At 45.2% G+C, this 230,686-nt stretch carries 199 protein-coding genes, 1 tRNA gene and 1 pseudogene (2 of these 201 only partly in view); 17 read left to right on the plus strand and 184 right to left on the minus strand.

Going from position 1 to position 230,686, the window contains the following annotated elements; genetic code table 11:
- The 15 genes from MFMK1_RS13140 to MFMK1_RS13210 all read right to left on the minus strand — a co-directional run.
- Positions 1-227, minus strand: the 5' portion of a protein-coding gene (locus tag MFMK1_RS13140) for a sugar transferase (RefSeq protein ID WP_366922148.1). Its footprint begins 385 nt before the window's first position; the window shows 227 of its 612 coding nt (coding positions 1-227); the start codon lies at positions 225-227; its stop codon lies off the left edge, out of view.
- A gap of 74 nt (positions 228-301) precedes the next feature.
- Entirely contained in the window at positions 302-445 is a 144-nt protein-coding gene (locus tag MFMK1_RS13145; RefSeq protein WP_366922149.1) for a four helix bundle protein, read from the minus strand.
- 132 nt (positions 446-577) lie between these two features.
- Positions 578-2,404: a polysaccharide biosynthesis protein gene (locus MFMK1_RS13150; protein ID WP_428846308.1), complete on the minus strand. Its 1,827-nt coding sequence runs from the start codon at positions 2,402-2,404 to the stop codon at positions 578-580.
- Positions 2,405-2,473: 69 nt separating this feature from the next.
- Positions 2,474-3,310 (minus strand): YveK family protein, encoded by an 837-nt coding sequence (locus tag MFMK1_RS13155; protein ID WP_366922151.1) that lies wholly within the window; start codon positions 3,308-3,310, stop codon positions 2,474-2,476.
- Positions 3,311-3,448: 138 nt separating this feature from the next.
- Positions 3,449-4,228 carry a tyrosine-protein phosphatase gene (locus tag MFMK1_RS13160; protein WP_366922152.1) on the minus strand — a complete coding sequence of 260 codons (780 nt, stop codon included), beginning with the start codon at positions 4,226-4,228 and terminating at the stop codon, positions 3,449-3,451.
- Positions 4,229-4,253: 25 nt separating this feature from the next.
- Positions 4,254-4,949: a CpsD/CapB family tyrosine-protein kinase gene (locus MFMK1_RS13165; RefSeq protein ID WP_366922153.1), complete on the minus strand. Its 696-nt coding sequence runs from the start codon at positions 4,947-4,949 to the stop codon at positions 4,254-4,256.
- Between the two features lie 21 nt (positions 4,950-4,970).
- Positions 4,971-6,308 (minus strand): GumC family protein, encoded by a 1,338-nt coding sequence (locus tag MFMK1_RS13170; RefSeq protein ID WP_366922154.1) that lies wholly within the window; start codon positions 6,306-6,308, stop codon positions 4,971-4,973.
- A gap of 12 nt (positions 6,309-6,320) precedes the next feature.
- Complete coding sequence (locus MFMK1_RS13175) at positions 6,321-8,651, minus strand: O-antigen ligase family protein (protein ID WP_366922155.1); 2,331 nt, start codon at positions 8,649-8,651, stop codon at positions 6,321-6,323.
- A 156-nt stretch (positions 8,652-8,807) separates the two neighbouring features.
- Positions 8,808-10,544, minus strand: a complete 1,737-nt coding sequence (locus MFMK1_RS13180; RefSeq protein ID WP_366922156.1) for an S-layer homology domain-containing protein — start codon at positions 10,542-10,544, stop codon at positions 8,808-8,810.
- 229 nt (positions 10,545-10,773) lie between these two features.
- Positions 10,774-11,325 (minus strand): hypothetical protein, encoded by a 552-nt coding sequence (locus tag MFMK1_RS13185; protein WP_366922157.1) that lies wholly within the window; start codon positions 11,323-11,325, stop codon positions 10,774-10,776.
- Positions 11,326-11,431: 106 nt separating this feature from the next.
- Positions 11,432-11,650 carry a hypothetical protein gene (locus tag MFMK1_RS13190; protein ID WP_366922158.1) on the minus strand — a complete coding sequence of 73 codons (219 nt, stop codon included), beginning with the start codon at positions 11,648-11,650 and terminating at the stop codon, positions 11,432-11,434.
- A gap of 66 nt (positions 11,651-11,716) precedes the next feature.
- Complete coding sequence (locus tag MFMK1_RS13195; RefSeq protein WP_366922159.1) at positions 11,717-11,938, minus strand: DUF2922 domain-containing protein; 222 nt, start codon at positions 11,936-11,938, stop codon at positions 11,717-11,719.
- A gap of 94 nt (positions 11,939-12,032) precedes the next feature.
- Positions 12,033-12,260 carry a DUF1659 domain-containing protein gene (locus MFMK1_RS13200; protein WP_366922160.1) on the minus strand — a complete coding sequence of 76 codons (228 nt, stop codon included), beginning with the start codon at positions 12,258-12,260 and terminating at the stop codon, positions 12,033-12,035.
- Between the two features lie 266 nt (positions 12,261-12,526).
- Positions 12,527-12,865 (minus strand): type II toxin-antitoxin system PemK/MazF family toxin, encoded by a 339-nt coding sequence (locus MFMK1_RS13205; protein WP_366922161.1) that lies wholly within the window; start codon positions 12,863-12,865, stop codon positions 12,527-12,529.
- Positions 12,862-13,113 carry a toxin-antitoxin system protein gene (locus tag MFMK1_RS13210; protein WP_366922162.1) on the minus strand — a complete coding sequence of 84 codons (252 nt, stop codon included), beginning with the start codon at positions 13,111-13,113 and terminating at the stop codon, positions 12,862-12,864. The genes MFMK1_RS13205 and MFMK1_RS13210 overlap by 4 nt, the downstream gene beginning before the upstream one ends.
- A 223-nt stretch (positions 13,114-13,336) precedes the next feature.
- On the opposite strand from MFMK1_RS13210, the gene MFMK1_RS13215 reads away from it, so the two are divergent.
- Entirely contained in the window at positions 13,337-14,725 is a 1,389-nt protein-coding gene (locus MFMK1_RS13215; RefSeq protein ID WP_366922163.1) for a phosphomannomutase/phosphoglucomutase, read from the plus strand.
- Between the two features lie 96 nt (positions 14,726-14,821).
- Here the strand turns inward: MFMK1_RS13215 and MFMK1_RS13220 are convergent, their stop codons facing one another.
- The 20 genes from MFMK1_RS13220 to MFMK1_RS13315 all read right to left on the minus strand — a co-directional run bounded on the left by MFMK1_RS13220 (position 14,822) and on the right by MFMK1_RS13315 (position 37,078).
- On the minus strand, positions 14,822-15,352 hold the full coding sequence (locus tag MFMK1_RS13220; protein WP_366922164.1) for a hypothetical protein: 531 nt from the start codon (positions 15,350-15,352) through the stop codon (positions 14,822-14,824).
- Between the two features lie 284 nt (positions 15,353-15,636).
- A complete protein-coding gene (locus tag MFMK1_RS13225) occupies positions 15,637-16,185 on the minus strand; it encodes a 2-oxoacid:acceptor oxidoreductase family protein (protein WP_366922165.1) in 549 nt (182 codons plus the stop codon).
- Positions 16,154-16,981 (minus strand): thiamine pyrophosphate-dependent enzyme, encoded by an 828-nt coding sequence (locus tag MFMK1_RS13230; protein ID WP_366922166.1) that lies wholly within the window; start codon positions 16,979-16,981, stop codon positions 16,154-16,156. The genes MFMK1_RS13225 and MFMK1_RS13230 overlap by 32 nt, the downstream gene beginning before the upstream one ends.
- Position 16,982: 1 nt before the next feature.
- Positions 16,983-18,128 carry a 2-oxoacid:acceptor oxidoreductase subunit alpha gene (locus tag MFMK1_RS13235; protein WP_366922167.1) on the minus strand — a complete coding sequence of 382 codons (1,146 nt, stop codon included), beginning with the start codon at positions 18,126-18,128 and terminating at the stop codon, positions 16,983-16,985.
- Complete coding sequence (locus tag MFMK1_RS13240; RefSeq protein ID WP_366922168.1) at positions 18,121-18,333, minus strand: 4Fe-4S dicluster domain-containing protein; 213 nt, start codon at positions 18,331-18,333, stop codon at positions 18,121-18,123. The genes MFMK1_RS13235 and MFMK1_RS13240 overlap by 8 nt, the downstream gene beginning before the upstream one ends.
- Before the next feature lie 68 nt (positions 18,334-18,401).
- Complete coding sequence (locus tag MFMK1_RS13245) at positions 18,402-19,409, minus strand: TAXI family TRAP transporter solute-binding subunit (RefSeq protein WP_366922169.1); 1,008 nt, start codon at positions 19,407-19,409, stop codon at positions 18,402-18,404.
- 85 nt (positions 19,410-19,494) lie between these two features.
- On the minus strand, positions 19,495-21,354 hold the full coding sequence (locus MFMK1_RS13250) for a TRAP transporter permease (RefSeq protein ID WP_366922170.1): 1,860 nt from the start codon (positions 21,352-21,354) through the stop codon (positions 19,495-19,497).
- A 43-nt stretch (positions 21,355-21,397) separates the two neighbouring features.
- Positions 21,398-22,204 carry an IclR family transcriptional regulator gene (locus MFMK1_RS13255; RefSeq protein ID WP_366922171.1) on the minus strand — a complete coding sequence of 269 codons (807 nt, stop codon included), beginning with the start codon at positions 22,202-22,204 and terminating at the stop codon, positions 21,398-21,400.
- The gene (locus tag MFMK1_RS13260; RefSeq protein WP_366922172.1) at positions 22,195-23,442 is read right to left on the minus strand and encodes a Glu/Leu/Phe/Val family dehydrogenase; all 1,248 of its coding nucleotides are present in this window, start codon (positions 23,440-23,442) and stop codon (positions 22,195-22,197) included. The genes MFMK1_RS13255 and MFMK1_RS13260 overlap by 10 nt, the downstream gene beginning before the upstream one ends.
- A gap of 293 nt (positions 23,443-23,735) precedes the next feature.
- Positions 23,736-24,743, minus strand: coding sequence for a hydrogenase expression/formation protein HypE (gene hypE / locus MFMK1_RS13265; protein ID WP_366922173.1), 1,008 nt, complete (start codon positions 24,741-24,743; stop codon positions 23,736-23,738).
- Positions 24,740-25,834: a hydrogenase formation protein HypD gene (gene hypD, locus MFMK1_RS13270; protein ID WP_366924945.1), complete on the minus strand. Its 1,095-nt coding sequence runs from the start codon at positions 25,832-25,834 to the stop codon at positions 24,740-24,742. Before hypD ends, hypE begins: the two co-directional genes overlap by 4 nt.
- Positions 25,827-26,048, minus strand: a complete 222-nt coding sequence (locus MFMK1_RS13275) for a HypC/HybG/HupF family hydrogenase formation chaperone (protein ID WP_366922174.1) — start codon at positions 26,046-26,048, stop codon at positions 25,827-25,829. Before MFMK1_RS13275 ends, hypD begins: the two co-directional genes overlap by 8 nt.
- Positions 26,039-28,297, minus strand: coding sequence for a carbamoyltransferase HypF (hypF, locus tag MFMK1_RS13280; protein WP_366922175.1), 2,259 nt, complete (start codon positions 28,295-28,297; stop codon positions 26,039-26,041). The genes MFMK1_RS13275 and hypF overlap by 10 nt, the downstream gene beginning before the upstream one ends.
- A gap of 34 nt (positions 28,298-28,331) precedes the next feature.
- Positions 28,332-29,024, minus strand: a complete 693-nt coding sequence (hypB, locus tag MFMK1_RS13285; protein ID WP_366922176.1) for a hydrogenase nickel incorporation protein HypB — start codon at positions 29,022-29,024, stop codon at positions 28,332-28,334.
- A 147-nt stretch (positions 29,025-29,171) separates the two neighbouring features.
- Entirely contained in the window at positions 29,172-29,513 is a 342-nt protein-coding gene (gene hypA / locus MFMK1_RS13290; protein ID WP_366922177.1) for a hydrogenase maturation nickel metallochaperone HypA, read from the minus strand.
- A gap of 227 nt (positions 29,514-29,740) precedes the next feature.
- The gene (locus tag MFMK1_RS13295) at positions 29,741-31,651 is read right to left on the minus strand and encodes a TRAP transporter permease (RefSeq protein ID WP_366922178.1); all 1,911 of its coding nucleotides are present in this window, start codon (positions 31,649-31,651) and stop codon (positions 29,741-29,743) included.
- A gap of 66 nt (positions 31,652-31,717) precedes the next feature.
- A complete protein-coding gene (locus MFMK1_RS13300) occupies positions 31,718-32,236 on the minus strand; it encodes a DUF1850 domain-containing protein (protein WP_366922179.1) in 519 nt (172 codons plus the stop codon).
- Positions 32,237-33,217 (minus strand): TAXI family TRAP transporter solute-binding subunit, encoded by a 981-nt coding sequence (locus MFMK1_RS13305; RefSeq protein ID WP_366922180.1) that lies wholly within the window; start codon positions 33,215-33,217, stop codon positions 32,237-32,239.
- Positions 33,218-33,666: 449 nt separating this feature from the next.
- Positions 33,667-35,040: a sigma-54-dependent transcriptional regulator gene (locus MFMK1_RS13310; RefSeq protein WP_366922181.1), complete on the minus strand. Its 1,374-nt coding sequence runs from the start codon at positions 35,038-35,040 to the stop codon at positions 33,667-33,669.
- A complete protein-coding gene (locus tag MFMK1_RS13315; RefSeq protein ID WP_366922182.1) occupies positions 35,033-37,078 on the minus strand; it encodes a transporter substrate-binding domain-containing protein in 2,046 nt (681 codons plus the stop codon). The genes MFMK1_RS13310 and MFMK1_RS13315 overlap by 8 nt, the downstream gene beginning before the upstream one ends.
- A gap of 162 nt (positions 37,079-37,240) precedes the next feature.
- On the opposite strand from MFMK1_RS13315, the gene MFMK1_RS13320 reads away from it, so the two are divergent.
- Positions 37,241-38,266 carry a TAXI family TRAP transporter solute-binding subunit gene (locus MFMK1_RS13320; protein ID WP_366922183.1) on the plus strand — a complete coding sequence of 342 codons (1,026 nt, stop codon included), beginning with the start codon at positions 37,241-37,243 and terminating at the stop codon, positions 38,264-38,266.
- Entirely contained in the window at positions 38,263-38,799 is a 537-nt protein-coding gene (locus MFMK1_RS13325) for a DUF1850 domain-containing protein (RefSeq protein ID WP_366922184.1), read from the plus strand. The genes MFMK1_RS13320 and MFMK1_RS13325 overlap by 4 nt, the downstream gene beginning before the upstream one ends.
- Positions 38,800-38,966: 167 nt before the next feature.
- Here the strand turns inward: MFMK1_RS13325 and MFMK1_RS13330 are convergent, their stop codons facing one another.
- Entirely contained in the window at positions 38,967-39,947 is a 981-nt protein-coding gene (locus tag MFMK1_RS13330) for an NAD(P)H-dependent flavin oxidoreductase (protein WP_366922185.1), read from the minus strand.
- Between the two features lie 320 nt (positions 39,948-40,267).
- A complete protein-coding gene (locus tag MFMK1_RS13335; protein WP_366922186.1) occupies positions 40,268-41,317 on the minus strand; it encodes an REP-associated tyrosine transposase in 1,050 nt (349 codons plus the stop codon).
- 158 nt (positions 41,318-41,475) lie between these two features.
- On the opposite strand from MFMK1_RS13335, the gene MFMK1_RS13340 reads away from it, so the two are divergent.
- Positions 41,476-42,909, plus strand: coding sequence for a transposase (locus MFMK1_RS13340; RefSeq protein ID WP_428846297.1), 1,434 nt, complete (start codon positions 41,476-41,478; stop codon positions 42,907-42,909).
- Positions 42,910-43,190: 281 nt separating this feature from the next.
- On the opposite strand, the gene MFMK1_RS13345 is transcribed toward MFMK1_RS13340, so the two are convergent.
- Positions 43,191-43,577, minus strand: a complete 387-nt coding sequence (locus tag MFMK1_RS13345; protein WP_366922187.1) for a helix-turn-helix domain-containing protein — start codon at positions 43,575-43,577, stop codon at positions 43,191-43,193.
- A 223-nt stretch (positions 43,578-43,800) separates the two neighbouring features.
- Here MFMK1_RS13345 and MFMK1_RS13350 point away from each other — a divergent pair, with 223 nt between their 5' ends.
- Positions 43,801-43,992 (plus strand): helix-turn-helix domain-containing protein, encoded by a 192-nt coding sequence (locus MFMK1_RS13350; RefSeq protein ID WP_366922188.1) that lies wholly within the window; start codon positions 43,801-43,803, stop codon positions 43,990-43,992.
- 75 nt (positions 43,993-44,067) lie between these two features.
- Positions 44,068-44,406 (plus strand): eL43 family ribosomal protein, encoded by a 339-nt coding sequence (locus MFMK1_RS13355; protein ID WP_366922189.1) that lies wholly within the window; start codon positions 44,068-44,070, stop codon positions 44,404-44,406.
- A gap of 136 nt (positions 44,407-44,542) precedes the next feature.
- On the opposite strand, the gene MFMK1_RS13360 is transcribed toward MFMK1_RS13355, so the two are convergent.
- The 9 genes from MFMK1_RS13360 to MFMK1_RS13400 all read right to left on the minus strand — a co-directional run bounded on the left by MFMK1_RS13360 (position 44,543) and on the right by MFMK1_RS13400 (position 54,153).
- Positions 44,543-45,274, minus strand: a complete 732-nt coding sequence (locus tag MFMK1_RS13360) for a gamma-glutamyl-gamma-aminobutyrate hydrolase family protein (RefSeq protein ID WP_366922190.1) — start codon at positions 45,272-45,274, stop codon at positions 44,543-44,545.
- A 58-nt stretch (positions 45,275-45,332) separates the two neighbouring features.
- Positions 45,333-45,653 (minus strand): DUF4387 domain-containing protein, encoded by a 321-nt coding sequence (locus MFMK1_RS13365; RefSeq protein ID WP_366922191.1) that lies wholly within the window; start codon positions 45,651-45,653, stop codon positions 45,333-45,335.
- Between the two features lie 13 nt (positions 45,654-45,666).
- On the minus strand, positions 45,667-47,040 hold the full coding sequence (locus MFMK1_RS13370) for an acyclic terpene utilization AtuA family protein (protein ID WP_366922192.1): 1,374 nt from the start codon (positions 47,038-47,040) through the stop codon (positions 45,667-45,669).
- A 219-nt stretch (positions 47,041-47,259) separates the two neighbouring features.
- Positions 47,260-48,267 (minus strand): ABC transporter ATP-binding protein, encoded by a 1,008-nt coding sequence (locus MFMK1_RS13375; protein WP_366922193.1) that lies wholly within the window; start codon positions 48,265-48,267, stop codon positions 47,260-47,262.
- Position 48,268: 1 nt separating this feature from the next.
- The gene (locus MFMK1_RS13380; protein WP_366922194.1) at positions 48,269-49,267 is read right to left on the minus strand and encodes an ABC transporter ATP-binding protein; all 999 of its coding nucleotides are present in this window, start codon (positions 49,265-49,267) and stop codon (positions 48,269-48,271) included.
- Positions 49,268-49,314: 47 nt separating this feature from the next.
- A complete protein-coding gene (locus MFMK1_RS13385; protein ID WP_366922195.1) occupies positions 49,315-50,271 on the minus strand; it encodes an ABC transporter permease in 957 nt (318 codons plus the stop codon).
- A 228-nt stretch (positions 50,272-50,499) separates the two neighbouring features.
- The gene (locus MFMK1_RS13390; protein WP_366922196.1) at positions 50,500-51,510 is read right to left on the minus strand and encodes an ABC transporter permease; all 1,011 of its coding nucleotides are present in this window, start codon (positions 51,508-51,510) and stop codon (positions 50,500-50,502) included.
- Between the two features lie 135 nt (positions 51,511-51,645).
- Positions 51,646-52,401 carry a GntR family transcriptional regulator gene (locus MFMK1_RS13395; RefSeq protein WP_366922197.1) on the minus strand — a complete coding sequence of 252 codons (756 nt, stop codon included), beginning with the start codon at positions 52,399-52,401 and terminating at the stop codon, positions 51,646-51,648.
- Positions 52,402-52,557: 156 nt separating this feature from the next.
- The gene (locus MFMK1_RS13400; protein ID WP_366922198.1) at positions 52,558-54,153 is read right to left on the minus strand and encodes an ABC transporter substrate-binding protein; all 1,596 of its coding nucleotides are present in this window, start codon (positions 54,151-54,153) and stop codon (positions 52,558-52,560) included.
- 220 nt (positions 54,154-54,373) lie between these two features.
- Here MFMK1_RS13400 and MFMK1_RS13405 point away from each other — a divergent pair, with 220 nt between their 5' ends.
- Complete coding sequence (locus MFMK1_RS13405; RefSeq protein WP_428846297.1) at positions 54,374-55,807, plus strand: transposase; 1,434 nt, start codon at positions 54,374-54,376, stop codon at positions 55,805-55,807.
- Between the two features lie 373 nt (positions 55,808-56,180).
- Here MFMK1_RS13405 and MFMK1_RS13410 read toward each other — a convergent pair whose 3' ends face one another.
- The 15 genes from MFMK1_RS13410 to MFMK1_RS13480 form a co-directional block, all read right to left on the minus strand.
- Positions 56,181-57,446 carry an MFS transporter gene (locus MFMK1_RS13410; RefSeq protein WP_366922199.1) on the minus strand — a complete coding sequence of 422 codons (1,266 nt, stop codon included), beginning with the start codon at positions 57,444-57,446 and terminating at the stop codon, positions 56,181-56,183.
- 36 nt (positions 57,447-57,482) lie between these two features.
- Positions 57,483-58,379 (minus strand): succinate--CoA ligase subunit alpha, encoded by an 897-nt coding sequence (gene sucD / locus MFMK1_RS13415; protein WP_366922200.1) that lies wholly within the window; start codon positions 58,377-58,379, stop codon positions 57,483-57,485.
- Positions 58,379-59,515: an ADP-forming succinate--CoA ligase subunit beta gene (sucC, locus tag MFMK1_RS13420; RefSeq protein WP_366922201.1), complete on the minus strand. Its 1,137-nt coding sequence runs from the start codon at positions 59,513-59,515 to the stop codon at positions 58,379-58,381. The genes sucD and sucC overlap by 1 nt, the downstream gene beginning before the upstream one ends.
- Before the next feature lie 3 nt (positions 59,516-59,518).
- Positions 59,519-59,929, minus strand: coding sequence for a cobalamin B12-binding domain-containing protein (locus tag MFMK1_RS13425; RefSeq protein WP_366922202.1), 411 nt, complete (start codon positions 59,927-59,929; stop codon positions 59,519-59,521).
- 22 nt (positions 59,930-59,951) lie between these two features.
- On the minus strand, positions 59,952-61,586 hold the full coding sequence (locus tag MFMK1_RS13430; protein WP_366922203.1) for an acyl-CoA mutase large subunit family protein: 1,635 nt from the start codon (positions 61,584-61,586) through the stop codon (positions 59,952-59,954).
- Positions 61,587-61,602: 16 nt separating this feature from the next.
- On the minus strand, positions 61,603-62,385 hold the full coding sequence (locus MFMK1_RS13435; protein WP_366922204.1) for a CoA-transferase: 783 nt from the start codon (positions 62,383-62,385) through the stop codon (positions 61,603-61,605).
- 10 nt (positions 62,386-62,395) lie between these two features.
- On the minus strand, positions 62,396-63,280 hold the full coding sequence (locus tag MFMK1_RS13440) for a CoA transferase subunit A (protein WP_366922205.1): 885 nt from the start codon (positions 63,278-63,280) through the stop codon (positions 62,396-62,398).
- A gap of 3 nt (positions 63,281-63,283) precedes the next feature.
- Positions 63,284-64,066, minus strand: coding sequence for an enoyl-CoA hydratase/isomerase family protein (locus MFMK1_RS13445; RefSeq protein ID WP_366922206.1), 783 nt, complete (start codon positions 64,064-64,066; stop codon positions 63,284-63,286).
- 45 nt (positions 64,067-64,111) lie between these two features.
- Entirely contained in the window at positions 64,112-65,434 is a 1,323-nt protein-coding gene (locus MFMK1_RS13450; protein ID WP_366922207.1) for a TRAP transporter large permease, read from the minus strand.
- Positions 65,435-65,436: 2 nt separating this feature from the next.
- Positions 65,437-65,916, minus strand: coding sequence for a TRAP transporter small permease subunit (locus tag MFMK1_RS13455; RefSeq protein ID WP_366922208.1), 480 nt, complete (start codon positions 65,914-65,916; stop codon positions 65,437-65,439).
- A 142-nt stretch (positions 65,917-66,058) separates the two neighbouring features.
- Positions 66,059-67,144, minus strand: a complete 1,086-nt coding sequence (gene dctP / locus MFMK1_RS13460) for a TRAP transporter substrate-binding protein DctP (protein WP_366922209.1) — start codon at positions 67,142-67,144, stop codon at positions 66,059-66,061.
- Between the two features lie 261 nt (positions 67,145-67,405).
- Positions 67,406-68,842 (minus strand): sigma-54 interaction domain-containing protein, encoded by a 1,437-nt coding sequence (locus MFMK1_RS13465; protein WP_366922210.1) that lies wholly within the window; start codon positions 68,840-68,842, stop codon positions 67,406-67,408.
- 156 nt (positions 68,843-68,998) lie between these two features.
- Positions 68,999-69,934 (minus strand): DMT family transporter, encoded by a 936-nt coding sequence (locus MFMK1_RS13470; RefSeq protein WP_366922211.1) that lies wholly within the window; start codon positions 69,932-69,934, stop codon positions 68,999-69,001.
- Between the two features lie 213 nt (positions 69,935-70,147).
- Entirely contained in the window at positions 70,148-71,476 is a 1,329-nt protein-coding gene (locus MFMK1_RS13475; protein WP_366922212.1) for a short-chain fatty acid transporter, read from the minus strand.
- A gap of 19 nt (positions 71,477-71,495) precedes the next feature.
- Complete coding sequence (locus tag MFMK1_RS13480) at positions 71,496-72,425, minus strand: beta-keto acid cleavage family enzyme (RefSeq protein ID WP_366922213.1); 930 nt, start codon at positions 72,423-72,425, stop codon at positions 71,496-71,498.
- A 177-nt stretch (positions 72,426-72,602) separates the two neighbouring features.
- Between MFMK1_RS13480 and MFMK1_RS13485 the strand changes: the two genes are divergently transcribed.
- Positions 72,603-74,903: a helix-turn-helix domain-containing protein gene (locus MFMK1_RS13485; RefSeq protein WP_366922214.1), complete on the plus strand. Its 2,301-nt coding sequence runs from the start codon at positions 72,603-72,605 to the stop codon at positions 74,901-74,903.
- A gap of 95 nt (positions 74,904-74,998) precedes the next feature.
- Here the strand turns inward: MFMK1_RS13485 and MFMK1_RS13490 are convergent, their stop codons facing one another.
- The 51 genes from MFMK1_RS13490 to phoU form a co-directional block, all read right to left on the minus strand.
- The gene (locus MFMK1_RS13490) at positions 74,999-75,373 is read right to left on the minus strand and encodes a cobalamin B12-binding domain-containing protein (RefSeq protein WP_366922215.1); all 375 of its coding nucleotides are present in this window, start codon (positions 75,371-75,373) and stop codon (positions 74,999-75,001) included.
- Positions 75,374-75,386: 13 nt separating this feature from the next.
- Positions 75,387-77,048 (minus strand): acyl-CoA mutase large subunit family protein, encoded by a 1,662-nt coding sequence (locus MFMK1_RS13495; RefSeq protein WP_366922216.1) that lies wholly within the window; start codon positions 77,046-77,048, stop codon positions 75,387-75,389.
- A 28-nt stretch (positions 77,049-77,076) separates the two neighbouring features.
- Entirely contained in the window at positions 77,077-78,264 is a 1,188-nt protein-coding gene (locus MFMK1_RS13500; RefSeq protein WP_366922217.1) for a M24 family metallopeptidase, read from the minus strand.
- 829 nt (positions 78,265-79,093) lie between these two features.
- Positions 79,094-80,488, minus strand: coding sequence for a sigma 54-interacting transcriptional regulator (locus MFMK1_RS13505; protein ID WP_366922218.1), 1,395 nt, complete (start codon positions 80,486-80,488; stop codon positions 79,094-79,096).
- Between the two features lie 120 nt (positions 80,489-80,608).
- Positions 80,609-80,686 carry a hypothetical protein gene (locus MFMK1_RS13510; protein WP_366924946.1) on the minus strand — a complete coding sequence of 26 codons (78 nt, stop codon included), beginning with the start codon at positions 80,684-80,686 and terminating at the stop codon, positions 80,609-80,611.
- Positions 80,687-80,874: 188 nt separating this feature from the next.
- Positions 80,875-82,083 (minus strand): thiolase family protein, encoded by a 1,209-nt coding sequence (locus MFMK1_RS13515; protein ID WP_366922219.1) that lies wholly within the window; start codon positions 82,081-82,083, stop codon positions 80,875-80,877.
- A gap of 57 nt (positions 82,084-82,140) precedes the next feature.
- Positions 82,141-82,926: an enoyl-CoA hydratase/isomerase family protein gene (locus MFMK1_RS13520; protein ID WP_366922220.1), complete on the minus strand. Its 786-nt coding sequence runs from the start codon at positions 82,924-82,926 to the stop codon at positions 82,141-82,143.
- Positions 82,927-83,031: 105 nt separating this feature from the next.
- Positions 83,032-84,165 (minus strand): acyl-CoA dehydrogenase, encoded by a 1,134-nt coding sequence (locus MFMK1_RS13525; protein WP_366922221.1) that lies wholly within the window; start codon positions 84,163-84,165, stop codon positions 83,032-83,034.
- Between the two features lie 70 nt (positions 84,166-84,235).
- Complete coding sequence (locus MFMK1_RS13530; RefSeq protein ID WP_366924947.1) at positions 84,236-85,108, minus strand: 3-hydroxyacyl-CoA dehydrogenase family protein; 873 nt, start codon at positions 85,106-85,108, stop codon at positions 84,236-84,238.
- A 27-nt stretch (positions 85,109-85,135) separates the two neighbouring features.
- Positions 85,136-86,830 (minus strand): aldehyde ferredoxin oxidoreductase C-terminal domain-containing protein, encoded by a 1,695-nt coding sequence (locus tag MFMK1_RS13535; protein WP_366922222.1) that lies wholly within the window; start codon positions 86,828-86,830, stop codon positions 85,136-85,138.
- A 111-nt stretch (positions 86,831-86,941) separates the two neighbouring features.
- Positions 86,942-87,973: a zinc-dependent alcohol dehydrogenase gene (locus MFMK1_RS13540; RefSeq protein WP_366922223.1), complete on the minus strand. Its 1,032-nt coding sequence runs from the start codon at positions 87,971-87,973 to the stop codon at positions 86,942-86,944.
- Positions 87,974-88,010: 37 nt separating this feature from the next.
- Complete coding sequence (locus tag MFMK1_RS13545) at positions 88,011-88,769, minus strand: SDR family NAD(P)-dependent oxidoreductase (protein WP_366922224.1); 759 nt, start codon at positions 88,767-88,769, stop codon at positions 88,011-88,013.
- A gap of 17 nt (positions 88,770-88,786) precedes the next feature.
- On the minus strand, positions 88,787-89,491 hold the full coding sequence (locus tag MFMK1_RS13550) for an ABC transporter ATP-binding protein (protein ID WP_366922225.1): 705 nt from the start codon (positions 89,489-89,491) through the stop codon (positions 88,787-88,789).
- The gene (locus tag MFMK1_RS13555; protein ID WP_366922226.1) at positions 89,484-90,209 is read right to left on the minus strand and encodes an ABC transporter ATP-binding protein; all 726 of its coding nucleotides are present in this window, start codon (positions 90,207-90,209) and stop codon (positions 89,484-89,486) included. Before MFMK1_RS13555 ends, MFMK1_RS13550 begins: the two co-directional genes overlap by 8 nt.
- Before the next feature lie 4 nt (positions 90,210-90,213).
- Positions 90,214-91,254 (minus strand): branched-chain amino acid ABC transporter permease, encoded by a 1,041-nt coding sequence (locus MFMK1_RS13560; protein ID WP_366922227.1) that lies wholly within the window; start codon positions 91,252-91,254, stop codon positions 90,214-90,216.
- Positions 91,251-92,141, minus strand: coding sequence for a branched-chain amino acid ABC transporter permease (locus tag MFMK1_RS13565; protein WP_366922228.1), 891 nt, complete (start codon positions 92,139-92,141; stop codon positions 91,251-91,253). The genes MFMK1_RS13560 and MFMK1_RS13565 overlap by 4 nt, the downstream gene beginning before the upstream one ends.
- Before the next feature lie 93 nt (positions 92,142-92,234).
- Positions 92,235-93,542, minus strand: a complete 1,308-nt coding sequence (locus tag MFMK1_RS13570) for an ABC transporter substrate-binding protein (protein ID WP_366922229.1) — start codon at positions 93,540-93,542, stop codon at positions 92,235-92,237.
- 93 nt (positions 93,543-93,635) lie between these two features.
- A complete protein-coding gene (locus tag MFMK1_RS13575; RefSeq protein WP_366922230.1) occupies positions 93,636-94,400 on the minus strand; it encodes a glucose 1-dehydrogenase in 765 nt (254 codons plus the stop codon).
- A 30-nt stretch (positions 94,401-94,430) separates the two neighbouring features.
- Positions 94,431-95,582 (minus strand): iron-containing alcohol dehydrogenase, encoded by a 1,152-nt coding sequence (locus MFMK1_RS13580; RefSeq protein WP_366922231.1) that lies wholly within the window; start codon positions 95,580-95,582, stop codon positions 94,431-94,433.
- A gap of 25 nt (positions 95,583-95,607) precedes the next feature.
- Positions 95,608-97,323 carry a thiamine pyrophosphate-binding protein gene (locus tag MFMK1_RS13585; protein ID WP_366922232.1) on the minus strand — a complete coding sequence of 572 codons (1,716 nt, stop codon included), beginning with the start codon at positions 97,321-97,323 and terminating at the stop codon, positions 95,608-95,610.
- 60 nt (positions 97,324-97,383) lie between these two features.
- The gene (locus tag MFMK1_RS13590; protein ID WP_366922233.1) at positions 97,384-98,922 is read right to left on the minus strand and encodes a class I adenylate-forming enzyme family protein; all 1,539 of its coding nucleotides are present in this window, start codon (positions 98,920-98,922) and stop codon (positions 97,384-97,386) included.
- Positions 98,923-99,270: 348 nt separating this feature from the next.
- Positions 99,271-101,175 carry a sigma 54-interacting transcriptional regulator gene (locus MFMK1_RS13595; RefSeq protein WP_366922234.1) on the minus strand — a complete coding sequence of 635 codons (1,905 nt, stop codon included), beginning with the start codon at positions 101,173-101,175 and terminating at the stop codon, positions 99,271-99,273.
- Between the two features lie 109 nt (positions 101,176-101,284).
- A complete protein-coding gene (locus tag MFMK1_RS13600; RefSeq protein WP_366922235.1) occupies positions 101,285-102,136 on the minus strand; it encodes a 3-hydroxyacyl-CoA dehydrogenase family protein in 852 nt (283 codons plus the stop codon).
- Positions 102,137-102,666: 530 nt separating this feature from the next.
- Complete coding sequence (locus MFMK1_RS13605; RefSeq protein ID WP_366922236.1) at positions 102,667-104,148, minus strand: sigma-54 interaction domain-containing protein; 1,482 nt, start codon at positions 104,146-104,148, stop codon at positions 102,667-102,669.
- A 410-nt stretch (positions 104,149-104,558) separates the two neighbouring features.
- Positions 104,559-105,386 carry a DUF2889 domain-containing protein gene (locus tag MFMK1_RS13610; protein ID WP_366922237.1) on the minus strand — a complete coding sequence of 276 codons (828 nt, stop codon included), beginning with the start codon at positions 105,384-105,386 and terminating at the stop codon, positions 104,559-104,561.
- Between the two features lie 98 nt (positions 105,387-105,484).
- On the minus strand, positions 105,485-106,564 hold the full coding sequence (locus tag MFMK1_RS13615) for an NADH:flavin oxidoreductase (RefSeq protein WP_366922238.1): 1,080 nt from the start codon (positions 106,562-106,564) through the stop codon (positions 105,485-105,487).
- Between the two features lie 115 nt (positions 106,565-106,679).
- Positions 106,680-107,453: an enoyl-CoA hydratase/isomerase family protein gene (locus MFMK1_RS13620; protein ID WP_366922239.1), complete on the minus strand. Its 774-nt coding sequence runs from the start codon at positions 107,451-107,453 to the stop codon at positions 106,680-106,682.
- Positions 107,444-108,223, minus strand: coding sequence for a 4Fe-4S binding protein (locus MFMK1_RS13625; RefSeq protein WP_366922240.1), 780 nt, complete (start codon positions 108,221-108,223; stop codon positions 107,444-107,446). Before MFMK1_RS13625 ends, MFMK1_RS13620 begins: the two co-directional genes overlap by 10 nt.
- 135 nt (positions 108,224-108,358) lie before the next feature.
- The gene (locus MFMK1_RS13630) at positions 108,359-109,906 is read right to left on the minus strand and encodes an acyl-CoA synthetase (RefSeq protein ID WP_366922241.1); all 1,548 of its coding nucleotides are present in this window, start codon (positions 109,904-109,906) and stop codon (positions 108,359-108,361) included.
- A gap of 141 nt (positions 109,907-110,047) precedes the next feature.
- Entirely contained in the window at positions 110,048-110,368 is a 321-nt protein-coding gene (locus MFMK1_RS13635) for a Zn-ribbon domain-containing OB-fold protein (RefSeq protein WP_366922242.1), read from the minus strand.
- A 15-nt stretch (positions 110,369-110,383) separates the two neighbouring features.
- Positions 110,384-111,550 (minus strand): thiolase domain-containing protein, encoded by a 1,167-nt coding sequence (locus MFMK1_RS13640; protein WP_366922243.1) that lies wholly within the window; start codon positions 111,548-111,550, stop codon positions 110,384-110,386.
- Positions 111,547-112,485, minus strand: coding sequence for a DMT family transporter (locus tag MFMK1_RS13645; protein ID WP_366922244.1), 939 nt, complete (start codon positions 112,483-112,485; stop codon positions 111,547-111,549). The genes MFMK1_RS13640 and MFMK1_RS13645 overlap by 4 nt, the downstream gene beginning before the upstream one ends.
- Positions 112,486-112,693: 208 nt before the next feature.
- Entirely contained in the window at positions 112,694-114,028 is a 1,335-nt protein-coding gene (locus MFMK1_RS13650) for a short-chain fatty acid transporter (protein WP_366922245.1), read from the minus strand.
- 346 nt (positions 114,029-114,374) lie between these two features.
- The gene (locus MFMK1_RS13655; RefSeq protein WP_366922246.1) at positions 114,375-116,462 is read right to left on the minus strand and encodes a sigma 54-interacting transcriptional regulator; all 2,088 of its coding nucleotides are present in this window, start codon (positions 116,460-116,462) and stop codon (positions 114,375-114,377) included.
- A gap of 94 nt (positions 116,463-116,556) precedes the next feature.
- Positions 116,557-116,892: a hypothetical protein gene (locus MFMK1_RS13660; protein ID WP_366922247.1), complete on the minus strand. Its 336-nt coding sequence runs from the start codon at positions 116,890-116,892 to the stop codon at positions 116,557-116,559.
- A 69-nt stretch (positions 116,893-116,961) separates the two neighbouring features.
- Complete coding sequence (locus tag MFMK1_RS13665) at positions 116,962-118,140, minus strand: thiolase family protein (protein ID WP_366922248.1); 1,179 nt, start codon at positions 118,138-118,140, stop codon at positions 116,962-116,964.
- A gap of 14 nt (positions 118,141-118,154) precedes the next feature.
- Entirely contained in the window at positions 118,155-118,919 is a 765-nt protein-coding gene (locus tag MFMK1_RS13670; protein WP_366922249.1) for an SDR family NAD(P)-dependent oxidoreductase, read from the minus strand.
- Between the two features lie 106 nt (positions 118,920-119,025).
- On the minus strand, positions 119,026-120,318 hold the full coding sequence (locus MFMK1_RS13675; RefSeq protein WP_366922250.1) for an acetyl-CoA hydrolase/transferase family protein: 1,293 nt from the start codon (positions 120,316-120,318) through the stop codon (positions 119,026-119,028).
- A 129-nt stretch (positions 120,319-120,447) separates the two neighbouring features.
- Positions 120,448-121,890, minus strand: a complete 1,443-nt coding sequence (locus tag MFMK1_RS13680) for a 4-hydroxyphenylacetate 3-hydroxylase family protein (RefSeq protein ID WP_366922251.1) — start codon at positions 121,888-121,890, stop codon at positions 120,448-120,450.
- Between the two features lie 307 nt (positions 121,891-122,197).
- Positions 122,198-122,623: a MaoC family dehydratase gene (locus MFMK1_RS13685; RefSeq protein WP_366922252.1), complete on the minus strand. Its 426-nt coding sequence runs from the start codon at positions 122,621-122,623 to the stop codon at positions 122,198-122,200.
- A 301-nt stretch (positions 122,624-122,924) separates the two neighbouring features.
- Positions 122,925-124,352: an MFS transporter gene (locus MFMK1_RS13690; protein ID WP_366922253.1), complete on the minus strand. Its 1,428-nt coding sequence runs from the start codon at positions 124,350-124,352 to the stop codon at positions 122,925-122,927.
- Between the two features lie 170 nt (positions 124,353-124,522).
- Positions 124,523-125,362 (minus strand): 3-hydroxybutyryl-CoA dehydrogenase, encoded by an 840-nt coding sequence (locus MFMK1_RS13695; RefSeq protein ID WP_366922254.1) that lies wholly within the window; start codon positions 125,360-125,362, stop codon positions 124,523-124,525.
- Positions 125,363-125,651: 289 nt separating this feature from the next.
- Positions 125,652-125,939: a hypothetical protein gene (locus tag MFMK1_RS13700; protein WP_366922255.1), complete on the minus strand. Its 288-nt coding sequence runs from the start codon at positions 125,937-125,939 to the stop codon at positions 125,652-125,654.
- Positions 125,940-126,487: 548 nt separating this feature from the next.
- On the minus strand, positions 126,488-127,933 hold the full coding sequence (locus MFMK1_RS13705; protein WP_366924948.1) for a 4-hydroxyphenylacetate 3-hydroxylase family protein: 1,446 nt from the start codon (positions 127,931-127,933) through the stop codon (positions 126,488-126,490).
- Positions 127,934-128,100: 167 nt separating this feature from the next.
- Positions 128,101-129,951: a FapA family protein gene (locus MFMK1_RS13710; RefSeq protein WP_366922256.1), complete on the minus strand. Its 1,851-nt coding sequence runs from the start codon at positions 129,949-129,951 to the stop codon at positions 128,101-128,103.
- A 156-nt stretch (positions 129,952-130,107) separates the two neighbouring features.
- Positions 130,108-130,269: a Spo0E family sporulation regulatory protein-aspartic acid phosphatase gene (locus MFMK1_RS13715; RefSeq protein WP_366922257.1), complete on the minus strand. Its 162-nt coding sequence runs from the start codon at positions 130,267-130,269 to the stop codon at positions 130,108-130,110.
- Between the two features lie 98 nt (positions 130,270-130,367).
- Positions 130,368-131,027 carry an HD-GYP domain-containing protein gene (locus MFMK1_RS13720; RefSeq protein WP_366922258.1) on the minus strand — a complete coding sequence of 220 codons (660 nt, stop codon included), beginning with the start codon at positions 131,025-131,027 and terminating at the stop codon, positions 130,368-130,370.
- A gap of 382 nt (positions 131,028-131,409) precedes the next feature.
- Complete coding sequence (locus tag MFMK1_RS13725) at positions 131,410-133,470, minus strand: HD domain-containing phosphohydrolase (protein WP_366922259.1); 2,061 nt, start codon at positions 133,468-133,470, stop codon at positions 131,410-131,412.
- Between the two features lie 503 nt (positions 133,471-133,973).
- Positions 133,974-134,858, minus strand: a complete 885-nt coding sequence (locus tag MFMK1_RS13730) for a transposase (RefSeq protein ID WP_366922260.1) — start codon at positions 134,856-134,858, stop codon at positions 133,974-133,976.
- Between the two features lie 154 nt (positions 134,859-135,012).
- Entirely contained in the window at positions 135,013-136,620 is a 1,608-nt protein-coding gene (locus tag MFMK1_RS13735; RefSeq protein WP_366922261.1) for a Na/Pi cotransporter family protein, read from the minus strand.
- Between the two features lie 54 nt (positions 136,621-136,674).
- Positions 136,675-137,352 carry a phosphate signaling complex protein PhoU gene (gene phoU / locus MFMK1_RS13740; protein ID WP_366922262.1) on the minus strand — a complete coding sequence of 226 codons (678 nt, stop codon included), beginning with the start codon at positions 137,350-137,352 and terminating at the stop codon, positions 136,675-136,677.
- A 525-nt stretch (positions 137,353-137,877) separates the two neighbouring features.
- On the opposite strand from phoU, the gene MFMK1_RS13745 reads away from it, so the two are divergent.
- A complete protein-coding gene (locus MFMK1_RS13745) occupies positions 137,878-138,291 on the plus strand; it encodes a NifB/NifX family molybdenum-iron cluster-binding protein (protein WP_366922263.1) in 414 nt (137 codons plus the stop codon).
- A gap of 136 nt (positions 138,292-138,427) precedes the next feature.
- Positions 138,428-138,802, plus strand: coding sequence for a DUF134 domain-containing protein (locus MFMK1_RS13750; RefSeq protein WP_366922264.1), 375 nt, complete (start codon positions 138,428-138,430; stop codon positions 138,800-138,802).
- Positions 138,803-138,844: 42 nt separating this feature from the next.
- On the opposite strand, the gene MFMK1_RS13755 is transcribed toward MFMK1_RS13750, so the two are convergent.
- From MFMK1_RS13755 to MFMK1_RS13865, 23 genes are all read right to left on the minus strand, one after another.
- A complete protein-coding gene (locus MFMK1_RS13755; protein WP_366922265.1) occupies positions 138,845-139,681 on the minus strand; it encodes a menaquinone biosynthetic enzyme MqnA/MqnD family protein in 837 nt (278 codons plus the stop codon).
- 170 nt (positions 139,682-139,851) lie between these two features.
- Entirely contained in the window at positions 139,852-140,493 is a 642-nt protein-coding gene (locus tag MFMK1_RS13760) for a hypothetical protein (RefSeq protein ID WP_366922266.1), read from the minus strand.
- A gap of 176 nt (positions 140,494-140,669) precedes the next feature.
- The gene (locus tag MFMK1_RS13765) at positions 140,670-141,527 is read right to left on the minus strand and encodes a UbiA-like polyprenyltransferase (protein WP_366922267.1); all 858 of its coding nucleotides are present in this window, start codon (positions 141,525-141,527) and stop codon (positions 140,670-140,672) included.
- A complete protein-coding gene (locus tag MFMK1_RS13770; RefSeq protein ID WP_366922268.1) occupies positions 141,511-142,959 on the minus strand; it encodes a menaquinone biosynthesis decarboxylase in 1,449 nt (482 codons plus the stop codon). Before MFMK1_RS13770 ends, MFMK1_RS13765 begins: the two co-directional genes overlap by 17 nt.
- Before the next feature lie 100 nt (positions 142,960-143,059).
- The gene (locus MFMK1_RS13775; protein ID WP_366922269.1) at positions 143,060-143,803 is read right to left on the minus strand and encodes a polyprenyl synthetase family protein; all 744 of its coding nucleotides are present in this window, start codon (positions 143,801-143,803) and stop codon (positions 143,060-143,062) included.
- Between the two features lie 248 nt (positions 143,804-144,051).
- Entirely contained in the window at positions 144,052-144,429 is a 378-nt protein-coding gene (speD, locus tag MFMK1_RS13780) for an adenosylmethionine decarboxylase (RefSeq protein WP_366922270.1), read from the minus strand.
- 83 nt (positions 144,430-144,512) lie between these two features.
- Positions 144,513-146,846: a hypothetical protein gene (locus MFMK1_RS13785; RefSeq protein WP_366922271.1), complete on the minus strand. Its 2,334-nt coding sequence runs from the start codon at positions 146,844-146,846 to the stop codon at positions 144,513-144,515.
- Positions 146,800-147,942 carry a glycosyltransferase gene (locus MFMK1_RS13790; RefSeq protein ID WP_366922272.1) on the minus strand — a complete coding sequence of 381 codons (1,143 nt, stop codon included), beginning with the start codon at positions 147,940-147,942 and terminating at the stop codon, positions 146,800-146,802. The genes MFMK1_RS13785 and MFMK1_RS13790 overlap by 47 nt, the downstream gene beginning before the upstream one ends.
- 207 nt (positions 147,943-148,149) lie before the next feature.
- A complete protein-coding gene (locus MFMK1_RS13795; RefSeq protein ID WP_366922273.1) occupies positions 148,150-149,532 on the minus strand; it encodes an aspartate aminotransferase family protein in 1,383 nt (460 codons plus the stop codon).
- Between the two features lie 251 nt (positions 149,533-149,783).
- Positions 149,784-150,428, minus strand: coding sequence for a response regulator transcription factor (locus MFMK1_RS13800; RefSeq protein WP_366922274.1), 645 nt, complete (start codon positions 150,426-150,428; stop codon positions 149,784-149,786).
- A complete protein-coding gene (locus MFMK1_RS13805; protein ID WP_366922275.1) occupies positions 150,421-151,851 on the minus strand; it encodes a sensor histidine kinase in 1,431 nt (476 codons plus the stop codon). The genes MFMK1_RS13800 and MFMK1_RS13805 overlap by 8 nt, the downstream gene beginning before the upstream one ends.
- A gap of 87 nt (positions 151,852-151,938) precedes the next feature.
- Complete coding sequence (locus tag MFMK1_RS13810; RefSeq protein WP_366922276.1) at positions 151,939-152,346, minus strand: PaaI family thioesterase; 408 nt, start codon at positions 152,344-152,346, stop codon at positions 151,939-151,941.
- Positions 152,347-152,609: 263 nt separating this feature from the next.
- Positions 152,610-153,536 carry an enoyl-CoA hydratase/isomerase family protein gene (locus tag MFMK1_RS13815; protein WP_366922277.1) on the minus strand — a complete coding sequence of 309 codons (927 nt, stop codon included), beginning with the start codon at positions 153,534-153,536 and terminating at the stop codon, positions 152,610-152,612.
- A gap of 116 nt (positions 153,537-153,652) precedes the next feature.
- Entirely contained in the window at positions 153,653-155,410 is a 1,758-nt protein-coding gene (locus MFMK1_RS13820) for an acyl-CoA carboxylase subunit beta (protein ID WP_366922278.1), read from the minus strand.
- 30 nt (positions 155,411-155,440) lie between these two features.
- Positions 155,441-156,598, minus strand: coding sequence for an acyl-CoA dehydrogenase family protein (locus MFMK1_RS13825; RefSeq protein ID WP_366922279.1), 1,158 nt, complete (start codon positions 156,596-156,598; stop codon positions 155,441-155,443).
- Between the two features lie 40 nt (positions 156,599-156,638).
- Positions 156,639-156,851, minus strand: coding sequence for a biotin/lipoyl-containing protein (locus MFMK1_RS13830; protein ID WP_366922280.1), 213 nt, complete (start codon positions 156,849-156,851; stop codon positions 156,639-156,641).
- Between the two features lie 62 nt (positions 156,852-156,913).
- On the minus strand, positions 156,914-158,032 hold the full coding sequence (locus MFMK1_RS13835; RefSeq protein ID WP_366922281.1) for a sodium ion-translocating decarboxylase subunit beta: 1,119 nt from the start codon (positions 158,030-158,032) through the stop codon (positions 156,914-156,916).
- Positions 158,033-158,048: 16 nt separating this feature from the next.
- Complete coding sequence (locus tag MFMK1_RS13840; RefSeq protein ID WP_366922282.1) at positions 158,049-158,210, minus strand: hypothetical protein; 162 nt, start codon at positions 158,208-158,210, stop codon at positions 158,049-158,051.
- Positions 158,211-158,627: 417 nt separating this feature from the next.
- Complete coding sequence (locus MFMK1_RS13845) at positions 158,628-160,745, minus strand: sigma 54-interacting transcriptional regulator (RefSeq protein WP_366922283.1); 2,118 nt, start codon at positions 160,743-160,745, stop codon at positions 158,628-158,630.
- 142 nt (positions 160,746-160,887) lie between these two features.
- A complete protein-coding gene (locus tag MFMK1_RS13850; protein ID WP_366922284.1) occupies positions 160,888-161,100 on the minus strand; it encodes a hypothetical protein in 213 nt (70 codons plus the stop codon).
- A gap of 58 nt (positions 161,101-161,158) precedes the next feature.
- Entirely contained in the window at positions 161,159-162,388 is a 1,230-nt protein-coding gene (locus MFMK1_RS13855) for a CaiB/BaiF CoA transferase family protein (RefSeq protein ID WP_366922285.1), read from the minus strand.
- 91 nt (positions 162,389-162,479) lie between these two features.
- Positions 162,480-164,606, minus strand: coding sequence for an acetate--CoA ligase family protein (locus MFMK1_RS13860; RefSeq protein ID WP_366922286.1), 2,127 nt, complete (start codon positions 164,604-164,606; stop codon positions 162,480-162,482).
- Positions 164,607-164,955: 349 nt separating this feature from the next.
- Entirely contained in the window at positions 164,956-166,359 is a 1,404-nt protein-coding gene (locus MFMK1_RS13865) for a hypothetical protein (protein ID WP_366922287.1), read from the minus strand.
- An 897-nt stretch (positions 166,360-167,256) separates the two neighbouring features.
- Here MFMK1_RS13865 and MFMK1_RS13870 point away from each other — a divergent pair.
- Positions 167,257-167,418 carry a hypothetical protein gene (locus MFMK1_RS13870; protein WP_366922288.1) on the plus strand — a complete coding sequence of 54 codons (162 nt, stop codon included), beginning with the start codon at positions 167,257-167,259 and terminating at the stop codon, positions 167,416-167,418.
- Between the two features lie 538 nt (positions 167,419-167,956).
- Here MFMK1_RS13870 and MFMK1_RS13875 read toward each other — a convergent pair.
- The 8 genes from MFMK1_RS13875 to MFMK1_RS13910 are packed head-to-tail and all read right to left on the minus strand — an operon-like array spanning position 167,957 to position 176,007.
- On the minus strand, positions 167,957-169,246 hold the full coding sequence (locus MFMK1_RS13875; protein ID WP_366922289.1) for an ArgE/DapE family deacylase: 1,290 nt from the start codon (positions 169,244-169,246) through the stop codon (positions 167,957-167,959).
- Positions 169,230-170,507, minus strand: a complete 1,278-nt coding sequence (locus MFMK1_RS13880; protein WP_366922290.1) for a Zn-dependent hydrolase — start codon at positions 170,505-170,507, stop codon at positions 169,230-169,232. Before MFMK1_RS13880 ends, MFMK1_RS13875 begins: the two co-directional genes overlap by 17 nt.
- Before the next feature lie 32 nt (positions 170,508-170,539).
- Positions 170,540-171,382 carry a carbon-nitrogen hydrolase family protein gene (locus MFMK1_RS13885; RefSeq protein WP_366922291.1) on the minus strand — a complete coding sequence of 281 codons (843 nt, stop codon included), beginning with the start codon at positions 171,380-171,382 and terminating at the stop codon, positions 170,540-170,542.
- A gap of 40 nt (positions 171,383-171,422) precedes the next feature.
- Positions 171,423-172,124 (minus strand): ABC transporter ATP-binding protein, encoded by a 702-nt coding sequence (locus MFMK1_RS13890; RefSeq protein WP_366922292.1) that lies wholly within the window; start codon positions 172,122-172,124, stop codon positions 171,423-171,425.
- On the minus strand, positions 172,117-172,893 hold the full coding sequence (locus tag MFMK1_RS13895; RefSeq protein ID WP_366922293.1) for an ABC transporter ATP-binding protein: 777 nt from the start codon (positions 172,891-172,893) through the stop codon (positions 172,117-172,119). The genes MFMK1_RS13890 and MFMK1_RS13895 overlap by 8 nt, the downstream gene beginning before the upstream one ends.
- The gene (locus MFMK1_RS13900; RefSeq protein ID WP_366922294.1) at positions 172,868-173,863 is read right to left on the minus strand and encodes a branched-chain amino acid ABC transporter permease; all 996 of its coding nucleotides are present in this window, start codon (positions 173,861-173,863) and stop codon (positions 172,868-172,870) included. Before MFMK1_RS13900 ends, MFMK1_RS13895 begins: the two co-directional genes overlap by 26 nt.
- Complete coding sequence (locus MFMK1_RS13905) at positions 173,864-174,748, minus strand: branched-chain amino acid ABC transporter permease (protein ID WP_366922295.1); 885 nt, start codon at positions 174,746-174,748, stop codon at positions 173,864-173,866.
- A gap of 59 nt (positions 174,749-174,807) precedes the next feature.
- Positions 174,808-176,007 carry an ABC transporter substrate-binding protein gene (locus MFMK1_RS13910; RefSeq protein WP_366922296.1) on the minus strand — a complete coding sequence of 400 codons (1,200 nt, stop codon included), beginning with the start codon at positions 176,005-176,007 and terminating at the stop codon, positions 174,808-174,810.
- A 402-nt stretch (positions 176,008-176,409) separates the two neighbouring features.
- Between MFMK1_RS13910 and MFMK1_RS13915 the strand changes: the two genes are divergently transcribed.
- From MFMK1_RS13915 to MFMK1_RS13925, 3 genes and pseudogenes are all read left to right on the plus strand, one after another.
- The gene (locus MFMK1_RS13915) at positions 176,410-178,029 is read left to right on the plus strand and encodes a transposase (RefSeq protein WP_366922135.1); all 1,620 of its coding nucleotides are present in this window, start codon (positions 176,410-176,412) and stop codon (positions 178,027-178,029) included.
- A gap of 284 nt (positions 178,030-178,313) precedes the next feature.
- Positions 178,314-178,550, plus strand: a pseudogene (locus MFMK1_RS13920) (transcriptional regulator); the annotation flags it as partial.
- Positions 178,551-178,562: 12 nt separating this feature from the next.
- The gene (locus MFMK1_RS13925) at positions 178,563-179,636 is read left to right on the plus strand and encodes a sigma-54 interaction domain-containing protein (RefSeq protein WP_366922297.1); all 1,074 of its coding nucleotides are present in this window, start codon (positions 178,563-178,565) and stop codon (positions 179,634-179,636) included.
- A gap of 126 nt (positions 179,637-179,762) precedes the next feature.
- Here the strand turns inward: MFMK1_RS13925 and MFMK1_RS13930 are convergent, their stop codons facing one another.
- The 9 genes from MFMK1_RS13930 to MFMK1_RS13970 all read right to left on the minus strand — a co-directional run bounded on the left by MFMK1_RS13930 (position 179,763) and on the right by MFMK1_RS13970 (position 192,689).
- The gene (locus MFMK1_RS13930; protein WP_366922298.1) at positions 179,763-180,236 is read right to left on the minus strand and encodes a pyridoxamine 5'-phosphate oxidase family protein; all 474 of its coding nucleotides are present in this window, start codon (positions 180,234-180,236) and stop codon (positions 179,763-179,765) included.
- Positions 180,237-180,589: 353 nt separating this feature from the next.
- The gene (locus MFMK1_RS13935) at positions 180,590-181,885 is read right to left on the minus strand and encodes a Glu/Leu/Phe/Val family dehydrogenase (protein ID WP_366922299.1); all 1,296 of its coding nucleotides are present in this window, start codon (positions 181,883-181,885) and stop codon (positions 180,590-180,592) included.
- A gap of 476 nt (positions 181,886-182,361) precedes the next feature.
- Positions 182,362-184,122, minus strand: a complete 1,761-nt coding sequence (locus MFMK1_RS13940; RefSeq protein WP_366922300.1) for an aldehyde ferredoxin oxidoreductase family protein — start codon at positions 184,120-184,122, stop codon at positions 182,362-182,364.
- A 60-nt stretch (positions 184,123-184,182) separates the two neighbouring features.
- Positions 184,183-186,087, minus strand: a complete 1,905-nt coding sequence (locus tag MFMK1_RS13945) for a sigma 54-interacting transcriptional regulator (protein ID WP_366922301.1) — start codon at positions 186,085-186,087, stop codon at positions 184,183-184,185.
- A gap of 113 nt (positions 186,088-186,200) precedes the next feature.
- Positions 186,201-187,610, minus strand: coding sequence for an APC family permease (locus MFMK1_RS13950; RefSeq protein ID WP_366922302.1), 1,410 nt, complete (start codon positions 187,608-187,610; stop codon positions 186,201-186,203).
- A 193-nt stretch (positions 187,611-187,803) separates the two neighbouring features.
- Positions 187,804-189,129, minus strand: a complete 1,326-nt coding sequence (gene gabT / locus MFMK1_RS13955) for a 4-aminobutyrate--2-oxoglutarate transaminase (RefSeq protein ID WP_366922303.1) — start codon at positions 189,127-189,129, stop codon at positions 187,804-187,806.
- 486 nt (positions 189,130-189,615) lie between these two features.
- On the minus strand, positions 189,616-191,031 hold the full coding sequence (locus MFMK1_RS13960; RefSeq protein ID WP_366922304.1) for a TRAP transporter large permease: 1,416 nt from the start codon (positions 191,029-191,031) through the stop codon (positions 189,616-189,618).
- Positions 191,031-191,534: a TRAP transporter small permease gene (locus tag MFMK1_RS13965; protein WP_366922305.1), complete on the minus strand. Its 504-nt coding sequence runs from the start codon at positions 191,532-191,534 to the stop codon at positions 191,031-191,033. The genes MFMK1_RS13960 and MFMK1_RS13965 overlap by 1 nt, the downstream gene beginning before the upstream one ends.
- 96 nt (positions 191,535-191,630) lie before the next feature.
- Positions 191,631-192,689, minus strand: coding sequence for a TRAP transporter substrate-binding protein (locus MFMK1_RS13970; RefSeq protein WP_366922306.1), 1,059 nt, complete (start codon positions 192,687-192,689; stop codon positions 191,631-191,633).
- Positions 192,690-192,909: 220 nt separating this feature from the next.
- Here MFMK1_RS13970 and MFMK1_RS13975 point away from each other — a divergent pair, with 220 nt between their 5' ends.
- Positions 192,910-193,488 (plus strand): LysM peptidoglycan-binding domain-containing protein, encoded by a 579-nt coding sequence (locus tag MFMK1_RS13975; RefSeq protein ID WP_366922307.1) that lies wholly within the window; start codon positions 192,910-192,912, stop codon positions 193,486-193,488.
- 195 nt (positions 193,489-193,683) lie between these two features.
- Positions 193,684-193,950, plus strand: coding sequence for a DUF1657 domain-containing protein (locus MFMK1_RS13980; protein WP_366922308.1), 267 nt, complete (start codon positions 193,684-193,686; stop codon positions 193,948-193,950).
- Here MFMK1_RS13980 and MFMK1_RS13985 read toward each other — a convergent pair.
- The 13 genes from MFMK1_RS13985 to MFMK1_RS14045 all read right to left on the minus strand — a co-directional run bounded on the left by MFMK1_RS13985 (position 193,947) and on the right by MFMK1_RS14045 (position 212,021).
- On the minus strand, positions 193,947-194,411 hold the full coding sequence (locus MFMK1_RS13985) for a hypothetical protein (protein ID WP_366922309.1): 465 nt from the start codon (positions 194,409-194,411) through the stop codon (positions 193,947-193,949). The two genes, MFMK1_RS13980 and MFMK1_RS13985, sit on opposite strands and share 4 nt — an antisense overlap.
- A 31-nt stretch (positions 194,412-194,442) precedes the next feature.
- Positions 194,443-195,660 (minus strand): cell wall-binding repeat-containing protein, encoded by a 1,218-nt coding sequence (locus MFMK1_RS13990; RefSeq protein ID WP_366922310.1) that lies wholly within the window; start codon positions 195,658-195,660, stop codon positions 194,443-194,445.
- Between the two features lies 1 nt (position 195,661).
- Positions 195,662-197,440 carry a DUF4396 domain-containing protein gene (locus MFMK1_RS13995; RefSeq protein ID WP_366922311.1) on the minus strand — a complete coding sequence of 593 codons (1,779 nt, stop codon included), beginning with the start codon at positions 197,438-197,440 and terminating at the stop codon, positions 195,662-195,664.
- A 421-nt stretch (positions 197,441-197,861) separates the two neighbouring features.
- Positions 197,862-197,938, minus strand: a tRNA-Pro gene (locus MFMK1_RS14000).
- 188 nt (positions 197,939-198,126) lie between these two features.
- Entirely contained in the window at positions 198,127-199,005 is an 879-nt protein-coding gene (amrB, locus tag MFMK1_RS14005; protein ID WP_366922312.1) for an AmmeMemoRadiSam system protein B, read from the minus strand.
- A gap of 60 nt (positions 199,006-199,065) precedes the next feature.
- The gene (locus MFMK1_RS14010) at positions 199,066-203,913 is read right to left on the minus strand and encodes an alpha-2-macroglobulin family protein (protein ID WP_366922313.1); all 4,848 of its coding nucleotides are present in this window, start codon (positions 203,911-203,913) and stop codon (positions 199,066-199,068) included.
- A gap of 128 nt (positions 203,914-204,041) precedes the next feature.
- A complete protein-coding gene (locus MFMK1_RS14015) occupies positions 204,042-204,683 on the minus strand; it encodes a lactate utilization protein (RefSeq protein WP_366924949.1) in 642 nt (213 codons plus the stop codon).
- Between the two features lie 135 nt (positions 204,684-204,818).
- Positions 204,819-205,946, minus strand: coding sequence for an ABC transporter permease (locus tag MFMK1_RS14020; protein WP_366922314.1), 1,128 nt, complete (start codon positions 205,944-205,946; stop codon positions 204,819-204,821).
- Positions 205,947-205,960: 14 nt separating this feature from the next.
- Positions 205,961-207,088 (minus strand): ABC transporter permease, encoded by a 1,128-nt coding sequence (locus MFMK1_RS14025; RefSeq protein ID WP_366922315.1) that lies wholly within the window; start codon positions 207,086-207,088, stop codon positions 205,961-205,963.
- Entirely contained in the window at positions 207,088-209,025 is a 1,938-nt protein-coding gene (locus MFMK1_RS14030) for an ATP-binding cassette domain-containing protein (protein ID WP_366922316.1), read from the minus strand. The genes MFMK1_RS14025 and MFMK1_RS14030 overlap by 1 nt, the downstream gene beginning before the upstream one ends.
- A gap of 30 nt (positions 209,026-209,055) precedes the next feature.
- Complete coding sequence (locus MFMK1_RS14035; protein WP_366922317.1) at positions 209,056-210,180, minus strand: HlyD family secretion protein; 1,125 nt, start codon at positions 210,178-210,180, stop codon at positions 209,056-209,058.
- A 235-nt stretch (positions 210,181-210,415) separates the two neighbouring features.
- Positions 210,416-211,018 carry a hypothetical protein gene (locus MFMK1_RS14040; RefSeq protein ID WP_366922318.1) on the minus strand — a complete coding sequence of 201 codons (603 nt, stop codon included), beginning with the start codon at positions 211,016-211,018 and terminating at the stop codon, positions 210,416-210,418.
- A gap of 22 nt (positions 211,019-211,040) precedes the next feature.
- Complete coding sequence (locus MFMK1_RS14045) at positions 211,041-212,021, minus strand: WD40 repeat domain-containing protein (RefSeq protein WP_366922319.1); 981 nt, start codon at positions 212,019-212,021, stop codon at positions 211,041-211,043.
- 215 nt (positions 212,022-212,236) lie between these two features.
- Here MFMK1_RS14045 and MFMK1_RS14050 point away from each other — a divergent pair, with 215 nt between their 5' ends.
- Positions 212,237-213,226, plus strand: a complete 990-nt coding sequence (locus tag MFMK1_RS14050) for a 1-aminocyclopropane-1-carboxylate deaminase/D-cysteine desulfhydrase (protein ID WP_366922320.1) — start codon at positions 212,237-212,239, stop codon at positions 213,224-213,226.
- 48 nt (positions 213,227-213,274) lie between these two features.
- Here the strand turns inward: MFMK1_RS14050 and MFMK1_RS14055 are convergent, their stop codons facing one another.
- The 18 genes from MFMK1_RS14055 to MFMK1_RS14140 all read right to left on the minus strand — a co-directional run.
- Positions 213,275-215,008 carry a GTP-binding protein gene (locus MFMK1_RS14055; protein ID WP_366922321.1) on the minus strand — a complete coding sequence of 578 codons (1,734 nt, stop codon included), beginning with the start codon at positions 215,006-215,008 and terminating at the stop codon, positions 213,275-213,277.
- A gap of 192 nt (positions 215,009-215,200) precedes the next feature.
- A complete protein-coding gene (gene cysD / locus MFMK1_RS14060; RefSeq protein ID WP_366922322.1) occupies positions 215,201-216,082 on the minus strand; it encodes a sulfate adenylyltransferase subunit CysD in 882 nt (293 codons plus the stop codon).
- A gap of 14 nt (positions 216,083-216,096) precedes the next feature.
- Complete coding sequence (locus tag MFMK1_RS14065; protein ID WP_366922323.1) at positions 216,097-216,411, minus strand: 4Fe-4S dicluster domain-containing protein; 315 nt, start codon at positions 216,409-216,411, stop codon at positions 216,097-216,099.
- The gene (locus MFMK1_RS14070; protein WP_366922324.1) at positions 216,395-218,083 is read right to left on the minus strand and encodes an adenylyl-sulfate reductase subunit alpha; all 1,689 of its coding nucleotides are present in this window, start codon (positions 218,081-218,083) and stop codon (positions 216,395-216,397) included. The genes MFMK1_RS14065 and MFMK1_RS14070 overlap by 17 nt, the downstream gene beginning before the upstream one ends.
- Before the next feature lie 15 nt (positions 218,084-218,098).
- Positions 218,099-218,707 (minus strand): adenylyl-sulfate kinase, encoded by a 609-nt coding sequence (gene cysC, locus MFMK1_RS14075; protein ID WP_366924950.1) that lies wholly within the window; start codon positions 218,705-218,707, stop codon positions 218,099-218,101.
- Positions 218,708-218,722: 15 nt separating this feature from the next.
- Positions 218,723-220,153, minus strand: coding sequence for an SLC13 family permease (locus MFMK1_RS14080; protein WP_366922325.1), 1,431 nt, complete (start codon positions 220,151-220,153; stop codon positions 218,723-218,725).
- Positions 220,154-220,164: 11 nt separating this feature from the next.
- A complete protein-coding gene (locus MFMK1_RS14085) occupies positions 220,165-220,728 on the minus strand; it encodes a hypothetical protein (RefSeq protein ID WP_366922326.1) in 564 nt (187 codons plus the stop codon).
- A gap of 131 nt (positions 220,729-220,859) precedes the next feature.
- Positions 220,860-221,042 carry a PLP-dependent transferase gene (locus MFMK1_RS14090; protein WP_366924951.1) on the minus strand — a complete coding sequence of 61 codons (183 nt, stop codon included), beginning with the start codon at positions 221,040-221,042 and terminating at the stop codon, positions 220,860-220,862.
- Positions 221,026-222,090 (minus strand): aminotransferase class I/II-fold pyridoxal phosphate-dependent enzyme, encoded by a 1,065-nt coding sequence (locus MFMK1_RS14095; protein WP_366922327.1) that lies wholly within the window; start codon positions 222,088-222,090, stop codon positions 221,026-221,028. Before MFMK1_RS14095 ends, MFMK1_RS14090 begins: the two co-directional genes overlap by 17 nt.
- A gap of 12 nt (positions 222,091-222,102) precedes the next feature.
- Positions 222,103-223,017, minus strand: a complete 915-nt coding sequence (gene cysK / locus MFMK1_RS14100; RefSeq protein ID WP_366922328.1) for a cysteine synthase A — start codon at positions 223,015-223,017, stop codon at positions 222,103-222,105.
- 9 nt (positions 223,018-223,026) lie between these two features.
- On the minus strand, positions 223,027-225,321 hold the full coding sequence (locus tag MFMK1_RS14105) for a sulfurtransferase TusA family protein (RefSeq protein ID WP_366922329.1): 2,295 nt from the start codon (positions 225,319-225,321) through the stop codon (positions 223,027-223,029).
- Between the two features lie 26 nt (positions 225,322-225,347).
- Positions 225,348-225,758, minus strand: coding sequence for a M67 family metallopeptidase (locus tag MFMK1_RS14110; protein WP_366924952.1), 411 nt, complete (start codon positions 225,756-225,758; stop codon positions 225,348-225,350).
- Positions 225,759-225,858: 100 nt separating this feature from the next.
- Positions 225,859-226,668: a HesA/MoeB/ThiF family protein gene (locus tag MFMK1_RS14115; RefSeq protein WP_366922330.1), complete on the minus strand. Its 810-nt coding sequence runs from the start codon at positions 226,666-226,668 to the stop codon at positions 225,859-225,861.
- Positions 226,658-226,873, minus strand: coding sequence for a sulfur carrier protein ThiS (gene thiS / locus MFMK1_RS14120; protein ID WP_366922331.1), 216 nt, complete (start codon positions 226,871-226,873; stop codon positions 226,658-226,660). The genes MFMK1_RS14115 and thiS overlap by 11 nt, the downstream gene beginning before the upstream one ends.
- Before the next feature lie 185 nt (positions 226,874-227,058).
- Positions 227,059-228,294: an aspartate kinase gene (locus MFMK1_RS14125; RefSeq protein WP_366922332.1), complete on the minus strand. Its 1,236-nt coding sequence runs from the start codon at positions 228,292-228,294 to the stop codon at positions 227,059-227,061.
- On the minus strand, positions 228,288-229,211 hold the full coding sequence (thrB, locus tag MFMK1_RS14130) for a homoserine kinase (protein WP_366922333.1): 924 nt from the start codon (positions 229,209-229,211) through the stop codon (positions 228,288-228,290). The genes MFMK1_RS14125 and thrB overlap by 7 nt, the downstream gene beginning before the upstream one ends.
- Positions 229,212-229,251: 40 nt before the next feature.
- Positions 229,252-230,304 (minus strand): threonine synthase, encoded by a 1,053-nt coding sequence (gene thrC, locus MFMK1_RS14135; RefSeq protein WP_366922334.1) that lies wholly within the window; start codon positions 230,302-230,304, stop codon positions 229,252-229,254.
- Positions 230,305-230,686: the 3' portion of a homoserine dehydrogenase gene (locus tag MFMK1_RS14140; RefSeq protein WP_366922335.1), read on the minus strand. Its footprint extends 926 nt past the window's final position; the window shows 382 of its 1,308 coding nt (coding positions 927-1,308); the start codon falls outside the window, past its right edge; it ends in the stop codon at positions 230,305-230,307.

A 230,686-nucleotide genomic window follows, 5' to 3' on the forward strand; every position in this document is an offset into this window, starting at 1 on the left:
TCTAAAAGATGAGTTGGCGTGTCCTTCGGCGTATCAATCCTCATTGTTCTAAACTTCAATATATGAAAATGACTCTTATGAATCCCGACTCTCTTCTGTTTAAAGAGAACAGGCCCAGGGGAGTCAACCTTGATTGCGATGATTAGGATTGCAAATATCGGAGAAAGGATGATTAGGCCGAGCGCAGATAAAATTATATCAATTAGGCGCTTTATTTTTAGATACATATTGTTAACCTCCGAATTTGCAATTTAGTTGGTCAGTTAGTCAGGAAGTTCAAAATCTTTTCCTGTCCAACTTTCTACTGTCCACTTGATAAACTTTTAATCAGTCCGCCAAGCAATCTACCAACTTCATCCATTCTCCTGTAAACTTCTTTGTAAACTACTTCATCTATATATCTCAAATCTTTTGCTAATAGCAACTGATACTTCGTTTCCTCCAAAGAACCACGTTTTTAGTGAAACTACTACCGGAAAACAAAATAAGGGACACACAGTGCCCCCATTCAATTTTCAAAATGCTGTTGGGAATTATCCTCAACCGGCATTGTATACTCTCCTTTTACACCAGGTTGTTATCCAGTCATCTTGCTTTCATCGTTTCTAAATTCAGGAAGGAAAGTCTGCAAAAACCCTTCGGTCTCATATTTATTGCGTGGGGTAATCCCTTTTCTTAAGTTATTTACCCTTTCTTCTATCAACTTACCATTTATATCATGAGGTCTAGCAACAAAAATCCGCTTATGATTTGTGGCATTTACCCCTTCTTCATCAGTCAGCAGTTCTTCGTAAAGTTTCTCCCCCGGCCTTATCCCTGTGACGACTATTTCGATATCTTCTTGCGGTTCGAAACCGGACAACCTAATCAAACTTTCAGCAAGGTCCATAATCTTCACCGGTTCTCCCATATCAAGTACGAAGATCTCGCCGCCCTTGGCCATTGCACCTGCTTGTATTACCAGTTGTACTGCTTCTGGGATGGTCATGAAGTATCTGACCATTTCTTCATGGGTGACGGTAACCGGGCCGCCTTCGGCAATTTGCTTTTTGAATAAGGGAACTACGCTCCCCCTACTGCCTAATACATTGCCAAACCTCACGGCTACAAAATTGGTGCTGCTTACCGTATCTAGATGTTGGATAACCATTTCCGCTACACGCTTAGAAGCACCCATAATACTGGTCGGGTTAACCGCTTTGTCGGTAGAGACGAAGACAAATTTATTTGCACCAAACTTATCCGCAGCACTGGCTACATTATATGTACCCATGACATTGTTCTTAATGGCCTCTTCGGGATTGACTTCCATTAAGGGCACATGCTTATGCGCTGCAGCATGGAACACTACTTTTGGGTTATGCAGTTTAAATACCTGTTCCACTGCCTGTTCATCTCTGACATCTTTGACAATAGGATAAATATCCAGCTGGGGAAAGCTATTGCTAAGCTCCATCTCGATATCATAAACATTATTTTCCGATACATCTAACAGCAGTAATTTCTTGGGCGAAAAGCCGGCAACCTGGCGGCATAACTCTGAACCGATGGAACCGCCGGCACCGGTAAGGAGAACAACTTCTCCTTTTAGGTAATGCGAAATACTATCTAAATCTACCTTGACAGGCGCTCTACCAAGTAAATCTTCTACCTGCACCTCTCTAATCTGGTTTATCGTTACATTGCCTTCAAGTAAGTCATACATCCCGGGAATTGTCTTAACACCGGCATCTGTCTTGTGGCAGATCTCAACTACTTCTCGAATCATCTTGCCTTCTGCTGAGGGCATCGCCAGCACAATCTCCTGCACACCATGCTGCTTTACTATATCAGGAATTTCTTCACGGCCGCCTAAGACCAGGCTTCCTAATATTTGCAGCTTCTTTTTAGAGGGATCATCGTCTATAAAACCAACTAAATTAATCTGGCCGTTATAGTGGTTTTTTAGTTCTTTGGCCACCATCGCTCCGGCGTCACCGGCACCAACTATTAGTATCGGTTTGCCACCCTTGGTCGGCCCCGGCTTTAAGCCGTAGTCTCTCAATAGCCGCCATCCTAAACGCGAACCACCGATTAGAAAGACATTTAGCAGCCATTGCAGGACAAATACTCCCCGGGAAAACTGCAGAGTGCCTGCACTAAAAAAGTAGGCTGCCGCAATAGCAATTACAGACCCTAAAGATACAGTGGAGGTTACCGCCAGTAATTCACCAATGCTGGCATATCTCCACAAACGGTTATAAAGACCGGTAAAATAAAAGGTCAGCACCAGGACGCCTGTGAATAACGGTAGGAGTTGATAGGACGAAGCCAAGTGGGCCGCGGGAATTTTAGAGAACCCGTCAAATCGTAATATTAAAGCTAAATACATAGCCAAATTGATCAAGACTGCATCAACCAGCATTAAAGCGATTATACGTCTAACTCTACTAACCACAGATAACACCCCTATTTCGTAACACCAACCCAATAATTAATCAGATAAGTTAAAGTCCTTAAAATACTCGATTGCAAAGGCCAAAAACACTCCTGCCATCAGACCCAGCACCGCGGCAATTGCCACATTTAGCTTACCGTTGGGTTTAACAGGAACGTTAGGAACGACGGCAGTTGTAAGCACTTTACTGCTCTTTATATTCTCAAGGTTTTCTTGTAAATTGCGTTGCTCCTCAGATAAGCTCCGCCTTGTTTCCTGATTTGACCTAAGTTCGCTGTAAAGATTAGTCTGGATAAAAGCCCTCTCTATTGAGGATAAGGACGTATTATTGTTAAGTTCTTCGATTGCTTGCTTCGCTAAATCGATAGTCGCTTGGGTGGTGCCAATTTCTGTTCCCACTGCAGCCATTTCTTCTTCTATATTCGCTTTATCATCTGCAATATCTTCCTGTTCTAGTTCGGCGTAAACTGCCATTAGTTTGTTAAGAATTGCAGCTGCTTCTTCAGGGTTGCTGTGTTTGATAGTTAAATCGATTACATTTAAGCCCTTAACCGGGCTGGCTGTCACTTTAGCGCTCAGTGTTTGTCCGCTTAATTCGGAATCAGCTTTTTCTGCTGCCTGCTGCAGCGTATCCGGCGCGGTCAGTACTTGTGCTGCCAGAGTTGTATTGGTATAATCCGAGCCGGTATAGTTTCCTAATTTCAATTTCGCTGAAGTTTGATAAACCGGTGTAATTAGCCCTGTTACCACCACTGCCGCAATTATTGCTGCGATAGTAATGCCGATGATCAACCATTTCCACTTAAATAATACAAGAATGATTTCCCGCAAGTCTATTTCATCTTGGTAATATTCTTTTTCGTGCTCCGCCATTCGTATGCCTCCAATATTATTGCAATTATTCTATAACTATTACATTGATATTCTACATTATCCGCGGTTTTCCTCCCAATTTGTGAAATTGGTTACATATAAGGGTAGTTGCCACTAGATGTGCTGTAAAACCTCATGTTAGAATACATTAATTCTTCGTAGTAAGGAAGTAATAAGTGCTGCTTTCCTGGTAATCGGCTGATGCGATGATGTTATGGTCTCATTGTTAAGCAGCTTTTGGCTGTTTTTTAATAATCTTGCCGCTGTATCGGCACCCGCTATTTCCTTCAGCTTATCTACCGCCTCCGACAGCAGGGGTGTCCTCCTTTTATCACTATGCGCATCACTGCTTAAAAAATGCACCATTCCATGCTTCACCAGCTTTTTAGCACATGACCCCACCTCTTGACCAAAGCAGCCCAAGAGACTGCCGCCATTTACCTGAGTGAGCACCCCTTTATCCAATAGTTTTACTAAGCAGTTAGGGTAAGCGATAATCCCACCATTTCGCTCCGGGTGGGCAATCACGGGAATTATCCCCTGCAGCATAATCTCGAAAATCACTTTATCAGCATAGGGCGGTATCTCTTGGAAAGGAAATTCTACCAATAAGTATTTGCTGCCGGCCAAGGTATTAAGCCTTCCCTCTTTTAGGTCACGCGGGGTCTCAGGTGTCAGGTAGACCTCCATACCCGGGTAGAGGGTAATGCCTAATTTCTCTGCCTCGGGGCGGATCAACTCAAGTTTGGCCGCTATTTCTGCTTTTGTTGGATGGTATCTGATATCCTCGTAATGCGGTGTGGTAATTATCTCTTTAATACCATCAGCGGCAGCGATGCGAAGCATTTCTACTGCTGTATCTATATCTTTAGCTCCATCATCAATACCGGGTAGTATATGGCAGTGAATATCAATCATCTTTGGACCTCCCTTTCTATGCTGTTCACGAATCATAATAGTGGTAGTAATAATAATCTTTGCCTTTGGCTTTTACCTTATTTAGTACGGCACCGATGACTTTGGCACCGGCGCTATTTAACAGTTTCTTCGCTTCGTTGACCATATCTACATTGGAATCGTAGGCCTTGACTACCAGGACAACTCCATCTACTAAAGCACCGGCCACCATCGCATCTGTCACGGCAATTACCGGCGGGCAGTCAATTATAATCTGGTCATAAGTACCACGGATATTTTGGAGAAAGTCCTTCATTCCCTCTGACCCCAATAGTTCGGACGGATTGGGTGGAATGGGACCGCAGGTGATTACATTGAGGCCATAAATACCGGTCTCTTGAATGACCTCTTCCGGTAGCAGGTGCTCTACCAACAGATTGGTAACACCCATGATATTGGTGAGACCGAAAATCTTATGCTGTACCGGTTTACGCATATCACAGTCTATCACCAGCGTCTTTTGACCGGCTTGGGCCATAGTCACCGCCACATTGGCGGCGGTGGTGGATTTCCCTTCACCGGGGCCGGCACTGGTAAACATGATGCTCTGAAGTTGACCGCTGGCCTGGGAATATTTAAGATTAGTGCGAATTAAGCGGTAGGCCTCTGAAGCAGCGGTCTTTGGCTGCTTGTAGGTTACCAGCCAGCGTTCCTTCTTTGATTTTTGCTGGGATGAAAACATATCACCATCTCCTTAAGGTCACTAGCCAAGGTCGTTTTCGTGGGCGGGCACACTGCCCAATACCGGCAGTCCGGTACGCTTCTGCAGGTCTGCCGCTGATTTCACACTGGTATCAAAAAATTCCAATAAGAATGCTAAAAATACCGACAGCATTATACCCAGCACCACGGCAATGGCTATATTCATCTGCTTATTGGGTTTAATTGGATTAACCGGGGTTACCGCCGGTGACATTATCTGCAGGGTATTTTGGCCGATATCAATGGACTTGGCCAATTGGGTCTGGGTCATTTTTTCAAGTAATAGGGCGTAGGTCTGTTCATGGCGCTCTAATTCGCGAGTGAGATTATTTTCCTTGGCCCTTTTTTCTGCCAAGTCGGCCTGCAAGCCGACCAGTTCCTTTTGCAGACTGCCGATGGTGCGCTCTACCGAGCTTAATTCTGCCTGCTTTTCTATCAATATTACCTGACGCTCCTGGAGTTTGGCCACCAGCGCACTGTATTCGGGATTGGGATTTTGCACTTCAACGATGGTATCACCGCCTGCAGTAGGAACCGGGGCAACCTCCTGGTAAGTGAGGGTTTCCGGCACTTCCTCAAGCTGGGAATTAATACGGGCGACACCGGTATGGTAGCGTTCTAGCTCTACCTGCAAGGCATAGTATTTGGAACGATAGGACGCTAAGTTTGCGGTGACGCTTTTCACTTCACTATCCAAAAACTCGACACTGCGGGGCTGGGATTGAAAGTTTCTCAGCTTTTTGCTGACCACCTCGAGTTTTACTTCCTCGTCATCGATCAATTCCTGCATAAAGTCCACTGATTGGTTCATCTGCTCTTGAATAGTATCAGTAATAAACTTGACATACTCCCCGCTTAAAGTATTGGCGATCTTAGCGGCCAGATGCGGGTCGCTATTGGTGACGGTAATCTGGATCAGATTGGTATCGGATATGGCGGAGACGCTAATCATCCGGCCCAGGGAGGAAACATTATAAAGGCTCTTATCTAACTCTAGCTCGTCAATAACTTTGGTCAGCAGGCCCTGGTTTTTTACCTGGCTGACATAGTTTTTCATGGTCATCTGCGGTATCTGGGAAACTGTATTTACTACATCCTCAAGGTTCGAGATATCTTTATTTAAAGTCTGGGTCTGACTGGCCTGCCGCACCAACAGCTGTGTCCTTGCTTGGTACACCGGCGGCAGCACGAAAAAGCTCATCACGCCGCTGGTGGCGGTCGCCAAAATGGTGAGGGCTATAATTAGCCACTTCCACTTAAGAAGCACCTTTAATATTTCCCGCAGGTCTATTTCAAACTCATCAGCTAATTCCTCTCGCTGTTTCTCTATTTCGGTCATTCTCCTTACCTCCTAGCTGTCTGATATGCCCAATAATTGCAGGATGTCTTTCCGATCCTTTTGTCCATATAGCACTGCTTCTGCTTCCTGAGCCATCTGTAACGCCCTGGGGCCAAACTGCTCATCATCCTTTATTTCTAAGAAAATGGCGTGTGCCTGCCAATAATTCTCCAGTAAGAGATACCCCTGGGCCTGGGTCAGCTTTAATAATGGCGTCGGCGCCAGTTCTCTTCCCTGCCAGCGCACTGCCGGGTCGGGACTGATGGAAGCTATCTTTTGCTCCAGCTGTCGCGGCAGCTCCACCGCCTGCTCGATCATCAGCAGTGCCTTATCCCGCCGGCCTTCTTTTAGCAGCCGTACCCCGGATGTGTAATAGGAGCGGCTTAGTATCTCGTAACTATTAACATCCAGCGGATTTATTTCCACAATTCTTTCAGTATGCTTCAATGCTTCCGCCATATCGTCAAGTAATAGGTAAGCATTTACCAGGCCCTGCTGCACGGGCACGCTGTATTTGCCTTTTAGCGCGGCTTCTCCGGCAATTTTCCGGGCCTGCACTCTTTTTTCTGCATCTTTAGCTTTTAGGCCGATGGCGGCGTTTACCTGGGCTAAATCAGCCAGATAGTTTGGCTGCCAGGGGTTTAATCGATGCGCTTTTTCTAAGTAATCTCTGGCAGCGTAAAGCTCCTGGGCTGCCATGGCCCTGGCCCCTTGGGCCGCCGTCACTCCGGCGCGGTACATGAAGTTGGCGGGAATAAATAAGGCCAGGGTGATTATTAGTGCGGCCACCGGCATCAACCACCACGGCGGCGTTAATTTAATCTCGGGGATGCTAAACCAGGAATCCCCGGCGATGTAGAGTGCCGCTATTCCCTGCAGGATACCGAAAAGTGCCCAAAGGATGATGCTGACAGCAGGTAATGATAAGTCAAAGTCCATAAAGCTGTGGACACCAAGCACGGTAATGGCGCTGGTCAAAGTCCAGACCTTCAGCCATTGATCAGGCCCTAAGCCGCGCCAGCGCCAGCGGAAAATACGAAAGATATAAATAAGAGCGAAAATCCAAATGAAGATATAGGCAAGAAAACCAATGCTGCCGCTTTCTACCCATGTTTGCAGAAAGTGATTATGTACTTCAGTGGTCCAGTAAAGCTCATCTTGATAGAGGTGGTAAAGCGCATTCCAACCGCCGCCGCCGGTACCAAAGATGGGATAATCTTTCACCATGGCAAAGGCGTCTTGATACATATTCACGCGGCCCACCTGGCTGATATCGGTGCTTTGGATAGAGTTCATCTCATTAACCACTGAAGCAGGCAGGAACTGGGCATAAACATTGGGCAGCACCTGGGATGAGTAAATTATGTAGCCGCCTACCACCAGGCATAAATAGATCATAATACCCCAGGCCATGATGGTCTTGGTCTTTTCCGTGGGATCAAAACGATCAATTATCTTCGCCATCACGTCAGCCAGGACATTATAGGTGATAATAGCGAGTATCGCTGCGGCCAATATCAATGCTTGATAGGTTCCCCAGCCGTCCACCATAGCGGGAAAGAAAAACCGTGAGGCCAGCATCACCGTAACAAGAGCCGCCGCCTGATTGGCGAACATCTGCCAAAAATATTCCCGGGGCGTACCCAGCAGCAGCATCACCATGGCCAGCGGATAAAGCATCAATGCCCCTTTGGAATAAGCCGCTACCAGAGTTATCCCCTGGAGCACCACGGCAATAGAGTAATATAGCTTCAGCCAACTATTACTGCTTTGTACCCAGAGGAAAAAGCCCAACACCGAGGTGACACCCATCACTGCACCCAGGGTATTGGGGTACTGAAAGGTAGAAAGAATGTACTTGCCGTTAAAGGCGCCGGGATAATCAAACACCCCCAGGGAAGCTGCTAATCCCACTGCTGCCACAGCCAATCCTCCGGCAAAAAGGGCATTCAGAAGCGTCAAGGCATCTTTTTCTTTCTCTATGCTTCTTGATACTGTCCAATAGATTAGGACATATGCTGCTACTTTTAGTGTTGTGGTTATGGCGTCATGGATGGATACGGCGTTCATCAGACTGACTAGGTAGAAAATTAGGTAAGCGATTACTGCTATATCCAGGTAACTGCTGATAGCGGCTCCCTGGCGCGTATTCCAGCGATGAGCTGCAGCCAAAAAAAATACCACTGCCACTGCCATAACTGCGGGAAGATATTCCTGCGCAAAAAATAAGCCGCGAAAAAGCGGTGAAAAAAAGAGAATACAAATGAGGCCAAAGCTACTAAAGGCCTTGAAATTGATGTTTAATGGTGTTTTATGCTTCAACTGAGGCGCTGTTCGAGCCATAGTTACCTCCAAGTATTGTCAGAGTAATATATTAAGTTAGTTTAGAGTTTAGGGGACAATTCGACAGGGTTTTGTTTATTTCCTGCCAATAAATGAAAATTATGTAAAAAAGACACCCGTCCATTAACCAGACAGGTGTCTTTGGTATTTACTTTTTTAGAGATAATCTGCTAGCAGCATCATGCGTTTCAGCATTACTGCAGACTCGGCTCTAGAGGCCAATCCTTCGGGTGCGAAGTTATCTGCTCCGCGACCCTGAACAATACCTGCAGATACAGCGAGTGCTGCACCGTACCGGGCCCAGCCGGCAACCTCGGCACCATCGGCAAACTCTTTCAAAGCAGCAGAAATCTCTGCTTCAGTCAAGTCTGCTTGGTAACCGCTGGCCGTCAGTGCGTTGGCAACCATGGCTGCCATTTCCTGACGGTTAATGGTTTTATTGGGCTTAAAGGTACCATCCGGGTAACCTGATGACAAACCGGCAGCCTTAACTGCTGCTACCGCCTCAAAGTACCATTCTTCGGCGGCCACATCGGTAAATGCGGCTGCTTCGGGCTGGACGACATCGAGTCCCAAGGCACGTACCAGTAATGCGGCAAACTCAGCTCTGGTGATATTGGTATCCGGTCTAAATGTTTCATCGGGATAACCGGTGACCACATACTTACTCACCATTAGGTCAACATCCTGCTTAGACCAGTGGTTGGCCAAATCAGCAAAATTCTTGGCGTAAGCCATAATGGCATAGCTGCTGAAGTGGTTAAGATTGGCGATAACCAGATTATTGTCAGCATCCACCTTACCACCGACAAATACCGCTTCGCCATCTACCAACTGGTAGACATTGAGCGTCGCTTCGTCAACACCTGCCGTATCGGCATCGTCATAAGCCAAAGCTAATCTCAACGGACGATTGAAACGACTGATACCGGAAACTTCCTCACCGTCAGCCATCACCGCAACTTCAAACTGCTGTACCCGACCCAGGAACTGCTTTCCTTCCCTGGCTTCGTCCGTCAGACCGTCAAAAGCTGCTGCAGCTTCTTCACTAGGAAGATTGCTGATGCTCAGTCTGATCTGCACATCCTTACCTGCAGCAATCTGATCTGCAACTTCAGGCACCTGAAGGGCCGCAGGGGGTATGGTAAAGTCCACACCTTGGCTGCGTACAATCAGTTCCTTACCACCGTTAGCCAAGGAGTTGACCAAACCGGTAGGAAGCTGAAGTGCCGTCGGGCCATCCTCCACTTGGGGAAGCTCTACAGCGATTGCAGTCATCTCGGGATCAGCAGCCAGCTGTTCCTCTACCTTGGTGGTACTTAACGATACGGTAACGCTGCCATCCGGATCGGTAAAGACAGTGCCGGTGTCCGTTTCCTCGGTTTCTACCGTTTCGGGTGCGGAGCTGCCTCCGCCACCGCCGCCACCGCCACCGGATTCCGGGGGTTCGTACTCTCCTTCAGGAAAATGTACGGTTTCCATCGAATTGTCATATGCGCTGCGTACGATAATATAAGGATCATATACGGAATGCCCAAAAGAATACGTAAAGGCGTATACCTGACCGTAAACTTGACTGTAAGCTTCCTGCACCACACCCTGCTGGTTGAAATAAACACCCTCTGCTATGGCTGTATCGTCGCCGTTATAAATATCGGCCCAGACGCTTTCAAAATCTTGCGGTGAACTGATAACAAACTGGAAGGTTAAATCCACTTTGTGCGTGCTTTGGTTTTCCACAACCTCAGCCGTACTGCCATAAGCAGTAACCTGCGGGGGAGCCGGCATAGCATACGCCGAATTAATTCCGCCCCAGAAACCGGAAAAGAGGAAAGCGAAGAATAACACCAGACAAACATTGCCTGCCGTTAGTCGTAACCTACTTAAACTCATCTCTTTTCACCTCCTTTCCATAGTATACAGTGTCTATTCTACCATAAAAGGAAAAAATTGGACAGAATTTTTCCCTTTTTTTACTATGGCAGCGAAATAAATATATTAGTTAAAGTATGATAAGGGTTTACTAATGATATATAGGAAGTTTTTCAGCAAGGAAATCGGGGTTGGGCAAAATAAAAAACCCCAGGCTCTTATCAGCCTAAGGTCAGTTTTGTCGAATGTTTTAGTTGTTGTTTTTCATAAAAGGACAATTAAAATTATGGCAGTCGCTGCCGCTGTCCCGGGTGGGCAGTTGGTATAGCTGCTTGTAATGCTGCAGTACGATTTCTGCCTGATGGGTACGCTCATCTAAGGTCCTGGCGGTATGAAATGTTTTTAGGGTTTGGCCGTTTTCTAAAGCAATACTGCTTTTAAAGTCCTCTTCATTAATCGGTTCAAAGCCGGCAACAAAGCGATAGGCCACGTAGCCGATGGTGCCGTCGCCGGGCAGCATCTGATTGCGCACCTTTACCGGTATCAGCACTAACCGGGAGATGATGGGCAAGGGCACTAATTTACCCTTTTTGAGTATCTGCTTCTGGATTTGCTTTAATGTAGTCAGATCCAAAGCAAAGACTTTGGCCAGGGCTTTCAGCAGACTTTCTACTTTCACCGGCTGCTGCATCTTGGCGCCGCCGCTCAGCCACAGTTCGCTGCAGTTGCCTATGTCCGGCAGATAGGTCGGTATCATGCAGACAATTTCCTGCCACCTGCCGGCAAGATCAAAGGTTTCCAAATCACTTCACTCGCTTTCATTGTTTAGGAATAATTCCACATGCTATATTGTATTGGGACAAATGTTTGGATGTTCAGGAAAGTTTGTCAGCTGTTGGAAACTTCTCTTACTGCTCAAAAACCCATTCTTTTTCCACCACTTCTTTACCTACGTTAAGTACCTCGGCCAGGGTGTCCGCACAACCGCTGCAAAGCTCTAAGTCCCCTACCAGGCGTCCTTCTTCATCCAGAAAGTTTATTTTCCTGGTCAGCATCATGGTACGGTCGCAGCAGCAGCACTTTTTCTTTCTCGGGTCCAAAAAGGCCATAAATTGTATCTGGGGCATCATTATTACTCCTTTCCGGGGGTAAGTAATAAATAAGGGAGCGGATACTGCCCGCTCCCTCGGTTGCTAAATTACCTGAAGTTCGGAAACATCACGCGTAACAATGCGTGCTCCCAGGATGCCGGTATAGCTTGAACCGTCTACATGGAAGACATTTTTACCAATAATGTCGTTCATGGCCGTTTGCACCTCGGCGGCGGTAAGGGTATCTTTAGGATTTGGGATGCGGATGGTACTGCGGCGGCCAGTGCTGGTTTGGAAGATTAATTCCAGGTTTTTGGTAATCAAGGTATTCCCCCCCTTCTCATTTGTCGGGGCCATGGTTCGGGCGAAATTGCTGACTGTTTACGGAAGCCCTGCCCGGCCCCGGGTAGTAAAAGTGCTAGATGGTCATTACCAGGTCGTTTTCGTTGACGCGCTGCACCGCGGCCAGGGTGTCGTTTTGCAAACCGGCGATAATCACGGCCACATCATAAACATCCTGGTCCAACGCTACCGGTCGCACCCGCCTAAATGTTCTGTTATCAAACTGCGGATTGCCCGCTGCGTCGGTGCCGGTCTGCAACATTAAAAGCAGACTGGACTCGGCAATAGTACTTGTTACTGCCATGGAAAACACCTCCCTTCTTTGTCCGATGCTCTTATTTTACGGCAGAAAAAAGGGATAGAAAAAAGCCGCTTTGAACGGCGGCTGCGCCGATAGCGGCTGTATTAACTGTAAAGTTGTTTCAAAATTACTCCTTTTTGGCAGTGGATTGTCCAAAATGGTGAATACCCGTGTGGAAAGCTAAAAATTTTGGTTGTCTGCTGTGTTTAAAAAACCCCGGGCTTTCATTTACCCAGGAAGCTTTTTCATATGATAGAGCTTTAGCGTATTTACAAACCCATCAGAATCCGCAACCGCTCTTGGACCAACTCCAGAGTATGTTGGGATACCTTCCCCAACCGGCCTGTAAGTCTTTCGGTGGAAATGGAACGGATATCCTCACACTTGATGAAGCTTATCTCTCTCAAGCCTGATTCTGTCAGCCCGATTTCCACGTGAAAAGGAATACCTTTTCGCCTGGTAGTAATAGGCATAACCACAGCCAGCCCTGCTGGACCATGGTTAAATAAATCTACTGATACAATCAAGCAGGGTCGTTTCCCCGCCTGTTCATGACCGCGGGCCGGGTTGAGGTCCGCCACCCAAATTTCCCCTTGAGACGGCTTCACTTTTCATCCTCCAATCCATCTTTAAGGGCACTATCCCATGTTTCTCTTTCCATTACCTCATCCTGCCAGGCCTGAGAATCGTTCTTTAAGGCCGCATAGGCTTTATTCGCCTCTTCAAGAAACTGTTTTCTACGGTATTCTTCAATTGCTTTATCAAGTATTTCCTGTATTGGCTCACCGGCTCGGCCGGCAAGCTGCCGCAAGGTTTCCAGAGCGGCCCGGCTAATCCTGACAGTGGTGGTGCCCATAAGACATACCCCCTTTGTAACCTGCTTTATCTACAATATAGTATACAATAGTGTAGCGTTTGATGCAATATAGATCATAAAAGTTGGTTCTTATTCCTTTCAGGATACCCGGAGTTAATAAAAAAAACCTTGGCTAAGAGAAGGACTATTTTGCCAAACGGCCAAATAATAAAACCATAAGTGGTAACAATTAGTAAAGAGTATTTTTTTAAGGAGGAATTTGATGCGAAAAATAAATAATGAGGTGTTCAGGCAGTACGATATCCGCGGCATTGTGGGTGACGAACTGACTGATGAATTTGTCGGGCTTTTGGGTAAGGCAATCGGGACGTATATATTAAGGAAGGGATTCGATCAGGCGGTGGTGGGCCGGGATAACCGGGAGAGCTCGCCGGCTATTCGGCAGCAGCTGGTGGCTGGGTTGGTGTCTACTGGCTGCAATGTGGTGGATATTGGCGAGGTGATTACTCCGATCTTTTATTACGCCCGGGTGCTTTATGATATGCCGGGCGGTGCGATGATTACCGGCAGCCATAACCCTTCTAATTACAACGGCTTTAAGATTTCGGGCGATAAGGGGCCGGGCACAATCTATGGTGACGAAATCCAGAAGCTGCGGCAGTTGATTGAAGCGGATGACTTTGAAAGCGGCTCGGGCACGGTAGTGGAGAAGAATCCGGTGAAAGATTATCTTGATATGCTGGCTGAAAAGATTAAGCTCGGGCCTCAGCAGCTGAAAGTAGTGGTGGACTGCGGCAACGGCACGGCCTCGGACTTTGCGCCGGAATTCCTGCGGCGGCTGGGCTGTGAGGTGGAATGTCTCTACTGTGAGTCTGACCCCACCTTCCCCAATCATCATCCAGACCCGGTAAAAACAGCGAATCTGCAGGATTTAATTAAGAAGGTGGCAGAGGTGGGCGCTGATGTGGGTGTATCCTTTGACGGTGATGCGGACCGCATCGGCGCGGTGGATGAAAAGGGTACTATCATCTGGGGCGACACGCTGATGATCCTCTACTGGCGGGAAATTATGAAAAAACACCCCGGTGCTGATGCCATCATCGAGGTTAAATGCTCTCAAGCCCTGGTGGATGAAGTGGAAAAACTAGGCGGCAGGCCGGTGTTTTATAAGACGGGCCACTCTCTCATTAAGGCCAAGATGAAGGAGTTAAAGGCAGTCTTTACCGGAGAAATGAGCGGGCATATGTTTTTTGCCGATGAGTTTTACGGCTTTGACGATGCGCTTTACGCTACAGGCAGGCTGCTGAGGATATTGAGTAATGATAAGCGCAGCCTATCTGAAATGCTGGCCGATGTGGCAGAATATCACGCCACCCCGGAGACCCGCATTGACTGCCCGGACAGCCGCAAGTTCGATATAGTGGAACAAGTAGCGGCGGACTTTAAGCAGGATTATAAAGTAATCGATATCGACGGCGCGCGGGTACTCTTCCCCGGCGGCTGGGGCCTAATCAGATGCTCCAATACCCAGCCGGTAATTGTCGCTCGCTGCGAGGGCAAAACCCCGGCAGACTTAGAGTTTATCAGCGGCGTTGTGAAAGAAAAGCTGATGCAATTTGCCGAGATTGGCGATTTCCAGTGGGGGGACTAGGGTAAAAAATAAGTGTCACTTATTTGTCACTTATTGGTGTCAGGCACCAATAAGTGACAGCAAATAAGTGACACTTTTATCGCTATATTACTAGTTCTATATTACTAGTTTCTTTAGCAACTTCACGTCGTCTTCAAGTTTTTCAAGACGTTCGTTGGTTTCAGTTTTAAATTCAATCAAACCGGCTGTTTCTTGGAAAATTGCATCTGTTTTTCGATTAAGTTCTTTGAAGTTAGTTTCTAATTTATTGACAGTGGTCTTTAGTTCAACCACGTCTGCCTTTAGCTCACTCACGTCGGTCTTCAGTTCAACTACGTCTGCCTTTAGCTCACTCACGTCGGTCTTCAGTTCAACTACGTCTGCCTTTAGCTCACTCACGTCGGTTTTCAGTTCAACTACGTCTGCCTTTAGCTCACTCACGTCGGTTTTCAGTTCAACTACGTCTGCCTTTAGCTCACTCACGTCGGTTTTCAGTTCAACTACGTCTGCCTTTAGCTCACTCACGTCGGTCTTTAGCTCGTTGGTGACGCTTTTTAATTCAACTTGACCTTGTTTGAGCGACCCAAAATCTTGACGCAAGTCTTTTAGCTCAGCTAATATTTGGCTTAGCACAGTATTATCACTCACCTTTGTGGACCTCCTTAATCGTACCATAATTTTACACTAGATTAGGCAAGTTAACAACTAATTTGCACCTAGAAAAGGGGCCCACAAAACTAACATGCCCATAAAAAATCACCTCGCCTTATATTCATTTCCTATTACTTCTGCGTCGAGATGACATTTCCTGCCAGCTATGCGAACTTTTGTTCGGTTTTTTTGGAAAAGTAAATAAGTGACACCTTTGGTGCCTGACACCATAACAAAAGAGTGTCACTTATTGGTGCCTGACACCAATAAGTGACACATTGTTACTCTTCTACACCTAGGCCTACACGGAAAGTATGAACATTTAAAGAATGCAGCTTTTCCGGCAGCTCGTGCCTGATGCTTTCTTCGATGGTTTCTTGCTTTAAGAAAGGCATATGCTTAATTATAAACCCAAGTGACAGTATATTCATGACTTGTTCTTTACCCAAATCCAAAGCCTGATTTCTTAAGGAATATCCCACTTGCTTATCTCTATGTTGGACGTTCACCAAGTCTTTATCATAAATTATCAGGCAATCTTCAGGTACCTGGTCCCAATACTTGTCGTAGGCTTGTTGACTGAGTGTCAGTACAATATCCGGACTGTCGCAGTATGGATAGTAAATAGGATCGTCGGCAATAATAACCTCTGTTTGGGAGTGTCCTCCCCTGCTCTGGGTACCATAACTTTTGCTTTGAACGACATTTTTTCCTTCTATCATGGCTGCATGAGCTAAAATATGCCCGCCTAATATCAAACCTTGGCCGCCAATTCCCGCGAGTATCACTTGATTGGCCTTACCCATTTGTCCCACCTCGCATTTTAACATTATTCAACCTCTTATAGATTGTTAAGAAGTCTTCTCTATCTTTATCTGTTAGTACACCTGTGGGGAAATGTTCTTCTTTTTCTTTTTCCGGTAATTGTTCGTACTTTGCTTTAGGCACACCTAACTCCCGCAGATATTTCATCATATTAACTGCCGGGCTATAGCCGTTATAACGGCCAAAATATGTCGGGCAGGAGCTTAGCACTTCCACAAGACTAAAGCCTTTCTTTGTCATGGCCTGAACAATTAGCTTACGCATATTAACTGCATGATAAGCGGTGGTCCTGGCAACGAAATTGGCCCCTGCTGCTTCAGCCAGATTGCTTACGTCAAACCCGGGTTCCGGTACGCCTTTAGGTGACGTGGAAGTACGAGCGGCAAGAGGTGTTGTAGCTGAGTACTGCCCGCCGGTCATGCCGTAATTAAAATTGTTTACAACTATGGCGGTCAAGTCAATGTTTCGTCTCGCCGCATGGATAAAATGGTTACCGCCGATAGTGGCGGCGTCACCGTCACCCATCAATACCAACACATGAACATCTGGGTTGGCCAGTTTGATGCCGGTAGCGTAAGGCAGCGCCCTGCCGTGTGTTCCGTGAAAAGCGTGGGTGGTAAAATAATCGTCTGCCTTACCCCAACAACCAATGCCGGTGGCAATAACTACTTTATCTTTTTCTAAATTCAATTCCGTTAGCGCTTCTGCAATGGCGCGAACCACTATTCCATCCCCGCATCCGGAACACCACATGTGAGGCAGTTTATCCATCTTTAAATAATCCTGATACGCTAATGTCATCTTATTTGGCCACCTCCTTAATTACATCCAGGATTTGTGAAGGAGTAATAAGTTTCCCGTCCAACCTTGAAATAGGATGTATCGGGGTATTGAAGCCGACATTCATGCGTTCAACTTCCAGTAAGATTTGCCCCATATTCAATTCGGGAACGATCACACCTTTGGTCCTGCTCAACACGTCCTTGACTTCCTTTTCGGCAAAGGGCCAGATGGTGATTAAACGTAACAGGTTAACTTTTACGCCGGCTGCATTTGCATCGGTGACTGTTTGCATCGCTGCCCTTGAAACGCCGCCGTAGGCAATTATGGTGTAATCGGCATCCACGGGGCCAAAGATTTCGGTACGAACTATATCTTCTAAGTTTGTACAAATCTTGTCATACAACCGCCGCACCAATTTATCATTGTTGGCCGGATCACTGTTTGAACGGCCGGATTCGTCGTGGGCGGAGCTGGTGGCTCTCATAATATATTTATCGCCGTATTTAGCCATAGGTGGTATGCCATCCTCAGCGTGAGCATACGGTAAGAACTGCTCTGGGTCACCCTGCGGTGTCTTACGGTTTATAATTTCAAGCGTATCCAAGGAGGGTATATCAAAAGTTTCCGTCATATGTCCTACTACTTCGTCCGATAGCAAGATAACGGGTGTGCGGTATTTTTCCGCCAGATTAAAGGCTTCTATTGTCAGTGTGTAGCATTCCTCTACCGAAGCAGGTGAGAGGGCTATGATAGCATGGTCACCGTGGGTACCATATCTTGCCTGCATTACATCCCCTTGTGCGGGCTTAGTTGCCAAACCGGTACTTGGGCCCATTCGCTGGACGTTTATTATTACACAGGGTACCTCTTGGGCTATGGCAACACCTAGGTTTTCTTGCATTAAGGAAAAACCGGGGCCGCTGGTTGCTGTAAAAGATTTCATGCCGGATAAGGACGCCCCTACAATTGCTGCCATACTTGCCAGTTCGTCTTCCATTTGGATATAAATACCGTTATATTCAGGAAGCTTATGGGCACAAACTTCAGCAACTTCAGAAGAAGGGGTTATCGGATATCCTGCAAAGAATCTTGCTCCCGCCGCTATTGCCCCCAAAGCGCAAGCTTCGTTTCCTTGTACCAACTGTCTACCTGCAGCACTACTCACTTTCTTCCACCTCCAGCGTTATGGCCATTTCGGGACACCTTAAATCACATAATGTACAATTAGTGCAATTATTGTTAACCACTAAAGGGAGTCCGTCTTTAGCCGGTTCGAAAACTTTTTGGGGGCAAAATTCAATACAAATACCACATCGCTTACAAAACTTTTCGTTTATTGCAATAGTTACTTTGCTTCGCACAGTTGACACCCCTCTCGTATCTTTTAAAAAAGATGCTCCCTAAAAGTTATTAGGGAGCACTGCAGCAAATTCCCGTTCTACTCTATTAAGCCTTGCTCTTTATAATATTTTTCCGCACCCGGGTGCAGAGGAATTGCTATAGTATCCAAAGCAGTCTCTAGCTGTATGCTTTTACCTGCCTCGTGCACATTTACAATCTTTTCTTTGCTTTCAAACATGGTCTTAACAACATTGTAAACTACTTCATCGGGCACATCTGCGCTTACAGCTATCATCACTTTAGACCCTGTTGTAGGAATGTCCTGATCGATACCTTTATAGGTTCCAGCCGGGATAACGTAGGAATCCGCAAAGAATGGGTAGCTTTCTTTCATCTTGCTTACTACATCAGCTTCAATAGGCAAAATACGCACTTCGTGCTGTGTGCTAATGTCTATAATTGAGGAGGAAGGCGCCCCGGAATCAACCAAGACAGCGTCAAGTTGATTATCCTTTAACAGCTGCATTGCCTCACCATACCCTAAATATTCTGGCTTGATATCATCTAAGGAAATGCCATATTGATCCAAGGTAAACTCCATATTCAAGGGTGTAGAACCACCTTGAACTCCAATTGCAACTCGCTTACCCTTTAAATCAGCATACGATTCAATGCCGGAATTAACTTTAACCACTGTTTGCATTGTGTTTGGATATAACGCAATGACGCCGCGAATGTTCTCAACGGGGTTTCCCTCAAACATTTCTTCGCCGTTGTACGCCCACTTTGCAATGCCAGATTCGATAAAGCCGAAGTCTGCTGCATTCTGAAGAATTAATCTTGCGTTTTCGACTGAGCCACCGGTGGATTCCGCGGTCGCATTAATATCTAGCTTAGCTTCATTCACTACAGTAGCAACAGCACTGCCTAATGGGTAGTAAGTGCCGCTGGTGCCGCCGGTAGCGATAGAGATATCAACGGGTTCAGAAGCTTGTTCCTTGGCGCCTGATTCTTTCTCTGCGTCCTGTCCACCACAACCTACCACAGTAAAGGCTAACAACACCATCACACTCACCAAAACACTTGCCTTTAAGAATTTTTTCATAATTTTTGACCTCCTTGTTTTTGCCAACCAATTCTTAAGTAAAGACTACCGGTCGCCGACCACCCCCCATGCAGCTATGATAGAATTAGACACTTGTCGTCTTAATTTTTGGCTGATCACGATACAGACGCTGCCACAGATATACTGCCGCCAAAATTGCTGCACCGCTTAAATCGGTAAAAACTTCCGGCACTAACAGCATCATGCCGCTGGCAAAAAGCAAAACTCTTTCAATAATAGGACACCGCACTCTCAGATAGCCCGATACACCACCTGAAATTGCTATCACAGCTAAAACTGCAGTGGCCACTGTTAATGCCACTTTCATAGCCGGTGCCTGTCCTAACAGGGCCGGGAAATATACGAACAAGAACGGAACAATAAATCCGACTAATACATTTCGTGAGGCCAATAAGCCAGTCTTCATTGGGTCGCCTTTTGAAATACCTGTGGCTGCATAAGCGGCAAGCGCCACCGGCGGGGTAATGTCCGCAAATACGCCAAAGTATAAAACAAACAAATGCGCGGTCAGAACCGGAATATTCAAAGCGACTAAAGCGGGTGCTGTAATAGCAGCCTGAACAATGTAATTTGCAGTGGTGGGAAGAGACATCCCCAACACAATAGACGCCAACATTGTTAATAATAGCGCCGGGAATAACATTCCCTGGGCCAAAGAGGTAACAATGGCAGAAAACTTTAGTGCTAACCCGGACATACTGACAATACCTACTATCATCCCGGCGCAGGCAGTAGCAGCCACAATGCTAACAGAAGTCGCTGCGCCATCCCTTAAAGCCAGACCTATTTCCTTAAACTTCATTCTTGTCTCACTTCTAAAGGCACTAACTAAAATTAAGAGAGCTATTCCTGTGTAGGCAGCCCGGTTAGGACTAAATCCCACAATGAGAGTGATAATAATAGCTCCAAGGGGGATAAAGTAATGCCACCCTTTTTTAAGAACGTCCATTATCCGGGGAACTTGATCATCAGGCAAACCTTCAAGTCCCGTTTTGCAGGCTTCCAGATGTACGTTCATATATAATGATAGGTAGTACAGGATAGCAGGAATTATTGCCGCCAAAATTATCGTTAAATAAGGTATGTGGGTAAATTCGGCCATAATAAAAGCCGCCGCCCCCATAATTGGCGGTGTAACTTGTCCTCCGGTAGAAGCCGCAGCCTCCACGGCGCCGGCAAATTCTTTCTTATAACCAATTTTCTTCATCAAGGGAATGGTGAAACTCCCCGTGGTAACAACATTTGCTATGGAACTACCATTGATGGTGCCCAAAAAAGCGCTGGCGAAGATGGCGATTTTGGCCGGGCCGCCACGGGCTTTTCCAGCTAATGCTACTGCCAAATCAATAAAGAAGTTCCCGCCGCCGGAACGTTCAAGAAAAGCGCCAAACAGAACAAAGAGAAACACTATTGACGTGATAACCCCAATCGGTACACCAAATATACCTTCCGTTGTCAGATACATTTGGTTAATAATCCGGCTAATACTATAGCCTCCGTGCCCAAAAGTCCCCGGTATGCTTTGGCCAAATAATGCGTAGAGTAAAAACAGCGAAGTTACTACGGGCAAAGGCCACCCAATGGAACGACGAGTTGCTTCGAGTGTTAAAATAATTGCCGTCCCACCTAGAATTAAATCAATATTGTTAGGCATTCCCATTCGCATTACCAGGGTGTCAAAAAAGATTACTACGTAAAGCCCCGTTGCCAACCCGGTCACCGCAAGAATATATCCGCCAAGGTTAATTTTTCCTTTTTTAGTCGCTGGATAAATAACAAAAACTAGGAAAATGCTTAACATAAAAATCAGTGCTCTTTGACGCATGGCAACCAACGGTCCAACAATAGAAGTATAAAGAACGAAAGAAGATAAACCCACCATCAAAAAATTGTTAAACGTTTGTCTAAAATTCTGTAAATTCAAAATAGTCTCCCCCCCCAGTCGCATAACGGTTGCTTACAATCTCTTACATCCCCCCTGACCCTTTGGTATACCCTAACGCTCGAGAAATTTCAGCAGCAGCTTTAATAACGCTTTGCTTGAATTTCTTTAACCTTTCTTCCGTTGCCCGAAAAACTGGTACTGATAATGATATTCCGGCAACTACTTGGCCTGTTCTATCCTTTACAGGACAGGCTATTGCCACGCTTCCACAGACAAACTCCTCAACACTTACTGCCACGCCTTTTTCTCTAATTTGCCGCACCATTTCTTTTAACTGCTGCTTGTCGGTGATAGTTTTGGATGTAAAAGAGTCGAGATTAGTTTCAGTCAAAAAACTATCTAACTCGTGCTCATCAAAACTACTCAGCAATACCCTTCCGTCTGCGCCCGCATGTAAAGGCGAACGTTGGCCAATGGGCACAATACTCCTTACGTCATGGTTTCCTTCAAGTGAGATGATACAGATTCTTTCACTTTCATCAACAATGTCCATGTAGGTAGTTTCACCGAATTCGTCCCTTAAGTTTTTTAAAATGGGTAACGCCGTGCTTTGCAGTTCTTTATCGTGCTCAACAATTGAACCCAAATGAAATAGTTTCATTCCTAACGAATACTTGCTGTTTGACAAATCTTGCTGCAAGTAGCCTTTTTGGCATAATGTGCCCGCCAACCGAGATACCGTCGGCCGAGGAATATCAAGTTTTTCACTAATGTCCAGCACACTTAATTCTCTTTCTTGAAAGCTAAAGCACTCAAGTATTGCCAAAGCTTTTACTACAGATTGAACCTGGTTTCCGTTTTTCATAATTCGCGGCAGGGTTATATCCAACCCCTAAGCCTAACTCCTTCCTCGATCCTGCTGATGGCGATGCTCCATGCGGCCATACGCATGGAAATCTTTTTCTGTGAACTCAAGCTATATAGCTGATTATAGATATCTTTAAACATCTTCTCATATTGAATATGTACCTCTTTTTCAGTCCAATAATAATTATATGTTCCTTGTACCCTTTCCAAATAAGCAATGACAGTACCGCCGCCATTAGCCAAAATATCTGGCACCACTACTACGCCATTTTCATTCAGCAATTTTTCAGCATTTGGTGTTATCGGTCCGTTAGCTCCTTCGACAATGATCTTTGCTTTAATGTCAGAAGCATTATCTTCACTTATAGCGCTTTGAACTGCAGCGGGAATTAATACATCGCATGGGCACGAGAAAATTTGCTCTTTGGCGCCGCTTTTCCCGCCAGGAAAACCATCTACGGAATTATGCTCTTGTGTATATTTCAGTAAAGCGTCCGGGTCTAATCCGTTGGCATTATGTATAAAACCGCCTATATCGCTTACACCAACAATTTTTGCCCCTTTACGCGATAATAGGCTGGCGGCCCAAGAACCCACCTTACCAAAACCTTGTACAGCCACTTCTAGGCCTGCCAGATTCTTTCCTAGCTTGGCACAGGTTTCAATTACAGCCAAGCTAACCCCTAACCCGGTCGCGGAAGGCCTGCCGGCAGATCCGCCCAACAAAAGACCTTTGCCGCTAAATGCTGCCGGTTCATGTCTCATGCCGTGCATTTGTTCCCATTCGTCCAACATCCAGCTTTGTGTTTCAATGTCCGTACCTATGTCAGCGCCGGGGAAATCCTTCATAGCTCCAAGCATTGGCGCTATTGCACGGACATAAGCCCTGCAAAGTCTTTCCTTCTCACCCTTGGAAAGCTCGCTTGGGTTGCATTTTATCCCGCCTTTTCCGCCACCGGCCGGTAATTGATTAACGGCGTTTTTGATACTCATCCACAGAGACAGGGCTTTTATGTCTTCCAGCGTCTCTTCCGGATGAAACCTAGTTCCACCCTGAATGGGCCCCAGCACATAATTGTGATGCACCCGAAAACCCTTAAAAAACTTAGTTGTGCCATTATCCATCTTTACCGGGAATTGGACTTCTAATACTCGTTGTGGTTCAGCTAATAACTGCACAATTTCCGGAGATGCTCCTGCTAATTGCGCTGCTTCCAATAATTGCTCTTGCGCTATTTCTAATGCAGATCTTGTAAGCATAAATCTCCCCCCACTCCGTTTCACCATGTGGACGTCGGTCCACAATGTGGCGCATCTATAGAATATCACCAATTTCCAGGCGTAGTCAAGATTAGTTTAAAGTCGTATTTTAGAGAATTTTGCTGTTTTCAAGAAGGTTTTCAAGCTAAACGTGCCATTGTCACTTATTTGGTGTCAGGCACCAGAATAAAAAGAAGTGTCACTTATTGGTGCCTGACACCAATAAGTGACACTTTTTTTGACACTTTGCTAACCAGCCTGGGAATGTCCTTAGACAGATGCTCCTTTTTATCTTAACAAATCCGCGGCAGGTGCTCTCCCTCCAACCGACGCAGGAGGCGCTTAGCACCCACGGTCGTCTCGAGGAGCACTGCCCCGCCCTGGTCCCGTCCGGTAACCTTGCCGATTATTTGCGCATCGCTCCCCAATGGGTGGCCCTTGACGGCGGTCAATACCTTTTCCTTACTTTGGTTTTTGGCAATTATGATTACTTTGCCTTCATTGGCCAGATACAACGGATCCATTCCCAACATAGCGCACCCCAGGGTGACGGCAGGCTTTACCGGTACTTGGTCCTCGATAATTTCCATCACCGTACCCGATTGTTCTGCTAACTCACATAGCGTGGTAGCCAGACCACCCCGGGTGGGATCACGCATGCAGACTATCGAACCGGTGCGGCTCACTGCTTCGACCAAACCGTTTAAAGCGGCACAGTCACTGGTAAGCACCGTTTCAAAGGATAAACCTTCCCGACAGCTCAACACTGCCATACCGTGATCACCCATAGTGCCGCTGACGATGATTACGTCGCCCACTTCAATGTTGGCAGGCCCCAGCTGGGTGCCTGGAGAAATAAGCCCGATACCGGCGGTATTTATGTAGAGTTTATCCGCATTGCCCCGCTCCACCACCTTGGTATCCCCTGTCACCACTGCTGCTCCCGCAGTTTCAGCTGTATTGGCCAGTGACTGCAAAATTTTCTGCAGCTTGGAAATCTCAAATCCTTCCTCGATAATCAGTCCAACGCTTAAAAAAAGTGGTTCCGCCCCGCTTACTGCCAGGTCATTGATGGTGCCGCAGGCAGCCAGTTTGCCTATATCGCCCCCAGAAAAAAATAACGGGGAAATGACAAAACTATCGGTAGTAAAAGCCATTTTACCCCAGGCGGTAAAAGATGCGGCATCTAACAGCTCATGGCCTCCGTTGCTGCCAAATGCTGGATAGATGACCTCCTCAATCAACCGTTGGGACAGCTTACCGCCGCTGCCGTGAGCCAGTGTTATTTTATCTCTTTTCATGCCAATTCCCCCTGATATTCCGCATATCTGTAATAGGCGGCGCAGGTCCCTTCGGAAGAAACCATACAGGGGCCCACCGGCTCCATGGGAGTACACGCTCTGCCGAATGACCTGCATTGATGCGGTTTTTTAATCCCCTTCAAGATTTCGCCGCAGGCACAGCCTGGCTGTACCTTCACCGCTGTCGGGGGTACCTGGGGCAAACCAAATTTTGCCTTAGCATCAAATCTCTCATATTCGCGTCTTAATCTCAGCCCGCTCTCGGGTAGCAGCCCCAGTCCGCGCCAACGGGCGTCCTCGGGTGTAAAAACTTTCGCCGCTGCTTCCCGTGCCACAGCATTGCCCTCGGGCGCCATGCCCCGATGGTACTGTATCTTAATGGCCGGTTCCCCCTGATTCATTTGAGCCAATAACATACCAACTGTTTCTAGGATATCTTCTGGCTCGAACCCAGCAATAACACCGCCTTTACCATAATCCCTACTGAGGAATTGGTAAGGTTCCTGGCCGATGATTGTACTTACGTGTCCCGGCAGAATAAACCCGTCCACATTGACTTCCTTGTCCTCCAGTAATGCCGCTAGTGCCGGGGGCACCAATTTATGCATGCTGAATACGGAGTAATTTTTCAGGCCCCTTTCTTTCGCTTCAAGCACCGACATGGCCACCACCGGCGTAGTGGTTTCAAAGCCCGCACCCAGAAAGACCACTTCTGCTGTGGGATTATTCTGCGCTAGTGTTAGTGCCTCAAGGGGCGAATATACCACCGACACCCTGATCCCATCCCCCCGGGCATCGGCCAGGCTACCCCTAGTGCCGGGCACCTTCAGCAGATCACCAAATGTGGCAATAATAACCCTACCTTGCCGTGCCAAATCCAGGTAGGACTCAATTTCCCAGTCATCGGTGACACATACCGGACAGCCGGGACCGGATATGAGATTGATATTTTGCGGCAGCAGCTGACGCAGGCCGCTTTTGCCGATGGCATGGGTATGTGTGCCGCAAACTTCCATAAGATTGATTTGCTTGCAAGGGTTCATCCTTTCAATTTCCTGCAGCTGATATCGAACCTTTTGCTTATCAACCATTACTTTCACCTAGCTCCTCCAACAATTTCAACGTTTCCAGGGCGTCTTCCTCGCTGATCTGATGAATGGCATAACCGGCATGTACCAGCACCCAGTCACCTTCGGCTGCATCGGGAGTCAGGGCCAGGGAAATCTTACGTCTGAGGGTTTCGTCACCTGCCTCAGCCATGTCCCCGGATCTTGTCTTGATTCTTAATGGTACTGCTAAACACATCTTTTCTGCACCTCGTTTCCTATCAACGCTTGTCCCAGGGAAACCCCACCGTCATTGGGCGGCACCTGCCGGTGCAGGTATTCATCTATCTTTGTCTCTGCCATTAATTCTTTCACCATGGCGGTCAAGAGACGGTTTTGAAAGACACCGCCGGAAAAAACCACTTTGTCCAAACCGGTGACCGCCGCCATGTGAAGGACACCGTCGATAATAGCCCGGGCCACCGCCCAGTGAAATTTCAACGCCAGGGTGCCCGGTTCTTTTCCCGCCAGGATATCCTCCAGCATTTCAGCCCACAGCGCTGCCGTATTAAGCGTGAAAGTACCGTCTCCATTTTTAGCTAACTCCAGCCGGTAATATTGGCCTTTATCGGTGGAATGGCGAGCTTTAGCCTCCATCTCCATGGGGGCCTGACCTTCATATTTGTTAATGCTGCAGATACCCAGCAGGGCCGCGGCAGCATCGAAGAGCCTGCCGCAGCTTGAGGTAAGCGGTGAATTAATTTTTCGCTTTACCTGTATGTCCAGGAGCTCTCTTTCCTTAGTACCGAGCCGTGGCAGCACCTGTTCGGCCTGCTGCTTAACCCCATTATTTAGGGTGGAAATAAGAAAAGCGTACGCCATACGGTCTACCTTTTTGATGGATGCTTCTCCTCCAGGGAGCGGTAGATAATGCAGATGACCCAGGCGGCTGTAGCTGCCATAGTCCCCGTAGAGGAATTCAAAACCCCAGATAGCACCGTCAGTCCCGTAACCGGTACCGTCACAAATTACCGCCATTACTTCTTCATCCAAACCGTTATCCGCCATACAGCTGGCCATATGGGCATGATGGTGCTGCACCGCGTGGGCAGGTAAACTCAAATCACGGCATAACTTCCCGGCAAAAGCGGTGGTCTGGTAATCCGGGTGCAGGTCATGAACCACCAGCTCGGGCTTAATGTCCAGCAGCGACATCATCTTCGGGACCGCCTCCTCGTATTTCAGGTAATTGAGGTAGTTATCCAGGTCCCCCCAATGTTGGCTTAAAAATACCTTTTCGCCCTTCGTCAGAGCAAATGTATTTTTGAAATTGGGCCCGCAGGCCAATAAAGGGGTCATTTCTTTTCCACGCAGATGTACCGGCAGCGGCACGCAGCCCCTGGCACGCCGGGTGTACTGCCAACTGCCCCCCGTTACTGCGCCCACTGAATCATCACACGGGTTTACTATCCCTCTGTTATGTACTAAAAAAAAGTCTGCTATCTCCCCCAGCTGTTCTAGGGCCTCCTTGTTCGCAGTTATCAATGGGTTGCTGGAAAGGTTGGCACTGGTCATTACTACGAGCGACAGAGTCGGTGAAAGAAGGAGCTGATGAAGCGGGGTGTACGGCAGCATTATCCCCAAAGAGTCAAGAGCGGGATTAATGGCTTGGGGCAATGATAAGTCTTGTTGCTGCAGCACTACAATTGGCCGGACAGGGCTAATAAGCTGTTCTTCTTCGGCAGCGGAAAGGCGACAGCAGCGCCGCACCGTTTCCAGGTCCGCCGCCATCAGGGCAAAGGGCTTGGCATCACGTTTTTTTAGCTGTCTCAGTCTATCTACTGCCTCTTCGTCCATGGCATTACAAGCCAGGTGAAAGCCGCCTAGGCCCTTAACCGCGAGAATATTACCGGCTAACAAGAGCCGATGTGGGTCTTCATTAACAATATTGCCCATGTGATCCCATAGTTCCATCCTGGGCCCGCACCTACCACAGGCGTTGGGTTGAGCATGAAAACGCCTGTTTTCAGGGTCGTCATACTCTGCTTGACAGCTTGGACACATGTCAAACTGATTCATGGTTGTCTGGCGCCTGTCATAAGGCATATCGCGGATTATGGTAAACCTGGGACCGCAGTTGGTACAATTGGTAAAAGGATAGGAAAACCTTCGGTCCGCGGCATCCTGAAGCTCTCTCATACAGTCGCTGCAGATACCCACGTCGGGCGGGATGAGTGCTTCTATACCTTCCCGGACGAGACTCTCCTGAATAAAGAAGCTGCTGTATTTATTCGGTTCTATCTCTCGGCATGAATAACTGGTGATTTTTGCCAAAGGAGGCGGGGAGTTTAGCATTGCCGCCAAAGCCTGGTCTATGCTGCGCGCTTCACCTTCCCAGTGGATGGTTACCCCTTGGCTGTTATTTAGCACGAATCCATGCAACCGGTGCTTGCCGGCCAGCCGATAAATAAAGGGGCGAAAACCCACGCCCTGCACCACACCGAACACTTTTATCTCTCTTGCTGGTAGGACTTCCCTCATGTCACTTCAGCCTTTGTTCTTGGGTCAGGTCATTTTTCCCATAATTTTCTTGACGTACTTGGTCTTTCAACCAACTGCACCACTGCTCCAGCCCTTCTCCGGAAAACGCGGCAGTATGGAAAATTTCCATAGCGGGATTTAAGTTATGTATATCCTCATTAAATGTGGTCAGGTCAAAATTGCTGTACGGCAGCAGGTCAATCTTATTCAATATGCAGGCCCGGGACTCTTGAAACATCAAGGGATATTTGGCCGGCTTGTCGTCTCCTTCAGCCACACTGAGAACTACCAATTTAAAATGCTCGCCTAAGTCATAGGTACCTGGGCAGACCAGATTACCCACATTTTCGATGATGATCAGGTCAATGTCTGCTAAATCCAGTTCATTTAGTGACAGGTTAATCATATTGGCATCCAAATGACAGCCGCCCTCAGTGTTAATCTGAACCACCGGTACCTGCTGCCGCTTAATCCGTTCCGCATCCCTGCTGGTCATTAGGTCACCCTCTATGATTGCCAGATTCAAGTCTTTCCTTAAGATAGGTATCGCTTTTTCCAAAATAGTGGTCTTCCCCGCCCCGGGTGAGCTCATGATATTCACCGTCACAATACCATGTTTGTCAAATATCTCGCGGTTTAAACCGGCCAGGTCTTCGTTACGTTTCATGATATTTTTTAACACTTTAATCTCCAAAACGGTTCCTCCTAGTTTGTTCAAGTATTCAGATCGGGGTCGTCGAGGCTTCAGATGGAGTCAACTCTAGCTGAAGTAAAAGTGAGCACCCCCACTTCTATCAATGGGGGCTTGGTCATCAGGTAAACTCTTTCGGGTAATTGAGCGCTAATCTCCTTCAATGTAGTCAATATACAGTTCCTTACCGGTAACCAGGCTTTTGATTGCTCCACCACAGTGGGGGCAGGCAAAGCATTGCTCTTTTAGCTCATACTCTACATTACAGTCAGCGCATAAAGCCACCGCCGCTTTCTGGTCAACGGTCAATTGGGCACCCTCCCAGGGCGTACCTTCCGCGGATACCTGCCAGCAGAACCGCAGAACATCTTCTACCACACCAGTCAGTTGACCTACCACCAGGTGCACCCGGTGTACCTTTTCTAGTTGGTGTTCTTTTACCTGATCGTCGACCACCGTAATCAGGTTATCGACTATAGCGATTTCATGCATACCCTAGCACCAACCTTCGCATAAATTCTAAATATTTATATTGTTCGTGCTAACTGTGTAACCCATTCGATACACTATTCTAATTTCCTGCTTTTCCCGATCAAGAAAAAAAGTGTCACTTATTGGTGTTGTCACTTATTGGTGTCAGGCACCAGGATACGATCAAGAAAAAAAGTGTCACTTATTGGTGTCAGGCACCAATAAGTGACACTAATAAGTGACAAGATTTACATTTCTTCAACGCTTTTTCCTATATTCACAACTTGCTTTTGTCCTCTTCTTATATTGGTAAACAGGGCCAGGCCTATTGCTATAATTCCCAGCAGGTCTGTATAGATACCCACATAAAGCATGCTGAAGGCACCGACAATTAACAGCACTCGTTCATAGAATACTGCTTTATTGACAAAATAGCCGATGCTGCCTCCTGCTAGTGCAGCAACTCCAATTATAGCTGTAATTAACGCTAAACTGACGCTAACAAACGAACCCTGGCCCAGCAGGGCCGGTGATTGAGCGAATAAAAATGGAATTATATAGGCTGCAACGCCAATTTTACAGGCCGTGAAAGCAATTTTCATTGGGTCGTCTTGGGCGATACCTGATGCAGCATAGGCTGCCAGTGCTACCGGTGGAGTGATGGCAGAGATAATGGCAAAATAAAATACGAATAGGTGTGAACCCAGCGGCAGTATACCCATCTCAATTAAAGCGGGTGCGGCCATGGTTCCGGCTACGATATAGGCTGCGCTGGTAGGCAGCCCCATGCCAAGAACGATAGCTATCATACCGGTGAGCAACAGGGCTATCCATAAATAACCGCCGGATAAGGAGATAATAAATGACGATAATTTTAAGCCAACACCTGTCAAATTAATACTGCCCACCACTAAACCCGCGGTGGCGCAAGCCAATGCAACCATGATAGTGTTTCTTGAAGCGGCCAGTGCCCCGTCCACAAAACGCTGCCAGGTGAGACGGGTGTCCTTGCTAACGAATGAGACAATAAACATTGTGACAATAGCATAAAATCCGGAACGGATGGGACTATATTGAACCACACCTAAAAAGTAAAGTAAAGCTACTAAAGGCAATAGTAAGTACCATCCTTCTTTGAGAACTTCTCTCGTTGATGGGAGTTCTTTCTTTGGCAATCCCTTTAGCCCCAAGCGACAAGCTTCAAAATGCACGCCAAATAGTATGGAAATATAAAATAAAACTGCTGGAATAATTGCCGCTACCGCTACTTCAATATAAGGAATACCTAAGAATTCGGCAATAATGAATGCTGCAGCACCCATAACGGGCGGCATCAACTGCCCGCCTGAAGAAGCACACGATTCCACTGCACCGGCGAAATGAGATTTATAACCGTTACTTTTCATTAATGGGATAGTAAAAGTACCTGTGCCCACTACGTTTGCCACTGCACTGCCGGTTAAAGACCCCATAAAGCCGCTGGCCAACACGGCCACTTTTGCCGGCCCACCGACGAAACGTCCCATCAGAGACATGGCTAAACGCAAGAGGAATTCACCCATCCCAAGTTTCTCCAGCATGGACGTAAGAAAGATAAAGAGAAAAATATAGTTTGCGGACACCCCCAGCGGAATTCCGAAAATCCCCTCGGTGGTAAGGTACATCTGAGATACCACTCGCTCTAAACCGTACCCCTTATGACCCAGCAATCCCGGAAGATATGGTCCGATAAAGGTATAGATTAGGAAGAAGCCGGCAATGAACACTAATACCCATCCCACAGCCCGGCGGGTAGCTTCCAACAGCAGCAATATCATTATAATACCAAAGATAGTGTCCAAGGTGGTATATGACCCGGCGCGCATTACTATCTCCTGATAAAAAACTATAATATATAGCCCGGATGCTATTGCGAGCGTAACAAGTATCCCGTCAAGAATAGTCGCCTGGTCTGATTTTCCTCGCTTGGACAAGGGAAAAATTAAAAAGGTCAAAACTAAAATAAAAACTAAATGGATGTCTCTTTGAATCCAAGCGCCAAGTAGAGATACACCGGCGGTATATAGCTGGAATGCCGTTAAAGCTAGAGCCACTGCCGTAATCATTAATATAGAAAATTTCTTAGTATTTTTTTCCTTAGCAATCTCCTGTTTGCTCAAGTTTACCCCTCCTTGATTGCCTTTCTGTTATTTCATTCTTAGGGTCTGCCCCCATTCTTTCATTTCTTAGCTGTTATTTCTAACAGATATATATACTAAGTCCATACCAGCGGCATAGTCCCAGAGGTGAACTTCCGAGCCTCGATATTGCAAAGTGTGGTCAGCAATAGTGCCAACTCGTAGGGGCAGCGTACCAATTTGCCGATTCATATTGATAATTCTAACCCATTTCCCGTCCAATATCAGCTCACCCTGCCCGGCATAGTCTAGACCGGCACCAAATGATATCCAACTGACTTTGTCCAGCACAAGGCTTCCCTGCCTCACTTGGTAAGCTTCAATTACAGGGAGGTGATCTACCGAGTGAGTATACCGTATTTGGAACTTTTCACCCTCTTTAATCGGGCCGCTCCAAATTAGCTGACCACTATTTGCATTTTCTATCGACAGCATCAAGCTAGGAGCGCTGAATATTTTTGTCCACATTATACCTGCCAGCATTAAAATACCAAGAGAGAGCAGGAAAAAGAACCCGATCTTTCTCCGGTTCTTCTCCCGCCAATCTTTTGTTGGCATAATGTGCATTTACTTCATCTCTGGTGGAATGAGGCGGTCGGGCACCTCTACATTAATTTCTTCTAGATATTTAATTACACCTGGATGTAAAGGTGCAACAGCATTATTAACAAGGTTCTCAGGAGTGGTCAGCTTAGCTCCGGGGTAGACTTGTATGAGTGTATCCACGTGCTCAAAAATGGCCTTAACTATGTTATAAGCGGTTTCCTCCGGCATATCTTTATTTACAGCTACCGTATTCCAAACGGCAATAGTAGTTACATCCTCATCTTGCCCTTGATAGGTTCCGGCAGGCAATACCATCTTATTGTAATAAGGCAGCGCCGATACAACTTTGTTTACTTCGCTATCGGAGAAATTGATGATTCGAATATCATGGGTAGTAGCCAAGTCCATCACTGAAGAAGTGGGAGCACCTACCGACCAGATACCAACATCTATTACACCGTCCCTTAGGCCTTGGGTGTTTTCAGCGAAGGACAAACGCAATACTTCAAAAGCATCATAGGTTATGCCCAAAGAACCTAGCACTCCCTTAGCCATTGACTCAGTACCACTCCCTGGAGCACCTACCGAAACCTTATTTCCTTTCAAACCTTCTATGGTTTGAATGCCGCTATCTTTTAAGGTAACAACGTGCTGTACATTGGGGTACATTTCAAAAAGCGTCCGCAGTCCCAGTTTTCCTTTGAAGGGTTCTTCACCATTAGTTGCCTTAAATAATACATCGTTCATCATTAATGCTAATTGGGTTTGTCCATTTTCAAGCAAGCGGGCATTTTCCACAGAAGCACCTGTGACTTCAGCTGCTGCTTCTATTCCTTGGACATTTTTATTAATAACGTCTGCCATGCTGCCGCCATAAGGGTAATAAGTTCCACCGGTACCGCCGGTGGCAATTGAAATTCTTTCTACTGATCCGGATTCATCCTCGCTGGGAGTACCTCCAGAACAACCCGCAACGATAAAAGTAAGTGCACTAATAACCAATATTAAGAAAATAAATTTCCTTCCTTTGCTCATATGTTTAATTGACAGTTTAATTACCCCCTAGTTTTTAACTATCTTGGAAACATTCAACACTTCATCAATTAATTAATTGATGAATTCATTAATTACACAAACACCAGTTTTATACTCGGTGCCGCTGCCCGGATTACCTACGGATACTTATTTTCCGCAAAATCATCACCACTTTTAACGCAATTCACCACCTTTCAAATAACCTTCCAATAATAGTAAAACAGTTTTGAAGATTCTATTTATTTATGATGCAAGATCGATTCCAAAGGAAATAATTGCGTTAGAAAACACCTGGAAGGCTTGTCTGTAAAGGGATGACGGGATAAGTTCGGCGATAACCTTTATGGCAGAGGGATAAGAAAAAAATGCCGCTTTTAGCGGCAAAATTTGCCGGGCGGCATTTTTTTCTATCAACTTCACTCTTTTATTATCTTGTATTTCTTAATCTTATCTCTTAGAGACCGTTCGCTGATACCCAACATTTGCGCTGTTTTTTTTCGATGCCCGTTTAGGTGTCTAAGAGTTGCCTCTATTGACCTTTTTTCTATTTCCAACATGGACTGGCCGATATTTATGGATATTTCGGCAGACGGGTCTGAAGTCTCTTGCTTGTTCTCATTTAAGGAAGCCCATGCGTCTAGATACTCTGGAAGATCATCCTTAGTAATTGCCTGCCCGGGGGAGATAGCCACGGCGTACTCGATAATGTTTGCCAACTGCCGCACGTTGCCCGGATAATGATGTTCCAATAAAATGCGTTTGGTATCTGCATCCAGCTGCTTTGCTTTCTTACCCATACTTTTGCAGATGCGACTGATAAAATAATCTATTAGCAACAAAATATCTTCTCTTCTTTCCCTTAAAGGGGGGATATGGATGGGAATTACATTGAGCCGAAAATAAAGGTCTTCGCGAAATTTCCCTTGTTTCACCAGCTCCAATAAATCCTTATTTGTGGCTGAGAGAATACGTACATCAGCTTGAAGAGATTTATTTGAACCTAAGGGTGTGACTTCTCGTTGTTGAATTACCCTGAGTATCTTGGCTTGAAGCGAGAGAGGCATCTCTGCAACTTCATCAAGCATTAAAGTACCGCTGTTAGCGACGATAAGCTTTCCCACCTTATTCTGTACCGCGCCGGTGAAAGCCCCTTTTTGATAACCAAATAGTTCACTTTCCAGGAGGGGTTCGGGGATAGCGGCGCAGTTGATAACTTCAAAGGGGCCTTCTTTGCGCTTTCCCAAAAAATGAATGGCCCGACTTACCAGCTCTTTGCCGGTACCACTTTCGCCAGTAATTAAAACATTTGAATCAATGTCTTTAACTTTATCAATTAGGCGAAAAACCCGGCGCAGCGCCTTGCTTTTGCCGATGATACCTCCATAGCTTTCGCTAAATGCTTCGTCAAGGTATTTAACTTTTGCTGAAAGTCTGTAGTATTCGACAGCGTTATCCAGCAGCAACAGCAACTCCTTTACGTCCAGGGGTTTGGTGATATAGTAGTAGGCTCCCAGTTTCATAGCCCTTACCGTGGACTCCACGGTGCCGTACGCTGTCATCATTATCACAACCGTTTGGGGGAAATCTCTTTTAATTTCCTCCAGAACCGCTAACCCGTCACTCTCTCCCAACCGCCAATCCAGCAGCACTACTGAAAATGACCTTTCATTTAATTTATCCAGACCTTCGGCTGCGCTGGTTGCCGTACTGACTTGGTAACTATCTTCTAACGCAAATGTTAAAGATGAGCAAATGGCTATTTCATCATCGATGATTAAAATGTCATGCACCTGCAGTCCTCCTTCGATCTAGCCTTACATCCGGATCCGGTGCCATACAAAGAACCTGCAGTCTTACCGTGGTTCCCTGACCAGACACGCTGGATACGGTGATTTCCCCATGGTTTTCTTTGGCCAACTGGTAGCTAACTGTCAAACCCAGCCCAACACCCGTCGTTTTCATGGTAAAGAACGGGTCAAATATTTTATCTAGCTGGTGACTGGGTATACCATGACCTGAATCTGTAAAATTGATAAAAATTTTATCTCCGTTTGGTACGGCATTGATCACTAGTTCTTTTTTGCTGCATCCCTCCATAGCATCTATACCGTTAAAAATTAGGTTGAGAGCTACTTGTTTAAGTTGGTTGGGATCGGCAAAAACAGTCAGATCTTTATTAACTTCAGTACGGACTCTTATTCCTTTATCTGCAAAGGTTTTTGTAAATAAAATCAGAATGGAGTCCAGCCACTGGGAGAGATTGAAAGTTTTTTGTTCCGCTTTTTTGGGCCGCGAGTAGTCCAGCAGGCCTTCAACGATACCGTTTAGTCGGTTGACTTCCTTGGGAAGATAAGTCGCCATTTCTTCCCTGAACAGAGGGTTATGATGCTTTCTGGGTAACAATTCCGTAAACGCCTTTATAGAAGTTAGGGGGTTGCGTATTTCATGAGCAATACCGGCAATTAATTGACCCAAGGCGCGCATTTTCTCCTGGGTGATCAGCTTTTGCTGCAGTTTCCTTTCGTTGGTACGGTCCTGGATGGTGATGAGGGTGCCCATAATATTTTCTTGCACATCAAGTAATGGTAAAATATCACAGGTGATGTTTTTTACCTGTTTATCAATAGACATCTCTACTTCCGCCTGCTGCACTTCTTCCCGGTTGGCAATTTGTTTTTGGAAAGGTACCAACATGCAGTTCAGCCGGTTTAAACTCTGATAGTGGGTTTGATATAGGCGGGACTTATTTTCTAATTTCAATATATTAAGCGCCGCCGGGTTAATGGTAGATATTGTCCCGTCAAGGTCCAAGGTGATAATACCATTTTTTACACTGGTTAAAATCTGCTCTTTAAAGGTATCATTTTCTGCAAGTAATGCCCGCTGCTCTTTCAGATTGATATTAGCTTGGGAAAGGTCCTTGGTACGTTTAGCTACTTCTAACCGCAAGTTATAGTTCCAAAGCAGGCCAAGCAGGGTTGAAATTACTATAAATACCGCCAGCACCTGAATGATTCTTGTAAAAGGGGCAGTGACAAAAGATAGTTTTTCGTCAAACCATGAGTAGTAAATATGATCAAACTGGCCATTGGCCCGGATCGTCTTTAATGAAGAATTGAGCTTCTCAAGCAGTTGATAATTGCCCTGGCGTACGGCGATGGCATAATCAGCGGGTTGAATGGGGCCACCTACCAATTTATATTTACCTTCCATCCCGTAAGATTTTAGCAGGCGTTTAGCGGTCCAAGGATTACCAATAAATGCGTCGGCCCTGCCGCTGAGGAGTAAGTCTAGCGCTTCTTTTTGGTTGAATGCCACATTGACTCTTACCCGCCGGATATTGCTCAGCAAACCCTCCAGCATTTGCGAATGTTCTATAGCCGCTGTATGACCTTTCAAATCTGCCAAATGTTCAATACCTTCGATGTATGAGGGAACAACAATAGTCTCTGATATGGTAAACACTGTATCAGAAAAATCAAAGAGGTCGTCTCTTGCTTGGGTATACTTCATTCCGGCTACAGCATCTACTTTACCTGTCTCTAAAGCAGCTATCGCATCAGCCCATTCAAGCGGTATCAGTTCTATTTTTATACCGCCGAGGTCCTCTACAGCGTTGATTAAGTCTATATTGTAACCTGTCAATTCCCCTCTTTCATTATAGTAGGAAAATGGGGGGAGATATTTATGGACAGCTATTTTTACTGTTGATTCTGGCGAAGAAGCTTTCAGTTCCGATAAACTGGCCATTGACTCAGGCGGCGATATAGTACCTAGGGTTAATGCCATGGTCAGTACTATCAGTATCTGCATTAGGCGGTTTATCATTTACATACCCCCAGGTATCATATAAACTATAGGCACAGTAAGGACTTTACCAGATAACAATGTTCAGTTATCTTTCTACGCTGGTGGTAATTAATCCTCCCGAGGATAATTTGTTACGGGTAGGTACGTGTTAGGTACGTATTGATGAAAGGAGCAGTAACAGTGAGAAAAGCAATATTCTGGGTTGCGATAATTTTGCTGATCACTGCCACTTTTTTAGGGTGCAGTGGCCTATCTTTATGGTCAAATGCAGAAAATGGCTCAGGGCCGAAAAACACCAACAGCAGTACTACCCGAGAAGCAGTTACTATATTGACCGGGGGTACGTCCGGAGTATACTTCCCCCTAGGCGGTGCCTTAGCGGAAATATATCACCGAAATTTGAATGTGGCAGTTTCATTTCAATCAACTGGCGCTTCGGCGGAAAACTGTTACAAATTGGCCCGCGGCAAAGGAGAATTGGCATTTGCTATGGCGGATACAGTGTCTGATGCTTATTATGGCCAAGGTAGATTTGAAGGCAAACCATTGACCAATATTAGAGGATTATCAGCCATGTATTCCAATTATCTGCATCTGATTACCACCAAAGATAAAGGAATAGCTTCGCTGGCAGATATCAGGGGAAAAAGGGTGGCGGTAGGCGCCCACGGCAGCGGTACCGAAATTAATGCAAAGCGTGTCCTGATTGCTGCTGGATTAACTTATGATGATATAGAAGAACACTTCTTATCTTTTGCCGAAGCGATTCAGGGCTTACGAGACGAGACTATTGACGTCGCTGTTTTGTCGTCCGGCATTCCAAACATTGCGGTAAGCAAATTGGCGGCAGAAAAGCAGTTGGTGCTGATACCAGTTTCCCATAAAATAATAACTAAACTTCAAGAGGTTTCCCCTGCTTACACCGACGTTATTATTCCTGGTGCTACTTATCCCGGTGTTGACACTAATATCGCTACGGTAGGTGTAAAAAACCTTATAGTTACTAGAGAAGAGCTTAGCGAGGAATTCGTATATAAACTAACGAAAGTAATTTTTGAGAATACCGATTTCTTAAGGAGTACCCATGCTGCTGCAGATAATATCCTCCTAGACACCGCTGTAGAAGGTATGCCAATTCCATTACATCAAGGGGCTGAGAGGTATTATCGGGAAATGGGAGTATTAGAGCCCCAAGTTTCGCCATGAGAAACAAATCTATCGTTGTGGCTGTTGTCATGCTGGCTTTATGGTTCATTCCATTAGTGCCCATTCTAGCAATTAAGGACCAGGATACCGGGAAAATACTAACGGCAGTTTTTACTCAAAACAATACTTTTAGTTTGGAATGGATTCATTCTGTAGAGCTTGAACCCTGGCAGGAAACTTATCGGCTGGCTGACGGAAAAATTAAGTTAACTGAAACCCGATTTAAGGCTTTCGGCGCCGGTTCGCCTGTTAACGAAGGTGACGAAATCTTCTTTAAAGACGGATGGATAGTGATAAGAGGTATTAATAGGGAACTTGATTTTCTCCCCTTAACAATTTCTCCTCGCAGCGGACACCGGCTAGATACAGGTAGAAAGGTGCTTCTATTGCAGGACGTTGCCCCAGGGGACAGGAACCTTATCATTGAGCAGGTCAAGGTGAACTTACCCCGGGCGGTTTACTACCGCATTTTCATTGCCGGTGTCACTTATTGGTGTCAGGCACCTATGCCGGTGTCAGGCACCAATAAGTGACACCAATAAGTGACACTTTTGCCAACTTTGGTGTCAGGCACTAATAAGTGACATTTTTGCTAACACCATTCGTGATGTCTAAAACTCAGGTGGTGTTTTTATATCGTTTTTACTCGTAGATATATCGTGACAAGGTTAAACAACTTTATGAGCGCTATAAAGAATTTCTAGCCAAATATTTGCTTCAACTGAGCCATAACTCCTTGAGATTCACTGATTATCTCTTCAATCACCGCCTGAACAGGCTTCACTTCGTCAATTAATCCCACGGCGGTGCCGCACGCCAGCAGGCCAAGGTCCGGTTTCCCTTCCAGCCATGCAGCGCGACCGCGCTTACCGTTAATGACAGCCATCAGATCTTGAAGTCCGCCGCCTCTTGCCTCGATACCCAAGGCTCGTTCCGCTGCTTCGTTGGCCAACACCCTAGTGGTATTTCTAATGGACTTTTGTACCAGAACGGTGTCGTTTTCGCTGGCTTCAATCAACCGCTGTTTTGTGTCCGGATGCGCGATACATTCTTCGGTAAAAACAAATCTGGTACCCATAGTTACTGCATCAGCTCCCAGAGCCAAAGCAGCTGTAAAACCTGACGCATCAGCAAATCCCCCGGCAGCAATCACAGGAATTTGCACTCTTTTTTTCACCTTTGGCACAAAAACCAAAGAACTAACCTGATTTTCTCCGGGATGACCGCCGCATTCAAAGCCCGCAATAATGACGGCATCGGCCCCTATCTTTTCCGCTTTTAACGCATATCGCTCAGCAGGCTTCCCGGCAGGCACCTTATGGAATACTCTAATTCCGTTTTCCTGCAGTTTACCAATAAACGGCTCGGGGCTTGCGCCGGAAGTCTCCACCACGGGCACCTTCTGTTCAATTGCGGTGCGAACGTACATTTTGGTTATCTCACCGGACTGCATTTCGGGCAGCATACTGATGGTCATCGCGAAAGGCCTATTCGTCAATTGCTTTACCTTTTCAATTTCTTTGGTTAACTCTTCTTGTTCAGAAAAGATGTTGGCAGAAATTGTTCCTAAGCCCCCGGCATTGGATACAGCTGCTGCCAGTTCTGCCCGGCCTAAGCCCATCATCCCACCGCAGACAAGTGGGTATTTGATGCCTAACATCTCCGTAATACGTGTTTTCATTTTCGCACCTCCATTAATTTTTAACTGCTCCTCAATGTCGTACAGGGTTACAATAACTGTGACACTTTTATAATAATGTCAACAACTGATCGATGTAATCGCCGGCTTACCCCCAGTCCTTCAAGCACCGAAAAGATCCACGCCGGAAAGAGCAGCTTCTTGATTTAATATTGCAATAATGGTGCCAATGAATGTAATATCTTAACGCGCGTGGTGCAAGTGTCACTTATTGGTGTCAGGCACCGGGAACGGGCACCGGGAACGCTGCAAGTGTCACTTATTGGTGCCTGACACCATGACACCAATAAGTGACACTTTTGCTAACGGCTTCGCTGCAGTAAATTGAGTACGGCGGTGCGGCTCATGGTAATGTTGGCGCCTATTTGCTCGGGAGAATAGCCGTAACGTTTGGCATCTTTGATGTAGGCAATTTTGGCCGGGGTTAAATCACGCAGTCTTCTTCCGGACTTAAGTTGGTGAAACTCTTGGCTGGTACAGCAATTTTGGAGAAGGATTTCGTCCAATGGGGGCCAGTCCTGCGGTTCTCCTTTTGTCCCACGTTTTTTTATTTTCTCTGTGCCTTCCGTTATCTTTATTCTGCTGGTTAGATGGGTGTCTCCCTGCCCTTTGGGCTGATCGTTTTCCGGAATTTGTACTCGATTATTTTCTTGGGGATCTATTAGGGCTTTGATTTGGACGTTTTCCGGAGAATTTACCTGGTCCGAAGGATTTACTTGGCCACTTTCTACAAGGGTCATTTTCTTGCTTCCCGATCTATTTGCAATGTGGTCTGCTTCACCGATAACTCTTCCTTCTTCATAGTTATTATCGTCATGCTGCTGCATTAAACGCTTGTACACGACAGCGGCTTCCTGACGATCAGGAGATATGGCATTTAGTATTACATCGGTATTGATAAAACCTGGGAGAGAACGCCTGTAATATATATCGCTGCTCCAATAATACTGCTCAGCGAGAGAGTATATTCCGGCTTTTACCGGGTTTTGGTGAATGTACCGTAACACCGCCAACAAGTAGCTTTCGTCCTTAATCAGCAGCGACTTATACCTCCCTTGAAACACGTGCCCCACTCTATCCATGCTCTTATTGAAATACCGAGCATAGCGGCTGTTGAGCTGCTGCATGAAACATCTTAAAGGATTGTTGGTGCGCTGCAGCAGTAGATGATAGTGGTTACCCATCAGCACGTAACCCAAAATCCTGAAATTATGTTCGGTTACCATCTCCTCTAGGAGTTTAAGAAAATAACCTTTATGACGGTCCGATTCAAAAATATACTCCCGGTTGTTCCCTCGCTGAATAACATGGTAAATGGCTCCCTCATAGTCAATCCGCGGTTTTCTGCCCACAAAAAATCACCTCGCAACTTATATTCCCTTTAGGCGTTTGCAAAACGCCGCAACCCTTGCAAATTCTATCTTTTTTCTTGCTTAGTTATATAGAACTCCTCACTTGTCTTGTGTAAAATATAGTTAACAGGCAATATCTACATTCAACAAGAAAGGAGATCTATTCTGTGAAATTTAAACAATTATCCCTATCTGATATTTATGACGGTTGTCTTGATTTCGTTGATAAGGATAAACCTCGGTTTCTAGCGCTTCTTGAAGAGCATATTCAACTTTCAGAGTATATTTCGCTGAGTTTCTATCAGGCTTTTTACAAGCACTTTGGTCGCAAACGAAAATTTAAGCTTGAGTCTTTTCTTTATGCACTCATCATTCAGAGAATCTTTTCTATTCCTACAGATGCGCTTCTGATTATTTTTTTGAATTTTTCCAAGGAAATCCGTGAATTCTGTGGTTTTTCTAAAGTACCTGATGCATCAAAATTTACACGATTTAAGCAAGATTTTTCTAAACATCTTCAAACACTTTTTGATAACCTTGTTGATCAAACTGAACCTATTTGTGAGCAAATTAACTCAGAACTTGCTTCATATCTCGTCTTTGATACCTCTGGCGTTGAAGCTTACGTTACTGAGAATAATCCTAAGTTTATCAATCGCTTAATCAAGCAGCTTAAGTCTCAATACAAAGGCAACTCTTCTGTTGACCCATACAAAATGGCATACGGCATTATGCCTTCCTGCGCATCATCAAATCCAAATGTCAAACAGCTTTACATCAATGGCCATTTTTGCTATGTCTATAAATTTGGTATGCTCACAAATGGCCTTGGTATAGTCAGAAATATTTCCTTTTTTGATGAAGACTTTATAAATGCACACCCTGAAATCCCAATAGAGAAAAAGTCTGATTCCCCTGATGAAGATAAATCCTTATCCGATTCTAAAGCACTTAAACCTGTTCTGCGCGACTTTTTTAAAACACATACTCATTTTAAACCCAGCACGTTTATTGGCGATGCTGCTTTTGATACAAACGATTCCTATAACTTTTTATTGAAGGATTGTCACTTTTTAAAAACAGTCATTCCTCTGAACGAACGAGGTTCTAAGAACCTCCCTGAACCCGGGTTCAACGAATCTGGACAACCTCTGTGTCCGTTAGATTCTTCTTTACCCATGAAATATGAAGGTAAAGCGCCCTTAAGGAGTGGCGTTGTTAGAGATAAATGGGTTTGCCCAAAAATGAAGTGGAAAGGTTCTAAACGCATTACTTTATGTGAACATCCTTGCTCCGACTCTCCTTCTGGTAGAATGTTTTATACCTATCCTGAAAAAGACTTAAGACTTTATCCTGGCATTATTAGAGACACCCCTGAATGGATTGATATCTACAAAAATCGTTGCGTTATTGAGCAAACCATTCAACACTTTAAATCCAATTTTGGCGTCGCCAACAGAAAAACTACAAATGCTTTAACCATTAAGGCTGACTTACTCCTTGCAGGAATTACTCAACTGCTTACCGTTATTCTTGCAGACAAACTCCATAAACACGAACTCATCAGAAGCCTTAAACCTCTTTTGGCTTAGCAAATCCTTTATACTTGCTCTTTCAACCCGCAAAATACTTGCGGTTATTTGTGCCGAATTTTTTCTGTCCAACCTCTGCTTAAAATTTTCTGTCCTCTTTATTAAACTTTCTGATTAGCTGCCTACGTTAAATTTTGAATTTCGCAATTACCTATATATTCCCTTTCGTATTGTTTCTGCGTTGAGGTGACATTTCCTGCCAACTATGCGAACTTTTGTTCGGTTTTTTTAGAAAAGTAAATAAGTGATACCTTTGTGGTGCCTGACACCATAAGTGTCACTTATTTCTTTTTTGTTCTAATAAGACGCTTTGCCTTCAGATAGTAGAATAGCTCTGCCCGGTCAGTTTCGTCCCAATCCTCAAAGTGTTTTAGTTCTTCTAGAACTAGTTTTAACTCCGGTTTACCCAACAGGTAACGGATTTCTTCGCCTGCTGTCTGTTCCGGCAACTTGGATGAATTTTCTGGACCCCTGCCTTCACCCAGCAGGTAGCTGACAGTAGTATTGAGCGCCTGGGCAATATCCTTAGTTCTTTCAAGCGATGGCGTGCTGCGCTCGTTTTCGATATCGCTTAAAAAGGAGATGGATATGCCTGTTCTTTCAGACAGCTGTTTTAAAGACAGTTTCTTCTCTTTCCTTAAACTTTTTATACGTTTACCAATTTCCAAAGGTATACCCACCTTTTTTCCGTAAATAACGTATTTGTCTCTCTAGTATATCGCTGTACTAAAACTTTGTAAACTAATACGTTTTTTACGTAAGCCTGCGCATTTCGGCGTATACTCCAATAATTTGCAGAATTTGCCAACTGGTCAAAGTATTTGGATACTGTTGGCGTTTGCATGTGTTTCGGTTTTTACGTAAAATGGTATTGGATTGAGGTGAGAAATATTGGAAATTGGCAAAAAAGTGCGCAAAGAACGCTTAAAGAGCAACCTAAAGCAGTATCAGCTCGCTAAAAAAGCCAACATTTCAAACACCTACCTGTCAGATATTGAAACGGGAAGAACTATTCCTTCACTAAAAACATTAAAGAAATTGGCCGAGGTCTTGGCTGTTGATTGCAGTATTTTTTTAGAGTAACCATATTCTGATAAAAATTAGCCCGGGAAGATGGGTGAGATGGATATTTTTATTTAATGAACCGAGGTGAAAGTAATGTTAAAAAAAACCTGCCCGTACTGCAATAAAAACTCTTACAGCGCTACATTAAACGGAATATGGATATGTCCTCATTGTCAGAAGGACATATCAGATGTTCCTACAAACAGCCATATTATTAACCTTGAAAAAAAATTAGTTGACCTAGTGCAGAAGCATCAGGATAAAAGCAGTCAGGAATTAGAAGAAGCCCTCCGGAAAGCTTTTGCGGAAGCCGGTGTTCCCGGTGATGAAGTGTGGATAAAACTGCTCGTGAAATTTAGGGACTCCGCCCAGCAGATAACTGAAAAATCTACCGTAACGTATATAATGTATGAACCTTGTAATAAGATTTAAAGGAGCGGCGATTCCATGCCAGGGCGGTAAAGATTATCTTTAGAGGGGCCTTGGAGTTACCCATCGTCTTCGGCAGGTATGCCGGGCAAACAATAATAAGTGACACCCCTGGGTGACAGGCACCAATGGGTGTCACTTATTTAATGTACTTTTCTATTCCATTGCGGGCAGCCTTGATTAGAGCCCGGTAAATTTTCCAAAAGGGGTTTATTTCCATTAGGTTCTCGGGGTGAAATTGTACTCCCATGACAAATGTATGAATAGAGCTTTCAAAGGCTTCCAACAGGTAGTCTTCGGACCAGGCGCTGGCTCTGAAGCCCGGGGCAAGCTGGTCCACCACCTGTCTGTGTAAACTGTTGACACTGATAGTTTCTTTACCCAGCAGTTCATATAAAGCGGTGCCTTGAACGACTCTGATTTCATGTGTGCATTCTTCTCTGGGCACCGTTTGGCTGTGATCAATCTGAGCCGTATCCCTGATGCTCAGCCTGGTGGTGCCGCCGGCGACTTCGTTAATAGACTGGTGCCCTCGGCATATTCCCAAGACGGGCAGGTCCCTGTTTAGTGCTTGTTCTACCAGCATGGTATCAAATTGGTGCCGGATGGGATTTTGTTCTTCCAAGCCCGGCAGGGGTTCCACATGGTCAAACTTTGGATGGAGCCCGCCCCCGCCTGTCATCAGCAGACCGTCTATCAAGTCCATGTAGCTGGTAACCAAATCCTTATTGCTTACAACGGGGAGTAAGATGGGAAGCCCACCGGATTTTTCCACCGCCTGGACATAGGGACGGTAGAGATGGAGCTTATCTTTGTGTGCTGATTCCTCATCCTGAAGGTATGCACAGTTTATACCAATTACCGGAAACATAATCATCCTCCTTATTTTTTAAAAGGACCCTGCAAAAAACAGGGTCCCTTTTTATTTACTATTCTACAGGAACCTCAATGTCTAACAAGGGAGGGTACTGCTGGCAGCCGAAGATATCCCTTTCACCGGGACCCCCGCTGGGAGTAGGCCGGTAAATGGTGAACTTAATCGCATAAGCCGGGTCAAAGTGCACGAAGTCAGATATCATGTCGATGGGGATATTAAATAACCGAGCGACAGTTTCTTCAGTCAGCACCTGACTAGATTTAACCAGTTCGTAGTTTTCTTTTTCCCGAAAAATAATATCAAAAGTGACTTTATCTGTACCTGCGTTTTTGCTTCTGATAGTTTTTGCCAAATCAGAGAGTTTTTTAACCATTGGTAGACCTCCTTTAGCCGATTTCAATCATTTTTACTGGAAACAATTCCATGGGGTCATCCACCTGAACCACATGATTCATGGTCCAGACATGGGCGCCGCCCGCAGGAAGCACTTCATCCATCACAAAAGCGGCGGTGCCTGCTGTGCCTTTAACCTCGGGCAGCCTGGCATAAAACAGCTGCCGGGTACCGGTCAAGGTGATTTCCTCCGCCATCTCCTTGGTGGGGGCAACCCCCTCTACTACTACGCCCAGCTCGTGAGATTTGATTTCCTTGACAGGTTCCAAATCTCCCATCACCCCGTTTTTGCCGTAAATCCTAAAATAAAGTCCATATCCTGAATCGCCGTACTTTTCCCTTACCTGCTGACGGGACCATTCTACCACTTGGTCTATGTTCTTAATGGTATAGGGATCCCTAATGCCGGCGATGCCGATATATTTTTCCCCCACCTTACCGGATCCTTCCAGCTTAACTTTTACCTTATCTTGCACTGGGGTAAACTCGGGGCCGGTGATGCGGCAGGTCTTATCATCAAACTGCTCATAACTGCAGCGTGTCATGTCTAGCATACCGCCGGCTACGTATTCGAAAAATGGATTGGACCGTTCATACATTGCATGCCCGGCGACAGAAGCGACGGTGCACCGCTGGTCAGGATGCATGGCGGTAACCTTGACGTCATCCCTGGTTATGGTGCCGATAACGCTCTCTTTAGCACCGTAAGGCTCGGCGCAGAAGGAAGCACATTCCAGTACCTTGCCCAGATAGTAGGACAGGCTTTCCGAAAAATCGTTTAATAAAGCCGGTGCTGCAAAGATGGCACAGTCACTGGATCTACCACCGATAATTACATCTGCTCCCATCTGCAGTGCCTGGATATAGGGGTGAACCCCTGCCACCGCCACTATTCTATCTGTTTCCTCCAGCTGTTCCGTTGTCAGATCTTCCCTGCCATCCAACCCTTCAATGGCAATACCCTGCTTCATTTTGTCCTTCAAGTACTCTTGGCTCACCTCGGAGTAGAAATAGGCCAGTTTGAATTTGGGCATGTTATGTTTTCGGGCCAGGTCCTTAATAATCTGCACGTACATATCTACTTTGCTGTTTGAGCCGGTGTCCCCTGCAGAACCAATAATCATGGGCACTCCCTGCTCCCGGGCAGCCACCAGCATTAATTCCAAGTCGTGCTTCTGCCACTCAATATTGCTAGCACAGGTATCAGCACCCAGGGGTCCGGGACCGATATCATCACTGCCGGAATCGCAGCAGTAATAATCTGGTTTAGTGGCGGCACCGATATAAAAACTTTCTTCTTTGGTAGGTGCAAAACCTAGGTGCCCGTTGGGGCAAATAATTCTTAGTTCTTGCTTGTTGTTCGACATATTCTTATCCCCCTTCAATATTAACTAAAGATAAAGCCAAATATTATAATATAACCTCTTAAAGTGCGTGTTCAAAAAGTCCATTGTAGCAGGAGCAAGAAGTTCAAGGCGCGAAGGCTTTCAGACGCGGAGCGTACTGGTGGCGTACGTGAGCAGTCTCAAAGACTGAGCAACGCAGAAATTCGCCGCTCACCTGCGATGGACTTTTTGAACATCCTCTTAAAGCAAATGACAGGCTGCCTTGTGCCCGTTACCCAAGTCCTTCAACTGCGGTTCTTCTTCCTCACAGATGCGTCCCTTTTTCCTGTAACAGCGTGGATGAAAGCGACAGCCGTTTGGTGGATTAATGGGGCTGGGTACTGTTCCTTCCAAGAGAATTCGCTCCCGTCGTTCACTCTTGTCTACAAAAGGTATGGCAGACAACAGGGCTGTGGTATAAGGGTGGGCGGGGTTTTTAAACAGTTCGTCGGTTTCCGCACTTTCAACTACTTTGCCCAGATACATTACCACCACCCGGTGACTTATATAATGAATCACACTTAAATCATGGGCAATAAATAGATATGTCAGATTATATTCCTCCTGGAGCTCCTCCAATAAGTTGATAATCTGGGCCTGGACTGAAACATCCAAAGCAGAAACCGGTTCGTCGGCAACAATAAACTTAGGCTTCACGGCCAGGGCCCGGGCAATACCGATACGCTGCCTTTGACCGCCGCTGAACTGGTGCGGATAGGAATTAATATGTCTCGGCTTTAACCCAACCCGTTCCAATAACCTAAGAATTTCTTCTTCCCGTCGGATGGGCTCCTGCATACCCAAATTTCTTAAAGGCACCCCCACTATATCCCGTACCATTTTTCTTGGGTTTAGCGATGCATATGGATTTTGAAAGATAATCTGGGCCTCGCTGCGAAACTTTTTCATTCCCTTGGCGGAAATCTCCGTAATATCTTTGCCGTCAAATTTAACACTGCCTGAGGTGGGTTCCAACAGACGCAGTATCATCCGACCGAGGGTTGATTTGCCGCAGCCGCTTTCCCCCACCAGCCCGACAATTTCGCCGGGGTATATTTCTAAATCCACCCCGTCGACAGCCTTTACTACCACGTCATTGGCTTTGACTAATGTCTTTTCCAGCAGCGTTCTTTTGGTAATGAAATGCTTTCTCGCATTTTCCACTTGCAGGAGCGGATTATGGGCCGCCGCCCTTTCTACAATTGCCATGTTACACCTCCTCACCGCTATATAACAGGCATCGGGCTGAATGTCCTTCTTCGACCTCGATCATGGGAATGTCTTGCTGCTGACACCGTTCGGACCCCTGATCGCACCTGGAATGAAAGGCGCAGCTGTCATCAATATTTAAAAGGTCCGGTACACTTCCCGGTATTGGCCTGATTTTTTCCCTTCGACCGCTTATTTTGGGAATGGAGCGGAGTAAGCCCCGGGTATAAGGGTGGCTGGGACTTGACATAATCCTCTCTGTTTTACCTATTTCCACAATCTTACCGGCATACATGACAGCTATCCGATGGCAAAATTCCGCTGCTACCCCTAAGTCGTGGGTGACCAGAATAATTCCGGTACCCCGTTCTTCATTAATTTTCTTCATCAAGGCCAGAATCTGTGCCTGAATTGTAACATCCAATGCAGTGGTAGGTTCATCCGCCAGCAGCAGTTTAGGTTCACAGGATAAGCCGATGGCAATCAAGGCACGCTGCTGCATACCGCCGCTGAATTCATGAGCATAATTATAATAGCGCCGTTCCGGCGAAGGAATGCCCACTTCCCGCATCAGATCCATGGCTTTATCCTTTTCGGCCAGGGTCTTTTTCCTACCCAGCAGACCGCCTTTTACGTTGCTGAAGATGCCGTGGATTCTCATGGCTTCTCGGATTTGTTCGCCTACCTTAAAGACCGGGTTTAACGTGGTCATGGGGTCCTGAAAAATCATGGCAATGTCCTTGCCGCGGATATCACGCATTTCCTTGCGGCTTTTTTTCAGCAGGTCCTCACCTTGAAACATTACTTCTCCTGACATTATCCTCCCCGGATACTGGACCAGGCGAAGAATATTCAGCAGCGTGGCACTTTTACCGCAGCCGGATTCACCGACAATTCCCAATATTTCACTGTTACTTAGACTCAAGCTTATGTTGTTGACGGCCTTTACTAAACCTTTGTCCGTTTCAAAGGCCATGGACAGATTTTTTATTTCCAACATGAGATCACCTCCATGAGACAGCTCCCCTTAAGTGCAACTGCCTGCTGTCAATTGATTTTCAGCCTCGGATCCAATATGTCTCTTAAACCTTCGCCGAACAGATTAATGCTCAGTATCAAACTTAGGATAGCCAGACCGGGGAATGTAGACAGCCACCAGCCGTTCATCATAAAGTCACGCCCGTCACTAACCATAAACCCCCAGGCCGGCTGAGGCGGCTGGATGCCCAGTCCCAAGAAACTTAGCGAAGCTTCCATGATTATGAAGAAACCCATCCTCAGAGTGGCCAATACCACAACTGTATGAATGATGTTGGGCAGCACTTCAGAGAACATGACGCGTAGGCTGCTTTGGCCGTTAGCCCGGGCGGCTTCCACGTATTCCTTGGTCTTTTCTGAAAGCATTTCTCCCCGCACTAAGCGGAAAAATTCAACCCATCCCTTAAAGGTCAAAGCCAATATTAAGTTAATCAGGCCTGGCCCCAAAAAGGCCATTACCCCTACGGCAAATATGAGAAAGGGAAAAGCCAGTAAAAGGTCTGCAATCCGAGAAAGAACCGTATCAAACCGACCCCGAAAGTACCCAGCCACAATCCCCAGCAGCGTACCCACAGTGGTGGAAATTATGACGCAGATAAAACCAACCCAGAGGGATATCCGGGCCCCATAAATGATTCTGGACAACAAATCTCGTCCCTGTTGGTCGGTGCCTAAGAAAAATTCCGCCTTCCCGCCTTCCAACCAGCTGGGAGCAGCCAAGCGGTCTGCCAATTTACCGCTAAAGGGGTCATGGGGCACAATCTGGGGTGCCAAGAGAGCAAGTCCGATAAATATGAGAATGATGACCAGCCCAGTCATGGCGGAGGGGTGTTTTTTTAGTTTCTTTATAAAGTTCAACAGGCCCTGGGTGGATGTTTTTAGCTTTATCGTAAATAGGTACCACCTGGGATGGCTGTAAGCCTCATCTGCCAACCCTTCCTTTTGTTGCACCGTCTTAGGTATCATTTCCTTGTCACCACCTTATAGAAGTTGTTCCAAAAGGTTATCGCAGGTGAGCGGCAAATTTCTGCGTTGCTCAGTCTCTGAAACTGCTCACGTTCGCCACCAATACTCTCCGCGTCTCTTAAAGAAGACTTGCCAACTTGTTGGCTTAGTCGCCTTAATGCCCTTGGGTGAGAGCCTTCGCGGCCTTGAACTTCTTGCTCCTGCTACAATGGCCTTTTCGAACCCGTATTATAATGATATCTTAGGATTGATATAGGTGTATAAGACGTCTACTACCAGATTTGCCACGATAAAGGTCAAGGCGTAGAACATCACCACTGCTTGTATTAACGGGAAATCTCTATTAAAGATTGCGTCAACTGCCAACCTGCCTAAACCGGGCCAGCCGAAAACCGTTTCCACAATCATGTTGCCGCCCAATAGCACTCCCACCTGTATCCCCAATACGGTCACAGTGGGAATAAGGGCATTACGCATGGCATGCTTGACTATTACGGTAAATTCCCTCAAGCCCTTGGCTCGGGCAAGCATTACGTAGTCTTGACGCAATACTTCCAACATGCTGGAACGGGAAACTCGGGCCAGTATGGATAAAAGCTGCATTCCCAGTGCCACTGAAGGAAGTATCAAATGGGAAGCCGCATTCTTAAAGGCTGCCCAATTCCCCGTGACGATACTGTCCACCAGGTAAAATCCGGTAATATGCTCCAGCTGCACACCGTAGTCCAGCCTGCCGGTAATGGGGAGCCACTGAAGCTTCACCCCAAAAACAATAATTAAAATAATTGCAAACCAGAAGGCCGGCATAGAAATACCCAAAAAGGAAAATGCCATGCTGGCCCTATCCATGACGGAATTTTGCTTTACCGCAGAATAAACACCAATGGGGATAGCAAAGATCAAGGCGAAAAATGCTGCGCCAAATGCTAGTTCCACGGTGGCGGGCAGGGCTTTTTTTATGATGCCGGTCACAGGCTCCCGCTGAGTAAAGGATTCCCCAAAATCACCGGTGGCGATATCTTTTAAAAAGATGCCCAGCTGCACATGAAGAGGCTTATCCAGGTTGAACTCTTTCGTTAATGCGGTCACTTCCGCTTCTGATACATTTCCTCCGCTGCCCATCATTAAGTCAATGGGATCTCCCGGGGTCATACGCATAAAGAGAAAAACTAGCACAGCCACCGCCAACATTATGGGTACTGCTATAAGGAGCCTTTCCAAAATTTTGATGGATTTCACAATTATCTCACCTGCCTTCCTTAAAATAAGTGTTTGAAAACCGCTCTCACCCTCTGGGTACAAGTGCGACTAAGCCAGCATAGCTGGCAAATCTCCCTGCCGGTAAGCTTTTCGAACTACCTCTTAAATAGGCTTCTAATAGCTGTAGTACTTACGCTTCATACTAAATCTGTATTTATCTCCCCGATAGTGTGCAGTACGGTATTCTATGGGCTGCTTTTCCCGAGAGTAACCGATGGAAGTGAGCCTAAGCAGCGGGTCTCCCTGGCTAATTTTTAATAAAGAACTAGTCTCTTCATCGGCCACCACCGCTTCAAAAGACTGGTGGGCAGAGCCGGGCGTGAGACCTACTTTCTGATGGTACTTAATAAACATGGAAAATAATTCACCCTTATCTGCGGTACTTATCAGCTGTTCCACTTCCCTTTTATCCAGCATGGCCGGAAGATAAATGCTATAAAGAATCATGGGTTCCTCATCGGCCAACCCCAATAATCTCAGATAAAGCACTTCATCCCCCACTTCTTTCTTCAAGACACTGGCTAGAGTCAAATCAGCCGCCGTCCGCTGCATCTCCAATACTTTAATGGAAGGATTTAGTCCCCGGAGAAGCAGTGTTTCCTTAAAACCGGTGATCTTTTCCAGCTCTTGGTCAATTTTAGGTTTGGCCACAAATGTTCCCTTGCCATGAATTCGATATAAAAGACCTTCGTTGACAGCTTCGCTGATACTCTGCCGCACCGTTGTACGGCTTAAACTGTATTTTTCACATAATTCTCGTTCAGAAGGGAGCTTTTCATGAGGCATTAATTTCCCATTAGCTATAGCTTCCTCTATCATGGTTTTTAACTGTTTATATAATGGTTCTGCACCGTTTATCTGTATGCTCATGATTATTTGCCCGAAAGCTCAGGCTGCTTTCGGATACACCTCCTTCTTAATTGTTGCTGCTTATGTCCGGCTGCGGACTTACAATCAGCCATTTTAAGAGGAAAAAGGCGGCCCCCCGAGTCCAGAAGGCCGGTATCTCTTCCACACTCTGACTGTTTACTTCAAACCCACATCATGAAGATTGATTCTGCCGTCGGGGCTGGGTTCCCAATTGGTCACGTTGGCCCTTTGGGCGTAGAGCTCTTTGGTAATATAACCAAATACCATGGGAGCGTCTTCATAGACAATTTCCTGTATTTCCTGCCAGTAGGCTGCCCGTTTCGCCGAGTCGGTTTCTGACATGGTTTTTTCAATGAGTTCGTCTACCCTGGCGTTGCTATAGAATGAGTAGTTACCTCTGCCGCCGGTCCTCAGCTTAGGTTCAAGTATGCCTGCGGGATCAAGGCTGCCGTTACCCCAGTTGTTGGCAATCATCAGCCGCTGGCCTTCAGCAATCTTTTCCTTAAAGACGCCCCACTCCCACACACGCACTGAGGCATTAATGCCAACCTCGCGCAGCTGACTGGCCACTGCTTCGGTGGCTGTCTTTTCGTCTGCCTTGGCATCTATCACCACGTCAAACCCATTTTCATACCCGGCCTCTTTCAGCAGTTCCTTTGCTTTTTCTGGGTTATAGCCATAACCGGGCAGTTTGTCGTTATATCCAAAGCCTTTGGGCATATACGGCCCCTTTAAAGCCTCACCGTTGCCGCCTAAGATATGTGTTACGATACTTTCATAGTCAATGGCATAATTCATTGCCTGTCTCACTCTGACATCGTCAAAGGGCGGCTTGTTCACGTTGATTTCGATAAATCTTTCCCTGGTACTGTCAGCCATTTTAACCTCTATATCGGGATCAGCCTGCAGCTGTTCCACCAAATCAGGCGGTATTTCCTGGACTATCTGCACGTCTCCGGCCTGCAAAGCGGCAATCCTGGAGGATACCTCGGGGATTATTTTAAAGATTACCGTATCCACCTGGGCGTTACCCACCGGCGCTATATCCTGGGACCCACCCCAGTAGCCATCATATCTTTCCATAATAACCTGCTCATTAAGGGTGCCTTCCACGAACTTAAACGGGCCGGCACCTACGGGATTTTTGGCGAAGTAATCGGAGCCCTTTTCTTCAATATAATCTTTAGGCACGATCTCCTGGAAAGGCAGCATACCTAAAAATATGGGCCAGGACTCTGTCAAAACAAACTTTACGGTATATTCATCCAGCTGTTCCACTCTTTCCAATGTTCCCAATAATCCCTTACGGGGAGATGATTTACCGTCAACCGCTCCTTCGGTAATAATGCGGTTAAAGGTAAAGGCCACATCTTCAGCAGTCAACTTTTCACCATTATGGAAAGTAATGCCCTCGCGAATTTTAAATACCCACTCGGTGGGGGTTACCTGTTCGTAAGATTCTGCAATCTCAGGCACAATTTCCATATCCGTGGTTCTGGTCACCAAACCGTCAAACATGTTGCGAATAACCGTTTCCGTAACCCTGTCCCGATGCATTGCCGGGTCCAATGATTCCAGTTCGGTGGGAATAGCCACCGTAAGTACTTTGATTTCAGCCTGTTCGTTCTGTTCTTGTTTTTGCTCCCCTTCATTGTTGGACTGTTGGGGTTGGGTATCTGATGAACAACCGACAACACCAGTCAGAGCAACTATCAAAAGCAGCGTCAACCCTAAAAACAGCAGCTTTCTCATCGGATAAAACCTCCTCTTCAAAATAGTTAATAATTTGGCAACATTCTGATTATTGGCGCTGTACATCCCTCCTCTTTTCGAATATTGAACACTAGGCGTTTGCAAAACGCCGCAACCCTTGCAAATTCTATCTTTTTTCTTGCTTAGTTATATAGAACTCCTCACTTGTCTTGTGTAAAATATAGTTAACAGGCAATATCTACATTCAACAAGAAAGGAGATCTATTCTGTGAAATTTAAACAATTATCCCTATCTGATATTTATGACGGTTGTCTTGATTTCGTTGATAAGGATAAACCTCGGTTTCTAGCGCTTCTTGAAGAGCATATTCAACTTTCAGAGTATATTTCGCTGAGTTTCTATCAGGCTTTTTACAAGCACTTTGGTCGCAAACGAAAATTTAAGCTTGAGTCTTTTCTTTATGCACTCATCATTCAGAGAATCTTTTCTATTCCTACAGATGCGCTTCTGATTATTTTTTTGAATTTTTCCAAGGAAATCCGTGAATTCTGTGGTTTTTCTAAAGTACCTGATGCATCAAAATTTACACGATTTAAGCAAGATTTTTCTAAACATCTTCAAACACTTTTTGATAACCTTGTTGATCAAACTGAACCTATTTGTGAGCAAATTAACTCAGAACTTGCTTCATATCTCGTCTTTGATACCTCTGGCGTTGAAGCTTACGTTACTGAGAATAATCCTAAGTTTATCAATCGCTTAATCAAGCAGCTTAAGTCTCAATACAAAGGCAACTCTTCTGTTGACCCATACAAAATGGCATACGGCATTATGCCTTCCTGCGCATCATCAAATCCAAATGTCAAACAGCTTTACATCAATGGCCATTTTTGCTATGTCTATAAATTTGGTATGCTCACAAATGGCCTTGGTATAGTCAGAAATATTTCCTTTTTTGATGAAGACTTTATAAATGCACACCCTGAAATCCCAATAGAGAAAAAGTCTGATTCCCCTGATGAAGATAAATCCTTATCCGATTCTAAAGCACTTAAACCTGTTCTGCGCGACTTTTTTAAAACACATACTCATTTTAAACCCAGCACGTTTATTGGCGATGCTGCTTTTGATACAAACGATTCCTATAACTTTTTATTGAAGGATTGTCACTTTTTAAAAACAGTCATTCCTCTGAACGAACGAGGTTCTAAGAACCTCCCTGAACCCGGGTTCAACGAATCTGGACAACCTCTGTGTCCGTTAGATTCTTCTTTACCCATGAAATATGAAGGTAAAGCGCCCTTAAGGAGTGGCGTTGTTAGAGATAAATGGGTTTGCCCAAAAATGAAGTGGAAAGGTTCTAAACGCATTACTTTATGTGAACATCCTTGCTCCGACTCTCCTTCTGGTAGAATGTTTTATACCTATCCTGAAAAAGACTTAAGACTTTATCCTGGCATTATTAGAGACACCCCTGAATGGATTGATATCTACAAAAATCGTTGCGTTATTGAGCAAACCATTCAACACTTTAAATCCAATTTTGGCGTCGCCAACAGAAAAACTACAAATGCTTTAACCATTAAGGCTGACTTACTCCTTGCAGGAATTACTCAACTGCTTACCGTTATTCTTGCAGACAAACTCCATAAACACGAACTCATCAGAAGCCTTAAACCTCTTTTGGCTTAGCAAATCCTTTATACTTGCTCTTTCAACCCGCAAAATACTTGCGGTTATTTGTGCCGAATTTTTTCTGTCCAACCTCTGCTTAAAATTTTCTGTCCTCTTTATTAAACTTTCTGATTAGCTGCCTACGTTAAATTTTGAATTTCGCAATTACCTAAATATTGAACACTGGTAGTAACCACCATCGCTTTAAAAGATACTAGTTCGCTGTTAAATAATATGTTTGCAGCGTTGTTGTTATAACTGGTAATGACCAGTTACCAGAAAAAAATAATCAGATATTTAATTGTATTTCTACCTTTTCTACCTTCTTAAGGAATCTCCTGCAGAATTTTCAAAATATTTTTATTTTTTTTAATATACCAGATTGAAAGTGTCACTTATTGGTGTCACTTATTGGTGCCTGACACCATATGACACCAATAAGTGACACCAACCGGCTATGATAGTTCTCAAAAAATAAAATACTTCCCATTAGCAAGGAAACGGCGCCCTGCACGTTCCATGCGACTGTATAATTTTGATTCCATTCCACAATATGGCCAAATAGTATCGGACCAGTAATGATGCCAATGTAACAGATGGTCATACTAAAACCTACCACGGAACCTGCTTTGCTTGAACCGCCTTCCTTGGCCACTGCGTTTAAAAAGACGGCATTCCAACCAATATTTATTATTCCTAGCACTAAAGAAACTGCAGCTAGTACCAAGGTGCCCGGTTTAAAATAGTCAAATAAATTTAGGCTAAAAAAAGAACCGGCGGATAATAAACTAAGTAATATTAGTACTTTTTCCTGCTTGTTTTTAAATAGAAAATCACTTACCACAGCCCATTCCATCCTGCCAATGACACCACCAATAAGGCTGATACCCAAGAAACGTGCGGCATTGACTGAGTCTAGGCCAATGGTTTCGTGTAAATATAAGGTTAAATAACCTATTACCGCAAATTGTGCCGCTCCCATAACCATGGCAAAGAGTGAGAGGATGACAACTTTTCGCGTAATAGTTTTTTTATTCAATTCCAATGTCTTAACTGAAGAATCCGGGACATCATCCTGCTCATTTTCCTGATACCAATACATCACGAAACTTAAACTAAGAATCAGTATACCGCTAATCGCCAAGGATTGTCGCCAGTTACCGGTCCATAATGTTAAAACCGGTAATAGGTAAGCGGCGATAATACCGCCTAAAGGGACCCCTGTCTGTTTTAGTCCCATGGCTGTTGCTTGGTTTTTTTCATTTAAAAACCATGACTGTACTGCTTTGGTACCAGCAGGGGTAACTGTTCCATAGCCCACCCCTGCTAAAGCTAGAAAAATTAGTATGGACACAAAAGTGCCGGAAAATGCAGCACAAATGATTGAAATTCCCACTAACATTTGAGCTGCGATAAGAACTTTTTTGACACCAATCTTATCAGTAATCCATCCCGAAAACCAAAGTATACCGATCCCGCCCCCATAGCTTGCGGCGGTAAAGTAACCAATCTGATTTGTGGAAAGATGCAGGTATTCCTTGATTTGAGGGGTCAGAGGGTAAACCACTTGGTTGCCAATTGCCACGGCTACTTGGGACAATGTAATAACAAGCACCATAACCCATTGGACCTTTAACCCTAATGATCTTTTTCCCAAGATTCTTCCCCCCGACCCGTAAAAACATTTTAACGCTTAGTTTGCCTGTGACTTTAGCTGCTTACCTTTGCTTATCTCCTCTACTATTTCCGCTACTTCCAAGGGGGTGCGGGCTAAGTGTACTCCCGCCTCTTGGAGGGCATGAATTTTGGATTGATAAGTGCCTTTACCATGGGTAATTATAGTGCCTGCGTGCCCCATCTTTTTACCACTTGGTGCGGAGGCACCTATAATATAGGAAACTACCGGCTTGGTAATCTTTGATTTAATATATTGGGCAGCCTGTTCTTCATCAGCGCCACCGATCTCACCTATCAACACTATTACCTCTGTTTCCGGGTCAGCTTCAAACATTGGCAGCAAATCCGTAAAATTAGTGCCTTTGACGCCATCTCCGCCAACGCCGACCACTGTTGACTGCCCGATACCCCTCTCGGTCAAACCAAAGACGACCTCATAGGAAAGCGACCCGCTTCTCGAAGCCACTCCGATAGGGCCTTTCTTGAAAATATGGGATGGCATAATTCCTAGTTTTGCCTCCCCGGGAGTAATAAGCCCCGGACAGTTGGAGCCAATGAGAACCGTATTGCTTTCCTTAAGTTTTTGCTTAATTAACATCATTTCTTGAATCGGAATACCATCGGTGACACAGACAGTTACTTTTAACTGATCTTCAATTGCTTCATAAATACTGTCGGCGGCAAAGGCCGGCGGTACAAAGATAATGGACGTATCCGCACCGGTATTTGCCACCGCACTGGCCAGGGAATTGAACACTGGAATGCCTTCAAAGCTAGTACCGCCCTTTCCGGGTGAAACTCCGGCAACAACATGTGTGCCATATTCCCTCATTGATCTAGTATGAAAGGAGCCCTCTTTGCCGGTAACCCCCTGCACCACTACCCGGCTGGATTTGTCAACTAATATACTCATTATATTTCACCCCGCTTCACCGACTGGTACACTGCTTCCTGCAAAGTAAGGCAGGATTCTAACCCATGCTGTTGAATAACTTCCCTGCCAAGCTCGGCATTGGTCCCTTCCAGCCTGATGGTCAATGGCTGCTTAATATCACCGATTTTTTTAATAGCGTACACTATTCCTTCAGCTACCTTGTCAATACGCGTCAAACCGCCAAAAATATTTATTAGTATGGATTTTACCTCCGGCCTTAAACTAACTGTTTTTAAGGCCAACGCTATGGTCTCCGGATTGACACCGGCGCTAAAATCCAGAAAGCAAGCGGGCTTTCCCCCTTGACGGCTGATTAAGTCCATGGTGGCCATGGTTTCCCCGGCACCGACACTGATGATACCGACATTACCATCAAGTTCTACATAATCGATACCGTATTTTTTCATTCGCTGCTCCACTGTGTCCTGGGCTGTTTCCACTGCCAATTTTTTAACGGTAGAATATTTATTGAGTGCATTATCATCAATGGCCAGCCGTCCATCAGCGGCAACAAGCTCACCATCCACCGTCAGCACCAGTGGATTAACTTCCAACAGGATAGCATGATATTGCAGATAAATATCGTACAACCGTTGAATAAGCGGCACAAACCGTTTTGCGATGGTATGCCGAAAATTAAGTTGAGACAGTACTTCTCGCACTGTATAGTCATGTAAAGGATATTTCATATCTATGACACACTGGGCCATGGCCTCAGGAAACTCCCGGGCCACTTCTTCCACATCCATGCCCCCTTTGCTGCTGACAATTAAGACAGGCAGCTGTTCGTCCGGAGATATGGTAATTCCCACGTAAAACTCTTGTTCTATCTGAAGCTTCTCCTCAACCCACACCTGTTTGACCGGGAGTCCTTTGATGGTTAGGCCGGTCAACTGCTTGAATACTGCTAGAACCTCTTCCTCTGCAGCAGCTGCTTTAATACCTCCCGCTTTCCCCCTGCCGCCGGTCAACACCTGAGATTTAAGCATGACCTCCGGTCCCACCAATTGGTAAGCGTTAATTGCATCATCTTCGGTTTTGGCAAGCTGGCCGGCTGGTGTCTTAATTCCTATATCTTTGAATAGCTGTTTCACCTGGTACTCATATAAATTCAAAGCTTACCCCACCTTTACCAAGGTATTTTGTAAGTATTCGCTAATTACTTTTAATTTGGTACCGGTTGTGAACACCTGATCAACACCGAGTTTTTCCAATTCCTCAAAATCCCTGCGAGGGATATTTCCCCCGACTAACACTTGTACCTCATCTTTCATTCCTTCTGTTTCCAGCCGCTGCATTAATTTCCTGACTAAGGATACGTGTGTCCCTGAAAGGATGCTCAACCCAATGACCTGCACATCTTCCTGGATGGCCGCGCCCACAATTTGATCAACTGATTGGCGTAAGCCGGTATAAATTACTTCCATACCTGCGTCCCGTAAAGCCTTGGCTACAACCTTTGCTCCCCGGTCATGACCGTCCAATCCAGGCTTAGCTATTAAAACTCTGATTACTTTACGATTTTCCATTACTCAATCCCCCTCTTACACCTTATATAACAGCCGGTTCCTGGAATTCACCAAATTCTTCTTTCAATATGCCGATGATTTCGCCTATGGTAGCATAAGCTTTTACAGCTTCAACCAGATAAGGCATCAAGTTTTCTTGGCCCTTTGCAGCCTGCTGCAGATTGGCCAGTGTTTTAGCTACCTGTCCAGCGTTACGTTCCATTTTGACTTGTTTCAGCCTGTCAACTTGTTTGGAAAAATTTTCGCGGTTTGCTTCGTACAACTGGAAAGTAGGGTCCGATTCATCCTTAACAAATTTGTTTACCCCCACAATAACTAGTTCACCGGACTCGACCTGTTTCTGATGCTGATAACTGTTCTTTAAAATTTCTGATTGAATATGACCGCTTTGCACAGCTTTGACCATGCCGCCCTTATCCTCAATCTCTGTGATAATTTTCATGACCGCACTTTCCATTTCATCGGTCAAACTTTCGACAAAATAAGAACCGGCTAAGGGATCAACCGTATTCATAACCCTGGTCTCATAACCCAAAACCTGCTGGGTACGCAGCGCCAGCTCCGCACTTTCCACAGTGGGTATATCGTAGGCTTCATCCCAGGCGCAGGTAAACATGGACTGGACCCCGCCCAAAACCGACGAGAGTGCTTGATACGCGACCCGAACCACATTATTTAGCGGCTGTTGCGCGGTGAGGGTGCTGCCGCCGCCGACTACCCCAAACCTGAACATCTGCGATTTGGGTTTCACTGCGCCAAACCTTTCTTTCATAAGCTTTGCCCAAATTCTCCTGCCGGCCCGGTATTTGGCCACTTCCTCAAAAAAGTCATTGTGTGTGTAAAAGAAGAAACTTAAGAGCGGGGCAAATTCGTCAATATCAATCCCCCGTGCCAGTGCCGCCTCAACATACGAAATGGCATCGGCCAAAGTAAACGCCAACTCCTGAACGGCGGTTGCTCCGGCATCCCGGAAATGTGCCCCCGCTATACTAATTGGATTAAACTTAGGGGCATTGTTCATGCACCACTCAATAGTATCCACAATTAACCTGATGGATGGCTCGGGAGGAAATATCCATGTCCCCCTGGCCACGTATTCTTTTAAAATATCGTTTTGGATCGTCCCACGGACCTGCGCACTGTCAATGCCTTGTTTTTCCGCCACGGCAATGTACATTGCCAGCAGAACTGAGGCAGTGGAATTGATGGTAAACGAAGTGCTAATCTTATCCAGCGGAATGCCGTCAAAAAGAATTTCCATATCCAATAAAGTATCTATCGAGACGCCTACTCTTCCTACTTCCTCTTCCACCATTGGGTCATCGGAATCATAACCAATTTGTGTGGGCAGATCCAGGGCTACACTTAAACCGGTTTGGCCCTGACCTAACAGAAACTTATAGCGCTGGTTCGATTCTTCTGCTGTACCAAACCCTGAATATTGGCGCATGGTCCATAACCGGCCCCGATGCATGGTAGGGTAAATTCCCCTGGTAAAGGGATATTCACCGGGAACTCCTAGGTCATTCAAGTAGTCCATATTGGCCATATCTTTGGGTGTGTACAGAACCTTGACCGGAATTCCCGAAGACGTTGCAGCCTGGTCTGTTTCTACTGTACTAGCCCAATCCTTTAATTTTTCTCCTAATTTATCCATCGTTACCCCTCCCTAACTATTTACGTAAAATCCCTTGTGGATCTACCCGCCCTCTTAGGACCCGCAGTTCGTCCTCATTGGGCGGTGAAACTACTTCCACCTGCTCATGCATTATCAATTCAAATCCTGTATTCCGCACCACCTGATCAGGGTCGACACCAGGATAAACTGCCTTGAGGCGCATTTTCTTGGTCTCTTCCTCAAAATCCATAATACCGAAGGGAGATATCACATACTTAGGTCCCCCACCCGGTAAACCCAGTGCGCGCCGGGCATCTGCGCCCCCATTATGCCAGCCCACTGCGGATACATAATCGCATCTTTTCACAAATACCCGGGGATTATGACTGCCCATTAAAATATAATAGCGTTTAATATAAGAAGATGTGGTTGGGGTGCCGGCGCTGCCGGGGCCCCGCAGTTTAAAATTCCCCTCTTTTCCCTTGATACCAATCAAATTGGTGTTGCCGTACTGGTCCACTTGTATACCGCCAATAAAGCAAACATCTGCTTTTCGCGCACTTTCCAGCTGCATCTCAAAAGTAAAGTACCCTTCCGCCCACCGCCGATACCGACCGTCGGCGAATAAAGGATAAAGCTGAAGCTGCTTTTCCCGGGCCATATCAGTCATGTAAAAATACATGGGCACTTTCAGATTAGGGCACCGCAGCAGGTAAGCCTGCATCACACCTGCCCGAGGAATTGGCTGGTTCGCCCCTACTATTACCAGTTCATCATCGTGCATCTGCCGGGAAATAAAAGTAGCCATTAATTCATCAATTGTATAATCACTGCTCATGCCATGCCCCCTAAAATTCGGCCAGTGAAAGGAGCTTTCTAATACCGATAGTCTCCAAGTAATCCTCATGGTCCGAAAGGTTTGTCACATACTTATTAAGGTAATTCTCTACTCCGTCTGGATCATCTGACTTGACAGCATGTAAGTATTCTTGCAAATGCTCAATGTCAGCACTGTAGAAGCCTTCACTGGCATAGGGGTGAGACCCATAAGGAGCTTTTACAATTCGGTCTACGTAGAAATTAGGTATCGTGACGCTGTTTGGTTTCCCCATGACAAACTCATGAGGAATAATCTGCTCAACTTGAACCACGGTAGTTTCAGCCGCCCCGGCCATGGTCTTATCCATAAAGGTGGTGCCGTAGTGAGCGACATTGCCGTATTTATCTGCATAAGCGGCATGGAGAAACGCCACATCAGGTACGATTGCCGGAACTGCTAATAAGGGTTCGCCATTAATGGGGTCGTTGAAAACCTTGAGAGTGGGGTTTAATTCAGGCAGTGATGTACCCACTCCCCCGCGCCATGGCATAAAAGGAAGGCCTGCAACTCCGGCTTTTAACCCGGCCAAAACAATGCCGCTGTCTACCTCCATCACCTCTACCTGACCCTTTTCAACGGTCTGACGAAAAATAGGTGATATAGGTGCGATAGCTTCGGCCCCAACATACGGCACTATTAATTTGCCAACGCACCCCGCTGCAAGCAAAAGGTCAATTTCCAAACCGGCGGGGATGGCTACAATGGTTAAGTTTTTGGTTTTGTTACGAATCATTTCCCGGATTAATACCATTGGGATATTCGAGGAGATGAACCCACCAATGGCTACTGTCATCCCATTTTCAATTTTGGCTGCCGCTTCTTGGACAGTGGTGACTACTGATTTGCGTTCCATATTTTATCTCCCTTTGAAATTGGGTTTTCGTTTTTCTTTTAAAGCATTTACTGCTTCGGTATGATCCTCAGAGGCCCAGACCACGGAGAATAACTCTGACTCATAGTTTAGCGCCCCTTGAAAAGACATTTCCCGCTGGTCGTTCAGCAGGAGTTTTGCGTACCTCACTGCCAAGGGCGAATTGGCAGCCATACGACCGGCCAAATCTTTAGCCGCATCCAGCAGTTCCGCCGGCTCCACAACCTGGTCTACTATTCCCATTTCCAACGCTTGCTCAGCTTTTAAAATATCACCGGTGGTCAGCAGTGCCAGTGCTTTTGACCGACCTATCAGCCGCGCCAGCCGTGGTCCTCCGCCCCAGGAAGTCATAATCGCCAGCTTCACCTGCAGCAGACCCAGCTTGGCACTGTCGGCCGCAATTCTGTAATCACAGGCCAACGCAACCTCGGAGCCGCCGCCGTAGGCAACGCCGTTGATTGCGGCAATAACGGGGATTTCTAGATTCTCCAAACGGTTTAGGGTATTTTTTATAAGAAAGGACATCCGCCTGCCATCCTCTATGGTAACTAGCTGTTCAAATTCTTTCAGGTCCCCGCCTGAGACAAATGCTCTGTCACCTGACCCAGTAACAATCAGCACCCTGATGGATTGGTCTTTTTCAATGCTGTCCAATACAGCATTTATTTCCTCCACAGTGCCCAAGCTGATGGCATTGCGCACTTCGGGCCGGTTAATTGTCAATATCGCAATGTTATTTTCAACTGAAAAAATTAAGTTTTTGTACAAGCTAACCCCTCCAATCTGGTTTATTAGACAATAAGTTCAGCTAGATCATTGGACTGCACCCAATCTCGGCAGCCACAAGGCAAGATCCGGAACTAACGCCAGCAGCGCTATGGTAACTGCCATTATCAAGACATATGGGAGTACCCCCCTGATAATGGTCTCTAAGGAAATGTCCGGTGCCACACCCTTAACAACGTAAAGGTTTAACCCTACAGGAGGTGTAATCAGCGCCATTTCCATGTTTATGGCCATCATTACCCCAAACCACAGTAAGTCCCAATCCAAGGCCACTATGACCGGAGCTAAAATTGGTACTGTTATGACGATTATGGAAATGGTCTCCATAAAGAAACCCAGGAATATCAGCAGCAGATTTATGACTATCAGGATAAGCCATTTGGATATTGCTAAGTTAACAACCATTTCGGAAATGGACGAAGCCACATTGGTTGTGGTCAGTACGTAACCAAAAAGCATGGCCCCGATTATTATCATCCCAATCATGGCGGTATTCTTTGCTGTCTCTTGGATTATCTGTAAAAGGGCATTCCTATTTAAAGTCCTATAGCCAGCCGCCAAGACAAGACTGCCGATACAGCCCAAGGCCGCAGCCTCGCTGGCCGTTGCCACTCCGCCGTAAATGGAACCTAAGATGATGACGATTAATACGGCCAATGGCAAAATGTCCTTTAATGCCACAAACCTATCATGCCAGGTTACTTCTTGGTCAATTTCCATTATGTCAGATGTGTTAATAGAATATCCTTTTCTGACATGTGCGGTGATAATTTGGTAACCGGCAAACATCAGCATCAGGAGTATTCCCGGTATTACCCCAGCCATAAATAGCTTTCCTATGGACTGCCCGGCAGTTACGCCATAGATGATTAAAGGGATACTAGGAGGAATAATGATACCCAGTGTTCCCCCTGCACTCACTGAGCCTGTGGCAAATTTCGCGGTATACCCTCTACTTCTCATTTCTTTGATTGACATGTTGCCAATGGCTGCGGCAGTGGCAACACTAGAACCGGATACAGCAGCCATAATCCCACAGGCCACCGTAGTAGCGACCGCCAGACCACCCGGCAGCCACGAAAGCCATTTAGAAATTGCATTATATAATCGTGAGCCCATCCCGCTAACAGAAATCACGGCTCCCATAAATATAAAAAGAGGAACTGAGCTTAGCACAAAAGAAGCAACGGCACTCCATGCAGTTGAAGCTACCAGCGAAAGCCCGCCTGCACCCTGTAAAATCACCAATACGGCAATGGATAGAAAACCCAATGCATAGGCTACAGGTACTCCTATTAAAAGTAACACCAGTAAGGCCAAGAAAATTATCGTTCCAGTCAATAGTTCCATAACTAAGCTCCCTTTGAAACCAAATTTAGCGTTTCATCTAGCAGCAAAAACATCATTCCCAGTACGAAAAAAGCATAGGGGATTGCGAGCGGCACCGATAGGATGCCCCAGGATTTCCAACCCAAGCTGTAAGCTTCCCACCAGAATAAAACACTTTGCCACAGGAAAACGGTTATAAAAACCAGGTTAATTATAGATGTGACAGCAGCAAAAACTCTTTTCCATTTGTCACTAACCCTTGTCACCAGGAAATCCACACTTACGTGTCCCCCTTGGGAGGATGTATAGCTGGCACCGATAAGAATTACAAATGCCACCATGTACTCCGTGGTTTCCACTACCCAAGTTGTCTGTGCATTAAATAAGTACCTGAGCAAGACATCATAAGAGATGATAATGGCCATCAAGATAGGCAGTGTACCGGCAAATATACCGGCGCTTGCCGTAATCAAACCCACCAATGACTTTAATGTCTTTGTCACACAACATAACACCCCTTTTTAAGAATGGGTTTTTTTAACGCTTTAATGTCGTCATATTGGGAATTACCTTTCCCAGCCTGGATGTGGCTGGGAAGAAGGCAACCCGGTGCTGAGCAGACAGTTGGTAAAACCTTAGCTGCTTTTACCGCCCATAACTTTTAAGTGTGGTATCAAGCAGCCATTCGCCGTTAGGTACTTCCTCCCTGAAGGCAGGGTAAGCATTTTCTTCAGCTGCTTTTGCAAATCCGTCCCACTGTTCCTTAGTCATTTTCTCTACCGTTACCCCGGCGTCGGCAAACATTTTGGCGACCCTAGCGTCTTCTTTCTTAGCACCTTCTAAAGCTTCCTGTTCAACTTCTTTTGCCACCTCTAACATAATTTGCTGCTGGTCCTCAGTTAAACTATCCCAAGCCTTCATACTGATTGCCAAGGGTTCAATTGTAAAATAGAAGCTATAATCTTCCGGTGAAGTATAATAATCCGCCACCTCATATAGTTTGTACGACCCAAAGGAAGAGGAGGAAGTCAATACCGCATTCAAAAGGCCGCGCTGTAAAGCGGTATAAATTTCCGAAGATGCCATCGATACAGTCCCGCCTCCCAGCGACTTCAACATAACTTCGGTATATTTCCCGGCAGATCGCCATTTTAGACCTTCAACATCACCGATGTCCTGGACTGCTTTATCTGTGGAAGCAATACCGCCGCTAATTTGAATCCAGCTTAAAGTTTTAAAGTTTAACTGTTTATTGAGTTTTTCCTCAATATTCTTCATTACCTCAGAGTCTTTAAAAGCGAACACTTCGTCATGGTTTCTCCATAATGCAGGCATCAATACGATGTTTAGTTCAGGAACTGCACCGGCTGCATAGATGTAGGGATAGATGGCCATGTCAATCGCCCCGTTTTTCAAAGCAGTATGGGTGTCCTTGGCTTTAACCAGGGACTGGGCCGGATACATTTCGATTTTTACTTGACCGTTGGTACGCTTTTCTACCTCTTCAGCAAATTTCATCCCGGCAGCAACCACATAATCTTCACCATCCTGGGGCCATTGATGGGCTAACTTGAGAGTTACGGCCTTTTGTGCTTTAGGCTCCACCTTTTGTTCAGCCTTTGGCTCTTTTTTAGCAGTTTCATCAGCAGTATTTTGAGAGCCGCACCCGGTTAAAAGAAAAACCGTGCCCACAATTAAAGCTATTGTTAATAACAAAACAGACTTACGCATTGACACACCTCCGAATTTTTTTGATATCACGGTGGAACTAACTCTTTGTCGTCTACAGCCAGTCGGCACCTCCTTTCGTAATAGGGCACATTTTACAGCACATTGATTGAATTGTCTGTATATTGCTAATATTAAAGCAATTACCGTGCCAGACATTTAGCTGTTGATACTGCTTTATTTTCAAGCCTGTACTAATTAGAAAAAAGAAAACAGTGCGAAATTGCACTGTTCCATTATGCACATGTATGCAGTTTTGCACTGTTACTTAGTAATTTCAATGCCGTATTTTTGCCTCTTTCTAGTCAGGGTAGAGACATCAATTCCCATCCTGTCTGCTGCTTGTTTTATTGTTTCGCTTTCCTTAATTATTTTTTCAATAAACATCTTTTCAAATTTATCAACCGACTCTTTAAGATTACTGCCGTAATTTGTTTCGTGAGTTTGTTCAGGTACAACCTTAGCACACTCTAATTTTTGATATTCTAGTATTTTATCCGGTAAATCTACAAGCGTAATGTTTTGGGATGAACTTAGAACCAGCATTTGCTCAACCACATTTGCCAACTCCCGGACATTTCCCGGCCAATCATAGTTCATTAGAGCTTTCATTACATCTTCTGTGATTATTTTTTGTAAATCATACCTTTTATTAAACACACCCATATAATATTCAGCCAGAGGTCGTATATCTTCTTTCCTTTCCCTTAGAGGCGGTATCTGAATAGTCACCACTTTCAGGCGAAAATATAAGTCTTCTCGGAAACTACCCTCTTTAATCATCTGCTCTAAATTACGATTGGTGGCACAAATGACACGAAAATTAATATCCTGGGCATGCAGTCCGCCAATACGGGTTACCTTACGGTCCTGGATGACGTTTAAAAGTTTTACCTGCAGTCGTACGGGAAGTTCACCAATTTCATCTAGAAACAATGTACCGTTACTGGCTAATTCCAGCCTTCCAATCTTGCCGTCCTTCCGAGCATCGGTAAAAGATCCTTTTTCATAGCCAAAAAGCTCGGCCTCCAGCAGCTGTTCTGGAATTGAGGCACAATCAACTTTGATAAAACTTCCCTGATGCACCCGTTTACTAAGTTGGTGTATTACTCTGGCGATAATATCTTTTCCTACCCCGGTTTCTCCGGTTATAAGAACATTGGTATCAACCTGTGCCACTTTATCTGCTTTTTGTTTGATGTTGTTCATTTTGCGGCTGCGGTAAATTAACTGACCGAAAGGCTGCTGCTTAATATCTTCAAAGAAACTCGCTATGTGCTGTCGGTATTCTTCCGTAATCTTTTTTGTTTCCTTGAGTTCACGTTCCGATGTTTTTAGCTCCGTCAAATCTCTTAAATTGCAAATTACCAAAAAGATTTCTCCAGCTTCATTTAAAACTGGAACACCGGTAACAATTGTCTCTTTGCCTGTCCTGTAGTTGATCATTCGGGTAACTTCTTTCTTTTGTTCCAAAACCTCCATAACAACTGATTCAGGTATATAGCCTTTGCTGATTAACTCAGATACATGTAAGTGAAACAACTCATCCCGAGAAACACCAATAAACTCTGCAAAAGCTTCATTCATATTTACCGGGTTTCCCTCTCCATCGGAGATATAGATACCATCATATGAATGTTCCATGAGAGCCTCTAACTGCAATTTATAATGTTCTGCTTCGTCTTTTTGAGAAGATCCCATAAAATCCACACTCCCCGCTTATTACATTTTACTACATGGAGAGCAAAAAAATAAGTGACACTTGGTGACACTTGGTGCCTGACACCAAATAAGTGACACCTTTGATTCCCGTGGTGCCTGGTACCAAATAAGTGACACCTCTTAAGCGTTCGCTATCTATTCCAAACTCTTCGCTGAATCATAAGGTGTCATCACTGGTTGTCCCAGCTCCTGTCCACCCCCTGCATTTACCAGCCAGATCCCCGCTGCCACTGACAGCATTCCCCCCAACACTCTGAGAGTAAATGGCTCTTTGAGCAGGAAAGTGGCAAAAACCACGCCACAAACCGGTACCAGGAATAGAAAGACACTGGCCCTGCCCACGCCCAATCTGTCCAGCACATAAAACCATAAAGCAAAAGCCAAAGCGGATGCTAATATAGAAGCAAAAAGCAGTGTTTCCCAAGCGATCAGATTAAAATTAAAGCTAGCCGTCCTCTCAAACAAGAAAGCAGGCACTATCGTAAACACGCCGCCCAACAGCATCTGCCAGGCTGTAACCTGAAGTGTATTATGGTTTTGGAAACGCCGCCTTAAGTAAATAGTGGCGCCTGCCCAGGATAGAGCCGCAAACAAAATCAGCACCTTGCCTACTGTGCCCCAGCCCCCTGCTGTATTTGCGTTTGCTGCAAATATGAGGATCAGCCCGGAGAAACCTACCAGCAGCCCGATGACTTTTCGGGTGTTCAGCCGTTCTCCCGGTAAGAGAAAATGGGCCATTAAATTTACCAGTAAAGGATATGTGTACATTAGTATAGCTGTCAATCCCGCTTCCACAAACTGCATGGCATAAAAAACTAAGCTAAAGGTAAACGTGGTTTGAAAAAGTCCCAAAATAGCTAAAGCGCCCCAATCCTCTTTGGCGGGAAAGGGGGTACGTACAACAATACCAAACAGAACCAGCAGTGCGCCGCCAATAATAAATCGTAAACTGGAAAAGGTTAAGGGCGGAATGTATTCGATACCCACTTTCATAACCGAAAATGTCGCGCCCCAAATAACGTAGATTAATAACATGCTGACTATTGTGAATGTGCTTTTCTGTTTGGTCATGTCTTCTCTCCTTTAGCGGTCCTTGAGGTTTCAACTCATCTTTCTAATATAGTATCACGTTCCCCCTCGGGTGTCACTTATTGGTGTCAGGTGTCAGGCACCTGTCACTTATTCTAAGAAACAAACGGGTGTCACTTATTGGTGTCAGGCACCAATAAGTGACAAATTACCTCCGCTGGTGTCAGGCACCGGCAGAGGTAACTTATTAAGAACCTAGAATATCAAGACAAAGGCTGATCCAACAACAAACATAATGATCATTGCCACCAGACAATATCCCCAGATATCTTTGATACCCAGCTTAGCGATACCGAGGGCGGGCAATGCCCAGAACGGCTGTATCAGGTTAGTGGTGACGTCTCCCAACGTGACAGAGTTAACCATTGCTGAAGGTGCTACACTTAAAGTTTTGGCTGCTTCCACCATAATCGGCCCCTGGACAATCCACTGACCCCCAGCTGATGGGACAAAAAAGTTAACTATACATGCTGATACATAGGACCAGAATGGTAACGTTGTGCCTGTAGAAATTGAAACAAACCACCCGGAAATTATGACAATTAACCCTGAGCTGGCCATGATTCCTTGAATGCCTGCGTAAAATGGAAACTGAAGGATAATAGGTCCTGCTGCACCAGCGCCCTTTTGAAAAGCCGAAATATAACTTTTAGGAGTTTTATGCAGTGCCAGCCCTAAGAAGAGAAAGAAGAAATTTACAAAGTTAAGATTCAGGTCAAACCCATTGGTAGCGAAGTGGTATATTATCCACGAAAAACCGCCCGCTACTATGATGTAATTAAGTATCGCGCTGTTCTCTAACTTGTTTGCGATAGTTATTTCACCTACAGCAGGTTCTAGCGCGGGTGCGCTTTCCTCAATCGTGGACACATCAAGTACCCTAATTTCTTCTTTTTTAGTAGGTATCATGTTCCTATAGGCCCAGGCAACCAATATTGTTGTAACTATAGCTGTACCAAGTAAAACCGGGCTAAATATGGTCGCTTGTAAAGGGATGAGACCGACAGCGTCTTCTAAAAAGTGACCGGGTGTATTCACCAATAGAGGGGCGGTAATTGATAGAGACGCGGGCAAACCGGCAATAAAGCCTGAATAAGCGGCGGCAACCAGGATAGGATAATCTACCCCTTTTACCCTTTTGGCAATTTCTCTCGCAAAAATTGAACCAAGTACCAAACCAAAGCCCCAATTAACCCAAGCCCCTGCAGCGCTGAATAACACAGTTATTACAATAGCACTGTTTGGGCCTTTCGGCATTGAAGCCACCTTTTTAATCAGCCTCTGAACCGGTGGTGACGTGGCCAGAGCAAAACCCGTTAATAGGATAACCGCCATCTGCATGGAGAATGCTAAGAAATTCCAGAAACCGTTATACCAAAACCCAACCAGTTCAAATGGTCCTTTTCCAGCAATGATAATGCCCATCAAATACGTGATGAGCGTGAGGATAATTGCAAAGATAAATGCATCCGGAATGTATTTCTCAGCGCTTACTTTAAACTTTTTAGCAATACTCCTTAACATGTGATCGCCTCCTTAATTTTCAGTAACTTACGTGTTCCAATCCTTTCAATCCCAGCATTTTCCTGGCTTCATCCGGACTTGCAATATCGTAACTGAGCTCTTTGGCGATGTTCACCACCTTTTCCACTTGATCTGCACTACTTTTGGCCAAGATTCCTTTCTCGGCGTAGAGACTGTCTTCCAAACCCACCCTTACATTGCCCCCTAATGCTAAAGCGGCAGCACATAGCTTCATCTGATCCTTTCCGGCTGCACAGACTGACCAGCTAAAGTCCCCTATCAATTCTTTTGCGGTATTATATAGCATCAAAAGATTACCAACAGTAGCAGGAAGTCCACCAAGGATACCCAGCACAAACTGCAGATAAATTGGCCGCTTTAAGTACCCCTCCCTTATCATCTGCGCTGCGTTATTTACCATAGCAACATCATATATTTCCAACTCCGGCCTGGTCTGGGTCTCATTCATTGTCTCTAAGAAGAACTTCATCGTTTTAAATGTGTTGGTAAATACGAAATCTTCTGTAAACTGATAGTACGGCTTTTCCCAGTCGTGTTTATAGTTCTCGATTTTATCTGCTACTGGATAGAGTGCAAAGTTGAAGGAACCCATATTAAACGATGCCAGCTCCGGTTTAAAGGTAGGAACTACGCTGATACGCTGTTCCTTGGTCATACCCAAACCACCGCCGGTAGTAGTACAGACCACTAAGTCAGATCGTTCCTTGATCTTTTGTAGGATTTCTCTAAAATAGTCTAAGTTTGACGATGGCTGACCGGTGTGAGGGTCTCTGGCATGGATGTGCACCACCGATGCACCAGCCTCGTAGGCCTTTATGGCATCTTCCGCTATCTCATCTGGTGTAATGGGTAAATAGGGACTCATACTGGGGACATGAATACTGCCGGTTATTGCAGCTGTTACGATTATTTTGGACAACTTAACCACTCCTTTACATATTCTAACAGCCATTATTATATTAATGACAATACAATAATTCTATGGTCAAGTGCTACAAATAATTTCAAAATATTCATAAAATTCTTGTAGCTTCTCTACAGGAATTTGGAAAAAAGCATGGAATATTGATTACTAGAATCTATTACTCTAAAGGCGGTGTCCTTCTTGCTATCATCGGAACATCAACTTCAACACCAGCATATCTTATGGGAATTATGGAGCTTAACTATAGGTAACCGCTTAGACCCCTTTACCTTAGGTAAGAAGTTAAGGGAGGTCCTTCCATTTGACAATGTTTATGTCTTCATTAGGGATGAACATCGCCATAAATACACTCGCCTCAACGAGGACTCGAAACGGCCCCAAAGATTTGATTTATTGGCCGAACTCTTATCTAATAGGCTACAAAGAAATTTAATTTTTGAGGATAAGCAGCTAACGATTTTTCCTTTTACTTCTCCTTACGCTTCTGATAATGAGCATTACTCAGGCTTTGTTGTAGTTGAAAATAGCGTGGACTTGGACAATGATCACATTTCATTAATGGAAATGATTTCTCAGCATATCGCCCTCCTGTTAGAAAACCTGCGGGAAGCTTCTCACTTTAGAAATCAGGTAAAAAGCCTTTCCACAATAGTGCAAATTGATAACGAAATTTCTTTAGAAGAAAACTTTGAAACTACGCTGGGAAATATAATGGAAAAAATTAAAAAGGCCTTTGACGCTTCCACAGGCGGGGTCATGCTGTATGACGAAGAAAAAAATACTCTGGTGCTGCAAAAGCCTGGCTTTGGTGCCACGGATCAGGAAATAAATGAATATAATGTTTCGCTCAAAGAACAAAGCAACGCTACCAGGGTATTTCGAACCGGATCACCAATGGTTTCAAACAACTGTATCGGTGACAGCCGAATTCTACAAAGGTACGTTGATTTATATAAGGTGCATAATCTGATGACTGTACCATTATCATCTCAAGGAAAAACCATCGGGGTGTTACACCTTGCCAATAAAAGATCCGGCATATGGAATGAAAATGATTTAAAACTGCTGCAAATGATGGCTTCGTATTTGGGAGGCATCATTGAGCGTGCTTATTTAGTGGAAAAGCTTAAGGAAAAACACCTTGAAATAGAGAAACTCTATCAAAACGCGGAAAGAATGACCGAAACCCTCAGCTATCAAAAGGAAGTCATAGATACACATCGCTCAACACTTGAGTGGACTCTTTCTATCCATAACCAGCTTCTAAAAAGCCTGCTAAATGAAGGTGGGCTTAAGGAAATAACTGAGATTCTAGCCAGTCAAATCGGCAAAAGTGTCGTCATTGTGGATAGCTTCGGCCAAGTGCCGGCAATGAGTCTCACTTCTGACGAGCATCAGACAATCTTTCAAGACTTTGTGAAGCAAAACTTAAAACAGTTCAAGCGGAAGACCTTACCCTTTGTTCTGGCAGACAAAAAATATTTCGTGACACCCTTTCCTATTGACTTGAGGCACTACAACATGGATCAGATACTGCTGTTGGTGATAACAAAGAATCATTTGAAAACTCATGAACTAAACGCTGTCCGACAGGCCCTATTAATATTTTCCTTGGAGTTAATACGGCAAAAGGGCATTATCGAAACGGAAAACAGGCTACGGGCTGATTTCCTAGATGACTTAATCTTTAGCAAAAGCCTAAATCTTAATAACCTGCATACCAGGGCTGCGTATTTAAACCATAGTTTTACCGACCCCAATGTATTTATCATTTTAGATATCGATGATTTTGTCACTCGAATTGAAAAAGAGAAATTAAAAGAAGCAGATATCCTCAAAATCAAAAATAGATTGTACGCAATCACAGAAAACAATATTAAAAAACACTTTCCCGAAAGAAGCTATCTTATGACCACCAAAAGCGATAATGTGCTGGCACTTTTATCCCTGCCCAATAAGCATTTACCGCAGGCTATCGATACTATGCTTGGGGAAATTAGTAATGATATTAACTCAAGTTTGACGCCTTTAACAGTATCTATTGGCGTCAGCAATCTTTGTCTTGCTATAGAGGACTATAAAAGTAACTATTCAAGCACAAAAAAAGCCCTCGACATCAATAAAGGCTTAGGGAAAAAAGACATTATTGTCTACCAGGGGCAGCAGGGTCTGGATGGAATGTTTTTTGACCTTTACCGGCAGCAGAGTTTCCGCGAATTTGCCTTAGAATTTTTAGACCCAGTCCTTGAGTATGAAAAAAGTAAAAAAACACCCCTGATTGACACTGCAGAAACTTATCTAAATTCTTTAAACCTACAGCAAACGGCTAAACTGTTATACAGCCATGTAAATACAGTCAGGTACCGACTGAATAAAATCGAAAAGCTGCTGGGAATTGACTTTAAGTACAAAGACGACCGGCTAAAATTTACTTTGGCGTTAAATATTCTTAAGTTTCGTTCGGATTATAATACAGACTGATGCCACGGGGTGTCACTTATTTAGTGTCACTTATTGGTGTCAGGCACCAATAAGTGACAAATAAGTGACACTTTGGGTGTCAGGCACCTAGCGACCTACCGGATAAATTCTTCGATCGCCTTAAGTGTGCTGCCGGTGGGGAAGACTTCGGCTACGCCTAGTTTTTTCATTTCTGATATATCAGCACGGGGAATGGTGCCGCCCAGTAATACGGACACCTTTTCCATACCTTTTTCCTTCATAATATTCATCAGCTTTGGCAGCAGGGTCAGATGGTTTCCGGATAGGGTGCTGACGCCGATATAATCCACGTCCTCCTGCATAGCGTTTTCCACGATTGCTTCGGGAGTGAGATTACCGGCGTAAATCACTTCCATCCCTTTATCTCTTAGAAAACTGGCCACCATCTGGGCACCGCGCCAGTGGGAATCAAGGCCCAGCTTAACAATTAATATTTTTGTCGGTCTCATATTTTCCCCTCCTTTAGTAAAGCGGCATTTTCCAGCTGCCACTGATGCTGCGAAAAACGTCCGCTATCTCGCCGACGGTGGTGCGGGCTTTGACGGCTGCTAACAGTGCGGGCAGTACATTATCGCCGGATTTGATGACAATCTCTACCTCAGTAAGTGCTTTATTTACTTCCTCAAGGCTGCGTGTTTCCTTTACTTTTAGCAGCCTCGCCTTTTGCCGGGATAGTGTTTCGGGCACCCGGAACAGCTCTACGCTCTCCTCTTCTTCATCGCAGTCGTTGAAACAATTTACTCCTACGACCTTCTTAGTACCGTTTTCTATCGCAAGCTGTTCTTTATAAGCGGACCGTCTTATTTCCTGGTGCACCCAGCCGGTCTCCACTGCTTTAACTATTCCCCCCTGATTTGCCACCGTGTCAATATATTGTGTAATCTTCTGCTCCATCTGGTCGGTCAACTGCTCTACGAAATACGAACCGCCCAGGGGATCGATGGTACTGGTGACGTTGGTCTCATTCTGCAGGATTTGCTGGGTTCTTAACGCCGTCAGTGCCGAAAGATTCGAAGGTATGGAAAGTGCCTCATCAAAACCATCTACATGTATTGATTGGGCACCTCCCATCACCGCGGCGAGAGCCTGATATGCAGAACGAGATATGTTGTTCAGCGGCTGTTGTGCAGTCAGGCTGACACCGGCGGTCTGTACGTGGTAACGGAAGCGCAGGCTGCGCTGGTCTTTAGGACTATAGCGCTCCTGCATCAATTTAAACCACACTCGCCGGGCGGCACGGAACTTGGCAACTTCTTCAAAAAAATCGTTATGGGACGAAAGAAAAAATGATAATCGGGGCACGAATTGATCTACTGAATATCCTCTGCTCAGCATTTCCTCGATTGTCCCAAATGCATGGGCCATGACCAGGCCCACTTCCTGCACTGCGTTGGCACCGGACTCGCGATAATTGTAGCCGGTATAACTGATGGGATTCCAGCGTGGTACATGTTCTGCACAGTAGGCAACAATATCGGTGGAAAGCCTAAACGAAAGAGCGGGCTCTAGAATATCCGGCGCCGTGGTTGCCATGGTCTCCATCAAAAAGTCATTTTGGATGGTACCGGCCAGTTTTTCCGGGGAAATCCCTCTGCTTTCTGCCACCGCCAAATACATGGCCATGATGGTGGCCGACATCACCGGGTTGCAGGCCACTAGCGACACACTGACCCGGTCTATGGGTATATTATCAAACAATACCAGCATGTCTTCGATAGTATCTACTGCCACGCCACCCTGGCCGATATCTCCTTCCACCGCTGGGTTATCTGAATCGTAGCCTCGCAAAGTGGGATAATCAAAAACTGCATTGATCGCGTCGGAACCTTGCTTGAGCAGCATACGGTAGCGTTCATTAGTGTCTTCTGCGGTCCCGTAGCCTGCCAGCTGACGTATGGTCCAGGGGCGACCCCGATACATGGTGCTGTACACCCCTCTGGTGAAAGGCGATTTCCCAGGAAAACCCAGCCGCTCCAGGTATTCCTTTTCAGAATTGATACCCGGTGTATATAAAGGGTCAACCGAGATGCCCGAGTCGGTACACCGCTCGGCAGAATGCTCTAATTCGCTTTCGTAGTCATTAAGCCATCTATCTTTTTGCTGAAGAATTTCTTCTTTTGCCATCAGTCAGCCACCTCCATAATATCTACAATCACTTAAAATAAAGTTCTTTACTGCCGTAGGTAATCCATTCCGCACCGCTTTCGGTGACTACCAAGGTATCCTCAAGGTCAAGGCCTCCCCGCCCCGGAATAATTAGCTTTGGTTCCAAGGCCAGCACCATACCCGGCTCCAGGATGACTTTGGACCGGGGTCCGATGAGCGGCGGTTCATCCATTTCAATGCCCACCCCATGGCCAATGTACTCAAAATCATATAAGGCCCTGGTCATGAAGTACTCCTCATAACCCAAATCAGCAGCCTTATCCCTGGCGGCAGTGTAAATGTCTGCCGCAGCAGCGCCCGGCCTCACCTGCTTAAATGCCGCCTCCATGATGGTTTTCAAAGCTTCATATTGATCCTGCTGTTCGATGGTGGGCTCACTCACGGCAAATGTACGCGCCTGATCAACGTGGTATCCCTGAATATTCACGCCCTTATTAATGATAACCAGTTCGCCCTCCTGCATAGGTCTGGAAGAAGGTCCATAAGGGCGAGCCTTACTGACACCTCTGCCGGTAGCGGTTAACCAGTATCCCGAAACCTCGCAGCTGTTATCGCCTGCTGCTATCATGCCGAATTCAAAAACCTGGTCCCAGGCCCGCAAATTTAATGGTCTCTCTGCATGGTAATAATGTTCCACATCCTTGATTACCTTTGCCAGTTCCCACTCTGTGATACCCGGGCGAAGCACCTTTTGGCACTGCTGAAAGCCAAGGGCAGACACTCGGGCAATGTTTTTCATGAGGTTTATTTCGGACGGTGATTTAATCATCCTCACCTGAAGCAGTGCCGGAGAAATGTCTACGAATTCAATGTTGGGAAGCGCTTGCGAAAATCGCCGGTAGTTGTTTACCGGCATCACGTCTAGTTCCGTACCCACTCTTACATTTGCTGGTGATAACTCTTTTAGTGTCTGAGCAACGGTAGAGATACCAAAGGAGGGTCTTACATCCTTTACCCAGCTCTCCTGCATGCCGCGTGCATGGTTTAGCTGAACCAATAGTATCGGTTCTTTCTCCAGCGGGACAATCAAAGTAGAAAATAATGCGATTCCCGCAAAGTAGAATATATCCGCCGGGTGAACCAGCACCACTATTTCCACACCCTGCCGCTCCATCAATCGTCTGAACCTTTCTAACCTTATTTCACTTTCGTTGGGCTGGTGCGGGATATTCACATCAATACCCACCCTGCCACCCGAAGGACCTGACCGCTGATACATTCTGTCGATGAAGATTCGATAGTTAAAGTTACGCCCATTAAGGCCACCTCCTGATGTTTTAGTTGCTTCATTTACCTGCGTACTTCCCCTCTGAGTTCTGTCTTGAGCACCTTGCCTACTGGCTAGTTGCTTGCTTGCCTGCGCCTACTTGCCTAACTGCCTAGTTGCCTGCTTGCCTATCTGCCCACTTGCCTACCTGCCTGCCTTTTTACCCGCCTGCCTGCCTACTTGCCTTACTTGCCTTACTTGCCTACTTGCCTACTTGCCTACGGCATTGCGAGGGAGTTTTTTCAGATTAGCAATCTCTGTCTTCAATTACACACAATCAAATCTCCTGGCGTCCATTTTTCCGGACACATATTAATGCAGCTGCTGTTCGGCAATAATATTTCGCTGCATTCCTCTCCCTCTTCTCACACTGATTCATCCCCCCGGTATCTTACACATGCAATAAGGCCGATAGGTCATACAACTATGGATGACTGTGAATCTGTTCCTAGGGAACTTTCATCTTTACCCTCTTGTTTACTATTAAACTTCTTACGAGAAAATTAGCTTGTACGATACTCAGGTTGCTGTTTTTCCACTCTCCATGTATACCTCCTTTTGTCCACTGGTTAACCTCTATCTAGGGCAAGTACCGTGCCAGATTGCTAAAACCTTTGATAATCAAGGTCTTCTTGAGACTTTGCCTGCTAAAGCGGATATGCATTGTGCGGGTTTCCGGATGGTTAATTTGGGTAGGGCTATAAAAAAAGCGCTCTCCCTATCCGGAAAAAGCACTTTATATTTGATATTTATTTATCTTCTCATAAAAGCTGGATCTGCTGATACCCAGCAGCTTGGCCGCCTGGGTGCGGTTGCCGTTGGCCTGCCTGATGGCGTCTAAAATAATTTTCTTTTCCGCCGACTGTATTTTGCTTTGCAGGATGCCCTGGCCGTCGTTCTCCTGGTTACGCGGTAAGTATTTGTTGGTCAAATATTCCGCTAAATGTTTTACTTCAATTTTTCCTTCAAATATCAAATTCATGGCCCTTTCTATGACGTTTTCTAGTTCTCTAGTATTACCGGGCCAGTGATGTTGTTCCAATATATCCAGCACATCGTCGGTAATACCCATCACCTTACTGCCCATAATCCGCTGGAATCTATTAATGAAGTAATTGGACAGGGGTCTGACATCCTCAAGACGTTTCCGAAGCGGTGAAATGGAAAGGGTGATCACATTAAGACGGTAGTAGAGGTCCTCACGAAAATTGCCGTCTGTAACCAACTTTTCCAGGTCCTTATTGGTAGCAGCAATTATCCTTACATTTACTCTAATTGTTTCGATACCGCCAACCCGTTCAAACTCCCTTTCCTGCAGCACGCGAAGCAGTTTAACCTGCAGGTGCGGGGACATATCCCCGATCTCATCTAAAAAGAGACTGCCGCCGTCCGCCAACTCGAATTTGCCCGGCTTCCCACCACGTTTTGCACCGGTAAATGCACCCTCTTCATAACCGAAAAATTCAGTTTCCAACAAATTTTCCGGAACTGCTGCACAGTTAACCTTAATGAATGGTCCTTCCGGCCTGGAACCACTGTGAATGGCCTTGGCAAACAGTTCCTTGCCGGTACCGCTTTCACCTAAAAGCAGGATTGTGGAAAATCCTAAGGCTGCCCTTTTTGCTTCCACTTTTACCTTTTCCATCTCCGGACTGACACTGATAATATCCTTGATGGTAAATTCAGTGCCGGTAACCTTGGACAGCTCGCTGCGGTAATATGACACCTGTTTTCTCAGTTTACCGGCCAACGACTTGGTCTGCTCCTGAAGAGTTCTGATTAAATCTACCTTGGTGACAATGCCAATAGGTTTCTGCTCAGCATCAATCACCACCGCCGAACCCACCCCATGATGCAGCATAATTCGATAAACGGCAGAAAATTCTTCGTCACCCCTAACGGTGAGTACATTAGTAATCATCAGCGAATTAATCTTGGTTTGCAGTGAACACTTATTTCCCAAAGCCCGATAAAGATTGTGCTTCGTGAAAACACCTACCAGTTTTTCCATATTATCAACTACCGGTGCTGCATCCAAACGAGTGTGCAAGAACACCTTTACCGCTTCAGCTATAGTATTTTCCTCACTAAGGCTGCGGAATTCCTTTGTCATAAAGTCGCGAGCCAACATCTTTACCACACCTAAAAAGTTTGATAACTTTATTATATATTAGTTGTATGAATATTCATACAACTAATTGGTGAATGAATGGAAATTGGGGGTGAACGTTTGCTATTTTAGGTTATACTTTTATATTTTTTTATTATTATGGAATGACTGACGTCCATGTGATTTGGCAGCTTTCCTAATAGATTTGAATCTGCTCAATGCTTTTAGGATTAACTCTCTTTCAAGTTTCTGGGTGGTTGTAATGAAATAATATTCTTATGAAAAAAGCCGCTCAAAAAAGTGTCAGGCTCTTAACTTCTTGACTAGTATACATTACAAAAAGTGAAGACCCTGACACATATAAAAAAGGAGATCTATGGGGCGTATACCCCACACTTGAAATCCAATTAAACCACTTCCACTGCTACGGCATCTCCTTGAGCCAGGCCGCCACAGATAGCGGCTACTCCTTTACCACCACCCCGCCGGCGTAGTTCATAAACAAGGGTCATCAGAATTCTTGCGCCGCTTGCTCCCACGGGGTGGCCCATAGCTACTGCCCCGCCATTAACGTTAATTTTTTCTCGCAGCGCTTCTATTTTTGGCTTGTCACCGTTGGCTAAGATTGTGCTGGCGACTAGAGGCATTGCTGCAAAAGCTTCGTTTATCTCGATTAAATCTATATCATCTAATTCCCAAGTTGCATTGGTCAGGGCTTTACTGATCGCCGGAGCCGGTGATTCGGCCAATAACCTCGGTTTTAGGGCTATGCTGGCAATCGACCTAACTTTAGCTAATGGGGTAAATCCTAATTCTTGAGCCTTTTCTTCTGTCATCAATAGTATAGCTGAGGCTCCGGTGCTTAGTGCAGGGGCATTACCGGCGGTAACTGTGGGGCTGCCATAGACTGTCGGTAATTTGCTAAGCTTTTCCAAGCTGGTATCGGGCTTGGGTGACTCATCAGTTTCTAGTCTGAACGGTTCACCACGACGCTGTGGGACCGCTAACGGCATCAGTTCGTCCTCAAACTTGCCTTCGGCAGCCGCTTTGGCATAGCGCTGCTGGCTGTTATAAGCCCAAAGATCCTGGTCTTCTCTAGAGATGTCATGTTCTAATGCTACCTCCCCGGCATCTACCGCCACCGGGTTAAATTCCTTGTATCCCAATTCAAATAAAGGGTCAATTAAGGTCAAATCCCCTATACGCTGGCCCCAGCGGGCCTTTGTAGCTAAGAGTGGTGTACGGCTCATGTTCTCCGCCCCCGCAGCCAATACCACCTGGGATACCCCGGAAACTATGGCCTGATACGCCAACTGCACCGCTGTTATGGAGGAACAGCAGGCCCGGTCTATGGTTAAGGACAACGTCTCCGGTGGTAAGCCGGCCTTCAACATAGCCTGGCGGGCCGGTATATTGGTATGGATGCCGGTTTCCGCAGGGATACAGGTTCCGTAAAAAACCTGATCCAGAACATTTCCGGGTAAATCAACCCTATTAAGAACTTCTTTTATTACCATAGCCCCCAGGTCTATGCTGGGGATGTCTTTAAGTAACCCGCCGAATTTACCAAAAGGAGTTCGTACGGCACTGACAATTACTACTTCCTTCTCTCCCATAACTTCTATTTCTCCTTTCAATCCTCTGATTAGAATAAGCTAATTAATTGGGAATAACTATCGATGCTTAAAGTTGGCCCCTCTTTTTTCCAAGAAAGCGTTAACACCTTCCTTTACGTCCTCGGTCTGGAAAACGTTATCAAATAGTTTAATTTCCAGAGTGAGGCCGTTGGCTATGCTTTGTTCAGTGCCCTGATCAACTGCCTGCTTTATTGCTTGAAGAGCTTTTCCGGCCTTAGTTGTTAACTTCTTAGCCAGTTCTACTGATTTGTTTAACGCCTCACCCTTAGATACTACCTTATTAACCAACCCTAACTTTAAAGCCTCCTGGGCTCCCAACGGTTCCCCGAAAAACATCATTTCCTTTGCTCGGCTGGAGCCGATAAGACGGGACAGACGCTGGGTACCTCCTCCCCCGGGAAACAACCCTAAGTTAATTTCCGGCAGTGCTATCTTTACGTCTTCTTCTGCCACCCTCAAATCACAACATAAGGTTAATTCGCAGCCCCCGCCATAAGCCAATCCATTCAATGCTGCTATAGTAGGTTGGGGTAAATCCGCTAAACGACTAAATACCCAGTGATTGTTGTTACTTAATTCCGCAGCTTCGCCAGGCGCATTAAGTTCTAAGAATTCTTTGATATCTGCACCGGCCATAAATGCCCGTTCCCCGGTACCAGTAACTACTACGGAAACAATAGTTTTATCTTTTTCAATTTCTTCCAGGCAGCTGTTTAAACAGGCCACAACCTCTTTATTGAGAACATTAAGCGGAGGATTATCTATAATAATAATGGCTACACCATCATCCACCGTTAAGTTAACAAGTTTTTTTTCGCCCAACTGAAACTACCCCTTTCAATATTACATTAGGCAATAACTAGTGCCGTGCCGCTTGGGCTTATTCTAGTAGTTTAAAGGCCAAACTAGTTTCACCCATGGGAAACCTCAAAACAACGTCTTAGCAATTACTAACCGCTGCACCTGGTTGGTCCCTTCATAGATCTGAGTTATCTTAGCGTCACGCATCATACGTTCCACTGGATACTCTTTGATATAGCCGTAGCCGCCAAGTACCTGCACCGCATCGGTGGTCACCTGCATAGCCACATCCGATGCACAGAGCTTAGCCATGGAAGAAATACGGGTGATATCTTTACCCTCATCCAAATCGTAGGCTGCCTGATGTACCAGCAGGCGGGCTGCTTCCACCTGTGTAGCCATATCCGCCAGCATCACCTGTATGGTTTGAAAGGAGTTCAGCGTGTTACCAAATTGCACCCGTTCCCCAGCATATTTAACCGCAGCGTCCAGAGCACCTTGAGCAATCCCCAGGGCCTGGGCCCCTACACCGGTACGGGTGTGGTCTAAAGTCTGCATAAGAATCCTAAAGCCCATATTCTCTTCTCCCAGTAAATTTTCCTTAGGGACGCAGCAATTTTCAAAAATCACTTCCCGGGTCACTGAACCCCGGATACCCATCTTATCTTCTTTCTTGCCAAAAGTTAAGCCCGGAGTTCCTTTTTCCACTACGAAAAGACTGATACCACGGTGCCCCTTATCCTTGTCAGTCTTTGCCACTACAACGTAAATCTCGGATTCTCCGGCGTTGGTTATGAAGCACTTTTGCCCGTTAATAACATAATTATCGCCGTCCCTTACTGCTAAGGTCTTTATGGAACCTGCATCTGAACCGGCACCGGGTTCAGTCAGGCAAAAAGACCCTAACACATCACCCCTGGCCATTGGTGTAACATATTTTTGCTTCTGTTCTTCGGTTCCTGCTATCATCAGCGGGGCCAATACCAAAGCCTGCGTAGTCAACACAACTGAAGTAGATGCGCACACCCGGGCAACTTCTTCAATTGCCAAAACATGAGACACTGTGTCACTACCGGCGCCACTGTATTTCTCTGGGATATTAATCCCTAGGAGACCGTGTTCGGCCATCAGTTTGATGTTATCCCAGGGAAATATCCCCAGTTGGTCAACTTCCCCTGCTTTTTCCGCGAATTCATTGTGCGCTAAGTCCCGAACCATGTTTTTAACCATTAGTTGTTCCTCACTATAATATACCGGCACTTGATTTAACCTCCTTGACTGTTAGGTGGAATTTATACCCTTTAACAGCCGAAAGTGACATGTTAGATTTTCAATCGATAATTTTCTTACCGTTTTCAGCGTACTTGTAAAAACCATAACCGACTTTCCGCCCCAACCTCCCGGCATCCACCATACGTTTAAGCAGCGGTGGTGGGCAAAATGCTTCATCGCCGATATCCTCATAAATGGCAGTCATGGCGTGAAGCAATACATCTATCCCAGTTAAATCCGCTAACTCCAGCGGTCCCATAGGCATCCCGAAACCTAATCGCATACCCTTGTCTATGTCTTCAGGCGTGCCTACTCCTTCCGTAAGGGCAACAATTGCCATCCTACTGTAAGGAAGGGCAATACGATTTAGCAGAAAACCGCCAAAGTCCCTTTTGGCAACCACTGTTTCTTTGCCCATACGCTTGCCTACTCTTTCAGCAACCTTCACTGTTTCTTCTGAGGTATGCATTCCTTTTACTATCTCCAGGAGCTTCATCATGGGAACCGGACTAAAAAAGTGCATCCCGATGACTTTTTCCGGGCGCCCAGTCACCGATGCCAACTCGGTGATGGACAAGGCAGAAGTGTTTGAAGCGAAATATGTCTTCGTTGGGCATACTTTGTCTAGTTCCCGAAATATTTTCTGCTTTAATTCCATGTTTTCAAAAATCGCCTCTATCACCAACTGTGCCTGAGCACTGCGACCGAGGTCAGTAGTGACTTCAATCCTATTTAAGATTTCATCCCTCTCATCCAGGGTGAACCTTCCTTTTTTTACAAAGCGACCCAAGGAATACTTGATGCTATTCAGTCCCCTTTCCAGGGATGCTTCATCAACATCGTGCATACATACTTTTATGCCGCTTTGAGCAGCTACTTGGGCAATACCACTTCCCATTAATCCTGCCCCTATTACGAGAATCCTATCAATACTCACCATATTTCCTCCTCTAAGTACTTACAGATAACCTACTGAATCCAGTTCGCCGTCAGAAACATCAAACACCAGGTTATTAGGTCCCAATTTTTCATATTTCATATATTCCGGCAGCCGGTCATCTTTGCAGCTTAGCCCTGCCAGTTGGTTGAATTTACGTTCGCTCTTCAGCACCGCTTCCCCAAATTCTAAAAATGATTCTATTGCTTCTTTACCGGCCTTTGTAGCCACAAGTTGTTCCACCTTTTCTAGCTGACTGTTGAACGCAGCGCCAACAAACACACACAAGCCGAGACTGTCGTAGGCAGCCATCATTTTTTGTGAATTTGCCGACAAATCAACCTGACCTTCAGGACTATGGGGATTTTTTCCTCGAATACAGTTTCCGGAAGTATGATCCGCCCCCATCGGTGACGTGGCATAAGTAACACCATTTCCCTTCACCGCCCTGGGGTCATATGCCGGCATAGCCTGCCCTTTCACTGTCGGCACCCTGGTTATTCCCATTATTTTACCGACAATGGCGGCACCGCTACCGAACATTCTGCCTAATACTGTGCCTTTGCCAATCTCTCTTACCATCTGCTCCGCTGCTTTACTATCGCCAAATTCGGCCAGACCAGCCTGCATTGCTACCCCTAAAGCAGCACCAATTTCTATAGTGTCTAACCCATAATCATTACATAGGTAATTCATCCGAGCAATGGCATCCAAATCATCAATGACTAAATTAGAGCCCATTAGACCAATAGTTTCATATTCCAATGGCGCAACCAACACTTCGCCATTACTGTCCGGGTAAATCGATGAACAACCGATAAGACAACCGGGCATACAACTATGGCTAGGCTTGCCTTTGCCGCCCCGGGCTATAATAGTATCGTACATAGCTTCACCACTAATCTTGTCTGCCCTGTCAAATTTGCCTTGGCTAAAGTTCTTGGTTGGCAGTCCTCCCAATTCCTGTACCAAATCAAGGATCGCTGGCGTACCATATTTTCTATAGGTTTTTACCACATTATTATCTTGTAAATTTTTATTTAGCTCACTTGCCAACCTTTTAAATTCACTCTCATTATCATAATTAACATTATCGACATTTCTATCATCAAGAATAATTGCTTTTAAACCTTTGGAACCCATCACCGCTCCCAGACCACCCCGTCCGCAGTAACGGGAAGGATTACCGTCTTTATCTGTATTGGTTATACCCGCTGCAGCAAGAGACATTTCACCGGCGGGACCGATAGCAATAATACCAGCCTTGCCATGATATGTTTCTCTTAGCTTTTCCACCAGTTTATAAGTTCCCAGACTGGCACAATCCCCTGCTGGAACTAAATGTGCGCCAGTCTTTTCAATGACCAATAAGAACTTATCGTTTTCGGCCAAACCTTCCACAATAATTGCTTTGAAGCCCATTTTTGCCAGCTTTTGTGCAGTGTTACCTCCACCGTTACTCTCCTTTATGCCTCCGGTTAAGGGACTTTTTGCACCAATGGATATCCGTCCGGAACTGGATAGCGTGGTACCTCCCAATAAACCAGGCGCTATCACCAATTTATTAAATTCTCCCAAAGGTTCACAGTTTGGTATTACCTCATCCAGAATTATCTGGGAAGTTAGCGCTCGACCTCCTAAATAACGATATTTTGCCGGTGCCTGCTTTTCACTGATGGTCAGGTCGGTCATGTTAACTCTTATAAACTTTTCCACATAATTCACCCCTAACAATATTTACAGGTGTACGCATGCATGGAGAAAGCGAATACCTCAACCAACGCTTCCTGCCAATGTTACAACCCTGTATATCTTCTATCACCAATGTTACGGGACCAAAACTGCTTTGACGATTTTCTTCTCCAGTGCAGCGTTAAAACCATCCAAAGCTTTTTGCAGTGGATATTTAGTTATAAGTGGATTGACCTCCAGTCGGCCGGAGGCTATTAAATTCATTGCCTGCCGATAATTTACCCATTTGGAGGAGTAACTGGTACGGATGATAATTTCTTTCCGTACCACCGGGGTAATAAATATTTGGGAAGGACCCGGATAAAGACCTATAATAGTTAAAGCCCCGCCTTTACGCGGAATTGCCAGACAATCCTCCAGCGCCAAAGCATTACCGGAACATTCAATTACAACATCTGCTTCATTACGCCCGGTTAACCTGAAGAGACCATCAATCAAAGTCTCATTGGCCACATTGATGGTTTCAAATCCCATCTGCCGGGCCAATGTCAATCTCACCTTTTCGTCCGCTGATGTACCGGAGATCACCACCATGCCTGCTCCCATTATCCTGGCCGCTTGGGCAGCTAATATGCCGATTACCCCGGGCCCGGACACCAAGACCACATCCCCGGGACTGATATTACTATTATCCACTACTCCGTGCAACGCCACTGACGCAGGTTCCACTATGGCACCCTGAATTAAGTCCAGTCCCGGTTCCAGCGGGTGTACGTACCTAACATCTGCCGCCACATACTGGGCCATTCCCCCGTTTTTGTGTAAGCCCAATACCTGAAAGTTTTCGCACGTATTTGTCCTGCCCAGATGGCATTGAGGGCAGCTACCGCAATAATGAGTAGCTTCCACAAGCACTTGCTGCCCCTGTTGCCATTCCGTTGCTCCCGGTCCGACCTCAACAATGGTACCACTAAACTCGTGTCCCAAGGTTACAGGTACTTTAATAAATTCATATCCCGGGTCGTAATTATAGGCATGCAGATCACTGCCGCATACGGCACAAGCACCAACCTTAATCAGTAGCTGTCCGGGCTGCAAATCTGGCTGCGGAACATCTGCTACCTGCATTTCCCCCGGCGCCCTTGCTATTTTCCTAACGGCTTTCATAACAATCCTCCTTACAATAACGTCTTCATCGCACCGCTTAGTTCATAAACATACCGCCGTTAATATCCAAAGTAATTCCGGTCATATATTCGGCGGCAGGGGAAACCAAAAAGGTCACTGCCTGGGCAATATGATGCGGCTCGCCAAATGTGCCCAAAGGTATTTGATTTCTAAACTTCTGGTTCACTTCAAATGACACCATTTTGACCATTTCGGTGTTGATTCTTCCAGGTGCAATGGCGTTAACCTTAATATCGTGCTCCGCCAGTTCGCCGGCCAGCGCCCGGGTAAACCCGATGATTGCTGCCTTGGTAGTAATGTAATGACAAGCAGTCAAGGCAGTATAAAGACGGCCGGAAACCGAAGAGATATTAACAATATGTCCGCCACCCTGATGTTGCATTGCCCTGGCAGCAGCCTGGGAACAGTTAAACATGCCGTTGAGGTTTACATCTAACACCCGTGCCCACTCATCCTTTGGCATATCTATAAAGGGGATTTTCTGGCCGTCCCTTTTTGGGGATATACCTGCATTATTTACCAAGATATCAAGGCGACCAAAGCGATTGATGGTTTCACTGACCATATTCTCTACTTTCTCCTGATCCGCAACATCAACTGCCGATACCATCACTTTTCTACCCTTTTTCTTTAAGCCAGCAGCGGTGCTTTCTAACAAGTTACTGTCTATATCGTTAAGGCAAACTGCCGCACCGGCATCACTGAGCGCCTCAGCGATAGCCTTACCCAATCCTCTAGCTGCGCCAGTAACTAACGCCACCTTTTTAGTTAACATATTTAGCCCTCCTCCCATTACATACCTAAGTATGCCGTTTTCAGCCTTTCATCAGTAATTAGTTCGTCAGCTTTGCCGGATAAAGCTATTCTGCCGTTTTCTAAAACATAAGCGGATTGTGAAATGCGCAGGGATTGGTGAATATTTTGCTCAACCAGAAGAATAGTGGTACCCTGCTGATTTATCTGCTTAACTATTTCGAAAGTCTGCTTTACCAACATCGGTGCAAGCCCTAAGGATAGTTCATCCATCATCAAAATCCTGGGCTTTGCCATCAAGCCCCTGCCAATTGCACACATCTGCTGCTGCCCACCACTTAACGAAGCGGCCATGTCGTTTTTCTTTGCCTTTAAATCCGGTAGCAGCTCAAACACCAGTTCCAGGCTTTCTTTTCTTGCCTTACGGGCTTGGGATGTATACGCTCCTAATTCCAAATTTTCCAATACGGTCATGTGGGAGAACAACCGGCGGCCTTCAGGCACCTGAACAATGCCCAATTTTACAATCTCGTAGGCGGGCATCTCATGCAAGGGCTTCCCCTCAAAGGTAATTGAACCAGATAAAGGTTTACTAATACCGGAAATGGTATTGATGGTGCTAGTCTTACCGGCAGCGTTGGCCCCTACGAGGGCCACTATTTCCCCCTGTTTGATTTCCATAGAAACATCCCACAATACTTGAACATCACCATAAGCTACGTTAACGCTTTCTAGTTTAAGCAAGGTACGATTCCTCCCCCAAGTAGGCTTCAATTACCTTTTTATCTTTGGTTATCTCCTCAGGAGTACCTTCGGCAATTTTCTCACCGTGATGTAACACAACAATTCGGTGGGAAAGATTCATGATTGCCGCCATGATGTGTTCAATCATAAAAATGGTGATGCCGTTGTCTCTAATCTTACGAATAAGCGGAAGAACCCCAGCTACTTCAGTGGGGTTAAGACCCGCCATTACTTCATCTAACAGTAATACTTTAGGTTTGGCTGCCAAAGCTCGGGCCAATTCCAACCGCTTACGGTCTCCAATGGTCAAACTTTTTGCCAATATGTCCCGGCGGTGGTCTAAACCTACAAATTCCAAGGTCTCAAGTGCCTGTTCTCGGGCTTGCCCCAAGTGGTTCAACCTGTTAAAAGCTCCTACCATCACATTTTCTAAAACCGTCATGTTGCCAAAGGGCTTTACCACCTGAAAAGTACGGCCAATGCCCTGTTTACATAATTTGCTAGGTAACTTAACCCTAGTAATGTCGTTACCCTGAAACTTGATAGTACCAGAGGTAGGAGGGTGTACACCGCTAATAAGGTTAAAAATGGTAGTCTTCCCAGCACCGTTGGGCCCAATCAATCCTAGAATTTCTCCTTCGTGAATATTAAAGCTAACCCGGTTTACCGCAGCTAAGCCGCCAAAGTGCTTAGTTAATCTATCAACTTGTAACAACATCTCCTCACCCCCTTGTTTGTTGTTTTTTTACCGCTAATTTACCATGTCTATTCTGCAAATCTTGCCCTGGCTTCCTGCGTGTAATCAACTTCTTTACCGATGTATAAATACCGTCGGGCATCAAGGTTACCACGGTAATTAAAATCAAGCCGTACAGTACGAAATTTAAGCCGTTATAATCTCCACCTAGCCAACTGCGCAAAAATTCATTCAACGGTGTCAGTAAAAAAGACCCGATAATTGGCCCCCAAGCGCTGCCAATACCGCCCACCACAGGAATCAGTGCCAATTGGACGGATAAGTTCATGTTAAATACACCTTCTGGTTCAATAAAGAGAATATATTGTGCCATAAATACACCGCAAAGCGCTGTAAGAAATGCTGATAAGGATGCTGCCAGCAGTTTATACCTAGTAGTCCGCACCCCTAAAGCCTCAGCGGCATCTTCATCTTCCTTCAATGCCTCCAGGTAATAGCCAAATTTGGAGTTTTCAATCCATAAGGATATTGTAAGTACTATCAACATTAACACCAGTGCCATGTAATAGTAGGGTTCTTTACCACGGAATATAAGGTTAGCCAGGCCCGGTTTGAATGGAATAAGTAGGCCCACCGATCCAGCAGTCAAATCCCGCCAAAATATTGATACTAGTCGCATTACTTCCGCAAAGGCTAGTGTCGCCAGGGCGAAAAAGGGTCCTCTTAGCCGGAAACAAGGGTAACTTATAGCAATGGCAACTATTACGGAAAGCAATCCGGCCGCCAACATCCCTAGCCAAGGTGTAAGGGAAAAATGTAAGTATAGTAGTGTAGATGTATAGGCACCTAAACCGTAAAAAGCGGCGTGGCCCAATGAAAGTTGCCCACCGTAACCGCCGATGATGTTCCAGGCGCCACTGGCAGCAGCGTAAAAGAATACCAATATCATTACATGTAGATAAAACTTGTTCTTCATTGCCAAAGGAAGCAGCAATAATAACACTGCCATTATGAACGCGACCAGCATTCCCTTGCGGGATCCAGTATTTATTAATCGTAATATCACCTCATACCCACCTCCTCTGATCCTCTACCTAAACCAAAGAGCCCGGTTGGCTTTAACACCAAAATCAGGATAAATATTATAAAATATACTGCTTCTTTTAAGGCGGGGTCAAGATAAAAACCGGCAAAAGCTTCTACAAGACCAATTATCAATCCGCCAATAAAGGCACCCAATACGCTGCCCATTCCACCAAGGATTACGACAACAAAAGCTGTCAATATAAAAAGGGAACCTACGGTAGGAAAAACATAGTAAATTGGCATCAATAAAGCACCTGCAATACCGACAAAGGCAGTACCTAAACCAAATGCCAGTAAATAAATATTGTAAACGTTAATACCCATCAGCATTGCTGCTCCCCGATCCAAGGCTACAGCACGTATAGCTTTACCCATGTAAGTACGTTTAAAGAAAAAAAATAGAGCAATGTTTATGCCCGTGGCAACAATGAATGCCACCAACCGCGGATAACTAATTACCAGTGTTCCCAAATTTATCACCGAAGTTTGATAGGATGTCTGCACTGTTCTATAGTCCGCTTTCCAAAACATCAAGGCCAAGTTCTGCAGGACGATGGACAATCCTAACGTAGAAAATATTTTAACGGTTGCCGGAGCATTTAATATTGGTTGAATGAATACCCGCTGAACAAGGACACCTATTAAAAATAACAGCGGGGTCACTATAAAAACAGCCACATAGGGGTCTAACTGAAACAGGTTAAACATCCAAAAGGTGGCGTACATAGCCAGCATCAAAAATTCCCCGTGTGCAAAGTTAACAATCCGCACCACTCCGAAAATCATGGTGAGCCCAATGCTAATTAACGCATAAATTCCGCCTAATAGCAGGCCGGAAATTATTACTTGCATAAAATTTATCGCCATTTATGTCACTCCTTTGCGCATTGCTTCATGCCAAACCGAGATGAATTCTTAAATAGGGGGAAACCGGATGGTTCCCCCCCTGTAAAATACTAGTTATTCCTTAGCACGTTCCTGCCAGGTTGGCATGGGGAATGTAAGTTCTTTTACAGCAGCACCTTCGGGCCAAACGGTGACCAAGCCATCCTCAGTCCACTGCAGCACAAAGGGTTCACCCAGCTCATTCTGACCGGTTTCAGGATTGAATTTCACGCCCCAGCCAGTGGGAGTAGTACCCAACTCTTTTTCATAGGCCAAAGCTTCTTTGCGAATAGCATCGGGATCCATAGAACCGGCTTTTTCTAATACATCAAACAGTACCATGGCACCCATGTAATTGGCAACGGAGTGTCCGGAACGTGGTTCCTCTCCGTAAGTCTTCTTGTATAGTTCAATAAATTCGTCCATGCCCGGGGTAAAGTCCCTGTTAACGGCATATTGAGTAAAGTCTACGTTGAAAATACCATTAACGTCGCTTCCCAAGGCATCCTGGAAGTCCTTCATAGTATGGCCTCCACCTGTACCAATAAAGGCTTTAGGACTGAAATCATACTCTTTAGCCTGACGCCAGAATAAGATGGCATCTGTAATGTAGGAAATGGCCAAAACAACGTCGGGGTCATATTTTTTCAAACCCATAATTACCGAAGACAAGTCAACAGCTTTAGAATTATAAGGCTGAACCAATCCCACCGACAATCCGCCTTCTTTAGCATACTCCTCAATATACCCGGCTACAGTGCTGCCGTAGAGAGAATCCTCGTGTGCAATAGCGATTTTTAGATCGCCGGGGTTAACACCCAGCTTAGGAGCCACAACCTCATTGATAAATTTCACTTCAACCTTAGCAAAAGTAGCAGCAGTAGGATTTGTTCTGAACAAATACTGGAAGCCCCGTTCGGTGATAGGGTCAGAAATAGCACCTAACTCCCAGTAAGATACACCATTACGCTCGGCAACTTCAGATGCTGCGAAGGACAAGGAACTAGAGAAGGAGCCCAATATTAACTCCATTCCTTCCTTAGTAATTAAGCGATCTGCTTCCGCCTGAGCTGCATTAGCATCGGGAGCATCGGCCTTAACAAAATCAATGGGTCGACCCCACAAACCGCCCTGCTCGTTTCTTACCAGACGTGCCAGTTCGGCACCCCGGAAACTTTCTTCACCTAATAAGGCCATGGAACCGCTCATAGGATAAAGCGTACCGATTTTTACCGGCTCTTTGGGCTGTTCCTTCTCAGCGGTATCTTTACTTTGATCTTTACTAGGAGCAGGTGCCGTATCACTTCCGCCGCCACCACAGCCTGTCAAAACAATACTAAACACCATTATTAGCACTAGCAGCCAGGAAACTTTTTTTAACATCTTTTTTAGAACCTCCTTGTTTTGCATTTTCTTATTGAAGCAACATCTTACTAAGTGATTTTTGCCCGTTTAACCCCCTCCTTTTGAAATCCTTTAACCGGCCAGCCAACCTCCATCAACATATATTGTCTGGCCAGTGATGTAGTCTCCGGCTTGAGAGGCCAAGAGTATCACCGCTCCCGCTAAATCTTGGGGTAAACCGGTACGGTTTTGCGGTATGCGGTCAAGCAATCCCTGTAATTTGTCAGGGTTATTAAATAACGGCGCTGTCATTTGGGTTCGGTAGTAACCCGGGCCCACAGCATTCACATTGATTTTGAATGGTGCCCATTCCACAGCCATTGCTTTTGTCATCTGACTGATACCGCCTTTGCTGATTCCATACATACTCATGTTAGGAAACCCCAATTCACTGGTAAGGGACGCCGTGTTGATGATCTTTCCCTTGCCTTGTTCAATCATTACTTTGGCCGCCGCCTGGCAGCAGAAAAACGGTCCTTTTAGGTTCACTGCCATCAATTGCTCCCAGTCCGATTCGTTAACTTCTGTCACCGGTTTACGAATATTCATGCCCGATGCGTTAACCAAGATGTCGAGCTGACCGTAATGATTTACTACCTTATCCACCATTTCTTGTATTGTCCTTAACGACTGCATCTCCACGGTAACCGGCAAAGCTCTGATGCCAAATTTTTCTAGTTCCTCCGCCGTACTTTCCAACTGATCCCACGTGCGAGCTGCTATGGCTACATCCGCTCCGGCCTGGGCCAATGCTTCAGCCATACCTTTGCCTAAACCCCGGCCTCCGCCCACTACCAAAGCAACTTTTTCATCTAACCTTAGTCTGTCTATAACCATTAAATCCCTCCCTCACGCTGCTGTTTAAGTCTAATACGCCCTCTTGAAAATATTGATCACATCATCCAATTTTGTCTCACGCGGGTTAACTTGAATGTTTCCGCTCTTCATGGCATCCTGGGCCATGGGCTCAAATGCATCCTCCGTAACTGCCACTTCAGACAATGCGTTGGGTATGCCCACATCGGCAATCAACCTTTTAACGCCAATCACCGCCCGGTAGGCAGCATCCATTTGTGTCAAGTTGGCCATGGGTTCACCCATGGCTTCAGCAATTTTTAGAAACTTCTCCGGGCTTCCGAAAAGATTAAATTCCATCACATGGGGGATGAGAATGGAATTGGCAATGCCATGAGGAATATCGAAGAAACCACCTAACGGGTGACTCATGGCATGACCATTACCTAACCTAGTGTTATTAAACGCCATACCGGCCAGCAGCGAACCCATTAGCATTTTATCCCTGGCTTCCAGATTATTGCCATTATAAACTGCCTGACGGAGGTTACCACTTATCAGCTTTATGGCCTCCAGCGCCAGGGCCTCTGAAATCGGATAAGCCATTAATGATGTGTAGGATTCTATAGCATGTACCAATGCGTCCATTCCTGTAGATGCTGTCAACTGCCGCGGCATGGAAACAGTGAGCAGCGGATCCAATAATGCTACCTTGCAGGCGCAGTTGGGGCTGGCCACAGTGAGCTTGTATTTCCGGGTACGGTCAGTAATAACGGCAAAAATAGTAACTTCACTGCCAGTACCCGCAGTGGTTGGAATGGCCACAATGGGTAAGGCAGGTTTACTAACCTTGTTTGCCCCTTCGTAGTCCAACAAATTTCCGCCATTAGTAGCCAAAATGCCAATTCCTTTGGCTACGTCAATGGGGCTTCCCCCACCCACGGCTACAATTACCTCTGCACCAAAATCTTTTTGTTTGGCCAAGCCTTTATTTACAGTTTCCAAAGATGGGTTAGGCTCAACGTCACTGAAAATCTGAATAGCAATACCCTTTTCTTCCAACGGTTTTTTTACTTTTTCCAATAAGCCTGCATTCACTACACCAGCATCGGTAACAATTAAGACTTTTGCTGACCCGAGACCTGAGCAAATATCCCCCAGTTCGACGATGCTGCCCTGGCCATAGATAATCTCAGTAGGGTTTTTAAAAAAAGATATCGTCATAATTGAGGCCCCCTTCAAAAAAATTTTATAAGTATGCCACCTTGTTCTTTTTAGCCAGCGCTTCCTTAAAGCTTAGAACTGGAGTCTCCCATACGGCGGTCCGAACGTTTATCACCGAAGAGCGGTCGCTATCCAGTGCAGCCTGAAACGCCTCTTTAAATTGGTGCGGTTTTTCCACGGAAAAGCCTAGGCAGTCAAAACCTTCCGCGACCCTAGCATAATCTACAAAAGGTAGGTCAAAATGTTCCTTGTCGAAGTTCAATTTACTAACCCACTCTATCCAGCCCCAGTCACTGTTATTCAGCACCACATTGATTATTTTCAAACCAAATTTCTTTAAGGTTGCCAGCTCGGAAACCGTATAGGCAAATGCTCCGTCCCCGCTGAGACAAACGATGTTTCCTTTAGGTTGGGCCATGCGAGCGCCGATGGCGGCGGGTAAACCAAACCCTAACCCAGCTAATCCCCTGGGGAAAAGCACCTTACGTCCGGCCTGCTTAACACGATAGTAAACTGCGCCCCAACCGCTGGTAAAACTGGCATCGCAGACTAAGATATCTTCAGATCCCATCATTTCCGATAGCTCCTGAACGATTCTCTGAGGCTTAATAGGAATATCGGCGGTCAAATCGTCTCTCATTTCCTTCTCCCACTGCTTTTTGGTAGCGGCTACCTCATTTAGATACTTTTCCTTGGTCTGTGGTTTTCCATCTGTACGCTCATTTAGCGCCCGCAGCAACTGCCCCAGACCCACTTTAGCATCGGCGGCAATGCCGGCCTCAGTTTTAAATACTTTTCCTATTTCTGAGGCATCAATATCCAAGTGTATTACTTTCTGCTTCGGTGTTGGCAGTGTCCAAGAGAATGTGGAATTTTGACCAGATTTAAAGCCTACCAGCAGCACTACATCCGCCTGCTGGGTTAGTTGATAGGTGTAATTAATGCCAATGCCGCCCAACATACCAATAGACAAGGAATGATTTTCAGAAATGACCCCCTTACCGGTAAAAGTAGTTGCAATCGGCATGCTCAAATATTCTGCCAGCTTCTCCACTTCCTCATAAGCGCCTGATATCAAGGCACCGCCACCGGCTATAAGCACTGGCCGTTTGGCCGTAAGTAGCAAATCAGTGGCGGCCTCGATCTCATCCGCCGCGGATAAAGGCCTGTACGCAGGGTAAGAATTTTTTGATATTGTTGGGTCGGTCTCAAACTCGCTCAAGTCACACTCTGCGGAGAAAACATCCTCAGGGACAGCCAGCACCACAGGTCCCGGCCTGCCGGTCAGAGCCTTCTGCCAGGCACTTTGCACCAGTTCCGGAAGTATTTTAGGTGAAGTAGCCTTGGCCTGCCATTTGCTCACCGGTCGTAACATTTCCAACTGATACATGCCTTGGGACGCCGTGCCGTAATCTACTTTGTTTACCCAATCTAAAGGAAGGTCACTAATCAAGGCCAACAAAGGGGTAGATGAGTTGTATGCCTCACCAAGCGCGGTAGGCAGTTGGGTCACCCCCGGTCCCACAGTGGCATCGCAAACTCCCAATTCTCCAGTCACACGGGAATAAGCGCAAGCTGCATAACCTGCATTTCGCTCTTCCCGCATAGTTATATGCTTTAAATCAGGGTAGGCATCCTTTACCGCATCATACAGCGGTAAAGTCTGTCCTCCGGGTACTCCAAAAATGTATTTGACGCCTCGCTTTTTCAGTAAGTCAACAATTAAATGTCCTGTGTGCATAAAATACTCCTTTCTTTTGCTTTAATAATGAAATTTAAATGGACTAATTCATTTAAACTCTTAAACCGAATTTGAATGGGAATTAGAAGACTTGCCCTGTTTCCTTAGCTCCCGTTTTAGAATTTTACCCGTGCTGGTCTTAGGAAGTTCTGTAACAAACTCAAAGAATTGTGGCACTTTATACGATGAGAGCTGCTCCCGGCAGTAGCCGCGGATATCGTCTGCGCTAGACTTTATTGAATCTTTTAGTACGATTACCGCTTTAGGCACCTCTCCCATGTCTGAATGGGGCACACCTATGACGGCAGCCTCAAGAACTTTGGGATGGGAATACAATACTTCCTCTACTTCTCGAGGGTAAATATTGAGGCCGCCCCGGATGATCATGTCTTTCTTGCGATCAACGATATAATAATATCCGTCTTCATCTACATAACCCATGTCGCCAGTATGAAGCCACCCATCTTTCAACGACTGTTTTGTTTCATCGGGCTTCTGGTAATAACCCTGCATGACATTAGGGCCGTGGCAGGTAATCTCACCCACGGTGCCGGTGGGAACTTCATTATCATCGCTATCCACAATCTTAATATCAACCCCGGGAAACGCCTGGCCCACCGAACCAAGTTTTTTAGCACCTCTAAAGGGATTGGTAGCAACCACCGGGCTAGCTTCAGAAAGACCATACCCTTCTACTATTTCAAAACCAAAAACCTCCTTAAAACGGTTGAACACCCCTTCAGGAAGGGAAGCGGCCCCGGTAAAGGCAACTCTTAGAGCGCTGACATCATATTTGGGCAGTTCAGGGTGATTAAGAATAAATGCATACATGGTCGGCGGACCGAAGAAGAAGGTAATCTTTTTATCCTGGAATGCCTGTAAAGTATCCTCGGCACTTATCCACCTATCTTTTAAAACCAAAGTTCCACCGCTTACCAAAGTTGCATTCATTACACATGTCTGGGCAGCAGAATGATAAATAGGTGCTAACACTAGTGATCTTTCATCCGCGCTAAACTCCAATATCCTAGCAAACTCCACCGCGTTAGAATAAAGGTTAGTGTGACTAAGCATGGCGCCTTTGGGTATACCGGTTGTCCCCGATGTATAAAGAAATTCGATAACGTCATCGTCTTTAACTTGGTTTTGCCCGCTGCCTAACACTGGTTTCAACAGTTGTTCCCAGTTTAGTATTCCTTCTATATTCGCACTGTCTGTGATAAAGATATTTTCAATGGAGTTAACCTGCTGTTGAATTGCCTCAATCATCGTGACATTATCCGCAGTAGTTATTAACACCTTGGGCTGGCAATCTTCAATAATGACCTGTACTTCACGCTGCCGGTAGCGTGGGTTAACCGGTACGATCACTGCTTGAGCCAGAATAATACCAAAATAAGCAATAACAAACTCCGGCGTATTATCCAGCATCAGCACTACCCTATCTCCCTTGGTAACGCCAAATCCCTCTAGCCGACGACCGACGGTACGCGCCATATTTAAAAACTCTCGATAGCTTATTTTCCTCCCTTCAAACTCCAAAGCATTTTTGTTTGGGGTTTTTTCGGCAACCCTCTCCCAGGAACTAATAAAATTCATTAACAAAACTCCTTTCATTAAATTCCGTTACCCTGCGGAAGCAGAGTTTGAAATTTTTAAATATTAATAATATAGTAAATTTTCTGATATTTAATAATGCAAGTAATGTGCCAATGCTTCACCTCTCCTAAATTCCAGACTTAATGCAGTTTCAGGCAAGCTCCGATGCAAATCTGGACGATGAAATATTTCACCAGTTCCGTTGTAACCCCAACAACATAGGGGTTTTCCTTGACGATGTCGACGAAACTACCCACGGTGAATTTTTTCACCGTGGTGATAATTATCACCGGAAATTACAAGATACGACAATCCCGCAGTTGTTGGAGGTTGTGGTAATCTTTACGCCTAAAGTAAGACAATTGAAAAATTACTTAGGGTAACTGATTTCGTATCGCTGAATTTTTTTTTCACAATAGTAGAGTGGTCCACTTCCAGTATTTTTGCCGCCTTACGGGTGGACTTGTATTCCTTCAGCGTGTTTATTATCAATTCTTTTTCCACCATCTGCGTGGCCTTCTTAAGTGGTATCAATTGACAATTGGAGGCTCTTCTCGGCGCTTGAACGCTTATGCTGGAAAATCCACTGGCTAAATTCAGGCTACTAATTTGCTCCTCCTCACTGGTTACCACCAGTCTTTCAACAAAGTTTTCCAGCTCTCTCACGTTTCCCGGCCATTCGTAACTTTCCAGTGTCTTACATACTTCAGCATTCAGACGTTTATTTAATCCATACTTTTCATTATATTTTCTCAGGAAATAAAAAGCCAATGGGATAACATCCCTCTTTCGCTGTCTAATAGGAATTACATGAATTGGAACAACATTGAGCCGATAGTAGAAGTCTTTGCGGAAAGTTTTTTCTTCCACCATTTTTTGCAGGTTCTTGTTAGTAGCGGCAATTAGCCGAAAATATAATTTGATTAGTTTGGTGCCTCCCACGCGATAGATTTCCTGCTCCTGCAGGGCTCTCAACAATTTCACCTGCAGATTAACGGGAATGTCCGCAATTTCGTCAAGCAGTGCCGTACCATGGTTTCCCACTTCTAAAAGGCCTAATTTCCCTTGTTTGCTGGCGCCGGTAAAAGCACCTTTTTCATATCCGAATAATTCAGATTCCAACAAATGTTCTGGAATAGCACCACAATTAATTTTAATAAAAGCTTCCTTATTGCGTTTGCTGGCTTTGTGAATGATTTTGGCAATAACCTCTTTACCCACTCCGGACTCCCCTGTAATCAGTACAGTAGAATCCACCTGGGCCACCTTAATGGCGAAGTCAATAATACTGCGCATCTCCTTACTCTCCGCCACCATTTCATCCAAAGCCAACTGTTTAGCCCTAAACCGCTCTAGTTCGGAATAATATCGAGCTGACTTTTCTTTCTCTCTTTCAATCTGATCTTGTAAATAATTAAGTTCACCAATATCTCGGATGTTAGTAACTACTCGGGTTACCTTGCCATCTTCATCAAAAATTGGATTCCCGGTGATGAATATTTCTTTGCCATTTTGTAACTTTTGGCTAATTGTCTCAGGTTTGCCATTTCTCAATACACGCAGACTGACAGATTCATTAACGAAATCTTCCTTTTCCAAGTCTTTCATATTTTTACCCAGTAAATCCCCCGGGTCAATTCCGGTAATACGTTTATAGGTACTGCTGACTCTGACTAAAGTACCATCACCATCGGCAACCACTATGGAATCATACGAATTCTCAATAACCGTATCCATTTCTTCTACTTTTTCCTTCAATCGGGCATTTTCCAGTTTTAAACTTGCAAACTCCTGAAGTAAACCCGGGATGGTCAGGTCCTCAGTCAATATACCTACCGCTTCTCCATTATGCCCTTTAATCATAATTGGCTCGCCGACCCGGTTAAGTGCTTCATTGAGCTCGACTGGATCATCTGACTGCGCGCAAAAATCCAGTTTCGTCAGTTCTAAAACACGTTTTTCACCTTGACCTTGTAATATTTCCAAGCATACTTCACTGAGGTAAATTAGGCCAAGCGGCTCCTCTTTCCCATTAATTACTACCGCTACAGGCGTGTTCTTCTCAGCCATTACATGTGCACATTCAATTAGAGATGCATCTTCCTTAACCTTCACCAACCGCTCCTTTATAATTATCGATGCATTTATTATCAGGGCACCGCTGCTAGTATTGGCATGGCCAATAGCAATTGCCCCGCCACTGACATTGAGCCTATCTTTAATCTTTTCCCATTTACTGTCATCACCGCCCAACCAGTATCTTACTGCTTACTAAATGGCCTCAATTCTTCAAGTTAAGCAGTAATGCTTTCTGTTATAACGAAAAATGACCGTTTTCCTTACTATAACCCTTTTTTTCAATTTATCCTTTATAGTTATAAAAACCCCGACCAGCCTTTCGCCCGAGATGACCAGCCCTCACCATCTTTTTTAACAGCGGTGATGCGTGAAACCGGCCGCCAAATTCTCTCTGCAAGGTCTGCAAACCGTTAAAAACGGTGTCCGCACCAACTAGATCAATCAGTTCACACGGACCCATAGAAAAATTTGTGCAAACTTTTATTGCTTTATCAATTTCTTCGGGGTCATTGCCGTCCATCACACAATTAACTGCTTCATTTAACATAGCATCCAAAATTCGAGTTACAATAAATCCAGCATAATCCACGGCTTGGACTGGTTCTTTGCCCAAATCTTTGATAAACTGCACCCCTGCTTGAAATATTTTTTCAGAGGTATCAGCACCAGGAATAACCTCTACCCCCTTCATCAAAGGCACTGGATTCATAAAATGTAGTCCTAAGACTTGAGTAGGCCTATTTGTAACTGCACCCATTGCAGTAATAGGAAGTGCTGAGGTATTGGAAGCAATCACTGCTCCAGTAGGGGCATATCGGTCTACTACTTGAAAAATATCCTTTTTTATCTCTAGATCTTCAATTACTGCTTCAATTACTAGGTCTACCTCGATGACAGCCTCCTCAATACTGGTAGTTACCTTCATCCGGGATAATGCCGCCTCCTTATCGGCTGCGGATAATCTATTTTTGTCAACGTCCTTTCGCAGGCCTTCGGAAACAAATTCAACCGCTTTATTTAATACTTGGTCTGATAAATCATACAACCAAACCTGACACCCTTTCTGGGCACAGACCTGGGCAATTCCTGATCCCATTACACCGGCACCTACAATAGCCACTTTCTCAAACTCCAAGTCACCAACCTCCTTTGGTCAATAAACGGCTATAGCCATTTTCGTTTAATTACTTGCCTTCATGGGTGGCCTGTTTCGGCCAGTAAAAAATTAGAATACATCTGCTTAGTCTAACCTAATGATTAATTGAGCAAATACCATGCCAAAAATCACATTATAATAAAATGTCCCGTTTTTTTACAGCTGCCCCTCTTAATCACAACTTATAAAAACTTCGACTTTAGCATAAAATTGCTCCTAAGGTTCAATATTCTCAATTTTACGGGTTTATCCGCTTATATCCCCGTTTCGGTAATTGAGAGGTATATCCCACTAAAACCGCTCAGAAGGTCGCTTACCGAGTTCCGTTTAAAAGGTAAATTATTAATGCTGGGAGGAAATATTAGAGTAACTGGGCGAAGACCGGCCAATTCGGAACAATACTGCACCATTATGTTGGTACGTTTTTGCACCAAAACATAAAACCCCCTGTTTTTGGCACAAACTCGTACCAAACAGGGGGTTGGGTCTGCATCTATATGACCACCGTTCTAGTCAAAGTCCAACTTATAGCGTTTTATCTTACGTATAACGGTAGAGTGAGTAACGCCCAAGGATGTAGCTGCTCTTCTTACAGTTTTATGTTGTTTCATAGCCGAAGAAATCAATCTTTTCTCGACAGTTTCCACTGCTTTTTTTAAGCTAATATCGCTTCCTTCTTCAAATTGCAAGTCATTATTATCCTTGTCATGAGATATCCGTGAAATGTGCTGCGGCAAGCATCTCATCTTTATTACCGGGCCCTCATTAAATATGACCATATTCTCAATGGTATTTTGTAATTCGCGCACATTACCTGGCCATTCATAACCCTCAAGAGCATTGCATACTTCCGGGGTAAAGACCTTATTGGTCTTATACTTTTCGTTGAATGTTTTTATAAAATGGTAGGCTAGGGGTATAATATCATCCTTCCTTTCCTTGAGACTGGGAATTTTTAAGTTTACTACGTGTAGTCGGTAAAAAAGGTCTTTACGAAAGGTCTCTGCCTCAACCATTGCCTGCAGTTCCTTATGGGTAGCTGCAATAATTCTTAAGTCCAATTTTATAGGTTTTACCCCACCCAAGCGGTATACTTCCTTGTTTTCTATGGCTCTTAAAATTTTAACTTGAAGACCTAGGGGTAAATCGCCAATCTCATCAAACAAGATGGTCCCTTTGTTGGCTACCTCTAAGAGCCCCATTTTCCCTTTTTGGGCACCGGAAAAGGCACCTTTTTCGTAACCAAACAACTCCGACTCTAACAAGCTTCCGGGGATAGCACCGCAGTTGATTTGAACATAAGGCCCGCTTTTTCTGCTGCTATATTTATGAATTAACTTTGCTATGATTTCCTTGCCGACACCCGACTCTCCAGTCACCAAAACGTTCACATCCACCGGAGCAACCTTTAGCACACTCTCCAGCACCTTTTTCATTTTGGCACTTCTCACTATTATATCGTCGGTTTCCAATAGTTTGTTGCGTAATTCTTTCAATTCAGTCAAAAATGCTTCGGGGTATTTTTTAATGCCCCCGTTAACAATATCCTTTAACTTGTTTAGCTCACTCATCTCCCGATAGTTGGCAACATAGAAAGATACCCCGCCATTCTCGTCATAAACAGGTACGCTTGTAATCAGCACTTCCACACCAGTTTTCACTTTCTGGGTAATAGATAGAGGCTCTTTGTCCAAAATTTTAGTTGAATTTGTCAGAGTAATACCCTCTTCCAACATTTCCTTGGCCGTCTTACCAATAATTTCCTCCAAGGGTATCCGGGATATCCTCTCAACCGCTTTATTAGCATAAAACACGCGTCCCCTGCAATCGGACAATAGGTAGCCGTCGAAAGAGTAATCCATAATGTGAAAAAACAGCCGCAAAATGTTTTCGCCCTCCGACTTATGCAGACTGTACCGAGCATTTTCATCTTCAGCAAGCAAATGCAGTTTGTCCACAAACATATGCTTGATATTTTTATACTGACTCATGGTCACTCCCCCGAAAAATATAAATACCAATAAAAGACTTAAGTTTTAGATTTAAAAATACTAATACAGTTACTGTACATCAAAACGAAGCCTTTGCCAAATAGTTATTATCGATAAGGGAACTATATATCCGCCATCCGTATTATAAGCCCCGAAAAGCCATAGGGAGGAAATAGATCCTATGGTAGGAAAGCCAACGATGTTCGTGTTATGTTTTTCTAAGTGCATATGAGAATAAAATGAATGACTTCAAAACTGAAAATGAAGCTAGCATCGTTTCAAAAAGATGCCGGTTCGCTAATTATTAATTAAAATTCTTTCATATCTTTGAAAAAACCTGCCGAACATAAGATGGTCTTACCATCTATATAACTCCCTTGCAGAGCGGCCTGCTTTCAGCTATCAGAAAGTTAGTCTCGCATTCTAATCACTTGGAAAAAAAGCTCCCACAGCTGAAAAGTCCGGGCCAATTCCCGGGCGAGGTCAGCTAGGTGGGTGCAGCCCAAAGCACCGCCTACAGATTTTTGCCACCCCTGAGGCGAAACCGGCTCTCCCAAAAGATGCGCCACCTGCTCCTCACCTTTCTTACAGATTTCGTCGACGGAACGAATAACCTGGCCTTTAGCGGCAAGCACTTTCCTGTCTTTGCTCACCTCTATTGCCAAAGCCATTTGGTGAAATGAATCCATTAAGCTTCCTGTCAGATAATAACGGCCTTCTCTTTCCTCTAAGAAGGAAGATCTATGTCGGGTAAAGAGCAAATCACTCCGTACAGGGCCTGCATGTTGATAAAATTTTGTTTTCACGTTTTCCAGGTTACTATAGTACACACATGAGTCGGTAAATCCGTCTTGAAAATATCGTTCATAATCTTCAAAGGAAGAATATCCTCTGTCTTTATGTATCCAAAACTCAGCCTGCAGTAATCCCTTGAGCCCTTCTAACATTACTTCCGCCCAGATGCCCCGTTTATCCTCCTGGGCTGCCTCTAGAAAAATCTTGCTGGATCCTAGATAGGCCTCCCTGCCAAGCAGTCCGTCAAGTTTCCGTCTACCTCTTTCCCATGGGCCGCGGTAAACGTCTATACAGGCTTCGAGTATTTTGAAATCGCCGGGTTGGACTGTAAACCAACCCTCAACTTCGCAAAATTTGTCCAGATACACCGTTTCAATATAGAGATCAGACTCATTTTTTCGTACTGTTGTTCGCCACTGTCGGGCGAAAAGCTGCTTGTTCATTAATACCATCCCCACTAGAAAAATAGTCACTTATTGGTGTCAGGCACCAATAAGTGACAAATAAGTGACACCCTTGGTGCCTGACACCCAAGCTGTTTTTACCTATGAATACAAAAATTCCCTTCTTTGCTGCGGCAGCCGTTACAAGATGTACATGCTGCTTGCGTCAATTTTCCTTGCCGCCATCTTTTTATTAATCCGGGTTCTCTTAAAAATGGTCTGGCTAAAGAAAAATACTCTATCTTTGTTTCTTTCAGAATTTTTTCCATGCCCTCAGGGGAACGTAATCCACCCACCAACATTACTGGGGCATTTATCTCTGCTGCGATTTTTGCAGCATATTCTAAAAAGAAGCCTTCCTTTTCACCGATATCCACATCTGAGCGGCCGAAGCTTATCTTTTTTGATTTTGCATTACCGCCGCTTACTTCCACGGCATCAATACCGCGTTTGTCCAGTTCTTTACAAACATATAAACTTTCTTCAAAAGTTAACTCCTTGTCAACGAAATCTCTGCAATTAACCTTAACCATCACCGGATAATCTTTTCCCACCCGGCGGCGGATTTCATCGTATACTTCAAAGATTATTCTCGCTCTATTGTCAATGCTGCCGCCATATTCATCGGTTCTTTGGTTATGGTAGGGATTAAGGAATTGACTTAACATATAGCCGTGAGCAGCATGAATCTGCACCCCGTCAAATCCTGCCTTTTTTGACCTGACTGCAGCATCACCAAAGGCTTTAATTAGGGTCTGGATTTCTTCTCTCGTCATCTCTTTGGCGACCACGCCGGTAGCCATTTCTGGGACGGCTGACGGGCCCCAAATAACTCTATCTTCCGTTTTGAAAGTTGTCTGTGTACCGCCGCCTGCTATCTGCAGCACTATTTTACTGCCCAAATTATGAACCGTGTCAGTAAGGACATTATATTCTTCAATAAAAGAGTCATCGTAAATTCCCATCATACCAGGGTTAGGCTGCCCATCCTCCATTACAAATGCATAGCCGGTAATGATAAGCCCTACTTCGCCTTCGGCCAATTCCCTGTACACATTCATCAACCGGGCAGTGAGGTGCCCATTTTCGTCGGCCATTCTCTCCCAGGTAGCGCTGCGGACAAATCTGTTGTTTAAATCGATGTTATTTATTTGTGTTTTATCAAATAGCGTCTTCAATTTAACCATCACTCCCCATTACTTTAAGCATTGGCAAACCATAGATTTGGCCGCAGTGCCTAAAACCCCTGCTAGAAAGCTAAGTAACCTTACCACCAAAAATACTTTCGGAGCACTATTTAAAAACCGGTTCTCGCTTTTCTAAAAAGGCTCTTATCCCCTCTTCTTTCTCTTTGCTGTCATTCAACAGGGCGAAAACCTTTCCCTCATATCTTATGCCTCTGCGTAAGTCAAGCTGGGTACCCTGATTGACCGCTTCTTTCAGCATGCTTAGGGCTAGAGCCGGTTTTTTAAGCAGCGATTCCACCAATTTCTCTGTTTCGGCTTCTAGAGACGAAGGTAATACCGTCTTGTTTAAGAGGCCAATTTTCTCAGCTTCATCGGCGGAAATTGGCTCACCCATATAAAGCATTTCTTTGGCCTTGGTAATACCGATGGTTCTGGGCAACCGTTGGGTACCGCCGGCTGCCGGTATTACACCCAAGTTGATCTCTGGCAGGCCTATTTTTGCGCCCCGGACAGCTATACGGAAATCACATGCCAAGGCTAATTCCAACCCGCCCCCCAAAGTGTGGCCGTTGATTGCCGCTATAATGGGAATTGGCAAATCCTCTATCCGATTCAAAAGGGTATTGACCATATGGTTAAAGTATAATACCTGCCTGACAGTTTCGCGTGAAGTCATTTCAATGATATCCGCACCGGCACAAAATGCTTTACCCTCTCCGGTCAACACCAGCACACGCACTTCTTTCTTTGCTATTTTATCCAAAACCTGGCCCAGTTCCTCTAAAAACTCTGTATTAATGACATTCATTTTTTCCGGCCGGGTAAATGTAATTCTGGCTGTTTCTTCTGTTATTTCCCATTTAATTGTCTTCATCTGCATGTTAATTCCCCCTCTGACGGGCAGACTCGCATACATTCTACACAACTGAAATACATACCTACCATATAATTCTGATAAAAATTCCAAATCTTTTCTGAACTCATCAAAGCAGGGATTGCTTCGGGCTTACTCTGCAGGGCCTGTGTAAGCTCCATGCCGTGTTTAATTAACGCCCTTAAACCAAAGGGCTCCCCAACCTGTTTACTGCACAAGCCTACATCCACTCCACCCTCAGTAATGGCCCCGGCGGGACAGCTGCTCATACAGCGGTTACAACCGTCGCACCGGGACTTCACCCGGTCAAGGGACGGTAATGGGTCAGTAGGTAATGCTTCCAATGGTGCCTCAGTCACAACCCCTGCCAGCCTTAGCCGGGGTCCCCATTTTGGAGTAATAAGCAGGCCATTTTTGCCAATAATGCCCATTCCTGCCTGGGCCGCCGCTTCCTTCAGTGATACATCACCCACCAATCCCTTGGTAGCATGACTCATCTCCAACGGAAAATATGGGGGGATGGGCAAAGATTTAGCACCCCGGGTTTCCAATGCTAATGCCATATCTCTGGCAGCCGCGGACAGCCGTTCATCCACACTTTTAAACTCACTGACTGCATGACGAATCTCGCCTGTGTTAATGGGACCTTCCAGCACCCTCTCCGCGTAGATAACCATGCTTTTTGCACCGGGAAGCCAACCCTGAATTTTCGCTGCTTCTTTCAGCAAACCTATGGATACCCTGCCAACCCTGGCTCCATTTTTAGTCTGTACCATTTACATCCCCCCCTGTTTGGTTCAAGGTGTGGTGGCAGGAACCAAATAAGTGACATATAAGTGACATAAGTGACACTTCGGTGTCAGGCACCACTTTCCTTATAAGTGACACTTCGGTGTCAGGCACCACTTTCCTTATTTTTTATCATTGGTAAACATATCCCGCAGTTCCCGTTTAAGGATCTTTCCGTAAGCACTTTTGGGAAGTTTGTTAAGAAATTCAACCCGCTTAGGTTTCTTATAGCCGGCAAGATTGTCTGCGCAGAACTGGACTACATCATCCTCACCCAAGTCCAGCCCGGGCTTAGTTACCACCACAGCCACCACTATTTCACCCCAGTATTCATCGGGCATGCCAATCACTGCTACCTCGTGAATTCGGGGATGCTGAGCCAGTACTTCTTCCAATTCCCGAGGGTATACATTGGCTCCGCCGCTGATAATTACATCTTTTGAGCGGTCGACAAGATAAATATAACCGTACTTATCCTTATAACCCACATCACCTGTATGCAGCCAGCCGCCCCTCAATGTCTTTTCCGTCTCCTCGGGACGTTCCCAGTATCCTGTCATTACTGCCGGCCCCCGTACTACTATCTCTCCCTTAACTCCGGGAGAAGCTTCCTTGTCTTCTTCGTCAAAAATCTTAACTTCGGTACAAGTCCTTTCTATGCCCGCGGACAGTAAACGGCGCACCTCTTCTTCGCTGCCATCAATGACGTGTTCCTGAGGCCGGAGGTAAGTACCGGTCATAGGGGTCTCACCCTGACCGAATATCTGCACGAATACTGGGCCAATCTTCTCAATGGCCTTCTTCAAATCTTCCACATACATTGGTGCACCACCGTAGACTACCCATTTCAAGCTGGACAGATCATAATCTGACACCTCGGGGTAGTCAGCCAACATTTTGATCATGGTAGGTACGCCCCAAAAGTTTGTCACCTTAAAGTTATCGATAGCTTCCAATACATCTTTGGCTCTAAAGTATTCCTGGACGATATTTGTACCGGCTTTGGCCACTACGGCGATGGCGTGAATACCGCCGCCGTGGCTCAGCGGTGCTGCCTGCAGAGCGATATCTTCAGGATGAAGATGCATTAAGTCAGCGCTCCAGCCCACACTTGTTGCTACTAGGTTAGCATGGGTCAGCATAGCTCCTTTGGGCCTGCCCGTTGTCCCTGACGTATAGAATAACCAGGCCAAATCATCCTTGTCTACATCAACCATTTGCTCTTCTTCGGTCCAATTGTCGCTGATTAGTTTTTCATAATCCAACTGCCCCTCGGCAGGGTCAGCCTGAGATATATAATGCTCAGTATGAGGCAGTTCTTTAGTAATATCCTTCAGGTCTTCATTAAAATCTTTACTGAAAAATACTGCGGCAGCGCGGGCATCGTTTAAGTGATATACTACTTCCTTAGGATGCAATCTGAAATTCATGGGAATTGCGCAGCAGCCCAGCTTAAAGCAGGCAAATAATGTTTCCATGAAACAGTGGGAATTTTTTTGATAAATCCCAATTCTATCTCCTTTTTGGAGCCCCATATTTCTTAAGGCTGCCGCCAGGGAATTAACCCTCTGGTTCATTTCTTTATAGGTATATTTCTTGTCGCCAAAAACCTGAGCAATATTATCCGGATAAGAAACAGCCGCTCTGGTCAAATAACTGCCAACATTCATTGTAAAAACCTCCCAATCCTAAAATTATTGTAAGTAACTTAAGTGTCACTTATTGTACCTATTGGTGCCTGACACCAATAAGAAAATAAGTGACAAATAAGTGACACCCCCGTGGTGCCTGACACCAATAAGTGACATTATTTAATTATTATTAAATATGAGTTCGTTATTTTCTGACCGGACATCTACCGGGTCTCCTACAGAAAGAGTTTCTTTGGCATCACCAATAAATCGGGCGGTGACATTTAAGCCGCCGGCAAGTGTAATAACACCGACCGTACAGGGAACTTCTTTCTCCCACCCTTCTGGAGGAACGTGAATAATGGTGTAGCTATAAAGTGTACCCGTACCCTTTATCAATGTTTCCTTAATCTCGCCGGTACCACAGTGGCGGCAGGCTGATGCCGGTGCAAGCTGCAGTTTTTTACACTTGGGACATTGCAGTACATTTAAAAGTTTCATCATTCTCCCCCCGCTTTATATATCATTGGTTAAAATGGTAACGGTGCAGGTAGCTCCTGTCCCGCCTAGGTTATGGGCTAAACCTACCGAGGCATTGCGGACCTGGTTTACCGCTTTTCCCTGCAGCTGACGCACAATTTCGTAGACCTGGGCCAATCCCGTGGCCCCTACCGGATGTCCTCTGGATATTAATCCGCCGCTGGGGTTTATGGGAATATCACCGTCCACCGCGGTGGTTCCGGCTTTTACGGCTTCAGCCCCTTCACCTTTTTCAAAGAAACCTAGATCTTCACTATCAACCACTTCAGCAATGGAAAAACAGTCATGAAGCTCTACCACATCCACATCTTTGGCTGTGATGCCTGCTTGAGTGTAAGCCAGCGCCGCTGCCTGGGTGGTTGCTTCAAAGGTCAAAAGGGAGCTTACATCTGAAATGCGTGGCGCCCCTGAAGTCTGAACAGATGCCAATACTTTAATGGGTTGCCCGGAAAGCTTCTTAGCCATATCCACAGAACACACTACCGCAGCTGCCGCACCGTCCGAGATAGGACAGCAGTCCATCAGGCGCAGCGGCTCTGCCACCGGATAAGAGCCCCTTACCTGCTCAGCTGATACTTCCTTACGCAGATAACATACAGGATTTTTAACGGCATTTTTTCTGCTTTTAACAACTACCTGTGCAACTGCCTCCATATCACTTTGGTACTCCGCCTGATAACGCTGTGCTACCAGGCCAAAAAATCCGGGAAAAGTAAGGCCGCTACGCCCGTCTAACTGCTGATCCAACGCCCCGGCCAGTGCCCCGGTAACTTTCCCTGTGGGCGAAGCAGTCATCTTCTCCGCCCCCACCGCCATGGCAACTTCGGCCTGGCCGGAAGCTACGGTCAGTATCGCCTGGCGCAGGGCTATACCACCTGATGCACAGGCACCTTCCACCTTTGTCACCGGAATACCCCTCAGTCCCAGACTCCTCGCGGTTAGTGCCGCTAAAAGGGCCTGCCCGGTGAGCACTTCGCCCACAAAGTTTCCTAAAAATAGCGCTTCTATCTGGTTTTTCTCTATTTTGCAATCGTTTATCGCCGCTTCAGCAGCTTGGACGCCCATGTCCACAATGCTGTCAGACAGCTTGCCAAAATTAGTCATCCCCACGCCGATAATAGCTACTTCTCTCAACTTAATCATCCCTCCCCGACAAAATTATTGTCACCAACCTCTTTGGTTTTTTTCTTGGCATTAGTCAAGTAGACACCGGCTGCTACCAGCGTCCCGCCAATAAGCTGATCAAAAGTCAAATGTTGGTCTAAAAAGATAAAGGCCAAAATAGCCGCAAAAACGGGAATTAAATTCATAAATATGCCGGCACGACCCGGCCCAATCTGTTTGATACCTTGATTCCAACAAAGGTAAGCCAGCACAGAACTAAATATAGCAATATACAGGATACCTAAGACACTGCCAAGACTAAATTGAAGCTGTGAATTTGTGGAGTAATCCACCGCCACCGGAGGAAACATTAAAAATATAGATAAAATTCCACTTAAGGCCGTTGCCTCTAAAGCACTTAATTCTTTAGTCACTTTTTTGGTAGCAATAGAGTAAATTCCCCAGATAAAGATGTTCACCAGCATCAGTACGTCCCCGATATTCAAGCGGAAACTTCGCAGCAGCTCCCATGAGCCGTTGCTGACAACCCAAATAACGCCGAGAAAAGAGATACCCATTCCCAAGACCTGCTGCCCGTTTACTTTCTCCTTTAACAGCAGAAAACCGAGTAAAGTCAAAACCATTGGGTTAGCTCCGTTAACGATGGAAGCATTGACGGGGTTAGTAAATCTGAGCGCTAAATAAACCAGGGTGCTGTAGAGGAATATGCCGGTAAAGGCCATTATCAATAGCTGCCGCCAATGTGAAACGATTTTGTTCCACCACTGATAATTATTTAGTTTGCTATAAGTAAGCGGTATTAGGATTATCGTAGCAATAATCCAGCGCATATAGACCAGCTGTACCGGCGAAAAACGGGTGGTAAGGACACTGCCCACCACAAAATTACCGGCCCAAAACATATTTGCCAATACTAAGAGGCCGTAGGCCTGTGCATTATCAGTAACCCTCATTGGTAACACTCCTAGTTCTTCGGACAACTTGGTAGTAAATCCCTCAAACGGTATCAATTATTACTAATATTTTCTGCCTTAAAAAAACTTGGCTCGCGCCAGGCAACGTGCCGGCGAAAGCCTTGGTTAAAACATGTTAATAGAAAAGTTAAACTGTCTAATTATTTAGAAATTAATTTGCCGGGGATGACCCCGGCAGAATTGTTCCTTAGAATATCATATAAACAGCACTGATTATAATACCTGTCCAGATTAGGGTCACGGCGCAGTAGCCCATGATGTCACGGATACTTAACCCGGCAATACCAAGTAAGGGGATAGCCCAGAAGGGTTGGATCATATTGGTCCAGGCATCGCCCCAGGCTACTGTCTGGACAACTTTAGCCACGTCGACCCCGAGCTGCTGAGCTGCAGGTACCATAATGGGTCCTTGGACCGCCCACTGACCGCCGCCGGAAGGTACAAACAAGTTCACTAGACCGGCTGATAAGAAACCGAAAACAGGTAAGGTGTGAACATTGGCAATCGATACGAGCCATCCGGTCATGGTGGCTGCCAGTCCCGAACCGACCATCATACCCATAATACCTGCATAAAGTGGGTATTGAATGATGATGTTGGCAACGTTTTTACCCGCTGCCACAGCCATATCCACATACTCCTTGGGTGATTTTACAAATAAAATTCCTAGGGCAAAGAAGGCTAAGTTAATCACATTTAAGTTCAGTGCAGTTAAACCACCGTTTTGAGTAAAGTAATATACCAGGTAAACAATCATCATTAATCCCAAGACAAAGGATCCTATTCTGCTGTTTTCTAATGCTTGGGCCGGAGTGCTTTCCCCTATAGCCGTGGTTTCGGTAACGACCTCAGCAGCGGCTGCTTCCTCGGGATTGAACTCCATGATATCGTTCGGATCTTTCGGCATCATCATTTTAAACAAGAATGGCAGGGTTACTACAATTAAAATGAGTGCTACTAAGTTGGGCAGGGCAAACATTGTCTCGGTGACGGGGATAATCCCCATGGTTTCTTCAAGAAAATGCCCCGGAGTAGCAACTGCCAGCGATGCGGATGCGGATAAACCTGCATGCCAGACTACAAAACCGGAGTAAGCAGCAGCCACCAATAACGGGTAGTGAACGCCCTTAACGTTCTTGGCTAATTCTCTGGCAATCAGCGCGCCGACAATCAGGCCAAAACCCCAGGAAAGCCAAGACGCAATAGAAGCAATTAATGCTGCTGCCATAATGGCACCTGAGGGTGTGGTTACTCTACTGGCAGCGCCTTTCAATATCTTCTGTACCGGAGCCGTATGTGCCAAGATAAAACCGGTAACCAAGGTCAAGGAAACCTGCATGGAGAAGGTTAATAGGTTCCATAGTCCTCCTCCCCAGTGATTTAACATCTGCATGGGTGTCTGATGATTGATAATAATTCCTAGAATAAAAGTAAGCACAGTCAATCCAATTGCAAATACAAATGCATCGGGTAAATACTTTCGTACTATCTTTGTAAAAAACGCTCCTAATGATGCTAACATATTTTCGCCTCCTAATTTAAGGTTCAAAATCCTACAATGCTTTTCACCGTAATGGACCATCACAAATTATCCTCTGAATGAAATTTAGATGAATTTAGATAACCTTTAGTGGATAATTCGAGACAACGAACAGCTCCACCTCCTTATCTTTTTAAATTTTAAAAATTTTTAGTTAATTCATATTTTATTAAAATTGCAACATATATGCCAAGCTTGGGTTATGTGGTAAAAAAAATTAAAACCCGCATAAAGACAAGGTTTACGCGGGTTGTTTCTCACAATATATTTTTTATAAAAATTGTTGCCGATGCTCATGAACATCACCCGCGATGTTCCCCGGCAACGCTTAGTCATTATTTTTCTTTCTTACCACGGTGGATTGGTTAATACCCAATGCACTGGCCGCTTTTCTGGTGCTGCCGTATTCCTTTAGCGCTCGGTCAATAAGGATTTTTTCCACCATTTGAATGGCATCTCTTAAAGGCATTATTTTAGCAATACTGATCGGCCCCTCATCAGTATGTCCACCGCTGCGCAGCAAAGCGGGCAAACTGTCGTAGAAAATCTTATCCTCGTTAGACGTAACTACCATTCTTTCTACAATGTTTTCCAACTCACGGACATTACCGGGCCACTCGTAAGTTATCAGTTGGTCTAATACTTCCGGTGACATTGTCTTATTCAGTGAGTACTTGGCATTAAACTTTTTCAGGAAATGAAAGGTGAGGGGTATGATGTCCTCTTTGCGTTCACGCAGTGCCGGTACCTCGATGGGCACTACATTCAGCCGATAGTACAAATCTTCCCTGAATTCTTTTTCAGCCACCAGTTTTTCCAGTTGGGCATTGGTGGCGGCAATAATTCTTACGTCAATCTTTCGCGGCCTGATGCCTCCTACTCGGGTAATTTCTCCTTCTTGAAGTACCCTTAAAAGTTTAACCTGTAAGCTAAGGGGCAGATCACCAATCTCATCGAGAAAAATACTTCCTTTGTGAGCTTCTTCAAACAACCCTGCTTTGCCACCTTTTCTAGCGCCGGTAAAGGCACCTTCTTCATAGCCGAAAAGTTCGGATTCCAATAAATGCTCCGGAATAGCACCACAGTTTATGGTGATAAAGGCATTATCCTTACGCTTACTGCTTGAATGAATTATCCGGGCTATCAATTCCTTGCCAACACCTGACTCGCCCAGTATTAATATGGTGGAATCAACTTTAGCGATTTTTAACGAAAGCTGTACAATATTCTGCATTTTTTCGCTGGAGAAAATTATTTGTTTTTGTTCTCCCAACTGTTCCCGCAGCTGCTTGAGTTCATGATAGTACTTATTACTCAATTCTTTGGTGCGCTCCAACTCTGTCCTTAAGTTGTTGAGCTCTGTCAGATCCCGCCCGGTGGATACTACTTTAATGATATTATTGTTATCATCAAATACCGGCGTTCCAGTGAGAAACATCTCTCTGCCGGTCTTTAACTTTTGGAGAATTGTCACCGGTTTTTTTTGCTGCAGTACCAGTAAGCTTGATGACTGGGATACGATCCCTTCCTCCTCAAGTTCAGCCATATTCTTGCCCAGGATGGTATCTCGATCAAGTCCGGAAATTCTTTCGTACGACTTACTGATTTTCTCTAGCTTGCCCTGGGCATCTGACACCACAATGGCATCATGACAGGAGTCAATAATGGCATCAAGCTGCTTGTTTAGAGTCTGAGTATGCTCCAGTTCTTGGGATATAGTTTCCAATGCGGAAATATCCTGAAATACTCCCACAGCGCCCATAATCCGGTCTTCTTCGTAGATGGGACTTCGGTTTGACACTACTTTATAACCGTTTATATTCATCTTTGTCCCGAAGACGGGTTGTTCGGTCTTAATTACTTCGGGCAGGCCGGTTTCCGGCACCACCTGTTCAATATCCGCATCAATCGCGTCAGCAATACTCCAGCCGGTAAATTGCGCGGCGGCTTTATTCATGAGGATAATACGGTTTTGATTGTCAATGGCTATAATTCCGTTATACGTGGAATCTATGATAGTCTGCAGCCGTGCCAACATGGCCTGGGCCTTTTTTCTAAATACCAGCATCAAGTCGGTCCTGGAAATGATACCGACTAGGTTGGCGTTTTCCCCGGTGACCGCTAGCTGGCCGGTATTAATATTGAGAAGCTCTTTAATCGAGGTTTCTTCTCTAACGGCGGTAAAATCAGTGGTCATCAGGCTTTTCACTTGCGTGTTTATATCTTTTTTTTCAGCCACAAGTTTGCATAAAACATTTTTGGTAAAAAAGCCCTTGAGCTTGTACTCTTCATCAACTACGGGGATGCTTTCCATTTCTGAATGCGTGGAGAAAAGCTCAGCGGCTTCATACACACCGGTACCCATTTTAATGCTGACAAAATCTTTAGTCATGATGTCTGATGCTTTTTCCCACACAGTAATTCCTCCTTGTAAAGGTATATTCACACTATTCGACAAAATTTAGAATATTCCTTTGATTTTCCTAATTAAGAAAATATGCAGGCGTGTTTTACACCTGCATATTTTCTAATATTAGACCATTCTCTATTAGCAAATTAACCAATAAAAGATTATCCGTGCCTAGTGCCTTGATTAGTTTTAATTGGTTTGTACCGGTTAATTTTATGCTCAGGCCCACCGCTTTACGTATTATATTGCTAAACGCAGCTTTATCAGCCGGAGCCCTATCCACCTGCACGTCGGCATAAAGCAATCTCTGGGTTGAACCTTCGAAAATACTGTTAAGCTGGATTGCATAGCTGTTATCACTGTATTCTGTTTTTACCAGCAATCGATTTGCACCGACCTCTTCAACGGTTATATTCTTGGTACATTTATAAGCCATCGGGCTCTCCCCTCAGTAATTGTTTGATAGTTCCTGCACCTGAAACCACCAATTTTTCACGACGGGCATCTACCTTTCAATCAGGGTTGCTATTCCCTGTCCGCCGCCGATGCAGGCTGTCGCTAGGCCGTACTTAGATTCTTTCTCTATCATCTGGTAGATCAATTTAATAAGAAGAATGACACCGGTAGCTCCTAAAGGATGCCCCATAGCAATGGCCCCGCCCTGGATGTTGACTTTGTCCCGGTCAAGTTTCAGGGCTTTTTCACATGCCAGATACTGGGCGGCAAAGGCTTCGTTTAACTCAATTAAATCAATGTCCTTAAGCGTAAGCCCGGTCCTTGCCAGCACTTTTTGTGTGGCGGGCACCGGACCAAATCCCATGTACAGGGGATCAACCCCGGCGGTGGCGTAGCCCTTGATGCTAGCCAGTGGTTTCAGCCCTAATTCCTTGGCCCTTTCCTCAGTCATAAGGATCATGGCTGCCGCGGCATCGTTAATACCGGATGCATTGCCCGCTGTAACGGTGCCGTCTTTTTTGAAAACCGTCTTCAGCTTTGCCAATCCCTCAAGGCTGGCTTCCTTTCGCGGATGTTCATCGGTATCAAATCGAATGGTTTCTCCCTTACGTGCCGGGATTTCCACGGGCACTATCTGCTCTGTAAATTCTCCACTTTCGATGGCCGCCACAGCTCTTTGCTGACTGAGCAGGGCGAATTCATCCTGTTCTTCGCGAGAAATATCATATTTTTCCGCCAGGTTTTCGGCGGTCACACCCATGTGCACCAGATAATTAGAGTCGGTCAAGGCTGCTATCACACCATCCCTGCTTTTTGCATCTCCCATCCTGTAGCCCCAACGGGCCTGCTCCAAGAGGTATGGGGCGTTACTCATACTTTCCATCCCCGCGGCAAGGACAGCATCCGCTGCACCGGAAACTATGGCCTCATAGGCGGAATTTATCGCCTGCAGGCCGGACCCGCAAAGACGGTTAAGGGTATAGGCAGGTACTTCCACAGGTACGCCTGCTTTCAGTGCGGCAGTTCTGGCGGGGTTCGAGGCATCACCGATGGATTGTATGACGTTACCCATAATAACCTGGTCAAGCTCACCGCCGTCAATACCAGCTCTGCTAATGCTTTCTTTGATTACTAAGGCAGCCAGATCTGAGGGCGCCACAGCTTTAAGAGATTTGCCGTAAGAACCGATTGCGGTTCTTACACCGCTGACAATAACTACATTCTTCATTTTGAGTAACCTCCTTATTTGGCCAGCCAACCGCCGTCCACGTACAGAATGTGGCCGGTGATAAAGCTGGATGCTTCTGATGATAGGAATACCGCCGGGCCCACTAGGTCTGAAAGTTCCCCGGTACGTCCCATCGGTGTGCTGCCCAAAATCTCCTTCAGTCTTTCCTCGTCTGAAAGCCAGCCCTGGGTCATAGGAGTTTTGATATATGCCGGGGCAATGGCATTAACGTTGACGTTGAAAGGAGCCAGTTCTACAGCCATCACCCGGGTCAATTGATTAATGCCGCCCTTACTCGATGCATATGCCGCCTGGTTCGCCATCGCTACACCGCCGAAGATGGAAGAAATGTTGATGATTTTTCCGCTCTTTTGTTCCATCATTACTCTGGCTACCGCCTGGCCCACCAGGAATATGCCTTTTAAGTTAGTGGCAATCACTTTGTCATACTCTTCTTCCTCGTATTCCACCAGCGGCTTTCTGATGTTCATGCCGGCGTTGTTAATCAAGATGTCAATTTTCCCGAACTCTTTCAACGTGGTATCTACCATGTTTTTAATATCTGCTTTTTTGGTCACATCGCATTTGAGCGCTATGGCCTTTCCACCAAATTCCTTAATACTTTCCGCTGCAGCAGCGGCCTCATCAATGTTTCGGCTGACGATCACGAGGTCAGCCCCGTAATAGGCCAAACCCTGAGCCATGCCAAAACCAATACCTTTACTGCTCCCGGTGACGACGGCTACTTTACCTTTTACGTCCATACTGGGAAAATTCATTTCTAAAAACCTCCTCGTAAAATATCTCTCAGTACATTAGACCATCAACAATCATGATTTCCAATTAGAATCAACCTAATTTAGAATCAACCTAACAAGAACTTCATTAGAATAGTTTTCTCTGCCTGGCAGCAGCCTTGAGCTCAGAACGGAAATTTGGATGAGCTACCTTGATAAGCTCTTCAGCCCGCTGTCTGTTAGTCCTCACTCTCAAGTCGGCAACACCGTATTCGGTAACCACAAATTGCACGTCATACCTGGATGTGGTCACTGCGGCGCCTTCGTCCAGTAGGTTAACTATCCGGGAATATTTACCCCCGCCCGCAGTGGAGGGCATAGCGATGATAGCTTTGCCGCCCCTGGAACGAGAGGTTCCCCGGACAAAGTCCACCTGACCGCCCACGGCACTGTATTGTTTATAGCCGATGGTATCGGCACAAACCTGCCCCAGCATATCTACCTGAATGGCCGAGTTAATAGAAATCATCTTATCGTGTTTACCAATCACGTAAGGGTCATTGGTATAGTCCACAGTATAAAACTCCACGCCGGGGTTATCATCTACAAAATCATAGAGTTTACTAGTCCCCATTACAAAGGAACAGATAATTTTCCCTTGGTGTAAATTCTTCGCTTTTCCATTGATTATCCCTTTTTCTACCAAATCGATTACCCCGTCGGAGAACATTTCAGTATGAATACCTAAATCCTTTTTATCGTGAAGAAAATTGAGCACTGCGTCGGGGATAGCACCGATGCCTAACTGCAGCGTCGAGCCGTCTTCTATTAGGCGGGCTACATTTTCACCAATAGCCTGTTCCACTTCACCAATAGTTGGTATCGGAATTTCAATCAAATCCCGCGTGCTTTCCACAAAATAATCAATGTCCTTTACGTGGATAAAGGAATCACCGAATGTCTTGGGCATTTTTTCATTAACCTGGGCGATTACCACGTCAGCAACTTCCGCTACATGTTTGGTGTAATCAACTGAAATACCTAAGGAACAGTACCCCCATTTGTTGGGCGGTGATACTTGAATGAGAGCAATATCAGGGGGAACATGCTCCCGATATGCCCTGGGCAGCTCATGAAAAAAACATGAAGTATAGTCTGCCCGGCCGTCATGAATGGCCTTTCGCGTAGCCGCACCGGCAAAAAAGGCGTTGTGCCTAAAATTTTCTTCGAAACCTTCTTGGGCATATTCCCCCGGACCAATAGCAGCCATATGGGATACGGCCACATTTCTTAAGTCTTTTCTTTCCACCATAGCTTCTATTAAGGTTCTTGGTTCACCACAGGCATGCTGCAGTACCACATGGTCACCGGATTTGATCTGTTTTACGGCGTCTTTTGCTGCAAGCAGCCTGCTCTGATATGTTTCTTTCCAATTTAACAATTTCTTCCCCCCCAATCCCTCTGCTGGATATTCTTAACAACTTCCGGATGAACTTGACACCTGCAGGCGGTGCTGGTCTATTAACCGTCTTCCCTGATCTACTTCCTGCTAACGTAATAGCAGCTAACGCTATTCTTTGATGCCGGCCAAGTTTTTCGCTAACTCGGTTTTATGCTTGAGATTACCTTGTCTGAGAAGCATTACTCTCTGAGCCTGAGGTGAACCGGCACCATGCATGCTTTCCACCAGAGCGGTACCGCCGGTCATATTCTCAATCAAACGGCCGATGCGAATTCTATTCTCAGTGGAAACACCGTCTCTTGCTTTAAAATATTTCTCTACATACTTGCCAATCTCGGGATGCTTCAGGTCTTGTTCGGAAGGTATAGTCGCGATATAGCCGCCGGCAACGTCATGAGATAATCTACAAATTTCATAAATAAACCGGGTTACATTTTGCTTGACCACGTTGGCCAATAAGGGATCAACAAAATAAGAACCTGAAGAAGTAGGCCTTCCTTCTGACGAACAGGCAATGGAGCCGCCATAAAGGGTTTCAGCGAGATGAATCATCTCGATCACTTTATCCTTCACGTGAGAAGCCTTGGCCACACCATTATAGTCCGCTGCTAAAGCGGTAGCACCGATAATTATATCGCTCACCCCGGTTTTACAACCGCCGTAATTCTGCCGGTGATAGGAGGCAAACCGTTCTACCAGCATGCCGGCAAACTGGCTTTCGCCGCACATAAATACTTTCTCCCAGGGAACAAAGACATCTTCTAATACTGTCAATGCTTCGCCGCCGACAATGCCATATTTTGCGTTACCGCAGTCAATGTCACCTTCTAGCCGCCGCATATCATTCGACTGCCGGCCGAAAATATGCTTAACACCTTCAGCATCTACAGGTATGGCACAGGCCACAGCATAGTCTTTATCTTCTTCACTTAACGCCACAGTGGGCATGATCAACATTTCATGGGAGTTTATAATGCCGGTCTGATGCGCCTTTGCACCGCGGATAATGATTCCCTTATCATTCTTTTCAACCACGCGCACATACATATCAGGATCTGACTGTTGGCTTGGCTTTTTGCTTCTATCTCCTTTGGGATCTGTCATAGATCCGGCTGACATTAAATCGTTTTCCTGTAAATATTTTAGATGTTCTTTAAATCTTTCATGGTAATTGGTGCCCAGTGCTTCATCCATTTCATAGGTTGTAGAGTACATGGCATTTAGACCGTCAAATCCTACACACCGCTGAAAACAAGTACCGGTACGCTGGGCAATCATCCTTAACATCTTTACCTTTTTCACCAGGTCTTCAGCACTTTGGTGGATATGGGTGAAGCGACTTATTTTCTCACCTGTCAAATGCGAAGTCGCGGTTACTAAGTCCTCAAATTGAGGATCATGGGCCATTTCATAAGTCACGGCTGCAGCATTGATATGTGGCTTAAGCAATGCGTGTTCTGTGAAATCTTCGATTCTTTCCCCAAAAGCCCATATTTCCGTATTTAACTTTTTTAAGCTTTCTACATAATCTTTACCTGTTTTTAGAGCCATTTTATAACTTCCCCCTTTATTTATTTACATCTTACCTAAGTTATTAGCAAGATATATACCAGCATTGAAAAAGCCCGTTATTATAGGGAAAGCAGCAAGAAAGCAGCCGCGAATTCCTGCAGCTGCTTTCTAATGGCGATGCACAGTATAATCTTTTTATTGATACTTTTGTCGCTAGCGATGCCCGGTAGCATCAGATTTTAAATAAGTGACACCTTTGCACAGTGGTGTCAGGCACCGCTTAGGTGTCACTTATTATCACTAGGGTGTCAGGCACCGCCTAGGTAAATAAGTGACACCACTGGTATTATTCTTTCGGCGGTTTTGGCGGTGACACCAGCGCCTTTCCTTCGGCTACGGTCTGTTGGTTTTGGTTAGTCCAGAGACACTGGAAAGTTGCCCGGTTTTTTTCTTCGTCTTTTTCAACCAGTTTAACACTGGCGGTAACTGTATCCCCGAAAAATACCGGTGCACGATAGCGGGTCTGAAGCTCCACCAAAACAGTACCCAAGCCCGGTAACTCCATCCCTAAAACCGGCGCCACCATTCCGGTAATTAAGGGACCATGAACTATTGGCTGTTTGAAAAAGGTTTTCGCCACATACTCCCTATTCACGTGCATCGGATTTAAATCACCTGTAATGCCGGCAAACAGATAGACGTCGCTTTCGCTGATAGTCTTTGAGAAACTGGCCTCGTCGCCTAGCTGCAGTTCGTAAACGGATTTTGCCATGTTTATCCCCCTCAGATTTGATGTTTTGTATATTTTACCACCTGTTGAACCTGAATACAATGCACCTTATTGAAAGTCAAGCCCTTGCTGTCAGGCACTACACCTTTAATACCAGCGAATGGGAAACATCATCAAAGGTGCCCCCCCCACTGTCGCACGCTGCCCAATGACGCGGAGTAAGAAATATCCCCCGGGTCTTGCACTACGCCTTTTAAGATAAGGACGGAGCAGTCATCACTGCTATCAATTCAACCGAGGTGCGTTTTGGCGATTCGATGTAAAAAACTAACACCCCCTGGCATTAGGCGTTGGGGGCGTTGGTTTTTCGCCTTGCAGTTCTATATGATTTCTCGGTACGCATTGCCAAACTAACCAGAAAACCTGCTACACATAATCCGGCCAGGAAGACAAATGAATGGCTGAAGCCGGGCACGGAAGTTGTCATTGTTTTAAGCGCTTCGGGTGAGGGGACTCTGCTGTAGACGATGACACTGGTGATGCTGACGCCTACCGCGCCGCCGATATACTGCACCATGCTGTACAACCCGGCAGTCATCCCGTATTCACCGTTTTCCGATACAGATACAGCAGCATTTAATGTAGGTGACGCGGTGAACCCAAGTCCGACACCATTGATGAAAAGCGTTATTAACATAAAGATGAAACCGCTGACAGGGCTAAGCCAGCTTAACATCAGAAATGACAGCCCCCGCAACAGCATACCGAACCCGATGGGCGGGAAGAAGCCCAGTCGGTCAGAAATCCAGCCCCCGAAGGGTCCCACCACCGCAGCTGCAAAAGCCACCGGCGCTAATACCAAGGCCACCTCACTGGGTCTAAAACCACGCACTAGCTGCAAAAAGATGGGCATGACAAAGATTGTGCCGATCACTGTAAAATTATTGATAAATCCAGCGACCATGGCTGCAGAAAAATGTTTCTCGCGGAACAGGTGTAAACTCACCATAGGCGAATCTACATTTTTTTCCACCAGATAAAAGATATAAAGCAAGAGTATTCCGCTGACATCCATCGCTATCACGAAAGGATTAAACCAGCCCCAGTCGGGGCCCATCGTCAGCGCCAGCAGCAGCAGACTGATACCACTGATTAAGGTAACCGCTCCGCTAAAATCAAAACTGCGGCTGCTAGAAAGGTGAGTTTTTTCTTTTACCTTAAAAATAGCACCCGCAAAATTAGCTAATGCCAAAAACAAAACCACCAGAAAAACCGTATGCCAAGAGATTACCTCTAAAAGAAATCCTGCAAATACTGGCCCTGCCACTGCCCCGGCCATGATAAAGGAAGACCACCAGCCGAGGACACTGCCTCGCCGCTGTTCGGGCGTAGTTTCTAATAGTAAAATTAAACCGTTAGTGTAGACAAAGGCCGCCCCTATCCCCTGCATCAGCCGGCCTGCCAATACCATCCAAAATGCAGAATCTACCACACACAATCCAGCACCAATGCTTAGCACCAACATGCCGATAAGAAAAAACCTTTTTGCCCCGAATACATCGCCAATCTTGCCGGCAAAAGGCATCAAGACGGCATATGGAAGCGAGTAAGCATTATTTACCCAAGAGAGCCAGTTAATTTGAACACTATACTCCGTCATGATATCGGGCAGCATGATTTTTATGGAGGTATTGGCCCAAACGGTGATGAACATCCCTAGAAATAAAAAAATTACAGACGAGATGTCGATTTGCTTGACCTTTGCTTCCATTAAACGAGGTTTCCTCCCCAAAATCGATGTAACGCAAATAATATGCAAGTATTGTTCCAAAGCAGTATTATGAGATTTAAGGCGTTTAATGGTACCTTGCAAGATAATTCTATTGCAGAACTGCAACGGCGATGCAAATTTGCAAATGAAAGGCCACCCTTGCCTGCTTACTAGCTATAAAAGCCGCCGCCTGTTTTTTTGCCCAATTCGCCGGCCCGAACCTTTTTACGCAGTAACGGTGCAGGGCGATATTTGTCTTCACCGAATTCCTGATGCAGGGTTTCCATCACTGCCAGACAGACATCTAAACCTATCATATCTGCCAGTGCCAAAGGCCCAATGGGATGGTTAGCCCCAAGTTTCATCGCTTCATCAATTTCAGCCGCTGTGGAAACGCCTTCGCTCAGCATAAACACTGCTTCATTAATCAATGGTACCAACAGCCGGTTAACCACAAATCCCGGTGCTTCATTAACTGTCACTGCCTTTTTGTTGATGCTATCCACAAAAGCGGTGACGGCTTGATAGGTTCCCTCAGAGGTCTTAGCCCCTTTGATGACTTCCACCAGCTGCATTACCGGCACAGGATTAAAGAAGTGCATACCGATAACTCTTGCGGCATTTTTAGTGGCCGCGGCCAACTGACTGATGCTTAGAGCAGAGGTATTAGAAGCTAGGATACAGCTGTCCGGCACGATACCGTCAAGCTCGCCGAACACCTTGCTTTTGATGGACATATTCTCTACAATCGCTTCAATAACCAGGTCTGCATCAGCTGCATCTTGTAATTCCGTACTTCCTTTAATTCTCCCCGTAATTTCATCTTTTTGCTCGGGGGTGAGTTTACCCTTTTTTACTGCTCTGGCCAGGTTTTTATCAATTCTACCTAAACCGCCGTCTACAAATTCCTGAGAAATATCCCTAAGGACAACCTCATTTCCAGCAGCAGCAACCACTTGGGCGATACCGGAACCCATTGTACCAGCCCCTAAAACCATTACTTTTTTCATTATAGACACCTACCTTTTAGTATTATAATAATTCCCTAAGCCTGCCGTTACAGCAGTGTATAGCAACAGCGTATAGGGAAAAGTTCAACACCTATATCATTTCCTTTTAATTGGTTGATGCTTCCAGACCTTCCTCTTTGTTTATCACCTATTTGCGGGCTGCCAGCTTCTAGGGAATATAAGAATTTGCTTGCAGTGGGGCAAGCTCTTTGACCCTTTTGCTGCTAATTCCCGAGGTGGTCATTTGCCCGTTTGTAACACGCCAGCAAGTTATTTTTCTCACTACAGGTTAGTCTCCCAGCCTGTTGGTCAATTGCTGCTTGAGGTCTTGATATGAAAGTTTGGTTCTATTGAGGGTATGTCCTGCCACACTAATTACGGGCACATCTTTAATTTCTGGTCTAGTGGCACAGTCCGTTTCGCAGCCCCCTAAAATGATTAAACAGGAGATATTGGAATAATCACCGGTAATAAACCGATAACAGGGAAACTTTTCTTTTAAGAAATTAAATAAATCCATTGAGTCTAATTCCGGATTACAATTTCCGCAGAATTTTACCCCAATTGCCTTACTCATCCGAAAACCCCCTATGCATCTCCACATGTATATAGATAAGCAAATTATGTACCAATGGTGGAAATGCCTTGGCAACAAGAAAAAGCCGTTTTTGGCAAGCGGCTCTCGATGCACTTTCGCATCACAATAACTTGACAAAATGGTGTCAGGCACCTTTTTGTCAAGTTATTGGAACTCTGTGACTCTGACTTTTGAAATTGGTTCTGTGACTGTGTTACTCTATAACTCTGCTTTGATTCTGTGACTCTAATTTATGAAACTTTGTTTTGTGAGTCTGACTTTGTTCAACTGGCTCTTTGACAATGACTTTGATTGTGAAGCTGGCTCTGTGGCTATGTGATAGTCTATGACTCCATTGGATTTATTCATACTTTGGTTTCGTCTCATTTTCCAGCCTTACTCGGGTTTTTGGCTTTCTGAGCAATTAGCGCTGCCACAGGCAAAGAATTAATTCTTTCCTTACCTTAGGCTTCCCTTGTCGTTGGCGCGGCCCTTTCTTGTCGTAAACCCAATTCTTTATCTTCTTAGCGCGGTTTTTTTACGGCATTTTATTTTTTATCAATTCCGGCTAACTTTCTGGCTAAAGCGGTCTTATGCTGCAAATTGCCTTGGCGGAGAATCATTACTCGCTGAGCCTGGGGTGAGCCCGCACCGTGCATACTCTCTGCCAGAGCTGTGCCGCCGGTCATATTCTCCACCAACCGAGCCATTCGCACTCTTTCTTCAGTAGTGTATTTGCAAGAGCCCCGGAAATACTTCTCCAAATATGCTGCGGTATCTTCATTATTGAAATCCCGCTCCGATGGCAGGGTACCGATAAATCCGCCGGCGACATCATGGGACAGACGGCAGATTTCATAGATGAGCCGGGTAACATTTTGTTTGACTACATTGGCCAGCAGTGGGTTAACCAGGTAACCGCCCGACGCGGTCTTATGCCCGTCGGCAGAACAGGCGATAGAGCCGCCGTAAAGGGTCTCGGTAAGATGGATCATTTCGGTAATCTTATCCTTAACATGGGATGCCTTGGCAACGCCGTTATATTCGGCCATTTGCGCAGTGGCACCGGTGATAACGTCACTGACGCCTCCCTTACAGCCACCGTAATTCTGGCGGTGGTAGCATGCAAACCTTTCTACCATCATACCGGCAAACTGGGCCTCACCGCACATGAATACTCTCTCCCAGGGCACAAAGACGTTATCCAGAATAGTCAGTGATTCACCGCCGACAATGCCGTACTGAATATTCCCCTGGTCGATAACTCCTTCTAAACGCCGACTGTCGTTGGTCTGGCGGCCAAAAATATGCACAACTCCCTCGGCATCCACGGGAATGGCACAGGCAATGGCGTAATCCTTATCTTCCTCACCTAATGCCACGGTGGGCATAATCAGCATTTCATGGGAATTAACCATGCCCGTCTGGTGGGCTTTGGCACCGCGAAGCACCACTCCCTTTTCATTTCGCTCCACCACGTGCACATATTGGTCAGGGTCTTCTTGCTGGTGGGGTTTCTTACCCCGGTCCCCCTTAGTGTCAGTCATGCTGCCTGCCACCATGTAGTCATTTTCCTGGATGTATTTTAAGTAGTCAGTAAAACGCTGATGATAATCGGTACCTAACTCCTGGTCCATCTCATAGGTTGTCGAATAGACGGCATTAATCCCATCAAAGCCGACGCACCGCTGAAAGCAGCTCCCTGTCTGCTGAGCAATCATCCTCAGCATCTTCACTTTTTTAATTAAATCATCGGTGCTTTGGTGGATATGGGTAAAACGGTTAATCTTTTTCCCGGTAAGATGGGACGTGGTGGTCATCAAGTCCTCGTAGTCCGGCCGATGGGCCAGTTCGTACGTCAATGATGCGGCATTGACGTGAGGTGCCAAATGTACAGACTCTGTCACGTCGTCAATTTTCTCCCCGTAAGCATATACCGTCGGATTCAACCTCTTCAAACTTTCAATATACTCTATTCCCGTTTTCAAATCCATCACCCCTCTGGTAGTTTCATTAACTATTATGCAAATATTTAGCCAACTAGTACAACCCCCGTAACGGTGGGGTTTTGCAGTCCGCTCGTTACCGGAAGGGCCAGTTTCGGTGTAAATATGCACCATAATGATTCCCTGAGGGCTACCAGCATAATCTTATTCATTTTTTATTTAACCCTGGAGTTGGAAACATAAACATTCATTTCCCTGTAGTTATATTTTTTACGAAATTCACCAACTTTTACCTCCACCCCAGACCAAACTTTACCAATCTTCACAGTGCCTTTGGCGGTGGTGTCAATTTTTGTTACAACACCTACTGTATTTCCTGCCTCACTAATTTCCACATTTCCATTACCAATGACTCTCCCACCTTTAAGCGCTGCTCTGGCACCTTTTATCACTATATCTTCTCCAGCTCTCAAATTCGACTGAAAACTGCCCTCTCCACCAATGATTATACTGGCACTGGCCACAAGCCCCGAGGTCTGGACGTAATTTGCATAAATACTGGCCCGCTTATTTGCCAGACTCTCCAATAAATATAGAGACTCCATAACCTTTTTATCTAATTTTAATAATGCATCCATATTTGGTACTTTGGTTAAAGGGCCGTTCCCATAAAAAATATTAGCCAGTTCATCAATTAGATCAGGGATGGACTTGTCAAGCATGTCATATTTTTCCCTGCCCCCTTCAATATTTTTGGCAAAATTTACACATATTTTGGGCAGTTCGGGAAATTTTTTCTCCAGCAACAGCTTAACCGCATATCCAACGGGTAGTTTGCCCTGGACCATTTGACTCTCAAGCTGGTTGAGAGATCTTACTAAAATACGTAGTTGCCCATCAACATTCATCAAGTAGTGGGATATTTCTTTACACAATGCCGAAAGCCCCCCGGCGTAAAGCTTGCTGCCAATAACATTGCCGTGGACTCTTAAGTCACCCCCGGAATGTATTGAAGCATTGGCAACAAAACCATAAACGGTGACGTTACCGCTGGCTCGAACTATCATATAGTCCTCCACGTTTCCGGATATTTCCACGTCACCTTTGAATTCAATATCTCCGTTATCTGGAGTGACATTACCTAGATGATTGTACACGGGAAACACGCTGAGATAACCTTCGGTCAGGTCGGGGCGTCCGGCGATAATCGCCATAGCTTTACTCCCGTCATCTATCAACTGTACTCCCTGGCGTACTTTAATTTCCACCCGCTTGGGCTGGGGTGCATCCTTGATTGCACCACTCAGGTCCATGCCCGGTTCCCCCACTACGGCCGCTCTCTTGATAGCCAATACTTCTCCCGGTTCCACACTGATCACTTCATTTATGAGCCGGTTGTTAACTGATTTATGTTTCTGCTGAAATGTATATTCCACCGTTTCATCTACAGGCAGCCGAGGCTTCAAGCCCTGGGCTATTTTCTCCCTTTTGAAGCTTTCACTCCGGGCTAACAGCACCTTTATCTTACATTTATCTATGTAGCAAATTACATTTTTATCCGCCAAGTCATTTAATATATCCTTTTCGTGAACCTTGAAAACCGGAAGGTCTTTAACAGTTTTTGCGGCTATCACCAGGTCTTTTTGGGCTTCGGAATCCATTACTTTATATTTCTTTCCCTTTTTATATGAAACACTTAAATAGGCGGTCATTAAATCATCCTCAACTTCGACAAGGTAATCTGCTGCAGACTTTTCTTCGTCCGGGACCAAAACTACTGCATCCTTATTCGTCAGCACTGTTGTGTCGAAAATTTCTTCTTCGTTAATAAAAACCTTGACATCATTTCCCGGTGTAATGGTCGGGTATTTGCCAGATCCCTTTGGCATTACCATTTCAACCTTTCCGTCTCTTACCGCTATGATACCATCCACATTAGATAAATTATCATCGCTGATATTTGTGTCACTCTCCGCACCACCGGTTTTAGCCGATGTGCCTTTAGAAAAACCTGGGGTTTCTGAGCCTAATTCGTAAAATTTATTTCTTGCCAAGTTGTCCACCATAAAACCCCCCTCGTAGGTAAAATTATCTGTTTGATATTATTCTATAGTTACCAACAATTTTTTCAGCATGTGCCCTATAAATTCAGATTATCTTGACATTTCGTCTAAGCAGCTGAGCCTGCTATCATTATTTACTCGGAAAAGGATATTATTTTTTTAATCCGGTTCATTGATATCGTTTATTTCAATCATCTTATCTACAACAAGTTTATCCAGTTTTTGGCTCAGTTCCAACACTTCCCGCGAATCAACCCGGTTACCCTTTTTAGCTATTAGTTCTACCAATTTGTCTAATATTTCTTGAGCATTTTCCTTCATATCATTACTCCGTTGTAAAATAGATTTAAGACCAACTTATACTCGTTTTCAAGGTAATAGTCCTAATTCCTAAACTTTACCCGACTCAGAAACTCGTACTATAGCCAATCAATAGGACTGATCCGCTTGGACAAAGGTTCCGCCATTACGCTATTTTTGATTTCTTGATAATTGTCTAAAAATACTGCCACAATTTGGGGGCTTAATTGGCTTCCGGAACACTCTTTTATTTCTTCTAGCACCTCTGAATGAACTCGGGCAATGCGGTAAGGCCGGTTGGACACCATGGCATCATAAGCATCGGCCACCGCCAAAACTGCTGCACCCCGGGGAATCTGTGCTCCCTTGAGTTTGCCCGGATATCCGGTGCCATCCCATCGCTCATGATGATGTCTCACCATGGGTAAAACAGATGTAAAAAGACTACCTGTGGTTTGAAGCATACGGTATCCTATCTCCGAATGCATCTTAATGTCTTCAAATTCTGTTCGTGTCAGCTTTCCCGGCTTTTGCAGTATATGAGCAGGCACGGCAATTTTCCCAATGTCATGTAATAACCCCGCTACATATACCAGTTCCGTTTCTTTCTTATTCATGCCTAGTTTTTTTGCTATCTCTTTGGCTAGCTTGGCAACATGTTGTGAATGATTACTTGTATAAATGTCTTTTGTTTCAAGCAATGACGTAAGCAGCATAACAACAGTGTTTAGGCTTTCTTCAAATCTAGGGCTAGCTGTTTTTTCACAAATATTGTACACCTCCCCATCAAAAATAAAAGTTCGTCTTTTTCCTGTAAAAATCTATTTTTGGCTCATTTCCCCATTAATGTTACATGTTTTTACATGTATTTACATCAAACACGGGTATTATTTGTACCATCGACGTATTTTTCATACTGGAGTAGCATTGGTCACACTTTAAATGTGTTACGAAAAGTCCATGTAGCAGGAGCAAGAAGTTCAAGGCGAGTTTGCTTAATTTCTTAAATCCCTGTAAAACCTAGTATTAGGGCGATTAGTTTAATAAGCATACTTAAGATTTATGAATATAACTTTTTGCAGTAAAATCATTCTTCAACCTGAAATAGAGTAAAAAAAACTGCGTGACAGTTTATATCTGTCAACACAGCTTTCTCTTACATTAAAACCAGCCTGATTTTAAAGCATATACAGCAGCTTTTGTACGATCTTCAACCTCCAGTTTCTGCAATATTTTTGATACATGGCTTTTCACAGTTTGTTCAGTTATAAATAAGGCTTCGGCAATCTCCTTATTATTACTGCCATTAGCCAGCAACGTCAATACCTCCCGTTCCCTGACAGTGAGTTCTGTAAACTTGTCATTAAATACTTTAGGGTTAAATTGCCCACCGTCACTTTTCTGGAATTTTATAAACATCTCACCTCGTATAACCTGGTAAAATAATTTAACCAGCTTTGAATCATATTTGTCACCCGCTTCGGCAAGCAGATTTTGATAAGCTTCATGAGCTGTCATGGCTTTACGGTATATTCGCTGGGATATCATGGCTTCATAACTGTCAGCTATAGCAACAATTTTAGCCGAAAGAGGAATTTTCTCGCCATCCAGACCATCAGGATAACCTGTACCATCCAATCTTTCATGATGGTACCGGATGACATCATATATATGGGGGATATCAAAGAGATTTTCTATAATCTCCGCACCCTTTACCGGGTGGGTATTTATTTGTTCCTTTTCCTTAGATGTAAGTTCTTTTGTTTTTAGCAATATCTTATCCGGTATTACAACTTTACCGATATCATGTAAAAACGCTGCACTGGTAATGTGTTCAGCCTCGTTCTTACTCAGACCGGCCTCCAGTGCCAGCTCATAGGAATATCTACTCACCCGTTCCGAGTGACCAAATGTATATGGGTCTTTCATCTCTACAATTTTAGCCAAAGTTCTTAAAGCACCTTTAAACGTCTTCTCGTAGCGACTTCTATTCTCTTCAATACCAATAGCTAATGAAACAAAATTAGCAACAATTGCAAGCAGTTGAGCTTCTGTTTCCTCAAATGGTTTTTCTCTGTCAACTACTAAAAAACCTAAATTTTCACCGTTGCACGAATTTAAGGAGAACCGATAATACCGAGATAAATTACTGCCAACCTTTAATTCTTCCAGCGAAGCATTAGTCGTGAAGCGGGCTATCTTTAATTTGGTATCTTTATTATATACAGCCAACGCCTTTGGACTGAGTATGTTTACAGTTAAATCCATCAGTTGGTTAAGAACATCATCGGAATCCGACAAATAGGCTAATCCACTTAATTCGTTAATTATATCCAATTTTTCCAGCTGCTTCTCACACCTGTCCCACAGCGTGGTTTTTGCCTGCTGCAGGGCTAAATATTGACTGAAACCAGTAAGAATTCTTAAACACTGCTTTACCTGAATGTTGATATTTTGGTAGCATACGTATAATAACCCGTACGCTGTATCGTTATCAATTACAGGTATGCATAATACAATCTTGCCTATTTTTTTCGTATCCTTAAAGATTGAGTTTTTTAACCGTAAGTCATGTGTATCGACTTTTATCGACTGTGCTTCCTTGCTGTACAAAACAAGGCTTTCCAAACTATTTTTTGCACTGACTTCTCGCAATTCTAATGTATTAATACCAATATTTACGAAGGGTTTAAATATATCTTTATCTTTTACAGCAAATATTAGTGCATCACAGTTAATTAAACAAACTAAATCGCTCAGTAAGTCCTCCAGCATTTCTCGGGACAGGTTGCCTAATTTACCTACTTCCGCTATTATTTTGCTAAATGCCTCTTCCCTTTTTGCAGCAATGCTACTTGCGATTAGATCACTTAAATTTTCCCGTATTTCTTCAGAAACTTGCTGCAGCCCCTGGTAATCGTCGTCGGTAGTGTAACCATAAAATATACCAAAATATAAATTGTAAATATTAAGGGGTACTATATACAAATTTAAACCTTTAAAACAAAAGAACGAATTCTCATAAACCGCGCCACTGTTTTTTGCGGGGCAGTCATAATCACAACCTTGACATACATTTACACCATCTACGGTTAAACCAAGTTCCTTAAGCTGATTTTTTTCACAAAAGCTAAAGCTATAGTTTGAAATTCTATTAAATGTTGCTACGATATGTATTATTTGGGACATAATAATTTCAAACATCACATTGGAATCAAGCAATAACATCACCCCGTACTCACAATGACAAAAAAAAATAATGAAAGTCTACTGAAGTAATTATATCAGACGAGCAAAGCAGTACCTCCGTCCAAAGTATTGATATTTTTTTCAAAGGTTTATACTACTTTAGTATGACTTGAAACTGCAATAGTAACATGTAGTTTAATACTGATCTCTTAATATTACAATGAAAGATATAGCCTGAAATATTCATAGCACAATTCTGCAAAGCCCAGAAACCCAAATACATCAAAGCATAAGAAAAGATGAAACAACTCACCCATAAAACGAAAGCAAGAAAAAAAGCCCCAACTTTGGTAATATTAAAGGGTATCAAAACCAAATCTACCAAGGAAGGCTTTCTTATAAAACAGTGTATAAGAATACAGCATGCACTCAAACTACCGAATTAAAACCCTTCATTATAATAACTTGACAAAATGGTGTCAGGCACCTTTTTGTCAAGTTATTGTCGTAACATATTGACGTCGCTATTTATGTCGTTAAAATTCATTCCGCCAACGCTGTAATAAATCGCTAACTGCCGCTCTGCTCATGGAGAGGGCAGCGCCGATGTCTTCTAGAGAATAACCCACTTTTAGTGCTTCTTTGGCAAAAGTGACTTTAATGGGCGTAAGGTTTCGTGACCTGGACCCTGATTTCAACAGCGTAAACTGGCTCGGGTTGGTACACTTTTCTCTAAGTATTTGGTCTAACTGTATTCCGCCGCCAAATACCTTTATCCCCGAAGCACCGAAATCAGTCTCTGATGTGGCGGCAATTTCTGCAGCAACGGTAAATTCAAACTCGCCGATAAACTTACCTTTTTCATAATTAGTATTATCTTCTGTATCCATAAAATCCTGATACATCGCCACCGCTTGGGAGTGTTCTTGGGATAGGGTGTTGAGAATTAATTTAGAATTTATCAGGCCGGTCGCGTCTGAGCCTTGCCGGTAACATTCATCGCTAGTCCATGGATACTGGCTCACTTCCTGACATATGCCCGCTTTGACAGGGTTCTGATGAATATACCTTAGCACTGCCACCAGGTAACTCTCGTCCCGCACCAGCAATGCCTTATAGCGCCCTTGAAACACATGACCCTTCCGCTCGTGTTTCCAGTTATAATATCGAGCATAACGGCTGTTAAACTGCTGCATCAGCACTTGCAAAGGCGTTCCCAGCCTCTGCAGCAGCAGGTGATAGTGATTGTTCATGATAACATATCCAAGCAGTCTGAAATCCATATCCGGCACCATTTCTCTTAGCAGCATCAGCAGGTATTGTTTGTCATAATCCCGCTCAAACACAAACTCTTTGTTATTACCCCGCTGAATTACATGGTAAATCGCACCTTCAAACTCAATCCGTGGCATACGACCCATAATATCACCCCACCCGCGGTTTCACGGTTTGAATAACTTGACAAAAAGGTGCCTGACACCATTTTGTCAAGTTATTCAATAGCACAGCTCCGCCGCGTTTATTTGTTAAGTGATATTCTCCATTTGTTAAAATTTTCCTGCAGGTATGGTGAATTTAAATTATTCCCATGGTTGCTTGAGCAATGCTGATAGCATGAGAGTTGATACGCAGCAGGCTATTGGTTAAGTCCAGGTGCACCGAACTGGTTTCAAGAGACTTTTCATTTTCCTGGAGCCGATGGAAATGTGAGTAGCGCAGGTTCTTCTCCATACGCACTATTTCGGGATTAAGGTGGATGACGCTTCGGGCCTTTTCTTGATCCTCCTCTTCAAATGCTTCCACAGCATTATTAAAGTTTTTGGTGATGGCCTTATGCATCATTTCTATTTCGTCCCATCCTTCCCCACTCAGTTCCAATCCTTCCCGTCGGATTTTCTGGCCAATTTGGAGCATGCCCATCATCACATCGCCTAGGTGCTCTAGGTCATTACATACATAAAGCATTTTGACCTGTACCTCGGACTGGCCTTCGGAAAGATTACCTTGGGCCAAACGGGAAAGATAACGGGTAATTGAACGATAAAGGAAATCTAAAGTAAGCTCTGCTTCCTGCAGCTGGTTACGCATCTTTTCATCGCCGGTACGTACTGCCTCCGTCAGATGGGGCAGCACATCTTGGCGTACCACCTTGGCCATACGTAAAATCTCACTTTTGGCCTGGTCAATGGCCAATTCCGGCACTTCCAGCACTGCCTCATCAAGGTAATGGGCGGCACGCTCCTGAGTGCCCGTGTCAGGCAGTATCTTTAGCATCAGGTTACCGAAATGGCTGGTAAACGGCAAAAATATTAATAAATTTACTATGTTAAAAATAGAATGACCATTGGCGATCTGCCGGTGGATATCTGATGATGTCATGGCCACCACTTGAGAAAACAGCCCTAAAAAGGGTAGGAATATAATTACGCCGATTACTTTAAAAATCAAGTGTGCCAATGCAACTCTTTTTGCAGCTCTGGAAGAGGCAAGACTTGATAAAAGCGCTGTGGCAGTGGTACCTATGTTGGCCCCAAGCACCATCGGGACGGTTGCTTCAAAGCCAATTACTCCCTGACTGGCCAACGACATACCTAAAGCTATGGAAGCGGCGCTGCTTTGGACGATGGCGGTAAATACCGTTGTTACCAGCACCGTCAGCAGCGGACTTGCGGTCACATTAACTAACATCTCAACAAACCCGGGATAAGAACGAAGCGGCTCCATGGACTGAGACATCAGGGACATGCCATAAAAAATAAAGCCAAAGCCCAATACAGCCTGACCTAAGTTCCTGGTACGCTGCTCCTTGGCAAAAAGCTTTAACGGTACTCCCAACGCCACCATCCACAAGGCGTAATCCGTCACCTTAAAGGCAATCAATTGAACGGTCAATGTGGTACCTACCGCCGACCCGAGAATTACTCCCAAGGCCTGGCCTAGGGTCATCATGGACGCATTAACCAGGCCTACTAACAGCACCGTAGCTGCGCTGCTTGACTGCAGCAGCACTGTGATCACCACGCCCACTACCACCGCCAGCAGACGGTTTCTGGTAATGCTGGCCAAAACATCCTTCATTCGGTGCGCAGATGCTTTCTGCAGTCCGTCGGAAGTCAGCTGCATCCCATATACAAATATTCCAAGGCCTCCCATGAGGCCCATCAGCACAAATGTTAATTGCATTCTTATCTACTCCTAATAACTTGACAAAAAGGTGCCTGACACCATTTTGTCAAGTTATTCATTTACTCTATCGAAAGGTCGACGTTCGCCGGTGACCATGTAAATGGTCATTTCAGCGATATTAACGGCGTGATCGCCGACGCGTTCTAAGTATCTGGCCACCAAGGAAAGGTAACTGGCCTGGTCTACAAGACTGCAGTCATTTTTCATAAAGTCAATTAGTTCGTCATAAAGGTATTCAAACAATTTATCAACTTGGGTGTCATCATCATCAAGTTCCCGGGCGGAGCGGACATCCCGTTGGGTATAGGCCTTTAGACTTTTGTTTACCATTGCCAGGGCCAAATCTGCCATGCGGGGAATATCAACCAGCGGCTTAAAATACTGCCCTTTCTTTCTCAGCCGCAGGGAAACCTGAGCAATATTGACAGCATAATCGGCGATACGTTCAAGTTCTTTAATGATTCGCATGGCACTGGCCAGGGTTCTTAAGTCTTTCTCAATTGGCTGCTGCAATGAAATTATCTCCAGGGCCTTTTGTTCAATATCGTAATCCATATCATCAATCGGGTCATCCATTTCAATCACCCGGTTACACATATCTTCATCCTGATTTATCAGACCTTCCATAGATAGCATCAGAATTTCGTTGACGTCTTCCCCCATATTTAATATTTCTGCTTCTAGGGATTTAATTGCCCGTTCGTAGGCGTTTAACGGTCTGCTGATCATAATATCTACCTTCCTTTACTTACTGGGTATAACATCATATGCCTCAGGGCCTGTCAACTGACGTGTAATCCTGGTGACAAATCACATTAATACCTCATATGTATTGTATTATAACAAAAAAATGTGCCCTGTCCCACATAATTAACGTTAATGGAAGGTTTAACAGGGTAAAATGCAAACTGACGCAACCCACAAAACAGAAAACTTTACCAAAATATCCTGCGGGTTATTGACATATGCTCAAAATAAGCAGTATAATTGATTTAAACATATGCTCAAAACTTTGAAAGGTGGGGATTATTATTATGAAAAAAAGAATTGCAGTTCATTATAACAAAAAAATGTGCCCTGTCCCACATAATTAACGTTAATGGAAGGTTTAACAGGGTAAAATGCAAACTGACGCAACCCACAAAACAGAAAACTTTACCAAAATATCCTGCGGGTTATTGACATATGCTCAAAATAAGCAGTATAATTGATTTAAACATATGCTCAAAACTTTGAAAGGTGGGGATTATTATTATGAAAAAAAGAATTGCAGTTCCTTCTGAGACACCGGGCGGTTTGGGAGCCAGCCGGTCTGCGCATTTCGGTCATTGTGATGTATTTACAATGGTTGATATTGAGGATGGAGAAATTAAAGATGTCTCCGTGCTGCCTAATAGCGACCACGAGCACGGCGGATGTCTAGCCCCGGTAAAGGCTCTGCTGTTAAACGGCGTCCGAGCCATGGTGGTAGGTGGTATGGGACCGAACCCGCTGGCCGGATTTCAAGCGGCGGGTATCTCAGTCTATCTCGGCAGCGGTGACACTGTAAAGGATGCAGTACAGGCTTTTGTCGATAACAGTGCACCGCGAATGGATAATAATTCGACTTGCGGCTGCGGCGGGCATGGTCATGACCATGAGCATGAGCATGGTCACTGCCACGGATAATATTTTAGTGACATACTTGACACCATTTTGTCACAGCGGATAATATTTATTGGATAATATTAAATGGCAATATATAATAACTTGACAAAAAGGTGCCTGGCACCATTTTGTCAAGTTATTGAAAGGGGGCAGGGTGATGCCGCGGCCTAAGAAATGTCGCAGGGTGGGGAATATTCCGAAGGAAGCGTATTTTAAGCCGGCGGGTATACCAATTAGGGAACTTGAAGAGGTCAACCTGCTGGTGGAAGAGCTGGAAGCGATCAGACTTAAGGATTTAACCGGGCTAAATCAAGAGGAATGTGCTCAGCGCATGAATGTATCCCGGCCTACCTTTCAGCGGATTCTCACCAAGGCACGGCAAAAAATCGCCTCAGCCTTGGTAGACGGTAAGGCGATTAAGGTTGAGGGCGGGGATTTCCGAATGCATTTGCAGCAATCTAACTGTCCGAAATGCCGTGGCGATTCTGCCGGCGAACAGGATGCCTGTCCCTTCTGTGGTCACGAAAAATAAGTAGATACGTAAACGCAGCAGTGGACAAACTGCTGCGTTTTTTTATTCTCCCCACACCTTTAATGTTACCTTAGGCGGTATCAGGCCGCAAATCTGAGCATGGGCAAAATACCGGAGTAGGGCCTTACGATCTGACTGATCAAAGCTGCTCTTTATTGATTTAAAGTAGCCCTCCACCATATCGGGAGATAAATTATAGCGGTGTTTGGCCTTCTCCACCAAACGGGGGATATTTTTCATGCTGAGGTTTCGACAGGCGTGCAGGGCCTTGGCCATGAAATCCACCTGTACGGGATTCTGCTTTGCATATTCTTCCCGTACCACCCATAGGGCATAGACCATGGGCTCGGCAGTAAAGTCACGCCACAGTTTACCGAGGTCCAGTATATGGCCATTGAACTCATCACGCGCCAGTATGGCCTGCTCGCCAAAGAGCAGTGCTGCATCGGCATTATCGAGCATCTCATTTAAATCCGGCTGCTTATGGCAATAATTAACCTGCATCTGGTAGTAATGATTGATGAGAATTTTTAGCAGTACAAATGAACTGACTGCGGTATCAGGAATACAGATAGTTTTACCGTCTAATTGGCTCACAGGCACCTTACTAAAGAGCAGCAAATCGCTCGTATCTCCCCGAGTTATCATGGAAAGATCAGGCAGTATGAGACATTGTTTAAAATGTTCTGCATATTCATTGGAAGGAAGCGGTGCAATGTCCAATTCCCCGTCAAGGAAACGGTCATGTAATCCTTTAGGACTATCTTTGATAAGATTAACTCCGGTAAGAATTTCCCCGGATTCAATGGCATCGATAACCGGCAGGTAGTCCAAGCTGTCAACAACGCCTACATTTAGATTATTATGTCTATTGGTCATTTAGGTCCTCTCCCCCGGCTAAGTTAACGGCTGCCCGTCACTTAATGAATTTTCATACTATTTGAATTCTTGATCAAATTGAAAAAACCTTTGGAAGGTGTTGGTAATCGAAAACAAAAAAATAAAAGCCCCGTAGTTACGGGACTTTTATCATTTTTGTTTCTTTTTTCCTAGTACATCCTGTTTTGATTTTGTGGCATCTGGTTGCTTTGTGCAGTCGCTTGATTAAACTGAGCTGCGTTTTGCTGGTTTTGCTGCTGGCGCTGCTGCATTTGATTCTGTCCAAATTGCTGCCCATACTGGTGAGTTTGGGGCTGACTAAACTGGCTAAATTGCTGAGTGCCTAGCTGCTGCTGTGCTTGAGGCTGCCTAAATTGGGATTGCTGCTTTGCTTGATTAAACATCTGCGCATTTTGTTGGTTTTCCTGTTGACGCTGTTGATAGTCTTGTTGGGTACCACCGAATTGACCGGCAGTGCTCATGGTTTGCGGGCTCATTGAAGTGTATTGCTGCTGACCCAATTGGCTTTGATTAAGCTGTTGAGTTTGAATCTGATTGGTCAACTGCTGCCCCATTTGCCGGCTGGCACTGCCCAACTGCTGTAATTCTTGAGCCGCTCTGTTACACATCTGTTCAATTTGATCAAGCTGTTGAGTTGCCTGCTGGGCAGAATACTGATTGAAGTTTTGATTTTCTACCTGCTGTAACTGCTGGGACACTTGATTGATGTGACCCAATTCCTGTTGGAAACGCTGCACCAGATTGTTCAAACGCTCTGACTGTTGCTGTTGTTGTGGTTGTTGTTGAATCAAAAAAATCTTCCTCCTTTGATTGTATTCTTTCATAGCTTGTGCAATTCCACCACATTAATTCGAGTTAAAATATGGCACTTAAAAACGCTTTTTAAATAAAAAAATAAACCTTGGTGTTTTGTGCCAAGGCTGAAATAATTTTCATTTTGTGGAAATATTTTGGAAATGTTTCTTTTTTAAAGAAGTACATCTAATACAGTAAATACAAACATCAGCGTACTTAGATATCCATTCATATTCATAAAAGCCATACCTAATTTGGAGAGATCATCGGGTCTAATCAATCGGTGTTCGTAATATAAAAGCCCGGTTGCTGCCAATACACCAACCAGGTAAAAAATGCCAAGACCCGCATATAGGCCGACCGCCAATAATAACAACGGGGCAAATATATGTAGCACCGAAGAAATAACTAAGGCCCGACTGATGCCGAAGCGCTTGGGAACGGAGTGAATACCGGCATTGCGGTCGAAATCATAATCCTGACAGGCATAAATGATATCAAAGCCAGCCACCCATACTGCCACAGCCAGTCCCAAAAGTATCCCGGGTAAATCAATACTGCCGGTAACCGCCACCCAGCTGCCCAACGGTGCCAGGCCCAACGCGATACCCAGCACGAAATGACATGCCCAAGTCCAGCGTTTGGTGTAGGAGTAAATTACTAGTACAAATACGGCGACAGGCATTAATTTGACGCAGAGCGGATTAAGCTGAGCCGCCGCTGCAAAAAGTATCACGAAGGAAATAATCGTATAAAGCCAAACTTCGCCCACTGATAAAAGTCCTTTTGGTAAAGCCCTCGCAGCAGTGCGGGGATTTAAGGCATCTATCTGCCGATCAATCAGCCGGTTTAATGACATTGCCGCGGTTCTTGCTCCCACCATAGCCACTGTAATCCAAAAAAGATTAGCTGCGGTTGGGACGCCGCCGCTTGCTAAAAATGCGCCTAAGTAAGCAAATGGGAGCGCGAAAATAGTGTGCTCAAATTTAATCATTTCCAAAAATGTTTTAAATTTATTCTGTGAAGCCATATTCCTTCCACTTCCCATCCACCAATTGTTTGATTTCGTCGCTCATCTCAATGTCATCGGGCCATTCCCGAGTATGCCCTTCCGAGGACCATTTCTTGGTAGCATCAATGCCCACCTTATGCCCATAATTAGCCCTGGGGGACGCATGGTCAAGTATATCCAGCGGTCCCTCCACAATGCTCAAGTCCCGCTTGGCGTCAATGTTATTAAACACCTTCCACGCTACTTCCGATAAATTTTGTACATCCACTGTCTCGTCTACCACGATAATCATCTTGGTAAACATCATCTGACCCGTACCCCAGATGGCATTCATCACTTTTTGAGCATGTTTGGGGTAGGTCTTTTTAATGGATAAGATGACACAGTTATGGAATACGCCCTCCAGCGGTAAATTCATGTCTTTGATTTCCGGTAGCTGCATCTTCAACAGGGGCAGGAAAATTCTTTCCGTGGCCTTGCCCAGATAGCAATCCTCCTGGGGCGGCTTACCCACAATGGTGGCAGGATAAACCGGATTTTTCCTATGGGTGATACAGGTCACATGAAATACGGGATACTGATCCGCTAGGGAATAGTAGCCGGTGTGGTCACCAAATGGCCCTTCCAAGCGGGTCTCCGAGGGGTCAATATATCCCTCAATAATTATCTCCGCATGGGCCGGCACTTCAATGTCCACCGTTTTACATTTCACTAGTTCTACCGGTTCCTTGCGTAGGAATCCGGCAAAGAACATTTCGTCGATATCTTTAGGCAGCGGCGCTGTGGCGGCATAAGTTATGGCAGGATCTCCGCCCAAAGCCACAGCTACCTCCATCCGCTGATTTTGGGCCTGATTGCCGCGATAGTGGTCGGCACCGTGTTTATGAAGATGCCAGTGCATACCGGTGGTCTTACTGTCAAATACCTGCATTCGGTACATCCCCACATTGCGCTTACCACTTTCAGGGTCCTTAGTAAATACCAAAGGCAATGTAATAAACGGGCCGCCGTCCTGGGGCCAGCACTTTAGCACCGGCAGAAGGGAAAGGTCCGGGTCCTGATGTACCACTTCCTGACAGATACCCTTTTTCACAATCTTGGGCATAAAATTAGCAATCTGAGCCACCTTGGGTAGGGCCTTTAGTTTGTCAATCATGCTGCTGGGTACTTCCGGCGGCTGTAAAAAGGTAAGTATCTCCGCACCGATATCGTCCAAATCCTCTACTCCGAGGGAAAAACCCATCCGCTCAAAGCTGCCGTAGGCATTGGTCAGTACCGGCATGTCATACCCTTTTACGTTTTCAAACAACAATGCCGGGCCGTAGTCCTTACTCACCCGGTCAGTAATTTCGGTGATCTCCAAATCATTAGAGACGGGCGCATTGATGCGTTTCAGCTCCCCTCGCTTATCCAGTTCTTCAATAAAATGCTGCAAATCGCGAAATGCCAACGATGACTCCTCCTTATTGTTACTCAACGATGCTGCTCAACTTAACTCAACTTGTCCAATAACTTGACAAAAAGGTGCCTGGCACCATTTTGTCAAGTTATTAGCCGGCCATGAAATTTTTCATCAATTCGGGTTCGTGTTCGAGAGTGTCTACGGTTCGGAGCAGCATTGTCTTTTCCCGGGTCTTTGGCAGGGCGTTCAATGCTTGCCGGGCCTGGATCAGGTATTGCGCCGGGGAAATTTCGCTAAAGCCTGATCGGAGTATCCCCCATGCGGTACCAAAGTTTCGGCCAAAAGCACGAATTGTTTCTGTCTCCTGGTGCGGGGCATCAGCGACGGCGGCGCCGATGGTACAGCACTCTGCCAATAGGCTTCCCCACTCTTTTTCGGCCACGGCGGTATAATCTAATACGCTGCCTATACCCTCTTCCAAGACATCTTTGCGGATGATACCGCCTTCATGTATATCGCAAATTGCCGCGGACAAGGGAGCCAGCATCTCCAGACAATCATAGCGGCTGAGATATAAAAAGAAATGACTGTAAAGGTAGTCGCCCACCAGTACCGGATACTGGGGGCTTCTGCCGTCATAACCATGCACATGACCGGCCAGACGGACAAACTGCACTACTGCAGCCAAGGGAAGGCTTTTAGCGGTGCTTGCTGCACCAAGCATCTTGGCTGAAAGCAGCAGCATGCCTGGGTACAGATACTTGTCCGCTTTGTCCAATTCCAAGCTAACAAAACGGGTAATGTGTCCCGCCCGCAATCTAAAATCTCGATCCATTATCCGTTCCATTTCCCGCAGCTCAGGCAGCACGGATTCTATAAATTTAAAAGTCATTAATCCTACTTCCTTCCTGCTCCCAAAATGGGTATTTACATGCTAAAACAAAGTGAAAAATTAGTACTTCGCGTCATTCATAGTTATATTCGTGGCAAAGGTAAAAATTCCTGCAAAAATAACCATCGGAGCGGCAGGTGCATATTGGCAGGGTTTTGGCAAAACAAAAACCTTACGTTCCTGTTTTATCAGAACGTAAGGTTTTTAGCCAAAAGAGCTTTTTTTACTGGGTAAAATAAATATCCCCCCTACAAATTTGCCGCCCTATCAGGAGCCTGTTCCATAGTGCCGCGGATTATTTCCTTGGCCTCCACATGTTGGGCATGGAACATTTCTTTGACGTAATTAGCTGCATCCCAAGGGTTGACGCGGTCACCGCAGGTGAATACGTCCACTGCTGCGTAACCTAATTCGGGCCAGGTATGAATGGCTAGATGGGACTCAGAAATTACCACTACTCCGCTGACACCTTGGGGACTGAACTTATGGAATACAAATTCCCTTACTTCTGCTCCTGCCTCCAATGCGGCATTAACCATAATTTCTTCTACTTTCTTTAGGTCATTTAATATGTTGAAGTCACAACCATAAACTTCGGCCAATACATGGCGACCCAATGCGTTCAATTATCATTCCTCCTTATTCAAAACAAAACAAAAATCAATTCAATTTTAAGACCTGTTATTATGTTTGTCAATAAGATTTTTCTTTAACTTTTATTTGGAAATTGTGCAGTACTTACTGCGATAAACACAAGGGGCGCCACAGCAAAAATCATCATGGTAGCGGCGGCCACAATGCCGGAGTCATTGAAGACCAGCGCTGCACCGCTGCCGGCAATCACGGCCAAGAGTCCCCTGTGAAAATATGGGTACTGCCGGGAGATATAGCGAAAGATACCCACTGGTCGAAAGGAGAGCACCGCCAGGGCGGACAGAAGCACTAAAAAGACACGACTCCAAATAGTCCATCTAATAAGTTTAATATTCATTGAGACCTTGCGATAAATCAACTGCCAAAGTACGCTGGGGCCGCCGGATAAAATAGTATGAGCCATGCGGCCGAGGTGCGACTGCACCTCGGCCGGCCGCTGGAAATCATAAAAAGTAAAGGCCGCGACCGCAGCCAATACCAATAATGCGGCAACCAGTATTGTTTGGTAATTCAAACGTCGTTCCCAAAGACCGATTATCAGAAAAATAAATGCTGAGAGAGAGGCTAATGTGCCGCCAAAGTTGGCACCTATTTGAGGAGCGCCGACAATGGTAATGAGAAACACCAGTAACACCGCCACCGGCACGACCATTATCGACGTTCTCACCGGGGTTCTTATCGGGGTTCTGTTAATGGGTCGTTCCCCTTGGGCGAGGTTTTTTTTGCTAGCCGAAGGAAAAAGGGTCGCTCCCGTCTGCCGACTCGCCAGTCGGCCCAGCAGGCGCTGATATACCGCAGCGCTGCCTATCACTGATGCACCGATCAACACTCCCATATATTCATTGCCGATGCCGTAATACCGGGCCCCGGCCATGGCATCGTAACCCAATGTGGAGTGTTTCATCAGCGGTGCATTATTAAGCAGGTCAATCACTATGGCGGCTGTGGTAACTAAACTGATAAAGATAAAGGGATCCAACAGCTTATCCTTTGCCAGCGCCATTGCTCCTGCAACCAATAAAGCAGCAATTGCTAATATCATTAAAAGATAGGCGGTGAAGTTTAAGGTATTTAATGGTACCACCAAAAGTAAGCTCAAAGGTATGGCAGTCAGGGCCACTAGGATAGGTTTTAAATGTCGGACTTGCGGCCTGCGTAAAAATAAGCCCGCTAGGGCTAGGGCAATAACTATTATTTGCGTCAAGATATAGCCCTTAATCAAGGGCGGGCGCGTCCTGTATGTAAAGACTGACCGGCGGTTAACAGCAGTTAAGGTCGCCACCGGGTCTGCTTTGGGTACGGCGGATAAACTACGCCCGGTTATGCCTGTCGGTGCGCTCACCTCTAACCAGCGGTAAATGCTGGCGGTTAAGTCAGTATTAGTGACTATGCCCGGGCGCCGGGTGGTGCCGCTGGTAAGCTGCCCCTTTAACCCGGCACCGCGCACCACCAAAGGGGTAAAGAAGTTTTTATCACTCTGGGCCAATCGGGAGGGATTGGGACTGACAAATACAAATACTGCATCTTGGAATGACGGAGCCTGAGCCAAACGCTTGACAAAGTCATCTATTCTGGTAAGAGCCTGTTGGCGTGCCCGCTGCCATACTGTCGGCAGGGTATCTTCCCGGATCATTTCCAGGCGGGTCATATCCCCGGTTTCCACCACCAGCAGCCCGGCATTATCTGAGGCCAGTACTTCATGATAGAGTTTGTCAAAGTCAGTATACCAGAGCAATGTCTTACCTTTTTTTAGGATATCACGACTGACATTACCTTGGGCCACCCTGCCCCAACGGTCCATCACCATGCCCACCGCTTCTCGGTGCAGCTGACCGGGAATATCACCATTGCCAATGACTGCCGCAACGATACCTTGATGCTTCAGCGTTTCTCCCAGTAACCCCGGTACGGCAGCCGTCTTATAGCGCCGATTGGACTCCAGGGTCCCGGGAATATTGAGCATGACGATGCCACCATCCGGAGCCGTTTTGCCGTTACGGATACGGTAAATATCCGCCACCTGAATGCCGCCAAGCTCTCCTCCTGCTGCCAGGGCTTCACCGGTATCCCGGCCCGCTGCTGCAGGGCGGCCGGCACCTAGGGTGATAAATGCATCGTCTCGGTCATAACCCGAGGCAGTCTTGGGGTTCATCAGCCCCACTGCCCCCTTGCTGGCTAAGCGGAATACAAAAGGCATGCTAGCTTCACTGATATCATTGATGGTCAGTCCTTCGGCGGTGACAACCACCACTTGGGGCACCGCAGCGGCGGCAGGGATGGTCAATAGGAATAATAACCCTACAGCAAATACTACCGCCGTGGGGATTTTTGTGAGACTGCCTTTAAACATTGCTATCATCCTTAATACCGCAAAATTCGCCGCCCTCATTGGTTACCCCTTTAGCTGACAGTAGTTTTTCATAAACTGCTTCGGTGCTGTCTACCATAAACTTTTCACTGAATTTCCGCTCCACATTGACACGAGCCTGCATACCCAGTACTTCAGCAAAGAAGGGCCGCTCCAACAAGGTCATCACCGTCTTGGCCAACACCCAAGGGTTATTAGGCGCAACCAGCATCCCAGTCTTGCCATGCTGGATTAGTTCCGGCAGACCACCCACCCGGCTCGCCACGATAGGGCGGCGGGCGGCCATAGCTTCCAGGGCACCAATAGATAAACCCTCTGACAATGAGGGGATCACAAAGATATTAATGATCGGTAAAAGCTGGGGTACATCAAAACGAAAGCCGGCAAAGACAGTTTTGCGTAACCCCAATTCTGTTGATTGCTTTTCTAAACTCTTCCTGGCTGGCCCGTCACCCACTATCAAAAAATTCACACCCGGGATTTCCGCCTGAATCATTTTAGCGGCCTTTAAGAAACAGCCCACCCCTTTTTGCGGGATCAACCGGGCCACTACACCCACCACCGGTGCCGTGATATCCAAGCCCAGGTCTCTTTTTTTGCGGGTCACTTCGGTAATTTGGTTGAATTTCTCCAGGCTGAGACCGTTATAGATAGTGGTAACCTTCTCCATGGGAAAGCGCTCCACCCGCTGGATATCCCTCGCAAGAGCTTCAGAAACAGCGATGGCATGGTCGGTATACCGGACCATCCGGCGTTGAATGGTAGAAAAAGCCGCCCTTTTCCAGCGAGCATAATCTTCACCGTAAATAAAGTTATGGAAGGTAGCTACCACCACCGGTACGCCGGCACGCGCTGCCGCCAAGCGGCCTATCAACCCGGCCTTTGCACCATGAGTGTGCACTAAATGCACCGGCTGCTGCCTCAGCAGCCACACCAGCTGCCTGAAAGCCTGAAAATCAGCAAAAGGATTGATATTTCCTTTGAGATTGATAGGATAAGTAAATACCCCCACCCGGCGCAGATCGGTAAGAATTTCCCCATGATCAGGGCTGCATACCATCAGATTATAACGCCCTTTGGAATAATTCCGCGCCAGACTGAGGACATGTTCCTTCATCCCACCTTCCGCCGACCGGACTATGTGCAAGATATTTATTCGCGCCATATATTCACCGCCATTTTCGCATTACACTTAGGTTTTACCATTACTGGGAAAAAAATAACTTGACAAAATGGTGCCAGGCACCTTTTTGTCAAGTTATTGAAAATCGCAGCTTATTTCGCGGCTTATTTTGCCTAAACATTGGTCTAAATAGCAGCTTCTTTAGCGTCTGCTAAACATAGATCCCAGAGCTGTTTTTGCACTGCCGAAAGCGATATTTACAAACCCTTTATATTTGGAAAGTATATCATCCAGAGCATCAACCACGTAATCCAGGTCTTCATAGCTTACCGCGAGCGGCGGCTGAAGCCGGATTACATTGGGGTTATTTAAGGTGAAGTTTGTGATTATCCGGTGTTTATTGAGCAGCTCACCTTGTATTAATGCGCCGGTATACTCTTCCGCCAGCTTATTGAGGCTGCCGCCGGTGAGGCGATCCATCATTCCTTTATGCTGATAGAACTCCAAGCCTATCATCAAGCCCCGGCCGCGCACTTCTTTAAGCAGCTGGTGTTTGTCTGCCAACGGTGCTAATTTATTTAAGAAATACTGACCTTTCTCTCGGGCCTGATGTGCCAGGTCATCTCTCACCAGGATATTAATCGCGGTCAAGGCGGCAGCTGAGGCTACGGTATTTCCTCCGAAAGTGGAAGTATGCAGCAGATAAGTTTCCATACTGCCATAGGCCTTATGCCAGATCTCTGCCGTAGCAGCGACGGCACTGATAGGCACCAAGCTACCACTTAGGGACTTGGCCATACACATAATATCCGGGGCTATATTCTCATGCTCACAGGCAAAGTTATAACCGGTGCGGCCAAGACCGGTCTGAACTTCGTCAATAATGAGATACGCGTCATAGCGGTCGCAAAGATCTCGGGCATCCCCGAGGTAACCGTCCGGCGGCAGAATAATTCCGCCCTCACCTTGGATGGGTTCCAGAATTACTGCGGCCACATCACCTTTATACATTTCCTTTGCTAACGCTTCAGCTTCACCGTAGGGTACTTGGATACAATCAGGAACCAGCGGTGCAAAGGGCTTCTGGTAGGTTTCCTTACCGGTTAACGAAAGTGCTCCCATAGTCTTGCCATGAAACGAACCCTTAGTGGAAACTAATTTACTCTTGCCGTTGGCAATACGGGCCATTTTAATGGCACCCTCCACTGCTTCTGTTCCGCTATTACCAAAAAATAGATGCTGCAGCTTACCGGGCATAATTTCAGTAAGGTTGTGGGCCAGTGCTGCATTGACGGCATTGAGATTGACCTGAAGGTAGTTAGGAAGCTTGTTTACCTGCTTTACCGCCTCAATTACTTCCGGGTGATTGTGCCCAAAAGATAAGGCACCAAAAGAGCCAAGAAAATCCAGGTACTTTTCTCCTGCTTCGTCCCAGACGTATGTACCTTCTGCCCGAACAAAGCGGCGATCATAATTGAGTAGCAGTGACATTTGTGCCAAAACCGGATTAATATGGTCCTTGTATTCCTGCCTTGTCTTTTTAATATCCCAGTTGAGTGCTTCTTCTAAAGTAAACATGTTCATACTGCGTCACGCTCCCAAATTAATTTAAATAGTATACCTTAATATATATTTCCATTAGACGGAAAATAATTCCTGCTTGCAATTTCATCGCTTCGCTGAATACTCGTCTATAAAAAATTATCCACAACCCATAACGCTCGCAGGTATTTTATTATACTTTGTGAGACTGGGCTTTTCATGGGGGTTTCCTATGAAAATAATGCTTTTCCGTGGATCTTTCCTTTATATCAAAAAAGTGCCGGCAGGCGGCACTAAAGTTTAAAACGGTGGCGAACAGCGAAAGCCGCAGCTTCAGCCCGATTACTGAGGCCGAGTTTGGCTAAAACATTACTGACATAGTTTTTGATTGTTTTGTAACTTAAAAACAATTCCTGGGCTATTTCCTTATTAGTTTTACCTTCGGCAATGAAAATAAGGATTTTCTTCTCTGTCTCGTTTAATTCCTCCAACCCCGGCTGCTCCAATTGGTTTGGGTTTTTCAATAAATTGAGCACCCGCCCGGTAATGGCCGGATCCAGCATGGAATCTCCATTATAGACTCTTTCGATAGCTTCCACCAGTTTTTGTTTACCAATTTGCTTTAAGACATAACCGCTGGCACCGGCCATGATGGATGCCACTATAGCCTCATCGTCTGAATAAGAGGAAAGCATCAACACTTTCACTTTATGGCTATCCGACATTATCTCGCGGCAAGCTTCTATTCCATTACCGTCGGGAAAGCGAACATCCATCAGCACTACATCGGGCTTTAGCTGTTTGACTTTTTTCACTGCCTCCGAAGGGTCGCTGGCTTCTCCAACTAGTTCGAAGTTATCCTGGGCCTTGATTATAAAGCTGAGTCCCAGGCGCACCATCTCATGGTCGTCTGCAATCATCACTTTAATTTTAGCCATTGTCATCGCCTCCTGTGGGTACAATAACTCTAATCTCCGTACCCCTGCCAATTTCACTGTCTATTGAAAGAGTTCCCTTCAGTTCTCTTACTCTTTCAGCAATGTTGTACATGCCGCGACGCCCTAGTTTTACCTCCCTGGTATTAAAACCCTGACCATCATCCACAATGCTGACATGAATCCCATTCGGCTTTATGTTAACTTCAAGTACTACTATTTTAGCCCGAGCATGCTGCCGGATATTATTGAGAGCTTCCCGCACAATATAATAAAGGTGGGTCCGCTGCTTTGGTGTCAGCCCCGGTGTAGCTTCTTCCCGATAGATAAACTCAGGCATGGTAAGGCTAGTTAAACGAAAATCCTGTACCAACTCCTGTAAATCTTTTCGCAAAGAAGTTTCCCGAAAATGCAAGTGGCGTAAATTCATAATGTATGCTCGAATGTCTGTAATTGTCTCAGCCAGCTTTTCCACTGAGTAATCTAAGTGCTCCTTGATTGTATTTTTTTCACTGTCTTCCTTATCAATAATTGATTGGGCAAATTCTAACCTCAAGCCGATACCATATAAGGATTGAATAGTACCATCATGGATTTCTCGACTGATACGCTCACGCTCTTTGAGAATAGCTTCCCGTTTTTCTGCTTCTTCCACCCTTCGCCGCTGTTCCACATCAAATAGTTCCAAACTGCGGATAATGTTAAGTCCGATGCCGATACCCGCCACCATACGCAGGATTTGCACCGGTACTCCCGTTACTTTTAAAAAAGAATTATAGTTAATTAAAGATGCAGGAAAAAACTTGGCCTCAGGTACCACCAAACCCGTTAAAATACCATATAAGCCTAAAAATATCGCCCCCAGCCGCATTGCCCGGGTCAAATGGGAAGATATATCCAATCCATCAAATTTATTGGCTTGGAGCCAAAAGGCCGCTGCTGCCACCAGTCCTGCCGGCAGCCCAATAAAATATCGAGCGAAGGAGCTGGTCGCTACAATCCATTCAATATAATCAGGATGAAGCGGTTGCACAGAGAACGAAGCAATTACCCACAATGTAAATATCACGGTGGGCACCACGAAATGCACCGGCCAGTCATATTTACGGGCCACGGCCACCTTTAACCCAAATACCATCAAAAACATATAAGAAACGGTAAGTAATAAATAGCCCAAAGTGAGAAACACTAAAAATTGGCTCTCCCCCAAAAATTCCCGCTGATAGGGAACAAAGGCCGCTGCCCAGTCCGCCAAACCATGGGTAATGGAGAACCATGCAAACAGCCGGATATCTTTGCTGAGAGTGTATTCACTCAGGGTAATATTTTTAATTAAAATGGCGAAACCCATGAGAAAATAAACCTGGCCATAGACAAAAAACACGACCAGGTTTTGTTGTTCAAAAAAAGTTTGCAAAAACTGCAATGCACTCACCGCCTGCCAGCTTTATTAAGTACTATAGTTTTCGACACAGGCAATGCCCTTTCCTTTATTCTCCCTTTAGCGCCTATTTCAATTGTTTTCCTTCTTATCAAAACGATAATAAGTACCGCTGGCATAAGCTACCAGTTTTTCCTGATCCTCGTCGTAACAGCGGGCATCAGCCACGATTAAAGTACGGCCCAGTTTGATCAACTCCGCTTCCGCCCGCAGACCACTTCCGGTGGCAGGGCGCAAATAATTAACCTTTAGTTCCACTGTATTGGCTCCCTGGTCAGGACCGATTTGCTGATTAACTAATACGGCAATTGCCGAATCCAATGCCGAAGCAATGACACCACCGTGTACTTGGCCGTACACCTGTCGGTGCTTTTCCGACACAGACACTCGAACCATGGCGCTGCCGTCCCCCTTATAATCAATTTTCATGTCAATTAATTTCCAAAATGACCCCTCTGCCAAATCATTTAATCTAACCATAACCAACCTCCCATAATTTCCTATATTTACTTACTTTCGACATGAAGCGAGCTTTTCCTGTAAAGAAAACATGGCATGCACCAATCCCCACCCCCGTCGCAGCGCAAGACTTGGCAGCTTGCTGCCTTAGTCGAGCGGCGTGCCCTTTACGGGTGCAGCGCAAGACTTGGCAGCTTGCTGGTCCCCGACCGTGACTAATCGCCTCAATATTATCTGAATATTGAATAACTTGACAAAAAGGTGCCTGACACCATTTTGTCAAGTTATTTGCCTTGGAAGTTAGGGTCTCTCTTTTCGAAGAAGGCGTTGACGGCTTCTTTATGGTCTGCTGAGCCGGAGACGATGGCCATGTGGGATGAAATCATGTCTAAGGCGGTACGCATATCGGTATTGAGGCTGGAATAGACGGCCCGCTTAATCATACGGACGGCCAGCTGGGGGCCTTTGGCAAGTCGCTCAGCGTAGGCCTTTACTTCTTCGTCGAAGCTTCCATGAGAAAAAACTTTGGTTACCAAACCTAAGCGCAGGGCTTCGTCGGCCTTGACGATGTCGCCGAACCAAAGCATCTCCAGGGCCTTGGGAAGCCCGACCAGACGAGGTAAAAAGTATGCGCCGCCATCACCGGGAACCAAGCCCATCTTAACATAGGATTCACCCATAATGGCCTTATCGGATACTACTCTAATGTCGCACATCAAGGCCATATCCAGTCCGGCACCCATAGCCGGGCCATTGATAGCGCAAATTACCGGCTTGTCAATACCTTCTAGGGTATACGCTACCCGATGGACAATCTTCATGAGACTGTCTTTTCGCTGCGTAGCAATAGTAGGACCGTCCGGGTCCAGGGCAATGCCGGCAATAAAACCTTCACCCTTTTCCATTACCGCTACATCGCCGCCGGCGCAAAATGCCTTACCACTGCCTGTGATTACTATTACATTAACCGTATCATCGTCCCTGGCCTCTTCCAGGTAATTAACCCAGCCTTTGAGCAGGTCGTCACTGAAGGTATTAAACTGTTCGGGACGATTCAGGGTAATGGTGGCCACGCTGTCTTCTACACTATAAAGTATGTCATTAAAATTCATTCTTTCCTTCTCACCCCTTTTATTATAATTATCATGCTCTTTGCGAAACAAAGCAATACCGTTTAGTTCGCTTTCAGTTAAACCGCGAATACTTATCATTGAACACCGGATATTCCCTACCTACGGTGACACCGAAACAGCCGAAAAAAGAAATAACCCCACAATGCGGACAATGGGGGTTACTTCGCAGCCTGTGTTATTATTTCTTAAATTATTTATCCTCTGATAGTCCTCGGTAAAATCATTTGATGTACCGGGGTAATTGACTTGGGATTCTGATAGCTTGCTTCGCTAAAAGCAAGACAGTAATTTCTCAGTAACGGCAGTGAGACAATTTCATCGATAAACCCGCGCTGAGCGCAGAAAATGGGGCGGGATTTATCATAGTAACTCTGCACCATCTGATTCATTTTTTCAATCACCGGTTCCAAATCTCTGCCTGCATCTTGTTCTTTGACAAGTCTGCGTGAATAAGCTGCCGCTGCGGCGGTTTCGCCATGCATCACGTAAATCTCGGTCAGCGGCGTGCCGATGGTGAAGGCATTGTTTTCATTGGCCTGAGGTCCGCCTAGGACATAATGAGCCGCGGCTGAACCTTTTCTCAACATGATACACATCATCGGCAGATCGGTCTTTTCAATAGAATAGATTACGCTCTGCCCTAAAGCCAATAATTCTGCTTCCTCAGACGGGTCGCCCACATCAATGCCGGTAGTATCCTGCAGCCAGATAATGGGTAAATTATCCCTGCCGCAGAAGGTGACAAACTCATTCATCTTTATGAGGCCCTGACGGTAGAGCTTACCGCCAACCCCTGTGGCATCTTCGCCTCGGTATTCGGGGTAATTTTTGAAGAAGCCCTGTCTGTTACCAATCACACCCACCGGGAATCCGCCTATTTTGGCTACACCGGTAAATACTTCCGGACCATAGTCAGGCCTATATTCCATGAATTCACTGTTATCAGTCAATCTGGCCAATACTTCGATAGAGTCGTACACTCGCTTTTGATTAATGGGCAGGATATAATTCAGCTCGTCGCCGGGGAATTTTGGCTCTACCGGTTCGGCAACCTGGAAAAACCGTGGGGCGTAAGCCGGAATACCTTTCATATAATCCTTGATCCCATCCAGTACTCCCTGCTCGGTCTCATGCACTTCTCTAAAATAGGCAGTATGGTCAAAATGAGTTTCCACCCGGCCCGGGGCCTTGGCTTTAAAGTTTTTTGTTGCCTCAATTAACCCTTGGACCCCTTCCAGGTCAAAGTGACCTTTAGGGCTCATACCACCGACAATACCGGCACCGCCAACAGCTATATTGGCACCCTCATGGGCCAATAAAATGGTGGGACTGATGCCTTGATAACCGCCGCCGGCCGGATTAGTACCATAAATAGCGTTTAGTACGGGAATGCCCAGCTTGTTCAATTCGGCATGCCTAAAGAAAGGTGTACCGCTGCCTCTGCGGTTTGGATAGATGTCTTCCTGCTCCGGCAGTTTCACACCGCTGCAGTTAGTAATCCATACCAGTGGAATGTTCAACCTTTTGGCCATGTCTGTGACCCTGAGAATGTTTTCCGACTGTCCGGCAATCCAAGCTCCGGCAATAACCTTGTTATCAAAGCCAATGATTACCGCCCATTTGCCCTCAATCTTACCCAGACCGTCTACTACCGCAGTACAGCCCTCTTCATTATCTGCTGGATTAAAAAAGGTGTGCAAAGGACACCATGTGCCTTCGTCAACCAAATATTCTATTCTATCATAGACTGTCATTTGGCCGCGCGCCCTGACCTTTTCTGCAGGCTTACCGGCTTCTTCCACCTTTTTTACCGCTTCAGCAATCAGGTCTTCCTGTTCTTTTATGTCAGCAAGGTTTCTCTTACCCATACTTAAATCTCTTTTAGTTAACTCTTTGCCGATGTCCGGCATCTTTTCAAAATAAGGCCTTAACGGTTTTTGTTTTCTAGCCATAACACTCACTCCTTTGTGAAACTTGGCTAATTACCTGTTAGGGGCATCTCCTAAAGCAATACCGGCAATTATCAGCTTCTGAATGTTGCTGGTTCCTTCTACGGTCTGCAGTGACTTTGAGTCCCTCAAGAATCTTTCTGCCGGGTATTCAGTGGAAAAACCATAAGAACCAAAGATCTTCATGCACTCATTGGCGGCATGAACAGCAGCCTCAGCGGCATAATACTTGGCAATGGACGTTTCATATTGATTGGGCAGGCCTTGATCCTTTAACCAAGCAGCACGGTATACCAACAGCTGAGTAGCGTGATGTTCGGCATCCATTTCTGCAATTTGAGCCTGAATCATTTGATAGCTGCCGATTTTTTTGCCAAACTGAGTACGCTCATTGGCGTATTGAATGGAAGCTTCTACACAAGCGGCACTGATACCTAAACCACCGGCGGCACAGCCGATACGAGTATTATTCAACTGCCACATACAAATTTTGAAACCGTCGCCTACTTTCCCTAAGACACTGTCTTTGGGAATTTTAGCGCCATCGAAGGCTATTTCTCCGGTGGGAGCACAATACAAGCCGGCCTTGGTTTCGATACCGTTGGTTTCCACACCTTCCGTATTCTTTAAGTCAATAATAAAGCAGGTAAGACCTTTGTATTTTGCATCTTTATCAGTAACAGCATACAAAAGGCCATAGTCACCAAAGTGAGCGTTGGAAATCCACATTTTCTGGCCGTTTATTTCCCAGTGATCACCTTTGTCAGTGGCAGTAGTTTTCATACTGGCCACGTCAGAACCGGTGTTGGGTTCAGTAATGGCAAAGAAACCAATCTTCTCGCCGCTTACCCAGCCGGGAATATACTTTTGCTTTTGCTCATCGGTGCCGAACTTATTCACAGTCAGCGACGGGCCAATGTTCTGCATGTTAAAGGGCAGACGCCAAGAAGCGCTAACTTTGGCCACCTGTTCTGCCATAATTACGGATTCCAAGAGACCCATGCCGTTTCCGCCGTATTCTTCGGGGATGCCGCAGCCAAAAAAGCCCAGCTCGCCCATCTTTTTCACCAATTCCGGGCGGAAGCGGTGATTTGCCTCATCTTCCTCCAATGTTGGCAAAATTTCATTTTCAGCAAACTTTTTCGCCATATCCTGAACCATTTGTTGTTCTTCTGTTAATCCAAAAAACATAATTTCTCCCCTCCCAAGGGTTTAGAATGTTTTGCTGATTTTACTCAACGTCACAGATTACATCTTCTTCATTAATGGTATCTCCGGCAGATAATTTTAAATTTTTGATGGTACCTGCGTCAGTAGCAAATACCGGGGTTTCCATTTTCATCGCCTCAAGTACCAATACCACATCGTCCACTTCCACAGTGTCCCCGTCCTTCACGCTAACCTCTACAACTTTTCCTTCCATTGGAGCCAATAGCTTTGCCATAATAAATTACCTCCTTAAAATATTTGGTTTGTAAACCTTTTAATGCCTTAATAGAATGCTCATTATTGTAACAGGGAAATAAATATCCCCGCAGCAACCACCGTTCCAATCACACCGGCCACATTTGGACCCATGGCAAACATCATCAGATAGTTTTGCTTGTTCGCTTCAGAACCTACCTTATGCACTACCCGGGCAGCCATGGGTACGGCAGATACACCGGCAGCACCGATAAGCGGGTTGATTTTTTGCTTAAGAAACAAGTTCATAAACTTCGCCAACAGTAAGCCGGAAGTGGTGCTGATGGCAAAAGCAAACAATCCTAAGAAGAAAATAAATATCACCTTGGGCTGCAGGAAGTTTGCCGCGGTCATGGTAGCACCGACGGAAAGCCCCAAAAAGATAGTGATAATGTTCATCAATTCGTTTTGCGCCGCATCAGTTAAGCGCTTGACCACACCGGCTTCTTTAAAGAGATTACCCATCATAAACATGGCCATAAGCGCCGCAGACGCCGGCACAAGCAGTACAATTATCACTGTAGTAACAATGGGAAAAAGAATTTTTTCTAGCTTACTCACCGGACGTAAACGCACCATCTTTATTTTGCGCTCTGCTTCAGTGGTGAAAAGTTTCATAATGGGCGGCTGAATTACCGGCACCAGCGCCATGTACGAGTATGCGGCCACTGCCACTGCACCGATCATACCCGGCGCAAGCTTAGAACCGAGATAAATAGTGGTGGGTCCGTCAGCACCACCGATGATACCAATGGTTGCCGCTTCGTTGACACTAAAACCCAAAAACAATGCGGCGAAAAAGGTGAGATAAACGCCAACCTGAGCACCGGCACCCAGAAGCAGCGTCTTGGGATTGGCGATAACCGGCCCAAAGTCCGTCAGTGCGCCCAATCCCAAGAAAATCAACGGCGGGATTACCTCCCAATCAATGCCGTAATGATAAAAACGCCAGATAAGTCCATGACCCTCTTGCATTAAATTAGCCACCGGAATATTGGTTATCAAAATGCCAAAAGCAATGGGCAGCAGTAGTAAAGGTTCGTACTCCTTTTTGATGGCAAAATAAAAAAGTATTCCCGCTATAATCCACATGATCAGATGTTTATATGTCAGCTCCGGCAAGCCGCTGGTTAAAATTATTTGCTGTATACTGTCAATCATTCCTCATTCCTCCGTCCTATGATGCTTGTGATTTCTTTTCTTCTGCTTTTGTACTGCTCTCAATCAATTTGACTACCCGGTATGTTACAGCAATAGATATCTGCAGCACCACCATCACCATAAATACTCCGGCGATACCGCTAAAAAATACTTTAACGGCCAAATTCCAATCTGTCATAGGCTCCCCTGACGGGTTCACCTCCTTTTAGTAAGCTTTTGAATAAGGCATCGCACATAAATCTTGAGCACTTGTGCTTGCAAAACATCGACATAATACTTACTCTCCTCTTAATAAGCAAGAAAAGTGCCAGCGGAAAAATCCGCTGGCTTTTTTTGAGAAATAGTATATTTGTCAAGCTGTTAGGGCTATCAGTGAGCAGTAATGCATCAGTAGTCAATGTCATTCCTCATGCAAACTTTCAGTACATTTTCCTGGCTCAATGCGATTTTGCATCGGCGCATCGCCCCCCCTCACCCCTGTAATTGATAAAAAACCATCATAAGCCAAATTATCCTGTCCTAAAATGCCAATTTTTCAATCTCCTGATGGCAGGGACGCTTAGCACCATGTTTGTGACTTTTGATATTAGATTATTTAAGAATTCACGTTAAGATCTATCCCAAATTCGTCTTTAATACGGTTTATCTTTCTTACAATGGTGGATTGATTTACACCCAGGGCTTGAGCCGCTTTGTAAGTGCTGCCGTATTCCTTTAAAGCCTGGCTCAGCAGCTGCTTTTCCAGTTCCAGCATCGCATCCTTCAGCGGCATTATACCGGAAAGATTCAGCCCGGGGCTGCCGTTTCGGCCCTTCACCTGCAGATGCTCCGGCAGTTCCTCGACAGTAATTGTCTGAAATCGGCTGGTGACCACCAGGCGTTCAATGATGTTTTCCAATTCACGAATATTTCCCGGCCAATCATAATGCCAAAAACAATCAGTGACTTCCGGCGAAAGCTGCCTTTCCAAACCGTATACCTCGCAGAAATGATTCTTAAATTTCTTGACCAGCGGAACTATTTCTTCTTTACGTTCCCTCAGCGGCGGGATGTTGATGGGAATTACATTCAGCCGAAAGTATAAATCCTCCCGAAATTCACCCTTTTGTCTCATTTCTTCTAGATTTTGATTGGTGGCGGCGACAATACGCACATTTATCAGGCGCGGCTGCTGCCCGCCCACCCGGTAAATCTCACGGTCTTGGATGGCCCGCAATAACTTTACCTGCAGGGACAGGGGTAAATCGCCGATTTCATCCAGCAGCAGTGTCCCGTTATGAGCTAATTCAAATAAACCCAGCTTGCCATCACGGCTTGCACCGGTAAAGGCACCAGGCTCATAGCCAAACAACTCGGACTCCAACAGGTTTTCGGGTATGGCGCCGCAATTCACCTTAATGAAGGGGCCCTGTTCGCGTTTGCTGTTAGCATGGATAACCTTGGCGACAATTTCCTTACCCACGCCGGATTCACCTAAAAGAAGCACTGTAGAATCCACCTGGGCCACACGCAGCACCAGGTCCAGGACCTTTTTCATCTTAGCGGAATGCACCACTATACCCTTTTCTTCCATCAGTTGATTACGCAGTTCATTAAGTTCCGAATGATAGCGGCGGGTGAGTTCCTCGCTTTGCTCTAATTGACTGCGCAGTTCATTTAACTCCGTCAAATCCCGCACATTGATGACAACCCGGGTAAGCTCTTCTTTTTTATCTAGCACCGGATTGCCGGTCAACAACAGCTGGCTGCCGGCACGTTCTACCACAGTGGACTGCCGTTTCTTGCTGGTAGTTACCGCTGCCACAATAGTGGTAGATATATTATCTACTGCCTTATCCAACGGCTGGTCCAAGATATCTTTGGCATCAATACCCATGACTCGCTCAAATGCGCCGTTAACCCGATGAACCACACCTTCAGCATCGGCCACCAGAATACCGTCATAAGAAGCGTCAATAATGGTGCGCAATTCTTCGTTCAACTGCTTCACTGAATTGAGTTCATTAGAAATAGCTTCTATTTCCGAAATATCCTGAAAAACACCCACAGCACCGATTATTTCTCCATTTGCGAAAATCGGTGTTCGGTGAGTCATGTAGGTACGAATGTGATTGGCATATTCCACCGTAAATTTATGGGCCAACTGTACCTCTCCGGTTTCCAATATATCCAACAAGCCCTGGGGGATAATTACCTGGGAAAGATGCCTGCCAAGGGCATCCTTCTTTTTCCGCCAGATAATTTCCTCCGCTGCCCGGTTATATACGGTTACTACCCCTTCTTTATTAATGCCAATAATGCCGTTATGGGCAAATTCCAGGACATTCTCGAGCTGATCGGCCCTTTTTTTAATACTTCTAAATAAACTGCCGCCGATTTGGTCCTTGGTGACTATGCTCCAAGGCATGGCCTGACTATCCATTACTACCAGGTAATATGTCGGCAGCTCCCACAACGAATCCAAGGAGGCATCATCGGAAATACTTAAAAAGTCTTCGGACATAACCCCGGCCACCGGCGTATTGGCCAGCAGGCGGTTAGCGGCAGCTCCTCGCAGAACCTCTAAAGATACAACCCCGCGAATTTTCTGCTGCTCATCCAATACCGGCGCCATCGGAATCGCCGCTGCCTCCAACTTTTTCAAAGCACTTGCAACCACTGCATCTTCTTCTATTACCACACATCTCTTGTTACAAATCTGACGCACCAACATAGTACTCCTCCTCAAGAGACAAACCTATCCTTCCAAGTATTATTCTAGAAAACCGAGGTATTCCCTCTTAATTAGCGTTGGAAAAGAACGCCACGGCTAAAAAGCCTGCTCTATTACGTGGACAGTCCCCTCGGTTGTGGCCTCAGTCCGGCCCAGTGAACCAACCACCGACGATAATTGGTTTGCCGGTAATGACACCAAATTCATTATGTCCTTTAAGCTTAGCAAACTCGTCCATCATCCAGGCCATTACCTGAGGGTTTGTATATACATCCTGTGCGGCCGATAGGACTTCCTCAACCCGCTCAATACAAAAAATCACGACAACAATCGCGGCCGTGATATTTTTGCGCATCAATTTATATTCAAAATAACTTTAAGCTTTTTCATCAAAATGTTAACAGAAACAAATGCTAGATAATACCACTATTTTTTAAGTCAGCTATCTCTGCCGCTGACATTCCCAGCAGGTCACCGAAAATTTCTTGATTGTGTTCGCCCAGCTGTGGTGCCGGCTGATCAAAGTCCGCCTGAGCACCGGAAAATTTCATCGGCATGCCCCAACTGGTATAACCATCTACCGCTCCGGTCAGCGGGTGAATCAAATCTGTCAGGCTCCCCCGCTGACGCAATTCCTTATCTGCCAGTACTTGGGATAAGTCACGAACCGGTGCACAGGGGACGTCAAATTCCTGCAGTCTAGCCACTGCCTCAGCCGCTGACTGGGTGACAGACCACTGTTTTATGATTTCATCAACTTCGTCTGCCCGGTCCGTACGCGCCGCCTGCACCGCATAGCGTTCGTCACCGATTAAATCTTCCCGACCGATTGCTTTCAGTATCCGCTGCCAGTGGGTGTCATTACCGCTGGCAATCACTATATAGCCATCACTGACAGCATAAGAATTAAACGGTGTCAGGCGCAGCAGGCGGTTACCCATGCGCAGATCGTTGCCCTGGGCAGCCCAAAAATCATGGGCTTCATCCATCAGCATAGCAATCATGGCATCCAGCATGGATACCTCTACCAGCTGGCCCTCTCCGGTAACACTGCGCTGCTGCAGGGCCGCCAAAATACCGATGGTAGAAAATAACCCGCCGGCCAAGTCTCCCAAGGTAAGTCCGGCCTTAACCGGCGGAGAACCCGCTTCGCCGTTAATGTTCATGATACCACTCATGGCTTGAATGACAATATCAAAAGCGGGCAGTTTGGCATATTCACCGCTTAAGCCAAAACCAGATAAGGAACAGTAAATCAGCCGCTGATTGATCTCTTTAAGCACATCCCAGCCCAACTCCAGCCGATCCATCGTGCCGGGCCGGAAGTTTTCCATCACCACATCCGCCTCTTTAGCCAGACGTTTAAAAATCTCTTTACCTTCCGGTGTCTTTAGATTCAGCGTAACACTTTTCTTGTTACGGCCGCGCTTTAAAAAACCAAAAGAAAGGTCATCGTCGGACTGCCTGCTGCCCGCAGCCCCTTCCGGCCCGGCAAATGGCGGACTGATACGGCTGGGGTCTCCCCCTTTGGGATTTTCCACCTTGATTACCTCCGCGCCCAGACCGCCCAACAGCAGTGTGGCATAAGGCCCCGATAAAAACGTCGTCGCGTCCACTATCTTTATCCCTTGCAGCGGTTTCATTCTTTATCAAACCTCCAGTAAGTGTTACTTTAAGAGGATGTTCGAAAAGTCACTCAAGAATAAGCGCCTTTTCGAACACGCACTTTAAAAGTTATTTTTTTATCACTAATGCGTCAGCAACCTTTACCCCTTTTCCTTGGGGGAGTACCAACAGCGGGTTAATATCCAGTTCCTTAATTTCATCTTTCATGGTTTCGGCCATACGACTTACCTTGACCAGCACATCTGCCAGCGCCTCTATATCTGCCGGCGCCTGGCCTCTGGCACCGGCCAGCACACCATAACCTTTAATTTCCTTGATCATATCCATGGCCTGGGCGTGGTTAAAGGGCGCCACGCGCATGGATATATCCTTCAATACTTCTACAAAAATCCCACCCAAACCAAACACTACCACCGGCCCGAATTGGGGATCATTATTAATGCCCACGATAACTTCCGTACCTTTTTCCACCATTTCCTGCACCAAAGCACCGTTAATACGCGCATCGGGTGCATACTTCCGGGAATTCTCCATCACTTCATTGAAAGCCTGCACCAATTCTTCATTACTATTAATAAAAAGCCTTAGCGCCCCGGCTTCAGTTTTATGCATAATATCCGGAGAATCCACCTTTACCGCCAGCGGAAAACCAAGCCGCCCGGCAATTTCCAGTGCCTCAGCTTCAGTCCTGGCCACCTGTTCCTGGGTTACCGGGATATCAAATTGAGCCAGCAGCTGTTTGCCTTGATGCTCGGTAAGGCGGTGGTCACACCGAGACAAAAATTCCCGGGCAGGCTCTGCCGACCTAGTCTTTGCTGACGCACTGACCCCTGCTTCGACTTCATCCCGCTGCTGCCAGCGACCGCGGAAATAGCCGTAATTCATCAACACACCTAATGCTTTTACACAGCGTACCGGAGATTTAAAATACGGCACTTCACCCTTTCGCAAAATGGCAAAACAATTATCCATTAGACGGTCTCCGGCAGTCCAGCAAATGGCAATGGGCTTTTGGGCCCGCTGGGATATATCAGTAATGTCTCTGGCCAAACGCTCCCCGGCAGTACCGGCAATCATAGTGATTACCACTACCAAGCCATCGATATTATCGCTATCAAGCATAGCATCCAATACTTTCATAAACCCTTTGGGGTCGTTAATTACCTGGGCGGTGACGTCCACCGGGTTCATTGCAGAACCATAGTCCGGAATAACTGTACCGATTTTCGCTCGCGTAGCTTCATCAAGCTCCGGTACAGCCAATCCCATCGCCACTGCAGTATCCGCCGCCAAAATTCCCGCACCGCCGGAGGTGGTGACAATACCCAATCCCTTGCCTTCGGGTAGCGGAATATTATTAAACAAACCGGCAATATCGATAATGTCCTCGATATCATCTACCCGGATAATGCCATTTTGCCTGAAGAATGCATCAAAGACATCATCAGAGCCGGTCAGTGACGCAGTATGTGAAGACGCCGCCTTTTGACCCACATCGGTTCGACCAACCTTTAAAGCCACAATGGGCTTACCCAGTTCTAATCCCCGCCGCGACACCCTTTTGAAGGTGTCACCATCCTTGATGCCCTCCAGGTATGCCACCAACAGATTAGTGCTGTCATCCTCCATCATGTACTCCATCAATTCCAAAGAATGCAGGTCCACCTCATTACCGGTACTGACTATATAGCTGAAACCCACGCCCAATTCCTGGGCCATATTGAAAATCGAATATCCAAGCGCTCCGCTTTGGGTGACAAAGCCGGTACTGCCCGGCACCAGAGGTTTATTTTCCAGCGACGCACTGAAGCCGGCAGTAATCTTATTGGGTAGATTGACCATACCCTGACAGTTTGGCCCCAGCACCCGCATACCGGTTTCTTTGGCCAATGCCGTAATCTCTTGCTGCAGCTTCTTTCCTTCTTCGCCCGCCTCAGCAAACCCGGAGCTAAAAATTGCCGCATGCTTGACCCCTTTAGCATGACAATCTGTCAGCACCTGCAGCACCCGCTTATAATTAATGGCGATTAACGCCATGTCCACTTCACCGGGAATTTCTGCAACACCGGGGTAACATTTGAAATTACCAATTTCCTGGTATTTGGGGTTAACCGGATATATTTTTCCTGCATATCCGTGTTCCAGCAGGTACTTTATGGGCTTCCCACTAATTGAGGTGAAGTCTTTTGAAGCACCTACTATTGCAATAGACCGAGGGTTAAAAAATTTATCCAAATCAATCACCTTCCTTAACATTTTTGCTTTGGATATATTAATGCAACTATTGTGCCAGCACCCTCAAGCCTCTTAAACCCCTTAGTTTGTGGGATAAAGCCGCCTGTTTCACTGCCTATTACTGCGTCTACGCGTATTTGACAATATCTTCACTGCAATTTTGCATCAATCAATGCTTTAATCATCACGGGCTGCTGTTGAAACCTCATTAGCTCTCTTTCATACTTCGCGAATTAGATGCAAAAAAAAGAAACTGCACGGGGGACAAATCCCGCACAGCTTCTAAGGGAACTCCATCACTGCCATGGCCCGATGAGCTGCAGCATGGTTGGTTATATCTTAAAACTTACTACATCATGAACACTACGGCAAAGATAGTGGTAACAAACAGTCCCGTCAGTACCGGTATCATATTCTTACGGACCAATTCTAACACCGAAACACCGCAGATACCGGCAACTGCTACCAGAGAACTCCAGGCCACCAAGGTGCCGCCGCCAAACCAGATAGCACCCATCTGACCTAAGGAACCTAATGTAGCGGCTACGTTGGCATTGCCACCGGCCATAGCACCGGCCAAGGTACCAACTACCGGCAGGCCGGAGAAACCAGAGCCGTCAAGCCCGGTGATCGCACCAAGGATCAGCAAGCCAAATCCGGCAGCAAAGCCATTGGCGGGGATTACTCCTGCCACTATCTTACCTACATCAAATAAGAAACCGGGTGCGCCGTCGCCAAGAATGGCGGGAGCACTTTCGGCACCACCCAGGAAGAAGAAACCGGCGATGGGAATGATAGGGCCCATTACCTTAAAGGCAAATACCAAACCATCAGCAATATAGTCCGCCACAGTATCCAAACCTCTCGCACCGTGACTGAGCATGGCTGCAAAGGAAATAACCAAAATTGCTACACCACCCAGCAGTGCTGAGGAGTCGCCGCCTTTAATATCAAATGCGAACATTGATACTATCACTGCCAGCATGGAAATCCCTAGAACCCATATCAGAATTTTACCTTTGACGGGGTCAGCCTGCTCTTTACCTTGAGCCACTTCTTGGGCTGCCACTTCTTTGGTAGCGGCCATTTCCGCTTCATGAGCCTTCGGGTTAAATGATTTGATTTCTTTCCTATTCATAAACCACGCCATTGACAAAGCGATAACACCGGCGATAAGACTCAGCAGAGTAGCTTTGGAAGTCAACATTTCCACCGGCACACCTGCTGCACCGGCAGTGATACCAGGTGCTGCCTGGATTAACGTATCAGCTGCCAGCGTCATACCCTGACCGGCTAAGGCTAAAGCAATAGCGGCCATCATTGGCGGCAGACCAGCGGCAACTGCCGCAGGAATTAGCAACGCGCCCAGCAGCGGTGCTGCCGGAGTGGGCCAGAAGAATAAAGAAATAATAACAGTAGCAACAATAATCACTAGATAACTTACCAAAGGAGTGGACATTAGGCCTTTCATGGGCTTAATCATCATTTCGTCTGCGCCCTCAGCACTAATGGCCTTCAGCAGGCCAACCATCAAACCAATAATCAAAAAGATACTAAATAATTCCTTTGCAGCGACCAAACTGGCATTAAATACTACCTGAACGCCGCCAACCATACTGCCCAAATAATAGGAACCAATTAAAAAAGTAAACAGTACACAGGGAATAACAACATTACGTCTAAAAAGCATTGTTAAAACTACTACCAGCACACCAATTATATACAGCCAGTGAGCCATTGTCATTGTTACCATTGGTTCAGCACCTCCTAGTTTAATCGGGAAAGATTAACTACTTTACCAGCACGACATGATGTCAAGACTTTTCTGCTTAGCCGGTTATGCACCCCCGTCCAATACTGAGATTTGATGCTGCAAAATTTAAAAAATTCTTAATTGCAAGGTAGTAATTTTCTTCACAATCCTATTACCAATCCCATTAAATGATTTTACGAAATCTTTAGAGAATTGGGGTTCCTTATTAAAACCAAACGTCCCCGCGCCACTCTATAACTATGATAAAGGGTCGGCATCGATTATGAAATGCAAAATATTTGCCAATTGAGGCAATTGACAGGTAATATAATTTTTCACAAGCTGATTATACTACCCCGTTGAGCACTGTCTTTTCGGGCATTTAGACTTATATTCGCTGAAGAAAGGTAAATTCCTGTTCCGCTATGTAGAAATTTGTCGAAATTTTTGGTATTTTGTAGAATAATTGAAATGGTGCCAGGCACCTTTTTGTCAAGTTATTATCGAGTAGCTAGAAGCCGGGAATAATTTCCCGGCTTCTTTGCTCCCAGAGAACTTATCCCGACTTTTTTGTTATCCTGAAAACCGATTGTCTTTATCTAATTTCCATGTATTCATTAAAAAAGTCGGGATAACTTTTTATACTAAACCACAAAGTTTCTTAATCATCTTCCCAATCTATATCGATATCATCATTGAATAGCGGGTTTAAGCTAGACGTTGCTTTTCGATGGCCTTCTGTTACATCTTAGTGTCAGCATTAGCATAATAAGTTAATGTTGTATCTATTTGTGCATGCCCTAGCCATTCAGATAATAGTGATAGTGGCGTACATTAAGAATTTTTAGGGCACTCCTGTGTGAACACCACGAATATCTATGTCAAGCGGATGTTTCGATGCTCAAAACAGCACTTGAAAAAGCAAATTCAATGATTGGCAATAATCACCCTAAACCTGCTTGGCAGGGCGATGAAGAAATGCTTCTAAAGTTGTGTGCCTTAAGTAGTTCTTTGCTTTTTGTTATCCCGAAGATTATGATCTACCAATCATTGAACTAGTTTGTATCAGTAAGTCTAATCATATTTACGTAAATCTTAGGGATAACAAAAACATCGGGATAACGCGGCATAAACGCTCTCGCTGTCCCGTAATCATGCGCATCGTTTTTTCAATACCAAGAGCGCCTTTAGCGGGGTGGTTCTCTCCTATGCATTAGGTGGCTCCCTCAGATGCACAAGGTGGCTCTAAAACATCATACTGATGGCTCTTTCGGATCACAATATGTAGTTGCTTCGCCTGTAGTTAAAACGACTATCAAAACATATGTAGCTAAGATGATTTTGGGACGTCCCCCCTTTTTGGAGGATTATCCACTACATATGCCAACATTGGTTCACTATCGTTCCGTTCCAACCACCGCCATCGGCTTCCTTCAGACCCTTTCGTCGCCGAAACGCCCTTGCTTACAGCTTGTCTTCCCATTAGCTAGGTGACAGGTTTTCTTTCAAACCATTGGCTCGGCATCATGCCTCGCAAACAAAAAAATACCCCGGAGAACCCGGGGTTAACCTAAGGTAGGTTGGTAGCATTTTCAGTTTAGCTTCTATTAACACCACACCATTTCAGGATAAATGCAGCATAAGTTTGGGTCACTTTTTTTACGCTATCTAAGTCTACCCACTCATCGGCTCCATGCATGTTACCCCCAACAGGCCCGTAACATGTGGCCGGGATTCCATAGTATAAGTTATAATGCCTAATATCCGTGGTACAGGTAGTAGAGATGTATTTTAAATCTGTACCAGTAGTTTGCTGATGCGCCTGTTCTAATACTTTAAAAAGGTCAATATTATTATCCAAACTGACTCCTTCTGCTTCAAAACCGTAAAAGCTAATTTCTGGTTCTACTTCCCGGAGCCATTGGTCATTTTTTGCGGCAGCCATCAGCCAGTCTTTTACTTCATTTTGAATTTCCCGGTAATCTGTTCCTGGGTAAAAGCCAATACGAGCTTCAAAAGTACATTCAGCCGGAACGTTTGAAGGCCAATCGCCAGATTTAATGACTCCTACATTCACATTTAGCGGGTGGGCGTGTTTTGTAAAATTGAACGGTTTGAGCCGACTATTAATGTGCTGTCTATACTCCGCCAGTGCATTTATAAGGACATACGCTTTTTCAATAGCATTAACCGCCCGATCCGCGCGTTCCACATGGGCTCCAGCGCCCTTAACTTTCACCCTTACCCAAATGACTCCTACCTGTGCCTGCAAAGCAGTAAGTCCAAAAGGCTCGGGTATAAGTGCCCCGTCTGCTACATAACCTCTATCAATGGCTGCCAATGTTCCGTTACCGGTACACTCCTCTTCGATAACTGTCTTCATCAGAATATCTGCTCCAGGATTTAACCCCAATTCTTTAATAGCCTTCAGCGCAAAAACCATGGCCGCGATACCAGATTTCATATCCTGAATCCCCCGACCATACATTTTATTGCCAACAATAGTGGAGCCCCACGGGTCGTACTTCCAGAATGATAGGGGTTCAGGACTAACAACGTCAATATGTCCCTGAAGAATCAAACTTTTTCCGATTTGCGGGCCTTGATTTCTCCAACGCCCCACAACAACCGGCCTATCCTGATAAGACCATTCAACATGTGAGAAGCCGTCTAACATTGAGATTTTGTCAATGTCGGGAACAAATTTATCAGTTTCGATTTCCAAATTGTTTTCGAAGTAGCTGGCAATAAATTCCTGGACAGCTCCTTCGTTACCCAAAGTACTTGGGTACCTGCCTATGTCCTGAAGAAAAGCTACTTCCTCATCCCAAAGTTCTTCTATTTTCTTTAATACCTGTTCTAGGGAACCGTCAGGACCCATCTGCATGATAATCCACCCTTTCCTCTGTCTTTTGTGCTAAGGCCTGAACTGTGTACAGTAATACGTTTACACCTTTTTCAATATCTTCCCATCGTGTAAACTCTTCTTGGCAATGGCTTCTTCCTTTTACACTGGGTACAAAAATCATCGCCGATGGAACAATGTCATTCATGTACTTAGCATCATGCCCTGCCCCGCTTATCATAGAACGAACAGGATAACCATGAGCAGTAGACCCTGCGTAAACATAACTAATGATTTCTTGGGAAAACTGGGTTGCAGCAATGTCCCAAATCACGTTAGTACTTACAGTCACGCCCCCGCTAGCGGCAATAGTAGCAATCTTTTCCTGAATCATGCTAATCGCCTTTCCCCTAACACTGTCTTGGGGATGCCGAACATCCACTGAAAAAACCGCTGTGCTGGGAATACAGTTAATAACGTTGGGGGAAATCTTGATTTGACCTGTAGTTGCGGTCAAATCCTCGTCCAGCACTCTGACCAATTGATTAATCACAGATATCATCTTGGCTGTAACAACCAAAGCGTCCCTACGCATAACCATCGGAGTGGGGCCGGCATGGTTAGATTCACCGGTGACAGTAACCTCTATCCAGGTCATGCCACTAATGCCCTCAACCGCTGCCACAGGAAAGTTTTCCTTTTCCAGTACCGGTCCTTGTTCTATATGCAGCTCTAAGTAACGGTGAATATCTTTTGGGCGATCCTCGGCGGAACCGAAATATCCCACCCTCTTTAATTCCTCATCAAAACGCCTGCCTTCTTTATCCTTTCGACCTAAGATAAAATCTTTCTCAAAAACTCCGGCTATACCACCAGAACCTAACATAGGCGGTTGAAACCGAGCTCCCTCCTCATTAGTAAAGCTAACTATTTCTATGGGATGTTCCGTTTCAATGTGATGATCGTTTAATACATGAACAACTTCTAACCCTGCAAGTACCCCTAAGATACCATCAAACTTTCCTCCAGCCGGCTGGGTGTCTAAATGGGAACCAATCATCACAGGAGCTGCTCCGGGCTTTTTTCCTTTTCTCCGGCCGTAAATATTGCCAAAGTCATCTACCCTTACTGTTAGACCAGCATCCTGCAGCCAGTTAACGAAAATATCTCGCATAGCCTTGTCCTCATTAGATAATGCCAACCGGCATAAACCACCATCAGCCAACGCACCAATCTTAGAACTGACATCAATCATTGCCTGCAGGCGGGGGAGATTAATGGTAAGTAACTCATTCATGTCCATATTGTCAACTCCAATCTAAAACAAAGCCTGTTTTATTTTTCAATTAAGCGATTATATAGCTCTGGCCTCCTACGCCCAAACAAATCATTAATGTGTTCTACAGGTTTACCAGGAGCCGGCGGGTAATACACCTGTTTCTTTCGAGCAATGTCTAAATCCAGTTCTGCGAAAATGATAGTTTCGTCCTTATCATTGGCTTGAGCCAATATCTCACCATGAACACCAAATATACTGCTTCTGCCAAGAAACTTAAATCCTCTTTCTTCGCCAATCCGGTCAGAAGACACTACGTAGGCCCTATTTTCATTAGCCCGGGTAGGAAGTAAATAATCCACCTGGGCACTGGCGGTGATAGGCAAGTTAGTGATGTGAACAAGTATTTCGGCACCCTCCAACGCAAGCACCCGAGCGTGTTCGGGAAAACGGACATCATAGCAAACTAGCGGTCCGAGTTTACCCACTGGGGTCTCTATCACTGTAAATGGTTCGTTACCCGGTAAAACAAAATTGTCGACGCCCAAATTTGACAGATGAGATTTTCTATATTTTGCTTCAACTCCTTTAGGTCCAATTACAACAAACGAATTAAAAATATTACCGGCATCTTTTTCAACCATGCCCACTACAATCCAAACATGGGCACTTTTCGCTAAATCAACAATTTTTTCTAGCGACTCACCATCAGCTGATATGGCTGCACTGGTTGCTTCATTTTCACTTTCATAACAATACCCCGTTAAGGAGCATTCAGGAAACACCACTAGGTTTGCACCTTTTGTTATAGCTTCATTGGCCAGCACCACTGTCTTATCAATATTTTCGTCTGCCGCAAATATTTTGGGATTCATTTGGACCGACGCCACTTTTACCAGCATGCTATCCCTCCTTGTTTAAATAAATTCCATAAATATGACTTTACCCTAAATAAGCTTCTATAACTGCCTGGTCGTTTAATAATGTTTTGGAATCGCCAGACAAAACTATTTTCCCTGTTTCCAGTACATACGCCCGTTCGGCTGTTTCCAAAGCAAGGTGCGCATTCTGCTCAATGAGTAAAATGGTAATACCTTTATCACGAACTTTTTCTATAACGTCAAACACCGTGTCCACCAAAACCGGTGCCAATCCTAGGGACGGTTCATCAAGCATCATCAATTTTGGTTTCGATAGTAAGCCTCTGCTTAAAGCCAACATTTGTTGTTCCCCACCAGATAAAGTCCCGGCCATTTGGTCAAGACGGTCCTTCAAAATGGGAAATAGAGAATAAACTTCTTCTAGATCTTCCTTAACCTGTTCCTTATCTTTTCTCTGATATGCTCCAACTTTCAAATTCTCTGCCACTGTCATATTTGAAAAAATTTTTCTTCCTTCGGGGACTTGCACCAATCCCCGGTTAACCACCGTATCCGGAGACAACCGGTCTACTTCTTCTTCTTCAAAGGTAATTGACCCATGGCTAGGGCGGATTAGTCCGGAAATTGTCCTGAGAAGGGTCGATTTGCCTGCACCGTTCGCCCCTATTAATGTCACTATTTCACCCTGTTTTACTTCTAAGGAAATACCTTTTAATGCGTGAACATGCCCATAACTCACTTGCAGATCTGTTACTTTAAGCATTCTCATACCTCCGTCCCAGGTATGCTTGAATTACCTTTGGATTTTTTGTCACTTTATCGTAAGGCCCCTGGTCCAGTAGCTGTCCAAAATGCAGCACCGCAATCTCGTCGCAAATTCCCTTAACCAATTTCATATCATGTTCTATTAAGAAGATCGTTTTGTCTTGGCATTGTAGGTTCTTAATCAGCTTCATCAATTCGGCCGTTTCTACGGGATTCAATCCCGCCGCTGGTTCATCCAGAAAAATTAACTCTGCACCAGTAGCGAGAGCCCTCACTATCTCCACTTTACGCTTTAATCCCTGAGGTAAATCGCTTGCCTCTTCATCCCGCAAATCTGACAGTTTATACTCTTCAATTAATTTATTAGTAAATTGCCGAGCTCTGACTTCTTGAGAGCAAAAACTTTTAGAAAGGAAAAAAGATGCAAAAAGCCCGTATTTTAATTGGTAATGTGTTGCCAGAAAAATATTTTCAAAAACCGTATGTCCTTTTAGAAGACGTATGTTTTGAAAAGTACGGGATATCCCTAAAGTGGTAATCTGATGGGCTTTCAAGGATGTAATATCCTTCCCTTTAAAATGAATGGTACCGTTGGTCGGTTTGTATATTCCGGTCAGTAGGTTAAACATTGTTGTTTTACCTGCACCATTTGGGCCGATTAGACCGAAAATTTGTCCATTTTTTATGCTTAAAGAAACCTTGTTAAGCGCCATAACACCACCAAAATGAATGGACAATTCCTTAGTCTGCAGTATTGGCTGGCTCATGAGTTTTCGCTCCTTCCTTGTGGTCCTTTTTTGCTCCAGTCAAGTTTACTTTTCTAGCCACATCAACAATTAAACCACTTAAGCCTTTAGGCGCGAAAACAACAACCACAACAATCAGAACACCGTAAATAAACATTTGGTATTCAGCAAATGCCCGCAAATATTCCGATAAAACTGTAATAAACAGCCCACCAATGACAGCGCCGGATATGCTGCCGATGCCACCGATAAGCAGCATCAACAAAATATTAATAGATCCTGCTAATTTAAATGTTTCCGGGCTTAAAAACAGTACAAAATGCGCATAATTTGCGCCGGCAAAACCTGCTAAAGCAGCACTCCAAGTAAAAGCTAGCATCTTATAATACGTAACATCAACACCCATGGCCGTGGCGGTTACTTCATCGGTACGTATGGCCACTAGGGCACGACCGACTTTTGAATTGATCAACCTTTGAGAGAAATATATTGTCACAATCACAAAAAATAAAATCATAATGTAATAATGGATTTTGCTACTAAAGTCTAGGACAAAAATTTTCTCCGGGCGTGGAATGCCACTTAAACCCATGGGTCCATGCGTTAAATCAATCCAGTTATTAAGTACCAAATGCACTATCTCGCCAAAACCAAGGGTGGCAATAGCAAAAAAGTGGCCTCTTAAACGAAGGACTGGATATCCAACCAATACCCCAAATACGGCTGCCACCGGAATAGACGCTGCCATGCTTAACCAAACCGGCACCCCCCGTAAAGCCAGCAAGGCTGAAGCATAGGCACCAATACCAAAAAACGCTGCGTGGCCTAGTGAAATCTGACCAACGAAGCCCGATATCAGATTGAGGCTAAGAACAAGTATTACGTTAATACCCGCCATTATCATGATATGAACAAAATAGTTATTGTGAATTATAAAGGGAAATATGAAAAAGAGTATCGCGCATATAATTAGAAGCCATTTTTTTTTCATTTATACCTTCTCCTGTACGTTTTTTCCAAAAAGCCCTTCAGGCTTAAACAAAAGAACGAGGATCATAATCAGAAAGGCAACTACATCCTTGTACTCAGATGACCAGTATCCAGCGGCATAGGTCTCCACTAGGCCCAAGGTGAAGCCTCCGGCTATAGCCCCCGTAACGTTACCAATACCCCCTAACAGCACTACAACGAAAGCCTTAACCGTTGCGGCAACTCCCATGGTTGGATAGACACTAAATATCGGTGCCAACAGGATGCCCGCGGCAGCTCCAAGCCCGGAACCAATGGCAAATGTCATGACAATAATGGTTCTGGCCTTAATTCCCATAAGTTTTGCCGTTTCCATATCAAATGCACAAGAACGCATGGCAATACCTAGTTTGGTTCGTTGAATTACATAATACAAAATTCCAATCAGCACCAGAGAAACCACTACCACAAAAAGTCTGTGCCCGCTCAATACGGCTCCGGCAAATGTAAATTGGGTGTTAGCAAACGGCGAAGGTAAATTCCTGGGGTCAGGACCCCAGATTAACTGGACTCCGTTTTGCAACAGAATGGAAACCCCCAGGGAACTGACTAATAAATTTACCCGGTCAGAATTTTCTAGAGGCCTGAAGGCAAGCCTTTCCATAATAACACCCAGGATGCTCACAATTACTATAGCGATGGGTATTACCACCAAGTAGGGAAGATTTAAACCGATTACCAAAGAAACGGCAACAAAAGCCCCCATCATTAGTAACTCACCATGGGCAAAATTTATCATGTCAAGCATGCCTAGTATCATGGTTAATCCAAATGCTGTCAATACGTAACTGCTTCCCATCACCAGTCCATTGACGGTTTGTTGTAAGAACTCGCTAATGCTACTCACCTCCAAAAATGCTACAGTTCTATCCCTGGGGATTTGCCCAGGGATAGAACTGTTTGACTTTACTTTGTATCCTTCTCAGACCCAATGGGAACACGTTTCCCATCTTCAATTCTTACAAATAACAAGCCTTTTGAGGCCTGGCCGTTTTCATCAAAAGTAGTAGGACCACAAATACCCGGCAAGTCCTTAATTTGAGTCATAGCTTCACGGATTTTCTCCCTTTCACCACTACCAGCCATTCTAATTGCTTCAGCCAGAATTTTCGCTGCTTCATAACCATTAGCTGCATACATATCAGGATTCATTCCATATTTTTCGTTGTAATTTTCTACAAATTCTTTTGACTCAGGAAAATATTCGTATGCCCCAGGTTCAAAATAACTAACGTGAATCATTCCTTCTGCAGCCCCTTCAGCCAGTTCTGCGAACTTATCATTAGTGAAACCACCCAATCCGAGCCATTGAGTTTCCAGGCCTAAATCCCGAGCCTGTTTCAATATCTGAGCACCTTCAGTGATTAAGCCCGCAATAAACACTGCATCAGGATTTAAATTCTTAAATTTGGTCAGCTGGGCATAGAAATCTTTATCACCGTGGTTATAATATTCAACAGCCATGATATTGGCGCCCAATCCTTCAGCTGTCTCTTTATACTGTTCGGCCCCGGAGCGACCATAATCTGTGTTTTCGGCGATAATCGCAACATTTTTTAAATTCAGTTTCTTTGTGACAAATTTGGCAAGTTGAGGTCCTTGGAAGCTGTTAGGCATTAAGTTACGAAACATATAAGGATGCCCCGGCTCGGTAATGCTGTCTGCTGTGGAGCCCGGTGTCAGCTGAACCACTTTTTCTCTTTCGGTAACCGCACGGACCGCCAATGTCACTGACGAATTGAAGTTGGCAAGTATTGCAGACACGTTATCTTGAGTGATCAATTTTTCTGCAGCGTTTACGCCCTCGGTAGGAATACTTTTATCGTCTTCAAATATTATTTTAAGCTCCGCACCGTTGACACCTCCGTCACCATTTACCTCATCTATTGCCATGGAAATACCCCGCTTAAAACTCTGCCCCTGATATGCGGACCCAGAGGTCAACGGAAAAATTCCACCAATAGTGATGGTATCGGCCGTCTCATTGGACCCTGTTTCTTGACCCGTTTCTTGGCCAGTCCCTTCACCTGCTTGACTACCACAACCTGTCAAAAACACACCCACTAAAAAAATCACGGACAACAAAATAACAAACTTTTTCTTCACAATATATCGCCTCCTTAATGTTATACCTATAAGAGATGCAATACCCGTGCCATTTGAGTAAGGTAATTTTCCCTGTAATATAGCTTTTTAATCACTATTTTTAGAATAATTTGAGTCATTTTGAATTCTTGAGTCGACTTCGATACACTTCGATGCGATTTCGACGCACCAACTTGTCCTTATAATTGCGCGTTATTTTTGTACTATCCGTCTCTTTAACCAACATCGCATCAAAAATGTAGACTTTATTTGAATTATCTGATATCTTTAAATATAATGATTCCCCTGCAAAAACCCCTAAAAAAAGGTCTTAAAAAGGAAGATTTTACCCCCTTCGCGTCGAAGTAATAATGGTAGAAACCATTGGTAGGTCTACACTTGAGGCGAAGGGGCGTGCAAAGAATGTTTAGAAAAAACGATGGTCATTTGCAGGAAGAATTGTTCAGTCACTATCAAACCATGAACCCTAAAATAGCTAAAATGCTGAAAGATACCTGGGCACCGATTTTTTATGAGCATGTCTTTTGTAAAATAGATGAAGAAGTGTTTGCTCCACTTTACTGTTTTGATAACGGCAGGCCTAATTTCCCGGTAAATATCCTTTTATCATTGGAATTAATAAAGAATATGTTCGACTACACAGATGAAGAAATCTTAGAACAATTCTATTTCAATTATCAGGTAATCTACGCTTTAGGTATCAAAAATATTGGCGAAATATACTTTGCTGAACGCACCCTGTATGAATTTAGAGAACGCCTCGTCAACTACGTTAAGGAACACCCCGATGAAGAAGAAATCATGTTTAAGCAGTTTGAAATCTTAACTCGGCATTTCATCGATAAAGCCAATATTAAAACAGACGAACAAAGAATGGACTCAACCTATGTTACCCCTAATATTAAAAGAGCTGGAAGGTTATCCCTTGCTTATGATTTTTTAGAAAAAGCCGTGAAAGCAATACCTCAAAAACATTTAAGCAACTCACTAAAAGAAGTACTGGAGCCTTCCTTCAAGACCAAACTGCTGTTTAAAACCAAGGCCAGTAAGATAAATGCCAAGCTTGAGACAGTACTCATACTTTGTACAGAAATTTATGACCTCGCTAAAGCAAAACAACTAACTTCAAAAGAGGAAATCAAACTGTTAGCTCGTTTTCTCAATGAACAAGCACATTATGATACAGAAAAGAAAGTCTGGGTGCCCGAAGATAATAAAGAAATTTCTTCCGCATCCATGCAGTCTGCCCATGATACGGACGCTACCTTTAGAAATAAAAACGGTAAGACGAACCAAGGCTATGTTGTTAATCTAGCTGAAACATGTTCGAAAGATAATCCGGTGCAGCTAATTACAGATTACGATCTGGATGTCAATATAAAAAGCGATACAGAACTGGCACGAAAACGTGTAGATACTATCAAGAAAAATACTGATGTTACTGACCTCTACGTAGATGGCGGCTATTACGGCGAAGAAACAATTAACAAAGCTGATGAAGCAGAAGTCAAACTGCATTTTACAGACATGACCGGCAGGAAAAGTACCAGTAACAAATTACCTCTGACAAACTTCAACTTCAATGAAGAACATGAGGTGGAAAAATGTCCTGCAGGTAAAATACCACTTCGAAGCGACTATAGTAAGAAATCTAAAAGTACAACGACCCATTTTGAGAAGTCAGAATGCCTTTATTGCCCCATAAGAGAGCATTGTCCCGTAAAGCCGCAGAAAAAATCAATGGTACTGAGAGCCAGTAAAAAAGCAATACTAGCAGCCAACACCCGCCAAGAAATTTCAAAAAAGGAAATACGACGTGAAAACACCAGTAAAAGGGCTGCCATAGAGGGTACCAACTCTGCAATTAAAAGGGGCCAAGGTGCTAACAAACTTAGAGTAAGAGGCCTGATCAAATGTCAGTTACAAATTGGCCTCAAGGTAATTGGTCATAACTTCAAACAATTTTCCCGAGCAATGAATAAGCCTAAACCAAAAGGCAGGGAAGTGGTGTGTCCAATGTAGAGCAAAACACAGTGAAAACAAGGATTTATTGATGTATATGTACATCATATACCTGAAAAAATCCGGCTTTGAGGTAACTAAACAAAAAATGAGCTTATTTTAAATTCTCCCAAGGGGTTAATAGGGGGTAATCACTCCCTTTCAGCAGGGGAATCATATAATTAATAATAAAAATTTTATGAAAATAGCTATTTTTAGGGGGGCTTCTCATTTTTTCGACACTTCAAAACCTAAACCTAGATTTCTTTAATGACATTCTAAACAATATTTCTGATGCAATATACATATCCGACAGTGAAGGAAATACTCTTTGGATTAATAATGCTAGTCAAAATTTAATAGGCAGGCCTAAATCAGAGCTAATTGGAAAAAATGTTAAAGAATTAGAAGCGAAAGGCGTTTTTAACCCCTCTGCCACCCGCCTGGCATTAGAAGCCGGGAAAACAGTCACAACTATTCAAACTCTAAATGGCCTTAATTTTCTGGTTACCGGTCATTTGATCAACGATAGAAACGGAAAAATAAAACTGATTATGGCGCATTCGCGAGATATTACTGAAGCGGTAAGAACCACTTCCCAATTAGAAAAAACAGAAATTTTGTTGAAGCGTTACGCCCAAGAAATTCGTAATATGAAATTAACAAGTAACCAAGCTGACGAGGCCAATCCCTTTATTGGTAAAAGCCGCGAATATTCTACCTTAATAGACTTAATTAAAAGAGTCTCTGCCGTTGATACTACGGTTTTAATTACCGGGGAGACCGGTGTAGGTAAAAATAATATTGCTAAGTACATACATCAGTTAAGCGAACGCCATAATGAAGCTTTTGTTCACGTGAATTGCGGCGCACTTCCCGAACCTTTAATAGAATCGGAGTTATTCGGTTATAAAAAAGGGGCTTTCACCGGCGCAAACAGCACAGGCAAAACCGGATTAGTGGCTATGGCGGATAAAGGCACCCTTCTTCTAGATGAAATCGGTGAACTGCCTCTTTCTCTCCAGGTAAAATTATTACAATTTCTCCAGGACAAGACCTATCTTCCGGTTGGGGACACCAAAGTATGCTCAGCGGACGTTCGAGTAATTGCCACTACCAACCGAGACCTTACCGATATGATTAAAGCAGGTGCATTCCGTTCAGACCTGTTTTACCGTTTAGATGTTTTATCAATAAAAGTACCTCCTTTATGTGAACGGAAAGACGATATTTTCCCCCTGCTTTATCATTACTTAAAAAAATTTAACAGTCATTATGGGCAAAAAAGAAAATTCAAACCTGAAGTATTGGATATTCTATACAACTATGATTGGCCCGGTAATATCCGCGAACTAGAAAATTTAGTAGAGCGTTTAGTAATTACTTCCCTGAATGAAGAAATATCAGCCTATGACCTCCCTGAAAAATTTCAGAACAGGGAACAAGAAGCTGTTAATATTGAATTAAAAAAAGGCGAAACCTTACCGGAAATCTTGGAACAGTTAGAAAGAAAGACGATTGAAAATGCATATCTCACATATAAGACTACAAGAAAAACTGCAAAAGCACTGGGAATTACACAATCGTCACTGATGAGACGTTTAAAGAAATATGGTTTGTCAAAGTAATACTGCCGATATCACAAAGATAAACTCGCCAAACGTGATTACCTCTTTTGTTGGCCTATCAAAGATAAAGAAAAAAACGTTTCCACTAAAAATTCAGGAAACGTTTTTACAATTATCGGAGCCGGATTACAAATGACCTTTCCCAGAAATATGCTCAATGTTAATTACTATGACCGCAGATTTTTTTACCTTTTCTTTTAGCAACCGGTCAACTGGCTTTTTACTGTACTTTTCAGCCAACAGCGTTAAGAAATGCTGTTTTTTTTCTTCATCTAATATAACTTCTGCATGCCCAAACACCATTACACTGGCATAACGCGTGGTGTAATTACAAGGTTCTTCCGCTTCTTTGATTTCTTCCACAATATCTACTTCAAAACACACCTGGGCATGGTTTTCTATGTTGTCCAGCTTATTACCTTTTAAGGCGGAATGAAGAATAATCTTATTTTTATCAAAATAATAATGCAGGGGCGTAATCAAAGGATAGCCATTCCTCCCGTAGGTCCCTAAACGGCCTACTAAACCTTTCATCAATAATAATTGCGCCTTTTCATTTGACATTTCTTTATCCTGTCTGCGCATTGGTACAAAAACCATTGTTTCACCTCCTTTACATTACGAATATAATGGTTGGTTGAATAAGACGCAGTTTGCTTTTCTTGGCAATAGCTGCGCCATCCACCTACCCTTTTAAGCTCTTGCAAGTTATATGCCATTTCTACAGTATCCTACAGGCATCTAGGAAAAAAAGAGGCCAGCAAAATCCGGCCATATTTAAATTTAAAATTTTCTAAACCAACTGGCTTTAACAGATGAGGAAATTACATAATTAGCTTTTTTTACAATCTCCTCAAAAAATATCCAGCGGCAGCATTGCTATCCGTATGCTTTTTAACCAAAGTTTAGCGTTCAGGCAATATTAATACCTATTGAATTGCTAAATTTTTCCTCTAGGCCAAGCTAATCTTACGCTCTTTCTCCACTTTGGGCGCTTCTCCCAACCAGCCGCGCACTCGCATAGCCTCACTGACACGGGCAATGGCCACCATGTAAGCGGCGGTACGCATGTCGATATCTTTTCGACTTCTGTACATCTGATATACCTCGTCAAAAGCGCGTACCATCATGGCTTCTAACTTACCATTCACCTCTTCTTCGGTCCAGTAATAACCCATATTATTTTGTACCCATTCAAAGTATGACACGGTCACACCACCGGCATTAGCTAATATATCAGGCAGAACCAGCACACCTTTATTGGTAAGTATTCTGTCTGCGCCGGGAGTGGTGGGACCATTGGCCGCCTCGCCGATTATTTTCGCCTTAACCTTGGGAGCAATTTCTTCAGTAATCTGGTTTTCCAGAGCAGCAGGGATCAGGATGTCACAAGGCATTGTTAATAACTCAGCGTTGGTAATATGTCTGCTGCCGGGATAATGTGCGACGCTTCCGGTTTCCTTTTTATATTCCTCTAACTTTTGGGTGTTAAGTCCTTTAGAACTGTATGCCCCGCCTGTAGAGTCAACTACTGCAACGATCTTGCAGCCCAAGTCCTGAAGCAATTCAGCCACAATACTGCCTGCGTTGCCATAACCCTGCACTGCAACGGTAGCATCTTTTAGGTCGAGACCAATAGCTTTTGCCGCCTCACGTACTGTAAAGCTGCACCCTCTGGCAGTAGCCTCATTGCGCCCGGCAGACCCGCCCACAATTAAAGGCTTACCGGTGATAACTCCGAATTCATTATGTCCCTTGTATTTGGAGAACTCATCCATCATCCAGGCCATTACCTGAGCGTTAGTATAAACATCCGGGGCAGGCACGTCTTTTTCTGCTCCCAGGATAGGGGATACTGCTCGAATGTACTCCCGACTAAGCCGCTGTATCTCCCGATCAGACATTTCCTTCGGATTACAGATTACCCCGCCTTTGGCACCGCCGTAGGGCAGACCTAGTACGGCACATTTAAAAGTCATCCACAATGCTAACGCCCTGACTTCATCCAGAGTAACGCCAGGATGAAAGCGAATGCCGCCTTTAAGAGGTCCCAAAGCATAGTTATGCTGCACGCGGTAACCGGTAAACACTTTAACACTACCGTCATCCATCTCTACCGGTACGGCCACCGTAAGTTCCCGCACCGGTTGGCGTAAGATATCCAGCACCGTAGAAGATAAACCCAAAGTTTTAACTGCCAACCCTATTTGCTCTTGCGCTATTTGGTAACTGTTCAACTGTTTATTCATGTTATTACCACTCCTTTAAACAAATTTCCTCTTTGTAGAGGTTTAATAAATATAATCGCAAAGTCTGTGCCAAGTTATCAAAAATTTCGAAAATTAACACAAACCCTTGGGATTAAAGGGTTTGTGTGCACCGTATTCTGTATTCAACTTTTAGCAGCTTTGTTTCAAAATGCTCCTGTGCATCTTTTTGTTTGCTTATTTATATGGCAGCCCGCTGTTATCCTTAGTCTCAACCTCCTAGTAATTAATGCAGCCTCCACTCGCCTTTCATGCGTTTGTACATCTTATTATCTATTCCCCTCAGGTCTTTTGCGGAGTCTGAAACTTTATTGCCTTTGCTTGTTACTTATTGGTGTCAGACACCAATAAGTAACACCTGATTACCAAAACTTATATTTTCTGATAAAAAAAGCCGGGCGCAAAGCCCGGCAAAATCCATAAAATCTATTAAAATTTTATGGAGGATGGTAGCAATTTTAAACAGTGAAATCCTTGGGGACACCCTGCTCATCCCAGTTACGGATGTTGTAGTAATCGTCCAGCATAGTGTCCAGAGCCTCACGGGTAATGGTTTTTCCGTGGGGTTCCAATGGTTCATCGAAGAATCGCTTAGGTAAAGTGTCATCTGATTTGGTAAAACCGCAATCAAGGTTAAAGCGGCGGGTTAAGCTGACTACTTCATTACCCATGTTTTCAAGTTCCTCAACGCTGTATTCCACTCCGGTTACTGCCTTAATCATCTTCTGCAGGTTTTCCCACTGGATCAAATCACGGAAGAATGTGCAGTAAATCATGGTATTAAATACGGTGAGGCGATTTTCAAACTGGATATATAAATCCGCCTTACCATCGGTTGTATCGCGGTCAATCATGCCGGCCAATTCAGGCTTATAGAATGTCGCCCTAAGATGGCATGCACCTCGGGCGGAAGTAGCATACCCTAAGCCCACTCCTTTAAGCACTCTGGGATCGTAACCGGCTGGTTCCAAGCCCTTGACGTGAATCGCCCGCTCCGCCATCCCTAATTTCGGAGCTGCGACCTTGATGCCGTCCGCTAAAACATCACCTAACCCATTTCGGCCAGCAATGTCCATAAGCATCTTCGCTACCTGATCGGCATTGCCAAACTCTAACTTTTCCTCTATCAAGCCCCGCCGGGAAGCATCAATAGCCATGGCGACCATGTTGCCGCCAGTAATTGTATCCATACCCAACCGGTCGCAAATGTCGTTAAAGTATAGGATTTCTGCCGGATCATCAATAGTGCATAGACCGCCAAAAGAGTAAATAGTTTCGTATTCAGGTCCTTCCACGGTTAACCCCTTATGTCTTCCTTCCTTTACCGTGGTTTTCTTACCACAAGCCATAGGACAGTGAGGACAGGCTTTGGGTTTAAATTCGAAGTTATCCTTATATGCATCACCGCTAATCGCTTCCCAGTTATCCAGGGTTCCCTTGGACCAATATTTAGTGGGAAAAGCCTGCGCATTGTTTAAGGCCGCGACCATCACCGGCGTGCCGTAATTACGGTAGGCATCGACACCGGCATTATCCTTTGTTTTATCCCGGATATCCTTAATGGCTTCTTTAAGAAGGTTCTCATCGGCAATGGGCGCCTTACTGCTGCCGAAAAATACGATGCCTTTTACCTTCTTGCTGCCAAGCACTGCACCCATTCCGGTACGCCCGGCAGAACGCCAATAGTTATTTTCAAGACAGGCAAAACGCACCAGATTCTCGCCGGCAGGACCGATAACCACAGTTTCTGCTCCCTGAGGGGCAGTTTCTTTTAAGGCATCTTCGGTGGCGTAGGTATCCTTCCCCCACAGGTCTTCTGCGGGATGAAACTTAATGTCCTGGTCCGAGATTTCGAGATATATCGGTGTGACACTCTCTCCTTCAATAATCACCGCATCATAACCGGTACGCTTAAGAGCAGGCCCCAACTTACCGCCACCGTAGGACTCAGCGTAGCCGCCGGTTAGAGGTGATTTGCTGAAAACACCATAGCGGGCAGCCCCAAGCAGCCCTGTATCACACGCAGGTCCGGTGGTAAATATCAGCTTATTCTCCGTACCTAAGGGGTCACACTTGGCGGGAACATTCTTCAATAATAGGTAGCTCCCCAATCCCTTTCCACCGAGGAAGCGCTGTAACACCTCTTCGGGGATTTCTTCTATTTTAAACGACTGGTCAGTGACATTTATTCGCAGCAGCCTTTGATAAAAACCTTTCACAGTATGCCTCCTTCACAATTTTTTCAATAACTTGACAAAAAGGTGCCTGACACCATTTTGTCAAGTTATTTGGTTGGGGCGACGGCCCCGAGTTCTTTTTTCTTTGCCGATATATTTTTTCATTTTCCTCACCACAGTGGACTGATTGACATCAAGTATTTCCGCCATCTTGTAAGTATTGTTGTATCGGTCGAATGTCTTGGTTATTAACTGGCGCTCCAGTTCTTCTGTGGCTTCCTTCAGGGAACAAATGTCTAAAAGATATACCCGGTTGCTGACGCTGGTGCTGGTGTTGATAATGTAATCGGGCAGGTGCTGGGGCTCGATGGTGCCGGCATCGATAGTTACCACCAATCGCTCAATGATGTTCTCCACTTCCCGGACATTTCCTTTCCACTGGCAGTTGGTCATCAGTTCCAGTGCTTCCGGAGACAATTTCTTATTAATTTCATACTTGGCGTTAAACCGGGCCAAGAAATGATGAATCAGAGGCGGAATGTCCTTACGCCGGTGGCGCAGGGGCGGTATCACTACCGGGATAACATTTAATCGATAATAAAGGTCTTCCCGAAAGGTTCCCTCTTTGACCATCTTTTGGATATCTCGATTGGTCGCGGCAATGAGGCGGATATCCACAGAAATGCCGTCGGCAGCACCTACCCGCATTACTTCTCTTTCCTGGATAACCCGCAGCAGCTTTACCTGCAGGTTGAGCGGCAGCTCTGCTACCTCATCAAGAAGCAAGGTGCCACCGTTGGCCATCTCGATCAAGCCTTTTTTTCCTTCTTTCCGTGCCCCGGTAAAAGCACCAGGCTCATAACCAAAAAGTTCTGACTCCAACAGATTTTCCGGAATAGCGCCACAGTTGATGGTAATAAACGGTCCCTCAATGCGCGGGCTCATGTCGTGAATGCGTTTGGCCACCACTCCTTTACCCACGCCTGATTCGCCCATGAGCAGCACAGTAGATTCTACATGGGCAACTCGGCTGATCAACTCCAGTATCTGCTTCATCTGCTCGCTTTCAGCTACCACTGTCAGAGAACGGTTTTGTTTGTCCTTCATCTGGATTATCTGATTGCGGTAGGTTTCCGCCAGCCGCTCGGTATCCTGAAGCTTCTGCCGCAGATTAGTGAGCTCGGTGACATCCCGGGAATTGACCACCACCCGGATAATCTCCCCATTATCATCAAAGACCGGGTTTGCGGTAACTATCAACTGTTTGCCGGCTTTGGTCTTTTGAGGGATAGTGATACGCCGCTTTTCCTTCAAAACCATGCTGACAACGGAGGGGCTGAAATAACCCTGTTTTTCCAAATCACCAACATTTTTGCCCACCATCTCTTCGGTTTTGACGCCGTAATAGCTTTCTCCCATCTTATTAATGCGGGTAGTGTATCCCCGACCATCGGTAACAAAAATCTCATCATACGAGGCATCAAATACTGCTTCCAGCTCATTTTTTAAAGACCTGACCTGCGTCAGTTCCTGGGATAAAGACTCCAAATCGGTGATATCTTGAAATACCGACACTGCACCGGCTATTTTGCCAGCGCCATCATAAACCGGGGTTCGATTTACCACCAGAGTTCGATTATCTATTACCTGTTCCTGGCTCACTTGAGACTCCCGGGTGGCCAGAACCTGAATCAAATCGCTGTCCGGCAGCACTTCATCAATGCGACAGCCTACCACACCTTCTCGATCTATGCCCAGAAGGTGCTGCGCGGTTAGATTAAGGTATTTTATCCGACCCTGGGTATCAATCATCAGTATGCCGTTATGAATGGAGTCTAGTAGTGCCTGCTGCATTTTTTGCCTCCTGTCACGGGCCTCTCTGCCCCGATATTCCCATCCGAATGCTTGACTGCATTTAATCGTCAGCCGAAGCCGTTGCTGCCATTTTTCCAATCTAGGCGCCGCTGCGCATTTGAAGGACAAATGCACACTTAATTTATTATCCATGCGCCAACGCATCCAACTAGCAAAGAGAAGTGGGAGTATAGAACTCCCAAATAATGCGGCTAGGCAATAATTATCGGCTAAATGTTTAACTAATTACTATTACTAGACTATTACTAGCAATCTAATTTTAATTTTTCAACCATTATATCACGGGTGGCTGTCTTACCGTAGCTGCTTCGGGCACGAACCCAGAAAATCAGTCCCACCAGTGCCCAACCACCGGCGATAGCCCATTCATATGGCCACACCAGGGCTGCTGGCATTCCCGGCAAATATAGCAGTACAAACATTAAAGAAAGAAGCGACGCACCTACTCCTACCACCTTACCGTAAGATACCGTGAAGGGGCGCTCCATTTCAGGTTCCTTATATCTCAAGACAAGGAAGGACACGGATACCAAAAGGTATGCCAGTACAATACTCAATCCGCCTGCATCAACAAGCCAGACCAACATCTTACGCCCGAAAAATGGCGCTATTGAAGAAAGAAGACCAATCATCAATATGGCATTAGTGGGCGTCTTAAACTTAGGATGCAGTTTGCCCAAGAAACCGGGCAGCATCTTGGCTTCAGCCATGGCATAGATAGCCCGGCTGCCGCCCACATAAAAGGCGTTCCAACTGGTAAGAATACCGCCAATACCGCCAAGCACCATAATCTTGCCCCAAAACGGCGAACCAAAGACTGCGGCCATGGAATCAGCAGTAGCCAAACTGGTTTCTGCCAGCTGAGAAGCGGTCAGTGCCCTAGATACGCCAAGGATAATCAGGATATACCAAGCAGCAGCTAATATTACCGATAAAATTAACAGTTTACCAATCATATTATATGGCAGGTCAATTTCTTCTGCTGCCTGGGGAATAACATCAAAACCCACGAACATAAAAGGTGTCATTATTACCACGGCGAAAATTCCTTTGGCGCCGCCAAACAGCAGTGGCTGCATATGGGCTGTACTGCCGTTAACGAAACCACCGGTAATGAACAAAAGGCCTACTACTCCGATAATTAAAGTAAACACCAACTGAACAAAGGCAGCCATCTTAACACCGATATAATTAACATAAGTCATTAATAATGATCCGGCTACACCAACTAATGCCCAGGTCAGATATACGTCCCAGCCGGCAATGTTCCACAAAAATACTTTTTGATAATTCGGAACCAAGTAATCTACTACCGTTGGCAGGGCCACCGCTTCGAATGCTACCACCGAAACGTAACCCAGAATAATCGCCCAGGTAGCCACAAAAGACCAGTTAGCACCCAAGCCGCGGAAGGTGAAGACATGCTCCCCCCCGACAAATGGCATTGCTGCGGTTAGTTCAGAGTAAGTCAATCCTACTAGAGCCACCATTAGTCCGCCGATGGCAAAAGCAATCATTGCACCCACTGAACCAGCAGTTTTAACCCAAGTACCAGCCAGTACCACCCAACCCCAGCCAATCATAGCACCGAAAGCAAGCACCAAAACATCTTTACGAGACAACACCCTTACTAATTGGTTATCATTTTCATGCAAATCTACCAACCTCCTCAAATGATGAATTTCTTATCTGTCTATGTCTATCTATTTAGAATATTTTTACAAATGCAGTGCCGGTTTGCTTACTTGAGCCCGGCATCGGGGGTGGCTAACCACCCCCTGCCTAGCCAGCTGCAAAATGCAAAATATCTTGTGCGGACGATTTAGCCGCCAGCTACTGCATTAACCTTTAGGCGTTTATCTGAAAAGCTTTTTCCAGAATATCCAATCCTTCATCCACTTGGTCGTCAGTAATCACCAGCGGCGTAAGGAAGCGAATTACGTTGCCATAAATACCGGCAGTCATGGTAATTAAGCCGTTTTCATAGCAGGTCTGAGCAATCTTACCGGTGAGCTCTTTGTCCGGTTCCTTAGTGGCACGGTCCTTAACCAATTCAATGGCCACCATCGCTCCGAGACCCCGAACATCACCAATAGCCGGGTATTTTTCCTGCATCTGTCTTAGGCGCCCCATCATGCGTTCACCAATTGCAGTTGAACGCTGTATAAGTTTCTCCCGTTCTATCTTCTTGATAACTTCCAATGCGGCTACGCATGATAGCGGATTACCGCCGAAGGTACCGCCAATTTCGCCAGGTGCCGGTGCGTCCATCACTTCTGCCCGACCGGTCACTGCACTGAGCGGCATGCCGCTGGCGAGGGATTTGGACATGGTAATCAAATCCGGTTCCACTCCGAAGTGCTCAATGGCAAACATGCTGCCGGTACGACCAAAGCCCGCTTGTACCTCGTCAGAAATGTAAAGAATATCGTTCTTTTCACAAATTTTCTTAATGCCTTGGATAAACTCTTTAGGCGGTACGATGAAGCCGCCTTCCCCTTGGACCGGCTCAGCAATAAGAGCAGCCACGTGCTCAGCGGGGAATTCAGCCACAAAAAAGCGTTCCAGGTGTTCCACGCAGTGCAAACCGCACTCGGGATAAGTAGAATTAAAGGAACACCGATAACAGTTGGCTGACGGAATTTTATAGGTTTCCGGTGCGAAAGGCCCAAAACCAAATTTATAAGGTTTGACTTTGCTAGTTAGGGACATCGTCATTAAGGTACGACCGTGAAATGCTGACTCTAAGGAAATCAGGCCCATCCGTCCGGTATATTTGCGAGCTATCTTGACGGCGTTTTCCACGGCTTCAGCACCGCTATTGGCCATCATCGTCTTCTTGGCAAAATCCCCCGGGGTGATTTCCGCAAGTTTTTGAGCCAGCTTGATATATGGCTCATACATGTTAACGTGAAAACAAGAATGAAGAAACTTCTCTGCCTGTTCCTTGACGACATTGACCACTTCGTCAGGACAATGACCTACATTTAGAACCCCAATGCCGGCAGCAAAATCGATAAATTCGTTTCCGTCAACATCGGTTATTACTGCGCCCTTGCCCTTTTCAATAAATACTGGAGTTACATTTCCCGGACCCCTTGCGACAAATTCCTGACGTAATTTCATTAATTCCTGTGATCTAGGCCCCGGCACTTCTGTGACTATTTTCGACATTATTCATCAATCCTCCTTCGAAATTTTGTTTCGAATAATCAATATATTGACAAAAGTTCATGCCTTGCGGCATTAAATACCCACATATATAGGAAATTATCCCAGGCCTATAATTTCTTATATATTTATTAAGAAAATCGATCTCATCGCCTTCGGCGCATTAAGGTAATCACTTTTCACTCCCCTCGTTTGAATATTTATAATATTATATAAAATATAAAAGGTCACCCACTATAAGTGCAATAATAGTGCCAGCGCCAACGCTGCCTGCCATAAAATATTAGTGGGTAAGTCAAGGAGCAAAACGGAGCATAACAGAGCTAACGCAATGTATACAATATTCAAACATTTAGAATCTGCAAGCGGAAAATAGATTACTGCCCTGACGCATTTAATTAATGCGCCAGGGCATTTTAACAAACGTGCTCGCGGTTATTCGAGCAAAAAAGAACCCCGAGGTTAACTCGGGGCAAGAAAGTATATTTATTATAGGAGGTTAAGCAAAAATAGGCTGATTCCCGGTACATAGGTGACCAATGCCAGACCGACTATGACCGCTAAAAGCCACGGCAGCGCCGCTCGGGTCACCGTTAATAGCGGCATACCCGTCAAGCCGCTGGCCACATAGAGGTTTAGCCCCACGGGCGGTGTAATCATACCGACTTCCATATTTACCACCATGACGATACCGAAGTGAATGGGGTCAATACCCAATTTCATGGCCACCGGGTAGAGAATGGGCGCCAAAATGGTAATCATGGCCGTAGGTTCCATAAACTGCCCGGCAACGAACAACAATACGTTAACGATTAAGAGGAATATCATTGGTCCCACGTTCCAGGCTACTATCAGCTCGGCAATTGCGTGAGGAATCCGTTCCAAAGTCAGGATATGCGCAAACAGCATGGCCATACTGATAATAAAGAATAGCATTGATGTAGTTTTAGCCGCCTCAACTAAAGTCTTACCGAAGTCTTTAATCTTGAGGTCCTTATGGATAAATAGGCCGACTATCAGTCCCAGCATTACGGCCACGGCAGCGGATTCAGTAGGGGTAAATACCCCGCTATAGATACCGCCGATGACGATGATAGGTAAGGATAAGCTCCAGATGGAATCCTTCAACGCTGTCATCCGTTCCTGGGATGAGGCCTTCTCAGAGCGCTGAAAGTTTTTTTTGCGAGCAATATAGAAACTGACAACAGATAACAGCACCGCCAACATAATACCAGGCACAATACCTGCCAAGAACAATTTACCAACGGATTGGTCCACAGTAACCCCGTAAACTATCATGGGAATGCTTGGTGGTATCAAAATTCCCAATGAGCCGGCAGTCGAAATAGAACCGACTGCGTAGTCTTTATCATAGCCGTGGTCAATCATGGCCGGGATCATGATGCCGCCGATGGCAACCACAGTGGCTGGTGATGACCCGGAAATTGCTGCAAATAAGGCACAGGCAAAGATTCCCGCAATGGACAACCCGCCGGGAATATGGCCCACCCAGGTATTAGTCAGTTTAATCAACCTTTTGGCAACACCGCCGGTAGTGAAAATATTACCAGCCAGCACGAAAAAGGGAATGGCCATCAAGGGAAAAGTGTCTAAGCCGGAAAATATCTTCTGCGCCATGTTAGGCAGCGGATCTGTGGTAAAAAAGTAAATAGAGAATAACGACGCAATACCTAGAGAAACCGCAATAGGCATACCCAAGAGCAAACAAGCAAATAACATGGCGAAAACTGCCAGACCCATATTACCGGTCTGCATTGCATAAATAACGCCAAATACGCAGATACCAACAAAAATTAGCGATATTATCCGTCCCGCAGGGGAACCGGGTTTGCCCTGACCGGGCATATTCTGATGTTCTAATTGTTTATCCAGGGTTAAATCCATCAGTGCCCACCCGCTTTCTTACCCATTTCTTCTGTCGGGGTCTTTATCACTTTAACTGCTTCCTGAAGAAATCGTAAGGTCATCAGCGAAAAACCAATGGGTATGATGGAAATGGGAATGGTCAAGGGAATTTCCATTTCCGGGGTGACCTGACCAAATGCGGCAATGACACCCACCTGCTTTACACCTAAATAAGCAACGATTAAACAAAAGAACGCACTAATCAATAAAGTAGTGGTGCTTACCACCTTTTGTACTCCATAAGGGAACTTTTCCACCAAAATGTCCACACCGATATGCACCTTATCCCTTACACCGATAGACGCACCAATGAAGCCAACAAAAATCAATAAATAAATGGTGACCTCGTAAGAAGAACCCAAACTGGTTTCAAATACATAACGTAAGACTGTTTCAATAAATGTAATGGCTGTGGCAACTCCCAGGGCAATTGCTACCAGAAATTCTTCTATCCTGCTGAGTATTTTGTCAAAAAGCGCCATAACGTCACCTCTCTTTCTACCAAATACACCCGACCAGCAGCGTAAGTTTTTTTTAAAAAAGGGGCCTCTCAAATAAGAAGCCCCTTTAAAAACTAACTAGTCACGCAGAGCTTTAACTGCTTCAATTAGGTCGGAACCCACTATATCTTCGAAGTCATCATAAACCTTATCTGTCGCTTCCATCCACGCCTTCTTCTCGTCCGGAGTTAATTCATGGATTTCTTCAAGGGTACCGTCTGCTTTAATCTTATCAAGGGCTTCGCCATTAATTCTTTCACCGTTATCCCGTACCCATTGGGTAGTTTCATCCAGAGCTTTTTCCAGTCCGGCACGCACATCTTCCGGCAGGCCTTCCCAGAATTCGGAATTAGTGATTACTGCGTAACCCAGGTATCCGTGGTTACTAAGAGTCATATACTTCTGTACTTCGTGAAATTTCTTGGAGTAAATATTGGACAGGGTATTTTCCTGACCGTCAATAACGCCCTGCTCCAACGCGCTGTAAACTTCACTGAAGGGCATGGGAGTGGGGTTAGCATTTAAGGCCTTGAACTGAGCTTCCAAAACTTCACTAGACATGACACGGAAACTCTTACCTTCGAAATCTTTAGGCATATAAAGCGGCTGGTCGTCTAAGCTCATCTGCTTAAAACCGTTATCCCACATAGCCAAACCTAAGAGCTGCTTATCCTTTAACATGTTAAACAACTTGCCGCCAATTTCTGGGCTTTCCATCGCTTCCTGTACCTTCTCAGTACTGGGAAAAGCAAACGGGAAGTCAAAAATGGTCCATTCAGGGAAAAGTTTAGAAACCTTGGATGTTGCCGGAGCAGCCATCTGCACGTTATTCTGCTGGATTGCTGATAGGACGTCGTTATCATTATATAACTGAGAGTTAGGGAATACCTGTACATCTACTTTACCATCGGTATATTCCTCAGCCTTTTCTTCAAACATTACCGCAGCTTGTCCCTTGGGAGTGTTTTCAGCAACTACATGGGAAAACTTGATGACAATCTTTTCTTGCTTCGCCGCCTTGTCCCCTTCGCCACCATTATCTGCCGCCGGTTGCTCCGAACGGGCACCACACCCAGCAACCAAAGAACCAACCAGCAACATTACCACTACCAACAACGTGACCTTCTTAAACTTCATTAAAAAACCTCCTCAATATTATGATTTCTCAGACAATTATGTCTATGACAATAATCTATCATTATCCAAGTTTTCTGAAAACAATTTCACCATATTGGTCTTTTTGTTTTTTATGGTCATTGGTAAATAGCAAAACTTATCGTAAATGGGATAAACTTTTGTACCATTACAACTGCGGTTTCATAGTATGGATTAAAGAAAACTACTTAGGGGGATATTTATGAACGAAGAAAAAAAGCGAGTATTTGAGAATAGCGTAAGACAGACCCCTCCGTCTCCGTCACAATGCAGCGGTATCCTATATACCATTACCCCGGGTGATACTCTTTTCATCCTATCCACACGCTTCGGTACTCCCTTAAGGGACATCATTGCAGCAAATCCCCAAATAGATGACCCAAATGCCGTGGTACCCGGGCAAAGAGTATGCATTCCGCTGCCTCCGCCACCGCAAACATGCAGTGGTTTTTATCTCACCGTTTCCGCCGGCGATACGCTGGTACAAATTTCCCAACGTTTTGGGGTGCGGCTTGTTGACATTCTTATAGCCAACCCTCAGATAGTCAATCCGGAAGTGATTTTCGCCAGACAAACAATCTGCATACCCATACCCCCGCCGGCAGACATACCTTGTTCAGGTTTCTTTTACACTGTTAAGCAGGGAGAAACCCTCAACCAAATCTCTGCCCGCTTCAATGTAACGGTAAGAGAAATCTTTGCGGCCAATCCGCAGATTGTCGACCCGGGCAAAATATTTGCCGGCCAGAAAATCTGCATACCGAGCCAGGAGAACTCGTAAGAAATTAAGATTATTTTTTAAAAAATTAATCAAAGTCTTTTGAAATAGCTAGGGTAAAAGCTATCTTTTTCCATCTACTGCCAACATATAGTTAAGCCTGTTTGTGAACAATACAAACAGGCTTAACTATATGTCAATAGAGCTGCTGCCTGTCAGCATCCCTATTCTGATTTATAAAAAAAAGGAGGTGAAGGCATGACCGTAGGCCAACAACTTCACCAAACATTAGGTATGTTAAGAACTGCCGGAGGGCAGCTGCAGACCTATTCCCTGCAGACCATGGACCCCCAGGCAAAGCAGTTTTATAACAGCTGCAGTCAACAGCTGGAACAGATGGTTAATGACCTGTCCAATCGGGTCAATTATGTAGAACAACAGGAACCAACCTACAAGGTCAACGAAATGGCTCAACAGCAGGCCGCACAAAACCAAAATCAACAGCAATCCCAACGACAACCTTAAACAAATTTACCGCCTTGAAAAGCAATCAGTTTGATTGCCTTTCTCTTTTTGTTGGGGTGACAGTAAAGTATAAGCATAGCACCGCCGGAAAAATCCGCCTGAAGAGGAAGCTGTAAAGCCCAAAGACCAGTGAGCAGCGCACCCAAAGCCACGCCTGTCCCTACCCCGGTAAATGCGGCAGCATAGGGTCCTGCTGCCGCCAAAGGCAAAAGCAAAGGCGGGCTAACTTCACCTAACGCGACCAAGAAAAATAACAGTCCTAAAAGGATCGCACCTATCAAGCCGCCAACCAAAGTCCAACGCAATTCTCGGGCGGTAAGAAATATTTCATGCTTTATTTGCTCCTCATAATTCCCGGTTAAATCGGTAACCATCCCATCGCTGATATCCTCTCCTGCCAGCAATTCTACCGTTTGCATGGCTTGATTATTCTCGGGAAAAATTGATACTACTTTAACCATTCTCTCACCCCGCCAAAACTGTTAGATTGTTTTACCTGGTAGTGTCTGCCATCTTTACCTGAAGCAGCGAGTCCAGGCGCTTCTGTACCGACTGGGAAACCGCATCCGTATCGCCGATCAGCCAACCAAAATTAAACAACTGTTCCTGGTTGGACAAATAAAAGGGTTTAATCAACTGCAAATACTTCACTACTTCCGGTGCCACATCAGCCCGACCCACCCAAAGCATAGGTCCATGCTTACCTTTATGAGAAAGAAGTGCGGCAGCAACCGCATCAAATGGCTGATCCGGATTGACAAAGGTAATATTATGCCCCGCCTCGGAGACACCCCAGCCAAAAGATCGACTGCTCTGCCATAGCCAATACCCTTGATTTCTGCCTATATCTTTATATCCGGCAAATCCCACCGAAAAGGCCTGGGGATTATCGCCGGGAATGCGCTGTACATGACCGTATTGGCTTAATGACTTGGCAACTTGGGTAGAGATAACCTTTTCCGGACCAAACAAATATATGTATGCATCCACCGGACGCTTTTTTAGTGCCTTAATGGTTTCCTCAGGAACTTTGTCCCGCTCAACAAATAAGATAGTATGGCCCATATGGGCTACCCAGGGTGCCGCCAGCAAGGCATATTCCGGAGCATCCGCAGGGAGAAGCAGTACCTCATCCTGATGGTTGGCTTCCATTGTTGCCTTGTATTCATCAATGCTATAAGCCAATTGGGAATATTGACGCTTATTAAAGTGACGGTATTTATAACCCTCGTTACTCAAGTCCGTCAGCACACTGTCCGCCACGTCACCCACCACATATACCTTCACATTACCATCCAAAAAAACACCTTCAGGGTCTAATCTTTTTAATTCCTGCATGGTAACCTTCGGTATTTCATTTCGCCGAATAAACAATACCGGAGCATCAATGGGATGATGTATCAGGCCTACCGCAGTCAAGGCAGTACGCCAATCATTATCAGGTGTCAAAATGACAGCGCCGGGTTTATTATCTGTAAAGGTGGCCGGATAAATGGCCTCACTGATGGCAGCGGCGGTTTCAATATGATTTTTCCCGTATAAACGGGTGGTATTTGCTGTGACTAACGGCTTCAAAAGAGGCAGGTTTTCGGATGTTGCGCTGTAGAAAGGTCCGGGCAGCAGTGCCAGCAGCGCGCTGCCCAGCATCAATTCTGCCAAAACTATCACAAACCACCAACGGACATGATGCTTGCGACGGATATATTTCATCTTACATATCCCCCTTTTTGCGGCCATGTGCTACCAACGGCCAGTTAAATAACAAGCCGGTGAAAGCGCCAACAATGGTGGACGAATACATGACACCCCACCATAACAGATTACTCTCTTCCGGCATCATGGGCAGGTATTCCATCATCAGCCACCACATGAGAGGAAGCATACCCAGCGATACACCGCTCATGGAAATGAAAATCACCAAAGCACTATCTTTTACCGTATCCCAATACCGGGAGTCCTCATTAATCCTTAACATTAACGGGACAAATACCAGCACCAATACCGCCAGTCCGGCAAGATATGAAATAATAATGCTGATTATCATCGGGTTACCCAATAGATAGAACGGGCTGTCAAACTCTATCAGAGGCAGTCCATTAATAGTCAAGATAAAACCCACAATTATCATGGCCGGTGCGCCGAAACCCAAAGTGCTCAGATTTGCAGAAATCACCTGAACCCAAAATGGCTTAATGTGCCGTGCCTGGCTGACCCGGTGGCTGTAACCCCGATAATTAATATAGTAAGCATAGATGCCCAGCGGCCCCAATAAAAGGGCCACAAACAGCCAGGAAAACTTCATATATGGCGATAGATCCGTATTACGGGTGACCATATGATTCCATATCCAAATGGCGGCGGAGAAGATGAAAGCCAGCCATATTATCACCCATCCATCCAGAGCACTGTTACCCTGATCCCCCTGCATCATATAGGTATTGATTTCCTCGGCGAAATCCGCCCGAGCCTGGGCGGCAAACGGAATCTTTTTCAGATCTCCCACCACAAAGGTATGATTATAGGGTCCTTCGGTGGGGGTAACAAACCATTCGGGTTTAGTACGCCAATAATAACTTTCCACCTTCGGCGGCAGCCTCGTACCTTTAGTTAGCAGCATGGGGCCGAACCTGCCCCGGGGCGCCAAGGAGGCAATAGTCAGCGCACCGCGCCAATTTTTTTCATCTACCAGGAAATAAGTCCGCCCTCCTTCCGGAGTTTCCCGACTGTTCCACCAGCCAAAATCGGTATCCCGTTGATAATATTCCGCAAATGCGACAGCTGCCTCCACGGGGTTATTACCGCCCACCAGCCGAGCTTTCTTTTGCGACCCTTTGTCCATCAGCAGATTTTTGTTTCCCAATAAGTAAATGTTATTACTGCCGTCGGGCAGCGTGGTCGTTTCATCGCCCTCAGCGGCAGCCACCACCCTGTCCCCGGTAAGAGCTGACCAAGTCAAGGCAGGAATTGCCCACGCTGGGTCATCTCCGGGAACTACCAAAGTGTTGCGGCCTGGAGGCTGATCCTTAGCAATGTGTACATCCACAGCCAAACTCTCCTTGATAGCCGCAGCATATTGGCTCCACTTTACCGGCAGCACCACCGCGGCTATGTCATCCCGGGCAAGTCCTAACTGCTCTAAATATACCGGCAGTGCCCCAGCGTCAGCAGCCGCTTTGTCTGTCATTAGGACCGGCAGCGCCTTTAGCGGCGGCGCCATCAAATGACTCAATTGAACTGCCGGGCGCCAGTCATCAGCAGGTAGCAGCAGCAACTTCTGCGGCTCCTGCCAGGTAAGCATGTTGAAAATATTTCTCTGCTGCTCAGGCCAATCAGCGCCCCATACCCGGGTAGTATTACCGGTATTCCAGTGCAGCCGCTCAGCGACAAATTTAGTTTCTCCTTTGCTGGTATATTCTCGAAATATGTATAACGGTCCAAGAACCAGCATCGAAACAAAAAAAACAGCCAGCAGTAACGATAGTTTCTTCACAGCAAAGACCTCACTTTTGTTTATTAATTATTAGTATTAAACAGTTATAAGGTGTGCATGCATGAAAAAAAACACCCCCGCGATAAGGGGTGGTTTAGGTGTTTAATTAATAACAAGCGGAGACTACTTTTTAAACTCATTCATTCTCTGCTTCAATTATATCTGCACTGATTTCCATATGTTCCCCATCAAGAATTTGGTACAAGTAAAAATGTACTAATGTTTTAGATGGAGGCATCTAAAAGAACCTCCCTCCAAAAACTCCTGACTTTGAATTGCGAACTTTAATAACAAAATGACCACTTCCTAGGATTTTTTTCAAATCAACTAGAAAGTGGTCTAAGCTGTCGTAATCGGGCCTGGATTAGGCCACTAAACTATAATGCCTTCAAATCCCCCAAAACCCTCGTAGACATATAAATGGTCGGAGCGACAAGATTTGAACTTGCGACCTCTACCACCCCAAGGTAGCGCTCTACCAAGCTGAGCCACGCCCCGACACAATTTAATAGCTATCTGTTTTTACCGACAAGGACTATTTTACCTACTTTCAGCCGTTTTGTCAAGTTCACACGGACCGGTTTGACCGGTTGGTGGCCGCAGGGCGACAGACATCAATGGGTGTCACCCTGCGGTGTCACTTATTTGATGCCTGGTGTCAGGCACCAAGTGGCACCAAGTGTCACTTATTTGTATCCGCACTCGAAAACCAAACTGAAGTAGCTGGTGGTTTCAATTAAATCATTTTTCAGGATCATGCCTGAATTTGTGTTAGCAAGAACCTTAAATTCATTCAAACCTCTCGCGTCCATGGCGGTAAAAAGCACTCCTAAGGACGCGGGTGAATCTAAATAGTCATTACCCATTGAGAAAATTCGGCCCAAATTATCTGCTTTTAATGCAGCCATTGTCTCTCGATCTTTCTGCTGGGCTTCCTCCCTCGTCAGATAATGGGAAAAATCCACTGACGCAATAATTACTGCCCCCTCATCTGTCACCTCATTTAATTGTTCGGCTAGAAGTTTAGCTTCCTGTCTACTTACATCATGATGTAATATCAGGGGGACAACCTTAGTTTCGGGAAGATAGAATTTGATAAAAGGCATCAAGTTACCGATGGAATGTTCGGAATCTAGCACCATGTCATCCTGCTTAACAGGGGCAGCGTCCAAAAGTTTACCAACAACTTCCCTGTCTACTTCCACAGTGCCAAAGGGGGTTTGCCAGTCCCAGGTGCCGGTAATAATTCTTTCTCCCCGATTGTGGTGGTTGGGCCCAACTAGCACCAAAAGACTAGGTTCTTGCTGCCTAAAACGGCTAAACACTTGGCTTATTAGCTGATGTGCTAAAAGATGGTGCGGCACCACTGCACCGTCAATACGGTTGTCGCTCGACTCCTGTTCCCCCTCTGGGCGGGGAGAAAAATATTCCGGCATGAAGAATTGATTGGGGTGGACACTCTCCCCGGCGGCCGGGACTATCTTGCTTTCCGTTTCTCCCCGGGGAATAGAGGCCAGTAAAACCGCCAACGAAACTATAAGAGCTATCAACAGTAGTTTCTTCATTTTATCACTACCCAACGTTTCAACCGGAGTTCTACTGGCAGTTGTTTCATCAAATGGTTCTCATTTGATTATTACCCTGTCATCACCGGTCATGCTGTAAATTTTGCCGCTCTTTAAGTGCTGAAGAACTGCTTTCTCTGCCTTGAACTCCCCGCTGCCAATTACTCTGGCATAATAATGAAAAGAACCGTTTTTATGTCCAACGACAAATACCGATTTCTGCCCGCTTACCTGCACCGGGTAATTAAGACGCGTATCGTGCTTTACCCCCCAATTATAAGGCCTTTCTACTACCTTCAACCCAGCAGGCAGGTAATCAGTGATTTGATAAGTCCCATCCGGGGCTTTGCTGCCAAATTGGTAGGAAATATTCACCTGTACTAAGTCGCCTACCCGAAGCTCATTTCCGGAGCTGCGAGGGCTTGAATATTTTCTTGTCACCTTAGATCCATCAACACTAGTATCTCCTTCGGCCCCCAAACTACTTTCGTAGACAACGGTAACCCCTACCTGGCCCTGAATTCCTTTAAACTGCAGGTCGGCCAATTTTTCCGGTGTTAGATGCAAAGATAAAGTTTGCCCCGGCTCCAAGGTGACCTCCTTCTTTTTGCCATCAACGATATAACTGAAACCGACCTTCTCCTGAGGCATCCTGGTCAGTGCTTGATCTAAGAATAACAGCTGTTCAATATAGGTAAGGATAGCGGTGGTATGGTTATCAAGCAGGTATTGCTGCAGCTGGTTCTGCCCCTTGGCGTCTAAAGTCGCGGCAGCCACAGCGGCCAAAGCCGTAGCCTCCAGCACATCATCCTGATCCTCGCCCATATTAATCCTCACGGCAGCACCAATTTTTTCCCCGTCTGAGAGAAATAACTGCTCAAGTTTTGATAGCGCCCGCTGTCTGTCACCGCTTTCAGTCAGGGCCAGAATCAGGTAAAGCTGTTCTTTGACGGTTAAATCTTCCTGCCGGGACAGCCAATCAACTTCTCTTAATACCGGTTCTTTTAAAGCAGCTAAGCCGTATAAGGCAATAATGCCCCGCTCCCTGCTTTGTTTCGGGTCGTTCATTACCCGATAAAAATACTGTGTCAATACGGAATTATCGAATCCTTCTAACCCCAGAGCAGCTATCTTGGCGCTGAGCGCCAAATCAGAGTCCGCATAGGGAAGAATAGCTATCCCCCCATCGGGGCTTTGATACTTAAGGAAGTCAGTACCCGCGTCCTTCATTATCCGAGTGTCCGGGAAATATTCTTCCAGCAAGTCCCGGGCTTTGGCCGCCGCCAGTCTTTGCTCAATCCTGCTTCCTCCTACCCCTAAAAGCCGCCACAAGGTATTGAGATACTGGCTCCGCTGGTAGTCTGTGAATACTAAGGTTGATATGGAATCGGGTGAACCATTAATCTTCGTCATCTCATCCAGCAGGTAAAAGTCGGTGTGCTGCCGGGTCATCAGCGTCTCCACCACATCAAAAGTTAAGGTTAGGGTATCAGTTAATCCCTGGCCGCTTTTACCGGTAACGGTAAGTTCATAGCCGCCCGCCTTTAATGGTGGCAGCTCAAGCTGTACAGGTTCGAAAGCCTTTCCTGTTAAGACGATATTCTTTATTTCGCCGGCATTTGACTTCAACCTGGCAGTATATGTTACTTCAGCTCCATTATTTAGCTGATTGCCAAATGACCGCACGGGTATCACCGGCCGATCCCCAGTCAAATAGGTATTATTTAAAACCATATCTAAGAAAAAGGGCAGCTTTACCTTGATTTTACTTGTTCCGTTGCCGGCCTGCAGACTTTTAGTCACTGCCTGATAAGTAAGGCGCCAGGAAGTCAAATTATCCGGCACTTGAAAGGACACCTGGGCGCGACCATGCTGGTCGGTGGTTATGGTTTTAAAGAAGACGGCATCCTTGAAGTCTTTTCTGTCAGATTCCCCTTCGCCGCCGTGTTCAGCACCGCCGCTATTCTCCACCGGTGCATGGTGGGTACTAACGGTGCGATTAACCCCGCTGGGGATTAGGTCGCCGTACAAGGACCGCAGGATATCTACATGCTGATCCTTTAAGGCAAAAAGTGCTTCGTCTACTAAGTTTAAATTGACCTTGGCTTCTACCGGCCGGCCCTGTTTATCTTTCACTTCCAAAGATACCTTTACCGTATCTTTGGGTCTGTACTGCCTACGGTCGGTGCTGACTTGGATATCTAATGCTTTCTCCGCCGTGTCAAAAGCTGCCAACTGTGCCGGCGTCTCGTAGTAGTACCTCCCGTCAAAATAAACTCCTTTTAGCCAAACATTAGGGATAAACTCTGCATCAAATTCAGTGGTAAATGAGCTATCATCACGGACATAACTATTCAACACCCCGTCACGGGCAGTAAAGTACAGGAAACCTTTTTCCCTGGACGCAACAACCGCCTCATTATTTTTCAGTACCACCCTTACGGTTTCACCGGTTGAGTATTTGCCTGATTGATTATTGGGTTCTAGGTGATACCACTGATAGTCGGATTCCCGATAAAAATTAGGTCCTATCAAGTAGATTTCCTTGGCTGCTAAGTTGCCTTTGGTATCCTGGGTGGACAGTTCAACCCGGTAAGACCGGTCCCCTGACGCTGGAAAGGTAAATCCCGCACTGCCATCTTGGTTAGTGGTCACCTGCCCCTGAGTGACAAAAATCTTTTGATACTGATAATGATATTTTTTCCGCACTTTTTTGTTGATGAAGTCGTAATATTCTCCACCCTCTTCTACCTTTTCCCAGTGGTCGTAGTAAACCTTTACCGTTACTGTTTGGTCCGCCGCAGAACCACTGCGAAAAGCATCCTGTTCCCACGGGTCCTTACTACCGCTGTTTACTTTATCAACGGTTAATTGGTAAAGTTTCATGTGGACGCTGCCGGTACCATCGGTAATGCTGCCATCCGCTTCTATTTCCAAGTCATTATTCAGTACTATCACCGAACTTCTACCGGTAATTTCGCCACTTTCGGGAAGGTCGGCATTGACTTGAAGATAGCGGTGCTGCACCGGGCCATACAGGGTCCCTTCGTACATTGGTAGATACTTAAGTCCCGCCTCCCCTCTAGAGTCGGTGGTTAAAGTACCTTTTTTATCTTGAAGACGATAGTCGAACGGTATATTAGCAGCACCTGTACCTTCGAAAAAAGCAGCTTTAAGCTTAAAATCTACTGGTTCCCCCACAAAAACCGCTTTCCGATTCGGCGTGATTTCCACTTGATAAGCCGGCTTTGAATAGGTTTTTACCTCAAAACCTTGTTGAGTAATTAACTGTTCCCCATCTTTTACAGTTAGATAATAATACCCCGGTAAAAGATTGGGAAGTTTGATATTGCCGTCAAAAGTAAATTCGTTTAACTTAATTTCTTTGGAAGCAATAAACGATTGGTCTTGCCAGCCGCCCCATTTGGTAATGGCTGCCGTAATCTGCTCCGGCCGGTTGACGCCGGGCATCCTGGGCTTGACAAGACCCCAGAAATTAACTGTATCATTAGGTTTATACAGCCCCCTGTCCAGGTAAAGGTACTTCCAGTAAAAGCGCTGCTTTTCCCGTAATTTCTCTCTTTCCTCATCCCAAGGGAGTTGGTGTCCAACTGCAGCTACCGCTGTTTGATTACCTTTGGTTACTGTGATATAGGGGCCGCCACCCCCGCCCTTAAGAGCGGTTAGCTCGGCTAAACCGTCAGGCCCGGTCATAACCCCCTGCTCTTTGCCTTCAGCCCTTACTACCGTTTCCGCCACAGGTATCCCGCTAAGCAGGTCATTAACCCAGACTAAAGTCTTATTGTCGGCGTAAGCGGCATAAATACCCAGGTCAGTTACCTGAAACCATAACTGTCCCCGAAAGTCCTTAACTGATACCTCAGCCACGTAAAAGCCGGCTGGCATAGGCTCAGGGAATTCTAGAATGTTTCGGTAGTCGTAAGCCTTCAAAGGAGAGACGAATTCAGCCACCCGGTTCAAGGATGAAGTGTCTTCTCGATACTTTTCCCGGCTGCGAGATGCCCAAGAGGGGATTTTCTCCCGCTCGCTCAGAGCTTCGATGTAAGCTGATGCATCGGGGTACCGATAAATGCCTACCTGCACTTCGGGGAGCTCTTCCTGATTCCGGTTATAGTAGCCTACAGGAATTAAAGGGGTATCTTCAGTGGTAAAATCCAAGTTACTGCGATAAAAGCTTAGGTCATAATCCTGTCCTTTACCTTGAACTCCACTATCTGTTTCAAACTGAAATGTGTAATCTTCCTGCAGTACTTGGTCACTTCCCGCCAGCGGCAGCCCCTTTTTTACCGTAACAGTGTATACAGTCGCCGGTTCTAGTTTTTTCGAAATAAATACCGCTGTTTTTTTATGTACTATGAAATTACCGTCCACTTTGGGGCTAATGGAAAAGTAATCTTTAATTTCTTCAAAATTTAAATGGGAAAAATTAATTTCAATACCGCTGTCAATCGGTACTAAAGCAGACTTATCCCGGGGCAGGGTGGAGACGATGCTAAATTTTCCTTTCGTCTGAAACGCCCATTTTAGAGGTGGCTGCTCATCCAGGGCCAGAGCAAACCTGTAGATACGATTAGGGTCCAAAGGCTGATCGGGTACAATTCGAAGCTCTTGGCTGCCTTTGGCGTTTTGTTTGACCGTGAACCCCACGGCAGGGCTTAGCGTCAGCTTTTCCTTAATCTGCCGGGCATTTAAAGCCACATTAGACTGGATAAGAAACTCCGAATCCAGGTTGACTCCTCCCTGGTCAGATACAGTGGGTCTCAGGTCAATCTCTGCGGCAATGGCACCGCTGGTAACCTCTACTGGGTGGTCATTAGCCGCTGTAATAGCAAATGTAACTGCTGTCACGATCAGAAGCGCACCAACAATGGACACGTATTTTTTCACTCTACTTTCCCCCTGTAAAAAAATAACACTCTTTACGATATCTTAAGTATTTTTAGTCCCACTTCTTTTCCCTTTAACAATATCCTTGATGTAAGTTTTGGCTTAACGGGACTCTTTGCGGTTACATATTAATAGCCCAAAGTTTCTCCGACAATTATTACTTTAAAATCTGCTGCCGAAGGCTTTTTCTTTAGCACAGAATAGATGCGGCAGATTCTTTTTTCACTGTTACAATCAGCACAAACGCCAGTGGTAGCACATGGGGTTTTTAAATTCAATCGATTAGTATTTTTAGGTGCGGCACTTAACTCAATTCTTGCAAATCCCGCTTCGGTATCTTTACATATTTTGTTTACACCTGCCAAGACTATCACTTTCTTGGGTCCAAAAGACATGGCTGCCACCCGATTACCAGTTCCATCTACGTTTACCAGGTATCCGTCTAAAGTTAGCGCATTACTACTGCATAAAAAGATATCACTGGTCAGCTGCTTACGCCGCACTTCCAACTTTTCTTCCGCGGACAACTCGGGTACATTGTGGTCTAAAATAACTGCTCCAAGCTCGGCCGCTTTTTCCGCCACATTCAGCCCTTTGACGGTAGCAGAACCACCAAATCCGATGGTCATCCCTGATGTTATTAAGCTCAAAACAGAATCAACTGCGTCTTTTGAATTAGTAAAATACTCCGCATCAAATCCATTTTTCTTTAAGGCACCCACTGTTATCTCCGCCAATTGCTCATTATGCCATTTTTGTACACTCAAAATTAACCCTCCTCTAAGTTTTCGGTTTAGAAACTTAAAATAGTTATAGTACATATATTTCGCTTTTATGATCAGCTTTTCCTGGTTTTTACAGGTCATTGGTTTTTAAAATCAGCAGAAATGGCATCGGCATCACCATCATACCAATCCCTTGTTTAACCGTCGTACACTGAGCCAGAAAATTACCAGGCCAAATATTGCCAATGCCAGAGCGTGAATCCACAATGCCTCCATGCCGACGCCTTTCAGGAATATACCTAATACAATTTCCATGTAATGACGCAGCGGGCTTATGAAGGAAATCCACTGCAGCGCGGAAGGCATACTGGAAATGGGTACCATAGTTCCTGATAAAAACATAATGGGGAAGAGGGCAAAAAAACTCAGCAGCAGCACCTGCTGTAAGGTTTTTGCATACGTCGCCAGGAGAACTCCCAAGCCCATGGCGGCAAAAAAGATTAAGGTGGATAGCAGGAAGAACAACATCAAACTGCCCTTCAAAGGCACATCGAAGAGAAACATGGCGATGACCACACCCACCCCTAGCCCCACCGTTTTAATAATACCCATTGGCAAAATCTTTGCTATCACAAACTCTGCAGAACTGATGGGAGTCACCATTAATTGCTCCAATGTACCCGCTTCCTTTTCCCGCACTATAGCACCCGCAGCCAGCAGCACGCCAGTCAGCAGCGCTGCCAGGGCAAGCATGGCCAACAGGTTAAAGTGGGTGAATTTAAGTTCTGGGTCATAGAGCACATTGATCCGGTTGTTGATTACCGGCATGCTCTCCAGCGCTTTGCGGTCAACTCCTAAGCGCTCAATTTCAATAGCTTGGGAGTAGTCCCGAATAACCTGGGATGCATAACCCAGGGCCGTGGCAGCAATTTGTGAGTTGGACCCATCTACCAGCAATTGGACATTTGTTGTAAGACCCCGGGCTAAATCGCGGGAATAGTCCCCGGGAATGATGACGGCCATGTCTACCCTGCCGCTTTTAATCAACTCATCCACCGTACCGGGTTCATTGACAAAATACTCCACAGAAAAATTGTCCAGACTGCGAAACCGGTCCAACAACTCCCGGCTCTCAGCAGATTTATCCATATCATAAAAAGCGACGGGTAGATTATTTACATCAAGGAATAAAGCCCAGCCGCAAATAGCCACTTCCATGAAAATGTAAAGCACCAAGAAAACCATAGCCTTATCCCGGAAAAACTGAATAAATTCTTTTTTTACCAGCGACATCAAACGTGTATACATCGGATGCACCCCCCTTACGCAACCTTCTTTTTAAACCGCATCGAAGCCAGGGTAATGATAACTCCCGTATAACCCAGCAGCCATAATATATCCACCCAAAGGTAGCTCAGTCCGTTTCCCTTCAGGAAAATGCCTCGGGAAATCTCAATAAAGAACCGCGCGGGAAAAAGATAGGTGTAGTACTGGAAGAATTTTGGCATGTTGAATATGGGGTAAACAAACCCGGAAAATAACATGGAAGGCATCACTGTAATTACTATGGCTAATAGCATGGCCACCACCTGGGACCTGGTAACGGTAGATGCCAACAGGCCAATGGCCACAGTGCACATCACATAGATTACCGATAATAATAAAAAGAGCAGGAGACTGCCTTCAACCGGTATTTGAAACCAAAAAACGGCAGCAACCAGAATTACCAGTACTTCGATAAAAGCGATGACACCATAAGGCAAAAGCTTACCCAGAATGAATTCATAGGGCTTAATAGGGGATATCATCACCTGCTGGATAGACCCCCGTTCCTTCTCCCGTACCACTGCCAGCACCGATAGCAGTGGCGGAAAGGCCATCAGCAATACGCCAAATAAACCGGGAATAATAAAGTTCTTGCTGTCAAGAGACGGGTTATACCAGACCCGAGGATCTACTGTTACTGCTTCTTCCACTTGAGGCAGGCCCTTTCGCTGCAGCATACCGTTTACGACTTCAGCTGACCGGGCCTCATTGATAGCTTTGGTATAATTAATGGCAACCTTAGCCGTGGGTGGAAATGAGCCATCTACCATTGTCTGGACTTCCGCGGGCAAACCCTTTAGTAACCGATCCGAAAATTGCGGCGGAATTACCAGTGCTGCATCCACCTCACCCCGGTCCATCAGCCGGTAGATATCCTTGTAGTTGGCCGCCTGGTCTTGAATAATAAAATAGCCCGAATTACTAAAACTTGAAATATATTGGCGGCTTTCAGCGGACTTATCCTGATCCCATACCGCTAACTGGACATTCTTTAAATCCAGGTTTATGGCATAGCCGAACAATAAAAGCATTATTAACGGCAGTAAAATGGCAATTCCCAAAGAATACGGGTCTCGTCTGATTTCTAAAGACTCTTTACGAAGCATGGCCAGTATTCGCCGCATTAATAAGCCCCCTTTCTGTCCTCAGCTTCAATCAAAGCAACAAAAAGGTCTTCCATGGTCAGCGGTGCTTTCTCAACACGACTAACCGGGTGATGATTTTGCTCCAACAATTTTTTAACCCCGGCCGCCGCCTGGGCAGCATTGTCAACCATAAGATGCAGCGTACTGCCAAAAACACTTGCCTGCTGATAGGCAGCATCTTCAGTTAAAAGGTCTAAAGCGCCCATGGGGTTAGGCGTTTCGATCTCCAGCAACTCTCCAGCCAGATTTTCTTCTTTTAACTGACTGGGACTACCCATGGCAACCATATTACCGTAATAAATAAGGGCAATGGTGTGGCAGTGCTCCGCCTCATCCATGTAATGAGTGGTGACAAACACTGTAACCCCTTGTTCCGAAAGTTGGTAAATCAGATCCCAAAATTCCCTTCGGGCGTTAGGGTCAACTCCTGACGTGGGTTCATCCAAAAATAATATCTCCGGCTGGTGCAGGATGGAGCAGCCCAAAGCCAAGCGCTGCTTCCAGCCGCCGGAAAGATCCCGGGTGACAGTGTTTTCTTTGCCGGTCAGGCCGGCCATTGCCAAAACCCACGCTTTACGTTCCTTTAATACGTTACCGCGCAGGCCATAAACACCGGCAAAAAAGTTTATATTCTCTTCCGCAGTCAAGTCATCATAGAGAGAAAATTTCTGGGACATGTAGCCTATTTTAGAACGCAGCTTGCGGGAATGCTTAAAAATGTCTAACCCTGCCACCCGCGCCTTACCCGACGTTGGCGGCAGCAGCCCGCACAGCATCTTGATGGTGGTTGACTTTCCTGACCCGTTGGGTCCTAAAAATCCGAAAATCTCTCCCCGTTTGACTTTAAAGCCAGCCTTGTTAACTGCCGTGAAACTACCAAATGTTCTTGTCAATTCTTCTACTTCTACTGAATAATCAGTTTCCTGGGCAGCCTTACTGCTGTCGTCGTTTCTTTGCGGTACCAATAACTGCCAGTTTTTTTCTGTTTCCTGCCCTTCTTTCGGCCCCTCATCGATGATGGATACAAAGATATCCTCAAGTGAAGGCATAATCCCTCGAATATCTTCCACCTTTATCCCGGCATCGGTTAATAAATTGCCAACCCTTTCTTCTTGACGCGCATCACTAACCTCTAAATGCAGCTCTTCTCCGAAAATCTCAACCTTAGAGTACTCCTGCCGGAGAATTTCAAATGCCCGACGCAGAGGATTGGCCTTGATGCTTAGCAGGGTCCCCTGCATACTTTGTTTTAGGGACCGAGGTGTATCACACTTAATAATGCGCCCTTGGTGCATTAAAGCAACCCGGTCGCACCTTTCCGCTTCATCCATATATGGTGTGCAGACGAAAACCGTCACTCCCTCGCTGATAAAATCATATATCAGTTTCCAAAATTCTCGGCGAGATACCGGGTCTACACCTGTGGTGGGTTCATCCAGAAAGAGAATTTCCGGCGAATACATGAGTGTACAACAGAGGGCCAGCTTCTTTTTCATCCCCCCGGAAAGGTTTTCCGCCGGCCGGTCAATAAACTCGGTCAGCCGGCTAAACTGCAGCAGTTTTTCTTTTCTCTTTTCTCTTTCTTCCTTGGGCACTTGGTACAGATCAGCAAAAAAATCGATGTTTTCTCCTACCGATAAAGTGCCGTATAAGCTGAATGCTTCTGACATATAACCAATTTTACCGCCAAGGCCTTCGGCATTATTAACGCTATCCACCTCGGCCACGGCAGCCCTTCCGGACGTGGGCGAGAGAATGCCGCAAAGCATCTGGATTGTGGTAGTCTTCCCAGCGCCGTCGGGGCCTACCAGGCCGAATATCTCGCCTTTTTTCACACTTAAATCCAACCCGTTCACAGCTGTTACGCTATCAAAGTTTTTCGTCAACCCCCGGGTAATTATTGTATTCTGTTCCAAATAAACCTCTCCCTGAAATCTGAGAATGCTTTACTTATTTCCACTATCTTCAGTAACTGTCATAATTTCAGCGTCCGCCGGCATACCGGGCTTGATTGCTCCACCGGCGTTACCAACTTCAAGTTCTACGGCGTAAACCATTTTTACCCTTTCATCCGGCATGTGAACATTTTTGGGAGTAAATTCGGCTTCCGATGCTACCTTTACTACCCTGCCGTTGAGTGGCTTATCAGGATAGGAGTCAACGTATACCTTGGCAGTCTGCTTAAGTTTAACCCTGCCAATATCCTTTCCGGTTACGTAGACCTTGAGGGTCAACTGATCCATATTTACTAATTGTAAGAGCGGGGTGCCCGGTACCGCACTTTCACCCAGTTCCACAAGTTTATTGACTATTATACCGTCGCTGGGAGCATAAATTTCAGTCTTGGCCAATATCGCCTCGGCTTCTTCCAGCACAGCCCGAGCCAACTTCTTGTTAGCTAAAGCTACTTTTAAAGCTGCATCGGCCTGGCTATAATGTTGATCCTCTACCTGTTCTCCTGTAGAAACTTGTGTATCGTAAGCCATCTGCAGAGCCGCTTCGGCCTGCTGTACCTGTTTTTCCACAGCTTCATACTGGGCTTTTGCTGCGTTATACTTATTTGTCACTGCTTCGGACTGCGCTTCGGAAACGACGTTTTGCTTATACAACTGCCGGTACCTTGTCAATTCATCCTCTGCCTGCTTCAAGGCTGCCCTTACCTGGTTGGCATTGGCCCGTGCCGTCTCCGCAGCAGCCCTAGCTTGAGCAACTGTACCGGTGTACTGACGGTCAGTCAAATCTACGGCAAGCTGCGCCTGTTCTACCTGACTTTCAGCTACTGCAAACTGGGCCTCTGCCTGTTCAACTTTTGCGCGAAGCTGTCTATCATCAAGTTTAGCAAGCAACTGACCCTTTTTGACCTGTTCCCCTTCATCTACAGCCAGTTCCGTTAGTCTTCCTGGAATTTCTGCACTGATTATCACCCGATCTCCCTCTACAAAGCCGCTGCTTTGGATTACACCAGGGTCATCCTCACTAGCGAACACATTAAATACTCCCCATCCCCCAATAATCAGCAGCCCTACAACAAGGACTACGGCCAATTTTTTCTTCTGCCAAAGCTTCACCATTTTTTGCCCTCCCAACGGTTAAATCCATTATCTTAGATATCTCACAAACTACCCCCAGTGGGTATTGCCATTATATTCTTACACCGTTAGTGCTAATTTGTCAACCTATTTTACCGAATTTATTTGGCGGACATCAAAAAAGGCCATGCACTCAAGAGCACAAGTACGGCTAAGCCAGCAAAGCTGGCAAGCCTTCTATGCATCGAGTGCACGGCCATTACTATGTTATAAGCTGCTATTTCATCGGAAGTTCCCAGACAAACATCCGCTTAGGAACATCCCGCAAATCCTTCATGTTCAATTTTATCGTAGAATCCGTCCTGATTACTCCATCACCATTTTCATCTTTGGCGGGGAAAGCCAGCACGCCTACGGGGTGGTGACTGTCCTTGCTGGACAATTCCCACTTGGTGGGCTTTAATATTTTTCCGTCTACCTCTAATTCGGCTTTTTCCAGCATGGAGTAATCCCTTAAATCGCCGGAATGGGTGGTCATGGACACCTCAAAAACGATATTATTCTCTAAGTCCAGTTGGTCCACTGACTGTTCGTTACCTACGGCCTCGAAATATTCCGGCGCTGCCCAGAACACACCTACTTCAACACTGCCCTGGCCTTCATCGACGCGGAAATACATCTGCTCAAATTGATCCTCAGCCACTGCCTGCTCATTTTGATTCTCACCTGCTTGGGCAGGTGCATCCTTACCGGCCTGGGCTGGGGTATCTTGAGATACATTATCGCCTTGTTCTGGTGCCTTCTCTCCAGAGGTACAACCTACAAGTATTAAGCTCAAAGCAAAAATCATTATTAAAATAGCCAATCCTTTTTTCTTCATGACAGTCATCCTCTCGCTATTGCTATTGTACTGATACGAAATCAATTTCATGAGGTGATGCACCTACATCATAATGGTACAGTTCACTGTAATCTTTGGCGTTGAAAATGTACACCCGGTTTTCTTTACTATCGGTAATAAAGACATTTTGACCGTCAGGTGTGAAGCTGACGTGGTTTGGCGAAGGAGTGACATCAATTACCTGGGCCACTTTGTAATCAGCCTCAACATCTATCACTTGTACTGTACCCTGGCCTTGGGCTACCACCCAAATATAGCGGTTGTCAGGGGACACAGCTACCGCATGGGTTTTTTCACCGGTAGGAATAATCTTTTCCAATTTACCGCTGCCGGTATCCAGTACCCCGATGGTACCGCCTTCGTAATTTGCCACGTACAGGTACTTGCCGTCAGAGGATGGCCGGGTCTCCTGTGCCCCTTCACTGCCTGAATCCCAGACACCCTCCACCTTAAAGGTTTTCATATCTACCACTATCACACCATTAGCCACCGGGTCGGCAATATATGCTCTTTGGCCATCCGGTGAAAAGCTCATGTGGGTAGGTCCTGCCATGCCCTCAGTGATAGTCTGCGCTATTTCATTAGTGGTGGTATCAATCACGGCCAATATGGGCCCGCCTGACCTCCCTGCCGCCACCAAGACATACTTACCGTCAGGGCTGATATCAACACCATGGGTCCTTTCACCTACATTAATAGTCTTAACTTTTTTACCTGTCTGGGTATCCACCACGTAAATATTTCCGCCGTCTAGATCTCCCGTATACAGGTACCTATTATCTGGCGTTACCGCTACTCCGTGGGAAGCTGTTTTTCCAACACTAATGGTTTGTTTTACCTTCTGTGTTGAAGTATCATATACCGTTACGGTGCCGTCTCCGGCATTAGGTACGTAAACGAGATATTGTTCCGCAGCTGAACATGCTGTCAAACCCACTACAAAAAGTAGTAACATTAAAGATAATAAGACTTTTTTCGACATTGATAACGCCCCCTACTTTGGTTAGCTTAATCTTTAAAAGTATAGCCCATCATTTTGATAAAACTGTGACGTGATTGTGACCTTTTTGTGAAGTAACGTGACGCAGTATTATAACTTAAAAAACAACGTGCGCCGCGAATGGTCGGCCGATGTATAAATTGATACTCCGCGGAAAAAGTATTGCCAACAGCTATTTCCTATAGCGAGGTGATAAGATGTTTTTTGAAAAAATACCCAGAATAGAACTGGCCAACTTACCGACACCACTAGAGCGGCTGAACAACATCAACAGCCAAAAAAATGTTGACCTATGGATAAAACGGGACGATTTGACCGGCTTGGCTTTTGGTGGCAATAAGTTAAGAAAACTTGAGTTTTTAGCAGCAGATGCCCGAGAAAAGCAATGCGATACCTTGGTGACCATTGGCGGACAGCAGTCTAATCATGCCCGATTGACTGCTGCAGCTGCGGCAAAATTAGGCCTGCGCGCCACATTATTACTGTTAGGTGAAAAAACGGCAGAAGCCTCAGGCAACTACCTGTTGGACCTGCTGCTGGGAGCGGAATTAAAATTCTTGGGCGATGTAAATGCATTGGAACTAGAAAAACACTTGAAGAGAGAAAAAGAACAGTTGGTCTCCTTGGGCCATAATCCATATATTATTCCATTAGGCGGTTCGAACAACCTGGGGGTAATTTCCTACACAGCGGCCGTTAAGGAATTGAAAGGTCAAAGAGAAAATATCAAGACCATCATCACAGCTTGTGGTTCAGCCGGTACTCAAGCAGGTATTATTCTTGGCTGCAAGCTTTTTTTACCGGACTGCCAGGTGGTGGGCATCAGCGTTTGGCACCCAGCTGATTACCTTGCAGAGAAATTAATGGAATTATGTACAGAAACCATTAAAGAATTTCAACTGCCCATTTCTATCAGCCAAAAAGACATCACCGTGCTTGGAGATTATATCGGTGCCGGCTACGGTGTGCCTGATGAGATGGGTCTAGCGGCCATTAGAACTTTTGCTCGTAGGGAAGGGATTATACTTGACCCTACCTATACGGGTAAAGCCGCGGCAGCACTACTAGACATGATTGACCAAAGTAAGCTTAGCGAGCCAATCTTATTTTGGCATACCGGCGGTACACCCGGTATTTTTACGCACAGCTCAGCTCGCCATCTTTCGCTGGAATTCAGTAAATCTTAAACTGAATAAAACCCTTAATCAGATTCTTCGATCTAGTGTATATAACTATCAGTCCAGCAGGTTCTTTACTTTTTGATAAGCACTCGCTCTGGCTTCAGACAAATCAAGATGCAAATCTATAGCTGGATTGTAATCATCTATCTCACCAAGCCAGACCAATTTCATGTCATCTGAGTTAATTTCAGCATATAGAATGGTCATTTCCTTTGGCACAATATCATCAACTGCTGCGACCACGATGCAGCCTGCATTCATTAGAAGATGTGACAGTTTAGCAATCTTTTTTAAGCATTCTTCCCTGGTTGTCTGGGTATTTAGCACTAATTCATCTGGGTTCAGATGGTAAACAAATTTTCCTTCCGTGAAAAGTTCTCTTTCAAGAATCTTTGCCAAGTTTCGTTTTCCTGCATTCTTTTTGCCGGAAATCAGTACTACCAGAGGTTCCTGTGCGTATTTGACCGCCCTTTCCTCTCTGGTAACAGCAGCTTTTCGCCAATTGTTATTTTTTGCTGTCTCTTTTTGCTCCACCTCATCAGGTAAGCTGTCCACAATAATACCGCCGCCGGATATCTCGAAGTTATCCACCAGTACAAACCTAGATGTTTCTATTAAGTTTTCTGCCTTATCAAAAGCAACTTCTTTTTCCAACTTGAAGATAACTTCCGCCACTTCATGCCTTTGCACGAACTGTCTCTCTGTCTTGACTAAGGTAGATGCATCAAGAACAGCCATTACCTTTTCAAGTTCAGCACTTACCTTTTGAGTGCCAATTTTAATAATATAGCTCCTGTTGCTGCCCAAATGCTCTTTTCCCAACCAAAATAACTTTGTCTTTATTCGGGTAGATACTTGCGGCTTGGCCTCTATCGGTATGCAGGCCAGTTCCCCTCGGGTAATATATATCTGCTCTTCAAGGGTAAATCCGGTTGCACTGGCCACTGAATCTTCATCCATCTTTGCAGCGTTGAATCTTTCTATGGATTTAACCTTAGATTTCTTTGCACTGGGATAGAAAGCCACTTCATCCCCGACTTTTACTTTACCCGCATCAATTGTTCCCGCAACTATTCTTCTATCATCTCCACCGGCAGTAAACTTAAAAACACCCTGCACCGGCATTCTAAACATCTGGTTTTCGGGAGTTTGTGCATTATCCAGTTGGTCCAATTTTTCCAACACCGTCATGCTGTCATACCATGGCATTTTTGCAGAATACACTGCAACATTATCTCCCATAAAGCCGCTGACGGGAATAAATGATTGTGCCTCTACGCCGATTTCCAGAAGAAACTCCTTATACTCCGTTACTATCTTGTCATATCGCTTTTGGTTGTAATCAACTACATCCATTTTATTTACCAAAACAACAACTTGTTTAATGCCTAGCATTGACAATAGATAGCCGTGTCTTTTGGAATTTTCCATTACTCCTTCATGTGCGTCTATTACCAGCAGAGCTGCCTCAGCTCTTGCTGCACCTGTAACCATATTCTTAAGAAATTCAATATGTCCCGGGGCATCCATAATGATATACTTTCGTTTTATTGTTTTAAAAAATACCCTGGCCGCATCAATCGTAATTCCCTGTGCCTGTTCATCTTTTAAGGCATCCAACAAAAAAGCATATTCAAAGGGCTTTGAATTTCTTCTGCAGGCTTCTCTTACTTGCTCCAACTTTCCAAGTGGCAATGTATTTGTATCAGCTAATAGCCGCCCAATTATAGTGCTTTTTCCGTGATCCACATGGCCTACAATTACGATATTCATATTTTCGTTAGTCACTGTTCATCCCATCCCTTTATGTTAAATTTCAGCACATGTATGCCATCATAGCTAAAAGCGAGTGTCCAAAAAGTCCATCGCAGCAGGAGCAAGAAATTCAAGATGCGAAAGCTTTGTGGCGCAGTTGGCACGATACCATCCGAGCTAGCAAGCGAGCAGGCGTTCTCTGGCTTCCATTCCATGGCGTGCAGGTTACATATAGCCCACCTTCCGCAGTTCTTCCAAGCCGCCGCCGTCTTCTTTGTCCTGATCTCTTCCGCTTCTCTCGGCAATGTTTGAAAACTTGCCGGATCTCAATTCTTCCACAATTTCCGCCACTGTACTGGCGTTTGATTCTACCGGCTGAGTACACGGCCAGCATCCCAGCGACCGGTATCTCTTACCTTCTCCCTTATCAAAATAAAGTGATACCATGGGGATTTTTTCTCTTTGAATATATTCCCAAAGGTCTAATTCCGTCCAGTCAAGCAGAGGGTGTATTCTCACATGTGTCCCTGGCGCAAAGTCAGTTTTATATTGATTCCAGAATTCCGGCGGCTGGTCCCCAACGTGCCAGTCATTTTGTTGGCTTCTGGGAGAGAAGTATCGCTCTTTGGACCTTGATCCTTCCTCGTCAGACCGAACTCCAACAATTATTCCTGTAAATGCTGTCGGATTTTTCTCCAACTCGTACTCACCGGTCTCATGATTCAGCCTTAATCTTGCTCCCGTCCCATTTAGAGTGGCCCTTAAAGCTTCTGTCTTTAACAATCTGCAGCATTCCAACCTGGTGCAATTACCATCAGGAAATGTCTTTTTGGCGTTCAAAGCTTCAACATTTTGTCCGTAAATCATATCCAGCCGCCATTGTTTAGCATAGTTGTCCCGGTACTCAATCATCTCGGGTATTTTATAATGCGTATCAATATGAACCAGCGGAAACGGAACATGGCCGAAAAATGCCTTTCTCGCAAGGTGCACAAGAACTGTACTGTCTTTACCGATGGACCAAAGCATTCCTAAATCTTTAAAATTTGCATATGCTTCTCGTAAAATATGGATAGACCTATTTTCCAATTTAGTTAGATGAACCATTTTAGTTCCCCCCGTTAGTATTTGTTGGATTCTTGTTTATTGATTTGTATATGATATCTCTTTTTATCGGAACTAACGATATGCCAATTAATGCAGTCTTGGTGACTTTTAGTGTATAAATAACCGCCTTTACCACCGATGTCCTCACCTAGGTAGTATTTAATCGCACCTGCCGGGCATTCTTTCAGGCAGGCGGTACACCCCCAACATTCTGTCGGATACTTGATAAATGCTTTATCAGTATTGCCCGTTTCAATCAGATTACCGGGACAAATATTACAACAGCGGCCGCATGAAATGCATTTAGCTGGGTCAATTAGTATGCTCATAAATTTCATCCCTCCCAACCAAGTCTCTCAAGAGAATTTGTACCCGGCCGTCTTTATAAATCGAATTTACGTACTTCATCCACTTTTGGTCATCTTTTTGGGGATAATCAATGTTCTCTTGATAACATCTCCATCGGGTTTCCTTTCTTGCTTCAAGATGTCTGATCAATACGGCACATACATATAAACGGTCAATGATTTCACAGATAGATAATAATTCATGCAGGGTCTCAGCCTTTAAGTCAGCCGCGGTTTTCAGCAGTTCCTCTATCCGCTCAGCAGCAATACCTAATTTATTTCTGCTATAGGTGTAAGCCGTAGTAATACCACCTGCATATTCGTCCATAACTTTTTGCATTGTTTCCTCAACCTCTTCAATACTGTATAGCGGTGAGTCATTGTAAAAAAAGTGATCTATACAGCTAATTTTTTTACTTATTTTTTCGGGGTCTAATTGGTGAATTTGCGCCGTTTCTATGGTTTCGATTACCGACGTGGCTGCTATTTCTCCTTCCGCGAGGCAGCCGGTCACGTATTTTTTGGGACTGCCGCCGGCAGCATCGCCGATGGCATACAAATTCTTCAATGTTGTCTTCCTGGCATGGTCTACCCAGTAACCGCTGGCTGCATGGCCGCCCACAATGTATGGCTCAGTTCCCTCTATTTCAACATTTTCCTCTGCCGGACCAGTGTTTTTTTCCAGCCATTTTAATGCCTGAGCCGGAGCCATGTTTAAGTAAGCTTTGAACAATTCACTTTGTTGGCCCTCTGTAATTCCCTTTGTTTTTAAAAAGCACGGGCCGCTGCCTTTAACATTTTCCATAACAGTAGCGTACAGCCTTAAATGGGTGCTGCATATCTGGCTGTCTTTTAAATATTCCTCACCTTTGGCATTAATTTGAACCGTATTAACACCCTGAGCAATAGTACCGGTAGGTGCTATGGTATCTTTACATCTTAAGGCGATAAACCTCATCTCAAAAGAGGTCATCTCAGCACCGGCCCTAATTCCCATGGCATATCCGGCTCCTGTATTGAAGGGACTATACCACATTTTATGTCTGGAAAAAGTAGGGTTATTAGGTTTGTATAGCCCTGATGCCCCGCCGGTTGCACATATGGTTTGTTTAGCATGAATTACGTAAATAATATTTTCGTTCAACGAAAAACCAATGGCCCCTAAGACACGGTCATCTTTAACCAAATAGTCCACAATATTAACGTTATTCAAAACAGCCGTATTATCTTGACTTGTTACTGCTTTGGCAAGAAGAGGCTTTATATTTTCACCGTTAATTTTAATGCTTCTTTTTCCCCTTTGAACATACTCTCCATTTTCATCCTTAAAAATTGGCAACCCCAAAGCTTCAAGCCTTTTGGCTGCTTTATTAAGGCGTTTTGCCGCACTGTAAACCAAATCTTCCCGAATGATACCCTCGGAGTCTTTTTTCACATAGTCAACAAAAGTTTCGGGAGTTTCGCCTTTACCAATATAGGCATTCAAAGCATTTACACCTGCAGCTAAACAACCGCTCCTTTTGATATTGGCTTTATCCGCAATTAATACTTGTAAATTGGAATTTTCGGCTATGGTAAGGGCGCAGTAACACCCGGCGGTTCCGCCGCCGATAATTAATACATCTGTTTCTAAAGTCTTTAGGTCAAAGTTCACAGCCGTTCAACTCCTTTACAAAGTAACATCCTTAAAATGCCCTTGCGCTAATAAGTAATTAATTATGTCATCCACACAATCTTCTATGCTTTGTTTGTCCGAAATAATAACAATCTCGGGATTGACAGGTTTCTCATATGGGGAATCTATCCCGGTAAAGTCTTTTATCTCCCCAGCTCTGGCTTTTTTATAAAGTCCTTTGGGGTCTCTGCTTTCACATGCTTTTAAAGAACAATCTACAAATACCTCGATAAACCTATCTCCCATCAGTTGTCTCGCATTTTCTCTATCTGCTGCCAGCGGCGAAATAAAAGCGGTAAGCGTAATAATACCGGCGTCCAGAAATAATTTACATACTTCGGCAATTCTCCTTATGTTTTCAACGCGGTCACTGACACCAAACCCCAAGTCCTTATTGAGACCGTGCCTGACGTTGTCACCATCCAGCAAATAAGTAAGCCTGCCCAATGCAGCTAATCTTTTTTCCACGGCATTGGCAATGGTGGACTTACCGGATCCGGATAAACCGGTAAACCATAAGACTACACTTTTTTGCTGCAGCAAAGCTTCTCGATCTTCTTGTTTGATATTTGTATCATGCCAAACTATATTTTTTCCGTGTATCAAGGTTACGACCTCCTAATAAATTCCGATGACCCGCCAATAAGTTAAGGCAAAAAGGGTAACCACTGCAATACTGACGACATTTAGCACAAACCCTATCCTCATCGCCTCATGGGGTTTGATAAACCCGGAAGAAAAGGCAATAGCATTAGGAGGCGAACTCATGGGCAGCATAAAAGCCAAACCCGCAGGTACGGCTACTATATAGACTGCCAAAGCCGGGGGAAGATTTAGCATCACCGCTGCCTGGATAATTAGCGGCAGCAATATAACAACAACTGCGGCATTGGAAATACCCTCGGTAAGAAATACACTGATGGTAAAAACAACAATCAAGAAACCCAAAGTGGAAAAATCCATCTTGGCAAGGAAGTTTTGGTTTATATAATCCAATAAACCCGTCTCTACCAATGCTTTACCCAGGGCTATTGCGCCTCCATACATAAAAATCGCACCCCAGTTAATTTCCTTTTTGGCGTCCTCCCAGCTGATTACATTTAAAACAAAGAACAGCGCTGCACTGATGAGAGCCACATTTGCAATGCCAAATCTATTACTTTCAAATATCCACATATAAATTGTTCCGACTAAGATAACCAATGCCTTGATTTCTTTTAGGTCAATCTTACCTAGTCTTTCTCTACCACCTGTGAACAGTTCTTTCAAAATTTCCGTATCGCGAGTGGAGGCCCTTACCGTATATTTAAGATAGAAAGCCACCAGTATCATAATTAAATATACCGGTGGAGCAACCGTAACTATCCACTCCAAAAAACCGATACTCTGACCGGTAGTTTCCTCCAAAATCCCCACAGCAAGAGGATTTCTTGCACCGCCCAAAAAAGTAACCACGCCACCTAGAACGCTTCCCCACGCCAAGGCAAAGAACATGTATTTTCCTAAAATGGAATTATTTCTTAATTCCAATCTTCGGCTTATTGATATTAAAATAGGAAAAAGCATGGCAGCTACCGCGTGTTCCGGCATAATGTGGGACAGAGAAGCTGCTAAGAAAAAAATTGAAAGAACTAAATTCTCCGGTTTATCGCCAAATCTTGATAAAACATAATATGAAACTCTTTTATTTAGCCCGGAGCCGGAAATACCGGCGGAAATAATAAAAGCACCGATGATAAAAAAGACTGCTTTATTCCCAAAAAACGAATAGACTTGTTCCGCTGCCAACACATTAAATGAAGCCAAAAGCCCCATAATCATCAGGCTGGTAATAGCTAGAGGAATAGCATTGGTTATCCATAAAAAGTTGGCAAATATAAAAATGACCAATGCCTGGTAGGCCTGAACAGACATACCTTGGGGGATGCTTTTATTGGAAATGAATATGAAAAACAAAGCAAAAGAAAATAATAGCAAAATTGCATTCTTATATTCTATTAAAAACAGCGCCGGTAACGGCCTTCTATCTATATAAACCTTGCTTTTCACCACGTTTCCTCCTACAATCCGCTGGATCCAAATGACTCGTCTATGTTTTTAACCCTGAGCTTTTGCCTTAAATTCATCGTTTCCAACAGCGTCTTCAGTTTGATTTTGTCTGTCAGAGAATAGTCAGCCTGGCCCCTATCCAGCAAGGGTATTACCTTCAGCATATTGGAAGAAAACTTATTGTAGCATTTGTGGGACTTAATGTAGCTGCTCAGTCTGGCATCATATTTCACGGGTACGGGAATAATTTTCATTGCTAATAATTTTTTTATCAGCTCTTTATCATTTGCCGTATTCGCAAAAACCCAACCGCGAACAAATAAGTCCACAGCAAACGTCAATATTTCCAAGTGCTGTTTGGAGCAGAGATTAATATCTGAAGCAAAATACAAACCGTGTACACCATATGAAAAATACTCTTCTATCAGCTGCTTATGATTTGGCATGTCTGACTTGAGAATAATAAAGATATCAAAGTGTTTTTTGATCATTTCTACAGTTTTTTTTCGGTCACTGCCGCTTAGCTCATCTTGGAAGGATAGGACTATATATTTTGTCTGATGTGTTGTAATCACATCTTCAATAAAATCCAGCACAGTTTGTTTCGGAGTGTCCTCCACTATCCGAATGGTATTAATAATAACCCCCTCCCTTAAGGTACGTTATTCAAAAATTTCCATCATGCAGTAAACTTTGAAACATCTCTTCAAACTACTTTTAATGCCTGGTCTATGTCTGCCAAGATATCTTTTGAATCTTCTATCCCTATAGATATTCTTACTAAGTCCTCATAGACGCCCATTTGTAATTTTTCTGCCTCCGTATTGTCAGCACAAATGGTAGAAGCAGGATGAACTATTAAGGTTTTTGAATCACCTACATTTACCAGGTTTTGTGAGTTTTAGATTGTCTATAAAATTAAACGCCTTTTCTTTGCTTCCAAGCCTGCAGGTAATTATCGCGCTGGCACCTTTTTCATAGTACTTCTTAGCTAAACCGTAATAACTTGAATTGTTAAGCAGAGGATAATTGACCCCGTTAATCTTAGGATGCGTGCTGAGATACTGGGCGAGTTCCCCAGCATTAGCACAATGTGCTTTCATTCTCAGTCCCAGCGTTTCAATGCCGACCAAGTTTAAAAAGCTGTTCATCGGAGATAATGCGGCACCTATATCTTTTGCTATTTCTTTTCGCAGCTTAGCTGTAAATGCAAACCTGGAAAAACGTTTTGCATACTGGCTAAAACCGCTAAATTTATCGTCACCGTACTTTTTACTGCCTCCGTCCACAATAACTCCACCGATGGCATTGGAATTCCCGTTGATATACTTGGAAGTTGAATGGATGACCACATCTGCCCCATAGCTGATAGGTCTTATCAGGTAAGGAGTCGTTATTGTTGAATCTACTATAAAAATAATGTTCTTTTTTTGACATACTTTTGCTACCGCTTCCATATCCAGCACATCAAGCTTTGGATTACCAATTGTCTCGGCAAATACCACTTTAGTCCTGTCGCTAATTTCACTGCCTAAGCTTTCTTCATCCAGCGTCTCTAAAAATTTTACCTTAAGCTGATAATCTTCAAGGTGTTTAAAAAGGTTGTATGTCCCGCCAAATACACCGGAAGAGGAAATAATCTCATCGTTGGGTTTGAGGATATTCATTACTGCAAGATAGATTGCAGACATCCCCGAAGCTGTGGCTACTGCTGCGACGCCTCCTTCTGCGGCGGCAATTCTCTTTTCAAACGCTTCGACGCTGGGGTTGGCTATGCGAGAATAGACGTAACCGGCTTCCCTGCCGGCGAAAATGTGTTCAAGTTCTTTAGCAGTTTTATGCTTAAAGGCATTCGAATAATAGATGGGTACGTTAGTCGCGCCCGTATGATTATCTCCTGTCCAATTGCCGTGGATTAGTTTTGTCTGAAATTCCATCCAATCACCTTCTCAATCTCCAAACAGCGTAGTAGAAAAATATCTTTCTCCGGTATCCGGAATTATCGTCAATACTTTTTTCCCTTTACCCAATCTTTCTGCCACCTGCAGGGCAGCATATAAATTTGCACCTGCAGAGATACCGGCAAGAATACCTTCTTTACGGGCAAGTTCTCTGGCTGTTTCAAGAGCTGCTTTACTGCTGACTTTAATTACTTCATCGTAAATATCTACATTTAGCGTTTTGGGTATGAAACCGGCCCCTATCCCTTGAATCATATGAGGGCCTGCTTCCTGCCCGGATAGTACCGCTGAGGCTTCAGGCTCAACGGCAATAATTTTTATGCCGGAAATGGTTTCTTTTAAAATCTCTCCTACACCGGATATGGTTCCACCGGTGCCTACCCCTGCCACAAAAGCATGAAGATCCAAACCAAAGTCTTTTAATATCTCCTGGGCAGTGGTTTCACGATGCGCCTCAGGATTGGCAGGATTCTCAAACTGCTGCAGCATCAGATAACCTTTTTGCTCTACAAGCTCCACTGCCTTTTCAATTGCCCCGTTCATCCCTAAAGGAGCTGGGGTCAGGATAATTTCTGCGCCATAAGCCTGAAGCAGTTTTCTTCTTTCCAATGACATTGATTCCGGCATGGTAAGAACCAATTTGTATCCTTTGGTCGCTGCGGTCATGGCAAGGCCTATGCCCGTATTGCCGCTTGTGGGCTCTACCATAGTATCGCCCGGTTTAATCAGCCCGTTTTTTTCCGCAGCCTCAACCATGCTACAGGCAATTCTGTCTTTAACGGAACCGCCGGGGTTAAACATTTCTAGCTTTAAATATACCTCAGCAGCGGCGTCCTCTGCCATATGACCAAGCCTTACCGTGGGCGTATTACCGATGGTTTCAAGAATATTATCATAAAGCATTTTGTCACCCTACACTTTCCTGACAACAAGAAGATTACACCCATCATAGTTGTCATCAATTTTAATAATCTCATGTCCTTCCGCTTCTAGACTCTTGGGAACATTCTTGATGGGCTCGCCATGATCCAGTTTGAAGCCAAGGGTTTCCTGAGAATTAATTTTTTCTAATTCGATTTTGGCCTTAACGAAATTAATCGGGCACTTAACGCCTGTCAGGTCAATTATGTTTACCGATAAATCCTTATCTTGATGATGACCCACTTCACCATATTCGTTAACACTCTCTTTTGATAAAGTTATTTCAAGTTTCGGATTAAGAGATTCAAACATTTGATTGACCTTACCAACCAGATACTTCACATCTTCATAATGTCTTTCCAGATTATCCACATCGCCAAGCTTGTAATCCAGGAGTTCGTTAATTACGTCTTTGATATTTTCTGTTACATAACCCGTATCGACGAAGTGGTTAATAAATTCTTTGAATATCAATCTATCTTTTGTCGTATCCACACCCTGCAAAATCAATAATGCTCTGGCTGCTGATACACTGGCGTCATAAAGCTTTGAAGATTCTTTTGTTGTCCCGTACTCACTAAGGTGTGTGTGTGCATTAGAAATGTCTAGTTTGATGACGTCCAGCACCCCTGCACTGCATTCACCCGGCCCTCTGCCTTTCAGTGAGAATTTTTCCTCTGAACCAAAATCATAATAAAGCTCAGGGTTTTCTGCTTCCGATTCTATCCCGGAATAATCATGAATAAGGCTTTTGATACCTTCAGTTTCCCTTGCTACAAATTCAGCGAAGTCAGAAATTCCGGTTTCACGCTTAAAATCTGCCAATCGGTATAAGAAATCAGGTATCTTTTTAGTGGGGACAGCACCGTATTCCGTACCCAAGACCGCCTTTTCGACACCAACAGCACCACCAAATAATACCGAGTACATTGGAATCAATCCGTCTTCTACTCTTTTAGCCTTTCCGAACAGTCCTATCTCGCCTTTATGGTGCTGCCCGCAAGAATTTGGGCATCCGGAAATAAAGATTTTCGGGAGCTGCCTTTTTATCTCTTCATCAACATTTGCAAATCTATGTCTGATAGCAGTCAGCAGGTTTTGTGATAACCCTAAGCCCAGCTTGCAAGTTGCCGCACCGGCACATGCGATGGAGTTATCAACATCAAAAGGAGAAGTGAATGGGGCTATTAACTGTAACAGTTCTTCAGCATGCTCCCCGGTTAAATCTCTCACAAAAAAGCCTTGGGTGTTGGTCAATCTCACCGTAGGTTCGTAGTCCAGATCCGCTGCAAAATCAATAATTTGTTCAAGATTATCTACATTGAGGTTACCGTTTTTGGGATGAATGTAGACAGCATAAAGTCCTTCATTTCTTTGTGCAAATACTAAAGGATTGGAGTTTTTCTTTGGTTTGCCTATTGGTTTACTGGGATTAGAGTTATTAAAAAAAACATCCAATCTCTTTTCATTTTTCACCTGTTGTAAAGTCTCGAGATATTTTGCTTTGAACCCTGCCTCCCCTAATCTCTTTCGAATAAATCTGATGCGAGCTTTATGTTTATTAATTCTATCTCCTTCATTTTCAAACAGTTCTTTCATGGCCTGAACATGATACAGTACTTCCGAAGCAGGTATGAAATCGTAAAGTTTTACTGAGACGATAGGACCTGCACCAAATCCGCCTGCGCCGTAGACCTCAAAACCTTTCTTACCATTCTTAATTTTGGCAACAAAGCCCAGATCAGCGATGGTCGCATTACCCGTATCTTCCGGCGTATTCGAATAGGCTATTTTATACTTTCGGGGAAGGTTAAAGACTGTCGGGTCATTAAGGGTGTACTCAGTGGTTGCTAATGCATACGGAGTAACATCAAAGACCTCATCTTTAGCAGCTCCTGACAGGGGAGAACAACCTACATTTCTCGCCGTATTCCCACCTGTACCCTTGGTAATAATACCTGCCTCCAAAAGTCCTTCCACTATGTTCACAGTATCGTCCAACGAGACCTTATGAAATTGTATATCCTGCCTGGTGGTAAAGTGAATATATCCGTGAGAATATTCTTTCGCTAATTCACTTATTTTTTTCAATTGACTGAGATTAGTAACACCGGATGGAATTCTGGTTCTGACCATATAAGTATCGTTATCCCTTTGTTCATAAATACCCATGGCGACGCGGTAAGGTTTGAACCTTTCCGGTTCGATCTGACCCTTTTTCAATTCTTCCACTTTGGTTCGATAATTCTTTCCTTCTTCCAAGACTTGCCGGGGTATTTTAATCACTGTTCCGCCTCCTCAATAACTCAACACTAGGTCAATAAGTATTCAAGTTCCTCCACAAATTCACCAGTAGCTATTTTAAAGAAATTAAGTACCGGTTCTTTTTCCTTTAATGAAATGATTGCGTAAAGTATGCCGGGATCATACGCCAGCCGTTTATCTTCTTCCGACGGTCTGGAAGGCGTATAAGGATGAGAATGATAATTTCCAACTAATTCAAGACCCTCGTTTCTCATTTCCTTCAGTGCCGCGAATTGTTCTTTCGGATCCATGGTAAAATGTTCACTGCTTTGGTCCATATTTCTCCCCGGGAAAATTTTATTAACAATAATTTCTTCCTGGATTTTTCTGCCCGCCAACAACCCGCAGCACTCCAGTGGAAATTCATCTCTTGCCTGTTTTACCAATTGGTCATATTGCGCTCTTGACAGCTTCACTATCATTTAAAATGACATCCTTTCGGGGTTGGGGTATTTATAAATCCCGAGCGGGACAATCTTTTTCTAGTCAACACTCTGCCCCAGTGATAAGTCCGCTGACCTATAAATCACAAACGGGACCCTGGTAGTCAATTAGATTTTTTATGGTGGGCTCTTGGCCGCAGACAGCACAATCTGATTTATAATTAACCTTAATTTTCCTAAACTGCATTTTGACAGCATCATAAGTCAGCAGGTATCCGGCTAAGTTATTACCAAGGTCCAACAGATACTTGATAGCTTCCGTAGCCTGAAGCGTACCGATAACACCGCCCATAACGCCAAGCACTCCGGCTTCACGGCAGGTAGGTACAACTCCTTCCGGCGGCGGTTCCTTAAACATGCACCTATAACAAGGTGTGCCATCATCAGGAATATATGTGGTCAGCTGTCCGTTAAATCTGATAATGCCTGCATGGGAAAATGGCTTTTTTGCAATCACACATGCATCGTTGATTAAAAATTTTGCTGCGAAATTATCAGTACCGTCAATTACAAAATCATAATCCTGGTCTTTGATAATATCTAAAATATTTGAGGAGTCTACAAAGGTATTGTAGGTGACCACGTTCACATCCGGGTTCATTTCATTCAGCGTTTCCTTACCTGATATAACCTTTAACTTACCCACATCTTTAGTTTGGTGGATGATTTGTCTCTGCAAGTTTGATAAATCTACTTCATCGCCATCTACTAATCCAATGGTACCAATACCAGCTGCAGCCAAAAACATGGCCGCCGGCGCACCAAGTCCTCCAGTTCCTATTACAAGAACTTTTGCATCGAGCAGACGCTGCTGCCCTTGAACGCCAACTTCTGACAAGATGATATGTCTTGAATATCTTTCTATCTGCTGTTCATTAAAGTCCAATAGCTCCGCCCCCCATAAAGTACAGAAACTCTACCCGATCATTTTCCTTGATAATCGTAGTTTCAAATTTCTCCCTGTCAACAATATCACCGTTTAACTCAACAGAAACCATGTCAGGCATTTTTACCTGCTCAATCTCTAGAAGTTCCAATATGCTCGCTTCTTTTTCCAACTGCTTGTCGTCACCATTAATTTTAACGTTCATTGTGACATACCTCCATTTATTAATCCCTATTATTTCAATAGGAATTATTGGATTTATTTTATACAAAGTATCATTTTACGCCCGTGTTGTCAATAGTTATTAGAAAAAAGGCCCAAAAAAGCCCTTTACCGCTGGTAACGGTAAAGGGCTTAACTGTTCCATTTTAAATTAAACGGCCAGCTGCATCAGGACGCCGCTGAGTTTTCTTCCTCAACATCCAGGTCAAACTTAGTATGAAGGACTTTTACTGCCTTTTTGACACTGTCGGCATCAATAATGCACGATACCTTGATTTCTGAAGTACTGATCATCTGAATATTGATACCGGCATTTGCCAGGGCCTCAAACATACAGGCAGCAACACCGGGATTGGTGATCATACCTGCGCCAACGATAGAAATTTTGGCCACACTATCATCGTAATCGTAATCGGGTGTACCGATTTCCTGCTTTATTCTGTCTGATATCTGCAAGGCCTTATTCAGTTCGTCCTTGGCAATGGTAAAACTGATATCATTGACATCATTTCGCATGGTACTTTGAATGATCATGTCAACATTGATATTTTCTGCGGCCAGAGCGCTGAATAATTTCATGGCGATACCCGGTTTGTCTGGAACATCGAAAAAAGCAATCTTAGCAACATTTAAATCATAGGCTACACCACTAACCACCATTTCTTTTTCCATGGAGGCCACCTCCTCAACTATTGTACCTGTATTATGGTTAAAACTTGAACGAACATGCAGCTTGACGTTATATATCTTGGCAAATTCCACTGCCCGGGGATGGAGTACCAAAGCGCCGAGACTAGCCAGCTCAAGCATCTCATCATAAGAAATACTGGGCAGTTTTTGGGCCCGAGGCACTACTCGAGGGTCGGTGGTATAAACACCGTCAACATCGGTAAAAATTTCGCAGACATCCGCCTTTATTGCAGCGGCTAGAGCGACAGCTGTGGTATCTGAGCCGCCCCGCCCCAAAGTGGTGGTGTCGTCATTAGCGCATCGACCTTGAAATCCGGCTACCACCACGATCTTACCTGCAGCCAACTCTTTATCCAACCGTTCAGAGTTTATCCCGGTAATCTTTGCCTTAGCATAAACCTCATTGGTGCTAACGCCTGCCTGGGCGCCTGTCAGCGATACCGCCGCTTCCCCCAAGTTCTCTATGGCCATGGCCAAAAGAGCAATTGAAACCTGCTCTCCGGTAGATAACAGCATATCCATCTCTCTTTCGGACGGAGTATCTGACAGCTGGCGTGCTAAGCCGATTAATTCGTCTGTGGTATCACCCATAGCTGATACTACTACCACCACGCTATTACCTGCCCGTTTGGTTTCCACCACTCTTTTGGCCACGCGCTTGATACGTTCGGGGTCCGCTACTGAGCTGCCGCCGAATTTTTGTACTACTAGCATTCCACCCACTCTCCTTTTCTCTCTATTTGGGCACCGGTAGGGCTGGCCGCCAAATGGCGGGTATCACAGTTTACGCCGACCTGAGAAAAAGCCTGCCGCATACTCTGCCCTACCAGTTTACACTTGTCTTTATCAGTTACAAAAGCCACTAACGCTGGGCCGGCACCGCTTAAAGCCACTGCCAGCGCACCGCTTCTTTTAGCGGCATCAAATACCGCCTGCATCCCGGGCACCAGATTTACCCGATATGGCTGATGAAGTTTGTCATCCATCATCTGTCCCAGAAGTTGGTAATCCTCCTGAATAAGGGCCAAGACCAGTAAGCTGGCCCGGCTGACATTAAATACTGCATCTTTTACCGGTACGTTTAAGGGCAGCACATCCCTGGCTATACTGGTGGACAGGGTAAAGTCCGGCACCGCCAGCACCATGCTAAGCTGTTGGGGCGGCTTTATCTTCCGATAGAATAATCTTTCATCCAGCACCGCGGACACTACTACGCCGCCAAGCATAGCCGGAGCTACATTGTCCGGGTGCCCTTCCATAGCAACAGCCAGCTCCAGCAGTTGGCCTTCGGTCAATTTACCGCCGGCCAGTTCATTGGCTGCCACCATTCCAGCCACAATTGCTGCAGCGCTTGAACCCATGCCCCGTGAGGCGGGAATCTGATTTTCCTGCTTTATTTTTAATCCTGTCGGTTCATCACCGTTTTTTTCAAATACCCTCACAGCCGCCTGGTATACCACATTGGTCTCATCCCGTGGGATAGATTCGCTGCCCTCACCGGAAATATCAAACTCCAGACCCGATGGTATGACGTCCATTTCCAAATAATTGTACAGTTCTAGGGCCATACCGATAGTATCAAAGCCGGGACCCATGTTAGCCGTCGTAGCAGGTACTCTTACTCTGACCATTGCTGCTCCCTCTTTTGCTGTGATTTAGTGCATATTTCTTTTACTTGCCGTTGACAATTGACAGCACCGCATCTTCATCGGCAGGCACTGAGTAGGGTTCCGACACTTGTTTAATTGCTGTATTAGGATCCTTCAGACCGTTACCGGTAAGGACACATACCACCGTACTTCCTTTTTCAAAAAAACCTTCTTGATGCTGTTTCAAAACACCGGCCAAAGACGCCGCTGAAGCCGGCTCGGCAAAAACGCCTTCCCTGGATGCCAATAGGCGCTGGGCAGCCAAGATTTCCTCATCAGTGACTGCTTTGATAAAGCCCTTAGACTCATCTGCTGCCTGCACCGCTTTTTCCCAGCTGGCAGGATTACCGATACGGATAGCAGTGGCTATAGTTTCCGGGTTTTCCACTATTTTGTCCTGCACAATGGGGGATGCCCCCTCCGCCTGAAACCCGATCATTTGCGGTAAATTCTTGGACCGTCCTGCATCCTGATAACGTTTGAAACCGCGCCAATAGGCGGTGATATTACCGGCATTACCCACAGGGATAGCCAAATAGTCCGGCGCATCACCCAGCACATCGCAGATTTCGTAGGCGGAACTGGTCTGGCCTTCGATGCGGTACGGATTTAATGAATTCACCAAGGTGATGGGATTCTTTTCGGTAATGCTGCGCACTATGTTTAAAGCATCATCAAAGTTTCCTTTGATGGCAATAACCTTGGCGCCGTAAATTAAGGCTTGGGCCAGCTTACCTAGGGCGATGTTACCTTCGGGAATAACTACACTGCAGGTAAGGCCGCAGCGGGCCGCATACGCGGCAGCGGCAGCGGAGGTGTTCCCGGTTGAGGCACACATGATGGCAGTTGAACCTTCTTCCACCGCCTTCGCCACAGCCATAACCATCCCCCGGTCCTTAAAGGAGCCGGTAGGATTTAAACCTTCATATTTAAAGTAGATATTGATACCCAGTTCTTCGGAAAGGTTTTGACCCTTTATCAACGGAGTATTACCCTCTTTTAGGGAAACGAGGGGGGTCTTGTCGGTGATCGGTAAAAATTCTTGGTATTTTTCTAAAATTCCCGGCCAGTTCATTTACGCATCCTCTCCCTCAACTCGAATTACATTTGCTACTCTTTTAGTTATTGACATACCCTCCATAATGGTAAGGGCATCACGCAGGTTTTGTTCTTCCACCCGATGAATAATCAGTACCACTTCGGCGATATCACCATCTGAACGCTTCTGCAGCACTGTATCAATGCTGACATTATGGTTACCCAAAACGCTGGCAATGCTCGCTAATACGCCTGGGCGGTCTTTAACCATCAAACGCAGATAGTATTTAGATTCCACCAGACCGATGGGCTTGATGGGCTTCTCTTCAAAGCAGGTGCAGCTGATACGACCGTTGACCCCACCGGTAATGTTACGCGCTACTTCCATTATATCACCAACCACGGCGCTTGCCGTCGGC

Source organism: Metallumcola ferriviriculae, assembly GCF_035573695.1.
Taxonomy (GTDB): Bacteria; Bacillota; JADQBR01; order JADQBR01; family JADQBR01; genus Metallumcola; species Metallumcola ferriviriculae.

Excerpts from the sequence above, each read along its gene's own strand:
- MFMK1_RS13735 (WP_366922261.1), bottom strand. The coding sequence starts at position 136,620 with ATGCAATTAACATTTGTGCTGATGGGCCTCATGGGAGGCCTTGGAATA.
- MFMK1_RS13960 (WP_366922304.1), bottom strand. The coding sequence starts at position 191,031 with ATGGATTTAACCCTGGATAAACAATTAGAACATCAGAATATGCCCGGT.
- MFMK1_RS13855 (WP_366922285.1), bottom strand. The coding sequence starts at position 162,388 with ATGAAACCGCTGCAAGGGATAAAGATAGTGGACGCGACGACGTTTTTA.
- dctP (WP_366922209.1), bottom strand. The coding sequence starts at position 67,144 with ATGCGTAAGTCTGTTTTGTTATTAACAATAGCTTTAATTGTGGGCACG.
- MFMK1_RS13545 (WP_366922224.1), bottom strand. The coding sequence starts at position 88,769 with ATGTTAACTAAAAAGGTGGCGTTAGTTACTGGCGCAGCTAGAGGATTG.
- MFMK1_RS13580 (WP_366922231.1), bottom strand. The coding sequence starts at position 95,582 with ATGACGATATCTTTTTTTAAAAACCCTACTGAGATTATCTATGGCCAG.
- MFMK1_RS14050 (WP_366922320.1), top strand. The coding sequence starts at position 212,237 with ATGTTTTTTGAAAAAATACCCAGAATAGAACTGGCCAACTTACCGACA.
- MFMK1_RS13690 (WP_366922253.1), bottom strand. The coding sequence starts at position 124,352 with ATGGAAGCAAAGGTCAAGCAAATCGACATCTCGTCTGTAATTTTTTTA.
- MFMK1_RS13190 (WP_366922158.1), bottom strand. The coding sequence starts at position 11,650 with ATGCCCCAGATACAATTTATGGCCTTTTTGGACCCGAGAAAGAAAAAG.
- MFMK1_RS13450 (WP_366922207.1), bottom strand. The coding sequence starts at position 65,434 with ATGGAACTATTGACTGGAACGATAATTTTCTTGGCCTTACTGGTGTTA.
- MFMK1_RS13840 (WP_366922282.1), bottom strand. The coding sequence starts at position 158,210 with ATGACAGATTGGAATTTGGCCGTTAAAGTATTTTTTAGCGGTATCGCC.
- MFMK1_RS13850 (WP_366922284.1), bottom strand. The coding sequence starts at position 161,100 with ATGCGCAAAAATATCACGGCCGCGATTGTTGTCGTGATTTTTTGTATT.
- MFMK1_RS13980 (WP_366922308.1), top strand. The coding sequence starts at position 193,684 with ATGACCGTAGGCCAACAACTTCACCAAACATTAGGTATGTTAAGAACT.
- MFMK1_RS13230 (WP_366922166.1), bottom strand. The coding sequence starts at position 16,981 with ATGACATTAGCGTATCAGGATTATTTAAAGATGGATAAACTGCCTCAC.
- MFMK1_RS13505 (WP_366922218.1), bottom strand. The coding sequence starts at position 80,488 with ATGTTGGCTCGCGACTTTATGACAAAGGAATTCCGCAGCCTTAGTGAG.
- MFMK1_RS13495 (WP_366922216.1), bottom strand. The coding sequence starts at position 77,048 with ATGGCAAAAGAAGAAATTCTTCAGCAAAAAGATAGATGGCTTAATGAC.
- MFMK1_RS13885 (WP_366922291.1), bottom strand. The coding sequence starts at position 171,382 with ATGCTGGTAAAAGTGGCGTCGGTCCAAATGAATCCCAAAATATTTGCG.
- MFMK1_RS13820 (WP_366922278.1), bottom strand. The coding sequence starts at position 155,410 with ATGGCTAGAAAACAAAAACCGTTAAGGCCTTATTTTGAAAAGATGCCG.
- hypD (WP_366924945.1), bottom strand. The coding sequence starts at position 25,834 with ATGGTTGATAAGCAAAAGGTTCGATATCAGCTGCAGGAAATTGAAAGG.
- MFMK1_RS13430 (WP_366922203.1), bottom strand. The coding sequence starts at position 61,586 with ATGGATAAATTAGGAGAAAAATTAAAGGATTGGGCTAGTACAGTAGAA.
- MFMK1_RS13830 (WP_366922280.1), bottom strand. The coding sequence starts at position 156,851 with ATGGCAAAGCTATTGGCTCCAATGGAAGGAAAAGTTGTAGAGGTTAGC.
- MFMK1_RS13895 (WP_366922293.1), bottom strand. The coding sequence starts at position 172,893 with ATGAGCCAGCCAATACTGCAGACTAAGGAATTGTCCATTCATTTTGGT.
- MFMK1_RS13975 (WP_366922307.1), top strand. The coding sequence starts at position 192,910 with ATGAACGAAGAAAAAAAGCGAGTATTTGAGAATAGCGTAAGACAGACC.
- MFMK1_RS13325 (WP_366922184.1), top strand. The coding sequence starts at position 38,263 with ATGAGAAACAAATCTATCGTTGTGGCTGTTGTCATGCTGGCTTTATGG.
- thrC (WP_366922334.1), bottom strand. The coding sequence starts at position 230,304 with ATGAACTGGCCGGGAATTTTAGAAAAATACCAAGAATTTTTACCGATC.
- MFMK1_RS13165 (WP_366922153.1), bottom strand. The coding sequence starts at position 4,949 with ATGTTTTCATCCCAGCAAAAATCAAAGAAGGAACGCTGGCTGGTAACC.
- MFMK1_RS13360 (WP_366922190.1), bottom strand. The coding sequence starts at position 45,274 with ATGTTTCCGGTAATTGGTATAAACTGTGCATACCTTCAGGATGAGGAA.
- MFMK1_RS13465 (WP_366922210.1), bottom strand. The coding sequence starts at position 68,842 with ATGGGATCTTCTCAAAAAGACGAAGCAGAACATTATAAATTGCAGTTA.
- MFMK1_RS13425 (WP_366922202.1), bottom strand. The coding sequence starts at position 59,929 with ATGGAAAATCGTAAAGTAATCAGAGTTTTAATAGCTAAGCCTGGATTG.
- MFMK1_RS13815 (WP_366922277.1), bottom strand. The coding sequence starts at position 153,536 with ATGATAAGTATTCGCGGTTTAACTGAAAGCGAACTAAACGGTATTGCT.
- MFMK1_RS13385 (WP_366922195.1), bottom strand. The coding sequence starts at position 50,271 with ATGATACCTAAGACGGTGCAACAAAAGGAAGGGTTGGCAGATGAGGCT.
- MFMK1_RS13680 (WP_366922251.1), bottom strand. The coding sequence starts at position 121,890 with ATGGCTCTAAAAACAGGTAAAGATTATGTAGAAAGCTTAAAAAAGTTA.
- MFMK1_RS13685 (WP_366922252.1), bottom strand. The coding sequence starts at position 122,623 with ATGGCAAAATCCGTTTACGAACTGCAGCTAGGCGACGAGGCCAGTTTC.
- MFMK1_RS13965 (WP_366922305.1), bottom strand. The coding sequence starts at position 191,534 with ATGGCGCTTTTTGACAAAATACTCAGCAGGATAGAAGAATTTCTGGTA.
- MFMK1_RS13745 (WP_366922263.1), top strand. The coding sequence starts at position 137,878 with ATGAAAAAAAGAATTGCAGTTCCTTCTGAGACACCGGGCGGTTTGGGA.
- phoU (WP_366922262.1), bottom strand. The coding sequence starts at position 137,352 with ATGATCAGCAGACCGTTAAACGCCTACGAACGGGCAATTAAATCCCTA.
- MFMK1_RS13555 (WP_366922226.1), bottom strand. The coding sequence starts at position 90,209 with ATGTTGTTACAAGTTGATAGATTAACTAAGCACTTTGGCGGCTTAGCT.
- MFMK1_RS13225 (WP_366922165.1), bottom strand. The coding sequence starts at position 16,185 with ATGTTAAAATGCGAGGTGGGACAAATGGGTAAGGCCAATCAAGTGATA.
- MFMK1_RS13755 (WP_366922265.1), bottom strand. The coding sequence starts at position 139,681 with ATGACCAATAGACATAATAATCTAAATGTAGGCGTTGTTGACAGCTTG.
- MFMK1_RS13395 (WP_366922197.1), bottom strand. The coding sequence starts at position 52,401 with ATGAGCATACAGATAAACGGTGCAGAACCATTATATAAACAGTTAAAA.
- cysD (WP_366922322.1), bottom strand. The coding sequence starts at position 216,082 with ATGGTTCATCTAACTAAATTGGAAAATAGGTCTATCCATATTTTACGA.
- MFMK1_RS13160 (WP_366922152.1), bottom strand. The coding sequence starts at position 4,228 with ATGATTGATATTCACTGCCATATACTACCCGGTATTGATGATGGAGCT.
- MFMK1_RS13625 (WP_366922240.1), bottom strand. The coding sequence starts at position 108,223 with ATGGTACAGACTAAAAATGGAGCCAGGGTTGGCAGGGTATCCATAGGT.
- MFMK1_RS13730 (WP_366922260.1), bottom strand. The coding sequence starts at position 134,858 with ATGGGTCGTATGCCACGGATTGAGTTTGAAGGTGCGATTTACCATGTA.
- MFMK1_RS13215 (WP_366922163.1), top strand. The coding sequence starts at position 13,337 with ATGCGAAAAATAAATAATGAGGTGTTCAGGCAGTACGATATCCGCGGC.
- MFMK1_RS13610 (WP_366922237.1), bottom strand. The coding sequence starts at position 105,386 with ATGAACAAGCAGCTTTTCGCCCGACAGTGGCGAACAACAGTACGAAAA.
- MFMK1_RS13810 (WP_366922276.1), bottom strand. The coding sequence starts at position 152,346 with ATGGTTAGATTAAATGATTTGGCAGAGGGGTCATTTTGGAAATTAATT.
- MFMK1_RS13935 (WP_366922299.1), bottom strand. The coding sequence starts at position 181,885 with ATGAATAAACAGTTGAACAGTTACCAAATAGCGCAAGAGCAAATAGGG.
- MFMK1_RS13930 (WP_366922298.1), bottom strand. The coding sequence starts at position 180,236 with ATGGTTTTTGTACCAATGCGCAGACAGGATAAAGAAATGTCAAATGAA.
- MFMK1_RS13890 (WP_366922292.1), bottom strand. The coding sequence starts at position 172,124 with ATGCTTAAAGTAACAGATCTGCAAGTGAGTTATGGGCATGTTCACGCA.
- MFMK1_RS13515 (WP_366922219.1), bottom strand. The coding sequence starts at position 82,083 with ATGGGAGAGAAGGAAGTAGTAATTGTCAGTGCCGTACGAACTCCTTTT.
- MFMK1_RS14125 (WP_366922332.1), bottom strand. The coding sequence starts at position 228,294 with ATGCTAGTAGTACAAAAATTCGGCGGCAGCTCAGTAGCGGACCCCGAA.
- MFMK1_RS13635 (WP_366922242.1), bottom strand. The coding sequence starts at position 110,368 with ATGAAACTTTTAAATGTACTGCAATGTCCCAAGTGTAAAAAACTGCAG.
- MFMK1_RS13750 (WP_366922264.1), top strand. The coding sequence starts at position 138,428 with ATGCCGCGGCCTAAGAAATGTCGCAGGGTGGGGAATATTCCGAAGGAA.
- MFMK1_RS13880 (WP_366922290.1), bottom strand. The coding sequence starts at position 170,507 with ATGGACATGAATGAGTTACTTACCATTAATCTCCCCCGCCTGCAGGCA.
- MFMK1_RS13785 (WP_366922271.1), bottom strand. The coding sequence starts at position 146,846 with ATGAGGGCGGCGAATTTTGCGGTATTAAGGATGATAGCAATGTTTAAA.
- MFMK1_RS13775 (WP_366922269.1), bottom strand. The coding sequence starts at position 143,803 with ATGACTTTTAAATTTATAGAATCCGTGCTGCCTGAGCTGCGGGAAATG.
- MFMK1_RS13985 (WP_366922309.1), bottom strand. The coding sequence starts at position 194,411 with ATGGTTAAAGTAGTATCAATTTTTCCCGAGAATAATCAAGCCATGCAA.
- MFMK1_RS13330 (WP_366922185.1), bottom strand. The coding sequence starts at position 39,947 with ATGAAAACACGTATTACGGAGATGTTAGGCATCAAATACCCACTTGTC.
- hypE (WP_366922173.1), bottom strand. The coding sequence starts at position 24,743 with ATGAAAAGAGATAAAATAACACTGGCTCACGGCAGCGGCGGTAAGCTG.
- MFMK1_RS13825 (WP_366922279.1), bottom strand. The coding sequence starts at position 156,598 with ATGTTTTTTGGATTAACAGAAGAACAACAAATGGTTCAGGATATGGCG.
- MFMK1_RS14040 (WP_366922318.1), bottom strand. The coding sequence starts at position 211,018 with ATGAAGAAAAAAGGATTGGCTATTTTAATAATGATTTTTGCTTTGAGC.
- MFMK1_RS13865 (WP_366922287.1), bottom strand. The coding sequence starts at position 166,359 with ATGGTAACAATGACAATGGCTCACTGGCTGTATATAATTGGTGTGCTG.
- MFMK1_RS14095 (WP_366922327.1), bottom strand. The coding sequence starts at position 222,090 with ATGGAATTTCAGACAAAACTAATCCACGGCAATTGGACAGGAGATAAT.
- MFMK1_RS13915 (WP_366922135.1), top strand. The coding sequence starts at position 176,410 with ATGTTTAGAAAAAACGATGGTCATTTGCAGGAAGAATTGTTCAGTCAC.
- MFMK1_RS13645 (WP_366922244.1), bottom strand. The coding sequence starts at position 112,485 with ATGAGGGTTACTGATAATGCACAGGCCTACGGCCTCTTAGTATTGGCA.
- MFMK1_RS13365 (WP_366922191.1), bottom strand. The coding sequence starts at position 45,653 with ATGGTTAAAAAACTCTCTGATTTGGCAAAAACTATCAGAAGCAAAAAC.
- MFMK1_RS14045 (WP_366922319.1), bottom strand. The coding sequence starts at position 212,021 with ATGTCGAAAAAAGTCTTATTATCTTTAATGTTACTACTTTTTGTAGTG.
- amrB (WP_366922312.1), bottom strand. The coding sequence starts at position 199,005 with ATGAAGAAACTACTGTTGATAGCTCTTATAGTTTCGTTGGCGGTTTTA.
- MFMK1_RS13370 (WP_366922192.1), bottom strand. The coding sequence starts at position 47,040 with ATGTCGAACAACAAGCAAGAACTAAGAATTATTTGCCCCAACGGGCAC.
- hypA (WP_366922177.1), bottom strand. The coding sequence starts at position 29,513 with ATGCATGAAATCGCTATAGTCGATAACCTGATTACGGTGGTCGACGAT.
- MFMK1_RS13700 (WP_366922255.1), bottom strand. The coding sequence starts at position 125,939 with ATGAGTAAGGCAATTGGGGTAAAATTCTGCGGAAATTGTAATCCGGAA.
- thrB (WP_366922333.1), bottom strand. The coding sequence starts at position 229,211 with ATGGTCAGAGTAAGAGTACCTGCTACGACGGCTAACATGGGTCCCGGC.
- MFMK1_RS13640 (WP_366922243.1), bottom strand. The coding sequence starts at position 111,550 with ATGATTAAGTTGAGAGAAGTAGCTATTATCGGCGTGGGGATGACTAAT.
- MFMK1_RS13440 (WP_366922205.1), bottom strand. The coding sequence starts at position 63,280 with ATGGAACGCAAATCAGTAGTCACCACTGTCCAAGAAGCGGCAGCCAAA.
- gabT (WP_366922303.1), bottom strand. The coding sequence starts at position 189,129 with ATGTCGAAAATAGTCACAGAAGTGCCGGGGCCTAGATCACAGGAATTA.
- MFMK1_RS13375 (WP_366922193.1), bottom strand. The coding sequence starts at position 48,267 with ATGGCAATTGTAGAAAGGGCGGCGGCCCATAATCCGCTCCTGCAAGTG.
- cysK (WP_366922328.1), bottom strand. The coding sequence starts at position 223,017 with ATGCTTTATGATAATATTCTTGAAACCATCGGTAATACGCCCACGGTA.
- thiS (WP_366922331.1), bottom strand. The coding sequence starts at position 226,873 with ATGAACGTTAAAATTAATGGTGACGACAAGCAGTTGGAAAAAGAAGCG.
- MFMK1_RS14020 (WP_366922314.1), bottom strand. The coding sequence starts at position 205,946 with ATGTATACACGTTTGATGTCGCTGGTAAAAAAAGAATTTATTCAGTTT.
- MFMK1_RS13380 (WP_366922194.1), bottom strand. The coding sequence starts at position 49,267 with ATGTTGGAAATAAAAAATCTGTCCATGGCCTTTGAAACGGACAAAGGT.
- MFMK1_RS13630 (WP_366922241.1), bottom strand. The coding sequence starts at position 109,906 with ATGAATGTTGGCAGTTATTTGACCAGAGCGGCTGTTTCTTATCCGGAT.
- MFMK1_RS13210 (WP_366922162.1), bottom strand. The coding sequence starts at position 13,113 with ATGGGCACCACCACTGTCAGGATTAGCCGGGCCGCTCTGGAAACCTTG.
- MFMK1_RS13490 (WP_366922215.1), bottom strand. The coding sequence starts at position 75,373 with ATGAGACCGACAAAAATATTAATTGTTAAGCTGGGCCTTGATTCCCAC.
- MFMK1_RS13845 (WP_366922283.1), bottom strand. The coding sequence starts at position 160,745 with ATGTTGGTGCGTCAGATTTGTAACAAGAGATGTGTGGTAATAGAAGAA.
- MFMK1_RS13300 (WP_366922179.1), bottom strand. The coding sequence starts at position 32,236 with ATGCACATTATGCCAACAAAAGATTGGCGGGAGAAGAACCGGAGAAAG.
- MFMK1_RS13990 (WP_366922310.1), bottom strand. The coding sequence starts at position 195,660 with ATGAAATATATCCGTCGCAAGCATCATGTCCGTTGGTGGTTTGTGATA.
- MFMK1_RS13475 (WP_366922212.1), bottom strand. The coding sequence starts at position 71,476 with ATGTTAAGGAGTATTGCTAAAAAGTTTAAAGTAAGCGCTGAGAAATAC.
- MFMK1_RS13715 (WP_366922257.1), bottom strand. The coding sequence starts at position 130,269 with ATGAAGGAAAATGCTCAAGAAATATTAGACAAATTGGTAGAACTAATA.
- MFMK1_RS13620 (WP_366922239.1), bottom strand. The coding sequence starts at position 107,453 with ATGCAGATGAAGACAATTAAATGGGAAATAACAGAAGAAACAGCCAGA.
- MFMK1_RS13900 (WP_366922294.1), bottom strand. The coding sequence starts at position 173,863 with ATGAAAAAAAAATGGCTTCTAATTATATGCGCGATACTCTTTTTCATA.
- MFMK1_RS13585 (WP_366922232.1), bottom strand. The coding sequence starts at position 97,323 with ATGCACACAGGACATTTAATTGTTGACTTACTGAAAAAGCGAGGCGTC.
- MFMK1_RS13355 (WP_366922189.1), top strand. The coding sequence starts at position 44,068 with ATGTTAAAAAAAACCTGCCCGTACTGCAATAAAAACTCTTACAGCGCT.
- MFMK1_RS13590 (WP_366922233.1), bottom strand. The coding sequence starts at position 98,922 with ATGAATTTTATTAGTTCCTGGGAGAGGGTTGCCGAAAAAACCCCAAAC.
- MFMK1_RS13925 (WP_366922297.1), top strand. The coding sequence starts at position 178,563 with ATGGCGCATTCGCGAGATATTACTGAAGCGGTAAGAACCACTTCCCAA.
- MFMK1_RS13435 (WP_366922204.1), bottom strand. The coding sequence starts at position 62,385 with ATGAGCAGTGATTATACAATTGATGAATTAATGGCTACTTTTATTTCC.
- MFMK1_RS13765 (WP_366922267.1), bottom strand. The coding sequence starts at position 141,527 with ATGGCTTCACAGAATAAATTTAAAACATTTTTGGAAATGATTAAATTT.
- MFMK1_RS13665 (WP_366922248.1), bottom strand. The coding sequence starts at position 118,140 with ATGAAGAATGTAGTTATTGTCAGCGGTGTAAGAACCGCAATCGGTTCT.
- MFMK1_RS13870 (WP_366922288.1), top strand. The coding sequence starts at position 167,257 with ATGCTCAAAACAGCACTTGAAAAAGCAAATTCAATGATTGGCAATAAT.
- MFMK1_RS13795 (WP_366922273.1), bottom strand. The coding sequence starts at position 149,532 with ATGAACATGTTTACTTTAGAAGAAGCACTCAACTGGGATATTAAAAAG.
- MFMK1_RS13540 (WP_366922223.1), bottom strand. The coding sequence starts at position 87,973 with ATGAAAGCCGTTAGGAAAATAGCAAGGGCGCCGGGGGAAATGCAGGTA.
- MFMK1_RS13835 (WP_366922281.1), bottom strand. The coding sequence starts at position 158,032 with ATGATTGACAGTATACAGCAAATAATTTTAACCAGCGGCTTGCCGGAG.
- MFMK1_RS13470 (WP_366922211.1), bottom strand. The coding sequence starts at position 69,934 with ATGACCAAACAGAAAAGCACATTCACAATAGTCAGCATGTTATTAATC.
- MFMK1_RS13150 (WP_428846308.1), bottom strand. The coding sequence starts at position 2,404 with ATGCTGGTTGATGCAGTCTTGATCAATTTGGCTATGTATTTAGCTTTA.
- MFMK1_RS13605 (WP_366922236.1), bottom strand. The coding sequence starts at position 104,148 with ATGAGTCAGTATAAAAATATCAAGCATATGTTTGTGGACAAACTGCAT.
- MFMK1_RS13575 (WP_366922230.1), bottom strand. The coding sequence starts at position 94,400 with ATGGTTATAGACAGACTAAGGTTAGATGAAAAAGTTGCTTTGGTAGTG.
- MFMK1_RS13875 (WP_366922289.1), bottom strand. The coding sequence starts at position 169,246 with ATGCAGATGGGTCCTGACGGTTCCCTAGAACAGGTATTAAAGAAAATA.
- MFMK1_RS13315 (WP_366922182.1), bottom strand. The coding sequence starts at position 37,078 with ATGATAAACCGCCTAATGCAGATACTGATAGTACTGACCATGGCATTA.
- MFMK1_RS13800 (WP_366922274.1), bottom strand. The coding sequence starts at position 150,428 with ATGGCTAAAATTAAAGTGATGATTGCAGACGACCATGAGATGGTGCGC.
- MFMK1_RS13245 (WP_366922169.1), bottom strand. The coding sequence starts at position 19,409 with ATGAAAAAATTCTTAAAGGCAAGTGTTTTGGTGAGTGTGATGGTGTTG.
- MFMK1_RS13565 (WP_366922228.1), bottom strand. The coding sequence starts at position 92,141 with ATGGCGATAAATTTTATGCAAGTAATAATTTCCGGCCTGCTATTAGGC.
- MFMK1_RS13155 (WP_366922151.1), bottom strand. The coding sequence starts at position 3,310 with ATGGCGGAGCACGAAAAAGAATATTACCAAGATGAAATAGACTTGCGG.
- MFMK1_RS13670 (WP_366922249.1), bottom strand. The coding sequence starts at position 118,919 with ATGAATTTTCCCAGTATGGACGTAAAAGGTAAAGTAGCCGTCGTCACC.
- MFMK1_RS13175 (WP_366922155.1), bottom strand. The coding sequence starts at position 8,651 with ATGGCTCGAACAGCGCCTCAGTTGAAGCATAAAACACCATTAAACATC.
- MFMK1_RS13180 (WP_366922156.1), bottom strand. The coding sequence starts at position 10,544 with ATGAGTTTAAGTAGGTTACGACTAACGGCAGGCAATGTTTGTCTGGTG.
- MFMK1_RS13710 (WP_366922256.1), bottom strand. The coding sequence starts at position 129,951 with ATGGTGGACAACTTGGCAAGAAATAAATTTTACGAATTAGGCTCAGAA.
- MFMK1_RS13275 (WP_366922174.1), bottom strand. The coding sequence starts at position 26,048 with ATGTGTTTAGCAGTACCATTAAGAATCAAGACAAGATCCGGGGACATG.
- MFMK1_RS14065 (WP_366922323.1), bottom strand. The coding sequence starts at position 216,411 with ATGAGCATACTAATTGACCCAGCTAAATGCATTTCATGCGGCCGCTGT.
- MFMK1_RS14025 (WP_366922315.1), bottom strand. The coding sequence starts at position 207,088 with ATGCGGCGAATACTGGCCATGCTTCGTAAAGAGTCTTTAGAAATCAGA.
- MFMK1_RS13650 (WP_366922245.1), bottom strand. The coding sequence starts at position 114,028 with ATGTTAGCATCATTAGGAGCGTTTTTTACAAAGATAGTACGAAAGTAT.
- MFMK1_RS13705 (WP_366924948.1), bottom strand. The coding sequence starts at position 127,933 with ATGGATTTGAAAACGGGAATAGAGTATATTGAAAGTTTGAAGAGGTTG.
- MFMK1_RS13170 (WP_366922154.1), bottom strand. The coding sequence starts at position 6,308 with ATGACCGAAATAGAGAAACAGCGAGAGGAATTAGCTGATGAGTTTGAA.
- MFMK1_RS14035 (WP_366922317.1), bottom strand. The coding sequence starts at position 210,180 with ATGGTGAAGCTTTGGCAGAAGAAAAAATTGGCCGTAGTCCTTGTTGTA.
- MFMK1_RS13400 (WP_366922198.1), bottom strand. The coding sequence starts at position 54,153 with ATGAGAAAGCTGCTGTTTTTAGGGTTGACGCTGCTTTTGATAGTTGCT.
- MFMK1_RS13200 (WP_366922160.1), bottom strand. The coding sequence starts at position 12,260 with ATGGCAGTAACAAGTACTATTGCCGAGTCCAGTCTGCTTTTAATGTTG.
- MFMK1_RS13695 (WP_366922254.1), bottom strand. The coding sequence starts at position 125,362 with ATGAAAAAAGTAATGGTTTTAGGGGCTGGTACAATGGGTTCCGGTATC.
- MFMK1_RS13660 (WP_366922247.1), bottom strand. The coding sequence starts at position 116,892 with ATGGCTTATAAATGTACCAAGAATATAACCGTTGAAGAGGTCGGTGCA.
- MFMK1_RS13570 (WP_366922229.1), bottom strand. The coding sequence starts at position 93,542 with ATGTTAAAAAAAGTTTCCTGGCTGCTAGTGCTAATAATGGTGTTTAGT.
- MFMK1_RS13260 (WP_366922172.1), bottom strand. The coding sequence starts at position 23,442 with ATGCTTACAAGATCTGCATTAGAAATAGCGCAAGAGCAATTATTGGAA.
- MFMK1_RS13970 (WP_366922306.1), bottom strand. The coding sequence starts at position 192,689 with ATGAAGTTTAAGAAGGTCACGTTGTTGGTAGTGGTAATGTTGCTGGTT.
- sucD (WP_366922200.1), bottom strand. The coding sequence starts at position 58,379 with ATGAGTATATTAGTTGACAAATCCAGCCGGGTAGTGGTGCAGGGGGTT.
- MFMK1_RS13790 (WP_366922272.1), bottom strand. The coding sequence starts at position 147,942 with ATGAAGGAACATGTCCTCAGTCTGGCGCGGAATTATTCCAAAGGGCGT.
- MFMK1_RS13945 (WP_366922301.1), bottom strand. The coding sequence starts at position 186,087 with ATGGATAATAAATTAAGTGTGCATTTGTCCTTCAAATGCGCAGCGGCG.